Origin of the sequence: Mycobacterium asiaticum DSM 44297 (assembly GCF_000613245.1) — a bacterium.
Classification (GTDB): domain Bacteria; phylum Actinomycetota; class Actinomycetes; order Mycobacteriales; family Mycobacteriaceae; genus Mycobacterium; species Mycobacterium asiaticum.
In genome coordinates this window covers 716,965-923,681 of record NZ_HG964938.1, presented here as the reverse complement: position 1 = coordinate 923,681, position 206,717 = coordinate 716,965, and the positions used below count along the sequence as shown (strand labels likewise).

General features: G+C 66.4%; 214 protein-coding genes, 3 tRNA genes, 1 other RNA gene and 8 pseudogenes. 94 read left to right on the top strand and 132 right to left on the bottom strand.

Going from position 1 to position 206,717, the window contains the following annotated elements; genetic code table 11:
- Positions 1–38: 38 nt before the first annotated feature.
- Positions 39–242, bottom strand: coding sequence for a cold shock protein CspA (gene cspA / locus BN972_RS23270; RefSeq protein ID WP_036363014.1), 204 nt, complete (start codon positions 240–242; stop codon positions 39–41).
- 283 nt (positions 243–525) lie between these two features.
- On the opposite strand from cspA, the pseudogene BN972_RS23265 reads away from it, so the two are divergent.
- The 3 genes and pseudogenes from BN972_RS23265 (at position 526) to BN972_RS23255 (ending at position 5,584) form a co-directional block, all read left to right on the top strand.
- Positions 526–2,837: pseudogene (locus tag BN972_RS23265) on the top strand (DEAD/DEAH box helicase).
- A gap of 220 nt (positions 2,838–3,057) precedes the next feature.
- A complete protein-coding gene (locus BN972_RS23260; RefSeq protein WP_051545741.1) occupies positions 3,058–3,954 on the top strand; it encodes a PE family protein in 897 nt (298 codons plus the stop codon).
- 589 nt (positions 3,955–4,543) lie between these two features.
- Positions 4,544–5,584: a PAS domain-containing protein gene (locus tag BN972_RS23255; protein WP_036363842.1), complete on the top strand. Its 1,041-nt coding sequence runs from the start codon at positions 4,544–4,546 to the stop codon at positions 5,582–5,584.
- Between the two features lie 9 nt (positions 5,585–5,593).
- Here the strand turns inward: BN972_RS23255 and BN972_RS28495 are convergent, their stop codons facing one another.
- The 7 genes from BN972_RS28495 to ssd are packed head-to-tail and all read right to left on the bottom strand — an operon-like array spanning position 5,594 to position 10,084.
- Positions 5,594–5,950 (bottom strand): Rv3654c family TadE-like protein, encoded by a 357-nt coding sequence (locus tag BN972_RS28495; protein WP_235192554.1) that lies wholly within the window; start codon positions 5,948–5,950, stop codon positions 5,594–5,596.
- A complete protein-coding gene (locus BN972_RS30610) occupies positions 5,916–6,215 on the bottom strand; it encodes a TadE family type IV pilus minor pilin (protein ID WP_280514653.1) in 300 nt (99 codons plus the stop codon). The genes BN972_RS28495 and BN972_RS30610 overlap by 35 nt, the downstream gene beginning before the upstream one ends.
- A 23-nt stretch (positions 6,216–6,238) precedes the next feature.
- Positions 6,239–6,445, bottom strand: coding sequence for a DUF4244 domain-containing protein (locus BN972_RS23240; RefSeq protein ID WP_036363011.1), 207 nt, complete (start codon positions 6,443–6,445; stop codon positions 6,239–6,241).
- A 9-nt stretch (positions 6,446–6,454) separates the two neighbouring features.
- Complete coding sequence (locus tag BN972_RS23235; protein ID WP_099051179.1) at positions 6,455–7,030, bottom strand: type II secretion system F family protein; 576 nt, start codon at positions 7,028–7,030, stop codon at positions 6,455–6,457.
- A complete protein-coding gene (locus BN972_RS23230) occupies positions 7,027–7,824 on the bottom strand; it encodes a type II secretion system F family protein (protein ID WP_036363008.1) in 798 nt (265 codons plus the stop codon). The genes BN972_RS23235 and BN972_RS23230 overlap by 4 nt, the downstream gene beginning before the upstream one ends.
- On the bottom strand, positions 7,821–8,987 hold the full coding sequence (locus tag BN972_RS23225) for a TadA family conjugal transfer-associated ATPase (RefSeq protein ID WP_036363004.1): 1,167 nt from the start codon (positions 8,985–8,987) through the stop codon (positions 7,821–7,823). Before BN972_RS23225 ends, BN972_RS23230 begins: the two co-directional genes overlap by 4 nt.
- The gene (ssd, locus tag BN972_RS23220; RefSeq protein ID WP_036362996.1) at positions 8,984–10,084 is read right to left on the bottom strand and encodes a septum site-determining protein Ssd; all 1,101 of its coding nucleotides are present in this window, start codon (positions 10,082–10,084) and stop codon (positions 8,984–8,986) included. The genes BN972_RS23225 and ssd overlap by 4 nt, the downstream gene beginning before the upstream one ends.
- 444 nt (positions 10,085–10,528) lie before the next feature.
- On the opposite strand from ssd, the gene BN972_RS23215 reads away from it, so the two are divergent.
- Complete coding sequence (locus tag BN972_RS23215; protein WP_036362992.1) at positions 10,529–11,386, top strand: HAD-IB family hydrolase; 858 nt, start codon at positions 10,529–10,531, stop codon at positions 11,384–11,386.
- A 505-nt stretch (positions 11,387–11,891) separates the two neighbouring features.
- Here BN972_RS23215 and BN972_RS23210 read toward each other — a convergent pair.
- From BN972_RS23210 to BN972_RS23190, 5 genes are all read right to left on the bottom strand, one after another.
- Positions 11,892–12,623: a Fic family protein gene (locus BN972_RS23210; RefSeq protein ID WP_036363831.1), complete on the bottom strand. Its 732-nt coding sequence runs from the start codon at positions 12,621–12,623 to the stop codon at positions 11,892–11,894.
- A gap of 90 nt (positions 12,624–12,713) precedes the next feature.
- Entirely contained in the window at positions 12,714–14,357 is a 1,644-nt protein-coding gene (locus BN972_RS23205) for a dipeptide ABC transporter ATP-binding protein (protein ID WP_036363828.1), read from the bottom strand.
- Complete coding sequence (locus BN972_RS23200; protein WP_051545740.1) at positions 14,354–15,175, bottom strand: ABC transporter permease; 822 nt, start codon at positions 15,173–15,175, stop codon at positions 14,354–14,356. The genes BN972_RS23205 and BN972_RS23200 overlap by 4 nt, the downstream gene beginning before the upstream one ends.
- The gene (locus BN972_RS23195; protein ID WP_036362990.1) at positions 15,168–16,094 is read right to left on the bottom strand and encodes an ABC transporter permease; all 927 of its coding nucleotides are present in this window, start codon (positions 16,092–16,094) and stop codon (positions 15,168–15,170) included. Before BN972_RS23195 ends, BN972_RS23200 begins: the two co-directional genes overlap by 8 nt.
- Before the next feature lies 1 nt (position 16,095).
- The gene (locus BN972_RS23190; protein WP_036362987.1) at positions 16,096–17,721 is read right to left on the bottom strand and encodes a peptide ABC transporter substrate-binding protein; all 1,626 of its coding nucleotides are present in this window, start codon (positions 17,719–17,721) and stop codon (positions 16,096–16,098) included.
- 79 nt (positions 17,722–17,800) lie between these two features.
- Here BN972_RS23190 and acs point away from each other — a divergent pair, with 79 nt between their 5' ends.
- On the top strand, positions 17,801–19,753 hold the full coding sequence (gene acs, locus BN972_RS23185; RefSeq protein ID WP_036362984.1) for an acetate--CoA ligase: 1,953 nt from the start codon (positions 17,801–17,803) through the stop codon (positions 19,751–19,753).
- Between the two features lie 7 nt (positions 19,754–19,760).
- Here acs and BN972_RS23180 read toward each other — a convergent pair whose 3' ends face one another.
- Complete coding sequence (locus BN972_RS23180) at positions 19,761–20,420, bottom strand: S1 family peptidase (protein WP_036363823.1); 660 nt, start codon at positions 20,418–20,420, stop codon at positions 19,761–19,763.
- Between the two features lie 308 nt (positions 20,421–20,728).
- Here BN972_RS23180 and BN972_RS23175 point away from each other — a divergent pair, with 308 nt between their 5' ends.
- Both BN972_RS23175 and BN972_RS23170 read left to right on the top strand, forming a co-directional pair.
- Positions 20,729–21,244 (top strand): phage holin family protein, encoded by a 516-nt coding sequence (locus tag BN972_RS23175; protein ID WP_036362981.1) that lies wholly within the window; start codon positions 20,729–20,731, stop codon positions 21,242–21,244.
- Entirely contained in the window at positions 21,245–22,201 is a 957-nt protein-coding gene (locus BN972_RS23170) for an alpha/beta fold hydrolase (protein ID WP_036362978.1), read from the top strand.
- Here BN972_RS23170 and marP read toward each other — a convergent pair.
- The 4 genes from marP to nth are packed head-to-tail and all read right to left on the bottom strand — an operon-like array spanning position 22,194 to position 25,590.
- The gene (marP, locus tag BN972_RS23165) at positions 22,194–23,387 is read right to left on the bottom strand and encodes an acid resistance serine protease MarP (RefSeq protein ID WP_036363820.1); all 1,194 of its coding nucleotides are present in this window, start codon (positions 23,385–23,387) and stop codon (positions 22,194–22,196) included. The two genes, BN972_RS23170 and marP, sit on opposite strands and share 8 nt — an antisense overlap.
- Before the next feature lie 5 nt (positions 23,388–23,392).
- Positions 23,393–24,214, bottom strand: a complete 822-nt coding sequence (locus BN972_RS23160; protein ID WP_051545738.1) for an NUDIX hydrolase — start codon at positions 24,212–24,214, stop codon at positions 23,393–23,395.
- 24 nt (positions 24,215–24,238) lie between these two features.
- Positions 24,239–24,886, bottom strand: a complete 648-nt coding sequence (locus tag BN972_RS23155; RefSeq protein ID WP_036362973.1) for a TlpA family protein disulfide reductase — start codon at positions 24,884–24,886, stop codon at positions 24,239–24,241.
- An 11-nt stretch (positions 24,887–24,897) separates the two neighbouring features.
- Positions 24,898–25,590: an endonuclease III gene (gene nth / locus BN972_RS23150; RefSeq protein ID WP_099051211.1), complete on the bottom strand. Its 693-nt coding sequence runs from the start codon at positions 25,588–25,590 to the stop codon at positions 24,898–24,900.
- Positions 25,591–25,763: 173 nt separating this feature from the next.
- Between nth and BN972_RS23145 the strand changes: the two genes are divergently transcribed.
- The 4 genes from BN972_RS23145 (at position 25,764) to BN972_RS23130 (ending at position 29,058) form a co-directional block, all read left to right on the top strand.
- Entirely contained in the window at positions 25,764–26,159 is a 396-nt protein-coding gene (locus tag BN972_RS23145; RefSeq protein WP_036362966.1) for a hypothetical protein, read from the top strand.
- Positions 26,160–26,255: 96 nt separating this feature from the next.
- A complete protein-coding gene (crp, locus tag BN972_RS23140) occupies positions 26,256–26,930 on the top strand; it encodes a cAMP-activated global transcriptional regulator CRP (RefSeq protein ID WP_036362963.1) in 675 nt (224 codons plus the stop codon).
- A 259-nt stretch (positions 26,931–27,189) separates the two neighbouring features.
- A complete protein-coding gene (locus BN972_RS23135) occupies positions 27,190–28,413 on the top strand; it encodes a TerC family protein (RefSeq protein WP_036362960.1) in 1,224 nt (407 codons plus the stop codon).
- 18 nt (positions 28,414–28,431) lie between these two features.
- Positions 28,432–29,058 (top strand): DedA family protein, encoded by a 627-nt coding sequence (locus tag BN972_RS23130; protein WP_036362957.1) that lies wholly within the window; start codon positions 28,432–28,434, stop codon positions 29,056–29,058.
- A gap of 3 nt (positions 29,059–29,061) precedes the next feature.
- On the opposite strand, the gene BN972_RS23125 is transcribed toward BN972_RS23130, so the two are convergent.
- Genes BN972_RS23125 through mbhE form a run of 7 tightly spaced genes read right to left on the bottom strand, consistent with a single transcriptional unit; the run spans position 29,062 to position 34,743 of the window.
- The gene (locus BN972_RS23125; RefSeq protein ID WP_036362954.1) at positions 29,062–29,391 is read right to left on the bottom strand and encodes a cation:proton antiporter; all 330 of its coding nucleotides are present in this window, start codon (positions 29,389–29,391) and stop codon (positions 29,062–29,064) included.
- Positions 29,388–29,666 (bottom strand): monovalent cation/H+ antiporter complex subunit F, encoded by a 279-nt coding sequence (locus BN972_RS23120; protein WP_200869758.1) that lies wholly within the window; start codon positions 29,664–29,666, stop codon positions 29,388–29,390. Before BN972_RS23120 ends, BN972_RS23125 begins: the two co-directional genes overlap by 4 nt.
- Entirely contained in the window at positions 29,663–30,163 is a 501-nt protein-coding gene (locus BN972_RS23115; RefSeq protein WP_036362951.1) for a Na+/H+ antiporter subunit E, read from the bottom strand. The genes BN972_RS23120 and BN972_RS23115 overlap by 4 nt, the downstream gene beginning before the upstream one ends.
- Entirely contained in the window at positions 30,160–31,566 is a 1,407-nt protein-coding gene (locus tag BN972_RS23110) for a complex I subunit 5 family protein (RefSeq protein ID WP_036363814.1), read from the bottom strand. The genes BN972_RS23115 and BN972_RS23110 overlap by 4 nt, the downstream gene beginning before the upstream one ends.
- Positions 31,566–31,952, bottom strand: a complete 387-nt coding sequence (locus tag BN972_RS23105) for a sodium:proton antiporter (protein ID WP_036362948.1) — start codon at positions 31,950–31,952, stop codon at positions 31,566–31,568. Before BN972_RS23105 ends, BN972_RS23110 begins: the two co-directional genes overlap by 1 nt.
- Complete coding sequence (locus tag BN972_RS23100; RefSeq protein WP_099051210.1) at positions 31,949–32,443, bottom strand: MnhB domain-containing protein; 495 nt, start codon at positions 32,441–32,443, stop codon at positions 31,949–31,951. The genes BN972_RS23105 and BN972_RS23100 overlap by 4 nt, the downstream gene beginning before the upstream one ends.
- Complete coding sequence (gene mbhE, locus BN972_RS23095; protein WP_036362941.1) at positions 32,440–34,743, bottom strand: hydrogen gas-evolving membrane-bound hydrogenase subunit E; 2,304 nt, start codon at positions 34,741–34,743, stop codon at positions 32,440–32,442. The genes BN972_RS23100 and mbhE overlap by 4 nt, the downstream gene beginning before the upstream one ends.
- A gap of 305 nt (positions 34,744–35,048) precedes the next feature.
- Between mbhE and BN972_RS23090 the strand changes: the two genes are divergently transcribed.
- Positions 35,049–35,318 carry a GreA/GreB family elongation factor gene (locus BN972_RS23090; RefSeq protein ID WP_080697155.1) on the top strand — a complete coding sequence of 90 codons (270 nt, stop codon included), beginning with the start codon at positions 35,049–35,051 and terminating at the stop codon, positions 35,316–35,318.
- On the opposite strand, the gene BN972_RS23085 is transcribed toward BN972_RS23090, so the two are convergent.
- Genes BN972_RS23085 through BN972_RS28945 form a run of 3 tightly spaced genes read right to left on the bottom strand, consistent with a single transcriptional unit; the run spans position 35,315 to position 36,738 of the window.
- On the bottom strand, positions 35,315–36,106 hold the full coding sequence (locus BN972_RS23085; protein ID WP_036362938.1) for an MBL fold metallo-hydrolase: 792 nt from the start codon (positions 36,104–36,106) through the stop codon (positions 35,315–35,317). The genes BN972_RS23090 and BN972_RS23085 overlap by 4 nt on opposite strands.
- A 5-nt stretch (positions 36,107–36,111) precedes the next feature.
- Entirely contained in the window at positions 36,112–36,567 is a 456-nt protein-coding gene (locus BN972_RS23080) for a RidA family protein (protein ID WP_036362935.1), read from the bottom strand.
- Between the two features lie 9 nt (positions 36,568–36,576).
- Positions 36,577–36,738: a DUF4177 domain-containing protein gene (locus tag BN972_RS28945; RefSeq protein WP_099051178.1), complete on the bottom strand. Its 162-nt coding sequence runs from the start codon at positions 36,736–36,738 to the stop codon at positions 36,577–36,579.
- A 40-nt stretch (positions 36,739–36,778) separates the two neighbouring features.
- Here BN972_RS28945 and BN972_RS23075 point away from each other — a divergent pair, with 40 nt between their 5' ends.
- Together BN972_RS23075 and BN972_RS23070 are read left to right on the top strand one after the other, a co-directional pair.
- On the top strand, positions 36,779–37,801 hold the full coding sequence (locus BN972_RS23075; RefSeq protein WP_036362932.1) for an ArsA family ATPase: 1,023 nt from the start codon (positions 36,779–36,781) through the stop codon (positions 37,799–37,801).
- Positions 37,798–38,940, top strand: a complete 1,143-nt coding sequence (locus BN972_RS23070) for an ArsA family ATPase (RefSeq protein ID WP_036362929.1) — start codon at positions 37,798–37,800, stop codon at positions 38,938–38,940. Before BN972_RS23075 ends, BN972_RS23070 begins: the two co-directional genes overlap by 4 nt.
- Before the next feature lie 498 nt (positions 38,941–39,438).
- Here BN972_RS23070 and BN972_RS23065 read toward each other — a convergent pair whose 3' ends face one another.
- Positions 39,439–39,789, bottom strand: coding sequence for a WhiB family transcriptional regulator (locus tag BN972_RS23065; protein ID WP_036362926.1), 351 nt, complete (start codon positions 39,787–39,789; stop codon positions 39,439–39,441).
- A 359-nt stretch (positions 39,790–40,148) separates the two neighbouring features.
- Here BN972_RS23065 and ponA2 point away from each other — a divergent pair, with 359 nt between their 5' ends.
- The 5 genes from ponA2 to BN972_RS27855 all read left to right on the top strand — a co-directional run bounded on the left by ponA2 (position 40,149) and on the right by BN972_RS27855 (position 47,135).
- Positions 40,149–42,593 carry a transglycosylase/D,D-transpeptidase PonA2 gene (gene ponA2, locus BN972_RS23060; protein ID WP_036362923.1) on the top strand — a complete coding sequence of 815 codons (2,445 nt, stop codon included), beginning with the start codon at positions 40,149–40,151 and terminating at the stop codon, positions 42,591–42,593.
- Between the two features lie 57 nt (positions 42,594–42,650).
- The gene (locus BN972_RS23055; protein ID WP_036362919.1) at positions 42,651–43,610 is read left to right on the top strand and encodes a metallophosphoesterase; all 960 of its coding nucleotides are present in this window, start codon (positions 42,651–42,653) and stop codon (positions 43,608–43,610) included.
- On the top strand, positions 43,607–44,722 hold the full coding sequence (gene cds1 / locus BN972_RS23050; protein WP_036362916.1) for an L-cysteine desulfhydrase Cds1: 1,116 nt from the start codon (positions 43,607–43,609) through the stop codon (positions 44,720–44,722). Before BN972_RS23055 ends, cds1 begins: the two co-directional genes overlap by 4 nt.
- A gap of 61 nt (positions 44,723–44,783) precedes the next feature.
- Positions 44,784–44,857 (top strand) — tRNA-Pro (locus BN972_RS23045).
- Between the two features lie 283 nt (positions 44,858–45,140).
- On the top strand, positions 45,141–47,135 hold the full coding sequence (locus BN972_RS27855; RefSeq protein WP_051545736.1) for a PE domain-containing protein: 1,995 nt from the start codon (positions 45,141–45,143) through the stop codon (positions 47,133–47,135).
- A gap of 13 nt (positions 47,136–47,148) precedes the next feature.
- Here BN972_RS27855 and BN972_RS23030 read toward each other — a convergent pair whose 3' ends face one another.
- From BN972_RS23030 to BN972_RS27850, 7 genes are all read right to left on the bottom strand, one after another.
- Positions 47,149–48,156, bottom strand: a complete 1,008-nt coding sequence (locus tag BN972_RS23030; protein WP_036362913.1) for a hypothetical protein — start codon at positions 48,154–48,156, stop codon at positions 47,149–47,151.
- Positions 48,157–48,167: 11 nt separating this feature from the next.
- Entirely contained in the window at positions 48,168–49,490 is a 1,323-nt protein-coding gene (locus tag BN972_RS23025) for a Dyp-type peroxidase (protein WP_036362910.1), read from the bottom strand.
- Between the two features lie 19 nt (positions 49,491–49,509).
- Positions 49,510–50,064 carry a hypothetical protein gene (locus BN972_RS23020; RefSeq protein ID WP_036362907.1) on the bottom strand — a complete coding sequence of 185 codons (555 nt, stop codon included), beginning with the start codon at positions 50,062–50,064 and terminating at the stop codon, positions 49,510–49,512.
- A 141-nt stretch (positions 50,065–50,205) separates the two neighbouring features.
- Positions 50,206–50,361 (bottom strand): hypothetical protein, encoded by a 156-nt coding sequence (locus BN972_RS23015; protein ID WP_099051209.1) that lies wholly within the window; start codon positions 50,359–50,361, stop codon positions 50,206–50,208.
- A gap of 102 nt (positions 50,362–50,463) precedes the next feature.
- Complete coding sequence (locus BN972_RS23010) at positions 50,464–51,804, bottom strand: cytochrome P450 (RefSeq protein WP_099051177.1); 1,341 nt, start codon at positions 51,802–51,804, stop codon at positions 50,464–50,466.
- A 33-nt stretch (positions 51,805–51,837) separates the two neighbouring features.
- A complete protein-coding gene (locus tag BN972_RS23005) occupies positions 51,838–52,137 on the bottom strand; it encodes a DUF4193 domain-containing protein (protein WP_036362899.1) in 300 nt (99 codons plus the stop codon).
- Between the two features lie 116 nt (positions 52,138–52,253).
- Positions 52,254–52,565 carry a hypothetical protein gene (locus BN972_RS27850; protein ID WP_051545735.1) on the bottom strand — a complete coding sequence of 104 codons (312 nt, stop codon included), beginning with the start codon at positions 52,563–52,565 and terminating at the stop codon, positions 52,254–52,256.
- A gap of 128 nt (positions 52,566–52,693) precedes the next feature.
- Between BN972_RS27850 and BN972_RS22995 the strand changes: the two genes are divergently transcribed.
- Entirely contained in the window at positions 52,694–53,233 is a 540-nt protein-coding gene (locus tag BN972_RS22995) for a cysteine hydrolase family protein (protein ID WP_036362896.1), read from the top strand.
- Positions 53,234–53,272: 39 nt separating this feature from the next.
- Entirely contained in the window at positions 53,273–53,443 is a 171-nt protein-coding gene (locus BN972_RS29835; RefSeq protein ID WP_099051176.1) for a hypothetical protein, read from the top strand.
- A gap of 1 nt (position 53,444) precedes the next feature.
- Here the strand turns inward: BN972_RS29835 and BN972_RS22990 are convergent, their stop codons facing one another.
- Both BN972_RS22990 and BN972_RS22985 read right to left on the bottom strand, forming a co-directional pair.
- Positions 53,445–54,206 (bottom strand): endonuclease/exonuclease/phosphatase family protein, encoded by a 762-nt coding sequence (locus tag BN972_RS22990; RefSeq protein ID WP_036362893.1) that lies wholly within the window; start codon positions 54,204–54,206, stop codon positions 53,445–53,447.
- Entirely contained in the window at positions 54,203–55,150 is a 948-nt protein-coding gene (locus BN972_RS22985) for an acyl-CoA dehydrogenase family protein (protein WP_036362890.1), read from the bottom strand. Before BN972_RS22985 ends, BN972_RS22990 begins: the two co-directional genes overlap by 4 nt.
- A gap of 135 nt (positions 55,151–55,285) precedes the next feature.
- On the opposite strand from BN972_RS22985, the gene BN972_RS22980 reads away from it, so the two are divergent.
- Together BN972_RS22980 and BN972_RS29830 are read left to right on the top strand one after the other, a co-directional pair.
- Entirely contained in the window at positions 55,286–55,846 is a 561-nt protein-coding gene (locus BN972_RS22980; protein ID WP_036362886.1) for a nucleotidyltransferase, read from the top strand.
- A 31-nt stretch (positions 55,847–55,877) separates the two neighbouring features.
- Positions 55,878–56,042, top strand: a complete 165-nt coding sequence (locus BN972_RS29830; protein WP_167659595.1) for a hypothetical protein — start codon at positions 55,878–55,880, stop codon at positions 56,040–56,042.
- 7 nt (positions 56,043–56,049) lie between these two features.
- Here the strand turns inward: BN972_RS29830 and BN972_RS22975 are convergent, their stop codons facing one another.
- Positions 56,050–56,307, bottom strand: coding sequence for a DUF7218 family protein (locus BN972_RS22975; RefSeq protein WP_036363799.1), 258 nt, complete (start codon positions 56,305–56,307; stop codon positions 56,050–56,052).
- A gap of 82 nt (positions 56,308–56,389) precedes the next feature.
- Positions 56,390–57,127, bottom strand: coding sequence for an SDR family NAD(P)-dependent oxidoreductase (locus BN972_RS22970; RefSeq protein ID WP_080697102.1), 738 nt, complete (start codon positions 57,125–57,127; stop codon positions 56,390–56,392).
- A 213-nt stretch (positions 57,128–57,340) separates the two neighbouring features.
- Here BN972_RS22970 and mbp1 point away from each other — a divergent pair, with 213 nt between their 5' ends.
- Entirely contained in the window at positions 57,341–57,577 is a 237-nt protein-coding gene (mbp1, locus tag BN972_RS22965) for a microaggregate-binding protein 1 (protein WP_036363793.1), read from the top strand.
- Positions 57,578–57,630: 53 nt separating this feature from the next.
- Here the strand turns inward: mbp1 and BN972_RS22960 are convergent, their stop codons facing one another.
- The 9 genes and pseudogenes from BN972_RS22960 to BN972_RS22920 form a co-directional block, all read right to left on the bottom strand.
- Positions 57,631–58,935: a UDP-glucose dehydrogenase family protein gene (locus BN972_RS22960; protein WP_036362883.1), complete on the bottom strand. Its 1,305-nt coding sequence runs from the start codon at positions 58,933–58,935 to the stop codon at positions 57,631–57,633.
- Complete coding sequence (locus tag BN972_RS22955; RefSeq protein ID WP_036362880.1) at positions 58,932–59,873, bottom strand: glycosyltransferase family 9 protein; 942 nt, start codon at positions 59,871–59,873, stop codon at positions 58,932–58,934. Before BN972_RS22955 ends, BN972_RS22960 begins: the two co-directional genes overlap by 4 nt.
- Complete coding sequence (locus BN972_RS22950) at positions 59,864–60,571, bottom strand: SDR family oxidoreductase (RefSeq protein WP_036362877.1); 708 nt, start codon at positions 60,569–60,571, stop codon at positions 59,864–59,866. Before BN972_RS22950 ends, BN972_RS22955 begins: the two co-directional genes overlap by 10 nt.
- Before the next feature lie 4 nt (positions 60,572–60,575).
- Positions 60,576–61,985, bottom strand: a complete 1,410-nt coding sequence (locus BN972_RS29335) for a PfkB family carbohydrate kinase (RefSeq protein WP_036362874.1) — start codon at positions 61,983–61,985, stop codon at positions 60,576–60,578.
- Complete coding sequence (locus BN972_RS29330) at positions 61,982–62,551, bottom strand: D-sedoheptulose-7-phosphate isomerase (protein ID WP_036362870.1); 570 nt, start codon at positions 62,549–62,551, stop codon at positions 61,982–61,984. Before BN972_RS29330 ends, BN972_RS29335 begins: the two co-directional genes overlap by 4 nt.
- Entirely contained in the window at positions 62,548–63,567 is a 1,020-nt protein-coding gene (locus BN972_RS29325; protein ID WP_200869757.1) for a glycosyltransferase family 9 protein, read from the bottom strand. The genes BN972_RS29330 and BN972_RS29325 overlap by 4 nt, the downstream gene beginning before the upstream one ends.
- On the bottom strand, positions 63,564–65,051 hold the full coding sequence (locus tag BN972_RS22930) for an HAD-IIIA family hydrolase (RefSeq protein WP_036362867.1): 1,488 nt from the start codon (positions 65,049–65,051) through the stop codon (positions 63,564–63,566). Before BN972_RS22930 ends, BN972_RS29325 begins: the two co-directional genes overlap by 4 nt.
- A pseudogene (locus BN972_RS22925) lies at positions 65,048–66,687 on the bottom strand (carbamoyltransferase family protein). Before BN972_RS22925 ends, BN972_RS22930 begins: the two are co-directional and overlap by 4 nt.
- A gap of 8 nt (positions 66,688–66,695) precedes the next feature.
- Positions 66,696–67,685: an NAD-dependent epimerase/dehydratase family protein gene (locus BN972_RS22920; RefSeq protein WP_051545732.1), complete on the bottom strand. Its 990-nt coding sequence runs from the start codon at positions 67,683–67,685 to the stop codon at positions 66,696–66,698.
- Positions 67,686–67,770: 85 nt separating this feature from the next.
- Here BN972_RS22920 and BN972_RS22915 point away from each other — a divergent pair, with 85 nt between their 5' ends.
- The gene (locus BN972_RS22915) at positions 67,771–68,649 is read left to right on the top strand and encodes a glycosyltransferase family 2 protein (RefSeq protein WP_036362864.1); all 879 of its coding nucleotides are present in this window, start codon (positions 67,771–67,773) and stop codon (positions 68,647–68,649) included.
- 17 nt (positions 68,650–68,666) lie between these two features.
- On the opposite strand, the gene BN972_RS22910 is transcribed toward BN972_RS22915, so the two are convergent.
- Both BN972_RS22910 and BN972_RS22905 read right to left on the bottom strand, forming a co-directional pair.
- Complete coding sequence (locus BN972_RS22910) at positions 68,667–69,887, bottom strand: glycosyltransferase (protein ID WP_036362860.1); 1,221 nt, start codon at positions 69,885–69,887, stop codon at positions 68,667–68,669.
- Positions 69,888–69,901: 14 nt separating this feature from the next.
- Positions 69,902–70,876: a glycosyltransferase gene (locus BN972_RS22905; RefSeq protein WP_051545731.1), complete on the bottom strand. Its 975-nt coding sequence runs from the start codon at positions 70,874–70,876 to the stop codon at positions 69,902–69,904.
- A gap of 104 nt (positions 70,877–70,980) precedes the next feature.
- Between BN972_RS22905 and BN972_RS22900 the strand changes: the two genes are divergently transcribed.
- The 5 genes from BN972_RS22900 (at position 70,981) to BN972_RS22880 (ending at position 76,968) form a co-directional block, all read left to right on the top strand.
- Entirely contained in the window at positions 70,981–71,997 is a 1,017-nt protein-coding gene (locus BN972_RS22900; protein WP_036362857.1) for a chemotaxis protein CheB, read from the top strand.
- Complete coding sequence (locus BN972_RS22895; protein ID WP_036362854.1) at positions 71,990–72,748, top strand: STAS domain-containing protein; 759 nt, start codon at positions 71,990–71,992, stop codon at positions 72,746–72,748. The genes BN972_RS22900 and BN972_RS22895 overlap by 8 nt, the downstream gene beginning before the upstream one ends.
- Positions 72,749–72,799: 51 nt before the next feature.
- Positions 72,800–74,641 (top strand): CheR family methyltransferase, encoded by a 1,842-nt coding sequence (locus BN972_RS22890; protein ID WP_036362851.1) that lies wholly within the window; start codon positions 72,800–72,802, stop codon positions 74,639–74,641.
- A gap of 116 nt (positions 74,642–74,757) precedes the next feature.
- Positions 74,758–75,954, top strand: coding sequence for a glycosyltransferase (locus tag BN972_RS22885; protein WP_036362849.1), 1,197 nt, complete (start codon positions 74,758–74,760; stop codon positions 75,952–75,954).
- Between the two features lie 9 nt (positions 75,955–75,963).
- Positions 75,964–76,968, top strand: coding sequence for a helix-turn-helix transcriptional regulator (locus BN972_RS22880; protein WP_235192552.1), 1,005 nt, complete (start codon positions 75,964–75,966; stop codon positions 76,966–76,968).
- A gap of 12 nt (positions 76,969–76,980) precedes the next feature.
- On the opposite strand, the gene BN972_RS22875 is transcribed toward BN972_RS22880, so the two are convergent.
- The 5 genes from BN972_RS22875 to BN972_RS22855 form a co-directional block, all read right to left on the bottom strand.
- Entirely contained in the window at positions 76,981–77,562 is a 582-nt protein-coding gene (locus BN972_RS22875; protein WP_235192551.1) for a PAS and ANTAR domain-containing protein, read from the bottom strand.
- 78 nt (positions 77,563–77,640) lie between these two features.
- A complete protein-coding gene (locus BN972_RS22870) occupies positions 77,641–78,693 on the bottom strand; it encodes a DNA topoisomerase IB (protein ID WP_036362846.1) in 1,053 nt (350 codons plus the stop codon).
- 66 nt (positions 78,694–78,759) lie between these two features.
- A complete protein-coding gene (locus BN972_RS22865) occupies positions 78,760–79,260 on the bottom strand; it encodes a DUF6328 family protein (RefSeq protein WP_036362842.1) in 501 nt (166 codons plus the stop codon).
- Between the two features lie 72 nt (positions 79,261–79,332).
- Entirely contained in the window at positions 79,333–79,731 is a 399-nt protein-coding gene (locus BN972_RS22860) for a heme-binding protein (protein WP_036362839.1), read from the bottom strand.
- A gap of 336 nt (positions 79,732–80,067) precedes the next feature.
- Entirely contained in the window at positions 80,068–80,436 is a 369-nt protein-coding gene (locus tag BN972_RS22855) for an STAS domain-containing protein (RefSeq protein WP_036363775.1), read from the bottom strand.
- Between the two features lie 157 nt (positions 80,437–80,593).
- Here BN972_RS22855 and BN972_RS22850 point away from each other — a divergent pair, with 157 nt between their 5' ends.
- Genes BN972_RS22850 through BN972_RS22825 form a run of 6 tightly spaced genes read left to right on the top strand, consistent with a single transcriptional unit; the run spans position 80,594 to position 86,193 of the window.
- On the top strand, positions 80,594–81,472 hold the full coding sequence (locus BN972_RS22850) for an STAS domain-containing protein (RefSeq protein WP_036362836.1): 879 nt from the start codon (positions 80,594–80,596) through the stop codon (positions 81,470–81,472).
- An 11-nt stretch (positions 81,473–81,483) separates the two neighbouring features.
- Positions 81,484–81,873, top strand: coding sequence for an STAS domain-containing protein (locus BN972_RS22845; RefSeq protein WP_036362833.1), 390 nt, complete (start codon positions 81,484–81,486; stop codon positions 81,871–81,873).
- On the top strand, positions 81,863–82,273 hold the full coding sequence (locus BN972_RS22840) for an anti-sigma regulatory factor (RefSeq protein WP_036362830.1): 411 nt from the start codon (positions 81,863–81,865) through the stop codon (positions 82,271–82,273). Before BN972_RS22845 ends, BN972_RS22840 begins: the two co-directional genes overlap by 11 nt.
- A 31-nt stretch (positions 82,274–82,304) precedes the next feature.
- Complete coding sequence (locus BN972_RS22835) at positions 82,305–82,904, top strand: SpoIIE family protein phosphatase (protein ID WP_051545776.1); 600 nt, start codon at positions 82,305–82,307, stop codon at positions 82,902–82,904.
- Positions 82,901–85,132: a SpoIIE family protein phosphatase gene (locus tag BN972_RS22830; protein WP_036362825.1), complete on the top strand. Its 2,232-nt coding sequence runs from the start codon at positions 82,901–82,903 to the stop codon at positions 85,130–85,132. Before BN972_RS22835 ends, BN972_RS22830 begins: the two co-directional genes overlap by 4 nt.
- A gap of 23 nt (positions 85,133–85,155) precedes the next feature.
- The gene (locus tag BN972_RS22825) at positions 85,156–86,193 is read left to right on the top strand and encodes an iron-containing redox enzyme family protein (protein WP_390176230.1); all 1,038 of its coding nucleotides are present in this window, start codon (positions 85,156–85,158) and stop codon (positions 86,191–86,193) included.
- On the opposite strand, the gene BN972_RS22820 is transcribed toward BN972_RS22825, so the two are convergent.
- From BN972_RS22820 to BN972_RS22785, 8 genes are all read right to left on the bottom strand, one after another.
- Positions 86,186–86,392 carry a CDGSH iron-sulfur domain-containing protein gene (locus BN972_RS22820; protein ID WP_036362820.1) on the bottom strand — a complete coding sequence of 69 codons (207 nt, stop codon included), beginning with the start codon at positions 86,390–86,392 and terminating at the stop codon, positions 86,186–86,188. The genes BN972_RS22825 and BN972_RS22820 overlap by 8 nt on opposite strands.
- Positions 86,389–87,081 (bottom strand): HemK2/MTQ2 family protein methyltransferase, encoded by a 693-nt coding sequence (locus tag BN972_RS22815; protein ID WP_036362817.1) that lies wholly within the window; start codon positions 87,079–87,081, stop codon positions 86,389–86,391. Before BN972_RS22815 ends, BN972_RS22820 begins: the two co-directional genes overlap by 4 nt.
- 105 nt (positions 87,082–87,186) lie before the next feature.
- Positions 87,187–87,750, bottom strand: a complete 564-nt coding sequence (locus BN972_RS22810) for a type 1 glutamine amidotransferase domain-containing protein (protein ID WP_036362814.1) — start codon at positions 87,748–87,750, stop codon at positions 87,187–87,189.
- A gap of 13 nt (positions 87,751–87,763) precedes the next feature.
- The gene (locus BN972_RS22805) at positions 87,764–88,933 is read right to left on the bottom strand and encodes a zinc-dependent alcohol dehydrogenase (RefSeq protein WP_036362811.1); all 1,170 of its coding nucleotides are present in this window, start codon (positions 88,931–88,933) and stop codon (positions 87,764–87,766) included.
- Position 88,934: 1 nt separating this feature from the next.
- Positions 88,935–89,864: an SRPBCC family protein gene (locus BN972_RS22800; RefSeq protein ID WP_036362808.1), complete on the bottom strand. Its 930-nt coding sequence runs from the start codon at positions 89,862–89,864 to the stop codon at positions 88,935–88,937.
- 92 nt (positions 89,865–89,956) lie between these two features.
- The gene (locus BN972_RS22795) at positions 89,957–90,943 is read right to left on the bottom strand and encodes an LLM class F420-dependent oxidoreductase (RefSeq protein ID WP_036362806.1); all 987 of its coding nucleotides are present in this window, start codon (positions 90,941–90,943) and stop codon (positions 89,957–89,959) included.
- 54 nt (positions 90,944–90,997) lie between these two features.
- Positions 90,998–92,542, bottom strand: a complete 1,545-nt coding sequence (locus BN972_RS22790; protein ID WP_036362803.1) for an HNH endonuclease signature motif containing protein — start codon at positions 92,540–92,542, stop codon at positions 90,998–91,000.
- Between the two features lie 30 nt (positions 92,543–92,572).
- A complete protein-coding gene (locus BN972_RS22785) occupies positions 92,573–93,037 on the bottom strand; it encodes a GatB/YqeY domain-containing protein (protein ID WP_036362801.1) in 465 nt (154 codons plus the stop codon).
- 63 nt (positions 93,038–93,100) lie between these two features.
- Between BN972_RS22785 and BN972_RS22780 the strand changes: the two are divergent.
- From BN972_RS22780 to BN972_RS22760, 5 genes and pseudogenes are all read left to right on the top strand, one after another.
- Positions 93,101–94,509 (top strand): annotated as a pseudogene (locus BN972_RS22780) (hypothetical protein).
- 10 nt (positions 94,510–94,519) lie between these two features.
- Entirely contained in the window at positions 94,520–95,170 is a 651-nt protein-coding gene (locus BN972_RS22775; RefSeq protein WP_036362798.1) for a DUF4129 domain-containing protein, read from the top strand.
- Positions 95,152–96,303 (top strand): DUF4350 domain-containing protein, encoded by a 1,152-nt coding sequence (locus BN972_RS22770; RefSeq protein WP_051545729.1) that lies wholly within the window; start codon positions 95,152–95,154, stop codon positions 96,301–96,303. The genes BN972_RS22775 and BN972_RS22770 overlap by 19 nt, the downstream gene beginning before the upstream one ends.
- Positions 96,300–97,267, top strand: a pseudogene (locus BN972_RS22765) (AAA family ATPase). The gene BN972_RS22770 and the pseudogene BN972_RS22765 overlap by 4 nt, the downstream one beginning before the upstream one ends.
- Complete coding sequence (locus BN972_RS22760) at positions 97,267–98,589, top strand: DUF58 domain-containing protein (protein ID WP_036362792.1); 1,323 nt, start codon at positions 97,267–97,269, stop codon at positions 98,587–98,589. The pseudogene BN972_RS22765 and the gene BN972_RS22760 overlap by 1 nt, the downstream one beginning before the upstream one ends.
- Before the next feature lie 92 nt (positions 98,590–98,681).
- On the opposite strand, the gene BN972_RS22755 is transcribed toward BN972_RS22760, so the two are convergent.
- Positions 98,682–99,674, bottom strand: a complete 993-nt coding sequence (locus BN972_RS22755) for a stage II sporulation protein M (protein ID WP_036363772.1) — start codon at positions 99,672–99,674, stop codon at positions 98,682–98,684.
- 54 nt (positions 99,675–99,728) lie between these two features.
- Here BN972_RS22755 and BN972_RS22750 point away from each other — a divergent pair.
- Positions 99,729–100,624: pseudogene (locus BN972_RS22750) on the top strand (RDD family protein).
- On the opposite strand, the gene BN972_RS22745 reads toward BN972_RS22750, so the two are convergent.
- Positions 100,625–101,005 (bottom strand): hypothetical protein, encoded by a 381-nt coding sequence (locus tag BN972_RS22745; RefSeq protein ID WP_036362788.1) that lies wholly within the window; start codon positions 101,003–101,005, stop codon positions 100,625–100,627.
- Between the two features lie 125 nt (positions 101,006–101,130).
- Between BN972_RS22745 and BN972_RS22740 the strand changes: the two genes are divergently transcribed.
- The gene (locus BN972_RS22740) at positions 101,131–101,868 is read left to right on the top strand and encodes a PadR family transcriptional regulator (RefSeq protein WP_036362785.1); all 738 of its coding nucleotides are present in this window, start codon (positions 101,131–101,133) and stop codon (positions 101,866–101,868) included.
- Positions 101,869–101,961: 93 nt separating this feature from the next.
- Here BN972_RS22740 and glpK read toward each other — a convergent pair whose 3' ends face one another.
- Positions 101,962–103,524 (bottom strand): glycerol kinase GlpK, encoded by a 1,563-nt coding sequence (glpK, locus tag BN972_RS22735; protein ID WP_051545728.1) that lies wholly within the window; start codon positions 103,522–103,524, stop codon positions 101,962–101,964.
- Here glpK and BN972_RS22730 point away from each other — a divergent pair.
- Both BN972_RS22730 and BN972_RS22725 read left to right on the top strand, forming a co-directional pair.
- Complete coding sequence (locus tag BN972_RS22730; protein ID WP_036362783.1) at positions 103,523–104,302, top strand: class I SAM-dependent methyltransferase; 780 nt, start codon at positions 103,523–103,525, stop codon at positions 104,300–104,302. The two genes, glpK and BN972_RS22730, sit on opposite strands and share 2 nt — an antisense overlap.
- A gap of 18 nt (positions 104,303–104,320) precedes the next feature.
- Positions 104,321–105,793 carry a hypothetical protein gene (locus BN972_RS22725; protein ID WP_036362781.1) on the top strand — a complete coding sequence of 491 codons (1,473 nt, stop codon included), beginning with the start codon at positions 104,321–104,323 and terminating at the stop codon, positions 105,791–105,793.
- Here the strand turns inward: BN972_RS22725 and BN972_RS22720 are convergent.
- Both BN972_RS22720 and BN972_RS22715 read right to left on the bottom strand, forming a co-directional pair.
- Complete coding sequence (locus tag BN972_RS22720) at positions 105,790–106,209, bottom strand: VOC family protein (protein ID WP_036363765.1); 420 nt, start codon at positions 106,207–106,209, stop codon at positions 105,790–105,792. The genes BN972_RS22725 and BN972_RS22720 overlap by 4 nt on opposite strands.
- A 10-nt stretch (positions 106,210–106,219) precedes the next feature.
- Complete coding sequence (locus tag BN972_RS22715; RefSeq protein ID WP_036362778.1) at positions 106,220–106,672, bottom strand: helix-turn-helix transcriptional regulator; 453 nt, start codon at positions 106,670–106,672, stop codon at positions 106,220–106,222.
- 35 nt (positions 106,673–106,707) lie between these two features.
- On the opposite strand from BN972_RS22715, the gene BN972_RS22710 reads away from it, so the two are divergent.
- Entirely contained in the window at positions 106,708–107,397 is a 690-nt protein-coding gene (locus BN972_RS22710; protein ID WP_036362774.1) for a class I SAM-dependent methyltransferase, read from the top strand.
- Here BN972_RS22710 and BN972_RS22705 read toward each other — a convergent pair.
- The 13 genes and pseudogenes from BN972_RS22705 to BN972_RS22645 all read right to left on the bottom strand — a co-directional run bounded on the left by BN972_RS22705 (position 107,391) and on the right by BN972_RS22645 (position 123,194).
- Positions 107,391–110,645, bottom strand: a complete 3,255-nt coding sequence (locus tag BN972_RS22705; RefSeq protein WP_036362771.1) for a PPE family protein — start codon at positions 110,643–110,645, stop codon at positions 107,391–107,393. The two genes, BN972_RS22710 and BN972_RS22705, sit on opposite strands and share 7 nt — an antisense overlap.
- A 187-nt stretch (positions 110,646–110,832) precedes the next feature.
- Positions 110,833–111,942: an ergothioneine biosynthesis PLP-dependent enzyme EgtE gene (egtE, locus tag BN972_RS22700; protein WP_036363762.1), complete on the bottom strand. Its 1,110-nt coding sequence runs from the start codon at positions 111,940–111,942 to the stop codon at positions 110,833–110,835.
- Positions 111,943–111,944: 2 nt separating this feature from the next.
- Entirely contained in the window at positions 111,945–112,910 is a 966-nt protein-coding gene (egtD, locus tag BN972_RS22695; protein WP_036362768.1) for an L-histidine N(alpha)-methyltransferase, read from the bottom strand.
- A pseudogene (gene egtC, locus BN972_RS22690) lies at positions 112,907–113,619 on the bottom strand (ergothioneine biosynthesis protein EgtC). The gene egtD and the pseudogene egtC overlap by 4 nt, the downstream one beginning before the upstream one ends.
- Positions 113,619–114,905, bottom strand: coding sequence for an ergothioneine biosynthesis protein EgtB (gene egtB, locus BN972_RS22685; protein ID WP_036362766.1), 1,287 nt, complete (start codon positions 114,903–114,905; stop codon positions 113,619–113,621). Before egtB ends, egtC begins: the two are co-directional and overlap by 1 nt.
- Positions 114,902–116,200 (bottom strand): ergothioneine biosynthesis glutamate--cysteine ligase EgtA, encoded by a 1,299-nt coding sequence (gene egtA, locus BN972_RS22680; protein WP_099051207.1) that lies wholly within the window; start codon positions 116,198–116,200, stop codon positions 114,902–114,904. The genes egtB and egtA overlap by 4 nt, the downstream gene beginning before the upstream one ends.
- 50 nt (positions 116,201–116,250) lie before the next feature.
- Positions 116,251–116,679, bottom strand: coding sequence for an organic hydroperoxide resistance protein (locus tag BN972_RS22675; protein ID WP_172831115.1), 429 nt, complete (start codon positions 116,677–116,679; stop codon positions 116,251–116,253).
- Positions 116,680–116,706: 27 nt separating this feature from the next.
- Positions 116,707–118,155, bottom strand: coding sequence for a catalase (locus BN972_RS22670; protein ID WP_036362759.1), 1,449 nt, complete (start codon positions 118,153–118,155; stop codon positions 116,707–116,709).
- A gap of 44 nt (positions 118,156–118,199) precedes the next feature.
- The gene (locus BN972_RS22665) at positions 118,200–118,589 is read right to left on the bottom strand and encodes a hypothetical protein (protein ID WP_036362757.1); all 390 of its coding nucleotides are present in this window, start codon (positions 118,587–118,589) and stop codon (positions 118,200–118,202) included.
- A gap of 40 nt (positions 118,590–118,629) precedes the next feature.
- On the bottom strand, positions 118,630–119,058 hold the full coding sequence (locus tag BN972_RS29960; protein ID WP_235192550.1) for a hypothetical protein: 429 nt from the start codon (positions 119,056–119,058) through the stop codon (positions 118,630–118,632).
- An 84-nt stretch (positions 119,059–119,142) separates the two neighbouring features.
- Positions 119,143–120,747 carry a PPE domain-containing protein gene (locus tag BN972_RS22655; protein WP_455709865.1) on the bottom strand — a complete coding sequence of 535 codons (1,605 nt, stop codon included), beginning with the start codon at positions 120,745–120,747 and terminating at the stop codon, positions 119,143–119,145.
- A gap of 146 nt (positions 120,748–120,893) precedes the next feature.
- Positions 120,894–121,928, bottom strand: coding sequence for an aspartate-semialdehyde dehydrogenase (locus tag BN972_RS22650; RefSeq protein WP_036362752.1), 1,035 nt, complete (start codon positions 121,926–121,928; stop codon positions 120,894–120,896).
- Positions 121,929–123,194 (bottom strand): aspartate kinase, encoded by a 1,266-nt coding sequence (locus BN972_RS22645; RefSeq protein WP_036362750.1) that lies wholly within the window; start codon positions 123,192–123,194, stop codon positions 121,929–121,931.
- Positions 123,195–123,507: 313 nt separating this feature from the next.
- Between BN972_RS22645 and leuA the strand changes: the two genes are divergently transcribed.
- The gene (gene leuA / locus BN972_RS22640) at positions 123,508–125,310 is read left to right on the top strand and encodes a 2-isopropylmalate synthase (RefSeq protein ID WP_036362747.1); all 1,803 of its coding nucleotides are present in this window, start codon (positions 123,508–123,510) and stop codon (positions 125,308–125,310) included.
- Here the strand turns inward: leuA and BN972_RS22635 are convergent.
- The 3 genes from BN972_RS22635 to BN972_RS22625 all read right to left on the bottom strand — a co-directional run bounded on the left by BN972_RS22635 (position 125,307) and on the right by BN972_RS22625 (position 126,869).
- Positions 125,307–125,873 (bottom strand): TetR/AcrR family transcriptional regulator, encoded by a 567-nt coding sequence (locus BN972_RS22635; protein WP_036362744.1) that lies wholly within the window; start codon positions 125,871–125,873, stop codon positions 125,307–125,309. The genes leuA and BN972_RS22635 overlap by 4 nt on opposite strands.
- Before the next feature lie 10 nt (positions 125,874–125,883).
- The gene (locus BN972_RS22630) at positions 125,884–126,252 is read right to left on the bottom strand and encodes a hypothetical protein (protein WP_080697097.1); all 369 of its coding nucleotides are present in this window, start codon (positions 126,250–126,252) and stop codon (positions 125,884–125,886) included.
- 134 nt (positions 126,253–126,386) lie between these two features.
- Positions 126,387–126,869 (bottom strand): MarR family winged helix-turn-helix transcriptional regulator, encoded by a 483-nt coding sequence (locus BN972_RS22625; protein WP_036362738.1) that lies wholly within the window; start codon positions 126,867–126,869, stop codon positions 126,387–126,389.
- A 133-nt stretch (positions 126,870–127,002) separates the two neighbouring features.
- Here BN972_RS22625 and BN972_RS22620 point away from each other — a divergent pair, with 133 nt between their 5' ends.
- Positions 127,003–127,947, top strand: coding sequence for an NADP-dependent oxidoreductase (locus BN972_RS22620; protein ID WP_036363760.1), 945 nt, complete (start codon positions 127,003–127,005; stop codon positions 127,945–127,947).
- Between the two features lie 63 nt (positions 127,948–128,010).
- Here the strand turns inward: BN972_RS22620 and BN972_RS22615 are convergent, their stop codons facing one another.
- Complete coding sequence (locus BN972_RS22615; RefSeq protein WP_390176229.1) at positions 128,011–129,003, bottom strand: DEDDh family exonuclease; 993 nt, start codon at positions 129,001–129,003, stop codon at positions 128,011–128,013.
- 133 nt (positions 129,004–129,136) lie between these two features.
- Between BN972_RS22615 and BN972_RS22610 the strand changes: the two genes are divergently transcribed.
- From BN972_RS22610 to BN972_RS22600, 3 genes are read left to right on the top strand one after another with little or no spacing between them, the layout of a single operon-like run.
- The gene (locus BN972_RS22610; RefSeq protein WP_036362734.1) at positions 129,137–130,366 is read left to right on the top strand and encodes a Mur ligase family protein; all 1,230 of its coding nucleotides are present in this window, start codon (positions 129,137–129,139) and stop codon (positions 130,364–130,366) included.
- Positions 130,359–131,066 (top strand): type 1 glutamine amidotransferase, encoded by a 708-nt coding sequence (locus BN972_RS22605; protein WP_036362731.1) that lies wholly within the window; start codon positions 130,359–130,361, stop codon positions 131,064–131,066. The genes BN972_RS22610 and BN972_RS22605 overlap by 8 nt, the downstream gene beginning before the upstream one ends.
- 16 nt (positions 131,067–131,082) lie before the next feature.
- A complete protein-coding gene (locus BN972_RS22600) occupies positions 131,083–131,505 on the top strand; it encodes a hypothetical protein (RefSeq protein WP_036363755.1) in 423 nt (140 codons plus the stop codon).
- A gap of 6 nt (positions 131,506–131,511) precedes the next feature.
- Here BN972_RS22600 and recR read toward each other — a convergent pair whose 3' ends face one another.
- Both recR and BN972_RS22590 read right to left on the bottom strand, forming a co-directional pair.
- Positions 131,512–132,123, bottom strand: a complete 612-nt coding sequence (gene recR / locus BN972_RS22595; RefSeq protein ID WP_036362729.1) for a recombination mediator RecR — start codon at positions 132,121–132,123, stop codon at positions 131,512–131,514.
- Positions 132,124–132,133: 10 nt separating this feature from the next.
- A complete protein-coding gene (locus BN972_RS22590) occupies positions 132,134–132,487 on the bottom strand; it encodes a YbaB/EbfC family nucleoid-associated protein (protein ID WP_080697095.1) in 354 nt (117 codons plus the stop codon).
- Positions 132,488–132,585: 98 nt separating this feature from the next.
- Here BN972_RS22590 and BN972_RS22585 point away from each other — a divergent pair, with 98 nt between their 5' ends.
- Positions 132,586–133,356 carry an Rv3717 family N-acetylmuramoyl-L-alanine amidase gene (locus BN972_RS22585; protein ID WP_036362724.1) on the top strand — a complete coding sequence of 257 codons (771 nt, stop codon included), beginning with the start codon at positions 132,586–132,588 and terminating at the stop codon, positions 133,354–133,356.
- Here BN972_RS22585 and BN972_RS22580 read toward each other — a convergent pair.
- The 4 genes from BN972_RS22580 to ffs form a co-directional block, all read right to left on the bottom strand.
- The gene (locus tag BN972_RS22580; RefSeq protein ID WP_036362722.1) at positions 133,353–133,799 is read right to left on the bottom strand and encodes an SRPBCC family protein; all 447 of its coding nucleotides are present in this window, start codon (positions 133,797–133,799) and stop codon (positions 133,353–133,355) included. The genes BN972_RS22585 and BN972_RS22580 overlap by 4 nt on opposite strands.
- A gap of 78 nt (positions 133,800–133,877) precedes the next feature.
- On the bottom strand, positions 133,878–135,701 hold the full coding sequence (locus tag BN972_RS22575) for a DNA polymerase III subunits gamma/tau (RefSeq protein WP_036363752.1): 1,824 nt from the start codon (positions 135,699–135,701) through the stop codon (positions 133,878–133,880).
- A gap of 99 nt (positions 135,702–135,800) precedes the next feature.
- Complete coding sequence (locus BN972_RS22570; protein ID WP_036362719.1) at positions 135,801–137,072, bottom strand: aminotransferase class I/II-fold pyridoxal phosphate-dependent enzyme; 1,272 nt, start codon at positions 137,070–137,072, stop codon at positions 135,801–135,803.
- Positions 137,073–137,097: 25 nt separating this feature from the next.
- Positions 137,098–137,192, bottom strand: an RNA gene (gene ffs / locus BN972_RS28485) — signal recognition particle sRNA small type.
- Positions 137,193–137,282: 90 nt separating this feature from the next.
- Between ffs and BN972_RS22565 the strand changes: the two genes are divergently transcribed.
- Positions 137,283–137,368 (top strand) — tRNA-Ser (locus BN972_RS22565).
- 84 nt (positions 137,369–137,452) lie between these two features.
- Positions 137,453–138,340 (top strand): hypothetical protein, encoded by an 888-nt coding sequence (locus tag BN972_RS22560; protein ID WP_036362716.1) that lies wholly within the window; start codon positions 137,453–137,455, stop codon positions 138,338–138,340.
- 4 nt (positions 138,341–138,344) lie between these two features.
- Here BN972_RS22560 and BN972_RS22555 read toward each other — a convergent pair whose 3' ends face one another.
- On the bottom strand, positions 138,345–139,085 hold the full coding sequence (locus tag BN972_RS22555) for an enoyl-CoA hydratase/isomerase family protein (RefSeq protein ID WP_235192549.1): 741 nt from the start codon (positions 139,083–139,085) through the stop codon (positions 138,345–138,347).
- Positions 139,086–139,170: 85 nt separating this feature from the next.
- Between BN972_RS22555 and BN972_RS22550 the strand changes: the two genes are divergently transcribed.
- From BN972_RS22550 to BN972_RS22540, 3 genes are all read left to right on the top strand, one after another.
- Positions 139,171–139,674: a lipoprotein LpqH gene (locus BN972_RS22550; protein ID WP_172831116.1), complete on the top strand. Its 504-nt coding sequence runs from the start codon at positions 139,171–139,173 to the stop codon at positions 139,672–139,674.
- A 77-nt stretch (positions 139,675–139,751) separates the two neighbouring features.
- Positions 139,752–141,485 carry a tetratricopeptide repeat protein gene (locus BN972_RS22545; RefSeq protein WP_036362708.1) on the top strand — a complete coding sequence of 578 codons (1,734 nt, stop codon included), beginning with the start codon at positions 139,752–139,754 and terminating at the stop codon, positions 141,483–141,485.
- Entirely contained in the window at positions 141,482–142,849 is a 1,368-nt protein-coding gene (locus BN972_RS22540; protein WP_036362706.1) for a CHAT domain-containing protein, read from the top strand. The genes BN972_RS22545 and BN972_RS22540 overlap by 4 nt, the downstream gene beginning before the upstream one ends.
- A gap of 12 nt (positions 142,850–142,861) precedes the next feature.
- Here the strand turns inward: BN972_RS22540 and BN972_RS22535 are convergent, their stop codons facing one another.
- Positions 142,862–143,230, bottom strand: a complete 369-nt coding sequence (locus BN972_RS22535; protein ID WP_036362702.1) for a hypothetical protein — start codon at positions 143,228–143,230, stop codon at positions 142,862–142,864.
- 84 nt (positions 143,231–143,314) lie between these two features.
- On the opposite strand from BN972_RS22535, the gene BN972_RS22530 reads away from it, so the two are divergent.
- Genes BN972_RS22530 through BN972_RS22505 form a run of 6 tightly spaced genes read left to right on the top strand, consistent with a single transcriptional unit; the run spans position 143,315 to position 148,052 of the window.
- Positions 143,315–144,661: a hypothetical protein gene (locus BN972_RS22530; protein WP_036363749.1), complete on the top strand. Its 1,347-nt coding sequence runs from the start codon at positions 143,315–143,317 to the stop codon at positions 144,659–144,661.
- Positions 144,658–145,770 (top strand): hypothetical protein, encoded by a 1,113-nt coding sequence (locus BN972_RS22525; protein ID WP_036362700.1) that lies wholly within the window; start codon positions 144,658–144,660, stop codon positions 145,768–145,770. Before BN972_RS22530 ends, BN972_RS22525 begins: the two co-directional genes overlap by 4 nt.
- Positions 145,771–145,820: 50 nt before the next feature.
- On the top strand, positions 145,821–146,879 hold the full coding sequence (locus BN972_RS22520; protein WP_036362698.1) for an NAD(P)H-dependent amine dehydrogenase family protein: 1,059 nt from the start codon (positions 145,821–145,823) through the stop codon (positions 146,877–146,879).
- Positions 146,880–146,924: 45 nt separating this feature from the next.
- Positions 146,925–147,137, top strand: a complete 213-nt coding sequence (locus BN972_RS22515) for a CsbD family protein (protein ID WP_065140738.1) — start codon at positions 146,925–146,927, stop codon at positions 147,135–147,137.
- Positions 147,134–147,307, top strand: a complete 174-nt coding sequence (locus BN972_RS22510) for a CsbD family protein (protein ID WP_036362695.1) — start codon at positions 147,134–147,136, stop codon at positions 147,305–147,307. Before BN972_RS22515 ends, BN972_RS22510 begins: the two co-directional genes overlap by 4 nt.
- A 43-nt stretch (positions 147,308–147,350) precedes the next feature.
- Entirely contained in the window at positions 147,351–148,052 is a 702-nt protein-coding gene (locus BN972_RS22505) for a cutinase family protein (RefSeq protein WP_036362693.1), read from the top strand.
- Positions 148,053–148,060: 8 nt separating this feature from the next.
- Here the strand turns inward: BN972_RS22505 and BN972_RS29825 are convergent, their stop codons facing one another.
- Together BN972_RS29825 and BN972_RS22500 are read right to left on the bottom strand one after the other, a co-directional pair.
- Positions 148,061–148,201 carry a hypothetical protein gene (locus BN972_RS29825; RefSeq protein ID WP_167659589.1) on the bottom strand — a complete coding sequence of 47 codons (141 nt, stop codon included), beginning with the start codon at positions 148,199–148,201 and terminating at the stop codon, positions 148,061–148,063.
- A gap of 19 nt (positions 148,202–148,220) precedes the next feature.
- The gene (locus tag BN972_RS22500) at positions 148,221–148,607 is read right to left on the bottom strand and encodes a PPOX class F420-dependent oxidoreductase (RefSeq protein ID WP_036362691.1); all 387 of its coding nucleotides are present in this window, start codon (positions 148,605–148,607) and stop codon (positions 148,221–148,223) included.
- A 161-nt stretch (positions 148,608–148,768) separates the two neighbouring features.
- Here BN972_RS22500 and BN972_RS22495 point away from each other — a divergent pair, with 161 nt between their 5' ends.
- A complete protein-coding gene (locus tag BN972_RS22495) occupies positions 148,769–149,758 on the top strand; it encodes an SDR family NAD(P)-dependent oxidoreductase (RefSeq protein ID WP_036362688.1) in 990 nt (329 codons plus the stop codon).
- Here the strand turns inward: BN972_RS22495 and BN972_RS22490 are convergent.
- Positions 149,755–150,336, bottom strand: coding sequence for a TetR/AcrR family transcriptional regulator (locus BN972_RS22490; RefSeq protein WP_036362686.1), 582 nt, complete (start codon positions 150,334–150,336; stop codon positions 149,755–149,757). The genes BN972_RS22495 and BN972_RS22490 overlap by 4 nt on opposite strands.
- Before the next feature lie 90 nt (positions 150,337–150,426).
- Here BN972_RS22490 and BN972_RS22485 point away from each other — a divergent pair, with 90 nt between their 5' ends.
- Both BN972_RS22485 and BN972_RS22480 read left to right on the top strand, forming a co-directional pair.
- Entirely contained in the window at positions 150,427–151,362 is a 936-nt protein-coding gene (locus BN972_RS22485; protein WP_036362683.1) for an NmrA family NAD(P)-binding protein, read from the top strand.
- A gap of 17 nt (positions 151,363–151,379) precedes the next feature.
- A complete protein-coding gene (locus tag BN972_RS22480) occupies positions 151,380–152,129 on the top strand; it encodes an SDR family NAD(P)-dependent oxidoreductase (RefSeq protein ID WP_036362679.1) in 750 nt (249 codons plus the stop codon).
- Here BN972_RS22480 and BN972_RS28480 read toward each other — a convergent pair.
- Positions 152,119–152,910 carry an SMP-30/gluconolactonase/LRE family protein gene (locus tag BN972_RS28480; protein ID WP_080697092.1) on the bottom strand — a complete coding sequence of 264 codons (792 nt, stop codon included), beginning with the start codon at positions 152,908–152,910 and terminating at the stop codon, positions 152,119–152,121. The two genes, BN972_RS22480 and BN972_RS28480, sit on opposite strands and share 11 nt — an antisense overlap.
- Positions 152,911–153,236: 326 nt before the next feature.
- Here BN972_RS28480 and BN972_RS22470 point away from each other — a divergent pair, with 326 nt between their 5' ends.
- Positions 153,237–153,851 (top strand): isochorismatase family cysteine hydrolase, encoded by a 615-nt coding sequence (locus tag BN972_RS22470; protein WP_036362677.1) that lies wholly within the window; start codon positions 153,237–153,239, stop codon positions 153,849–153,851.
- A 4-nt stretch (positions 153,852–153,855) separates the two neighbouring features.
- On the opposite strand, the pseudogene BN972_RS22465 reads toward BN972_RS22470, so the two are convergent.
- A pseudogene (locus tag BN972_RS22465) lies at positions 153,856–154,892 on the bottom strand (DNA polymerase domain-containing protein).
- 37 nt (positions 154,893–154,929) lie between these two features.
- Between BN972_RS22465 and BN972_RS22460 the strand changes: the two are divergent.
- Genes BN972_RS22460 through BN972_RS22445 form a run of 4 tightly spaced genes read left to right on the top strand, consistent with a single transcriptional unit; the run spans position 154,930 to position 157,500 of the window.
- A complete protein-coding gene (locus BN972_RS22460) occupies positions 154,930–155,994 on the top strand; it encodes an ATP-dependent DNA ligase (protein ID WP_036362674.1) in 1,065 nt (354 codons plus the stop codon).
- A gap of 38 nt (positions 155,995–156,032) precedes the next feature.
- The gene (locus tag BN972_RS22455) at positions 156,033–156,596 is read left to right on the top strand and encodes a TetR-like C-terminal domain-containing protein (protein WP_051545727.1); all 564 of its coding nucleotides are present in this window, start codon (positions 156,033–156,035) and stop codon (positions 156,594–156,596) included.
- Between the two features lie 34 nt (positions 156,597–156,630).
- Positions 156,631–157,059 (top strand): hypothetical protein, encoded by a 429-nt coding sequence (locus tag BN972_RS22450; protein WP_235192547.1) that lies wholly within the window; start codon positions 156,631–156,633, stop codon positions 157,057–157,059.
- 18 nt (positions 157,060–157,077) lie between these two features.
- Positions 157,078–157,500 carry a hypothetical protein gene (locus tag BN972_RS22445; protein WP_065155030.1) on the top strand — a complete coding sequence of 141 codons (423 nt, stop codon included), beginning with the start codon at positions 157,078–157,080 and terminating at the stop codon, positions 157,498–157,500.
- Here BN972_RS22445 and BN972_RS22440 read toward each other — a convergent pair.
- Entirely contained in the window at positions 157,497–158,726 is a 1,230-nt protein-coding gene (locus BN972_RS22440; RefSeq protein WP_036363737.1) for a cytochrome P450, read from the bottom strand. The two genes, BN972_RS22445 and BN972_RS22440, sit on opposite strands and share 4 nt — an antisense overlap.
- Before the next feature lie 40 nt (positions 158,727–158,766).
- Between BN972_RS22440 and BN972_RS22435 the strand changes: the two genes are divergently transcribed.
- Positions 158,767–159,825, top strand: coding sequence for a DUF2330 domain-containing protein (locus BN972_RS22435; RefSeq protein WP_036363735.1), 1,059 nt, complete (start codon positions 158,767–158,769; stop codon positions 159,823–159,825).
- Here BN972_RS22435 and BN972_RS22430 read toward each other — a convergent pair.
- From BN972_RS22430 to BN972_RS22420, 3 genes are read right to left on the bottom strand one after another with little or no spacing between them, the layout of a single operon-like run.
- The gene (locus BN972_RS22430; protein WP_036362672.1) at positions 159,808–160,293 is read right to left on the bottom strand and encodes an NUDIX domain-containing protein; all 486 of its coding nucleotides are present in this window, start codon (positions 160,291–160,293) and stop codon (positions 159,808–159,810) included. The genes BN972_RS22435 and BN972_RS22430 overlap by 18 nt on opposite strands.
- A gap of 3 nt (positions 160,294–160,296) precedes the next feature.
- On the bottom strand, positions 160,297–161,661 hold the full coding sequence (locus BN972_RS22425; RefSeq protein WP_036362669.1) for a WS/DGAT/MGAT family O-acyltransferase: 1,365 nt from the start codon (positions 161,659–161,661) through the stop codon (positions 160,297–160,299).
- A gap of 52 nt (positions 161,662–161,713) precedes the next feature.
- Positions 161,714–162,136 (bottom strand): hypothetical protein, encoded by a 423-nt coding sequence (locus tag BN972_RS22420; protein ID WP_051545725.1) that lies wholly within the window; start codon positions 162,134–162,136, stop codon positions 161,714–161,716.
- 163 nt (positions 162,137–162,299) lie between these two features.
- On the opposite strand from BN972_RS22420, the gene BN972_RS22415 reads away from it, so the two are divergent.
- From BN972_RS22415 to BN972_RS22400, 4 genes are read left to right on the top strand one after another with little or no spacing between them, the layout of a single operon-like run.
- Entirely contained in the window at positions 162,300–163,358 is a 1,059-nt protein-coding gene (locus BN972_RS22415; protein WP_036363731.1) for an NAD(P)H-dependent amine dehydrogenase family protein, read from the top strand.
- Complete coding sequence (locus tag BN972_RS22410) at positions 163,355–163,852, top strand: VOC family protein (protein ID WP_036362667.1); 498 nt, start codon at positions 163,355–163,357, stop codon at positions 163,850–163,852. Before BN972_RS22415 ends, BN972_RS22410 begins: the two co-directional genes overlap by 4 nt.
- Entirely contained in the window at positions 163,849–164,622 is a 774-nt protein-coding gene (locus BN972_RS22405; RefSeq protein WP_036362664.1) for an SDR family NAD(P)-dependent oxidoreductase, read from the top strand. The genes BN972_RS22410 and BN972_RS22405 overlap by 4 nt, the downstream gene beginning before the upstream one ends.
- Positions 164,619–165,206: a TetR/AcrR family transcriptional regulator gene (locus BN972_RS22400; RefSeq protein WP_036362662.1), complete on the top strand. Its 588-nt coding sequence runs from the start codon at positions 164,619–164,621 to the stop codon at positions 165,204–165,206. Before BN972_RS22405 ends, BN972_RS22400 begins: the two co-directional genes overlap by 4 nt.
- Here the strand turns inward: BN972_RS22400 and BN972_RS22395 are convergent.
- The 5 genes from BN972_RS22395 to BN972_RS22375 are packed head-to-tail and all read right to left on the bottom strand — an operon-like array spanning position 165,203 to position 170,419.
- The gene (locus BN972_RS22395; protein ID WP_036362659.1) at positions 165,203–166,189 is read right to left on the bottom strand and encodes a D-2-hydroxyacid dehydrogenase family protein; all 987 of its coding nucleotides are present in this window, start codon (positions 166,187–166,189) and stop codon (positions 165,203–165,205) included. The genes BN972_RS22400 and BN972_RS22395 overlap by 4 nt on opposite strands.
- A 30-nt stretch (positions 166,190–166,219) precedes the next feature.
- Entirely contained in the window at positions 166,220–166,912 is a 693-nt protein-coding gene (locus BN972_RS22390; RefSeq protein ID WP_036362656.1) for a type 1 glutamine amidotransferase domain-containing protein, read from the bottom strand.
- 44 nt (positions 166,913–166,956) lie between these two features.
- On the bottom strand, positions 166,957–167,877 hold the full coding sequence (locus BN972_RS22385; RefSeq protein WP_036362654.1) for an HpcH/HpaI aldolase/citrate lyase family protein: 921 nt from the start codon (positions 167,875–167,877) through the stop codon (positions 166,957–166,959).
- Positions 167,878–167,892: 15 nt separating this feature from the next.
- Entirely contained in the window at positions 167,893–169,077 is a 1,185-nt protein-coding gene (locus tag BN972_RS22380; protein ID WP_036362651.1) for a CaiB/BaiF CoA transferase family protein, read from the bottom strand.
- On the bottom strand, positions 169,070–170,419 hold the full coding sequence (locus BN972_RS22375; protein ID WP_036362649.1) for an LLM class flavin-dependent oxidoreductase: 1,350 nt from the start codon (positions 170,417–170,419) through the stop codon (positions 169,070–169,072). Before BN972_RS22375 ends, BN972_RS22380 begins: the two co-directional genes overlap by 8 nt.
- A gap of 68 nt (positions 170,420–170,487) precedes the next feature.
- On the opposite strand from BN972_RS22375, the gene BN972_RS22370 reads away from it, so the two are divergent.
- From BN972_RS22370 to BN972_RS22360, 3 genes are read left to right on the top strand one after another with little or no spacing between them, the layout of a single operon-like run.
- Positions 170,488–171,144, top strand: a complete 657-nt coding sequence (locus tag BN972_RS22370) for a GntR family transcriptional regulator (protein WP_036362646.1) — start codon at positions 170,488–170,490, stop codon at positions 171,142–171,144.
- Positions 171,145–171,154: 10 nt separating this feature from the next.
- The gene (locus tag BN972_RS22365; RefSeq protein WP_200869756.1) at positions 171,155–175,066 is read left to right on the top strand and encodes a Pls/PosA family non-ribosomal peptide synthetase; all 3,912 of its coding nucleotides are present in this window, start codon (positions 171,155–171,157) and stop codon (positions 175,064–175,066) included.
- The gene (locus BN972_RS22360) at positions 175,063–176,385 is read left to right on the top strand and encodes a M1 family metallopeptidase (RefSeq protein WP_036362640.1); all 1,323 of its coding nucleotides are present in this window, start codon (positions 175,063–175,065) and stop codon (positions 176,383–176,385) included. Before BN972_RS22365 ends, BN972_RS22360 begins: the two co-directional genes overlap by 4 nt.
- Here BN972_RS22360 and BN972_RS22355 read toward each other — a convergent pair whose 3' ends face one another.
- Positions 176,386–176,772 carry a DUF2237 family protein gene (locus tag BN972_RS22355; RefSeq protein WP_036363729.1) on the bottom strand — a complete coding sequence of 129 codons (387 nt, stop codon included), beginning with the start codon at positions 176,770–176,772 and terminating at the stop codon, positions 176,386–176,388.
- A 143-nt stretch (positions 176,773–176,915) separates the two neighbouring features.
- Here BN972_RS22355 and BN972_RS22350 point away from each other — a divergent pair, with 143 nt between their 5' ends.
- Positions 176,916–177,308, top strand: a complete 393-nt coding sequence (locus BN972_RS22350; RefSeq protein WP_036362638.1) for a hypothetical protein — start codon at positions 176,916–176,918, stop codon at positions 177,306–177,308.
- On the opposite strand, the gene BN972_RS22345 is transcribed toward BN972_RS22350, so the two are convergent.
- From BN972_RS22345 to BN972_RS22330, 4 genes are read right to left on the bottom strand one after another with little or no spacing between them, the layout of a single operon-like run.
- Positions 177,305–178,270 (bottom strand): LLM class flavin-dependent oxidoreductase, encoded by a 966-nt coding sequence (locus BN972_RS22345; RefSeq protein ID WP_036362635.1) that lies wholly within the window; start codon positions 178,268–178,270, stop codon positions 177,305–177,307. The genes BN972_RS22350 and BN972_RS22345 overlap by 4 nt on opposite strands.
- 3 nt (positions 178,271–178,273) lie before the next feature.
- On the bottom strand, positions 178,274–178,771 hold the full coding sequence (locus BN972_RS22340) for a VOC family protein (protein WP_051545723.1): 498 nt from the start codon (positions 178,769–178,771) through the stop codon (positions 178,274–178,276).
- Positions 178,738–179,976, bottom strand: coding sequence for an MBL fold metallo-hydrolase (locus BN972_RS22335; RefSeq protein ID WP_036362630.1), 1,239 nt, complete (start codon positions 179,974–179,976; stop codon positions 178,738–178,740). Before BN972_RS22335 ends, BN972_RS22340 begins: the two co-directional genes overlap by 34 nt.
- 13 nt (positions 179,977–179,989) lie before the next feature.
- The gene (locus BN972_RS22330; RefSeq protein ID WP_036362629.1) at positions 179,990–181,258 is read right to left on the bottom strand and encodes a sulfotransferase family protein; all 1,269 of its coding nucleotides are present in this window, start codon (positions 181,256–181,258) and stop codon (positions 179,990–179,992) included.
- 165 nt (positions 181,259–181,423) lie between these two features.
- Here BN972_RS22330 and BN972_RS22325 point away from each other — a divergent pair, with 165 nt between their 5' ends.
- Positions 181,424–181,783 carry a hypothetical protein gene (locus tag BN972_RS22325; protein ID WP_036362627.1) on the top strand — a complete coding sequence of 120 codons (360 nt, stop codon included), beginning with the start codon at positions 181,424–181,426 and terminating at the stop codon, positions 181,781–181,783.
- Between the two features lie 90 nt (positions 181,784–181,873).
- Positions 181,874–183,010, top strand: coding sequence for a glycoside hydrolase 5 family protein (locus BN972_RS22320; RefSeq protein WP_036362626.1), 1,137 nt, complete (start codon positions 181,874–181,876; stop codon positions 183,008–183,010).
- Between the two features lie 126 nt (positions 183,011–183,136).
- Here BN972_RS22320 and BN972_RS22315 read toward each other — a convergent pair whose 3' ends face one another.
- Entirely contained in the window at positions 183,137–183,997 is an 861-nt protein-coding gene (locus BN972_RS22315; RefSeq protein WP_315968807.1) for a PE-PPE domain-containing protein, read from the bottom strand.
- 178 nt (positions 183,998–184,175) lie between these two features.
- Between BN972_RS22315 and BN972_RS22310 the strand changes: the two genes are divergently transcribed.
- The 3 genes from BN972_RS22310 (at position 184,176) to BN972_RS22300 (ending at position 186,104) form a co-directional block, all read left to right on the top strand.
- A complete protein-coding gene (locus tag BN972_RS22310) occupies positions 184,176–184,433 on the top strand; it encodes a hypothetical protein (protein WP_036362623.1) in 258 nt (85 codons plus the stop codon).
- Between the two features lie 76 nt (positions 184,434–184,509).
- Positions 184,510–184,833, top strand: coding sequence for a hypothetical protein (locus BN972_RS22305; protein ID WP_051545722.1), 324 nt, complete (start codon positions 184,510–184,512; stop codon positions 184,831–184,833).
- 200 nt (positions 184,834–185,033) lie between these two features.
- The gene (locus tag BN972_RS22300) at positions 185,034–186,104 is read left to right on the top strand and encodes a hypothetical protein (protein WP_142277039.1); all 1,071 of its coding nucleotides are present in this window, start codon (positions 185,034–185,036) and stop codon (positions 186,102–186,104) included.
- Positions 186,105–186,163: 59 nt separating this feature from the next.
- Here BN972_RS22300 and BN972_RS22295 read toward each other — a convergent pair.
- From BN972_RS22295 to BN972_RS22285, 3 genes are all read right to left on the bottom strand, one after another.
- A tRNA-Ser gene (locus tag BN972_RS22295) sits at positions 186,164–186,253 on the bottom strand.
- A gap of 29 nt (positions 186,254–186,282) precedes the next feature.
- The gene (locus BN972_RS22290; RefSeq protein ID WP_036362621.1) at positions 186,283–186,744 is read right to left on the bottom strand and encodes a nucleoside deaminase; all 462 of its coding nucleotides are present in this window, start codon (positions 186,742–186,744) and stop codon (positions 186,283–186,285) included.
- Complete coding sequence (locus BN972_RS22285) at positions 186,741–187,265, bottom strand: tRNA adenosine deaminase-associated protein (protein WP_036362620.1); 525 nt, start codon at positions 187,263–187,265, stop codon at positions 186,741–186,743. The genes BN972_RS22290 and BN972_RS22285 overlap by 4 nt, the downstream gene beginning before the upstream one ends.
- 108 nt (positions 187,266–187,373) lie before the next feature.
- Here BN972_RS22285 and BN972_RS22280 point away from each other — a divergent pair, with 108 nt between their 5' ends.
- Positions 187,374–188,330: a prephenate dehydrogenase gene (locus BN972_RS22280; protein ID WP_036362619.1), complete on the top strand. Its 957-nt coding sequence runs from the start codon at positions 187,374–187,376 to the stop codon at positions 188,328–188,330.
- On the opposite strand, the gene BN972_RS22275 is transcribed toward BN972_RS22280, so the two are convergent.
- The 5 genes from BN972_RS22275 to BN972_RS22255 are packed head-to-tail and all read right to left on the bottom strand — an operon-like array spanning position 188,293 to position 192,332.
- Positions 188,293–188,892, bottom strand: coding sequence for a putative glycolipid-binding domain-containing protein (locus BN972_RS22275; RefSeq protein ID WP_036362617.1), 600 nt, complete (start codon positions 188,890–188,892; stop codon positions 188,293–188,295). The two genes, BN972_RS22280 and BN972_RS22275, sit on opposite strands and share 38 nt — an antisense overlap.
- A 4-nt stretch (positions 188,893–188,896) precedes the next feature.
- Complete coding sequence (locus BN972_RS22270) at positions 188,897–189,643, bottom strand: ABC transporter permease (RefSeq protein WP_051545721.1); 747 nt, start codon at positions 189,641–189,643, stop codon at positions 188,897–188,899.
- On the bottom strand, positions 189,640–190,320 hold the full coding sequence (locus tag BN972_RS22265) for an ABC transporter permease (RefSeq protein WP_036362616.1): 681 nt from the start codon (positions 190,318–190,320) through the stop codon (positions 189,640–189,642). Before BN972_RS22265 ends, BN972_RS22270 begins: the two co-directional genes overlap by 4 nt.
- Positions 190,320–191,414 (bottom strand): ABC transporter ATP-binding protein, encoded by a 1,095-nt coding sequence (locus tag BN972_RS22260; protein ID WP_036362615.1) that lies wholly within the window; start codon positions 191,412–191,414, stop codon positions 190,320–190,322. Before BN972_RS22260 ends, BN972_RS22265 begins: the two co-directional genes overlap by 1 nt.
- 3 nt (positions 191,415–191,417) lie before the next feature.
- Complete coding sequence (locus BN972_RS22255) at positions 191,418–192,332, bottom strand: ABC transporter substrate-binding protein (RefSeq protein ID WP_036362614.1); 915 nt, start codon at positions 192,330–192,332, stop codon at positions 191,418–191,420.
- Positions 192,333–192,410: 78 nt separating this feature from the next.
- Here BN972_RS22255 and BN972_RS22250 point away from each other — a divergent pair, with 78 nt between their 5' ends.
- Complete coding sequence (locus BN972_RS22250) at positions 192,411–192,767, top strand: LapA family protein (RefSeq protein ID WP_036362611.1); 357 nt, start codon at positions 192,411–192,413, stop codon at positions 192,765–192,767.
- On the opposite strand, the gene BN972_RS22245 is transcribed toward BN972_RS22250, so the two are convergent.
- Both BN972_RS22245 and BN972_RS22240 read right to left on the bottom strand, forming a co-directional pair.
- Positions 192,764–193,813, bottom strand: coding sequence for a phosphotransferase family protein (locus BN972_RS22245; protein WP_036362610.1), 1,050 nt, complete (start codon positions 193,811–193,813; stop codon positions 192,764–192,766). The two genes, BN972_RS22250 and BN972_RS22245, sit on opposite strands and share 4 nt — an antisense overlap.
- 23 nt (positions 193,814–193,836) lie before the next feature.
- The gene (locus BN972_RS22240) at positions 193,837–194,445 is read right to left on the bottom strand and encodes a histidine phosphatase family protein (RefSeq protein ID WP_036362609.1); all 609 of its coding nucleotides are present in this window, start codon (positions 194,443–194,445) and stop codon (positions 193,837–193,839) included.
- Positions 194,446–194,528: 83 nt separating this feature from the next.
- On the opposite strand from BN972_RS22240, the gene BN972_RS22235 reads away from it, so the two are divergent.
- Genes BN972_RS22235 through BN972_RS22215 form a run of 5 tightly spaced genes read left to right on the top strand, consistent with a single transcriptional unit; the run spans position 194,529 to position 199,217 of the window.
- On the top strand, positions 194,529–195,554 hold the full coding sequence (locus BN972_RS22235) for a phosphotransferase family protein (protein WP_036363722.1): 1,026 nt from the start codon (positions 194,529–194,531) through the stop codon (positions 195,552–195,554).
- A 1-nt stretch (position 195,555) separates the two neighbouring features.
- Positions 195,556–196,320, top strand: a complete 765-nt coding sequence (locus BN972_RS22230) for an SDR family NAD(P)-dependent oxidoreductase (protein WP_036362607.1) — start codon at positions 195,556–195,558, stop codon at positions 196,318–196,320.
- Positions 196,321–196,342: 22 nt separating this feature from the next.
- Positions 196,343–197,650, top strand: coding sequence for an acyl-CoA dehydrogenase family protein (locus tag BN972_RS22225; protein ID WP_036362606.1), 1,308 nt, complete (start codon positions 196,343–196,345; stop codon positions 197,648–197,650).
- A complete protein-coding gene (locus tag BN972_RS22220) occupies positions 197,647–198,249 on the top strand; it encodes a TetR/AcrR family transcriptional regulator (RefSeq protein ID WP_036362604.1) in 603 nt (200 codons plus the stop codon). Before BN972_RS22225 ends, BN972_RS22220 begins: the two co-directional genes overlap by 4 nt.
- A complete protein-coding gene (locus tag BN972_RS22215; RefSeq protein WP_036362603.1) occupies positions 198,249–199,217 on the top strand; it encodes an NADPH:quinone oxidoreductase family protein in 969 nt (322 codons plus the stop codon). Before BN972_RS22220 ends, BN972_RS22215 begins: the two co-directional genes overlap by 1 nt.
- An 87-nt stretch (positions 199,218–199,304) precedes the next feature.
- On the opposite strand, the gene BN972_RS22210 is transcribed toward BN972_RS22215, so the two are convergent.
- Complete coding sequence (locus BN972_RS22210; RefSeq protein WP_080697085.1) at positions 199,305–201,185, bottom strand: alkyl/aryl-sulfatase; 1,881 nt, start codon at positions 201,183–201,185, stop codon at positions 199,305–199,307.
- 136 nt (positions 201,186–201,321) lie between these two features.
- Between BN972_RS22210 and BN972_RS22205 the strand changes: the two genes are divergently transcribed.
- Complete coding sequence (locus BN972_RS22205) at positions 201,322–201,792, top strand: lipoprotein LpqH (RefSeq protein WP_036362602.1); 471 nt, start codon at positions 201,322–201,324, stop codon at positions 201,790–201,792.
- A gap of 12 nt (positions 201,793–201,804) precedes the next feature.
- Here the strand turns inward: BN972_RS22205 and BN972_RS22200 are convergent, their stop codons facing one another.
- From BN972_RS22200 to BN972_RS22190, 5 genes are all read right to left on the bottom strand, one after another.
- Positions 201,805–203,310 (bottom strand): sensor histidine kinase, encoded by a 1,506-nt coding sequence (locus BN972_RS22200; RefSeq protein WP_036362600.1) that lies wholly within the window; start codon positions 203,308–203,310, stop codon positions 201,805–201,807.
- Positions 203,288–203,992: a two-component system response regulator TcrX gene (gene tcrX / locus BN972_RS22195; protein WP_036363717.1), complete on the bottom strand. Its 705-nt coding sequence runs from the start codon at positions 203,990–203,992 to the stop codon at positions 203,288–203,290. The genes BN972_RS22200 and tcrX overlap by 23 nt, the downstream gene beginning before the upstream one ends.
- Positions 203,993–204,147: 155 nt before the next feature.
- Positions 204,148–204,303, bottom strand: a complete 156-nt coding sequence (locus BN972_RS29815; protein WP_099051174.1) for a DUF6131 family protein — start codon at positions 204,301–204,303, stop codon at positions 204,148–204,150.
- A 12-nt stretch (positions 204,304–204,315) separates the two neighbouring features.
- Entirely contained in the window at positions 204,316–204,567 is a 252-nt protein-coding gene (locus tag BN972_RS28475; RefSeq protein WP_080697084.1) for a hypothetical protein, read from the bottom strand.
- Positions 204,568–204,672: 105 nt separating this feature from the next.
- Entirely contained in the window at positions 204,673–205,086 is a 414-nt protein-coding gene (locus tag BN972_RS22190) for an MmcQ/YjbR family DNA-binding protein (RefSeq protein WP_036363713.1), read from the bottom strand.
- Between the two features lie 87 nt (positions 205,087–205,173).
- On the opposite strand from BN972_RS22190, the gene BN972_RS22185 reads away from it, so the two are divergent.
- The gene (locus tag BN972_RS22185) at positions 205,174–206,004 is read left to right on the top strand and encodes a hypothetical protein (protein ID WP_036362599.1); all 831 of its coding nucleotides are present in this window, start codon (positions 205,174–205,176) and stop codon (positions 206,002–206,004) included.
- On the opposite strand, the gene BN972_RS31280 is transcribed toward BN972_RS22185, so the two are convergent.
- Both BN972_RS31280 and BN972_RS31405 read right to left on the bottom strand, forming a co-directional pair.
- Complete coding sequence (locus tag BN972_RS31280; RefSeq protein WP_158497700.1) at positions 206,001–206,336, bottom strand: hypothetical protein; 336 nt, start codon at positions 206,334–206,336, stop codon at positions 206,001–206,003. The two genes, BN972_RS22185 and BN972_RS31280, sit on opposite strands and share 4 nt — an antisense overlap.
- A 171-nt stretch (positions 206,337–206,507) precedes the next feature.
- A pseudogene (locus BN972_RS31405) lies at positions 206,508–206,717 on the bottom strand (hypothetical protein); the annotation flags it as partial.

Sequence of the window (206,717 nt, the reverse complement as noted above, 5' to 3'; positions counted from 1 at the left end):
GGGACTGCGCCGGGGGGCAGCGTCAGAATCTGCCCGGATTAAACCGAGCGAACTCCAGTGGCCTGGGGGCCCTTAGGGCTGTGGCCGATCTCGAACTCGACCTTCTGGTTCTCTTCGAGGGTGCGGAAGCCCGTCCCCTGGATCTCCGTGTAGTGGACAAAAACATCCGCGGAACCGTCCTCGGGGGCGATGAAACCGAACCCCTTCTCCGCGTTGAACCACTTCACAGTTCCCTGTGGCATCTCTCGATCTTTCCTTTTCTATCTGGGTGCGGGGCTCGCCTTTCGATGCCCCGGGCCAGCCGCGACCGCCATACCTTCGCGGAGTCGCCGGAACTTCACCCGACAGATAACCTCGCAGGAACCGCGACCGCAACGTCGATCCTGCGAAAGTTTTACACGAACACAGAAGCTGCGACCGCACTCAGTCAACCATGTTCGTGGCGTCGGCGACAGCCTGGAGCCGGAACGGCGGATCAATTTACGTCAGCGTCATCCCGCAGGTTAGGAGCGAGAGAGGAGTGTGATGCCGAGTTTCGGCAGCGAACTGCTTGCCGCGGCGCTGGCCGGTACCGCCACCGACGAGCATCCACTGCGGCATGTCACCGAGCTACCGCCCCGCACCGGGCGGCCGCACGGGTGGCCGCAGTGGGCCTCGCCGCAGGTAATCCGCGCGTTCAACGCCCGCGGCATCGGCACCCCCTGGTCGCATCAGTCCGAGGCCGCGGAGTTGGCCCACGCCGGGCGCCATGTCGTGATCAGCACTGGCACCGCGTCGGGCAAGTCACTGGCCTATCAGCTACCGGTGCTCAATGCGCTGGCGACCGATCCGCGGGCCCGCGTGTTGTATCTGTCGCCGACGAAGGCGTTGGGCCATGACCAGCTGCGTGCGGCGCACGGTCTGGTGACCGCGGTTCCGCTCGACGACGTGGCGCCGACAGCCTACGACGGGGACAGCCCCACCGAGGTGCGGCGCTTTGCCCGCGAGCGGTCCCGGTGGATCTTCTCCAACCCCGACATGATTCACCTGTCGATACTGCGCAATCACGCTCGGTGGGCGGTGCTGCTACGAGGGTTGCGGTTCGTCGTGGTCGACGAATGCCACTACTACCGTGGGGTGTTCGGTTCCAATGTCGCGATGGTGCTGCGCCGGCTGCTGCGGCTGTGCGCGCGGTACTCGTCGTATCCGACGGTGGTTTTCGCCAGCGCGACGACGGACTCGCCCGGCGCGACGGCCGCCGAGCTCATCGGGCAGCCGGTCGAGGAGGTCGTCGAGGACGGGTCCCCGCAGGCGCCCGCACGGTGGCGTTGTGGGAACCGGCGTTGCTGACCGAGCTGACCGGCGAGAACGGCGCACCGGTACGACGGTCGGCGGGGGCCGAGGCCGCCCGGGTGATGGCCGACCTGATCGTGGAGGGCGCGCAGACATTGACTTTCGTGCGGTCACGCCGCGCCGCCGAATTAACCGCACTGGGCGCCCAGGCCCGGCTGGCCGATACCGCACCGCACCTGACCGGCACGGTGGCGTCCTACCGCGCCGGGTATCTCGCGGAGGATCGCACCGCGCTGGAGAAAGCGCTGGCCGACGGCCGGCTACGCGGGCTGGCGACGACCAACGCCCTGGAACTGGGTGTCGATATCGCCGGACTGGACGCCGTGGTGCTGGCCGGTTTTCCCGGAACCGTCGCCTCGTTCTGGCAACAGGCCGGACGGTCCGGGCGGCGCGGCCAGGGCGCCCTGGTGGTGTTGATCGCCCGAGACGACCCGCTGGACACCTATCTGGTGCACCACCCCGCCGCGCTGCTGGGCAAGCCCGTCGAACGGGTGGTGATCGACCCCGGCAATCCCTACATCCTCGGACCGCAGCTGCTCTGCGCGGCAACCGAACTTCCGCTGGAAGATAGCGAGGTGCGGGCGCTGAACGCGGTCGACGTGGCCGAAGGATTGGTCGACGACGGGCTGCTGAAACGGAGGGGCGGCAGATACTTTCCGGCACCCGGCATGGAACCCCATGGCGCGGTGGACATTCGGGGATCCATCGGGGGCCAGATCATCATCGTCGAGGCCGACACCGGGCGACTGCTGGGCAGCACCGGGGTCGGACAGGCGCCGGCGTCGATCCACCCCGGGGCGGTCTATCTACACCAAGGCGAGAGCTACGTCGTCGACTCGCTGGATCTCGAGGAGGGTATCGCGTTCGTCCACGACGAGGACCCCGGCTATTCGACCTTCGCCCGCGAACTCACCGACATCTCGGTCACCGGCCAGGGTGAGCGGTCACTCTTCGGGCCGGTGACGCTGGGACTGGTACCGGTGACGGTGACCCATCAGGTGGTCGGGTACCTGCGCCGGCGAGCCAACGGCGAAGTGATCGACTTCATCGAACTGGACATGCCGCGGGCCACCTTGCCGACCTTTGCGGTCATGTACACGATCGAGCTAGAAGCATTAGAGCGCAACGACATAGCACCGTTGCGGGTGCCGGGTTCGTTGCACGCCGCCGAGCACGCGGCCATCGGGCTGCTGCCGTTGGTGGCCAGCTGCGACCGGGGCGACATCGGCGGCCTGTCGACCGCTATCGGCCCCGACGGGTTGCCGACCGTCTTCGTCTACGACGGCCATCCGGGCGGTGCCGGATTCGCCGAACGCGGGTTCCGCAAGGCAACCACCTGGCTGGGCGCTACTGCGGCGGCCATCGAGGCGTGTGAATGCCGCAGCGGGTGCCCATCGTGCGTGCAGTCGCCCAAGTGCGGCAATGCCAACGATCCGCTGGACAAGGCGGGTGCGGTCGCCGTGCTGCGACTGGTGCTTGCCGAATTGAGCGATCCCCGAAATTGAGCTGGGGGCTGACGGTTGACGCCTCGGGGTGGGCCGCGCCGGAGGTGCCCGAGCCAGTTCGCGATCTAAGTCTTCGCGCCGGAGTCCTGCGGGCGCTTGAGCAAACCGATGAAAAATTGTTATTCCATTCACCCACAAGCGGCGATACGGTGCACGTGTTGAATAGCTGCAACGTGATCAGACACTGGCCGAGTCTGGTGAAGACGCCGAAAGGTGTTTGATGTCGTTTTTCAATGCGGTGCCCGATGCGATGGGCGTGGCCGCGGTTGAGCTGGCGGGCATCAATTCTGTGATCCAGACCGCCAACGCGGCCGCTGCCCTCCCTACCACTGCGATTCCGGCCCCCGCGCAGGATCAGGTATCGGCGGCCGTCGCTGCGCTGTACTCGAAGTACGCCCGCGGTTACCAAGCGCTCGGCACCCAGGTAGCGGCCTTTCACGACCAGTTCGTCCGCGCGTTGAGCTCGAGCGCCGGCACGTATGCGTTGGGAGAGGCGGCCAATGCCGCGGCGATGCAGAGCCCATTGCCACACCTGATCCCGCCCGTCCAGGCGCCGGTCAAGCCGGCGGACGGGCCGCCAATCTTCGGCCCCGAGAGCGCGGCCGAAGGCGAGCACGGCGGGTGGGTCGCGCCGAGCGAGGTCGCCGGTGGGTCGGCTGCACCCGTGGATAGCGGCAACGTGGACGCCACCGCAATGTCCGCCGCTGGCGGCAACACCTCGGTAGGCGCTGCGGGATCCGGTGGGGTGAGCGCGGTGGGTGGCGTCGGAACCGGCTCCTTCTGGCGCGACGCGGGCCACCAGGGCGGTGGCCTGTTCGCTACCTGGGGGTCCGGCGGCTTACCTGCCGACGGCGAGGACCGACGCGGGGTCGAATCCGGCGGACTGCTGAGCCGCCTGATGCTGTCAGGCGATGGCCAGGACGCGCGTAGCGCGGCAGGCCAACCGAAGGATGGTCGGAATGCAGCGGCGGGGACGCGGTGCCCTTTCCGGATCACCAGGTCGTGGCCGGACCGCTGGCTTTCCAACGCATTGCGTCGCAACGGCACCGCTGGGGCGACACTGCGAGCGGCGCGACCGACAGCCCACCCCTCGGCGCACACGGCCAACCTGTCGTAACTTGTTGTAGCGCAGGGTAACTGACGAATGCGATGGCAAATGAGCTGCACACCAAGGGGTTTCGCTGACATGACAGATCCGGCCGAACGGGAACGCAACCAGATACGTTGAGGAATCCGATGGACGGCGACCGACCCCTCGACGGTCGACCTCCACGGACCTGCTTTTAGCGCCGGACAAAACGATCCAGCACTCCCTCAAAACGCGAGTGCAGCAGGAAATTTACCTGGGATCAAGTCTCGAATGCAACAACAACGTGGCCGACTTCACGGCGAGATTTGGGCTTATATCGGGCGCACAGTATGACAAACCCCTTGATGCAATACCGAGAAGTGTTGCGCTGTCGAGAAATCCCTACTGTCACGCTCGACTGGAGGTCACCGGCGGGCTTGCTGTGCGGCGGCAAAGTTTCGGACACAATGGATTTGACGCCACTGTCAACGCTGGGCAACATTCGACAAACGCTTGCCTTCCGCAATTGCGTCGGCGCCAGTGCGAGCGCCAATTCGACAGCCAATTCGACACTGCCGAGCCTGCAACGGCGAGTCCCCGGGCAATGTCCCGACGGGCGATCAGTAAGCTCCCCAGCATGGCCCACGACTGGTTGCTCGTGGAGACGCTGGGGGACGAACCCGCCGTCGTCGCGCAGGGGCGGCAACTGAAGAACCTCGTCCCGATCACTACCTTCCTGCGTCGCAGCCCGTACCTGGCTGCCGTCAAGACGGCGATCGCGGAGTCGGTGCAGACGGGACAGTCGTTGTCCAGCATCACCCCGAAGAGCGACCGTGTCATCCGCACCGAACCGGTGATGATGTCCGACGGGCGTATTCACGGGGTGCACGTGTGGACCGGCCCGATCGACGAGGAGCCGCCCGAGCGGCCCATCCCCGGTCCGTTGAAGTGGGATCTCACCTGCGGGGTGGCCACCGACACCCCCGAGTCGCTGGCCAACAGCGGCAAGAATCCCGAAGTCGAGGTCACCTTCGGCAGGGCCTTCGCCGAGGATCTGCCGTCGCGGGAGCTCAATCCGAACGAGACCAAGGTGCTGGCCATGGCGGTGCGGGCCGAACCCGGGCTGACCCTGTGCAGCACCTGGGACCTCACCGACTGGGAGGGAAACCCGGTCCGGATCGGATTCACCGCCCGCAGTGCACTAGAGCCGGGCCCCGACGGTCGCGACCATCTGATAGCGCGGGCCATGAATTGGCGCACCGAGCGCAAGGGTCCCGCGGTCGCGGCCGACGATCTGGCGCAACGCATCCTGCGGGGGCTTGCGCAAGCCGGCGTCCATCGAGCACTCGTCGACCTCAAAAACTGGACGCTGCTGAAATGGCTCGACGAGCCCTGCTCTTTCTACGACTGGCGCAGCAGCGAAGCCGACAAACCACGGGTCCATCCCGACGACGAGCAGGTCATGCTCTCGATGACCAAGGAATTCGCCAACGGTGCGACCAGCCGGGTGTTGCGGCTCCCCGGGCGAGACACCGACTGGGTGCCGGTGCACGTCACCGTCAACCGGGTGGAGCTCGAGCCGGAAACCTTCGCCGGCCTACTCTCGCTGCGGCTGCCCACCGACGAGGAGCTCGCCGCAGCCGATTTCTCCAACGCTTCTTCGGGAGAAGAGGGCTAAAACCCGGCGTCATCGCTTATCCGTGGGTCCCGCCCGCGCGGAAGCCCGGGCAACACCGGCGAGCGGGACCGGCACCTCCAACGCGACAACGACGTCGAGGCCATCGACCCGGCACTCGACACCACCAACCCGCTGTGCCGCTACCCTCGCGCGTGCACACGCCGACTCGGCACCCTGCGGCAGCTGCGCGGCCGCCGCCAAGGCGGCCAGATCGGCCGCCGACTGCGCGCGGTGGCGCGCCGCCACCACCGAACCCACCCAGCCGGTGGCCCCGGTGACAGCCAGGAGCACCGCGATGATCGCTGCAGCGAGCACCGTCGCCGAGCCGTCCTCATCCCGGCTCGGCCGCCGAGACCGCGCGGGCACCGATTCGCAGGGCTGGCAACAGTTTCGAGTGTGCGACCACGATCGCGACCAGGAAGTCGCCGTCTCGGTACACCTGCACCTGCGCGCCAGCAGGCGCGATGCGGCGTGCCACCTCGACTGCGTGCTGACCATCGCCGCGCGCCGAAAGCCGCGCCGCCTCCCGCGCCGCGTCCACGCAGCGCACCTGCATTGACACGGCGGTGATCCCGGCGAGGCACAGCACCAGCACCACCACGAGTGCGGCGATCGCCACTGCGGCCTCCACCGTGCTGGCGCCGGCACTGGAGCTCAGACCTTGGTGCTCAGGGCTCGACCGATGATGTGGTTCAGCGCCGAAACGACGGAGTCGCCGGTCACCACCGAGTAGAGAATCGCGCCGAAAGCCGCCGCGGCGATGGTCCCGATCGCGTACTCCACCGTACTCATGCCTGACTCGTCGCTCGCCAGCACCAGCAGGCGCGCCCTGAACCGGCGAAAGATGTTGTACCGCTTCATATTCCTCCCTCAAAATAGACCTGAGTCCAGAACGTCACCGGCCAACCCGGCGATCACTGGAACGATGCCCAGGCACACGAACGCCGGCAGAAAGCAGATCCCGAGCGGACCAGCGATCAGCACCCCGGCACGTTCGGCGGCAGCGGCGGCGGCCTGCGCGGCGTCGTGGCGCGACTGGGCCGCCAGCTCGGCCACACCCTCGGCAAGCGCGGTGCCCGACGAGGCCGATCGCCGGGCCAGCCGCAGCAGCCCCTCGGTCTGAGAGTCGATCCCGTCCGGTGGCGCTGACCACGCGACCGCCGGATCAGCACCCAACGCCAACAGGTCGGCGGCCCGACGCAACACTGACGCCAGCCGTGGCGGTGCGGCACGGGAGGCCGCGGCCGCGGCCGCCGAGACCGCCATGCCCGCCGCCAGGCACACAGCGAGCACGTCCAGCCCGGACGCCACCCCCAAGGGATCCGGCCCGGCTGCGCGCCGCGCCCCCCTGGGGATGCGGCGCGCCGCGCCGGCGCGGGCACGCACCATCGACGGGCCCGCCCCTATCAACAGCGCCGCCGCCAACAGCACCGCCGCGATACTCATGTCGACACCACGCGATCGGTGATGCGATCCGACCACAACACCCCGGCACACGCCAGCGCCAGACCGACCAGAAGAAACCAACCGCCGGTGCCGAGCAAGAAGCGCAGCGGCCGGGCACCGAGCAGCTCTCCGAGTAGGACGCCGAGCACCGGGAGTCCCGCCAGGATGGCCGCGGTGGCGCGGGCGCCCGCCAGGCTCGACGCCACCTTCGCCGAGAATTGCTGTCGCGCAGCAATGTCCCGTTGCGCGGCCCGCATCAGGGTCGCGATCGCCAGCCCGTGCTCACTCGCCAGTTGCCAGCAGACCGCCAGACGCTCCCAATGCCGGGGCAGCGCCGACGAACCCGCCGCGGTGCGCAGCCCGGCCGCCACATCGGCGCCCAGGCGCGCCCGCGCCGCGACGGTGCGCAGCGAGCCTGACACCGGTCCATCGGTCTCGTCGGCGGCAACATCGAAGGCGTGAACGGGATGGGCACCGACCCGCAGTTCACCGACCAGCACGTCCAAACCCGCTTGTAGCGCAAGCCCTTCCGTCGCCGCGCGCCGGTTGCGGCGCCGCCGCCACCGGCGCAGGCCAAGGGTCGCTGCACTCAACGCGACCGCCAAGACAGTGGTCAGCTGCCAGAGCCAGATCGCAACCACCAACCCAGACACGCCCGCCGCGGCGACAACCCACGGGCGGCCGAAGATTTTCCGGTGCGCTTGCGGGGTGGGCGCCAGTCGGCAACGTGGTGACGGTGGCATCGCCAACAACGCCAACGACAACAGCAGCGCGGCAAGTTGCAGCCCGGTCATGCCGCGACCCGGCTTTGCAGCAACGCGCGCAATTCGACGGCCTCGGCGGTCATCCCGCTGTCGGCATGCCATGCGGTGACCACGCGGACACGTCCACTGTCGCCCTGACATAACACGGCGATCTCCTGCAGCCGACGGCGGCCGGCCCGGTTGCGCGTGACGTGCAGCACCACCTGGACCGCCGCCGCCAGTTGACTGTGCAGCGCGGGGCGGTCCAGCCCGCCCAGCGCGCCCAGCGCTTCCAACCGCGCGGGCACTTCGCCCGGGCTGTTGGCGTGGACCGTGCCCGCTCCGCCCTCGTGCCCGGTGTTCAGGGCGGCGAGCAGATCCACCACTTCGGCACCCCTGACTTCGCCGACGACGATCCGGTCGGGCCGCATTCGTAACGCCTGCCGGACGAGTTGACGGACGGTCACCTCACCCACGCCTTCGACGTTCGGCCGCCGGGCAACCAGCTTCACCAGATGCGGGTGGCGCGGCGCCAACTCAGCGGCGTCCTCCACGCAGACGATCCGTTCGGCCGGTGAGACCGCCCCGAGCATCGCCGCCAGCAGGGTGGTCTTGCCGGCCCCCGTGCCACCACACACCAGGAAGGCCAGCCGAGCGTTGATGATGTCCGCGATCAGCCGACCCGCCTCTCCCGTGATGGCGCCCGCAGCAGCCAGGGCGGCCAAGTCCTGGGTGGCCGGCCGTAACACCCGTAGCGAGAGGCAGGTGCCGTTGGCTGCCACTGGCGGCAACACGGCGTGCAGCCGGACCGCGAACCCGCCGGCACCAATACCGGTCAGCAGCCCGTCCACCCACGGCTGCGCGTCGTCGAGGCGGCGCCCGGCGGTCAATGCCAGCCGTTGCGCCAGCCGCCGCACGGCGGCCTCATCGGTGAACCGAATGGAGCTGCGCTGCAGGCCGTTTCCGTCGTCGACCCAGACCGCGTCGGGCGCGGTCACCAAGACGTCGGTGGCGCCGTCTATGCACAACAGCGGTTCGAGGATGCCGGCGCCGGTCAGCTCGGTCTGCAGCAGCCGGAGATTGGCCAACACCTCGGTGTCACCGACGATCCCGCCCGACTCTGCCCGGATCGCGGCCGCCACTACATTCGGCCGCAACGGGCCAGGCTCGGCCGCCAATCGCTCACGCACCCGCTCAATCAACGACGCGCTCATGCGGCCCTGCCGTTCGGCGCTCTCCGGCCATTGGGAAGTACACCCAACACCGACCGCGCGGCCGTGGCTAGTGCGGATCGCCGCCCCAGTCGCAGCCCGCCGTGTTCGAGCCGCTCGGCCAACCGCGGCTCGGCGCGCAGCGCCGCCAGCAGCGGCAGCCCGGTGATGTCGGCGACCTCAGCCGCTCGCAGACCGCCCGGGGCCGGTCCCCGCACCACCAGCCCGAGATTCGGGTTGATCGACGCCAGTACCGGACCGAAGGTCGCGGCGGCCGCACACGCCCGCACATCGCATCGGCTGACCATCACCACCAGGTCTGCTCCGTCGAGCGCGACGTGCGTCGCCTCGGTCAGCCGCCTCGGCAGGTCGCACACGACGGTCACTCCCCCGCGTCGCCCGGCATCGACGATGGCGTCCACTGGGCCGGCCTCCGCCTCGTAGCCCCGCCGGGTGCCCGACAACACGCTGATTCCTCGGTGCCGTGGCAGCGCCTCGCGCATCGCCGGCCAGTTCAACCGTCCGCCTTGCAACGCCAGGTCAGGCCACCGCAAGCCGGGCGTGGTGTCGCTGCCCAGCAACAAATCGATGCCTCCGGCCCACGGATCGAGGTCCAGCAGGAGCGCCTTGGAAGCAACCAGCGCCAGGGCGACGGCGAACAACGATGCCCCGGCACCGCCACAGCTGCCGACGACGGCGACGGCTTCACCGAGCGCATTCTCGTCGCGCGCCGATTCGGCGGCGCGGGCCAGTTCGCCAACGAGTTCGTGTTCCTGCTGCGGCACCCTCAACACGCGCTCGGCACCGACGGCGACGGCCGCCGTCCAAGTGTCGACCCCGGCTTCGGCGCTGGTGAGGATGCTGACGTGGGCCCGCCGCGGCAGCGCTGTCTGGCCGTAATGGTCGGCCGCAGCTTGGTCGAGCACCACCGCCGCGGCCGCCGCCCACGTTTTCCTGCTCACCGGATTCGGCCCGTCGGCATGCACCACCCGCACGCCGACGGCGGCACCGATGCGGTCCAGCTCGTCGCGCAATTCAGGTTCGGCCAGTACCGCCAGCACGCCGCAACCGGCCGATTCCCGGCGCGAGGGATCCGTCATTCCTCCACCGTGCTCGCCCACCGATCTTGGACACCAGTGCCAAAGCCCGATCTGTGGATAAGAACGAGGCTGTGGACAAACGGTTCGCTGAGGACCCGCTCGGTCAGGGGTTGTCGGCTTCCCCGCAACGCATCGGACAACAAGTGTGTGCAGAATCCGGGCGAGAATTTTTGCCCCACAAAAGGGACGACCCCCGCCAGGGGGGGAGGAGGCGGAGGTCGTCGTGTATCAGCCCCGGGGGGTCGGGCTGATGCACCCTCGGCTCAGGGCCGAGTAATGCTTACTATACACATGCCAGCCGGGCTTCACGCAAGTACCGCGTTGAAAGAAAAGTACGGCTTGACCCGTGAAAACACCGCGGGCAGAACGACAAGATAGGGATTCAGCCGTCCGATTCGGGCTCAACCTCACGGCATCTCCGGATCGCGGACCTATGCTGGATTGGTGACCGCCCCCGACTCGGCCGCGACGCAGCAAACCTCGACGCAAACGCCGGTAGCCGCTGACCCGGGCCCCCGCACCGCTGCGTTCTTCGACTTGGACAAGACCATCATCGCCAAGTCCAGCACACTGGCCTTCAGCAAACCCTTCTTCGCGCAAGGCCTGCTTAACCGGCGGGCGGTGCTGAAGTCGAGCTATGCACAGTTCATCTTCCTGCTCTCCGGCGCCGATCATGACCAGATGGATCGGATGCGCACTCATCTGGCCAACATGTGCACCGGCTGGGACGTCGCGCAGGTGAAGTCGATCGTCAACGAGACGCTCCACGACATCGTGACGCCACTGGTGTTCGCCGAAGCTGCAGATCTCATCGCCGCCCACAAACTTTGTGGACGCGACGTCGTGGTGGTCTCGGCCTCGGGCGAGGAGATCGTGGCGCCGATCGCCAGGGCGCTGGGCGCCACCCACGCGATGGCAACCCGGATGGTCGTCGAAGACGGCAAATACACCGGCGAGGTCGCCTTCTACTGCTACGGCGAAGGCAAGGTGCAAGCGATCCGCGAGCTCGCCGCGCGCGAGGGCTATCCGCTGGAGCATTGCTACGCCTACTCCGACTCGATCACCGACCTGCCAATGCTTGAAGCTGTGGGCCACCCCTCGGTCGTGAACCCCGATCGCACCCTGCGCAAGGAAGCCGTCGAACGCGGTTGGCCGGTGTTGTCGTTCTCCCGGCCGGTGTCGTTGCGCGACCGGATTCCGGCGCCCTCGGGGGCTGCCGTCGCCACCACGGCCGCGGTCGGGATCAGCGCCCTGGCCGCCGGCGCGGTCACCTACGCGCTGTTGCGTCGCTTCGCCTTTTAGAAAGGCGCTTTCTGGTGGCGCCGGTTCTAGCACTGGCGTCCCACCTTTCTCAATCGCCCCGTAGCAAACACGTGAAGCGCGCAATACGAAGCTTTCCGCTATCCCGGCCCAACTTTGACGCTCCTAGGCCTTGCTGAGCCTGTGGTCTAGTAGTACAAAGGAGTCACGGCAGCCCGGTGAGGCCAAGGTCGATCCGGAAGAGAAGGATCGTTCTCCCGACCCGGGCACCCAGCACGGTTTCCGGCACCCACGCTGCGTCATAGCCGCGATAATGGCAGAAGTGTTGCGGGCCTGCGTAATTGCGAAATACGGATTGCCTCGACGGCCCTTTGGGTGGGGCTGCAGCAGGAAGTGTCGCAAACGCGCCGAGGCCACCCACGCAGCCCACAGGTGCACGCTTGGTAACCGGATGACCGTGCTGGCGGGCGGCGATCGAACCTCTTCGGTCGTCGCCCGCTTCGCATTTCGGACCAGGCCAGGCGACAGGTGTTCGGTGGTCTGCCGGCTAGCGTCCCGGCAAAGACTCCGCAATTGAGATGGCTTCCTGCGCACCGGACCTCAACGCGCGACAACACAGCACCAACCAGCTGGCCACTCCGTCGGGTGTGCCCGAGGCGAACTTGCTAGCGGCATCACGGTAGGCAGCGGGCTGGCGCATCCAATTCACTTCTGGCACACCGAGTCCGTGCGGGTCCAATCCCGTCGCGATCGTGATCAACCGGGACACCGCGCGCGCCACCACACCGTCGGCGCTGCCAAACGGTCTGAGCGTCAACAACTCTCCGTGCGCCACCGCAGCGACCACCGGTGCTGACGCCTGGGTGGGCCGGGTCGTCATTTCAGCCAGTAGCTCCAGCCGCGGCGCGATTTGCGGGTCGCTGCGCGGGCGGCCCAACCGCTCGTCGCCCACCTGGTCGGTCGCCGCCAGCACGTGTAACCGCGCCAGCGCCTGCAGCGGCGCCTTCTGCCAAACCGCGATCAACGGACCGCCGCCACCCTCGAGCGCCTGGGCCACCCGCAGCGCCCCACCGAAGACTGGGTCCTGGACGCCGGCGGCATCAGCAACATCGTCAAGTCGCACCGGACCGCCGTCGAGCACCGAGGAAGCCCGCGCCGCCCGCAACGACGCCTCGGCGGCGGTCACCGGCCAGCCACGCAGATTGGCGCGATGCCGGTGGGCACGGCCCAGCGCTTCGCGGGCCCGGTCGCTTGCTTCGGCCACACCGGGCAGGTCCATCAGCGGCGCCAACGGGTCAGTCACAGGTTGCCAACCTAGCGGCGACCGCCAGCGCGGCGAAGCCGGGTGCCGCGGGTCGCCGCCATCCAACTAGCCGGGTGCCGACGATGCCCCGGGAATGGCCTCCAACAGCTGCCGGGTGTACTCGTGGGCAGGTTGGGTGAACAGCGCTTCGGTGTCCGAGTGTTCGACCACACGCCCGGCGCGCATCACCAGCACCTCGTCGGAGATCTGCCGGACCACCGCCAGATCGTGGCTGATGAACACATACGTCAGGCCGAAGGTGGCCTGCAGTTCGCCGAGCAAATCAAGGATCTGGGCCTGGACGAGGACGTCGAGGGCGGAAACGGCCTCATCGCACACCAGCACGTCGGGACGTAGCGCCAACGCTCGAGCGATCGCCACCCGCTGCCGCTGGCCGCCCGAAAGCTCGCGCGGCAACCGATCCAGCACCGAGGACGGCAGCGCCACTTGGTCGATGAGGTCACGCACGGCCTGGTGACGCCGGCGCCGGTCACCGATCCGGTGGATCCGCAGCGGTTCTTCGACGGCGCGAAGAACCGAGTATCGGGGATCCAGACTGCTGTAGGGGTTTTGGAAGACGGGTTGGATTCGCCGGCGGAAGGCCAGGGTTTGGTGCGTCGCGGCGACGTCTTGCCCGTCGAAACCCACCGAGCCCGATGTCGGCGCGAGCAAGCCCAGCACCATCCGGGCCACCGTCGATTTGCCCGAACCCGACTCCCCCACGATCGCCAGTGTGCTGGCCCGCCGCACCCGGAACGACACCCCGTCGACCGCGCGAAACTCCGAGCGCCGCCATGGAGCGCCGCGGGACTCCCGGTAGGTCTTGGTGAGCTCCGACGCCACCAGGATGTCGTTCGACGCGGCGACATGTTCGGCCGCCTGAGCCGCCACGCGGGACCTGATCTGGGCCGAGCGCTTGTCCCGGGCCGCCAGCGACGGAGCCGCAGCGACCAGCCGCCGGGTGTACTCGTGCTGCGGTTCGCGCAGGATCGTCTGCGCCGCACCCGATTCCACCACCACGCCGCGATGAATGACGACCACGGCCGCGGCCCGTTCCGCTGCCAACGCCAGGTCATGGGTGATCAGCAGCAGCGCCGTCCCGGATTCGTCGGTGAGCCGTTGCAGATGATTGAGGACCTGACGTTGCACCGTGACGTCCAACGCCGAGGTGAGTTCGTCGGCGATCAACAACCGCGGCCGGCCCGCCAGACCGATCGCGATCAGCGCCCGCTGACACATGCCCCCGGAAAGCTGGTGCGGGTACCGGCCAACCTGTTCGGCCGGATCGGGCATGCCGACCTCGGCGAGCAGCTCGACGGCCCGTCGCCGCGCATCGCGCCCACTGGTGTTGACCCGCAACGCTTCCCGGATCTGAAAGCCGACCTTCCACACGGGATTGAGGTTGGTCATCGGGTCCTGCGGCACGTAGCCGATCTCGCGACCGCGAAGCATCCGCAGTGACCGTGCGTCCGCGTCGGCGATGTCACGGCCGTCGAACACGATACGGCCGCCGGTGATTCGACCGCCGGGCGACAGCAGCCCGAGAATCGCGGCCGCCGTGGTGGATTTCCCCGATCCGGATTCGCCGACGATAGCCACGGTCTGACCGGGCAGCACGGTGAGGTCCACCCCACGTACCGCGGGCTCGTCGTTGCCGAACCTGACTTCCAAACCCTCGACCGAAAGCAGCGGCGGACCCGGGGCGCTCATGCCCGCCACGCTCGCGATGCCGCATCCAGTCGGTCCCGCAGCGCGTCGCCCAGCATCATAAAGCCCAGCACCGTAATCGCCAGTGCGCCAGCGGGATAGAACAGGATCGGCGAGCCGGCCCGCAACCTCATCTGCGCGACGTTGATATCCCCGCCCCAGGACACCACCGACGTCGGAAGCCCCACCCCGAGGTAGGACAGCGTCGCCTCGGTGACGATGAAGACGCCCAGCGCGATGGTGGCCACCGCGATCACCGGACCGATGGCGTTGGGTAGCGCGTGGCGCACCAGGACCTGGAACGGACGCATCCCCAACGCTCGGGCCGCCAGCACATAGTCACTGCCCCGCACCTCGAGCACCGAGCTTCGGGCGATCCTGGCCAGCTGGGGCCAACCGAACAGCGCCAGGATTGCGATCACCGTCCACACCGTGCGGTGGCGCAGCACCTGCATCAGCACGATCGCCGCGAGCAGCAACGGCAGGCCGAAGAAGACATCGGTGACTCGGGATACCAGCGCGTCGATCCAGCCTCCGTAGAAGCCGGCCAAGGCGCCCAGCACGCCGCCCACCACGAAGACGATCAACGTCGCGCCGACGCCGACGACGACCGAGGCCCGCGCTCCGTAGACGGTCCGCGCATAGATGTCGTGGCCCTGCAGGTCGGTGCCGAACCAGTGCGCCGCCGACGGCGGCAGCAGGCTCTGCCCCGGGTCCGCATAGGTGGGGTCGATGCCGGTGAAGAGACCCGGGAAAGCCGCGACCAGCAAGATAAGGAGGATGAGGGCGCCGGACACCAGGAGTTTCGGATTTTTACGCATAACGGATCCGGGGGTCCAGCGCGGCGTAGAGCAGGTCGACCAGCAGGTTGGTCACCAGATAGATCAGTACGAGCACCGTCACGATCGACACCACCGTCGGTGCCTCCTGCCGGGTGACCGCTTGATACAGCACGCCGCCGACGCCGTGGATGTTGAAGATTCCTTCGGTCACGATCGCACCGCCCATCAGCGCCCCGAGATCGGCGCCGAGGAAGGTCACCACCGGTATCAGCGAGTTGCGCAGAATGTGCACCGTCACCACGCGCGGGCGCGACAACCCCTTCGCAGTCGCGGTGCGCACGTAGTCCGCGTGCGCGTTGGCGGCCACCGCGGACCGGGTCAACCGGACCACATAGGCAAATGACACCAGCCCCAACACGATCCCGGGCAGCAGCAGCCTCCCGAAGGTTGCCCGGCCGCCCACCGTGACCGGCGCCAGTCCCAACCGGACCCCGAACACAAACTGCGCCAGGAAGCCCAGCACGAAGATCGGGATGGCGATGATGACCAGCCCGGTGACCAGCACTGTCGTGTCGAAGATCCCGCCCTGGCGCAGCCCGGCGATCACACCGAACCCGATGCCCAGCACCGCTTCCACCACCAGCGCGATCAGAGCCAGCCGGATAGTCACCGGAAAGGCGTGGGCCAGAACGGCGCTGACCGGTAGACCGGAATATGCGCGTCCCAAATCCCCGTGCAACAGGCCGCCCAGATAGCGCAGATACTGCACCAGGAACGGGTCGTCGAGGTGGTACTGGGCTCGCAGTTGTGCGGTCACCGCCGGGCTCAGCGGCCGGTCGCCGGCGATCGCGGCAACAGGGTCCCCCGGGAGCAGGAACACCATGCCGTAGATCAGCAGCGTGGCACCCAGGAACACCGGCACCATCAGCGCGATCCGGCGCAGCACGTACCAGCCCATCTCAGACCTTCTCCCCCTTGACGAGGTTCTCGTAGTCAGGCAGTCCGTTCCAGGTGGGCTTGACGTTGCTGACCGAAGTCGACCATCCGATCACGCTGATGTAGTACCACAACGGCACGCTAGGCATGTCGCGCAACAGGATTCGCTGGGCGACGTTGACCAGCACATCGGCCTCGCGCAGATTGGGCGCCGCCTCGGCCGCCGCCAGGGCGGCGTCGAATTCCGGGCTGGAGTAACCCACATCGTTGGATCCGGCTCCCGTGACGTAGAGCGGAGCTAGAAACTCGATCATCGACGGATAGTCGCCGATCCACCCCGCGCGAAATGCGGTGTCGATGGTGCGATTGGTGATCTGGGTGCGGAAGCCGGCGAAGGTCGGATGTGGCGCGCCGACCGCATCGATGCCCAGCACGTTCTTGATGCTGTTGGCGACCGCGTCCACCCACTCCTGGTGGCCGCTGTCAGCGTTGTAAGCGATGGCGTATCGTCCGGTCCACGGCGAGATCGCGTTAGCCTGCGCCCAAAGCTGCTGCGCCCGAGCCGGATTGAAGTCCAGCGCAGCGCTGCCCGGGATGTTCGGGTCGAAACCGGGCAGGGAGCTGGCGGTGAAGTCGCGGGCGGGAGTGCGGGTCTTGTTGAAGATCTGCTGACAGATCTGCGGCCGGTTGATTGCGGCGGAGATGGCCAGCCGGCGCAGCCGTCCCTCCTCGCCACCGAAATGCGGCAGTCGCAGTGGCGTGTCGAGTGATTGGCTGACGGCCACCGGTGCGCTGAGGGCATTGTCACCGAGATCGCGTTTGTAGATGGTCAGCGCGCTCGACGGAATCGTGTCCAGCACATCGAGATTGCCGGACAGCAGGTCGGCGTAAGCCGTGTCGAGGTTGCCGTAGAACTCGAAGCGAAGCCCCTTGTTGCGCGGTTTGCGGTTGCCGCGGTAGTCGGGATTGGTGACCAGGTCGATCTTGACGTTGTGTTCCCACGCCGGGCCGTCCGGACCGTCGGACAGCCGGTAGGGGCCGTTACCGATCGGGTGTTGACCGAACGCCGCCATGTCGCGAAATGCCAAGGGCGGCAGCGGATAGAACGCGCTGTGCCCCAAACTCATCACGAAGTCGACGGTCGGCGCCTTGAGTCGGACGGTGAACTCGAGGTCGTTCACGACGTGCAGTCCGGACATGGTGGTCGGCCTGCCGTCGCCGGGCGGGCCGGCCACGTCGTCGAACCCGGCGATCGGGCTGAAGAAGTTCTGCTGCAGTTGGGCATTCGCGCTGTCCGCCCCGTAGTTCCAGGCGTCGACGAAGGAATGGGCGGTGACCGGGGAACCATCGGTGAATTTCCATCCCGGTTTGAGCACGATCCGGTAGTTGACGTTGTCGGTGGTTTCGATGGACTGAGCCACCTCCGGTGAGGGCTGGCCGGATGCGTCGTAGGACATCAGCCCCGCGAACACCCGGTCAAGGATGCGACCGCCGTTGCTGTCGTTGGTGCCGGTCGGGATCAACGGATTGGGCGGTTCGGCCGCGTTGACCACCACTACGTCCGGGGTGAGCATGCCGCCACCACAGCCGGCCACCGGCACGACGGCCAGCGAGGCGGCCAACAGCAGGGCGGCCCACATCCGACGCATGACAGCGACCTTAATGTCGGCGGACTGTCCGGTCGGCCTAACTCACATGGGCGGACGCCAACGCTTTAGTCTCGATAATGTGACTGACGCCACCGCCGAACAGCCGTCGTCCTACCCCCCGCCGGACCAGTTCGCCGAGCAGGCGAACGCCCGTCCCGAGTTGTATGAGCAGGCCGAGAAAGACCGGTTGGCGTTCTGGGCCGCGCAGGCTGAACTGCTGTCCTGGGAGACGCCGCATACCGAGGTGCTGGACTGGTCGGACGCGCCATTCGCCAAGTGGTTCATCGGCGGCAAACTGAACGTCGCCTACAACTGCGTGGATCGGCACGTCGAAGCCGGCCACGGCGACCGGGTGGCCATCCACTGGGAGGGCGAGCCCGAAGGGCACCGGCGCACCTTCACCTACGCCGACTTGCAGCAGGAGGTCAGCAAGGCCGCCAACGCGCTGACCGACTTGGGTTTGGTCGCCGGGGACCGAGTGGCCATCTACCTGCCGCTGATCCCCGAGGCGGTGATCTCGATGCTGGCGTGCGCGCGACTGGGCGTAATGCACAGCGTGGTGTTCGGCGGTTTCACCGCGCACGCCCTACAGGCCCGGATCGCCGATGCCCAGGCCAAACTGCTGATCACCGCCGACGGCCAGTTTCGGCGCGGCAAACCCGCCCCGCTGAAGGAGGCCGCCGACGAAGCGGTGTCGGTTCCGGACAGTCCGATCGAGCACGTGCTGGTGGTGCGGCGCACCGGTGCCGAGGTGTCGTGGGACGAAGACCGCGACCTGTGGTGGCACGAGGTGGTGGACGCGGCCTCGCCCGAGCACACCCCCGAGGCGTTCGACTCGGAGCACCCCCTGTTCTTGCTGTACACATCCGGCACCACCGGCAAGCCAAAAGGCATCGTGCACACCAGCGGCGGTTACCTGACGCAGTGCGTGTACACCATGCACGCGATCTTCGACGTCAAGCCCGACACCGACGTCTTCTGGTGCACCGCTGACATCGGCTGGGTCACGGGGCACACCTACGGCGTCTATGCCCCGCTGGCCAGCGGCGTCACCGAAGTGCTCTACGAAGGCACCCCCAATACCCCCAGCGAGCACCGGCATTTCGAGATCATCGAAAGATACGGCGTGACAATCTATTACACGGCGCCGACGATGATCCGCACGTTCATGAAGTGGGGCCGGGAGATCCCGGACGCCCATGATCTGTCCAGCTTGCGGCTGCTGGGTTCGGTCGGCGAGATCATCAATCCCGAGGCGTGGCGCTGGTACCGCGATGTCATCGGCGGCGGCAAGGTGCCGGTCGTCGACACCTGGTGGCAGACCGAGACCGGGGCGGCGATGATCTCGCCCCTTCCCGGCGTCAGCGCAGTCAAGCCCGGGTCGGCGATGGCGGCACTACCGGGCATCTCGGCCAAGATCGTCGACGACCACGGGGACCCGCTGCCGCCCGACGAAGAAGGCGAAACCCACGTCACCGGATACCTCGTACTGGACCAGCCGTGGCCGGCGATGCTGCGCGGAATCTGGGGTGACCCGGAGCGGTACCGCAAGACGTACTGGTCGAAGTACTCCGAGAAGGGCTACTACTTCGCCGGGGACGGCGCCCGCTTCGATCCCGACGGCGACATCTGGGTGTTGGGCCGCATCGACGACGTGATGAACGTGTCCGGGCACCGGATCTCCACCGCCGAGGTGGAGTCGGCGCTGGTCGGACACTCCGGGGTGGCCGAGGCCGCCGTGGTCGGCGTCACTGACGAAACCACCGGACAGGCCATCAGCGCGTTCGTCGTGCTGCGCAGCGATCACGACGCGACCGAAGGGACGGTCGACGAATTGCGCTCCCAGGTCGCCCGTGAGATCTCGCCCATCGCCAAGCCGCGGGAGATCCACATCGTGCCCGAATTGCCCAAGACCCGCAGCGGCAAGATCATGCGCCGGCTGCTGCGCGACGTCGCCGAGAATCGCGACTTGGGCGACACCTCGACGCTGCTGGATCCCAACGTCTTCGACGCGATCCGGGAGTCGAAGTAGCCGTCTACTAGATCGGGACGAACCCCGACCCGGGACGGTTCTTGCCGTTGATGTCGGCCAGGTCGGCGTTGATCGACATCACCACCGCCGGGGTGTGCAGCGGAATGTACTTGGTGATGCACGACGGCAGGTTGTCGCTGAAGGCTCCATGAATCATGCCCACCAGCAAGTTGTCGACGGTCACCGGCGCACCGGAGTCACCCGGGCCGCCGCAGACCTGCATCAGGATGCTGCCCGGGTCCTGGCCCGGCCCCCAGGTGACGCCGCACGAGTTGCCGGTGGTGCGGCCCTGCTTGCAGGCCACTTGCCCGAAGGCCGGTTCCGGCCCGATGCCGTTGATGGCGAAGTTGTTGAAGTTGGCCACCGGCGTCACCTTGGCCGGATCGAACTTGATGACGGCATAGTCCAGCCCGTCGTTACCCGCGACCATCGTGCCCACCGGACCCCGGTTCTCGGTGCCCTCGGCGGCGACGGGGGCACCCGGTCCCCCGCAGTGCGCGGAGGTGAAACCGATCAGGTCGCCGAACTTGTCATGCCCTATCGCGGTCAGCGTGCACAGAGTGCCGGTGTTGACGACGATCCCGGCGCCGCCACCGAGTGGGACCTTGTCATCGGCCGCGGCGGTGCTTGCGGGGAGAAACAGAAGACTTAGCAGTGCGGTGACGATGGCCGCACCTGTGCCGCGATTGAGGCAGCGAAACGCCTTCTGCAAAGTGGTACTCCCGTCAGATGGTCGAACCCCGAGCGGGGATCGAAAGGACGATGGGCCAGTCTAAAGGATCGCGGACTGACACCCGCTGCCCGTTTCAAATGGTTGCGCGCGTCAATTAACAGGTTGGTTCGGTGCCCGTCGGGCCGCGGTTCGGCTGGCCTCGTCCAGCGTCAGGTCACATGGCAACATGAACCGCGACGACGCGCACCAGTTGGGTTTGAAAGGGCGCTGAACGATGGCGCGAAACGAAAGAGGGACCGTCTGTGAGCAAACCTGATCGGAACAACGGTGTGCCGAGCACGCTGACTTCGATTCCGTTGGCCGACCCGCACGCCAGGACAGGCGACCCGTCGCTCGGCGAGCTGATCAAGGACGTGACGGCGCAGCTGTCGACGCTGGTGCGTGCCGAGGTCGAACTCGCCCGCGCCGAGATCACCCGCGACGTCAAAAAGGGACTCACCGGCAGCGTCTTCTTCATCTCCGCGCTGGTGGTGCTCTTCTACTCGACGTTCTTCCTCTTCTTCTTCCTCGCCGAACTGCTCGATAACTGGCTGTGGCGCTGGGCGGCCTTCCTGATCGTGTTCGGGATCATGGTGGTGGTGACCGCGCTATTGGCGCTGCTCGGCTTCCTCAAGGTGCGCCGGATCCGAGGCCCGCAAAAAACGATCGAGTCGGTCAAAGAGGCGCGCACGGCATTCACTCCAGGTCACGACAAGTCCAGCTCCCCCAAGGCGCTGCCCGCCGACACCAAGCCGGCCACCGACCCGTCGGGTTGGTAAATGCCGGCTCCAGATCCGTCGGTGGTCCGCATCGACGGGCCATGGCGCCATCTGGATGTGCACGCAAATGGCATTCGGTTCCATGTCGTCGAGGCCCTGGCGGACGATGCCGGACCGGGGACCGGCCGGCCACTGGTCATGCTGCTGCACGGGTTCGGTTCGTTCTGGTGGTCCTGGCGGCATCAACTGCGAGCCCTGACCGGGGCCAGGGTGGTCGCGGTCGACCTGCGCGGCTACGGCGGCACCGACAAACCGCCTCGCGGTTACGACGGTTGGACACTGGCCGGTGACACGGCGGGACTCATTCGCGCACTGGGACATTCGTCCGCGACGCTGATCGGACACGCGGACGGCGGGCTGGCCTGCTGGACCACCGCACTTCTGCACTCCCGACTCGTGCGCGCCATTGCCGTCATCAGCTCACCCCACCCCGCGGCGCTGCGACGATCCACCCTCAGCCGTCGGGACCAGAGTCGCGCACTCTTACCGACCCTGCTGCGCTATCAGGCGCCGCTGTGGCCCGAGCGGTTGCTGACCCGCAATGACGGCGCCGAAATCGAGCGTCTGGTCCGTGCCCGCAGCAGCACCGAATGGTGTACCACCGAAGACTTTTCGCAAACCGTCAGCCACCTGCGGCGGGCCATCCGGATCCCCGGGGCGGCGCATTGCGCACTCGAGTATCAGCGATGGGCGGTGCGCAGCCAACTGCGCTCCGAGGGGCACCGGTTCATCAAATCCACGACTCAGCAGCTCGGCGTGCCGTTGCTTCACATTCGTGGCGACATCGACCCGTACGTGCTGGCCGCACCGGTCGAACGCACGCAGCGCTACGCACCGCACGGTCGCTACATATCCGTTTCCGGCGCAGGACATTTCAGCCACGAAGAGGCGCCGCAAGAAATCAACCGGCACCTGACGCGGTTCCTCGAGAAGGTGCACAGACCCCGGATCAGCTGACGCAGGTCCCGGTGTTCACCTGTTGGGTGGCACCGATCCGGGAGAGCTGGCCGGCCACCTCCTCGGCGGTCAACACGAAGCCGGTGTCCGCGTCGTCGACGGCGGCGCCGAAGACCACCCCGAGCACGCGGCCGTCGAGGTCGATCAACGGTCCGCCCGAATCGCCTTGTTCCACATTGGCTCTGATGGTGTAGACGTCTCGGGTGACCGGCTGCGGGCTGCGGTAGATGTCGGGACCGCTGAGCTTGATGGCTTCGCGTATCCGGGCCGGGGTTGCCGTGAAGTTGCCCCCACCCGGATAGCCCAGCACCACCACGTCGGTACCGGTCTTTGCCGGGGTGTCGTCGAACACCAGCGGCGCTGAAGGCAACCCGGGCACCGCCAGGATCGCGATGTCCACCGCGGGGTCGTAGGACACCACGGTGGCGTCGAACTGCTTGCCGCTGGACTGAATTGACACGCTGCTGGAACCGGCGACCACGTGCGCATTGGTCATCACCCGCTCGGGCGAGATCACGAAGCCACTACCTTCCAGCACTTTCTGGCAGCTCGGCGCCAGGCTGCGGATTTTGACGACGCTCGGTGCAGCGGCCGCGACCACCGGGTTGTTGGCCAGGGCCGGGTCCGGCGAGGCGACCGGAATGACCGGCGTGCGGCTGAACGGCTCGAGCACCGCCGGCAATCCAGAGGTGTTCAGCAGCGCCGAGAGCCGCTTGGGTACCGACTTCAGCCAGGTGGGCGCCACCTCGTTGACCTCGGCCAGCACCCGCGAGCCGCGGACGGCGGCGGCCAGCTCGGGCTGATCCTTGGACTGGGTCAGCGGCGTGGCCAACAGCCAGGCGGCGGTCAACACCACCATCAGCTGTACGCCGACCCCGATGATCGAGTCGACCATGCGGATCGGGCGGTTACGGATCGCCCCCCGCACCGCCCGCCCCAGCACCACGCCGGCGACCTCGCCGACCACCACCAGCGCGAGGATCAGGAACAACGCCGCGAACAGCTTGGCCCGGGGCGCGGCGATCTGGCTGACGATGTGCGGGGCCAGCAACACCCCGGCAACCGCACCCAGCAGCACGCCGGCGAACGACAGCATCGAGCCCAGTGCGCCGGAACGCCAACCGGAGATCGCGGCGATGAAGGCAACCGCCAAAACGGCGATGTCCAGCCACTGCGACGGGGTCATCGAGTTCACAGTGGCCCGCCCCGCAATCCGTCAGCGCTGCCCACCAGCACCATCGCATCGTCCAGTTCACGAAGGTCGTCGGTGTCCCACGGCTGTGCCCAGCCGGCGACGTCGAGAACCGCGGAGATCACCTGCCCAGTGAAGCCCCACACCAGCATCTGGTTCAACAGAAACGCCGGTCCGGCCCATCGGCGTCCGAGGGCGCCGCGGTACACCATCAGCCGATTGGCCGGGTTGATGAACGCGCGAACCGGAACGCGCGCCACCAGCGCCGTTTCGGCGTCGTTTACGACATCGACCGGCCCCGGATCCGGCGAGTAGGCCAGTACCGGCACCACATGGAAGCGCGACGGCGCGATGAAGGTGCGCTCCATGGTCGCCAGCGGATGCAGCCTGGTCACATCGATGCCGGTTTCCTCGCGCGCCTCCCGCAGGGCGGTAGCGACGGGGCCGGCGTCGCCCGGATCGGAGGCGCCGCCGGGGAAGGCGGCCTGGCCGGCGTGGTGGCGCAGGGTGGACGCTCGCACCGTGAGCAGCAGGTCGGCGTCGTCGGGGACGCCCCCCGCGGCCGGCCCGGTTGGTGGACCCGAGAAGAGCACCAGCACCGCGGCCTCGCGGCCGCCCTTGCTCAGCGAGGACACCGATTTCGCGGCCGTCACCATCGCCAGCACATCCGCCGGCAGTCGGCGCCGGTACGCATCGGGAATCTGGTCGAGGTTGTCGACGAGCGGCCGCAACCAGGCCGGGCCGGCGTCAGGCGTCAGCGCGAACGTGTCCCGTTCGCGCGCGGTGCCCCCAGCACTCACCGGTACCTCACTTGCATGAATCGGCCCAATGACCGTCCCAATCGCTCACCCCGCCCCGTTTCCGACCGCCTCGGCGATCTCATCGGCGCTGCCGAACGCCCGCGGCAGGGTCTGCGCAACGCTACCGTCCGGCCGCAATACCACCGTCGCGGGCATCACGTTAACCACTCGCAGGGCGCCGGCCACTCGACGCCGGCCGTCTTGCAGGGTGGGCAGCCGGACGCCGAGGTCTGCCAACCGCAGTAACGCGGCCGTCTCGTTCTCGTCCTGATGCACCGTCACCACCGTCACGTCGGATCCCACCCGTCGTTGATACTCGGCCATCGCCGGCAGTTCGGCAGCGCAAGGCGCGCACCAATACGCCCAGAAGTTGAGCAGGACCCTGCGTCCGGCCAGTGCCTTGGCCACGTCGACTGGCGTGCCGTCCGCCGCGCACTCCACCACGACCCCCTGCAGGGCCGCCGCCCCGGGCAGCGCGCCCGTACCGGGGCAGGGCGGCAGATCGGCCCGCTGCCGTGGTCCGGCCAGCGCCTGGGGGGTATCGGCGTCGCGGTGCTCGCGCGGCAACGGCGACTGGTTCGTCGCCTGGGGTGCCGCGTCGTCACGAAGCTGTGCCACCAGCGCCATGATCAGCGCGACCACCACCGCCAGGACAGCAATGCTCCAGCGGGCCGTAGTGGAGAGCGCCTTCATTGCCGGCGCGGCTAGGCCTGCGGTTCGAGCCCGGCCAGCGCGAGCAGGTGATCGGTTTCGGGGCCCTGGACCAGGGCGGCGGCCAGCATCGGTTCGGTTGGACCCAGGCCGTAGGACGGGCAGTCCTTGGCGAGCACGCAGACCCCGCAGGCCGGCTTCCGGGCGTGGCAGACCCGTCGGCCGTGGAAGATCACCCGGTGGCTGAGCAGCGTCCACTCCTTGCGCTCGATAAGTTCGCCGACGGCGTGCTCGACCTTGACCGGGTCCTCCTCGGCCGTCCAGCGCCAGCGTCGGACCAGCCGCCCGAAATGGGTGTCGACGGTGATGCCGGGGATGTCGAAAGCGTTGCCCAGGATGACGTTGGCGGTCTTTCGGCCGACGCCGGGCAGCGTGACCAGTTCGTCCATGGTTTTCGGCACCTCGCCGTTGAACCGCTCGACGAGCGCCTGTCCGAGGCCGATCAGCGAGGACGCCTTGTTCCGGTAGAAGCCGGTCGGCCGGATCAGAGCTTCCAGCTCTTCACGATCGGCCTGCGCGTAATCCAGTGCCGTGCGGTATTTCACGAACAAGGCCGGTGTCGTCAGGTTCACCCGTTTGTCGGTGCTTTGTGCCGAAAGGATGGTGGCGACCGCGAGTTCGAGCGGCGTGGTGAAGTCCAATTCGCAGTAGACATGCGGAAAGGCTTGTGCCAGAAGGCGGTTCATTCTGCGCGCCCGGCGCACCAGACCGGTGCGGGTCTCGCCGGCGAAACGCTTGGCGACGGCACTCGCGACAGGGGTTTCAGCTGGTGCCGGCTTCGATTTCGCACGTCCGGACGACTTGGCCGCTGTCACCTACGACAGAGTACTGATTTCGTGATCTGGCTGAGACCTTGTCCATGTTTACTCTTTCTGTGTTGTGGTTGCTGGTGGCCTGCATTCCAGGGTTGCTGATGCTGGCGACGCTCGGGCTCGGGCGGCTGGAAACGGCGCTCGCCCACGACACGGTGACTGCCACCGACGTCGCGGAGTTTCTGGATCAGGCCGAGCCGGTCGACGTCCGCACGCTGGCGCGGGAGGGCATGCCCGAGGCGCTGGAATATCTGCACCGCCGCCAGGCCCAGGAGTTGGCGGCGGTCCCGCAGCCCAAGGAGCTGACCGGTCGGCATCACGCCGACACGGTCTTTGCCACCGATGTGGTCGGCCGGATGGAAAAAGGTTTGCCGACCCGCGTCCGAATGCGGGCCCGCACCAATACGCAATTTACGGTGACTCGACACGTCAATCGTGTGTAGCGTTGGCAGGTCGCACCGATTGGCCTACCTTTAGACTCGTGTCGGCCGTCACACCTGACTGCCGCTAATCCTTCGTTGGAAAGTTGAAGAGGCAACGTGGACGAGATCCTGGCAAGGGCAGGAATCTTCCAAGGGGTCGAGCCTAGTGCCGTCGCCGCGCTGACCAAGCAATTACAGCCCGTCGATTTTCCCCGCGGTCATACAGTTTTTGCCGAGGGTGAACCGGGTGACCGGCTTTACATCATCGTCGCCGGCAAGGTGAAGATCGGTCGCCGGTCCCCCGACGGCCGGGAGAACCTGCTGACCATCATGGGTCCGTCGGACATGTTCGGTGAGCTGTCGATCTTCGATCCTGGGCCGCGCACCTCCAGCGCGACCACGATCACCGAAGTCAGGGCGGTTTCGATGGACCGCGACGCGCTGCGTGCGTGGATCGCCGACCGTCCGGAGATCGCCGAGCAGTTGCTGCGCGTGCTCGCCCGACGACTGCGCCGCACCAACAACAACCTGGCCGACCTGATCTTTACCGATGTGCCCGGCCGGGTAGCCAAGCAACTGCTGCAGCTCGCCCAGCGGTTCGGCACCCAAGAGGGCGGGGCGATGCGGGTCACCCACGACCTGACCCAGGAGGAGATCGCCCAGCTGGTCGGCGCGTCCCGCGAGACGGTGAACAAGGCCCTGGCCGACTTCGCCCATCGCGGCTGGATCCGGCTCGAGGGCAAGAGTGTGCTGATCTCGGACTCCGAACGCCTGGCCCGCCGAGCGAGGTAAGCGCGCGCGGAGCGCGGGCGCAACCGAGCGAGAATCCGACCCCGAGCGAGGTAGTTCGGCCCTTCTCCGCGAACCGAACCTGGCTGCGGTTTTTGGCCCGTGATTTCGCGGGGTGGTTTGGTTCGCGAGATATGAGGGGCGCGCGCGCACCGCTTCGAAACATCTGAGTTCGCCGAACGCACGCCTACTGTGGCTGCGAAGCGGGTACCGACAGGTGAAGACCGCGAAGCAGCTGCACAGAAGGTGGCTTAGTTAGCGAATGAATGTCCCCACCTGGGTTTGGACCCTCACCATGCTCGCCATCGCGGGCCTGCTGGCATTCGACTTTTTCTTTCATGTGCGGAAGGCGCACGTACCGAAGCTGCGGGAAGCTGCAATCTGGTCGGCGCTGTACGTCGGCATCGCGGTGCTGTTCGGTGTCGGCGTGCTCATTTTCGCTGGTAGCGACCTCGGCTCGGAGTATTTCGCCGGATACGTGACCGAGAAGGCGCTCTCCGTCGACAACCTGTTCGTTTTCCTGGTGATCATCGCCAGTTTCCGGGTGCCGCGCGAGGACCAGCAGAAAGTGCTGCTGTTTGGTATCGCGTTCGCCCTGGTCGCCCGCACCGGCTTCATTTTCCTGGGCGCGGCGCTGATCAACGCGTTTGCGTGGATCTTCTACCTGTTCGGATTGATCCTGTTGCTTACCGCCGGGAGCATTCTCAAGAAGGACGACGACGACTCCCGCAAAGCCGACAACTTCGTGATCCGGGGGGCCAAAAAGGTCATCCGCACCACCGAGCACTACGACGGGGACAAGCTGTTCACCAAAGTCGACGGCAAGCGGGCGATGACGCCGATGCTGTTGGTCATGGTCGCCCTCGGCGGCACCGACATCTTGTTCGCGCTCGACTCGATACCCGCGATCTTCGGCCTGACCCAGCACGTCTACATCGTCTTCACGGCCACGGCGTTCTCGCTGCTGGGCCTGCGGCAGCTGTACTTCCTGATCGACGGTTTGCTAGACCGGCTCGTCTTCCTGTCCTACGGATTAGCAACCATCCTGGGCTTCATCGGTGTGAAGCTGATCCTGCACGCCCTGCACGAGAACAACGTTCCGTTCGTCAACGACGGCGAACCGGTGCGCGTGGCCGAGATCAGCACCACCCTCTCGCTGGTGGTGATCATCGGCGTGCTGCTGGTGACGGTCGTCGCGTCCCTGCTCAGTAAGCGAGGCAAGGCCGAGACGGCGATCGCCAACGCCCGCCGGCACGCGACCGCCTACCTGGACTCCGAGTACACCCACGACGCCGAGGAGCGCGAACGCATCTTCAAGAAGCTGCTGGCCGAACGCGACCAGATCATGGCGCTCGGCCCGAAATACCAGCAACAGGTCCGCGGCGAGCCGGCCCTGATCGAGTTGCTCGAACGCGCGGCCTCAAGCCACGACGAGGCCGTTGATCGCGGCGAAGCCGAGCAGTTCACCCGCAAGGGGCTGACCTAGTGAGCCCGGTGATGCGGCATGTTTGATTCTCTGCTCGACGCGCTCGGGCATTCCTGGTGGGCGTATCCGCTGATTTTCGGTTTCTGCACCCTCGACGCCATCCTGCCGATGTTGCCGAGCGAGACGGTGCTACTCACCGGCGGCATCCTGGCCGCCGACCACTCGATGATCCTGGCCGGGGTGATCGCGATGGGCGCGCTCGGCGCATTCGCCGGCGACAACATCGCCTACCGCATCGGCCACCGCGCCGAGGGCTGGGCGCGGCGCTGGATCACCCGGGGCGAACGAGGTCAGCGCGGCCTGGCGTGGGCGGAGCGACAGTTGGAGCGGCACGGCGGCCCCGTGGTGGTCGTGGCGAGATTCCTACCCGGCGGACGGACGGCGACCACCATCGCCTGCGGGGTGCTGCAGTTTCCGTATCGCCAATTCGTGATGTACGACGCGATCGGCGCCTTGCTGTGGGCGACGGTGAATGCGCTGATCGGCTTTGTCGGCGGGCACGCCTTCGAAGACCGACCGCTGTTGGCGTTCGCGGTCTCGTTCCTTGTGGCGCTGGCAATGGGCGGCGGCATCGAGCTGGTCCGCTGGCTGCGCAGACGGACAAAGGAGCGGCAACAACAGGCAGACGCTCCGGTCCGTACCTAGCATTTACCGCTCGGACTCTTCCGGCGAGTCGTCGGGTGGACGAACGTCCCCGCTTCGCCGCCGCACCGACTTGGCGATGGCGTGTCCCGACGACGGCGAGCTCAGCACCATGAAGACGATGCCCAACACAGCGAAGGTGATGATGGTCGCGCTCTCGGTGGCGATCGAGGAAGCGAGCACGGCGATCACTCCCGGACCGGTGGCCAACCCCTGCGCATGGAGCTGGCTGTTGGTGTCGGGCAGGCGCAGCACACCGTAAACGCTGATCGTGAACAGCACCAGTCCCGTGATCAGCAGAACGCCGCCCAGGACGTCAAGTACCACAGAAATCATTCGAACGGCCCTCCCGACCCCAGATAGCGGGCGGCGGCAACCGTGGCGACGAAGGACAGCAGCGCGAGCGCCACCGCCGCATCCAGGTAGTAGGGCTGGTGATGGTAATAGCTCAGCAACGCCAACAAGGACACCACCAGCGCGGCAAGCAGGTCCAGCGCGAGGACGCGCTGGACCACGTCGCGTGCACGCAGCAGCACCAATCCGCCGGCCACCAACAGCAGCGTGTTCCAGACCAGGGCGGCGATGATCAAGAGATTCATGACGCGGGTCACGGGAACACGCTCCGCTGTGCGCGCCGGTACGAGGCGGCTTGGGCGCGTCGGACGGCGTCCGGGTCGCGTGCGTCGAGAACATGCAGTAGCAGTTCACCCGTCTTGTCGTCGACGTCGACGACGACGCTGTCCGGCGCCAGCCCGACCCGGATCGCCCAGGCCGTGGCCGAGCTGGGAATGTTCGGCTCGATCGGAACCGTGACCAGGCCGGGCGACATCGGCCGCAGGCCGAGGCAGTATTGGGCCACGTGCCAACTCCCCCGGCACATGTCGACCGCGGTGAAGAAGATCAGGGCCGGCAGCCCGGCGAGCCGGCGCAGTGCGGAAGTTCCCGGCGGCCGGTCGGTACGCGCACCGTGGCTGCCGATGGCGCCGCCGAATCCGACGATCAGCGACGCCAGTACCACTCCGATGACAACATCGCCCGGCTTCAGGCTGGTCAGTGCCAGCAGGTAGACGGCGGTGAGGGTGCCCACGCGGGCCAGTGCGGCGGTCATCCCAACCTCCCGGTGAGCACATTGGCGGCGTCCTGGCTGAGCACCAACAACGGCTCGGCCCACACCCCGATCGACAAGACCAGCACCGCCAGCGCGCCGACGAACAGCCGCGGCGGCAGCGGACTGACTCCGGCAACGCCGTCGCCGTCGGCTCGGTCACCACTGGCCCGGACATCGGAGACCCAAAACTTGCGCTGATAGATCTGGAACATGTAGATCAGCGATAACACGCTGCCCACCACGAGCACCACCAGCAACGCGGGGTTGTGGACGGCGATGGCGGCGCGGAACAGCTCGAGCTTGGCGATGAAACCTGCGGCCGGCGGCACGCCCGCCACGCTGAACGCCCCGATCACGAAGGCCGCGGCCACCAGGGGTCCACGCAGCCCCGCGGCCAGGAACAGCAATCCTTTGTTCAGCGCATTGACCACGCTGTAAACCACTGCCGCGGACAGCCCGATCGGCCCGCCGACACTCAGCGCAACCAGCACATAGCCGACCTGTCCGATGGCCGAGTACGCCAGCGTCTCCGCGTCGTCACCGCGCGACACGGCGAGCACGCCGCCGTACAGGATCGATGCCACCCCCAGCAGCACTAAAGCGGTGGCGGCAAAACGCAATTCGTCGGAGAACAGGCCGGCGCCGAACCTCAGCAAGCCGTAACTGCCGATGTTGGCCACCGCCCCGCTGAGGATGGCGGCGACGGCGGGACGGGTTCCGGCGTAGACCGTGGGAAGCCAGAAGTGGAAGGGAAACAGGCCTAGTTTGACGCTGAAAGCGACAAAGAATCCGACCGCGACCAGCATCGCGGCGTTGGCGCCGACTGCGTTGATCCGCTCTGCGACATCGGCCATCGCAAGTGCGCCGGTGATGCGGTAGGTGCCCGCCACGGACAATAAGAAGACGAACGAGCCCAGCAGGTTGACCGAGGCGAAAATCAGCGCCGCCCGCAGCTGTCGGGGCCGTTGACCGTAGGTGGTCAGCGCATAGGAAGCCGTCATCGCAATCTCGAAGAAGACGTAGAAATTGAACACGTCACCGGTCAGGAACAGCCCGTTCAATCCCGCGGCGAGCAGCACCACCAGGCCGGGGAAGGTACGGGTGTGCGCGCCCCGCACGGCCTCGTTGGCCAGGGCCGCGATCAGCACCACCAGCGATACCAGCGCGAAAACGCCACCTAGGGCATCGGCGCGAAGCACGATGCCGATCCCGGCCGGCCAGCCACCGGTCACCACCTGCTGCGGGCCATGGCGCACCACCTGGAAGACGAGAGTCAGGACCACCGCCAGCGTTGCCGTCAACGCCGCCACGCCCAGCCACGCGACTCCTCGCCGCCGGCCGTCGAGGGCAATCAGCAGCGCGCCGGCAGCCCAGGGCACCAGCAGCGCCAGCGACAAGGCCATCACGTGATCTCGTTTCGGTCCAGCTGTTCGTCGTGTTCGAGGCTTTCCTCGTGCTGGGCCTCCTGCGCGGCCAACTCACTGCGTCGCACGGTGCCGAACACCACAACCACGCGATGCACCAGGGCAAGCAACAGCGCCAGCGTGGCCAGGCCGATGACCAGGGCGGTCAGGACCAGCGCCTGGGGCACCGGGTCGCTGACGGGACCGCCGGTTCCCGGACCGATCGGCGCTTTCCCCCGCGTCATGCTGGCCCCGATGAGGGCAACGACGGCGCACTGGGAGATCAGTGCGACACCGACCACGATGCGGATCAAATCGTGCTGCAACAGCAAATAGGCACCGGCGCCGAATAAAACGGCCGCAGTGACCGCGAAGGCGAGGTTCACCGCGCCTCCCCATTCTCGGTGCGGTCGACGTCCAGCTCCTCGATTTCTCGCTCGGGGTCGGGGTCCGGATCGGCGAGCTGATGCAGCAGCATGGTCAGCACACCGATGACCAGCAGAAAAATCCCGATGTCGAACAATAGCGGGGTGAACAGCTCCAGCGAGCCGAAGTGCGCGACCGGTTGGCCGGCCGCCGGGCGGTGGCTGAACAACGGCTCGTTCCACAGCAGTGGGAAGAACCCGACCACCAACGACAGCAGCAAGCCGCCGACCGCCAGCCACGGCGAATACCTCAGAATCGGCAGGGTCCGCTCAGCGGTCCGGGCCCCAAGGCCGATGTAGCGCAGCGCGATGGCCAGAGCAACGACCACGCCCGCCCCGAAGCCGTCCCCGGTGTCCCGGTAGCCCTTGACGATAAGCGCCGCCGCCACCATCAGGCTGGGGCCCAACAACACCTGGGAGACGACCCGCAACACCAGGTCGCGACGCGTCACCACAGCTTGCCCTTCCGTAGCAGTGCGGCCACGCCGACGACCGCGACCAGCAGCACAGTGATTTCGGCGAGGGTGTCCAGTCCGCGGAAGTCGGTGATGATCACCGTCACCGCATCTAGGCCGTGCGCGCTGGGCGTGCGGCGCAGGTATTCCTCGGACACGCTCGGCGCCGCGCTCGGGGCCGACAGGAACCCCCACACCGAGACGAACGCCGCCAGCCCCGCCAGGCCGCCGGCGGCCAGGTTGCGCTGATGGCGCCGCGGCGCACCCGGCTCGGGGCCGCCCGCGCGGACTTCGAGCTCTCCGGCCGCTCCGGGCCGGGGCAGCCGCGCCAGCGCGCCGATGAAGACCAAGGTGATCATCGTCTCGACCACCACGGCCACCAGCGCGATGTCCGGCGCGCCGAACAGGGCGTACACCGCGGCCAGACCGAAGCCGACCACCGACAGCGCCAGCACCATGCCCACCCGGGCCGAGGCCCGGGCGACGGCCAGCGTCGCGATGATCACCAGGCCCAGCAGCGGCAGGATCAGCCAATCCACGTCACCGATCGAGCCGATGGAATACGCCCCCCGGATCGGCGTGAGGACGAACACCACCCCGGTCAGCAGCCCGGCCGGGACCAGCACCGCGGCGACACTGCTACGCAGGTCACGCACCTCCCGGTCGTGGATCGCCGCCGACAGGCGGGACAGAGCCCGCAGACTTCTCGTATAGATCCGCAACGGCCCGAACCGGCCGCCCACCCGCGTCCATGCCCGGGACAGGCCGTCCCGCACCCGCGGCAGCGCCAGCAGCACCACCCCCAGCGTCCACGCGCACAACGCCATCAGGTTGCCGACGCGCGCGTCGAAGTGATAGCCGGGCGTCAGACTCACTCGCGAGGCGTTGGTGACGCTGCCCGCGTCGGCGGCGAGCCGGCTGAACAGTTGGGGCACCAGACCGCCTGCGACGCCGATCCCGGCCAGCACCATCACGGGCCAGGTCAAGACGCGGGGGATCCGATGCGGCTCGGTGCGCGTTGGCCCGAGGAACAGCAACACCCAGAAGCGTCCGATGTACGCCAGGGTCAGGGCGGCGGCCAGCACCGCACCTACGGTGAGCAGCCGCCCGGCACCGGCCGCCGCTTCGAAGTAGAGCTCGTCCTTGAAGAATCCGACCGTCAGCGGCAATCCGGCAAGGTTGGCCGCGGCAAGTGCGGCGGCCACCGCCAGCGCCGGTCGGCGCCGGCCCAGGCCACCGAGGCGGGATAGGCGGTCCTCACCGGTCGCCATGGTGGCCACACCCGCCGTCATGAACAGCGCGCTTTTTGCCACCCCGTGGGCCAGGACGTAAAACGCTGCGGCACCCGCCGCCAGGCGTCCACCGATGCCGTAAAGCATCACCACGTAGCCGTATTGGGAGATCGTGGAGTAGGCGAGCACCTGTTTCAGCACGTCCTGACCCAGCGCGCTGATGCCGCCGACAACGACCGAAGCCGCTCCGATGACCAGCACTGCGGTCAGGACGGGCCGACTGTGCATCAGCAGCGGATGTACCCGGCCGAGGACCAGCACGCCCGCGGCGACCATGGCCGCCGAGTGCAGGTAGGCCGAGACCGGGGTTGGCGCCGCCATCGCCTTCGGCAACCAGAAGTGCAACGGCACCTGCGCGCTCTTGGCCAGCGCTGCCACCGCGATCAATGCCGCCGCGGCCGTCGTCGTGGGGCCCGATTCGACCCGCTCGATCAGCACCGGCAGCGAGAACGTGTGGTAGCGCGCATACAGCAACAGGGCCCCGATCAGCAGCGCGACCGCGCTGGCCACCGTGATCAGCAACGCCATCAGCGCCGCCCGGCGCGCGGGCGCCTCGTCCTTGTCGAAGGCGATCAGGAAATACGAGCAAATTGCCGTGACGTCGAAAAAGACGAACAGCAGAACCAGGTCCTGCGCCGTCGCCAGCCCCACCATCGACACCGCGAACAGCACCATCCACGGCCAGAACCGCCACCGTTGCCGCGCCGGCCTGTGCTGATGCGCCAGGTGCAGTGATAGGTAACCGGTGCCGTACGCGAAGACCAGCGCGCCGATGCCACACGCCAGCATCGAGTACAGGGCGGCTAGCCCGTCGTAGGTGAAATGCAGGTGCATGTCCAGGCTCGGCACCCAGGGCAGGCTTGCGCTGCCGCCCCCGCTGCGCCAGCCCGCCCAACACACCCCGAAGCCGACCAGCGCAAACGCGGCCGACGACCAGCCCAGCCAGTCCGCGGGCAGCCGTCGGCTCGGCTCGCCGGGGGCGCCGGCGTCGGGGGATTTGGCCACGAAGACTCCTCGTTGGGGTGCGGTGTCCGCACGATCCAACGTATGCGGTGGTACCGCCGGGCGTTTAGCTGGTGGGGTGTTCGGCCGGGTCGGAGGCCGACCCGTCGCGATGGCCGGCAACCGATCCAGGTCGGCCGAATGCAGCTCCGCGGGTGGCCACGACGCTATCGGTGTTGCGGGAGTTGTCCAAGCACGACAATCGACCGTCGCCCCGTTGTCACGTCAGCGCAATCGCGCGCACTCCCGTTGGCGGACAATGAAATCAACGACCGAATTAGTCGTCAATACCGGGAGGTATCGTGGAAATGACTGCCGCACAACGTGTTCCAGCGCAGACCGAGGTCGCCGAACCGGGCACGGTGCTTACCGTTCGCTATGACCGCAGCGGACGCACCGAGACTTTCATGCTCGGCGGTTACGGCGCCTGCGACACCGACAGGAAGCTCTACCCGCTGCGTTCACCGATCGGGCGGGCCATCGTAGGGGCGCGTCCGGGAGACCAGCGCCAGGTGGTGCTTTCCGGCAGCGAGCCGATCCCGGTGACGCTCATCGATGTCGACGTGGGAGGCCGCTAGGCGCGCAGATAATCGAGTTGCACCTGCACCGACCACTCGGCTGCGTCCCAAAGTTTCTCGTCGACGTCGGTGTATACGTGCTCGACGATCTGCCGGGCACCGGCGTCCTCACCGAGTTCACGCAGCGCGGCGCGCACCTGCTCCAGCCGCTCCTGCCGGTGGACGAGGTATCCCTGCGCCACAGTTTCCAAATCGCCGAGGTCGGGACCGTGGCCGGGCAACACCGTCCTGCGGCCGAGCCCGCGGAGCCGCTGCAGTGACTCCATATAGTCGGTGAGTTTGCCGTCTTCCTTGTCCATGACGGTGGTGCCGCGCCCGAGCACCGTGTCGGCGGTCAGTACCGCGTCGTCGAGCACGAAGCTCAGCGAGTCGGCGGTGTGGCCGGGGGTGGCCATCACCTTGATCTTCAGGCCGGCGGCGTCGATGACCTCGCCGTCGATGAGATGGCCACCGAAGCCGCGCAGAAACCCGCTGCCGGCGGACCGGACGGTGGCCCCGGTCAGTTCGACCAGCTTGTCGATGCCATCGGTGTGATCCGGGTGCCGGTGACTGATCAACACCAAGGTGATGCGGCCCAGCGCCGCCACCCGTGCGATGTGCTCGTCGTCGTCCGGCCCGGGGTCCACGATCACCAGCTCGTCACTGCGCGGGCCGCGCAACACCCAGGTGTTGGTGCCTTCCAGCGTCATCAACCCGGGATTGTCGGCCAGTAGGACCGATGCCGTGTCGGTGACCGGCCGCAGCTGACCGTAGGCGGGATGCGTCAGGGTCTCGACTGCCTCGGCCACAGCCGCTAACCGACCTCGACGATCAGCTCGACCTCCACCGGCGCGTCCAGCGGGAGCTCGCCGACCCCGACGGCCGAGCGTGCGTGCGCGCCGCGCTCGCCGAACACCTCAGCGAGCAAGTTGGATGCACCGTTGACGACGCCCGGTTGCCCGTGGAAGCCGGGGGCCGAGGCGACGAACCCCACGACCTTCACCACTTGGGTCACCGAGTCGAGCCCCACCAGCGAATCCACCGCGGCCAACGCGTTGAGCGCGCAGATTCGCGCCAGCGCTTTGCCTTGTTCCGGGGTGACCTCACCGCCGACCTTTCCGGTGTGCGTCAGTTTGCCGGCCTCAAACGGCAGCTGCCCGGCGGTGTAGACGAGGTTGCCGGTGCGCACCGCCGGCACGTAGGCGGCCAGCGGCGCCGCCACCTCCGGCAGTGCGATGCCAAGCTGCTGCAGGCGAGCTTTCGCGCTCATCCCGCGGCCTTACTTGGGGCGTTTCAGGTACGCCACGTGCTGCTCACCGGTGGGCCCGGGCAACACCGAGACCAGCTCCCAGCCGTCGGCGCCCCATTGGTCGAGGATCTGCTTGGTGGCGTGGGTCAGCAGCGGAACCGTCGCGTACTCCCATGTGGTGGGTTGGGTCATGCCGCGAGCTTATCGGCCAAACCGCAACGGCTAGCATGCGATGGTGGCAAACACTTCTAGCGGCGGTAGTTCCGTCGGGTGGCCAACGCGCCTGTCCAAGGCCCGCCTGCACTTCGTCACCGGAAAAGGCGGTACCGGAAAGTCGACCATCGCCGCGGCCCTGGCGTTGACCCTGGCCGCCGGCGGACGAAAGGTCCTGCTGGTCGAAGTTGAAGGGCGGCAAGGGATTGCGCAGCTCTTCGATGTCCCGCCACTGCCCTACCAGGAAGTAAAGATCGCGACGGCCGAACGCGGCGGCCAGGTCAACGCCCTGGCGATCGACATCGAGGCCGCATTCCTGGAATACCTCGACATGTTCTACAACCTCGGCATCGCGGGCCGGGCAATGCGGCGCATCGGCGCGATCGAATTCGCCACCACGATCGCTCCCGGCCTACGCGACGTGCTGCTCACCGGCAAGATCAAAGAGACCGTGATCCGGGTTGACAAGAACCGGATACCGCTTTACGACGCAATCGTGGTCGACGCTCCCCCGACCGGCCGCATCGCCCGCTTCCTGGACGTCACCAAGGCGGTCTCGGATCTGGCCAAGGGCGGACCGGTCCACTCCCAGGCCGAGGGCGTGGTCAAGCTACTGCATTCCGATCAGACCGCCATCCACCTCGTCACGCTGCTGGAAGCGTTGCCGGTTCAGGAAACGATGGAAGCCATCGAGGAATTGGCCGAGATGGAACTGCCGATCGGCAGCGTGATCGTCAATCGCAATATCCCGGCGTACCTCGAGCCCGGTGATCTCACCAAGGCCGCGGAGGGTGTGGTCGATGCGGACTCGGTGCGCTCTGGTTTGGCGATGGCCGGGGTCGAACTGGACGAGGCGGATTTCGCCGGACTGCTCACCGAGACCATCCAGCACGCCACCCGGATCTCGGCCCGTTCGGAGACGGCTCAACAACTCGATGCACTGCAGGTTCCGCGGCTCGAGTTACCCACCATTTCCGACGGCGTCGACTTGGGAAGTCTGTACGAGCTCTCGGAAGTACTTGCACAGCAGGGGGTTCGATGACCACGCCGCCGCCACACAAGCCGACGCCACTGGACATGGCGGCCATCTTGGCCGACACCAGCAACCGCGTCGTGGTCTGCTGCGGCGCGGGCGGGGTCGGCAAAACCACGACCGCAGCGGCGATTGCGCTGCGCGCGGCCGAATATGGGCGCACCGTAGTGGTTTTGACCATCGACCCCGCCAAGCGACTCGCACAAGCGTTGGGCGTCAACGATCTTGGTAACACGCCACAGCGCGTACCGCTGGCGCCCGAGGTTCCCGGCGAGCTGCACGCGATGATGCTGGACATGCGGCGCACCTTCGACGAGATGGTGGTGCAGTACTCGGGATCGGCTCGCGCACAGTCGATTCTGGACAACCAGTTCTATCAGACCGTCGCCACGTCGCTGGCCGGCACGCAAGAGTACATGGCCATGGAGAAACTCGGGCAGCTCTTGGCGCAGGACCGTTGGGATCTGATCGTGGTCGACACCCCGCCGTCGCGCAACGCACTGGATTTCCTGGACGCGCCCACGCGGCTGGGCAGTTTTATGGACAGTCGCTTGTGGCGGTTGTTGTTGGCGCCCGGCCGGGGCATCGGCAGGCTGGTGACCGGAGCGATGGGTTTGGCCATGAAGGCGATGTCGACGATTCTCGGCTCCCAGATGCTGGGCGACGCCGCTGCGTTCGTGCAGTCACTGGACGCGACGTTCGGCGGCTTCCGGGAGAAGGCCGACCGCACCTATGCGTTACTGAAGCGGCGTGGCACCCAGTTCGTGGTCGTCTCGGCCGCCGAACCCGACGCGTTGCGGGAGGCATCGTTCTTCGTCGACCGGCTGTCCCAGGAGGGGATGCCGCTGGCGGGACTGGTGCTGAACCGCACCCACCCGACCTTGTGCTCGTTGCCCGTCGAGCGGGCCATCGACGCGGCCGAGAAGCTCGAGACCGAGGGAGCCGACTCCGAAGCAGCGGCCCTGGCGGCGGCGGTCCTGCACATTCATGCCGACCGCGCGCAGACCGCCAAGCGGGAGATCCGGTTGCTGTCCCGCTTCACCGGGGCCAACCCACACGTGCCGATAGTCGGAGTGCCGTCGCTGCCGTTCGACGTCTCAGACCTGGAAGCGCTGCGCGCCCTCGCTGACCAGATCACCTCTGCCTGAGGTCCTGAACTGCGGTAATGCCCCGGCACCCGGTGATATTCGACGTCGATTCAAGATCACATTGAGCGCTTAATTATCGAAATGCTGCCAAAAACGGCCTTGAGCTGGGCAAACACGCTCTAAAATTTACTATGCTCAGCTAAGTTGTAATAAAAAAGTAATGATATACCGTCCAGTGGCGGCGTGCCCGGTTGCCTCGTCCTACCGGCGAACCTCGCCTGAATCGCTTCATCGCCGACGCCACCGGCTTCGCCGCCGAGAATGCGCGACCGGTACGGCCGGTGTTCGGGCTTCCACCAGCGACGATGCCGTCAGCACGAGGCGTTATTCGACGCCGATCTAACGGCCACTCGATCCGGACAGCTGTCCGACGACCGGAAAAGCTGCCCTGAGCTGGGACAACGGCTTATCTCTGATGGTGCGACAAGCTAACTTGTAACACAGTCGCAATGACAAGCGACCGCCCCCGCCGACTCGGCAGGGGCGTCCTGAGAGGGTTCAGATGATGTTGCGGCGCTTGCGCTTGTCCAGGTAGTCCGACCAGGAAACCACCTCGGGGTGCTGCTTGAGCAGTGCACGACGCTGGCGCTCCGTCATGCCGCCCCACACGCCGAACTCCACCTTGTTGTCCAGGGCGTCCGCGGCACATTCCTGCATTACCGGGCAGTGACGGCAGATCACGGCGGCCTTGCGCTGGGCGGCGCCACGTACGAAGAGTTCGTCGGGATCGGTTGCCCGGCAGAGAGCCTGCGACACCCAGGTGATGCGCTCCTCAGCCTCGACGCTGCGGAGAAGGTTACCCGTGGACGTGAGGTTGGTCCTCCGTGCGCCCGGACGTGTTCCTGACACGAGCTGTTCCCTTCCTCCCGGCCGCTGTCGCGACCGCCAAACCCGGTTCCAGCCGATAAGCGATTTGGCCCACACTGCGCGCATCGGTGTTACCTGAATCTCACTGCAGATATAAGTTAGGTGGTCAGGTGGCAATTGCGCAACAGTCCGATAACGCTTTTTCTGGGACGATCGTCCCGTCTCGCACCGGGCGGCCGGGGAAAACAGACTCTGCCTGTCCCATTTTGGGGCTCTGACCAGTGACGTCGCCGTAAGTTTAGCCCCAAACAGGGGTAGCGGAATAGTACGACACCTGCTAAAGAATTTTTTCCCACCCGCGCGGCGCGGCACCGTCAGAAGGGGTCGCTACTGTAGTACGCATGTCCGAGCGTCCCCCGGTCGCAATCACGCTGTTGAAGTTGGCCGGCTTTTGCTTGCTGGCCAGCGTCGTGGCCACTGCGTTGATGTTCCCCTTCGCCGGCGGCATCGGACTCATGTCCAACCGCGCCTCGGAGGTTGTGGCCAACGGCTCGGCGCAGCTGCTGGAGGGCCAAGTCCCCGCGGTGTCGACGATGGTCGACGCGAAGGGCAATACCATCGCATGGCTTTATTCTCAGCGCCGCTTCGAGGTTCCCTCCGACAAGATCGCCAACACGATGAAGCTGGCGATCGTCTCCATCGAGGACAAGCGGTTCGCCGATCACAACGGCGTGGACTGGAAGGGCACATTGACCGGCTTGGCCGGTTACGCCTCGGGTGACGTCGACACCCGCGGCGGCTCGACCATCGAACAGCAGTATGTCAAGAACTACCAGCTGCTCGTCACCGCCCAGACCGACGCGGAGAAGCGCGCGGCTGTGGAAACCACTCCGGCACGCAAGCTGCGCGAGATCCGCATGGCCCTCACGTTGGACAAGACCTTCACCAAGCCAGAGATTCTGACCCGCTACCTGAACCTGGTGTCGTTCGGGAATAACTCATTCGGGGTGCAGGACGCAGCGCAAACCTATTTCGGCGTGAACGCGATCGACCTGAACTGGCAGCAGGCGGCGCTACTGGCCGGCATGGTGCAGTCGACCAGCGCACTGAACCCCTACACCAACCCCGAAGGTGCGCTGGCCCGGCGAAATCTGGTGCTGGACACCATGATCGAGAACATCCCGGCCGAGGCGGAAGCGCTGCGGGCGGCCAAGGCCCAGCCGCTCGGCATCCTGCCGCAGCCCAACGAGTTACCTCGCGGCTGCATCGCCGCCGGCGACCGGGCGTTCTTCTGTGACTACGTCCAGGAATACCTCTCGCGCGCCGGTATAAGTAAGGAACAGGTGGCCAGGGGTGGCTACTTGATCCGCACCACGCTGGACCCCGACGTGCAGATTCCGGTGAAGGCGGCCATCGACAAGTTCGCTCCCCCGACGCTGTCCGGCATCTCGAGCGTGATGAGCGTGATCCTGCCGGGTAAGACGTCTCACAAAGTGGTGGCGATGGCCAGCAACCGTAAATACGGGCTGGACACCGAGGCCGGCGAGACCATGCGTCCGCAACCGTTCTCCCTGGTCGGCGATGGCGCCGGGTCGATCTTCAAGCTCTTCACCACCGCCGCCGCCATGGACATGGGCATGGGGATCAACGCCAACCTGGACGTGCCGCCCCGCTTCCAGGCCAAGGGCCTCGGCAGTGGCGGGGCGAAAGGCTGCCCGAAGGACACCTGGTGCGTCGTCAACGCCGGGAACTATCGCGGGTCGATGAACGTGACCGACGCACTGGCCACCTCACCCAACACCGCATTCGCCAAGCTGATCTCGCAAATCGGCGTGTCCCGCGCGGTCGACATGGCCATCAAGCTCGGTCTGCGCTCCTACGCGAACCCTGGCACCGCCCGGGACTACAACCCGGACAGCAACGAGAGCCTGGCCGACTTCGTCAAGCGGCAGAACATCGGCTCGTTCACGCTGGGGCCGATCGAGGTCAACGCGCTGGAGCTGTCCAATGTGGCGGCCACGCTCGCCTCTGGCGGCATGTGGTGCCCGCCGAATCCGATCGACAAGCTCATCGACCGCAACGGCAACGAGGTCTCGGTCACCACCGAGACCTGCGAGCAGGTAGTACCCGAAGGGCTGGCCAACACCCTCGCCAACGCGATGAGCAAGGACGCCGTGGGCAGCGGCACGGCGGCGGGTTCGGCCGGGGCGGCAGGCTGGAACCTGCCGATGTCCGGCAAGACCGGTACCACCGAAGCGCACCGCTCCTCCGGTTTCGTGGGCTTCACCAACCGCTACGCCGCGGCCAACTACATCTACGACGACTCGCCGTCCCCGACCGACCTGTGTTCGGGTCCGCTTCGGCACTGCGGCAGCGGCGACCTCTACGGCGGTAACGAGCCCGCCCGCACCTGGTTCACCGCGCTACAGCCGATCGCGAACAATTTCGGCGAGGTGCACCTGCCGCCCACCGATCCACGCTACGTAGACGGCTCGCCCGCCGGGCGGGTGCCCAGTGTGGCCGGCCTCGACGTCGACCAAGCCCGACAGCGCCTGCGCGACGCCGGGTTCCAGGTCGCCGACCAGCCCAACTCGGTCAACAGCTCTGCCAAGTACGGCGAGGTGGTCGGAACTTCGCCCACCGGGCAGACGATCCCAGGGTCGATCGTGACCATCCAAATCAGTAATGGCATCCCGCCACCACCTCCGCCACCGCCGGACGGTGGGTTGCCGCCGGAGGTCGTCGGATCCCAGGTGGTCGAGATACCTGGGCTGCCGCCGATCACGATTCCGCTGCTGGCACCTCCACCTCCACCGCCACCGGGAGGGGCGCCGCCGCCGCCATAGGCGTGGTTCGCGCCAGACACGCGCGTCAAGCGACATACCGGCAGTAAACTTGCCGTCATGCCTGAAGTGTTGCCCGTGTTGCTACGAACCGGCGCCGCCGCCCTGGGCTCGGCGGTCGCGGGGGTGGGTTATGCCGCGCTAGTGGAGCGGAACGCGTTCGTGCTGCGCGAGGTGACGATTCCCGTCCTGAGTCCGGGTTCCACACCTCTGCGGGTGCTGCACATCAGTGACCTGCACATGACGCCCAACCAGCGGCGCAAGCAGGCCTGGTTGCGTGAGCTGGCCAGCTGGGACCCCGATCTCGTGGTCAACACCGGCGACAACCTGGCCCACCCCAAGGCTGTGCCGGCCGTGGTCCAGTCGCTGGGCGACCTGCTCTCCCGGCCCGGGGTTTTCGTCTTCGGCAGCAACGACTACTTCGGTCCTCGCCCCAAGAACCCGCTCAACTACTTGAGCAACCCGGGTCACCGGGTGCGCGGCGAACCGTTGCCCTGGCAGGACCTGCGTGCGGCCTTCACCGAACGTGGCTGGCTGGACATGACCCACACCCGCCGCGAATTCGAGGTTGCCGGTCTGCACATCGCCGCCGCGGGAGTCGATGATCCCCATATCGACCGGGACCGCTACGACACCATCGCCGGGCCGGCCAGTCCGGCGGCCAACCTGCGGCTGGGCCTGACGCACTCGCCCGAACCGCGGGTTCTGGACCGCTTCGCCGCCGACGGCTACCAACTGGTGATGGCCGGACACACTCACGGTGGCCAGCTGTGCCTGCCGTTCTATGGAGCCATCGTGACCAACTGCGGTCTGGACCGCTCCCGGGCCAAGGGAACGTCCCGGTGGGGCGCGAACACACTCCTGCACGTCTCGGCGGGCATCGGGACCTCGCCGTTCGCGCCGGTGCGGTTCTGCTGCCGGCCCGAAGCCACCCTGCTGACCCTGATCGCCACCCCGATGGGTGACCGGGACGCGACCAGCAACCTCGGTCGCTCGCAGCCAACCGTTTCGGTGCGTTGACAGAGCGGACCCGCATTGCGGTCCGCAGTCAGCCCCGTGCCTGGGCCGACAACGCCATCCGGCTGATCGAAGCCGATGCACGCCGCAGCGCCGACACTCATCTACTGCGCTATCCCCTGCCGTCGGCCTGGTCGGCTGAGGGCCCCGGCGCCCAGGTGGCGCTCTACCTCAAAGACGAGACGACGCACATCACCGGAAGCCTCAAGCACCGGCTGGCCCGGTCGCTGTTTCTGTACGCGCTGTGCAACGGATGGATCGATGAGGGAACCACCGTGGTCGAGGCCTCGTCGGGTTCCACGGCGGTGTCCGAAGCGTATTTCGCCGCATTGCTGGGGTTGCCGTTCGTTGCCGTGATGCCCGAAGCCACCAGCGCGGCCAAGATCGCGTTGATCGAATCACACGGCGGCCGTTGCCATTTCGTCGAGAAGTCCAGCGAGGTCTACGCCGAGGCGGCACGGGTTGCCGCCGAGACGGGCGGCCACTACCTGGATCAGTTCACCAACGCCGAGCGCGCCACGGATTGGCGAGGCAACAACAACATCGCGGAGTCCATCTATCAGCAGATGGCCGAGGAATCGCACCCGATACCCAGCTGGATCGTGGTGGGCGCCGGCACCGGGGGCACCAGCGCGACGATTGGCCGCTACATCCGGTACCGACGGCACGCTACCCGGTTGTGCGTCGTCGACCCGGAAAAGTCCGCATTCTTCCCCGCCTACGCCGACAGCCGGCCAGACGTCACGACGGGTGCGTCGTCGCGGATCGAGGGCATCGGCAGGCCGCGGGTAGAGCCGTCGTTTCTGCCCTCGGTGGTCGACCGGATGGTTTCGGTGCCCGACGCGGCGTCGATCGCGGCTTCGCGTCACGTGAGTGCCGTGTTAGGGCGCCGGGTGGGTCCCTCGACAGGCACCAACCTGTGGGGCGCCTTTGGACTGCTGGCCGAGATGGTCGCCGAAGGCCGCAATGGTTCGGTGGTCACCTTGCTGGCCGACAGCGGCGACCGCTATTCGGACACGTACTTCAACGACGAGTGGGTGGCCGCGCAGGGATTGGATCCGAGCGGGCCCGCCCAGGCCCTGGTCGAATTTGAGCGGAGCTGCCGGTGGAACTGAGGCACCGACCTGCCGTTTGGGAGGTCGCAGCCGCGGTGCGATAGGCTGTCGAGGCTTCATGCGGGGTGTGGCGCAGCTTGGTAGCGCGCTTCGTTCGGGACGAAGAGGCCGTGGGTTCGAATCCCGCCACCCCGACTCTGTGATGAGCGACATCGGAACAGTCCGGACCCTCGTTTAGGGTTCGGGCTTTTTCTTCTGCCGGCCAGTAGAAGACGTTGCGGGTTGGTGGTCCCGGCGCCGTCGCGGGTTAGCTGGCGTCGGCCCCGTCGATGATTCGGATGCCGCTGGGCTGGACGGGAGCAAACACTCCAAAATCATTCGTACTCATATTTTTTCTCGATCACAAGCGCCGGGAATCGTGCCATTATGGGCAACGTCACATCGTCCGTTGGCGAAGTTGCCAGGCAGGAGGACCACGATGCCGTACCTGATCGCTACCCCGGACGTGATGACAGCGGCAGCGACGCAGGCCGCAGGCATAGCCAACTGGACGAAAGCGGCGAACCTGGCGGCCTTGGCGCCGACGAGCACGCTGATGGCCGCCGCGAGTGACGAAGTGTCGACGGCGATCGCATCGCTGTTCTCCGGCTACGCGCAGGAATATCAGACGCTCAGCGCGCAGGTGGCCGGACTTCAGGAGCAATTCGCCCAGGCGCTCAGAGCCGCCAGTGGGGCGTACGCGGCCGCTGAAACGGCCAACCTCGGCGCGCTGCAGCCTGTCGCCGACCAAATTCTGGGTGCTATCAATGCCCCGACGAACCTGTTGTTGGGGCGTCCGCTGATCGGTGACGGCGCCAACGGCGTCGCGGGGACGGGTCAAGCCGGTGGGGACGGCGGCCTGTTGTGGGGCAATGGCGGCATGGGTGGTTCGGGCGCCGCGGGTCAGGCTGGCGGGCGCGGCGGCAATGCCGGTTTGATTGGCAACGGGGGCATCGGCGGCACCGGCGGTATCAACCGCGGAATCGGCGGCAACGGCGGCACCGGCGGGCTGCTGTGGGGCAACGGCGGAGCCGGCGGCACCGGCGGTGTCGGCACGATTACCTACGGATTCGGTGGGCTCGGCGGCCGCGCCCTGTCCCTGTTCAGCTCCCCGGGCGCCAACGGCGCCGGCGGCTTCGGCATGGGTAACACGCTGTTCGTGCCGTCCGACGCAAATGCCCTTGCGGCCCTCCTGGCAACTGCGCCGGACGAAAACTTCCTATTGATCGGCACGGACGGCACGAACCTGAGCAGAATCCTGGCGCTCGGCTCCGGCCCCGACGGCACCCCCAACTTCCACCAGTTCATGCTGCAGAGCACTACCGCCGCATCAACAATCGTCGGACACACGAGCGTCTCCAACCCCTCGTGGACGACCATTCAAACCGGCGTGTGGAGCGAGACGGCGGGTGTCACCAACAACGTCTTCACCCCGTGGACCTATGACAACTGGCCGACGGTGTACAACCACCTCGAGGGCACCTACGGCGACAACATCAATACCACGGTCATCGGTAATTGGCCGGTGATCACCGACATAGCCGGCGCCGGGGCGTTCCCTGCCGACACCGTCCACTTCGTCGGGCACTCCGCGGATGACCCGTACTGGTTTGCATCTCAAGCCCAGGTCACCCAGTTGACCCGCAACGCGATCATGGACTCGCCCGCCGACAAGGGCAATCTCATCTTCTCTTACTTCGTCGGTGTCGACGAAATGGGCCATGCATACGGCGGCGCCTCCCCCGAGTACACAGCGGCCCTACGAAATATGGATGCGCAGCTAGGTCAGCAAACCGTAGGCGGCTCAGGCGTTTTGGGAGCAGTCGCCGATTGGGAGCTTGCGCACGGCGAGGAGTGGACCACCCTCATCGTCACCGACCACGGCCACATCGACCCTAACCAGTTCGGCCGCGGTCACGGCTTCCAATCGCCTTTAGAGACAGCGACATTCCTCATGTGGGATCCGGCCGGCAACGACGCCTTCGACGGTTGGATCAACAATTCGTGGCAGATCGTCGATACGACGCCGACGATTCTGGATCAATTCGGCCTGCAGACGCCGGGCTACATGCAGGGTGCGCCCCTGACGGATGCCAGCTTCGCGGGCACCTACGTCAACCCTGCATTGCCGCCACCCGCCACCGGCACCAACTTGTTCAGCGTGCTGAGTGCCGACTTCGCCGCCCAGGGTTACCCCGACATTGCAACGAACTTGATCCTGGATTCGCGCACGGTCGCTGCGACGATTCCGTACCTGGTCTACTCCCCGATCCAAGGCATCGTCGACTCGGTGCCCAGCTTCCTGCAGCTACCCGTGTCGTGGCTCGGCGCCGGCGTCTACCAGGCCCTCAATATTCCCGCGCAGATCTTTGTCCGCTTCACCGGCGTGACCGGCAACCAGATCATCCCGCCGGTACTGAACCCGTTCATCTGACCCAAAAGACGCGCTACCGCATGGTGGCGAGATTTCGCCACAGGTTGCGCAGGCTTTCGGTGCCGCCGAACAGCGTGGTGAAGTGGGTCGAGTCGATCAGCACGATGTCGCCTGCCCGGGTGCCTTCGGGCGGGAGCCAGATCAGCGCGTTGAATTCGGTGTTGCCCGCGGCCGTGAAGGGGTGCGGCCGCACCGGGTCGATCTGCTGCCGGCCCAGGACCCGCAGCGAAGCGTCCTCCGGCCGAGTCAACTCGTAGTGCGGGAGGTGCTGATGAAAATTCAGCGTCGTCACCTCCCGCAGTAGACCGAGTTCGTCGAGATCTCGAAAGCCGTTCAGCGGCACAATGTCTCGCGTGGCGTCGATCAAGGCGGGCCGCAAGCCCCAAGTGTTGTGCACCGGCACGTTTAATGCCGCCATGAGCGATCGCGTGTACGCGGTGAATCGTTGTTGACGCGGCACCAGGCGGTCGCCGTGATGTTCGTATTCGACCTGTCGTTGGGCTAGATCGTCGGTGAAGCCGACGTCGTGATGGGGCGCCAGCACGAGGCAGGTGCCTTCGCGTTGCAGCCAGCGCTTGATGGCCTCGGCTTCAGCGGAGTCGGCGTTCTGAGCGGATGCCAGATGATCGAGCCCGAACACCATGAGTGTGTCGGTGTCGGCGAGTATTCGCTCGTCGATGGGTAGGTGGTACCCGGCTTGGTCGACGCGCTGAAAAATTGCAACGGGGTGCCCGGTGAGTTCGCCGACTAATTGCTGGAAGTCCAGCGTGGAGCGGTGGAACAGTTCGAGGGTGCCGGCGATCCCTTGCAAGAAATTCGCCGCGCCGTACTCCGGTGTTTCGTAGGCCGGCCACGCGACGGTCCGCACTTCGGTGATGGTGGAGAATCGGTTTTCCATTGCCGCCGGGTCCCGTTGGGCTTCCCACGGGTAGCTCCAGGTCCAATAGATACTGACGCGCCGACGTCGGTCGCGTGGCCGGGGCGTGTGGCTCTGGTTATAAGTGCGTGCGGGTCGGCCCATGCTACGCCCCTTTAGTTGGTGAGGCCGGCAATATAGCGCAGGGCATTGAGCCCCGGCAAGAAGACATAGGCCCCGCCGCGCAGAGTGGTGAATGCCGGTAGTCCTTTGTGCACCTTGCGAATTGGACGTTTGGGCACGGTGAAATCCAGGGTGCCGTCCTGTGTTCCACAGATCGGATCGTGTTCGTTGCCGAGCTCGTGGAAAGTCTTGTCGTTGATCCAGACGTTCTGCGCGAATTCGAACTGGCGCACCAGGTTTGCGCAGATGATGAAGGCCGCGATCCCCCGGTCGACTCCGTCGTCGGGCGCGCCGTCGGGGAGTGCTGGCCCGTAGGTGGCGCCGCGGCGAATCATCCGGCGACGGTTCATATTGTGCGCTGTGTCGCGGGGATTGAGTCGGCGAGCGTGCGCACCCAGCGGACAGGCGTAGCCGAATGGGTCCATCTGACCGTAGTCGAAGTCGTTGTTGCGCATCGGGTCGGCGCCGAGCGTGGGATCGTCGTGGGTCGGAGCGAGCACCAGTGGCGCACCGCTGCGCCACCGGCCCATGAACTTCGCCGCCAGGAGTTCCTGTTCCTCGGGTGTTGCGGCATTGGCACCGAGGTATTCCCGGAAAAGTCCGACATGTTCCTGCAATCTGCGGTAGGCCATGAAGCTGCCGTTGCGTGACAACACATGCGGCTCAGGAAGATTCGCGAGGCATACCCCCTCTTCGTCTGGATAGCCCAAGATGAACTCGCCGGGTTCCAGAGGGTCGCCCGATCCGGGAGTCGGCTCCTCACCTGAGCCCTTGATCACCGGCTGGGAAAGCCGGTCGCGGAAGCCGAAGTGGTCATGAGCGTAGTCGAACGGCGGCGTGGCGTTGAGTTCGAGATGGGACAGCGAACGCACCCCAGGACACCGGGCAAGCAGGGCGTCGTGTTCGTCGATGCAGCGTCGCGACTCGGTGTCGTCACGGGCGAACAGGATGGCGATGGCGTGCAGATCCGCACTGGCCAATCCGCCGAGCCAGTGGCGCGGATGGTTGGCGCCGGTGTCGCCAAGAATGTCGGCTCGCGCTGCCATGCCCTCGCGGAACGCATCAGGGAAGGTGTCGAGTGCGTCGTGCGCAATCCCAAGCGCCCGCAACCCGGTCCAGGTGAACGCCAGGGTCACCCATCGGCGCGAGTTGTCTACCGTGGCTCGGACATCAGCCGCTGATTGAACGACGTCGAGCAGTTCGGTCAGCCACGCCCGTCCGGCGCGAGGGTCGTCGAAAGTGAGGAACTCGTAACGCCCGGTGAGCGCCGGCGTGCGTGTCAGCAGTATGTGCTGAATGTCGTCCAGTTCCAACATGTCCGCTTATCCGGCGACCTCACTGCATCTGATCGAGCATTGTCGAGAATGCGTCCTTGAGACGTAGCGCCTTCTTGATCTCGTCGGCGGTGACGTACGGATACTCGCCGTACTCCAAGAAGCTGGGAAAGTGGTGCTCCCGCACGAATTTCACGAACGATTCCGGATTTTCCTTCCAGTCCTCCGGAAATCCCTCGAGGTTAGTGAAGACGGTGTTGATTCCCGACTTGCCAAAAAGCATGACGGCGTCTTCGGTGTATTTGTCGAAATCGGTGTCGAAGATTCCTTGGTACTGGAAATGCAAACCACCGCCGACATCGAAAAGCAGCCACCGCAGGTAGTGGAGTCGCAACGGCGCGAGGAATTCGGGGTCGGCGGTGATGGCTTCTTCGATGGTCTTGCCGTGCTCCCGGATGACGTCCTCACGGCCTTCCTTCACCTTCGCGATGATGGAGAACCCGTAGCACGCGGGCGTCCGGGGAAACGCCGGCCCATACCGGCCCCGCTCGGCAACAAAATAGCCACCCTTCGGGATGGCGAGTGCGGCAGGTTGGTCCCAACGGGCATTCGCCATGTCGGCCTCTTCCGTAGTACCGATACGCGCCAAAATAACACGGGGACTGCGCATTACCTAGCGATTAACCAACATGCCAGTATCCAGTTGCCGCATCGACCCCGTTGTCACGGCAACTGGATACTGGACGCCTAAAAGCAGCTAGAACCAGACCCTTCGGCCACCCACCGGGCGCCCGACGGCCCCCAGGATCCACAACACGACGCCGACGAGCACGAGAATGCCGCCAATCGTGTAAAGGATGCTAATGCCGGTGAAATACCCGACCAACAATAGGATGATCCCCAGAATAATCATGTCGCGCCCCTTCTGTTGAACGCTGTGCAATAGCCGACCCACCTGCGGATTACCCAGCTGTGCGCGGGTCCAATCGCAATACATGACAACAGTTCTGTAAACCTAGCGGGGGCTATACCGCACCCTGGTGCCGTGCCGCGGCGCGAGCATGATGGATCGTCGCACGATCGTCTCGGGCACGGCGTCGGCGGCGGTGAACTCTCCTTCGCGCAGCAGCACGTGCAGCACGGTGATCAATTCGCGCATCGAAAACGCCGCGCCCAGACACCGTTTGACGCCGCCTCCGAACGGGACCCACGCGTACGTCTGGGGACGAACACCCAAAAACCTCTCCGGGCGGAACTGGTTCGGATGGTCGTAGACGGCGGGATTGCGGTTGATGGCGATGATATGGACAACGATCCGGGTTCCGGCGTCGACCAGATAACCTCCGATGGGGAACGGCTGCGCGGCGACTCTCGCCGTAAACGGGGCCGGCGGCCGGACCCGCAGCGTCTCGTCGATCACCGCCGTTGTGAACGCCTCCCCGCCCTCGCGGGCTTCTTCCTGCACCCTTCGCATCGCGTCGGGATGGTGCAGCAACAGGTCGAACACCCATGCCAGCGTGGTCGCGGTGGTTTCATGTCCGGCCAGCATCAAGGTGATCAGGTCGTCACGAATCTCGCTGTCGGACAGCAACTCTGCGTCCTCACCCCGCGCGCAGATGAGCAGCGCCAGGATGTCGCGCTGCTCGGCCAGCAGCGGATCGCTGCGGCGCGCAGCGATCAACGGCATGACGACGTCGTCGATCTCGCGGTTAGCCCGGGCCCGGCCGGGCCAGACCCGCAGGGTGCCCAACCGACGTAAGGCGTAGCGGACGGTCAATTGTTCGGAGACACCGAGGTTCAGCAACCGCTCGAACGGTTGCCCCAGCCGGCGCACTTCGTCGGGATCGGCGACGCCGAAGATCACCTTGACGATCACGTCGAGCATCAGGGCGCGCGCCGCGTGCAGCATCTCGAAGGGCCGGTCCACCGGCCAGTTGCGCATCGCCGCTCGGGTGGATGCCTCGATGATCGGCACGTAGCTGCTGAGCGCCGCACCGTGCAAAGGCGGGGCCAGCAGCCGGCGGCGGCGTTGATGTTCCGGCTCCTCTTGCACGAACATCGATCCGGCACCGTAGATGGCCGCGGCGGGACCGACTCCTTCGCCTCCCAGCAACACGTCGGCCGGCGCCGTGAAGACTTCCTTGGCGAGCGCTGGATCGGACACGATCGCGACGTCGCCCAGGCTGAGAATGGGCATCGTCATGATGGGCCCGTATCGGCGGATCAACCGCAGCATCCGACGCTCGCCGCCGGCGAGATATGCCACTGCGTACGCCGCCGCTGCGGCGCTTCGGAACCCGCGTGGGGCGGGTAGGCCCGGCGGTGGGCTCAGGGGCGCTGCCACGATTGTCGACACAACACGGCGCCAGCGCCTGGGTCAATGACGACCTCAGATGCAATCGGCGCAGATCTGCCGCCCGCCGCTGGACATCCGCAGCCTGTTGCGGTGCTGAACCAGGAAACAGCTCGAGCAAGTGAACTCGTCGGAGCGCTGCGGGATGACCACCACCGACAGTTCTTCACCCGACAGGTCCGCACCCGGAAGTTCAAAGAAGGGAGCGTCATTGAGGTCATCGTCGACGACGGCAGTGGCGAGCTTCGGCATCGGGCCCAGCTCGCTCAACGGGGATCCGTCGGCTGCGTCAGCCTCGGTCACTCGGCGTGCGTCGTAATCGCTGATGGTAGGCATGGCATTCCCTCCTGCTGTGACCGGGCTTCGCGACCCCTTGGCGGTCGCCCGTTGGCACAGGCAGTACCCCGTTCGAAACCAGCTCACACCCGCGCGCGGGAAAATCTACGCATCTGCTAATAGCGGCCCGGCCAGCCGCCGGCGTAGGGGGCTACCGGCGTGGTCCGCGCGGCACTGCGTTGCCGGCGAAAGGCGTTCCGCTGATTGTGCGAAACCCAGGCCAAGCCGAACCAGGGCGACGCGATGGCAAGCACCAGAGCTACTCCGGCCAACAGGTCGTGCCCGGTGGCCATCGCCATCAGCCCGATGGCCAATCCAACCGTCCAGACGCCGGCGGACAGCACGCCGGGAATGCTGACCGTCCGCTCGTCCTGCTCGCCTGCCACCGCGCGGCCAGCAGCCACGGTGTCCGTTCCGATGTAAACCATGCCCGCTCCTGGTGATCGCGATAACAAATTATGGTTACTATATCCTATAGATATAGTTGCTGCGGCATCACTTTTGGCCGGTTTGACCGATGCCTATTGAGTTGCCGCAGAGCGGGTACTAGTCGTCTGTGAGTAAAACGGCCGTCCTTGTCATCGACATGTTCAACGACTACGACCATCCCGACGCAGAACCGTTGGCAGACAACGTCGCAGATATCATCGACCCCCTGGTCGGGCTGATCGACAAGGCGAAGTCCCACGACGGTGTCGATCTCATCTATGTCAACGACAACCACGGTGACTTCACCGCCGACCACCGCGCGATCATCAACAGCGCGCTGGAGGGCAAGCGGCCCGAGTTGGTCAAACCGTTGATTCCTGAACCCGGCGCCAGGATCGTCACCAAGGTGCGTCATAGCGTGTTCTATTCGACCGCTTTGGACTATCTGCTGCATCGGCTCGAGACCGAGCGGATCGTGCTGGCCGGGCAGGTCACCGAGCAGTGCATCCTCTACAGCGCCCTCGACGGTTACCTCCGCCACTACGACGTCGTGGTTCCACGCGATGCGGTCGCCCATATCGACAGCGAGTTGGGTGCTGCGGCGCTGAAGATGATGGAAAGCAACATGAGCGCCGAATTACTGCCCGCCGACCGCTGCCTGCCATAACCCACGCAGCACAACGACCTGATCCAGGAAAGGTATCCAATGTTTGGCCCTGATGCCGAAAAGGCCGAGTCCGACGTCGAATCCGAGGACCACGAGTCCAAATCACGCGCCGGTCGCGAGTCTGACGGCAACTACGTGGGGCGCACCGCCTCAGATGACGACTTCGATGCCGGGGAGACCGGCGCGGAAGCCCGCAGCCAGGACGGCTGAGTCACCGGTGTAGATCGACCACGAGCGGTCGGTGGTCGGAAATGGGCATTAACTCCGCCGTCGCGGCACCCGAGCGGAGTTCGCGGTCGTCGGTGAGAATGTGGTCGAGTTGACGATCGGGTGCGGGCGCGGGAAACGTTGTCGCCGACGCCAGTGGTCGCATGCCCGACCAACGGTGCACGACTGACGGCGGGAGGTTGAGATCTCCCATCAACAGCCGCGGGCCGGGGAGGCCGCGCAGGTCTCGGACGAGCCGCCGCAGTTGTCGACGGTTCCACCCCGGCACGAATGACAGGTGGGTGTTGGCCACGGTCATTACCCCCAGCGGGGTCTGCAACCGAGCTATGACCGCCGCGCGCGGTTCCTCGTTGACCATCATCACTTTGTTGGGTCCCGGCAGGTACATCGGGAAGCGGATTGGAATGCGCGGGAACCGTACTACCTGCCAGCTGGTTGCCGGATACCGCGACAGCAGCGCGATTCCGTACGCGGCGGTGCCGGGTTGTTCGCGGCCGGTGGCGGCCATCCACGTCGCGCCGGGGGTGCCGGCGATGGCCGCCACGAAGCGGTGCTCAACGGCGTTCATCGCCTCGGCGGCCGCGGCGGTCAGATCCGCCCTTCCGGATCGGGGCTGGTCGAAGTCCACCTCTTGGAGGGCGAGCACGTCGGGGTCGAGGCGATGCACGCACTCCCGCAGGAGCTCCAGGTCCACCCCGTCGCCGACCGTGCGGCCGTGCAGGATGTTGAAGGTAGCGACCCTCAACTGCTGCGCCGCCCGGCCAGCCGTCCGAGTTCGGCCAGGTCACGCTCGGCGTGACTTTGGCGTATGTAGATGGTCAGATCGGCGACCCGCTGGGCGTGCCGCCCGTCCTCACAAAGGGGTCCCGGTCCCAGCGCGCGGCCGGTGCGAGTGATCGCCTCGTCGACGGCGTGTTCCACCACCGCTCGCACCCGCCGGGCCAACAGTTGGGCGCTACCCGCCCGGTCGAACGGGTCCGCGTCGACTTGTGCCGCCGCTACGGCCAGCATCGCCTCGCCCGCGGCCAGCGCGGCATCCACCGCACCCAGGTGCGCCAGCGCGTACGCGTCGGCCGATTCGCTACTCGCGCAGCGATACAGCGGGTCGGCGACCCTGCGGGCGCCGCCCAACCAACAGGCGGCCACGCCGATCGCACCGTGCCAGAAACCGGCGCGGGTCAGGTAGTCGCCCGGCTCGCCGACCAGGATGGCGTGCACATTGTTGAACTGCACCGAGCGGGTGTCACTGCCGGCCATGCCGGGGTTCCACCAGGTGCTGGGCAGCGGTTTGACGCCGGGATCGGTCAGGGTGACCGCGAACAGTCCGAGTTCGCCGTCTTCGATGACGGCTGTCACCAGGGCGTTCGAGCAGAACCCGGCCCCCGAGCACCACACCTTGACGCCGTTGAGAACGAATTCGTCGCCTGCGATGTTCACTGCATTAAGCACCGCGTCCGGAGCCTCGGCCGCCCAGACACTCCACAACTGATTGGCTTCCGGTGGCTTGCCACCCAGCTCGTGCAGGATCGCGACCGCATCGACGTGGGCTTCGGCGATACGAGCGGCCGCGATGTCGTCCTCGGCCAGGCGCGCGAGGCGTTGCCACCGTTCGGCGGTGTAGCCGGACGCTGGCAACGGCAACTCCAGCCGCCCAGACTCCAGCCAGTGCTGCACCAGTCCAGCAGTCATCGCGGCCTCGCCTCACGCGACGTTGCGGTTGACATATAAGAAAACTTTCCCGTTCAACCTCCGATTAAACGGTTGTGGAGGACACAGCGGCCGACAGGTTGCACCCAGGATCAGCGGGGGTATGCCCTAGCAACGATGGCCTCAACGACGGATCCGCACTGCACCGAGCTGCGCGAGGCGCTGCGCTCGGCGGCGTCGGCCCTCAAGGAGCACGGGCCGCCGTTCGCTCTTGCCGGCAGCTACGCCCTGTGGGCCTATGGCGCGCCGGAGCCCACCCACGACGTCGACTTCGTTGTCGCCGAGTCCGATGTATCGGCCGCCGCCACCGTGCTGGGTAAGGCCGGTTTCACCATTGAGCGGCCTCCCGAAGACTGGCTGTTCAAGGCCCACCTCGGTGAAGTCGTGGTTGACGTGTTGCATCGGGTCAATGGTCAAGTCGTCGAGCCGGCGGTGTTGGACGTCGCCGAAGAACGCGTGGTGCTTGCCGTGCCGATGCCGGTGCTGCCCCCCACGACGGTGTTCATCCAGAAGCTGCGTGCCCTAACCGAGCATTACTGCGACTTCACCAAGCTGATTCCGGCCGCACGGGCGATCCGGGAGCAGCTGGACTGGGATCAGATCGAGGAAGACACCGCGGACAACGACTTCGCTGCGGCGTTTCTGGTGCTGGCGAGTCGCTTGGGTCTGCGCGAGTAAAACCGGCCGACCCCGGGTACCTCAGACAACCATGGATTCACTGCCAAGCCGCGACGACGACCTCGAGGAGGTCGTCGACCAGATGCAGAAAAACGTCACCGACGAGCGCCGGGAGGAGAATGTACCCGGCAACGCCACCGAGCGTGAGCAGGCTCCGGTCCGGGACCCCGAACCGGAGCAGGAGCCGCCGGACTGACGGAGGCCTAGTGGTTGCGCAGCTTGGCGACCAGCTTGTCCTTGGTCAGGCTTGAATAACCGGACATGCCAAGCTCTTTGGCGCGCTTTTTCAGATCTGTGACCGTCCAGTCCTCGTAGGAACCGGACTTGCCGCCCTTGCGGCTGACCTTTGATTTCCCCTGCCCGGCGGCCGCGTTCGAGATGCGCGCGGCTTTCTCCTTGGAGTCACCCTTTTTCCGCAGGTCTTTGTAGAGCTTTTCGTTCTTGATCGACGAATTCGGCACGACGGCCACCTCCTATGCCTGATGCAACGCCGTAATTTGAGTGCCCCGATCGACGCACATCAAACGCGCGAGCAGACGCAATCTAAACGGCCTCGCCAGTCGGTGAAAGGACCTGCCAGACAGGCCCTTTGATCCGATCCGCGATGAAGCGTCCGGCCAGGGTGGTCACCGCATCGGTCGCCCGGGCCGCGAAGCCGGGCCTGCCGTCGCAATTCAGTGCGTCGAGCGCCTGCCGCGCGAGCTCGGACGGAAGGTGGCACCGGCTTCCGCCCGAGGGCCGTGGCAACGACGTGATGACCTTGACCCCGGCATCGCGTACCTCTTGCTGCAGGATCTCGCCAAACGCCTCCAAGAACGCCGAACTCGCCGCGTAGACCGCGGCCCCGAGCCCGGGGCCACTGTCCTCTGGCGACGCGGTCAGCAGTACGCCGCCACGGCCATACGTTGCCATGCGCTCCGCCTGCAATCGAGCCAGCGACATCGTGCCGCGGACACTGCTATCCACCAGATCCAACGCGCCATCCAGGCTGCCGTCCAGGCACATGGCGTCGTTCACCGAGGCGGCCAGCGCCGCCACCGTCACCGGGCGGCCATCCGACACCACCCGGCGATGCAGCAACTGCGCGTTGTCCGCGCAACACAACGAGACCTGCTCGGCCTGCACGTCGGTGCCGAATACCGTGAGTGCGGCTGCGGCAGTGTGGATTTCGTCATAGCCGTCGGCAATGATCAGGTCGTAGCCCCGCCTGGCGAACTGTTTCGCCAGTGCAAATCCCACCCCGCAACTGGCACCGGTGATCAAAGCCAACTCTGTTGTCATGTTAATGGTCCTTTTCCCTTTGCCCGCAGACGCGTGCTACCCGAGGTCCCCCGAGCCAAACAATCTCTTCGCTCAACGGCTATTGCGAGCAGCGGCTGCAGATCGAGCCGACGGGCCGTTTTATCCCCCATCAACCGGGAACCCCTGCAACGCGATGCGCCGCGGCCGGCTCGGCCGCAGCGTGGAAGTAGAGAAGAACGGATGGGAAAAGCGATGAGCGACAGCAACAGTGGACCCGAATCAGGTGTGAAGGGCGTCGCCGAGGGTGTGAAGGGCAAGGCCAAGGAGGCTTTTGGCACCGTCACCGGCAGCGACGACATGAAGAACGAGGGCCGGGCGCAACAGGACAAGGCGGACGCCCAGCGTGATGTCGCCAAGAAGGAGGCGGAAGCCGAATCCGCTCGCGGCGGCGCCGAAGCGGCCGAAGAACGGCAAAAAGAGAACCAGTAGTTCAATCCTCCTGTGCTGCGGTCCCCGTCATCAGGCGGGGACCGCAGTTCTGTTCAGAAGCCCGACGGCACGCCGTTACCCAGGTAGCAGAGGCCCACCGAGCGCACAGCCGCGGGGTCCAACACGTTTCGGGTGTCCAGCACCAAGGCCGAGGGCGCCTCGCGTGCGATTGCCTCCCAATCCAGATCGCGAAATTGGGACCATTCGGTCAACAGCAGGATCGCCTCGGCCGCCTTTGCGGCACGGTACGGCTCGTCGACGGCCGTCACCCGGGCCCACTGCAGAATCGCCGGATCGATGTTGCACAACTGGGGGTCGTAACCCAGCACAAGCGCGCCGGCCCCGGCGAGTTCCCGGCACGCAGCCAAGGCCGGTGAATCCCTGGTGTCGCTGGTGTGGGCTTTGAAGGTCAGACCCAGCGCCGTGATGCGGCAACCGGTGAGCGGGCGACGCAACTGCCGACGCAGGGTTGCGGCGATGCGGGCGGCCTGGGCGGCATTGGTCGAGCGTGCGGCCTCGATTTCGGCGAGCCGCAAATCGTGCTGCCGTGCGGTATGAACCAACGCCGCGGTGTCTTTTGGCAGGCAGGATCCACCCCATCCCGGCCCAGGTGACAGAAACTCCGATCCGATCCGGCGGTCGGCGCCCATGCAGCGGGTGACGTCGTTGATATCGGCGCCGACCTGCGCACACAGCGCGGCCAGCGAGTTGGTGTAGGAGAGCTTGACCGCCAGGAAGGCATTGCTGGCATACTTCGCCAGCTCGGCGCTCTCCGGCGACATCCGCAGCACCGGCTGGGCGGTAATGCCGTAGGCGTGCCGTACCAGTTGCGCGGCGGCATCGTCGTGGGTGCCAATCACCAGGCGATCCGGGTGGTGAAAATCGTGGATGGCCCTGCCTTCGCGCAGGAATTCCGGGGTGGATACGACGCGGATTGCTTTGGCAAGCAAACGCTCTGCCACGTCGGATGTGGTGCCTACCGGCACCGTGGACTTCATTGCCAGCACCGCACCCGGACTCAGAACTTCGCCGAGGCGGTCCACCACCGAGCGCACCGCACCGACGTCGGCCTGCCCGTCCGCGCCGGTGGGCGTGGGCACGCAGACGAAGACGACCTCACGGTCGGCAAGGTCGGCGACATCGACACTGAACTTCAGCAGCCCGCCGGCGAGGCCGTCGCGCAACAGCTTTGGCAGCTCCGGTTCGTCGATCACCGGCGTTCCGGCCCTCAACTTCCGAACCCGCTCCGGGTCGATATCCACGGCGACCGTGCTCAATCCACGCGCCGCCATGCAGACGGCGGTGGTAAGTCCGACGTAGCCGACCCCGACCACTCCGATGCGGGGTGTGCTGGTCATGCGGCCTCGCTCAGGAGTTCGCGGCTGGCCGATAGCACCAGCGGCACCGTGATCAGCAGCAGGTTCTGCGCCGGCGTTTCGGCGTGCGGATCTCCCACTCCCCCCGCCCACAGCGCGACGTGGGGCGCCGGGCCGCGCGGACCCCAGGCACCGGGGGCGGTGGGACCGAACAGCACCACCGACGCGGTGCCGGTAGCGGCGGCCAGATGGCCGACGCCGGTGTCACCGCAGATCACCAACCGACTGTCATGGACGAGCGCGGTCAGGGCGGGCAGATCCAGCCCGCCTGCCAGCACCGCGGTGCGGGGCAAACCGGCGGCACGCGCAACCCGCCCGGCGAGGTCGGACTCACCCGCCGAACCGGTGACCACCACGTCGTGACCGTCGCGGCTCAGCGCCGCTGCGACGGCGGCGAACCGCTCTACCGGCCATTGCCGCGCCGCGGCCGATGCCCCGGGATGGATCACCACCGCCCCGCTACGGCCCGACTCGACCCGCGGGCGCGGCAGCAGCACATCGGTCGGATCGCAGGAGATGTTGGCCCAGCCCAGCAATGCGCACCAGCGGTCGACCTCGTGCAGGTCGGCACGCCACGGCGGGCCCGGCAAGTCGGGGTGGTGCGGGTGGGCATGCGTGATCACCTCGCTGGGCCGCCATGCCAGCACGTGGTCGATGCTCTGCGGTCCGCAGCCGTGCAGATTCACTGCGAGCGACGGGGGCGCCGTCCGGATGCGCCGGTCACCGAGGCAGGCGGTGGGCAGCAGGTCGTCGACCGCCCCGGTGAGCAGCGCCAGCTCGCGGTATTGGGCGGGCGCGGCGAGGACGATCCGGGCGGCGGGGTAGTGACGTCGCAGCCCCCGCAGCGCGGGTACCGCCGTCACCAAATCGCCCAGGCCGAGTGCTCGCAGCACCAGCAGGGTGTCCTGCGTTACGGCCACGAAGCCTCCGTGGAGGCGCAAACCACCATCTCGCGAACCTCGCATCCGACCGGCTGGGACAACGCGAACACCACCGTCTGGGCTACGTCCTCGGGGCGGTTGAGCTTGGCATCGGCCGGCGGCTTGTACTGGTCGCTGCGTCCATCGAAGAACGGGGTGTGCATTCCCCCCGGGATGAGCAGGGTGACGCCGACTTGTCCGGCAAGTTCGGCGGCCAGCGCGCGGGTGAAGCCGACGACGCCGAATTTCGACGCGCAGTAGGCGGTGGCGTCGCTGACCGCTTTGATGCCCAGGGTGGAGGCGCACGTGACGATCCGTCCTTGAGTGGCTTTGACATACGGCAGGGCGGCACGAATGACGGCGGCGGTACCGACCAGGTTCACGGCGACGACCTGCTCCCACTCCTTGGCCGGCACCTGCTCGAGGGTGCCGCAGGAGTCGATGCCGGCCGCGGTGAAAACGCCGGTGATACGCCCGTCTACGGTGGCGGCCAGCGAGTGCACCGCCTCCTCGACCGCCGCGGTATCGGCCAGATCGCAAGCCGCATAAGGGAACTCACCGGCCGGGGGTTGCTTATCGAGGATCAACGGCAGCCCCCCGCGCTGCGCCACGGCGGCCACGGTGCTGGCGCCGAGGCCAGAGGAGCCGCCGGTGATCAGGACACCGCCGAGCGCTGGCGATTGTGAATCGGTTTGCATATGTTCACCTTTCGGTTTGTGGTCGGCCAGAGACGGCCGCCGCGATCAAGCGTGACGACGAATAACCCGCGACCGTCGGCAGAATGACGACCTCGCCGCCGTGCTGCCGCACGATTCCGGCCTCCGGCAGCTCATCGGCGGCATAGTCGCCGCCCTTGACCCAGATATCGGGACACAGTGTCTCCAGCGAGCGCTCCGGCGTCGGCCCGTCGAAGATCGCCACCGCATCCACGCACGCGAGGGCCCCCAATATCCGGGCACGGTCGACATCACGCATCACCGGCCGCCCCGCACCCTTCAATGCGCGCACTGAATCGTCGGAATTGACCAGAACGATCAATGCGTCACCGAGATCGCGGGCCTGTCGGAGCAGCCGGACATGGCCGGTGTGCAACAAGTCAAAGCAGCCGCCGGTGGCGACCACGGTCCGGCCATCGCGCCGCAGTCGCGCGGCCAGCGCGTCGACGTCGACATCAACCGGGTCGTGGCCATGGACCCGCACCGACAACGCGCCGGTGGCCAGGACGGGAGTCGAGACCGCGGCGGCGCCTCCGGCGGTCACGAAGCGAGCCGCATCGGCGACGGCGGCCACCACCGCCGCCGCCGGATCGGCGCCGGCACCCAGTGCCGTGGCGGCGGCGACGGCGAATCGGTCCCCGGCGCCACAGACATCAGCCGGAGCCCCACCCGCGGCCACGGACGACGGCACGGCGACATGGCGAACGCCCTCATAGAGCCCATACACCTGGGCCCCGCGTGCTCCCCGGGTGATACATACGGCCGCGGCGTCCCATCTCCGGCGCAGTGTCTCGCCTACGTCACCATGCTTGCGGTCCGGGCAGAAGTGCCGAGCTTCTTGCTGATTCGGCGTCACCAGTGCGCATCCGGGTACCGGAGGCGCGCCACGCGGGTGCGGATCCCACACAATCGGGATGCGGGATGCCATCCGTGTCAGCGCTTTTCGGATCTCGGGCAGCGAGGTTATGCCCCCGCCGTAGTCGGCAACGCATATCGCGCGTGCTTCGGCCAGCGCATTCAACACCTGACCCGGCAGTGGCGCGCTGACCGGGGCCGCATCGCCCCGGTCCAGCCGGCATATCGATTGACCGTGTGCTCGAATCCTGGTCTTGGTCACGGTAGTTCCGGTCGTCGGCAACTCGAGCACGCGTACGCCCGCGGCGACCAACAGGCTGCGCAGCTGGTCGCCGGCGTCATCCTCGGCAACGCCGGTGACCAGCACGACGCCGGTCTCGGTGCGGGCCGCGAGCAGCGCCGCCAGCCCCGCACCTCCCGGCCGCTGGACGAGGCGTTCGGCATCCACCACAGGCACCGGCGCCTCTGGGCTGAGCCGAGTCGCCGAACCCTCGACGTCCACGTCCAGCAATGAATCACCTACGATCACAAGCGGTTTCACAGTGCACTCGTTCCCAGCAATACGTCGTCGACCGCCATGCACAGGCCGTGCACCAGCATCAGGTGAATTTCCTGCACCGTCGAGGTGGCCGACGCGTCCACGCTGATCGCTTCATCGCACATCGCCGCCAGCTCGTTGGGGCCCCGACCGGTCAGGGCCCACGTCACCATGCCGACTTCGTGGGCGGCCTTCACCGCTGCCAGCACATTGCTGCTGGTGCCGCTGGTGGACAGGGCCACCAGCACGTCGCCGCTGCGACCGTGCGCCCGCACTCCCCGGGCGAACATTTCCTCGACACCGTAGTCGTTGGCTATCGCGGTCAGTGCTGAAGTATCGGCATGTAAGGCAATGGCGGACAGTGGTTTTCGCTCACCTTGGAAGCGGCCGACGAGTTCGGCGGTGAGGTGCTGGGCCTCGGCGGCGCTGCCCCCGTTGCCACAGGCCAGCAACCGGCCCCCGTCGGACAGCACCGCCGCCAGCTGACGGCCCCAACCGCGTAGGCGGGTCGCTTCGACGCTGGTCCGATCCACCGCCTCTCGCAGGGCATCGAAATGCAGTTCGATCATGGCTGTCCTCCTCTCGACCCAACCGCGGCAAGCAGTTCGGTGTCGGTGATTCCGTCCAGGCAGGGATGGCCCGGCACCGGACACACCCGGGCACGACTGTCTCGGCATGGCGCCGACTGGTCGCCCAGGACGGTGACCTGGCGCCCGTACGGACGCCACTGTTCGGCCGGCACCACCGGTGCAAACAGGGAGACGACGGGAGCTCCGACCGCCGCCGCCAGGTGCGCCGGTCCCGTATTGGGTACGACGACGACGCGCGCCGCGGCGAACACGGTCGCCAGCTCGGCCAGGTTGGTCCGGCCTCCGAGATCTGTGGCCACATCGGTTGCGACCGCCGCGGTGAGGTCGGCCTCGTCGGGGCCGCCGGTGACCAGCACCCGATATCCGGCCCGAACCAGCGCGGCCACCATCTGCGCGCTGCGGGCCGGGTTGGGCCGCCTGGCCGCCACCGCGGCACCCGGGTGGAAGACGACGTGCGGATCGGTGCCGATCGCATCCGCCAACGCGGGAGGCAGCGATGCCACCGCGCGGATGCGTAGGGTCCCGTCGTCCCCGGCGGGCAACCGACAACCCGCGGCCTCGGCCAGTGAAAGCGCTCGTTCCGGCTCGGGGATGCCGTCGGGCACCTGATGCCGCAGGTCCAGCAGCGTGCCGGGATAGTCGACGCAGATCGCACCCACCCAGGGCACCGATGCCATCCTGGCCAGCAACGCCAACGGCAACGGTGACTGATGGAACGAGGTGAAGATGTACATCCGGGCGGGCGCGATGTCACGCAGTTGCTTGATCAGCGCTTCGGCGTGGGAGGCGGTCAGTTCCGGCGAGTCGAAATCCACCCACGGCGCCTGCCATTCCACGATCTCGTCGACGGCTGGCAACAGTTCGGCAGCGTCCCGGCCGCGCGGTCCCACCAGCATTACGACCCGGTCGTGGCAGGCCCCGACGGCGCGCACCGCCGGGCCGACGATCAGCACGTCACCGGCACTGTCCAGGCGTGCGACCACCGCGGTACTCACCGGCACTCCCGCAGCACCACGGCGACCGCATCTTCCAGGGTGGGGGCTACCCGGGCGAAGACGTGCGCGTGCGCTACCTCGTCGGGAAGGGTACGGGCGGTCGGCACCAGGACCGCCTGCGCTTGCGCGGCCAAGGCGGCCTGCACGTCCCCTCCGGTGTCGCCGATCAGCACGCATCGCGACGCCGGTACCGCCAGCTCCGCGGCGGCGGCCAGCACCATGCCGGGTTGTGGCTTACGACAGCCGCAGCCGTCGGTCTCGCCGTGCACGCACACCTGCCAGCAGTCGAACGGGCCCAGCACCTCGTCGACCCGCGCGTTGACCTTGCCGAGTTGCTCCGGGGTGATCAGACCCCGGGCCACGCCGGACTGGTTGGTGACGACGGCGAGTAGCAAGCCACGCCGGCGCAGCCGGGCCAGCGCCCGCCGGGCCCCGCGGGTGGGCAGGACACCGTCGGGGTCGTTCAGATAGTGCCGGTCCACGATGAGGGTGTCGTCGCGGTCGAGCAATACGGCCAGCGGCGGGTCGCGCCGGGCGCCTCGGAACTCCCATTCGCCGGCCAGTCGGTGCCACACCGCGACCGGAGGTATCAGGATGCTGCTGACGGCCAGCCGCGCCGCCTGCCCCACTCGCGCCGGACCGCTGCGCCAGCGCTTGATCGCGAACTCCGCGGTCATCAGCAGCCACATCGCGGCCGCGACCCGCGCCTTCCGGCGCAGCAGTAGGCCCAACAGTGCCGCGCCCCCGGCGATCGTGGTCGCCACATGCGCGGGCATCCGGCCGGGTCCCTCGCCGATCATTGTCCGCCAGCCGCGCCCGTGCTTGCGGCGCATCAACGCGTTGTCGCGGTTACCGATCTGGGCGCGCACACTTGACCACCAGGTGGCCGGCGCGACGGGATGGGTACAACGCCGATCACCACGCAGGATCGCACCGCCGGCCGCCACCATTCGCACCGCCAGATCGGAGTCCTCGCGGTATGCGCGCGGGAAGCGCCCGTCGAAGCCGCCGACGGCAATCAGCGCATCCCGGCGGTAGGCCATGTCGGCGGTGATCCAGCGCGCCTCGGCCAGGCGGAGCGTGCGCCGTTCGTCGTCGGTGGGACGCCGGGACCCTGCCGTCGGCACCTCGAGGACCGCCTGTGAACCCACCGCACCGGCCGCCTCCGCCGCGTCGAGGTCGGCGATCACGACCGCTCGCCACTGGGGATGTGGCACCACATCGTCGTCCAGAAAACAGACCCAGCGCGAGTCGGCGGCACGCCACCCCACGTTGCGCGCCGCGGCCGGTCCGCGTCCGCCGCTGGTGACGACGCGCACCGGGAGCGCCACATCCACCCTCAGCCCGTCGGCGCCTCGCGGTCGATCGTCGACCACGATTATCTGCCGCGGCGCCGGCCCATGGCCCTGCTGCAGGGCGATCAGCAAGCGGTGCAACGATTCTCGCCCGATGGTGGGCACCACGACGGTGTAGTCCACGCTCATGGCTGCCGCCGCACCAGGTAAGAGCCGATGGCCAGCACGTCGATCGGCGATGACCCGAATACCTCAAGCGCATCCCGCGGGGTGTCCACCATCGGCCGCCCGGCGGTGTTAAAGCTGGTGTTGACCACCACCGGCACCCCGGTCCGCTCAGCGAACCTGCTGATGGCCGCATGCAGACGTGGGTCAGCGCTTTGGTCGACGGTCTGGATTCGCGCCGTGCCGTCGACGTGGGTAACAGCGGGGATCCGCTCTCGCCATGCCGGTGCGACGTCATGCACGAAAAGCATGTAGGGACTCGGCAGCGGTCCCCGGGAGAAGATCTCAGCGGCACGCTCGGCCAGCACCATCGGTGCTACCGGCCGAAATTGTTCGCGACCCTTGACCGCATTCAACCGTTCCAGGTTCGCGGCCTGCCGGGGATCGGCCAGCAACGAGCGGCCGCCTAGGGCGCGCGGACCGAATTCGGCGCGGCCCTGAAACCACCCGATCAGCTTGTTGTCGGCCAGCGCGTCACCGACGGCGGAGGCGAAGTCCGCCGGTTGTTCGTAGCGCACGGCCGCTTCGTCAAGGACAGCCTTGATCTGCCGATCCGTCCAACCCCGGCCCAGGTGCGCGGTCGGCATCGGTTCGATGGGCTCGTCAAAGGACGCGGCCAGACTCAGCGCGGCCCCCAGCGCGGTGCCGGAGTCCCCGGCGGCCGGTTGTACCCACACTCGATCGAAGCCCGACTCGGCGTAGATACGGCTGTTCGCAACGCAATTCAGCGCTACCCCACCGGCCAGACACAGCGCTGTCTCATCGCTGTGGTCACGCAGCCAGCCGACTAGGTCCAGCAGCACGTCCTCGACGACGAGCTGCACACTGCACGCAAGGTCGGCGTGCACCGGATCGAGGTCGTCGGCGCCCGGTCTCCGGCGTGGTGCCAGCTCGTCCCAGTCGATCGGCTCGGTGCGAAACCCGCCGTCGCTGCAGGCGTACACCCGTTGCCGCAGCTGGTCGGCGAACCGCGCCCGGCCGTATGAGGCCATCGCCATGACCTTGTACTCGTCACTGGATCGGGCGAAACCCAAGTGCTCGGTGAGGCTTTCATAGAGCAAGCCCAGGGAGTGCGGTAACTCCTGGACGGCGAGCACGTCGAGTTTGCGATCGCGGTAGACCCCCGCCAGCATCGACGCGCGTTCGCCGCGACCGTCGACCACCAGCACCGCGGTGTCGGGATGCGGCGATGCCAGCGCGGTCGACGCGGCGTGTGCGACGTGATGACGGACATGCCGTACCGATGCCGGGTTGAGCCCGGGCACGGCAGTGGCCAGAAACCGCGGCGCCCGTTGCGCATACATCGTGCGCAGGAATTCCCAGTCCCGGTCCAGCCCGGCCGGATCCAGCGGCTCCTCGTACATCAGCGTCGGGTCGTACGAGTAACCGATGGCGTCGATGTCAGTCGGCTGCAGCTGGGCCTCGGCCAGACACCACTTGATGGCGGCCACCGGCAGTTCCCATGTCGAGAACGGAACCGCCTGTTTGCCGTGCTTGCGTCGGGAGAACCGCTCTTCTTCAGCGGCAGCGACCACGCGCCCGTGACGACGACTGCTGCAGCAGAGTCGTGAAAAACCGCGTTGACGCCAAGGATCCGCACGCCGCCTCCTACCGGGCCACCGGCGCACTGAGCGAGGCGGCATCGGCATCGGTGGCCAGCCGGAACCACTCCAGCGTCGTCTTCAATCCGTCACGATGCTCGACCTTCGGTTCCCAACCCAGCCGCTCGCGCGCCAAGCTGATATCCGGGCAACGGCGCTGCGGGTCATCCACCACCGGGTCGGTGAACTCAATCGGCGAGTCGCTGTCGGCCAGCTCACGGATCAGCTTTGCCACCGCCAGTACCGAGACTTCGTCAGGATTACCGATATTGACCGGGCCATCGAAGTCACTGCCTGCCAACGCGATCAGACCGGCCACGGTGTCGTCCACATAGCACAGTGACCGGGTCTGCCGGCCGGTGCCGGACACCGTCAACGGTTCCCCACGCAACGCCTGCCGACAGAACGTCGGCACCATTCTGCCGTCATCGTCGCGCATACCGGGACCGTAGGTGTTGAAGATGCGTGCAACTCCGATATCGGCCAAGTCTTGGCGCTTGTAGGCGAAAGCCAACGCCTCCGCATACCGCTTGGCCTCGTCGTAAACACTGCGCGGGCCGATCGGATTGACGTTTCCCCAATACCTTTCGGTTTGCGGATGCTGTTCGGGGTCGCCGTAGACCTCGCTGGTCGATGCCAGTACCAGCCGGCCGCCACCACGGTGGGCTATCTCCAGCGCGGTGCCGGTGCCGGCGGACCCGGCACGAAGCGTCGCGATCGGTAGCCTGTCGTAGTCGACCGGAGAAGCCGGCGACGCGAGATGGAACACTGTGTCGAACCCGGTACCGATGTCATTGATGACTGCGGGGTCACAGATGTCGTGCTGCACGAAGCGGTAACCGGGCCGCCAGTTCAGCTTTGTCACCGCGTCGATTGCACTGGTGGACAAGTTGTCTACGCTGACCACCTCGACATCGGCCCCGAGCAGCTGACGGCACAGGTGCAGACCGAGGAAACCGGCGCCGCCGGTGACCAGGACACGCGATAGGGAACGCATCGGCCTGTGGTACCCGGCGACTGCGCGCTGAAACGCGCTGCGGCAGAGAGTTTCAGCGGCAGATCAACGGGTAGCCGCAGCGGGCATGACACACCTACCGCGCACCTCGTTCGTCATCGCGACACGTGACCGTTCCGAGGAGTTGTGCGCGGTGGTAGAACGCTTGCTGCGTACGACAGCATGTCCGATAGTGGTGGTTGACAACGACTCTGGCGACGATTCGGTAGCCGCCGCCCGCCGGCTCTCGGCGCGGTTCGGCGACCGGGTGCAAGTAGTTGCGCTCGACCGCAACCAGGGCGCGGTGGCGCGCAATATTGGTGTAGCGCAATGCGATACGCCGTACATTGCGTTTTGCGACGATGACTCGTGGTGGGAACCGACTGCCACTCAACTTGCCGAGTCGCTCTTTGATGCCCACCCTACCGTCGCGCTGCTGGCGGCGCGCACGGTGTTGTGGCCGACAATGAACGACGATCCGCTCGTCGCCCAACTGGCCGACAGTCCGCTTGGTCACGACCCCAAGCTGCCCGGCCCGTCAATCCTGGGATTCCAGGCCTGTTCGGCCCTGGTCCGCAAGAGTGCCTTCGAGTCGGCCGGCGGATTCAATCCGATTCTGCACTTCCGTGGCGAAGAGGATTTGCTTGCTTGGGATCTCGCGGCCGGCGGCTGGAATCTGTGTTTCTGCAATGCTTTAGTGGCCTACCACCAACCTTCCCTGCTGCGGAATTCAAGACCGGCCCAGCAAGCCCGCGTGCTGCGCAATACCATGCTGGCCGCGTGGCTGCGCCGGCCGGCGTCCCGATGCATCAAGACCAGCGCCGTGCTGGCCTGGGCGGCCACCCGCGACCGGTCGTCCCGAACGGCACTGCGTGAGGCGGTAGCCGCGCTGCCGGCGGTACTGCACGAGCGGCGCCGCCTGCCGGAGACTGTCGAACTCGCGGTTCGGATGCTGGAAACCTCCTGACCCGGAACATCTGCCGATCACCCGGACCGTTTGTTGGCCGACGCGACCTCGCGACGCACCGGCACCAGCTTCTCGTAGACGCGTTCAGTGTCGGCGGCCACCCGATCCCAGGTATACCGCGCCCGCGCACGTTCGCGACCCGCCGTACCCAGGCTTTGCCGGCGCACCCGATCCTCGAACAGCGCATTGATCGCTTCGGCTAACGCGCCCGGGTCTCTTGGTGGCACCAGACGACCTGTTACATCATCGACAACGGTGTCGCGGATTCCGCCCACTGCCGTCGCCACCACCGGCGCTCCGCAGGCCATTGCCTCCAGCGGCACGATGCCGAACGGCTCATACCAAGGGGTGCAGGCCACCACGTCCGCCGATCGCAGCAGGATAGGCATCTCCTTCCGGCTGACACCACCGAGCAACCGCACCCGGTGAGCAACACCAACTTCAGCGGCGAGTCGGGACAATCTTTGCGCTTCAGCATCATTAGCCAGGTCTGCCGCCGCCGGCCCTCCGACGATGGTCAGTTCCGCATCCGGGATGTGCGCGAGCGCACGAATGAGGGTTTCAAAGCCCTTCCGGGGCACCAACCTTCCGACCGAGACGATGCGCTTCACGTCGCTACGAGAAGCGACCGCGCCCTCCGGGGTAAACGCATCGATGTCCACACCGCATGGGACTACGGAGGTCCGGGATCTGGCACGGCCCATCCGGACCAGTTCGAAGACCTCATCCGTGCTGGTCGCCGCTACCCAGTCGGCGTTACGGGCCACCGCCGCCTCTATGTTGATTCGGCAGTCCGGACTGGTGTCATTCCCGCCCTGGTGCATCCGTTTGACCGACCCCAGTGCGTGAAAGGTCTGTACCGTCGGGACTCGATGTGGCGCCGCGGCCCGTTGGGTGGCCAGGCCGGACATCCAGAAATGGGCGTGTGCCACATCCGGCGGGTCAGCCAACCAGCAATCGCCCAAAAAGTGAGCGAAGGCGTACATATATTGCAGCAGTTCGTCTTTCGGCAACTTCGTGGCGGGACCGGCGGGCACGTGCACCACCGAATAGCCATGCCGGGTTTCCATGCAATCGGGCAGTGCCGGGTCTTCCCGGCGGGTGTACACCACCACGTCGTGGCCACGCCTGGCCAACGCCGCCGACAACTCGGCCACATGGACATTCTGTCCGCCCGCATCCACTCCCCCCAGATGCGCCAAAGGGCTTGCGTGTTCGGAGATCATGGCGATCCTCATGCGGGCTCCTTTCGTCAACGGCACTGCTCCTCGATAACGTCATCCCATTCGGCCAGGAAGCGCTCGCGACCGAATCGGGCGACGGCGAAATCCCGCGCGGCCTTGCCCGCAGCCCGCGCCATCGCGCAGTCGTTCATGAAGTCACGCAGCCCGCGCCCGAGTGTGGCAACGTCCGCGCTCACCACACCGGCTTCCGGCGGAACGGCAAAAGGAGCCATGGTGGTGCCGACGGCCACCACCGGCATGCCCAGCATCATCGCCTCTATCAGCGACAATCCGAGCGAGGTCCACCGAGCCGTGTGCAGGTAAACCCGCCGGCGCGCGACCTGGTCCCACAACTCCGGCGCGGCAACGTCACCGCGACCGGTCACACCGCCGCGGTTGGCGCGTAATACCTCGCTGCCAATGCCCCACACATCGATCGCACCGTACGCCGACAACGGCTCCAGCAGGTCGGCGCCGACGATGCGACCCCGACGCAGCGGCTCGTTGATCATCGTTGCAGCGCGCAGAATTTCGCCGCTGTACAAGGGGCCGGGGTCGGCGACGCCATGGTCGATCACTCGAGTGGGCGCCTTCCCGTTGTCCCACATCAACCGATTGAAGTCGGTGACATGGACCAGGAGGATGTCGGCCCGATCCGCCAGCGGGTGCCGGCTGCGCGCAGGGTGCGGTCGCGGTGCGTTGTGCTCGACGTACACCGCCGGGATATCGATCCCGGCGCGCAGACCGGTCCATCGAGTCAAGAGCGTCGACTCTTGGGGGTTTTGCAGCACGACGAGATCGATGTGCTCGTATCCCAAGCTCTCGACCGGGATTTCCCGCGCAGCGGGCCAGTCGCGTCCGGCCAGCCCAAGGGCGTCTCCATCGGGCGACACCGGTATCAGGTAGTGGTGCCGCCCCGCGACAAACGCCTGCGTCCAGGACCCATGTACGTGCCACAACAGCACGTTCCTGACCACAGGCCCGGCGACGCCGGGGTCCAACATGGCGAGCCAAATACCCTATAGGTCATTCGTTAAACGGTTCTTCAACCCTGATTTTCTTGGCATTTTGGGGAAGCGGTTGCCTACGCTCAAAGCGGGTATTGAAAATGGTGATGCAGGCGGCGAACGGGCAGGGTGACCTCGGCGGTGTAGTGGCGATTGGCGCTTCCGCAGGGGGAGTCGAGGCGCTGTCGAGCCTGGTTCCGGGCCTTTCCGCGGACTCGCCGTACGCCTACCTGGTGGCGTTGCACATCCCTCCCAGCGCTCCCAGCGTGCTGGCACGCATCATCGATCGCAAGGGTGCGTTACCGGCCAGGACCGCCGAGCACGGGATGAGGCTAGAACCCGGACACATCTACGTGGCCCGACCAGACCACCACCTGTTGGTTGCCGACCACCGGGTGGTGCTCTCCCAAGGCCCCACCGAGAACGGCCACCGTCCGGCGATCAACGCGTTATTCCGTTCAGTCGCAATCGCTTTCGGCCCACGCGCAATCGGGGTGCTGTTATCTGGCGTGCTGGACGACGGGGTATTGGGGCTGGAAGCGATCCGCTCCCGTGGCGGCATCACCATCGGCCAGACGCCCGACGACGCGCTGTTCTCCGCAATGCCGGCCAGCGCGGAAGCCGCTGGAGTACTGGATCGACAGGTCCGGGCCGCAGACATTGGTGCCGTGCTCAAGGAGCTGGCACAACGTAATATCGAGGAACCGCAAATGGAACCGGACGACTCCCTGGAACTACAGAACCGCATCGCCATGACGGCGCGTTTCAACACCGTCGACAGCCAGGACTTGGGTCCCGCATCCGGATACACCTGCCCAGACTGCAACGGCTCGCTGGCTAAAGTCGGCGAGGACAACTACCGGTGCCGGGTCGGGCACGCCTGGTCGCCGGATTCGCTACTCGCCGCGCGCGACGACGAAATCGAGAACGCCCTCTGGATCGCCCTGCGCAGCCTGCAGGAGAAAGCGAAACTCGCCAGGCAACTGGCGGATAAGGCCGGTAGAGGTCCGTTGTTCCAGCGCTACAACGCGTCGGCCGAGGAGACCGAACGGGCGTTGGCGGTGCTCAGCGAGCGGCTTTCGGCCGCCGGTCCGCGTCCCGGAGACGTCGATGAGTGAACCGCGCGCAGCCATTCTGATCGACGTCGAGGAACGCAGTGGCGTCTCCATCGTCGTCACCGACGGGGTGCTGGACTATGCCACGTATCGGGGTCTGCGGGACACGGTCATCAAGGCCGCCTTAGACGAACCCCGCGCGGTGATCGTCGATGTCAACCGGTTGTCGGTTCCGTCTCCGTCGGCCTGGTCGGTGTTCACCAGCGCGCGCTGGCACGTCAGCACCTGGCCGAATGTGCCGATTCTCCTGGCGTGCAGCGATATTGAGCGTCAGCGTGCGATCACGACGAGCGCGGTGACGAGGTATGTACCAGTGCACACGTCTTTGGAAGCCGCGCTCGATGCCGTCGACGATCTGGCCCTGCATGGGCGCCGCCGAGCACGTGCCGCACTCCCGCGCTCGCGCGCCAGCATCCGTCTCGCCCGCGGCATGATCCACGAATGGCTCACCACCTGGTCGGTAAATCAGTTGATTCCGGTCGCCGGGACGGTGGCCACCGTGTTCATCGAGAACGTCCTCGAACACACCGAAAGTGAGCCGGTGCTGGTCGTGGAGAATTTCAACGACACCCTCACCGTTGCCGTGGAGGATCGCAGCCATCAACCCGTGAACCGCCGTGAAGATGCCGCCGGCGGCATAGACGCCGTCTCGGGTCTGGCCATCGTCGGTGCCCTGTGCCGAGCCTGGGGCAGCACGCCGACATCCTCCGGAAAAACCGTGTGGGCGGTGATCGGCTCCGAGAATGAACTCTGACCTCCGCGAGTAATGTCAGGTGCTACCACGGCGTTAGGCGGACGGCACCCAATGAGCGGCACCCCGGACGAGTCCTTCGAGGCTCTGTTGCGGTACCTGCGGGATTCCCGCGGTTTCGACTTCACCGGTTACAAGCGAACGTCGTTGATGCGCCGCGTTCGCCATCGGATGGATCAGGCCGGGCATTCCAGTTTCGAGGAGTACCTGGATGTTCTGCAGGCCAGCTCCGACGAGTTCGCGGCGTTGTTCAACACCATCTTGATCAACGTCACCGCTTTCTTCCGCGACCCCGAGGCGTGGGGTTTTCTCAGCGAAGATGTCATCCCGCGGATGCTGGCCGAGCGTGGGCCCAACGATCCGATCCGGGTGTGGAGCGCCGGGTGCGCCTCCGGACAGGAGGCCTATACCTTGGCCGTCCTGTTGACCGAGGCGATGGGCATCGACTCGTTCCGCCAGCGCGTGAAGATCTACGCCACCGATATCGACGAGGAGGCGCTGGCCGAGGGCCGCGCCGCTTCGTTCGACGCCCGGGCCGTCGAGTCAGTACCGCAGGAGCTGCTCGGTCGTTATTTCGAGCAGGTCAACGGGCGCTACCTGTTCCACAAGGACCTGCGCCGGGCGGTCATCTTCGGCCGCAACGACCTGGTCAAGGACGCTCCGATCTCCCGCGTCGACCTGCTGGTCTGCCGTAACACCCTGATGTACCTGAATGCCGAGACGCAGCGAAACGTATTAGCCCGGCTGCATTTCGCGCTCGCGCCGCAAGGAACATTGTTCCTCGGCCACGCCGAGATGCTGCTGAGCTACAGCGACCGGTTCACTCCGCTGAGCCTGCCGAACCGTATTTTCCGAAAGGCCGCCGGTTCGCACCTGGGGGTCGACCGCTACGACCCGGGGACATCGTTCTACGAGCGGCAGGGTGAGCTGGCCGGCCTGACTACGGTGCGCGACCTCGCATTTCGCGCCAGCCCGGTGGCGCAGATCGTGGTGACCGGGGACGACACCGTCGCGATGATCAATCAGCAGGCCGAGAACATCTTCGGGCTCTCGGCCCGCGACATCGGCCGGCTGCTGCGCGACCTGGAGGTGTCCTACCGTCCCGTCGAGCTGCGGGCCTACCTGGAACAGGCGAAGGTGGAGCGGCGCTCGGCCCGCATTCAGGACGTGCGGTGGCAGCGTCCCGGCGTCGACACGGTGTGGTTCGAGATCCACGTCAATCCCTTGGTCGATGCGGAGAACGGGCTGCTCGGCGTGTCGATCGTCTTCTTCGACGTCAGCGCGACGCGCGCGCTGCTCGACAAGGTCGTGCAGACCAATCGGCAGCTCGAAACCGCTTATGAGGAATTGCAATCCACCAACGAAGAACTCGAGACCACCAACGAGGAACTGCAATCCACGGTGGAGGAGCTAGAGACCACCAACGAGGAACTGCAGTCCACCAACGAAGAGCTCGAGACCATGAACGAGGAGCTGCAGTCCACCAATGAAGAGCTCCACACGATCAACCAGACGCTGCGCGAACGCAGCCTCGAGCTCGACAACGCCAAGGATTTCCTGAACTCGCTGACCAATTCGGTGCAGCTGGGCTTGGTCGTGGTCGACCGGGAGATGCGGGTAGTGGTGTGGAACCGCGCCTGTGAACAGTTGTGGGGTCTGCGGACCGACGAGACGATCGGCGCGTCGTTGACCTCGCTGGACATCGGCCTACCGATGGACGGCGTGCGGCCCCTGATCGGACACGCCTTCGTCGACACCGATGGCGCCGGCGAGGCCGTCGTTGACGCGATCAACCGCCGCGGACGCCCGGCCCGGGTGCGCGTCACCTGTGCTTCACTCCGCACCACGACGGGCAGCATCGGCGGTGCGCTGCTGCTCATGGAGGTAGTCGGTTAGCACTGCACAGGTGCCGACTATCCGATAAGCGAACCTCTCGGCCGGTTCAGTTTCCCCCCTAGTGGCCCGGGTAACCCCTGCTTGTACACCGAGCGGGTGAAGGAGGAACCGCGGGAGTGAAGATCGCAATTGTTTGCGGAGACGACGTGTTTGCCGAGTATGACGAGCTTGCGGGGGATCACGTCGGGGAATGGCATTTACAGTTCTGCGCTGCTCTCGCGGAGCACGGACATGCAGTCACCGCCTATCCGCGGCAACGGATTGAGAACCCGGTTGACATCACTGATCGCGCCTTCCGGACCGTGCCCGTAAGCGTCGGACCGACGGCGACGCTCCGCCCGCGGGACGTACTGCCGTTCGTCGGTGAGTGGGCGGGTGAGCTGCACCAACTCTGGGCAGCCGATCCGCCGGACGTCGTGCATGCCTTCGGCTGGATCGGTGGACTGGCGGCACAACTGGCCGCGCGGCGGCTCTCGCTACCCACCGTGCAGAGTTGCCACGGACTGGACTCGGCGGGCTCGGCCGACGACGCGGAACGTAGCCGCGTCGAGCCGCTGTTGATCCGCAGCGCCACCTGGATGACCGGTGGCAGCAGCGAAGAACTCGACGCGCTCACCCGGCTACGGCGCCACCGATCCCGGCTGTCGGTCCTGTCGGCCGGAGTCGATGTAAAGCGCTTTGCCTCCACCGGACCTAAGCCAGCCGCGAACGGCATGCACCGCATCCTGCAGGTTGAGCCGAAGTCATTGCCACGCAACGGTTTCGACAAAACAATTGCGCTTCTCCCGAAAATTCCCGGCGCGGAGCTGATACTCGTGCAGACCGGCGCTGCTTCGGGGGACCGCCTCGAAGTAGAGCGGCTGGCCGCGCGGCTGGGTGTGAGCGACCGAGTTCACTTCCAGGACAACGTGATTGCAGGGGAACTCCCCTCGTTGATGCGGTCCGCCGATGTAGTGGCCTGCACCGCCCGCGAGGTGCCGCAGGCGACCACCGCGCTGCAAGCCATGGCCAGCGGAGTGGTCGTCGTCGGGGTGGCGGTAGGAGCGCTGGTCGACACCGTGATCAATGGCGTAACCGGGCTGCTGGTCTCGCCGACCAAACCATACGAGTTGCTGTCCGCGCTGAAAAACATGCAGGCAGAACAGTTCACACGGCAGAGCATGGGTTCGGCCGGGCGGTCCCGCGCATTGTCGCGATTCGCCTGGGACCGAATTGCCCTGGACGCACTCAACATTTACCAGCAGGCCAGTTCGCCGCCGGTGCCGCACCGACGGCGTGCCGCAGGCTACCCGCAGGGTCACATCAAGGTTTAAGGCGGACCTGTGTCTACATTGATCAGCGAAAACGGCCACCGCGTCAACGATCGTCCGGCGGAGACGCGCCCCGCCGGCGCGCTGCAGCACGAACACTTCGACACGACGGACGCCGAGGGCGTGAAGCGCTTCTTCGAGCGCGCATACAAGCCGGGGTGGCGGATCAGCGGTCTCCCGGCGGGATCGGCCTTTTCTCATCGGCGCTTCCAGGCGGAGTCCATTACCCTCGACGAGCTGGACCTCAAGGGCCGGGCCGGCTACGAGATCCGCAGCGACGAATCGCTGCTGGTGATCCAGCCGCGATCGGGCAAGCTGACCATTGCCGGCGAACAGGCCACCAGTGTGAGCACCGCGATCGTTGCCGCGGCGGGAATGCCCTGCGTGCTCTGGGCCGACAACGCGCGCTTCCACGTGGCGAGTCTGGACGTGCGACTGCTGAGCAAGGTCGCCGCCGACCGAAACGGTCCGCTGCCCCAACAGGTGCAGTTCATGGACTGGCGGCCGCGGTCCGATCAGGCCGCGCACAGCTGGCTGCGGGCCTTGGACTACGTGGTCACCACCTTCGAATGCGCCGACACCGCCCAACGGCCACTGATCGTTTCCGCGGCGGGCCACTTGCTGGCGGCCGCGACGCTGGAATGCTTCCCGTCCAACGTCAACGCCGAACAGGCGCTGCTGAGCAGCTCGGCGGTCCCACCGGTGCTCAAGAGCGCGGTGTCGTTCATTCATCGCCATGCCGGACATGGCATCGGAATCAACGACGTTGCGACCGCGGTACGTCTGACGCCCCGGGCGGTGCAGTACCTGTTCCGGCAGCACCTGGACACCACACCGACCGAGTTCCTCCGTCGAGTGCGGTTACACCACGCGCACCAGGACCTGATCTCCAGTGACCGGTCCACCAACACGGTCAGTGAGGTCGCCCAACGCTGGGGCTTCGCGCATACCGGCCGTTTCGCGGCGCTGTACCGCCGCACCTACGGCCAGAGCCCGCACACTACGCTCCAGCAGTGAGTTCGGCGCTGGTCATTCGCCCCGGGCGCCGATGTCGGCGACGAGGCTTTCGGCGATGTCCCGCAGCTTGATGTTGGACTCTTGGGATTGCTTCACCAGCAGGTCGAATGCCGAGTCGGCGTCGACTCCATATCGGAGCATCAGCACGCCCATGGCTTGATTGATCACCGCGCGGCGCGAATCGACAGAGAGCAGCGCGTCGCTGAGGTGCCGTTGCAGGTCGGCGTCGAATTGATCGGTGATGTCGACGTAGAACCCGCCGATGCCCAGCAGCCTGCCGTCAGGCCCGGTGATACGGTCTCCCACCACGACGACGACGTGCACGTTTCCGTTGGTATCTACGATTCGGTGCCGGCTGCTGAATGGGGCGCTGTGCCGGCGCACCTGGTCGATCAGCTCGGCAACGGTCGGCTTGTCGTCTGGATGCTTGTGCTCAAGCAGCAGTTGGGTGGTCGGTTTGACGGTGCCCGGTTCGTAGCCGTGCATTCGGGCGACCTCGTCCGACCATTCCCAGCGGTCCTCCCGGGCCAGGTAACGGAATTTTCCCACCAGCGGCCAGCGACGGACCTTCTTCCGCCGAGAATCTGCACACACCCGCCCCATGGTATGCCGATCTGCCCGGTCGCCCGGCGGTTTGGCACATGCCTGGTTCGCTTCGCGCGACATCCGGTCTTACGCTGTCTTGGCAAGCTCCGCCGACCCCGATCGGCCGTCACTTCTGGCGACTCGACGGATGAGCGTGCGGGTCGCCTTTTCCAGTATCAGCTGTGCTTGCGGCCGCGGGCTGCGTTCGGCCCGCCGCGTCGCCGACGCGATTGTCAGGCCCTGGCGATAACCGGTGACCACCCGCGGATCCACGTAGGAACCGCGCGCCACCGCGGGGGTATTGCCCAGTTCTTCGGCGACTTCGCGCATCACCGCCGCCTCCACACGCTTGGCGACGCGCTGCGACACCGCCGGGTCGGCGTCGGCAAACGCCACCGCGGCCAACACGGTGCCATGCCAGGTCCGCAGGTCTTTGAGACTGTACTCGTCGCCGACCAGTTCCTTGAACCGTGCCCGAAGGTCGTCCGCATGCACCTCCGTCCAGCCGGATGTGTTGCGGCACACCAATAATCGCTCGATCGGCTCGGTTCTGCGCAGCAACGCACGCACCGCGCGGACCACTTCGGGATCCTCGACCTCATAGGTGCGCCGCACCCCGCTTTTGGCCGGGTAGTCGAACGCCACGGCATCGCGGCGCACGGTCACGTGCTCGCACAGCAGGGTGGCCAAGCCGTAGGATTCGTTTTCTTCGGCGTACTGCTCGCCGCCGGCGCGAAAGTAGCCGAGGTCGACGAGATGCAGGCCCAGTGCCAGCACTCGATCGCGCCTCAGTCCTCGTCCAGCCAGGTCGCGTGCGATCCGTTCGCGATACGACGGCAACTGTTTGGACAGCTCCAGCACCCGATCGAACTTCTCTTCGGCGCGTTCTTGTTGCCAATTCACGTGGTAGAGGTACTGTCGGCGCCCCGCGGCGTCGGTGCCCACCGCCTGAATGTGGCCGTTGGGATACGGCGAGATCCAGACCTTCTTCCACGCCGGTGGTATCACCAGGTCCTTAATCCGCTGCAACGTCGCCGCATCGGTCACGAGTTCGCCGTCGGGACCGTAGTACGCAAACCCTTTACCTCGGCGCTTGCGGGTGAGTCCCGGCTTGTCCAGTACGCTGCGCCGCAGCCGCATCTCACTCCTAGATGTCTCCCCCGACTCGAGTTCGGCTGGAAGCTGAATTACCCGTGCCGCCAGCCGCTACACCTGCCGGGTTCGAAGCAGCAACGGCACCAACAGCCAAGAGACAGCGAACAGCGCGAGCGCACACGCACCCGCGATGACACCTGCGGCAACGCCGGCCACCGCGTCAAAAATGATCACCGTCACCCCGGTCAACGCCAGCCCTAATAGCAGCAGGCCTCCATATGCGCACCGGTGCGCTGCGGCGACCAACACAGAAAGCCGATGCCGCCGGAACAGCAACCGGTGCATGCCCACCGGAGCAATGAGGAACACGGTGGCTGCCACGGAGCAACCCACGGTCACCAGATAGACCATCCGGATCGGCTGGCTCATGACGTCGAAACGGGTTTGAAAGGGCAGCGTCAGCAGAAAGCCCGTCAGCAGCTGCACACCGGTTTGCACCACCCGCAGTTCCTGCAGCAGGCTAGCCCAGTTTCGGTCCAGCCGTTCTAGCTCAGTCTCGCCGCGCTCGCGGCGATTCCACTGCTGATCCCGTTCGGGATGGTCGACATCCACGACGTGATCATCCCCCTAACGCCAAACGACCCGCCACCTCGATGTGACGGGTCGTTTGCGGATCGTGCAGGGTCAGCCAGCCATGAACTCGTGGTAGGCCGATGCCAGGTTCGGCGGCAGCACCGAGACGTTGCACTGCCGCTCGGTGTCGCCGATCGGCGCCAGGATCCCGCGCAGCTCGTAGTACTCGTTGGGATGCGCGGTGAAGTAGCTGCGGATGTTGGCGGCGGCCTCTCCGCGGGGCTGCCCGTAAGCTGCCGAGACGACCTGATTGGCGCCCGGGTGCCCGGACAGGTACTGCTGTGCGTCGCCGGTCACCGAGGAAACGGTGGCCCGGACGCCTTCCGGACTGCAGTCGGGCGCGGCCGCGGCCGACGGCGCACCGGCAATACCCAGAGCGATTCCCCCGAGCAGACAACCGGCGCTGACGCCGGCAACTCGCCGACGCGCGACGTTACTGCTGAATTTCATAATGAATGTTCCTCCGAATGAGTGAACCGATCGTTGAGGTCCCGAAACCTCGAATTCCAAAGTAGCCGAAGTAAAAAGGTGCGTTGATTGCCGTTCGCGCACGACGAACATGCGCGTACGGCGCACACTGATAAATGTGTGACGCGAGCAACTCCCGTTGCGTATTTAGCTAAGCAAATGACCAAGCGGGTCAACGATTGATGAGATTTCTCAGAGAACGGCGCAGGTTCTTAAACAATCGTGATCTTGATTCGTGATGCAACCGTTATCTCAGGTCAAGCCAGCTCGGCAGGCCACTTCGTTTATTGGATACCATTGCGCCGCAACGGATCCGGCCTAACGGTTGAGCTTGCCGTCCCGCACACCGGTCAGTGCGTCGTCCAGCGTCGGGTAAAGCGGGAACGTCTTGTCCAAACCTGTCAGGTGAATGGGCCGCCGGGTGGCCGGTCCGCGAGCCACCACACCGAACTCCGCGGAATCGCCTAACTTCTCGTACGTCGCCGCCAGAATTTTGAGGCCCACCGAGCCCAGAAACTCGACCCCGGACAGATCAATAATCACTGCCTGCGGATTGTCCGAAATGACACCACCAATGGCTTCTTCGAGGGCCGGCGCCGTGACCAAGTCGATTTCGCCGCCGATGCTGAGCACAACGACGCCGTCGTGGTCGGAGACCGTGGCGGTGATCGAATCAGGAGCTGACAACGGCGATCCTTTGTCCGGGCCTTCGGTGTGCTGCAAGCCTAACCCGCCGTGCAGACCGCGAGAAGAAGAAGACCTCAACACGCCCGACGGCACCGCCCAAGCTACTCTCCCCATAGCACCTGCGCCTGCGGATGCGCGAGTCGGTGGGAGGGCATATATGTCTGATTCGGCGGCAGATTCCAGCGGCACCGGCACCGGCGTCTCCAGTGAAGGTTTGTTGCCGCAGCTGGTTCAGCACCTGCGGCGAAACAGAACCGCGCTGCGCGAAGAGTGGGCCCGCCGGATCACCGAAGCGGAGTTGCTTACCGCGATGACGCCCGAGGAGATTTTCTCCGAAGCGACAGCCGTCTACGACAACTATGTCGAGGTGCTCGAGACCGGTAGCGTCGAGGCCCTGCAGGACTACGCGCGGGACCTCTCCGAGCGCATCATCCCCCGTGGGGTGGAAACCGACGAGGTGCTCGGCATCGTGCTGCTGCTGCGTGACGTGCTGGCGCGCTCGCTGTTCGAGAAGTACCAAGCCGAGTTCGACATGCTCAACCGGGTGCTGGATGCCTACGAGCCGGCGGCCAACCGCATTGCCAACACCGTGGGCGTCAGCTTCGTGCAGGAACGCGAACGCATCATCCGTCAGCAGCAGGAAGCGATCCGCGAGCTGTCGACGCCGGTGCTGCAGGTGCGCGAGCAACTCCTGATTCTGCCGATCATCGGCGTGCTGGACAGCCAGCGGGCCAGGCAGGTTACCGAGCAACTGCTGCGGGCTATCCGGGCCAATCGCGCCAAGGTGGTCGTCATCGACATCACCGGTGTGCCGACCATCGACTCCACGGTGGCCAACCACCTGGTGCAGACCGTCGACGCGTCGGGACTGATGGGCGCAAGCGTGATCATCACCGGCCTGTCCTCCGAGATCGCGCTCACTCTGGTCACCATCGGGCTGGACCTGTCGAAGATGAATGCCGTCGGCGACCTGCAGGGCGGTATTGAAGAAGCCGAACGTCTGCTGGGTTACGAAGTCACCCGCACCGGCGAGTAAACCGGCTCCGCATGCCAGTACCGATCTTGAAGCAGGGCGCGATCCTGATCGCGACCGTGCAGGCCGCTTTGACCGACTCAGACACCGAGCGGCTGCGCGAAGACCTGATGGAGCGGGTCAGCCGGTTCCGCGCGCAGGGCATAGTCGTCGATGTCACCGCTATCGATGTCATGGATTCCTTCGCTGCTCGGTCCCTGCGGACGATCGCGCACATGACTCGGCTGCGGGGGGCCACCACGGTGATCGTGGGCCTGCAGCCCGAAGTGGCGTTCGCAATGGTGCAACTGGGGCTGGCATTCGACGACATGAGCACCGCGCTGGACCTGGAAGAGGGCATTGCACTGCTCAACAAGCAGCTTGGACTGGCCAAATGGACGATCGGGCGCGACGGTGGCGGGTGAGACGGTGGTCGCCATCAACACCTCCGACGACATCGTCGCCGCCCGTAAGGCCGGCCACCAGCTCGCCCTGGATCTCGGGTTCTCACTGACCGACGTGACGATGATCGCGACCGCGATCTCCGAGATCGCCCGCAACATCACCAGCTATGCCGGCCGAGGCGAGGTCCGGGTCGGCGTCGCCGACCGCGAGGGCCGGACGGCGCTGGTGGTCCGCGCCGAGGACGACGGCCCCGGCATCGCCGATATCGACCGCGCGATGGAAGACGGTTACACCACCGGACGCGGCCTGGGGATGGGGTTACCCGGGGCCCGCCGGCTGATGGACCGACTGATCGTGGAGTCGGCGCTCGGTCGCGGCACGGTCGTCGAGATGTGGAAATGGGTTCCGGCCCGTGCCTGACCGTTGGCGATCGGGGGGGCGGTTCGGGCCGATCGAATGGGCGACGGCGAGCCGGTCACGCCCCGGCGAGTTGGCGTGCGGCGACCAGACGGTGGCGATTGACGTCGACGGGGACATCGCACTGTTCGGCGTGCTGGACGGTCTGGGCCATGGTCCGGCCGCCGCCAGCGCGGCGCTCGCGGCTGTCGAAGCGTTGACAGCAGCGCGGACCGAGCGTCTCGAGGTGCTCATCGCGCTCTGCCACCGCGTGCTGGCCGGCAGCAGGGGCGCGGCGATGACCCTGGCGCAGATCGATACGAAAACACACAAGTTGAGCTGGACCGGGATCGGCAATGTCACCGCCCATCTGGTCGCCAAGACCATAAGCGGTGTGCAGGTCCGATCCAGTGCCCGGCTGGTCGGCGGGATCGTCGGTTTCCGTATTCCGGAAACCCGTCCGGCGCAAGTGGTTCCGATTCGTACCGGGGATCTGCTGGTAATGGTCAGTGATGGCATAGACCCGGATTACTTGGACAACATCGATTTCGCGGCCTCCGCCGCCGACATCGCCGAGCAGATCCTGACCAAGCATGCCAAGGAAACCGACGACGCCACGGTACTCGCGGCACGTCACCGGGGTATCTCGTCATGACCTACACCGCCGACTTCCACCACCAGTACGTCACCGCGCTGCACAGCTACGTGCAGAATCGCGACGAGGACAGCCTGGCCGCCGGATATGACCTCGGCCGACGCGCCCTGCAGGAGCAGGTCAGCATGCTCGACATCATCGAGAACCATTTCCGCCAGGTCGACGAGCTGTCCAAGAAATCGAGCGTCGACGCCGCGACCGCGCTGGAGTTCCTGCTGCAGACGCTGGCCGCGCTTGACGTCGCGACCCGCGGATTCCTCGACGGCACAAGGCGATACGCGGAGCAACGGGCCCGCGCCGAGGACCTGGCCGACCGGGAGGAGTTCCGGACCGCGTTGGTGAATTCCCTGCAGGAGGGCTTCTTCGTCGCCGACAAAGACGGCGCGATAGTGGAGATGAACAACGCGTTCGCCGAGATCCTCGGCTACCCGCCCGAAGGCATGCCCTATCGGTGGCCGCAGCCATGGTTGATCGACAAGCGGATCGCGGCCGAGCACCAGGCGCGGGTCCGTACGGAAGGCAGTGCCCAGTACGAGATTCCAGTCCGGCACCAGGACGGTCACCTGGCTTGGGCAGCGGTCAGCATCAACGCGGTCCGACGGGGCGGGGGCGAACTCGACGTCTACGTAGGAACCGTTCGCGACGTCACCGCCGAACGCGCCTTCGCCGCGCGGGAAAGCGCCGTAATGCGGTTGGCCACCTCAGTCAGTGTGGCCAAGAGCGTGGCCGAGGTGCTGGCGATCACCCTCGAGGAATGCCGGACAGCCTTGGACGTGAGCCGTGTCGTCGCGGTGATGTGGCCGCCCGGCGACGGGGAACCGGCGGTCGTGGTGGCCGGTGATCCGCCCGAAACAGGCTGGCGCACAATGGATCCCCAGCTACGTCAGACATTTCAGGATGCCCGTCACCAGTTGCCGTTGACCGCTAAGACGGTCACCAGCTCAGAAGCGGACGGGAAGACGCACGGGTTGGTTGTTATGCTCTCCGGCGCCGCGGACGTGGCGTTGTGGCTGGAACTACGGGTCCCACGGTGGGTTTCGGCCGAAGACCGGTTGCTGATCACCGTGCTCATCGGTCACCTCAGCCTGGCTATTCAGCATGTCCGCCAATTCGAGAGTGCCCGCGTCACCTCGCTGACACTGCAGCGCGCGATGTTGCCGCCGCTGAAGCCACCGCCGGGCTTCGCCGTTCGCTACGAACCGGCGGTGCCACCACTGGAAATCGGCGGGGACTGGTATGACGTCCTCCCGATTGATGACAACCGCATCGGGATCGTCGTAGGCGACTGCGTCGGGCGCGGGCTGCCCGCCGCGGCGATCATGGGGCAGCTGCGCAGTTCAGCCCGAGCGTTGTTGCTCACCGGGGCCAAGCCGGCGGTACTGCTCGAACAACTCGACGCGGCCGCATCGCTCATCCCCGATGCCTACTGCACCACAGTGTTTTTGGCGATTCTGGACACGGCCACCAGCGTGCTGGAGTACAGCAACGCTGGGCACATGCCGGCCGTGCTCGCCCAACCCGGGTCGGGCGAAGCGAAAATGCTCACTGATGCGAGTTCTGTGCCGCTGGCCGTGCGGCGCAACGAGACTCGTCCGCAGGCTGCCAAGGTGCTGCTCCCAGGAGCCACATTGATGCTGTTCACCGACGGTCTGGTCGAGCGCAAGCACGAGTCGATCGACGAGGGACTTGCGCGGGTCGCCGCGGTGCTGGCCGGCTCCGCTGAGTTGCCGGTCGACGCTGTTGCCGACACGGTGCTAGAGCAACTGGCTCCGGCCACGGGGTATGACGATGACGTCGCGATGGTGGTGTACCGCCACGAGCTGGCGCCGCTGCGCATCCAGACCCATGCCGTTCCAGAAGAATTGGCCCCCATCCGCCGGCGCCTGACGTCGTGGCTTCGAGCTGCCGGCGTCTCGGACGAGCAGGCCGGTGACATCGTGCTGGTGCTCAGCGAAGCCTGTACCAACTGCGTCGAACACGCCTATGCGGGCCGGAATGCCGCAGACATGTCGCTCGAGGCAGCGCTCGTGGACAACGAAATACACGCCCGGATAGCCGATTCCGGCCGCTGGCAGCCGCCGGCGGAGAATCCGGGCAACAGCGGCCGGGGATTGCTGCTGATGCGGGCGATGAGCGCCTCGATGCAGGTCAACGAGGGCGCCGACGGAACAGTCATCGACATGGTCTTTCGGGTCGGCCGGCCGAGTCCGGATGAGCAGGGTCACTGAAGGGCGCCGTTTGTATGTGTGCCATGAGGGTAAACAATTGCGTGACCTACGCGTCGATCATTGCTGAACCGGCCCTGCCTGCGGCCCACGGTCCGTTGTCGACCGCGGTGCGCCGCACCCTGAGCGCGCCCGCTTCCCGTGAGTTGTCTGGGCGCCTCAGCGCCTCGGTCCGTGACGCGGATCCTTACGGCCTGGACCTGCAGCTGGCCCTGTACATGTGTTACGAGCTGCACTACCGGGGCTTCGCCTCCGTAGACCCCGGATGGGAATGGAATCCCTCGTTGCTGGCCCTGCGGTCGGAACTCGAGCGGGCTTTTCTGGCTGGGGTGCACCGCGATGTCGGGCCGATCGATGCCGACCATACCGCCGCAGCCGAAATGGACGCCATCACAGTCGAACCGGCCGATGGGACGGGGCCGTCGTACTATCTGCGGGACAACGGGACATGGGAGCAGATGCGCGAGTACTTCGTGCATCGGTCGCTCTATCACCTCAAGGAGGCGGACCCGCACGCGTTCGCTATTCCCCGGCTGAGCGGCACCGCCAAGGCGGCGTTCGTCGCGGTGGAGTTCGACGAATACGGCGCAGGCAGCGGCATACGTATGCATCAGCAACTCTTCGCTGACCTGCTCGAAGCGGCCGACCTCGACTCGACTTACCTGGCCTACCTGGACGCGGTGCCCGCCGAATCGCTGGCGGTGGTGAACCTCATGTCGCTGTTCGGGTTGCACCGGCGCTGGCGCGGCGCGGCCGTCGGGCACTTCGCGTCGACGGAGATCACCTCACCGCCCGGCTCACGCCGCATGGTTCAGGCGCTGCAACGCCTGCAGGCGCCCCCGGCCTGCGTCGAGTTCTACCGCGAGCACGTCGAGGCTGACGCGGTCCACGAACACGTGGTGCGGCAGTCCGTGGTCGGCGATCTGGTGGCGCGAGAACCGCACCTCGACTCCGACGTGGTGTTCGGGATCAGGGCGCACGCCGCCGTGGAGAATCGTCTGGCGGATGCGGTGATGGCCGCGTGGCAGCGGGGTGAGTCCTCGCTGCGGCGCCCGCTCAGCTGAGTTTGGCTTTTACTTTGGTGCTCCGGCATCGCCGGTGGCTGGTGTCGCACAGCGGATAGTCCTGGCTGCGCCGGCACGTGCAAATGGCAACCATGAACCGGTCGGATTCCACCACGGCGCCGTCGGGCATCTCAATCGATACCGGGCCAGACACCAACACCGGCCCGTTCGGCACCACCTGAACGCGAGTCGTGCTCACGGCTTGTCTGCCCGGATCACCACAAGTTCCTCTTCCCGGCAACCTGGCGCGATTTGGCCGGTCTCCTCCAGCCATTCGGCCCGGGCCGTCAACACCGGTCCGAACGGAATGAACTTTCTGGCAACAACATACGCAGCCAGCCCCGTCGCGCGCAATGCGTCCAGCGTCTGCCGGGTGCCGGCGAGACCCGAGTGCACCAGTAGCAACGAACCGCGATCCGACAGCAGCTTTGACGCCGACGCGCACAGCGGATCCAGCACCAGGCGTCCATCGAGACCGGCGTTCCACGCCCACGACGGACCCGCGGTCGACGGAATCACGTCCGTGTCGTCGACGGCGGGGGTGGGAACGTATGGCGGGTTGGATACCACCACATCGAACGGGCCGTAATCCAATGCGTTGGCCCAAGAGCCTTGCCGCACATCGACTTCGACCCCGGCATTGGCGGCGTTGCCGCGAGTGTACCGAACGGCATGCGGACAGATGTCGAAGGCAGTCACACTGGCGCAACCCATTTCAGCGGCATTGATGGCGATGAACCCGGTGCCAGTACATAGGTCGAGAACTCGGCGCCCCGGAATCAAACCCGTCCGCCGCATGGTGTCGACAAGCAGGAAAGAATCGGATTGCGGCTGGTACACCCTTTCGGCGACCAGAGAATCACCCGGTGCTGGGTATGTGGTCGTCACGGCAAGCCTTTCTCGACCTCTGGAGCTCGGCCGTGACGGTCACGGCTCGGCGTGTTAATGCCCGCAAACAACTGGATTAAAACCGCATTGCCCGGCATGTTCGGGCTATTGGGCCGAACCGGCCGGCGTCTGAGCCAATTGCTTGAGGAGCGCCGAGCAGAACGCGGAAAGGTCTTTGGGTGAGCGGCTGGTGATTATGTTGCCATCGACGACGACCTCTTCGTCGACCACACGAGCGCCCGCATTGCGCAGGTCGGTACGGATACTCGGGTAGGAGGTCATCTTTCGCCCCGCCACCACGCCGGCCTCCACTAATGTCCACGGGCCGTGACAGATTGCGGCGACCGGCTTTCCGGAATCGACGAAATCACGCACGAACGAAACGGCGGTGTCGTCCAGGCGTAGTTTGTCCGGATTAACCGTGCCACCGGGCAATACCAGTCCGTCGTAGTCGGCAACCGACGCTTCCGAGACCGGCCGGTCGACCGTGAACTGTCCGGCGGGCTCCAGATCGTGGTTTCGTGCCTCTATTTCCCCGGCTTTCAGTGACAGCAGCTCGACTCGCGCACCGGCGTCCTGCAGCGCGTCACGTGGCTGCTCGAGTTCTACTTTCTCAACGCCGTCGGCAGCCAAGATCGCAATATTCTTGCCGTCCAATTTGTTTGACATCCGTCCAGCTCCTTTACGGGTTGAGGACAACCTTGGTGCAGCTGTCCTGCTTGTGCTTGAAGATCTCGTAGCCGCGGGGCGCCTGATCGAGATTCAGGTGGTGGCTGATGATCATGGTCGGGTCGATCTCACCGTTGCGGATCCGCTCGAGCAGTGGGCGCATGTAACGCTGCACATGGCACTGGCCGGTCTTGATGGTCAGCGATCGGTTCATCACCGCACCGATCGGAAACTTGTCCATCATGCCGCCGTAGACGCCGACGATCGAGATGGTGCCACCATTGCGGCAACTCATTGCAGCTTCCCGAAGTGCATGCGGGCGTTCGGTTTCCAGACGCATCGCCTGTTTGACCCGGTCGTAGGCGTCCACCACGGTGGTGCTGTTGCGAGCCTCCATGCCGACCGCGTCTATGCAGTGGTCCGGACCGCGCCCGGCAGTCATATCCTGTAGCTCGCCCAACACCGACGTTTCCTCGAAGTTCAGCGGCGTGGCGCCCAGTCGTTGAGCCAACTCAAGGCGATACGGCACGCGGTCGATGGCGATGACTTGGGAAGCACCCAGCAAAAGGGCACTGATCATGGCGAATAGGCCTACCGGCCCGGCACCCCACACCGCGACCACATCACCATGTTTGATGTCGCACATCTCGGCACCCATATAGCCGGTCGGCAGGATGTCGGATAGGAACAGCACCTGGTCGTCGGTGAGATCGTCGGTGACCTTGAGCGGCCCGATGTCGGCGAATGGCACTCGAGCGTATTCGGCTTGACCGCCGGCGAATCCGCCTAGCATGTGCGAGTAGCCGAATAGACCTGCCGGTGAATGGCCCATCAGTTTTTCCGCGATTCCGGCGTTGGGGTTGGAGTTCTCGCACAGCGAATAGAGGTCGCGGTCGCACGCCGAGCACGCCCCACAGGCGATCGGAAACGGGACCACGACACGATCGCCGACGGCAAGGTTGTCTACGCCCTTGCCGACTTCCACCACCTCACCCATGAATTCGTGCCCCAGCACGTCACCGTGCTTGACGGTGGGAATGTAGCCGTCGTAGAGGTGCAGATCGGATCCGCAGATTGCGGTCGAGGTGACCCGCACGATCGCGTCACGGTCGTTCAGGATCTTTGGATCCGGAACCGTTTGCACCTCAACGCTATTGCGCCCTGCCCAGACTGTGGCCTTCATGCTATGCCCCCTTGCTAACCGGCTGGGCGGTCTGCTGATGCATCTGGCGGAAGGAGACCGGTCCTTCCGGTGATCCGTCCGAGCGCAGTACCTGCCCTGTCTCCAAGATTTGCTTGAACCGCCGGAGGTCGTCGTTGACTTGCTGATCGGGCGATTCGCCGAACAGGGTCGCGACCGCCTTTCCGATGGCACCGCCGGGCATTTCATAGGCGATGGTGACCCGAACTTCGGTACCCTTGCCGGAGTTGTCAGGAGTGAATTCCACGCTGCCACTGTTCGAGATTCCGGAGCCCGGAACCGATTGCCAGGCGATGCGTTTGCCCGGCTGGTCTTCGACGATCTCGGCGTCCCACTGCACGGGCTGTCCAATTGGGGCGTTGGCGATCCAGTGGGACCGACCGGTTTCGTCGGTGGTGACCGCTTTGAGGTGGTACATGAATTCCGGCAGGTTTTCCAAATTGCGCCAGAAGCCGTAAACGTATTCCGGCGAACGCTGTACGGTTACCGCCGCGCGAACGGTTCGATGTTTGTGCTCTCCGCTGTGACGTGCGTGTTCGGTGCGGGTGGTGCGCAGAGCGGCATACAGATCGGCTGCACCGATCACCGAGAGTGCCGCGGCGGATGCGATGCCGCGCCGTCGCCGGCCCGGGCCCCGGCGCGCCACGCCTGCGGCCAGGACCGCGATATCCAGCACATCACCGGCCACCCGGGTCCACACCAGCTTCTCCGATCCGAGCAAAAGTGCTGCGGCGTGGCCGCATTCGCGCAATCCCAGGGCTCGGATGACGGTCCGTGACCGCTGCGTCTCGTCCACCCCGGCGAGTGCTGCCACTTTCCCGGGCGCCAGCACTTCGGACAGGCCGAGGCCCAAACTGGCCGCCCCGAGTCCCTTGACCAAGGACGCGGTTGTAGTTGCTGCAGAATCATTCATCGCCAAACTCCTCGCACTGCCAGACGGCAGATTCCTGCGGTCGATGCTTACCGACCCATACCCGCGCGACAGTCACCCAAACTCGTTGGCGATCAATTAGCTGCGGCGCGCAACGCCTCCAGCAAGGGTTCTGCGGCTTCCTTCAAGAACCGTTCCTGGGACTGGCCACCAATCTGAATCAGCGCGATATCGGTGAACCCTCCCTCCCAGAACGGCCGTACCGCCTCCACGATCGCGTCCAGGTCCGGCCCGCACGGGATGCTGTCCGCCACATCTTCGGGCCGCACGAATTGGGTGGCGCCCGCGAATCCGGCTGGGGTGGGAAGGTCGGCATTGACCGTCCAGCCGCCGGCGAACCAGCGGAACTGGTCGTGCGCACGCGCAATCGCGGCGTCCCGATCGGGGTCCCAGCACACCGGAATCTGTCCGATCACCCGACCGGCGCCCGGCCAGCCGCCCACTTGGCGAGCGGCGTGCCATGCGTCGACCAACCCCTTGTCGGGTTCGACGGCGACGAGATGATCCGCGAGTTTGCCGAGCTTTTCGACTCCCTTGTCGCCTGACATGGCCACCGCGATGCCAGGGGGTACCTCTGGCGCGTCCCAGAGGCGCGCGGAGTCCACCTGAAAGTATTCACCGCTCCAGTTCACCAGTTCGCCGCCGAACAGGTCGCGGATGATTTTGATGGCCTCGCGCAGCATGTCCTGGCGGCGCTCGATGGTGGGCCAGCCTTTGCCGACGACATGTTCGTTGAGATTTTCGCCGCTGCCCACTCCGAGGGTGAACCGGCCGTCGGAGAGGATCTGCACGGTGGCGGCCTGCTGCGCCACGATCGCGGGGTGATAGCGCATCGTGGGACAGGTGACGTAGGAGTAGAGGTCGACCCGTTCGGTGGCGTGCGCGACCGCGCCCAACACCGCCCAAGCATTGGGGGCGTGTCCTTGCGACGCCAGCCACGGTGAAAAGTGGTCGCTACAGACCTCGAAATCGAATCCCCGCTGCTCGGCCGAAACGGCATCGCGCACAAGCTCTTTGGGGCCGGTCTGTTCAGTCATCAGGGTATAGCCAAACCTCGCCATACCGGACGGGTACCCGGACACTGGAAGCGCAAACGGTACTCGGTAGCACCGCCACTAGAACGGTGGTGGGTCGTCGTCTGGGTGGGGTGGGGTTTTGCCGTTGTGGTGGTCGTAGGTGGTTCGGCGGGCTTGGCGGGTGTGGTGGTTGTGTCGGCGTTCGGTGTTGATGCGGTGGGCGCGGTCTTGGGCGCGGGTGCGGTGGCGTTTGGGCATCATCGCGGTGCGCTGGTCGCAATACTCTTGCCGCGTCCGGGTTTGCGGGGTGGGCATGCCGAGGGTGGGCCGGCACAGGCTGGGGAACAGCAGCGCGCTGGCGGGGGTGGTGATGTAGGTGTGTCCGTCGGGGTGGGTCCAGATCACGGTGCCGTCGGCGAGTTGGCGATCGGTCCAGCCCCAGAACGTTTTGATCAGGTGATGCCAGCGGCATAGGCATTTCAGGTTCGCGGCGTGGGTGGGCCCGCCGTCGGCGTAGGGGATGGTGTGGTCGACGTCGCAGTGGGTGGCGGGGGCATCACAGCCGGGGAAGCGGCAGGTCAGATCGCGGCATTTGACGAACTCGCTCAACGCTGCCGAGGGCCGATAGCGCGGTTCGGGCGCAGCATTGCCGGGGTGGGTCAGCGGGACGAGTTTGGCGGTCAACGCCAGCTCGGTGAGCAGTTCGGAGGTGATCACCCCATCGGCGCACCACCGGCTGGCGGGGGCGTCGCTGGTGCCATCGAGGGTGGCCTGCTCGGCGATGACGTGGATGGTGACCGCGGTGGCGTCCGGGCGGGCACCGGTCGCACAGTCCGGGCGTCCGCAGCGACACCCCAGCCTCTTGGCGCCGGCGGCCAGAGCGCCAGCGGCATCGGCGCGGCGCTGGGCCGGGGTGCGGGGGTCATGACGGCACACGGTGGCCGCCAAGGCATTGAGGCGTTGATCCAGGGCGCGGGCGTCCACTGGGTTCAGGGTGCCCTCGATGTAGGACACCCCGCCATCAGGGTGGTCCCAGATACTGATTTCGCGATCGGTGTGGCGTTGGCGTCGTTGCCGGACCGCATCGGCGTCGATGCGGGCCACGACCGCATCGACCTTGCCCGCCAGCCGGCTCTTGGTCAGCGAGGGCCAACGCCCCACATTATCGGCGATCCGCCCATCCACGGTCGCCAAGACCTTCGGGTCAGTGATCAGCATGGTGCGTGCGGCGATGATTCGAAACGACCCGTAATCCATTTCACCGGCGATGAACACCTGCGCGGTCAGCGGCAACCGTTCGCGCATCACCCGGGCATCCTCGATCCGGTACAACCCCGCCCGCTGACTGATCCGCAACGCCGCCGCGACCTCGGCGGCCACGGCCTCCATGGTGTCCACACACCAGCCCTCGGTATCCGAACACCGCGACAACCGGTAAGCGAACAACTGCCCGATCGCCACCAACTGCGCCGCCGCCGCTCGATTCTCCACCCGCCACGACCCGGTCACCTGCTCAAGCAAGCCCAGGGACTCAGGGGTCGTCGAGGGATAGCGGCGCTCCCAATACTCCTCCTCAACCGCCAACGCCGCCGCCGAGGGCAGCCGACCCGTCGGCCGATCCCCAGACCCTTCACCCTCGAACATGCGTTCGATTATGCCAGCGGGGTCTGACAATCAGAGTCGGTCTTTGACCGCCGCGGAAAGTCGGGACCCGTCGGCCTTGCCTTCGGCGATACCCGTCGCCACCTTCATGACCTGGCCCATCTGTTTCATGGTTGGTCGGTGCCCGAGCGATTCGGCGACCTGGGCAATCGCGGTTTCGACGACGTCGACCACCTCCGCGTCGGTCAGCGGGGTGGGCAGGTAGTCATCGATGATTCGCGCTTCTGCATGCTCGTTGGCGGCAAGTTCGCCGCGGCCGTTCTGTGTGTAGATCTCTGCCGCTTCGCCCCGTTTGCGTGACTCCCTGGCCAGTACCTTGAGTACCTCGTCGTCGGAAAGCTCTCTGGCCTCCTTGCCCGAGACCTCTTCGGTCTGAATCGCGGCCAGCAGCATGCGCAGTGTTGCCGTCCGCAGCTTGTCTTGTGCCTTCATCGCCTCGGTCAGATCTGCCCGGAGCCGGGATTTGAGTTCCGCCATTCCAGAGACGCTACGCGCCGCTACCCTCGGCGAATGCACGCCTGAGGCGCCAGCGGAACTTAGATTGAGAATTGCATCGACCGCCGACAGGATGGACCCCATGACATACGACGACAGCGGCTACCTCAGGTGAGCACGCTGCCGCCTTATTCGGGCGACCCGGCGCCTGGCACGGAGGCAACCGAGCCACCTCCGGCATACAGCCCGCCCCCCGCATACGGTCCACCGCCGGCGTACGCTCCGCCTCCCACATACAGCGCCCCTCCCGGCTACGCTCCACCGCCGGGCTACGGCCCACCGCCGGGATACGGCCCACCGCCGGGCTACGGCCCCCCGCCGAGCTACGGCCCACCGCCGGGCTACGGCCCCCGCCGAGCTACGGTCCACCGCCGAGCTACGGTCCACCGCCGGGCTACGGTCCCCCGCCGAGCTACGGCCCCCAGCCGGGTCCCGGTTACGGAGCCGCGCCGTTCGGTCCGCCCCTCATTCCGGGCGCGGTCAAGCCCGGCATCATCCCCCTGCGACCGCTGACCCTCAGCGACATCTTCAACGGTGCCGTCGGCTACATCCGCGCCAACCCGAAGCCGACGTTGGGTCTGACCACCATGGTTGTGGTCGTCATGCAAGTCATCTCGTTGCTCGCGACGATCGGACCACTGACCGCCATCGGCCGGCTGAACTCTGGCGACTCTCCGGCCGATACAGAGGCCAGCCTCGGCGCTTTGGGCGCCTGGACCGCGTCGCTGGCCGGCAGCGCGTTGGTGGGTTGGCTGGGCGGCATGCTACTCAGCGGAATGCTCACCGTCGTGGTCGGACGCGCGGTGTTCGGATCGCCGATCACCATCAGAGAAGCATGGGCGAAGGTTCGCGGCCGGTTGCTCGCGCTGTTCGGCCTGGCACTGCTGGAAGCGGTCGGGATCGCGGTGGTTGTCGGGTTGGTCGTGGTGATCCTGGTCGGTGTCGCGGCTGCCGCCAATGCGGCCGCCGCGGTCCTGCTTGGCCTGCCGCTACTGCTCCTGGTGCTGCTCTTGCTGGCCTATGCCTACACCGTGCTGTTGTTTGCACCGGTGCTGATCGTGCTGGAGAGATTACCGGTTTTCGATGCGATCACCCGTTCTTTCGCTTTGGTACGCAACGGCTTTTGGCGGGTGCTGGGCATCCGGTTACTGGCGGCGCTGGTGGTCGGGATCGTCGGCGGCGCGATTTCGGCTCCCTTCAGTGTGGTCGGCGAGATTCTGTTGATGGGCTCCTCGAGCACCACGACACTGCTCGTCGGTACCACGCTGTCGTCCATCGGCGGTGCCGTCAGCCAGATCGTCACCGCGCCTTTCGTCGCCGGTGTGGTGGTGCTGCTGTACACCGACCGCAGAATCCGGGCCGAGGCGTTCGATCTGGTGTTGCAGACCGGCGCGCAGGGCGGACCCGCCGCGGTCGAATCCACCGACAACCTATGGCTCACCAGGCCCTTCTGAAGAGCTGACCGTGCCCTCCATCGACATCGACCGTGACGCCGCGCATGAGGCGGCCCAGCGCGAACTGAACAAACCGATCTATCCCAAACCATCGGTGACCGACGCGATCTTGGACAAGATCAACGAGTTCCTGATGCGGCTGTTGGGCAAGACCTCTCACATACACGGCGGCTGGTTCACCGTCACTGTAATGCTGATCCTGGTGGTGATTGCCGTCATCGTCGCGGTCCATGTCGCCCGCCGTACCATGCGCACCAACCGCGGCGGTGATTACGAACTGTTCGACGTCGGCCAGCTCACCGCGGCCCAACACCGGGCCACGGCGGAAAGCTTTGCCGCCGAAGGTAACTGGTCGGCAGCGATCCGGCACCGGCTCCGCGCGGTGGCGCGGGAACTCGAAGAGACCGGCGTGCTCGCACCCGTGCCGGGCCGAACCGCAAACGAGTTGGCCAACGACGCGGGACAGGCGCTTCCGCATTTGGCCGGTGAGTTGGCGCAGGCGGCAACAGCTTTCAACGACGTCACCTATGGGGAGCGGCCCGGCACCCAAGCCGCGTACCAGATGATCGCCGACCTCGATGACCACCTGCGCTCACGCGCCACCGGTACCGCGCCGGTGGGACATGCCGTGGTGCCGAACTCCTGGGCGCAGGTTCGGTGACGACCACCCGTCCGGCCACCGAACAGTTGCGGCAGCGACGCCCCTGGCGTGGGGTGCTGCTCGCGCTGGCCGCCCTCGCCGTCGTCGCCTCCATCACCACATATCTGACCGCGCCACGACCCGGCGGCACGATGGATCCCGAAGCCACCAGCCCATCCGGGGCCCACGCGCTGGTGACGCTGCTCCGCGAGGGCGGCGTCGAGGTGGTGGTGGCCAACAACGTCGCCGACGTCGAGAGCGCCGCGCGTCCGGACACCCTGTTGCTGATGGCGCAAACCCAATACCTCACCGACAACATGCTGTTGGGGCGACTGGCCGACGTCCCCGGTGACCTGTTGCTGGTGGATCCCACCACCCGCGCCCGCACGGCGCTGACGCCGAAGCTACGGGTCGGCGCTGCTGACGAGTTCAGCAACGAGCCGAATTGCCCACTGCCGCAGGCCAACCGGGCTGGGTCGGTGAATTTCGGACCGACGGACGCCTACCGGGCCAAGCGAGATCTGGACCTGGTCAGTTGTTACGGCGGCGCCCTGGTCAGCTACCGCGATCAGGGGCGTACCGTCACCGTGATCGGCAGCAGCCACTTCATGACCAACGACGGGCTCCTGGAAGAAGGCAATGCCGCGCTCGCGATGAACCTCGCGGGTGCCCGGCCCCGGGTCATCTGGTACGCACCGCAGCGGGTCGAGGGGCACAGCACCCCGCACGGGTCCATCTTCGACTTGATCCCGGAGAACGTGACGTGGATCGTCTGGCAGCTCTGGCTGGTGGTGGTCCTGGTGGCGCTGTGGAAGGGCCGGCGCCTCGGCCCGCTGGTGGCCGAAGAACTACCGGTCGTGGTTCGTGCCTCGGAGACGGTAGAAGGCCGCGGCCGCCTCTACCGGTCTCGCCGGGCCCGCGATCGTGCCGCGGAGGCATTGCGGACGGCGACGCTGCAACGGCTGCTACCCCGGCTCGGCCTCGGCCCAAGTGCCGCACCACCGGCAGTGGTGTTGACGGTCGCCGAGCGCTGCGGGGCCAACCCGGACCTCGTTCAATACCACTTGTTCGGTCCACCGCCGGCGAATGACGGCGACCTACTGCAGCTAGCCCGTGCGCTCGACGACATTGAAAGGCAGGTCACCCACTCGTGACACAGTCCACCGCCCCGACCGCTGACACCGCTCGTGCGGCATTGTTGGAGCTGCGCACCGAGATCGCCAAAGCCGTTGTCGGACAGGAGGGAGTGATCAGCGGTCTGGTGATCGCGCTGCTGTGCCGTGGCCATGTGCTGCTGGAAGGTGTTCCCGGCGTTGCGAAGACACTGATGGTGCGCGCCTTGGCCGCCGCCTTGCAACTCGAGTTCAAGCGCGTGCAGTTCACCCCGGACCTGATGCCCGGCGATGTCACCGGATCGCTGGTCTATGACACCCACACCGCTGAGTTCGCTTTCCGGCCCGGCCCGGTGTTCACCAACTTGCTGTTGGCCGATGAGATCAACCGGACGCCACCGAAGACGCAAGCCGCATTGCTCGAGGCGATGGAGGAGCGCCAGGTCAGCGTAGACGGAGAACCGAAACTTTTGCCGGACCCGTTCATCGTCGCCGCGACGCAGAACCCCATCGAGTACGAAGGCACCTACCAGCTGCCCGAAGCCAACTCGACCGCTTTCTGCTCAAGCTGAATGTGACGCTGCCCCCGCGCGACGCCGAGATCGCGATCCTCGGACGGCACGCTCACGGTTTCGATCCGCGGGACCTCTCCGCGATCAAGCCGATTGCCGGACCGGCAGAGCTGGGGGCCGGACGGGAGGCGGTGCGTCAGGTCCTGATCGGCGACGAAGTGCTGGGCTACATCGTCGACATCGTCGGCGCCACGCGTTCCTCTCCCGCTCTGCAGCTTGGTGTTTCGCCACGCGGCGCGACCGCGCTGCTGGGCACCGCCCGGTCCTGGGCCTGGCTGTCCGGACGCAACTACGTCACCCCGGACGACGTCAAGGCGATGGCCCGTCCGACCCTGCGGCACCGCATCATGCTGCGCCCGGAGGCGGAGCTCGAGGGTGCCACACCCGACGGCGTCCTGGACGGAATCCTGGCTTCGGTCCCGGTGCCCCGCTAGTGATCCTCACTGGACGCACGGGGCTGCTGGCGCTGATCTGCGTCCTGCCGATCGCGGTATCACCCTGGCCTGCACGGGCTTTCGGGATCCTGCTAATGGTGCTGGCCACCTTGGTGGTCGTCGACGTGATGCTGGCCGCCAGCCCCCGCCGCCTTCGCTTCACCCGTTCGCCGGACACGTCGGCCCGGCTGGGCCAGCCGGTGACGGCAGGCCTGTTCATCCAGAATGACGGACGGCGCCGGTTCCGGGGCCGGCTTCGCGACGCCTGGCCGCCCAGCGCGCGCGCCGAACCACGCACCCAGCCACTGTCTTTGGCCGCCGGTCAGCGCCAGCAGCTCGAGACCCGGCTGCGACCGGTGCGACGGGGCGACCAGTGCGCTGCCGCGGTCACGGCTCGCTCAATCGGCCCGATGGGCTTGGCGGGACGGCAGAGTTCACGGACGGTGCCTGGGCAGGTGCGGGTCTTGCCACCGTTCTTGTCGCGCAAGCACCTGCCGTCTCGGTTGGCCAAGTTGCGGGAGATCGACGGGCTGCTGCCGACGCTGATCCGGGGACAGGGAACCGAATTCGACTCGCTGCGTGAGTATGTCGTGGGCGACGACGTCCGGTCGATCGATTGGCGGGCGAGCGCACGACGCACCGACGTCATGGTTCGCACCTGGCGGCCCGAACGTGACCGGCGCGTCGTCATCGTGCTGGACACCGGACGCATGGCAGCCGGACGAGTCGGCGTCGATCCCACGGCGGCCGATCCCGCCGGCTGGCCCCGGCTGGACTGGGCGATGGACGCGGCACTGTTGTTAGCGGCGTTGGCCTCACGCGCCGGTGACCATGTCGACTTCCTGGCCCACGATCGCGTGAGCCGGGCCGCGGTGTTCGGTGCGTCGCGCACCGAGCTGCTCGCGCAACTGGTCGATGCGATGGCTCCGCTGCAACCAGCACTCGTCGAATCCGATTGGCGCGCAATGGTTGCGGCCATTCTGCGGCGCACCCGCCGACGGTCGCTGGTGGTGTTGCTGACGGATCTGAACGCCACCGCGCTGGATGAGGGATTGCTACCGATGCTGCCTCAGCTGTCCGCCAAGCACCATGTACTGGTCGCCGCGGTGGCCGACCCGCGGGTGGATCAACTGGCGGCCGGCCGGTCGGACGCCGCCGCCGTGTATGACGCGGCGGCGGCCGAACGCGCGCGCAACGAGCGGCGGGCTATCGCCTCCCGGCTACGGCGCAGCGGGGTGGAAGTCGTCGACGCTCCCCCCACCGAAATCGCGCCCGGCCTCGCCGACCGCTACCTGGCGATGAAGGCCACCGGTCAGCTCTAGCGCGCTCTCTTGGGTCGCCGCATTGCTCGACGAGCGTGAATCCTACGACGTTCACGCGGCGTGTCGCGTCGTGAGATTCACGCTCGTCGGGGTTAGCCGGTCGGCACGACGTCGGGCGCGTCCTCGATGTCCCCGGTCTCGCCGGCGGCGACAGCCTTGCGACCGAAGTACACGACGTAGCTCAGGAACGCCGCCTCGGCCAGGACACCGATACCGATACGGGCAAACGTCGGCAGCGGCGAGGGCGTCACCATGGCTTCGATCAGGCCCGCCACGAGCAGCACGCCCACCAGTCCCACGGCGACCGACACCACCCCGCGGCCCTGTTCGGCCAGCACCTGCCCCCGTGGCCGGTCACCCGGCGAGATCACCGACCAGCCCAGCCGCATCCCGGTTGCAGCGGCGAGGAACACCGCCGTCAGCTCCAGCAGGCCATGCGGTAGCAGCAGACCCAGCAGCAGGCCTCCCTTGCCCGCCTGGAACATCAGGCCCGCGATCACCCCTACGTTGGCGGCGTTCTGGAAGAGCACGAAGGGAATCGGCAGCCCCAGTAGGACGGACATCGCGATGCACTTGGCCGCCACCCATGAGTTGTTCACCCACACCTGCAACGCGAACGCCGCCGCAGGGTGCTCGCTGTAGTAGGACTCGACGTCATGGTTCACCAGTTCGTCGATGTCCGCCGGTGTGCCGATGACCGACTGCACCTCGGGGCTGCCGGCAACCCAGAACGCCATGACCACCACGACGGCAAGAAACGCCAGCGCCGTGGCCAGCCACCAACGCCAGGTGCGGTAAGCGACGACCGGGAACGACACCGTCCAGAACCGCACGAACGTACTGGTGAGCGGGGCATGCGCGCCGGTCACCGCGGAGCGCGCGCGGGCGACCAGGCTCGACAGCCGACCGGTCACCTGCGAGTCGGACGACACCGACCGCAACATAGACAGGTGGGTGGACACGCGCTGGTAAAGCTCGACGAGTTCATCGATTTCGGCACCCGTGAGCGAACGGCGCCTCTTGATCAACTGGTCGAGCCGGTCCCAAGTGCTGCGGTGGGTCAGCAGGAACGCGTCGACGTCCACCATCGCAGCCTACCCAGCGGCAACCCGGCGGCAGTGGCTGTACCGTTCGGGAGTATGTCCGAGGTGGTAACCGGGGACGCCGTCGTGCTCGACGTCCAGATCGCCCAGCTGCCGGTGCGTGCGCTGAGCGCGATCATCGACCTCGCCGTCATTTTCATCGGCTACTTCCTCGGACTGATGCTGGGGGCGGCCACACTGTCTCAGTTCGACGAGGCCTTGACGGTCGCGTTCGTGATCATCTTCACGGTGCTGGCCATAGTCGGCTATCCGATCGCCATCGAGACCGCGACCCGAGGCCGTTCGCTGGGCAAGATGGTGATGGGGCTGCGGGTGGTGAGCGACGACGGTGGCCCAGAACGCTTCCGCCAGGCGGTATTTCGCGCGCTCGCCTCGGTGGTGGAGATCTGGATGCTGCTCGGCAGCCCGGCCGTGATCTGTAGTGTGCTGTCGCCGAAGGCAAAGCGGGTGGGTGACATTTTCGCCGGCACGGTCGTGGTCAGCGAGCGCGGACCCCGATTGACGCCGCCGCCGATGATGCCGCCGCCATTGGCGGGGTGGGCGTCGTCGCTGCAACTATCCGGGCTTTCCGCCGGGCAGGCCGAGGTTGCCCGCCAATTCCTCTCTCGGGCAATGCAACTCGATCCCGCGCTGCGAGACCAGATGGCTTACCGCATCGCCAATGATGTGGTGTCCCGCATCGCGCCCCCACCGCCGCCCGGGGTGCCGCCCCAGCTGGTTCTGGCCGCGGTGCTGGCTGAACGACACCGCCGCGAACTCGCCCGGCTCCACGCCAGCATTCCCCCGCAGCCCGGACCGCCGGCCCCGAGTTGGCCACCGGGCCCCCACCGGGGCCCCGCTCGGCGGGGCCGCCGCCGTCGTCGCCGGCTCACGCAGCGGAACCGGAGCCGAACCGGCCCCCAGACCCCGGCGGATTCGCACCGCCGAGTTGATCACTGCGCGACGCTTGCCGCCAGAATCGCGACGTCGCCGATCAGCAGGGCCAATCCGGCCAGCGGCACCAGGAAGCCGGTGCGCCGCTTTGCGGTGAAGACCGAGGTGACGATCACCAGCAGCGCGACTAACGGCGGGCCGTAGAACAAGACGTCGAAATTGATCCCGCCACCGAGCTTGGGGCACCGCTGTTGCGTACATGAATCGGTGCTCATCACAGCTCCGAGCGCGAACAACATCACGATGGCGGCCCCCGGAACGGTCAGCAGTGCCAGCACCCAATTGACCCGGGCCCGCGCCTTCGCACCGTCGTCGCCGCTCGAGTCTGGGCCGCTACCAGGACCGGAGGCCATGGTCAGGTCGCGGTTGTTGCCGTTCATGCGTCAGGTGCTACCCGGCGCCAGGGGGTTGCAAACGAATAGACGCACGCCATATCGTTGCATCACGTTCGTTCGCGATATATCGTGATATGTAGCGATACACCAACAAGCTAAAGGAAACAGACATGAACACCCCTTTCGGTCCTTTTAGTCCCCTTGACGGACCATCGATCCCACGACCCGGATTCGGTTTCGGCCCTCCCGGCTTCGGCGGCGGAGTCCGGCCCGGACCGGCTCAGCGCCGCGCGCTGCATGGCGCCCGGCGTGCGGCCCGGCGCGAATTCTTCGAACAGCTCCGCGACCACGCCAACGACCATGACGGACCCCTGGGCTTCGGCCCCGGTTTCGGACCGGGCTTCGGGCCGGGGTTCGGCCCCGGCTTCGGCTTCGGTCCGGGCGGCCGGCGCGGCGGACGCCGAGGCGGCCGCGGTCGGCGCGGCGACGTCCGAGCGGCCATCCTGACGCTGCTCAACGAGCGGCCCATGCATGGTTACGAGATGATCCAGGAAATCGCCGAGCGCAGCAACGGCCTATGGAAGCCGAGCCCCGGGTCGGTCTATCCGACGCTGCAACTACTCGCCGACGAGGGCCTGATCACGGCCAACGACAGCGACGGCAGCAAGAAGCTGTTCGAGCTGACCGACGATGGACGTGCCGCCGCCGAACAGCTGTCCACCCCACCCTGGGAGGAGATCGCCGAGGGAGTGGACCCAGGCCACATCAGCCTGCGGACAGCCGCCCGCCAACTGTTCGGGGCGGTCGCGCAGTCCGCGCACGCCGCCAGTTCCGAGCAACAGCAGCGCATCACCGACGTGCTCAACAACGCGCGCCGCGAGATCTACGGGATCCTCGGCGAGGACTGAGCACCCGCTACCGGAACTCCCCGCGAGCGTGCACAGATGTCCCGCGACACGCCGTCGCACCCGACATTCTGTGCACGCTCGGGGCCCGGAAGCCTAGGACACGTCGACCCAGTCCAGGGTCCGCTGCACCGCCTTGCGCCAACCCGCGTACCCCTCCGCACGTTGGTCGTCGTCCCAGTCCGGCGTCCAACGCTTGTCTTCGTGCCAGTTCTCGCGCAGGTCGTCTGGGCCACCCCAGAACCCAACAGCCAAACCGGCCGCGTAGGCAGCCCCCAGCGCGGTCGTCTCGGCCACCACCGGCCGCACCACGTCGACGCCCAGCACATCGGCCTGAATCTGCATGCACAGGTCATTGCCGGTGATGCCGCCGTCGACCTTCAGCACTTCCAGGCGCACACCGGAATCGGCTTCCATGGCATCGACCACGTCGCGACTCTGGTAGCAGATCGCCTCGAGCGTGGCGCGGGCCAAATGGGCATTGGTGTTGAACCGCGACAGACCGACGATCGCTCCTCGAGCGTCCGAGCGCCAGTACGGCGCGAAGAGCCCGGAGAATGCCGGCACGAAATACACGCCGCCGTTGTCGGCTACCTGTCTGGCCAACGACTCGCTTTGCGCGGCGCCGCTGATGATGCCCAGTTGATCGCGGAGCCACTGCACGGCCGAGCCGGTCACCGCGATCGAGCCCTCCAGGGCGTAGACGGGTTTGGCATCGCCGAACTGGTAGCAGACGGTGGTCAGGAGACCGTTGTCGGACCGCACGATCGTCTCGCCGGTATTCAGCAACAGGAAGTTGCCGGTGCCGTAGGTGTTCTTCGCCTCGCCCGCGTCCAGACAGACCTGTCCCACCATCGCTGCGTGCTGGTCCCCGAGCACCCCGGTGATCGGGATCTCGCCGCCGACGGGACCGGCGTCCGACGTGACGCCATAGGGCTGCACCGGCGAGGACGGCTCAATAGTGGGCAGCATTGCCCGCGGAATGGAGAACAACGACAGCAGTTCGTCGTCCCAGTCCAGCGTCTCCAGGTTCATCAGCATCGTGCGGCTGGCGTTGGTCACGTCGGTGACGTGCACGCCGCCGCGCGCGCCGCCAGTGAGATTCCACAGCACCCAACTGTCCGCGGTGCCGAACAGGGCGTCACCGCGCTCAGCGTCGGCGCGCACCCCGTCGACGTTGTCCAGGATCCACTGCAACTTGCCACCGGAGAAGTAGGTGGCCGGCGGTAGGCCCGCCTTGCGGCGGATGATGTCGCCGCGACCGTCCCGGTCCAGCGCTGACGCGATGCGGTCGGTGCGGGTGTCCTGCCAGACGATCGCGTTGTAGTAGGGCCGCCCGGTGTGTTTGTTCCACACCAGCGTCGTCTCGCGCTGGTTGGTGATGCCCAGGGCGGCAATGTCTTTCGCGGAGATGTTGCTGGCGTTCAGCACCGACATGAGCACCGAGACCGTGCGCTCCCAGATTTCCACCGGATTGTGTTCGACCCAGCCGGCGCGAGGCAGGATCTGGTCGTGCTCGAGTTGATGACGAGCCACCTCGGCGCCGTCATGATCGAAGATCATGCAGCGGGTGCTGGTGGTGCCCTGGTCGATAGCGGCAACGAATTCAGCCAACTGGTCTCCTAGGGGCGACGACGGACACTGCTTGTAATCGTCCATGATTGCCTACGTGAGCGTTGACATCGAGAGCATGCCGCGTGGCGGTCCGCACGCGTCGTGGCTGGACCGCCGGCTGGAGACCGACCGTCCGGAATACATCGACCGTGACGACGTGGATTCCAAAAAGCGCGCCGCGATCCGCTCCCTGGACCGGGTGGGCAGGGTGTTCGGCCTGCACAAGACGATCGCCCGCATCGTGCTCGACGAGGTGGCCGACGTGCCCGAGCCCAGGATCCTGGAACTCGGATCCGGGCACGGCGGGCTGGCGCGAGCATTGCTCGAAATGCATCACAGCGCGCACGTGACGGTCTCCGACGTGGACGCCGCACTGATCGCCGCGATCGGCAACGGCGACCTGGGTTCGCATCCCCGCGCGCTGATCCGTCAACTCGATGCCACTGCCATCGACTGCCCCGACGGTAGTTACGATCTCGCGGTTTTCGCGCTGTCCTTCCACCATCTGCCACCCGCATTGGCGTCGAGGGTGTTCAGCGAAGGCACCCGGGTGGCGGACAAGCTGGTGATCATCGATCTGCCGCGGCCCCCGTCGATGTTGCATCTGCTGCGGCTGGCTCACATGCTGCCGCTGGCGATGTTCCCTATGCCCCATGACGGGATCATCAGCTCGCTGCGGGCCTACAGTCGCTCGGCGTTGCTGGCGCTGGCCGAGCATGCCGACCCGAGGATCAGCGTCGAGCTGCGCGGCGGCACGGTGTTCAACAGGTCGCTGCGGCCGTTGCCCCAGATCGTGGTGGCAAGCTTGCGCGGCGCGCGGTAAACCTGTTGCATCGGTGCTGTGGGCGAAGAAGTCAAGCGCACCACGTATAACCGCACACACCGGCGGGAGTACCGGCGCAAAGTGCAGTTGTGCTTGGACGTCTTCGAGACGATGCTGACCCAAACCCGCTTCGACTCCGAGCGGCCGCTCACCGGCATGGAGATCGAGTGCAACCTGGTCGACGCCGATTACCAGCCCGCGATGTCCAACCGGTTTGTGCTCGATGCCATCGGCGACCCGGCCTACCAAACCGAATTGGGCGCCTACAACATCGAATTCAATGTCCCGCCGCGCCCGCTGCCCGGCCACACCGGCCTGGACCTGGAAAAGGACGTGCGGGCCAGTCTGAACGACGCGGAACTCAAGGCGAATTCCAGCGGCTCACACATAGTGATGATCGGCATTCTGCCCACGCTGATGCCCGAGCACCTCACCGAGGGCTGGATGAGCGAATCCACCCGGTACACCGCCTTGAACGACTCGATTTTCAACGCCCGTGGTGAGGACATCTCGATCAACATCTCCGGTCCGGAACCGCTGAGCTGGCAGGCCCCTTCGATCGCACCCGAATCCGCTTGCACCAGCATGCAATTGCATCTCCAGTTGGCGCCGGACGACTTCGCCGCCAACTGGAACGCCGCCCAGGCACTCGCTGGACCGCAGCTGGCGCTGGCCGCGAATTCGCCCTATTTCTTCGGCCACCAGCTGTGGTCGGAGACCCGTATCGAGTTGTTCGCGCAATCTACCGACACCCGGCCCGAGGAGCTGAAGACACAGGGGGTACGACCCCGAGTTTGGTTCGGCGAGCGCTGGATCACCTCGGTGGTCGATCTGTTCAAGGAGAACGTCCGCTACTTCCCGTCTCTACTGCCCGAGCTTTCCGACGAGGATCCCGCAGCCGAATTGGCCGCCGGTCGCGCCCCTGCGCTAGCCGAGCTGCGCCTACACAACGGCACGGTGTACCGCTGGAACCGGCCGGTCTATGACGTCGTTGACGGGCGCCCGCACCTGCGTCTGGAGAACCGGGTATTGCCGGCCGGGCCGAGTGTCATTGACATGCTGGCAAATTCGGCGTTCTACTACGGCATGCTGCGGACCCTGTCCGAAGCCGAGCATCCGGTGTGGTCGCAGATGAGTTTCCCGGTGGCACAACGTAATTTCCTCGAAGCGGCGCAGCACGGTATCGATGCGCGATTGCACTGGCCGGGCGTCGGCGAGATCAGCACGCAGCGACTGGTTTTGGAAACATTGCTGCCGATGGCTTACGAGGGACTACAGCGATGGGGTGTCGCCGGTGAAGTGCGCGACCGCTTCCTGGGCGTGATCGAAGGTCGGGCCAAGGCGGGTCGCAACGGTGCAACCTGGCAGGTGGCCACCGTTGCGGCGCTCGAGAAGGCCGGCCTGTCCCGGCCGCGTGCGCTGGCCGAAATGCTGCGCCGGTACTGCGGGCACATGCACGCCAACGAGCCGGTGCACACCTGGGAGGTCTAGAAGTTATCCGCGAGCTGGGTCAACCGGACACTGTTGCCGGACGGGTCGCGGAATCCGCAGTCGATGCCGTAGGGCATCTCGTGCGGTTCTTCGGTGAACTCCACGCCGCGGGACTTCATCGCCGCATAGGTTGCGTGGCAGTCCTGGGTGGTCAGGAACACCGTGCCGGCGAAACCTTTCGCCATCAGTTCGGCAACCTGCTTGCGGGTCACCTCGTCCATGACTGGCTGACCCGGGATCGCCATCAGCACGATGGACACATCGTCTTGGCCGGGAGGCCCGACGGTGAGCCACCGGAAGTCCGACTCCGGCAGCGAAACATCCTGCCGCACTTCCATACCCACCTGATCGGTCCAGAACTTCAACGCGACTTCCTGGTCGTGCACCCACAGATGTGCACTCGCGATTCTCATCATGGGCATCACGCTACGGTCCGGCGTGTCCGTCCGTCTTCTCCCCGTGTGCTGTCTTGGTGCGGCTGTCGGCCGGCGGGCGAGTGTCCCGGGCCAGGATGCAGCTTGGCACTCGGGCGTGCACCGACGCCGGCGGGATACTGGCCCGGTAGGCCGCGGGCGGTAAGCCGTACACCCGCGCGAAACTGGTGGTGAATGAGCCGACGCTGCGCAGACCAACCATGACGGCGATGTCGGCGACCGATCGGTCGGTGTAGCGCAGTAGTGCGGCGGCGCGTTCGAGTCGACGCGTCTGAAGGTAGGAGCGAGGCGATTCCCCGAATGTGCGGGTGAACATCCGGCTGAAGTGCGCCCGTGACAGACCCGCGGCCGCGGCCAGGTCGTCTACCGTGATCGGATCGGCGTAGCGGGAGTCGACGAAGTCCTTTGCCCGGAGCAGGTAGCGGGCCGGCGGAAGCTGCGCCATGGGTTCCAGTATGCGGCGCGCGTACCTTGGGTCGCATGGCTTCTGAGGTGATGGATTGGGACGACGCGTATCGACAGAACGTCTTCCAAGGGCCGCCGCCGTGGAACATCGGTGAACCGCAGCCTGAGCTGGCCGCCTTGATCGCTGCCGGCAAGGTCCGCAGCGACGTGTTGGACGCCGGGTGCGGTTACGCCGAGCTGTCGCTAACGCTGGCGGCACAGGGCTACACGGTCCTTGGCGTCGACATCACACCGACGGCGGTCGCGGCGGCCACCGAGGCCGCCCGGCAGCGGGGCTTGTCGACCGCGAGCTTTCAACAGGCCGACATCACCGCGTTCAGCGGCCACGATGGTCGCTTCTCGACCGTGATCGACAGCACGCTGTTTCATTCGCTGCCGATCGAGGGCCGCGACGGCTACCTGCGCTCGGTGTTCGACGCGGCTGCCCCGGGTGCCAACTACTTCGTATTGGTTTTCGCCAAAGGCGCTTTCCCAGCCGAGCTGGAACCCAAGCCCAACGAAGTCGACGAGGACGAGTTGAGGGACGCGGTCAGCAAGTACTGGGTGGTCGACGAGATCCGGCCGGCCTTCATCCACGCCAACGCACCCGCGACGCCGCCGCCGATGCCCGGTCCGCCGATCGAGTTTCCCGAGCATGACCGCGATGAGAAAGGCCGGGTCAAGATGCCCGCCTATCTGCTCACGGCGCACAAAGCGGATCAGTAGTTCTGCACGAAGATGCCGGCCAGGTTTGAACCGATGTTCTGCAGGCCCGACAAGAAGCTGCTGACACTAGGCGGCAGCGACCCGATGTTGAACAAGCCCGATACGGCGCCGCCCAGGCTCGACAGCCCGGACGAGCCTTCGCCGAAGACGTTGTAGCCCGAAACGCCGGTGACCCCCAGCGGATTACCGGTGAAGAAGCCCGACACATTCGACCCGTTGTTGAAGAAGCCCGACGCGTTGGTGCCGCCGGTGTTGAAGAAGCCCGATGAGGTGAACAGGTCATCGACCGTGTTTCCGAAGCCGGGTGCGGGCGGAATCTGCAACTCGAAGAGCTTCTGGGCGGACAGGACGATCGGCGGAATGTGAAGTGCCGGCAGGTCGAAGGCGCCGACATTGATGGGCGGAATGCCGATCGTGGGCAGCTGGAACGCCTCGGAGAAGAGCTGGGGGAGGTTGAACTCGCCGACCGCGATATTCGGGATTCCGATTGTAGGCAGATCGAAGGCCGACGAAATGACCTGCGGCAGGTCGAACGCACCGACCGAAATCTGCGGAATGCCCAACTCCGGCAGGAAGAACGGCGACGAGGTGAGTTGCGGCAGGAGGAACTCTCCGATTCCGATGGGCGGGATCGTGATCGCCGGCGTGGTGAACTCGGGCCAACTGATCTGCGGCAGGTCGAACTCGGCCACCGTGATCGGCGGAATGGTCAACGCCGGTGTCTCGAACTCGGGCCAGCCGACCACCGGCAGGTCGAAGGAGCCCAGGTCGATCGGCGGGATGGTCAACGCCGGTGTCTCGAACTCGGGCCAACCAATCTGCGGCAGGTTGAAGGAGCCGATGCCCACGGACGGGATTGACACCGCCGGGGTGCTGAACTGTTGCCAGCCGATCGGGGGCAGGGTGAAGGAGTTGATACCAATCGGCGGCACCGTTATCGACGGGATGTTGAAGCCCGACAACGTCACTGACGGGAACACGTAGGGGCCGCCATTGTTGCTGATGGTGAGCGTCGGCAGCGTCATCGCACCGATCTGGATGCTGGGGAAGTTGAACTGTTCGATGTAACCCTGGGTGGTGAAGCCGAGCGAAATCGCATTGATGTTGAACGAACCCAGTTGTATCCGGTAGGTCGGTGCAACGATATTGCTGGTGTCCAGCGTGATCAGCGTCTGGTCGCCGCCCGGCACAGAGATATTCGGGAACTGTATCCGCGGAATATTGATTTGCGGAACGGTGACGGAAGGCAAGGACCACCCGGTGATTTCGACCAATGGCGTCTGGAACTTGGGAATGGTGATTGTGGGGGTGTTTATCGACGGTACGGCTATGGTTGGTGTCTGCAATTGCGGCGTGTTGAACCCGCCGACAGTTATGGGCGGAGTCTGGTACGTAGGCACTGTAATGGCCGGGATGCTGATATTGGGCAAACCGAAGGCGCCGATATTGATATTCGCCGGTGTGGTGTACGCCGGAATGGTGATCGCCGGGATGCCGATCGACGGCAGGCTGAAGCTACCGATATTGACGTTCGCCGGCGTCTGATACGCCGGAATTGTGATGGCCGGGATACCGATCTGCGGCAGATCGAAGCCACCGATCGTCAGGGGCGGCGTCGTGTAGGCCGGAATGGTGATGCCCGGGATGCTGATCTCGGGCAGGTTGAACGGGCTCAGCCGGGCGAAGTCCGGCGACGTGAATTCACCGATCGAGATCGGCGGTATGCCGAGGGCTGGCAGCAGGAAGTCGGAGATCGATACCGACTCCGGGGATGTGAATGGTCCGATGTTGATCGGCGGGATGCTGATCGTGGGAAGCAGGAATGCCGTCAGCCGGGCAATTGGTGATTCGAAGGGTCCGATGTCGATCGGCGGGACGAAGATCTGCGGCAGGTCGAATGCTGCCACGTTAATCGGGGGTATGTCGACCGCGGGAAGGGTGATGTCAGGGGTGGTGAACGCGATGTAGATGCCACCCTGTCGCTCCCCGGTCCAACCGAAGCCGTTGTTCAGGTTGCCCGAATTCCAGGATCCGGTGTTGTAGTCGCCCCAGTTGGCAAAGCCGGTATTGGTGTTGCCGATATTAAAGCTGCCGGTGTTGTACGAACCAGGGTTTATGTCACCAGTGTTGTAGTCGCCGGCATTAAGCGAGCCGGTGTTGCCAACGCCGGCGTTGAGGTTTCCCGTATTAAAGGAGCCCGGGTTGAAGAACCCGGTGTTCGCGATGCCCGAGTTGCCGATGCCGGTATTAAAGCTACCGGAGTTGAACAGCCCGAAGTTTCCGTTACCCGAGTTGAAGAACCCGACATTCCCGTTTCCGGAGTTGAACAACCCGATATTGCCACTGCCGGAATTCAATACGATGCCGATTTGGTTGTTTCCGGTCAGACCGATACCGATGTTGTTGTTGCCAGTGTTACCGAAGCCGATGTTGAAACTGCCGGTGTTAGCGAAGCCCTGGTTGCCTGAGCCGAAGTTGCCAAGACCGAGGTTGGCGTTGCCCAGGTTGGAAAAGCCGATGTTCCAACTACCCAGGTTGCCCGACCCGATGTTGGAGTTGCCCAGATTCCCATCGCCTCTGTTGCCGTAACCGAAGTTGCCGAAGCCGAAGTTGCCGCCACCGTTGTTCGCGAAACCGAGCGACGTTTGCAGGGTCTCCGCGGCGGCCGGTGCGGCGGCGGCGGCCGCAGCCGACCCGGCTGACAGCTGGCCCGGCAGACCGGCCAAAGCTTTCAGCGGTTGCGTGAATGGTGCGAGGGCGGCAGCGATGGTTGACGCGCTCGTGTAGTACTCGAACATGGCGGCCACGTCCCGCGCCCACATCAGCTCATAGTCGGCCTCGACGGCGAAAATCGCCGGAGCGTTGAATCCGAAAAGGTTGGACCGGACAAGCGACAGCAGCACATTACGATTGGCCGCGACCTCACCGGGATGGACGATCGCAGCCCGTACTGCGTCGAACGTGCTCGCCATGTTTCGCGCCTGCGAAGCCGCCTGCTCTGCTTGGGCGGTGACCGCGCGGAGCCAACCGGCGTACGGGGCGGCGACGGCCGCCATCGCCTGGGATGCGGCGCCTTGCCAAGATGCGGTCGCAAGGCCGGAGGTTATCGACCCGAATGAGTTGGCTGCCACGGACAGTTCACTGGCTAGTCCGTCCCAGGCCGCGGCGGCGCCCAACATCGGCGCAGAGCCCGCTCCAGCGAAGATCCGAAGCGAGTTGATCTCCGGCGGCAACACTGAGAAATTCATCTTTGCGACCCTTCCGACAGCTCATCTTCGAGCAGTTCGCAGCGGGAGTGCCTAGGTGCGTGCCCCCGCCACTTCATACGCGTACCGAGCGAAGTTACTCCACACGCGCGCAATATGCACTACTGCTTGGGAGGCGAGTTTTAAGACTTTCCGCATGGAGTGCACGCTCCGGCTGGAGCGACCAGTTTTACCCACCAGAAGTGGCTGCAGTGGCCGAAATTAGCGCTTCGGCAAAGACTTCCAACTCCTCGACCGTCGTGTCGACATGCGGTGAGATGCGGAGCACCGGTTCCGTGAGCTCCATCGGCGCCCGCGCGATTCCGGCAAACGTGGTCAGTATCCGGCGCTCGGTGAGCAACCAGTCCCGCACCCTTTCTGGGTCGGCTCCGTCGACCGGCGCCAACGTGGTGATCGCGCTGGGTTCGTCGACCTCTTCGACGACCACCCATCCGTCGATGTCCGTCAGTAGCGAGCGGGCGATGCCGCCCACCTCGGCCAATCGCGCGCGCACATTCTCGGGCCCATAGGCCAGGTGTTCGCCCAGTGCTACCGAGAATCCCACCCTGGCAGCCACATTGGCCTCGCCGAAGCCGAGTTGCTCAACCCCTCGCGTCAGCCGCGCCGTCAGCTCGGGTCGCATCGCCAGGATCCCCACGCCGCGCGGCCCGGCGAGCCATTTTCGTGACGACGAATACGTGGCGTCAGCGCCCACCGCGCAGTCGATCTGGCCGAGGGCCTGCGCTGCGTCCACCACCAACGGCACGCCGAGTTCACGGCAGAGTTGGGCCACCATCGCCAGCGGTTGGACGGTGCCCCGATGGCTGGCCACCGGCGTCACGTGCACCAGGTCCGGTGGGTTCTCCTGAAGTGCGAAGGCCGCGTCGTCGATCGCCAGCCGACCGTCCTCGAGAACCGGCAGCGGTCGCACCTGGAATCCGTGGGCCGCCATGACAGCCAGGTTCGGTCCGTACTCTCCGGGCAGGCAGGCCAGGGTGCGGGAGTCCGGCGGCCAACTGCGCAGCAGTAGATCCAGCGCATTCAACGAACCGGTCGTGAATACGATGTCAGCCGCGTCGGGAAGGCCGCACAGTTTGGCCACGGCGGCGCGGCCGGCATCCAAAACCGGTGCGGCGGCATCGGCCGCCACGTAGCCGCCGACCTCGGACTCGTGCAACGCGTGCCGCGCCGCGGCGTCAAGAGCCGCCAAGCTCTGCCGCGAACATGCCGCGTTGTCCAGGTGCAGCACCGCCGCCGGCGGTCTGGCCGCGCGCCAACGCTCGGCCAGCGAGTCAGGCACCGTCACTTGGCGGCCAGCGACAGACCGAAATCACCCACGTCGTCGGTCCACCACCGGACCCGGTCCAGACCCGCGTCGGCGAGTTCGACAGCAACCGCGTCCGGACGAAACTTGCAGGACACCTCCGTGAGCATTTCCTCGCCCGAATCGAAGTCGACGGTCAAGTCAAGGGCGCCCACCCGCACCCGCTGGCTACGAGTTGACCGCAGCCACATCTCGATCCGCTCCTCTTCGGCGTTCCAGCGGGCAACGTGCTGGAAGGCATCGACGACGAAATCCGCGCCGAGCTGGCGGTTAATCACCGAAAGCACATTGAGATTGAACCGGGCCGTCACCCCGGCCGCGTCGTCGTAGGCCCGCACCAGCCGCTCGGTGTCCTTGACCAGGTCGGTACCCAACAGCAGGCTGTCCCCCGGCCGCATCACTCCGGACAACGCCGCCAGAAACTCGGCACGGGGACCGGGTGTGAGGTTGCCGATGGTCGAACCCAAGAAGACGAACAGGCGACGCCCCCCACCGGGGATCTCGGCCAGATGTTCCTCGAAATCCCCGCAGACGGCGTTGATTTCCACACCGGGGTACTCGCGCTGGATCGCCCCGGCCGCCGCCGAGAGCACGTTGGCGTCCACGTCAAACGGCACGAAACGGCGCAGCGTGCCGCGGTCTCGCAACGCATTGAGCAACAGCCGCGTCTTCTCCGAAGTCCCGCTGCCCAGCTCCACGAGGGTGTCGGCCTCACTTGCCGCCGCCACTTCGCCGGATCGGGCCCGCAGGATGGCCGCTTCGGCACGGGTCGGGTAATACTCCGGCAACCGGGTGATCTGGTCGAACAGGTCGCTGCCCACCGAATCGTAAAACCACTTGGGCGGCAACGACTTCGGAGTCTGCTGCAGGCCGGTGTACACGTCGCGACGCAATGCCTGCAACGCCGAATCTTCGGCGAGGTGATTGGACAGCGACAGTGTCATCGGGTTCCTTTCACGCGGTTTAACGGCGTCGACTGGACGCCGTCGGCACCCACCTCCACCAGGTGCCGGTCCGGCACTTCTTCCCAGTCCGGGTCGTCGTCGTAGGGCTCGCTGGCCAGCACCACACCGTCGGTGCGCTGCAGCAGGAACAGCGTGTCACCCCAGGCCGTGGCGAGCAGCCGGGCACCGTTGGCCGCCAGTATGTTCAGCCGGGCCTGCGGGTCGGCGTTGCCGATCTCGATGATGGTGTCGCCCAACGCATCCAATCCGCGTGCGAAGATGGCCGCGGCGAGCAACGCACTGTCGCATACGGATTCGGCCAGCCGGCTCGGTGGCAACACCGCGCGGTCGACCACACCGTTGTGCGACAGCATCCATTGGCCATCGGTGAATGGTGCGGTGGCGCTGATCTCGATCGGCATGCCGACGGTCGCCGAGCGCACCGCGGCCACCACGCAATGGCTGCGTAACGCCGGGGCTACCGATGCGAATGAGGTATCCCCCACAGTGGCGCCGGACTACGCCAGCGCCGCGGTACGGCACCATCAGCGGAGCCGTCGAAAAAGCCGACGCCCCAACCGTCTGCGTTCATCAGCCCGTGCTTCTGGCGACGCGGCGCGTACGACTGCAGCAGCAGACCTTGTGGCGGCTCGAGCACCAGGCTGGAAATGCTGACCGGCGATCCGAGCCAGCCCAGATGACGACACATCAGACGTCCCACGCCAATCGGAGCCCAGAAAAGATCTGGCGACGGTAGGGGTGATCCCAGTTGCGGAAGCTGGGACGCAGGATCGACGACTCGACTGCCCAGGAACCACCGCGCAGCACCCGGTAATCGCCGTCGAAGAAGGGCTGCGAATAGCGCTCGTAGATCATCGGCACGAAGCCCGGCCACGGCCGCAGCGGAGAGCTGGTCCATTCCCAGACGTCGCCCAGCATCTGCTCGGCGCCGTAGGCCGACGCTCCGGCCGGGTAGGCCCCCACCGGCGCGGGGCGCAGGGTGTTGCCGTCGAGGTTGGCGCGTTCGGCCGATGGCTGCTGGTCGCCCCATGGATAGCGGCGGCGGGTGTTGCCGGCCGGATCCCAGGCGCAGGCCTTTTCCCACTCGATCTCGGTGGGCAGCCGGGCACCGGCCCACGCCGCGTACGCCTCGGCCTCGAAGTAGGAGATGTGCTGCACCGGCTCGTCGGCAGGAAGGTCCTCGGTGTACCCGAACCGAGTGCGGGTGCGCCCATCGGCGCCCCAGAATTGCGGCGCCGTGAGACCTGCCTGCTGGCGGTGCTGCCAGCCACGCTCCGACCACCATCCAGGTTCGGCGTAACCGCCGTCGGAGATGAAGTGCTGCCATTCGCCGTTGGTGACCGGAACCCGGCCGATCCGAAAGCTCGGTACCTCGACCACGTGTGCCGGGCGTTCGTTGTCCAGCGAGTACGGTTCGGTCGCGGCGTCCACGCCCAGCACGAAAGGGCCGCCGGACACCAGGACCGACGTCCCGGCCAGTTCGGGGCGACCGGCGGGAACGGGTTGGGTGGCCTGCAACAGCGGCGCCCCGGAGCGCAGATTGAGCGCCTGCAGCATGGTTTCGCCGTGCTGATTCTCGTGGCTGATGACCAACCCGAACCTGAACAGAGCCGGGTCGTCGGGTTGGGTGTCCGCAAGCGCATCAAGCTCGTCCAGCGCAGCGTTGCGGACCGTACTGCACAACGACCGCGCCTTGGCTGGGGATAGTAACGGCAGGTCCACCCGGCTGGCGCGAGAGTGCACGAAGGCGTCGTAGAGCCCTTCCACCTCCGGTGGCAACAATCCCGGCCGTTCCAGGTTGCCGCCCCGCAGGACCCACAGCTCTTCCTGCTGGCCGATGTGCGCCAGGTCCCATACCAGCGGACTCATCAGCGGGTCGTACTGCCGATGCAATTCGGCATCGTCGAAATCGACGAGCCGAAGCGTGCGGGTTCGCGCGCGCTCCAGACCTTCCGCAAGCCGTTCTTTCGTCACATCCCCCCTCGGGCCATCCGCGCTACCGTCGCCGCGATGCCGTTGTCGATGACCCGGTCGGCGAAATCGTCGGCCGGACATCGTCCCGTCTCCACATTGAGCGTGAGCTGCTCCATCGCCGCGGCGAGCTCGGCAGGTGCCCGCTCCGTGGCGATGGCCAGACACCGGTTTGCCGCCGCGTAGAGCCGTCGGTCGCCCAACCCGAGCCGGGCCGCGGTGTCCCATGCCGTGGCCACCGGTTCGACCGCTTCGGCGGCCAGGTCGGCTGCGACCGGGTCGTCCAGCAAGGTGGTCAACGTGAAGGCCAGGGCCGGCCACACCGCCTCCGGCACGGAATCCAGGTAGCGGATCTCCAGCCACTGCCGCGGCCGCACCGGCGGGAACAGAGTGGTCAGGTGGTATTCAAGGTCGGCGTGGGTGGGATGGCGCCCGGCGAGCAGGACGCGACCGTCCACCCAGTCGGTGAACGGCACATAGTCGATGACCGGCAGGATCTCGTCACCGTCCGAACTGCGCACCATCATCACCGGCGCTTTGAGCGCGTACAGCGCCCAGTCGGTGCCGGGGTCCACACCGCTGGCGCCCAGAATCGGCCCGCACCGTGCCGAGTCCATCTGGCCCCACACCCACTGGCGGGTGGATTGCCAACCGGTGAACTGCCCACCCAACATCGGAGAGTTGCCCGCGATCGCAATCATCGTCGGCCCCAACGCGTGCGCCAGGCGCACCCGCGCCACCCAGCCGGTGCGTGGTCCGGCGTCCAGATTGACCTGGATCGAGGCCGTCGAGGTCATCATCGCCGCGCCGGCCGCCCGACTGTCAGTCGCGACAAAGAACTGCTCCATTGCGCGGTAGCGCGCGCCGGGATTGACCCGCGCCGGCGACCGCAGCGGATCTGCACCCAGGAACACCAGGCCCAGCCCGGACTCGGCCAGTGCGGCGCGCAGCGCCGCCTGGTCCCGGCTCATCGCGTCGATCGCGGCGAGCACACCGTCGGCCGGGGGACCCGAAAGTTCAACGGCGCCACCGGGTTCCATGGTGATTGCGCTTCCGCCCGGAAGAGGGTCGACCCATTTGAGAACGCCGTTGAGCTCATCCCAGCCGGGACGGCGCAGTGGATCGGCGGGGTCGAAGCAGTGCGCCTCGAGTTCCAGGCCGACGCGCCCCACTGGGCCGTCGGCGAGGCAACCCTCGGCGATGTGCTGCGCGACGGCCGCCGAGCCGGCCAGCGCGGTGTCCGGCGCGCCGATACCGTCCAGCGGCGGGGACGTGGCGGTCGCGGCGATGCGTGTCACCATCACTTCATCTTCCAGACGGGTCCGACATATTCCCGGACCCGCCCTCGCTACACCTTGGCCGAGACTTCGACGTCGATGTTGCCCCGGGTGGCCTTCGAATACGGGCACACCTGGTGAGCTTGATGGACCAGGTCCTCGGCCGCGCTCTGGTCCAGGCCGGGAAGGTACCCAACGATCTTGCCGGTGAGGCCGAACCCGCCATCGGAGTCCTTGCCGAATCCGATTTCGACGGTGACGTCGGTTGCGTCGTCGAGCTTGACCTTGGCCTTGCCGGCAACCAGCCGCAGCGCGCCCAGGAAGCACGCCGCGTAACCGGCTGAAAACAACTGCTCAGGGTTGGTGCCTTCACCGTTGCCGCCCATCGCCTTCGGCGGGCGGGTTTCCAGATCTATGCGGCCGTCGTCGGACTTGACGTGCCCGTCGCGGCCCCCGCCCGTCGCCGTTGATGTGGTGGTGTAAACGACTTCGATGCTCATGGCCTCGATCATGCCAGCCGCGGATGGTCAGCCGAGGTTCGCCCGGACTCCCTCCTCCACCTTCTTGCCGAGGTCGGCGTCGACGTTGCGCCAGTACTCGAACACCCGGGACAGCACCGGCTCCTGCACACCCTTGGAGACGTGTCCGATGATGTTGTGGGCCAACCGTTCCCGTTCGTCGTCGTTGAGCACATCGCGGACCAGGGTGCCGGCCTGACCCCAGTCGTCGTCCTCGGCGCGCAACGTGTAGGCCGATCGCACCATCTCCCCGTCGGCGAACCAGCGCACCTCGGCGGCGCGCTGCGGGTCGGCATGCGGGCCACCGAAGGAGTTGGGCGCGTAAACCGGATCCGATGCGTTCTTGATCCGCATGGCGCCGTCCTTGGAGTAGCTGTTGACCTCGACCTTGGGCGAATTCACCGGGATGTGCTTGTAGTTGGTGCCCAACCGGGCCCGGTGGGCGTCGGCGTAGGAGAAGCCGCGACCGAGCAGCATCTTGTCGGGGCTCAGCCCGGTGCCCGGCACGATGTTGTTGGGCTCGAAGGCGGCCTGCTCGATTTCGGCGTGATAGTCGGTGACGTTGCGGTTCAGCGTCAGCTTGCCGACGTCGATGAGCGGGTAGTCGCCGTGCGGCCACACCTTGGTGAGGTCGAATGGGTTGAACCGGTAGGTCTTGGCCTCCTCGAACGGCATGATCTGCATCCTCAGAGTCCAACTCGGGAAGTCGCCGCGCTCGATGGACTCATAAAGATCACGCTGGTGATAATCGCCGTCCTCACCGGCCAGTCGGTCGGCGTCCTCCTGGGTGAGGAAGTCGATGCCCTGGTCACTGATGAAGTGGTACTTCACCCAGAAGATCTCGTCGGCGGCGTTGATCCAGCTGTAGGTGTGGCTGCTGTAGCCGTTCATGTGCCGCCAGGTCTTGGGGATACCACGGTCGCCCATCAGCCAGGTGACCTGGTGCGCCGACTCCGGTGTGAGGGTCCAGAAGTCCCACTGCATGTTGTGGTTGCGCAAATTTGTTGCCTGCATTCGCTTTTGCGAGCGAATGAAGTGCTGGAACTTCAGCGGGTCGCGGATGAAGAAGACCGGCGTGTTGTTGCCGACCATGTCGAAGTTGCCTTCGCTGGTATAGAACTTCAATGCGAAGCCGCGCGGGTCACGCCAGGTGTCCGGGCTGCCGCGTTCGCCGGCCACGGTGGAGAACCTGATCAGCGTGTCGGTCTTGGTGCCCGGCTGGAATACCGCCGCACGGGTGTATCGACTCACGTCGTTGGTGACCTCGAAGAAGCCAAATGCGCCGCCGCCCTTGGCATGTGGCTGACGTTCCGGGATCCGTTCCCGATTGAACTGCGCCATCTGCTCGATCAGGTAGTGATCGTGCAGCAGGATCGGGCCGTCGGGACCAACGGTCAGCGACTCCTTGTCGCTGGGCGCCGGGCTACCGCCGTCAGTGGTGGTGAAACGCTCCGTCATTGACGATCTCCTTTTGCTGGGCTGGTTCGGTGCGGAACTGGTGGCTAGCGACCGGGCGGGCTGGACGGCGCGCTGGGACCTGACGTGGTCGGTTGCTGTGCCGGCGGAGGGGGTCCGGGCGGGAAGCCGGGGCCCATGCCGGGAGGCGGCGGCCCGCCGGGATACCGGAACTGCCATCCCGCTCCGGGGCCGCCGGGACCGCCCGGGCCACCCGGCTGGAACTGGCCGTGGTGGTGACGGTGGTGGTGATGGCACCTGCCGCCGCCGAATGCCATGGCGGCGGCAAAGAAGATGGTCGATGCGATGAAGACGATGCCCGCGACGATCACCACCCACGCTGCGACGCGGTAGAGCCGTGGCGGTTTCTCCACGTAGGCGGGCGGCGCGGTGGCAACCGGAGTCGCCGGGACGGATGGCTCGGGAGTTTCACTCATGCCTTCGAATATTGCCTAGGCGTACGACACCGTAAAGCCCTCAGGCAACAAAGATGCCGTGAATTGATGTAGCCCGGTGCTCGACGAGCACCGGGCTACTGGTTGAAGGTGTCAGCGACCGGGGGTCGGGGCCGGGGTTGTGGAGGGCGTCACCGACGAGGGCACCTGGCCGGGTCCGCCCGGTGCCGTGCCGGGGCCCACCTGCTGCTGGCCGCCGCCGCCGTTTGGGGAAGCCCGAGCGGTGGAACATCGCCGGATGGTGCTTGTGGTGATGGCCGTGGTGGCCACCGTGACCGGCGGCCAGCCCCAGCCGGAAACCGGTGAAGAAGATGACCGAGACGATGAATACGATCCCCGCGACGATGGCGACCCAGGCCGCCGCCCTGAAGACCTTGGGTGTGGTGTGGACGGGTTGCGGTGCCACGGCGGTCGAGGTGCGCGTGGTGGGAGTGTCAGAAATTTCGCTCATGACACGCATGATGCACGGGTAAACAGAAGTGGCCGCTATGCGCTACTTATGTAGCAGCTGTGAGCGATCGGCCGAAGGCCACGATCAGGGCAGGCGCCCGACGTTGATGGTGAAGAAACCGGCCACCCCAGTGCCGCTGTTGAAGAACCCGGAGTTGTATCCGCTGATTTGCCCGATCGGGGCGCCCAGGAAGAGCTCGGTGATGCCCTGGTTAAAAAGACCGGAAATGTTGCCGTTCATTGCCGAACCGCCCGCAGCCGAGTTGCCGAAGCCAGAGACAGCGCCCGTGCCCGCGCTTGTGGCGACCGAATTGCCAAAGCCTGAAACCAGGAGCCCGGTATTGCCGAAGCCGGACGTCAGGGCGCCGGAATCGGTGGTGGTGCCCAGCCCGGTGTTGACGTCACCCGAATTCCACAAGCCGGTGTTGATATCACCCGAATTGCCACTACCGGTGTTGGCCGCGCCTCCATTGAAGAAACCGGTGTTGGTGCTGCCGCCGTTGCCGAAACCGGTATTGATCCCGCCTCCGTTACCAATGCCGGTGTTCAAGCTGCCGCCGTTGCCGATCCCGAAGCTTCCCGCGCCGGAGTTTCCGAAGCCGATGTTGGCGGTTCCTGAGTTGCCAATACCCACCGTATGGACGTTGTACTGGCCAGACGTGTCGATGCCGGAGTTGAAGAAGCCGATGTTATTGGAGCCCGAGTTGAAGAACCCGATGTTGTTGGAGCCGGAGTTACCGAATCCGATATTGCCACTGCCAGAATTCAGACCGTTGAACACGAACTGGCCCGTCGTTGTGTCGTAATAGGCATTGCCGAGACCGATCAGGTTGTTCCCGGTCAGCCCCAGGCCGATGTTGTTGTTGCCGTGGTTGCCGGCGCCTTGGTTCCCATTACCGGTATTGGCGAGGCCGATGTTGTTGTTGCCTGAATTGCCGAACCCGACATTATGATTCCCCGGCCCGCGCACAATGCCCGCCAACGTGCCGCCGTTTCCCATCCCGATGTTTCCGACACCGACGTTGCCGCTGCCGAAATTCCCGTCACCGAAATTGCCGTTGCCGACGTTGGCATTACCCAAGTTGCCGCCGCCAATATTGCCGCTGCCGAAATTCCCGCTGCCCACATTGGCACTGCCGTTGTTGCCGTTGCCGACGTTGCCGGTGCCGCCTTTGTTCCCGATGCCGAGATTCGGCAAGTTGCTCAACAAATTCTGCAGCAAGCTCTGAGCCGGACCGAGCTGGCCGGCCGCCGCCGATGCTCCTGCGTGATAGCCGAACATCGCGGCGACGTCCTGGGCCCACATGCTCTCGTAGAAGCCCTCGACGGCTGCGATCGCCGGAGCGTTCAGCCCTAGGAAGTTTGTCCGGACCAACTGCACCAACGCGTTCCGGTTTGCGGCCACTTCGAGCGGATGAACGATCGCCGCTCGTGCCGCCTCGAATGCGCTGACGACCGCGTTGGCCTGACCAGCCACGCCGGCAGCCTGGGCCGACGCGGCACTCAGCAACCCCGCATAGGGAGCTGCCGCACCGGCCATCGCCGCCGCTGCCGCGCCCTGCCAAGACTGGCCAGTCAGCCCCGTCGTCACCGCCGAAAACGCCCCGGCCGCCGACGCCAACTCATCGGCCAGGCCCTCCCAGGCCGCCGCCGCCTGCAGCATCGGCGCCGAGCCGGCGCCGAGGAACATGCGCAACGAATTGATCTCCGGCGGCAATACCGAGAAATTCTGCACTACCCCAACCCCCTAAGCGTGTCGTGACGCGACCGTCAACAACTGTATGACAGGGATAGGCGGCAGATTTGCTTTTTGCTGGGACAGCGCGTGAACGTTTGTTACGCCTGCGCGGCGAGCAATTCGGCGATCTGAATGGTGTTCAGCGCAGCGCCCTTGCGCAGGTTGTCGCCCGAGACGAACAACGCCAGGCCCCGGCCATCGGGCACGCCCGGGTCCTGCCGGATGCGTCCGACCAGGGATTCGTCCACCCCGGCGGCGGCCAGCGGGGTGGGTACGTCGACCAGCTTCACGCCCGGTGCACCGTCGAGCAGCTCCCGGGCCCGCTCCGGCGAGATCGGCCGGGCGAACTCGGCGTTGATCGACAGGGAGTGCCCGGTGAACACCGGAACCCGCACACATGTGCCGCTGACGAGCAGATCGGGGATGCCCAGGATCTTGCGGCTCTCCGAACGCAGCTTCTGGTCCTCGTCGGTCTCGCCCGAGCCGTCGTCGACCAGCGAACCGGCCAGCGCGACCACGTTGAAAGCGATCGGCGCGACGTACTTGCGCGGCGCCGGGAACTCGACCGCGCGCCCGTCGTGCACCAGCCCCTCGGCGCCGTCCAGGACCGCGCGGGCCTGGGTCACCAGTTCCTCGACCCCGGCCAATCCGCTGCCGGACACCGCCTGATACGTCGACGCGACCAGCCGCACCAGTTGCGCTTCGTCGTGCAGCACCTTGAGCACCGGCATCGCGGCCATCGTGGTGCAGTTCGGGTTGGCGATGATGCCTTTGGGGCGATTGTGTGCGTCCCGCTCAAAGTTGACCTCGGACACCACCAGCGGCACGTCGGGGTCCTTACGCCAGGCCGACGAGTTGTCGATCACCGTGGCCCCGGCCGCGGCGAACCTTGGCGCCTGCACCCGGGACATGGTGGCACCGGCGGAGAACAGCGCAATGTCCAGCCCGGTCGGGTCGGCCGTCTCGGCGTCCTCGACCTCGATCTCCTGGCCACGGAAGGCCAGCTTGCGGCCTTGCGACCGGGCCGAGGCGAAGAACCGTACCGAGTCGGCTGGGAAGTCGCGCTCGTCGAGCAGGGTCCGCATCACCTGGCCCACCTGGCCGGTAGCCCCGACCACCCCTATGGCAACCATCTACCGGCCCGTCCCTGCATACACCGTTGCCTCCTCGTCGCCGCCAAGACCGAACGCCTCATGCAACGCAACAACGGCCTTATCTAGTTCGGTGTCCCGGCAGAGCACGGAAATGCGGATTTCCGAGGTCGAGATCAGCTCGATGTTGACGCCGACCGCCGCCAGCGCCTCGCAGAACGTTGCCGTGACGCCGGGGTGGCTGCGCATGCCGGCCCCGATCAGCGAAACCTTGCCGATGTGGTCGTCGTAGAGCAGCTGGGTGAAGCCGATCTCGTCCTTGAGCGAGTCCAGCTTCGCCACCGCGGTGGGCCCGCTGTCGCGCGAGCAGGTGAAGGTGATGTCGGTCTTGCCGTCCTCGACCTTGGAGACGTTCTGCAGCACCATGTCGATGTTCACGTCGGCCTCTGCGACGGCCCGGAACACCCGTGCGGCGTACCCCGGAATGTCGGGGATGCCGACGATGGTCACCTTGGCCTCGCTGCGGTCGTGTGCGACGCCGGTCAGAAGGGGGCTTTCCATGGGTATGTCCTTGATCGATCCGACAACGACGGTGCCCGGACGGTCCGAGTACGACGACCGGACGTGCACCGGAAGGTCGTAGCGCCGGGCATATTCGACACAGCGCAGCATCAGCACCTTGGCGCCGCAGGCCGCCAACTCCAGCATCTCTTCGAAGGTGACCGTCTCCAGCTTGCGGGCGTTGCGCACGATCCTCGGGTCGGCGCTGAAGATGCCGTCCACGTCGGTGTAGATCTCGCACACATCGGCGTTGAGCGCCGCGGCCAGCGCGACCGCCGTCGTGTCCGAGCCACCGCGGCCCAGCGTGGTGACGTCGCGGGTGTCCTGGCTGACGCCCTGGAAGCCGGCGACCAGCACGATCCGCCCCTCGTCGAGCGCGGCCTGCACGCGGCTCGGGGTGACGTCGATGATCTTCGCGTTGCCGTGGGTGCCGGTGGTGATGACGCCCGCCTGCGAACCGGTGAACGACCGGGCGTGCGCGCCCAGCGACTCGATCGCCATCGCGACCAGCGCGTTGGAGATCCGCTCACCGGCGGTGAGCAGCATGTCCAGTTCCCGCGGCGGCGGGACGGGGCAGACCTGTTGAGCCAGATCCAGCAGGTCATCGGTGGTGTCGCCCATCGCGGAAACCACAACGACGACGTCGTTCCCCTGCTTCTTGGTCTCGACGATCCGCTCGGCCACACGGCGAATCCGGTCGGCGTCGGACACCGAGGATCCGCCGTATTTCTGCACGACGAGCGCCACTGATTTCCCTGTTCTTTACGAGGGCTACTGGGTTTAAGTCCACAACAGGATACGTGTCGCCGCATCCCCATTTATCCGACGCCGATCAGGTAGTGGCGCCGAACGTGGGCTTCCGGTAGGCGAATGTGACCGAATCCATCGGTAGGCCAGACGTGCGGCGGCGAGAGGTGGCGTTTTGGTAGAGTGCACAACGTGCAGCGGGTGCTCCTCCTCGGACGCCGCGACGGGGTCTGATCCAGACCGGCTTCCCGTCGCGGGAGTTCGCGATGCGCCGGTCTCTAGGTTCCTCACTCAAATCCCTGGAGCACAAACCGTGACTAATTCCGATTCACCCGACGTCTACGTCTCGACGCGCACCATCAGCACACCCGCCGGCGCCCCGCGGCCCGGCCAGCCGGTGTGGAATCCACAACGCGGCTCGTCCATGCCGGTCAATCGCTACCGTCCGTTCGCCGAAGAAGTCGAGCCCATCCGGGTTGCCGACCGTACCTGGCCCGATCGAGTCATCGAGCACGCACCGCTGTGGTGCGCGGTGGACCTGCGCGACGGCAACCAGGCGCTGATCGACCCGATGAGCCCGGCTCGCAAGCGGCGTATGTTCGATCTGCTGGTCCGGATGGGCTACAAGGAGATCGAGGTCGGATTCCCCTCGGCCAGCCAGACCGACTTCGACTTCGTCCGCGACATCATCACCGACGGCGCCATCCCCGACGACGTCACCATCCAGGTACTCACCCAGTGCCGCCCCGAGCTGATCGAGCGCACCTTTGAGGCGTGCGAGGGCGCCGCGAACGTGATCGTGCACTTCTACAACTCGACCTCGATCCTGCAGCGCCGCGTGGTGTTCCGCGCCGATCGGGACGCGGTGCAGGCCATCGCGACCGACGGTGCGCGTAAGTGCGTCGAGGAGGCGGCGAAATACCCGGGCACCCGGTGGCGGTTCGAGTACTCACCGGAGTCCTACACCGGGACCGAACTGGCGTACGCCAAGCAGGTCTGCGACGCCGTCGGCGAGATCATTCAGCCGACGCCGGACAACCCGATCATCTTCAACCTGCCCGCCACCGTGGAGATGGCCACACCCAACGTCTACGCCGACTCGATCGAGTGGATGAGTCGCAATCTGGCCAACCGGGAGTCGGTCATCCTGAGCCTGCACCCGCACAACGACCGCGGAACTGCCGTTGCCGCAGCCGAATTGGGCTATCAGGCCGGGGCCGACCGGATCGAGGGTTGCCTGTTCGGCAACGGCGAGCGCACCGGCAACGTCTGCCTGGTCACGCTGGGGCTCAACCTGTTCTCTCGCGGCGTCGACCCGCAGATCGACTTCTCCAACATCGACGAGATCCGGCGCACGGTGGAGTACTGCAACCAGCTGCCGGTCCACGAACGCCACCCCTACGGCGGCGACCTGGTGTACACCGCGTTCTCCGGTAGCCATCAAGACGCCATCAACAAGGGCCTGGACGCGATGAAGTTCGACGCCGACGCCGCCGACACCGACGTCGACGACATGCTCTGGCAGGTGCCGTACCTGCCGATCGATCCCAAGGACGTCGGCCGCACCTACGAAGCGGTGATCCGGGTCAACTCGCAGTCCGGCAAGGGCGGGGTGGCCTACATCATGAAGGCCGACCACGGCCTGGCCCTCCCGCGCCGGCTGCAGATCGAGTTCTCGCAGGTCATTCAAAAGATGGCCGACGGTGAGGGCGGCGAGGTGTCGCCGAAGGAAATGTGGGAGGCGTTCTCCGAGGAGTACCTGGCCCCGGTGCGGCCCCTGGAACGGATCAAGCAGCGGGTGGACGCGTCCGAAGAGGACTCCGGAACCACCACCATCTCAGCCACCGTCAAGATCGACGGCGTGGACACCGAGATCAGCGGTGCCGGCAACGGCCCGCTCGCCGCTTTCGTCCACGCGCTGGGCACCGTCGGGTTCGACGTGGCCGTGCTCGATTACTCCGAGCACGCGATGAGCGCCGGTGACGATGCGCAGGCCGCTGCGTATGTAGAGGCCTCGGTATCCGGAAGGACCGTGTGGGGCGTCGGCATCGCGCCGTCGATCACCACTGCGTCGTTGCGGGCCGTGGTGTCGGCGGTCAATCGGGCGTCCCGCTAATTGTCGAAGTAGGTGCGCAACAGCCGGTCGACGAGCCCGGCCGGGTCCTCGTCCGGGTTCGGGATGGTCAGCTTGCTGAACATATAGCCGTTGAGCAGCCGGCTCAGCTCCTCCATCTGCTCGGTGGTCGGCTCGAACCCCGCCGCCTGGAAGATCAGCGTGGCGGACTTGACGGCGGCGGCCTGCAATTGCGCCAGATACGGCTGCAATTCGGGCCGCCGCGTGCCCTCCATGAACAGCTCAAAGCGAGCCAGAGTGTAGCGCCGCATCTGCTCGTCGGGCTCGGCCAGCATGCGTGTCATCAGCGCCTTGACGCCGTCGCGGGCGAGTGAACCGACCGCGGCTCGCACGAATTCGACTCGCTGCCAATGCAATTCGACGGTGCGCGCAGCGGTAGCCTCCAGGAGGGCCTGGCGGGTGCGGAAGTAGTTTGACGTGGTGCCGGCGGGCAGGCGCGCCAGATCGTCGACATGGCGATGCGTCAGACCCCCGACCCCTTCGTCGGCGAGGATGCCGATTGCGGTGTCGAGGATCTGAACGCGGCGTTCGGGATTCGGGGGCACGTGTTTCTTTCTAGGAGTCTTTGTAGCGCAGCCGCCAGAACATCGTCAGGAACACCGGGTAGACCGCGATCAGCAGCAAGTAGCTGAACCACATCGGGAACCAGGTGACGATCGTCGTGTCCATGACGATGTAGGAACAGTAAACGTGTAGCGGCACACTGCCCGCGATGTAGACCACGGATCCGGTGAACAGCGCCCGGTGCCGCTTGTTGGCGAACTGGACGCGCCGCCACACCAGGATTCCCGTGATGCCCGCGTAGGTCATCGGGACCAGCAGGATCCGGTCGTTGGTCACGTTCATCACGTGCTGCAGCGTGAGGGCGTCACCGAAGATCACCCGGTAGACGTGCATGGCGACGCCCAGCGAGATGGTCAGCATCGCAACTTCTCGGAAGAAATAGCCATGCCGACGGTACGAGCTCCATAGGGAGCGGTTCTTTGGTTGGTGTACTACACCAGTAGTGGTTGTCATGGCGCTGACGGTACCACTACGGCCGTAGTGGACGCAAGGGTTTAACCGCGTCGCCGGCTGACGGCCGAGCGGGGCGGCCCGGCCCGCATGTGATTGCGGACGCGACTCATGGTTTCTCCGAGGAGTCGTACGTCCTGGTCGGAGAGCGAATCGAAGAGCAGCTCGCGGACGACCTCGATGTGCCCGGGCATAACCTTGCCCAGTCGGACTCGGCCCGCCTCGGTGATGTCAACTGTGGTGGCCCGCCGGTCGTGGGGGCTGGCATTGCGGGTGATCAGTCCCGCCTTCTCCAACAGTCCGGCCTGATGAGTCAGGCCACTGCGGCTGTAGACGACCTTGTCGGCAAGGTCGGTCATGGTGAGCTGCCCGTCGGCGTCGTCGAGCTGCGCCAGGATCTCGAACTGCACGTAGCTGAGGCCGCCGTCGGCTTGTAGCTGCTGGTTCACCGCGTACTGCAGCAGGCTGACCGCTTCGGTCAGGGCGAAGTACGTATGCATCTGAGCTGGTGTGAGGGCGTCGCCCATCCCGTCATCGTAATGCTTCGATTTCGAAGCAAAGTGATCAGCCTCACACCTTCCAGGAGGAATTGCTTCGATGTCGAAGCAAGTTACACCTGGCGTAACTGCTTCGAATTCGAAGCATCAGATGGGAGGAATGATGAAGGCAGTGCTGTACCACCGTTACGGCAGTAGTGAGGTGCTCGAGTACACCGAGATCCAGCGACCGACGCCATCCGCTGGGCAGGTACTGGTCAAGGTGGCCGGAACATCGTTCAACCCGGTCGATGCGGGCATCCGCGGGGGCTATTTGTCCGAGGTGTACACGATCAGCTTTCCGCACATCCCCGGTATCGACTTCGCGGGCACCATCGCTGAACTCGGTGACGGCGTGACGGGCTGGAGCGTCGGCGACGCGGTCGTGGCGTTGCTCCCACTGGATGCTGACGGCGCAGCCGCTGAGTACGTGCTGGCACCGGCGGAGGCATTGGCGGCCGCGCCGCGGTCGGTGTCGCTGGCCGATTCCGCGGCACTGCCGACGGTAGGGCTGACGGCGTGGCAGGCGTTGTTCGAGCTGGCCGAATTGAAGGTAGGACAACAGATCCTGATCAACGGTGCCGGCGGAGCCGTCGGCGGTTATGCGGTCCAACTCGCCAAGCAAGCCGGTGCGGTCGTCACCGCAACGGCATCTGCCCGCAGCGCCGACCGGCTACGCGACTACGGCGCTGATCGGGTCATCGAGCACATCGACTACTCGCGAACACCGATTGCCGTCGCCGGCCAGCCGTTTGATGTGGTGCTCAACCTGGTGAGCACCAGCGCGGAGGAAACCGCCGCCTTGGTCGGCGTCGTCGCCGATGGCGGCATCCACGTCGGCACCATGGCGTCCGGCACGGAGGATCCCGTGCGGGCGGTGCGAGCGCAACGCGTCTTCGTCCGCAGCGACGCCGGGCAGCTGGCCGAACTGGTGCGCCGCGTCGACGCCGGGGAGCTGCACATCGACGTTGCCGACCATCGGCCACTGGCGCAGACCGCTGCCGTGCACGATGCGTCCGACGCCGGTCGCCTACCCGGCAAGACGATTCTGTTGCCTGCCGATCGATGACCCGCTCGGAAACTGCATCGCGCCTTCCCGTCGACTTGGTTCGGCGGGAAGGCCGCGTTTTGCCTAAAACAGGGCGAGCTGGTCGTCGGCCCGAGATGCGTCGACGAATTCCTCCATGCTGGTGCCGCCCACCACGGATCCGACGTTGTCCATGAACTGCGCGTCGGAAACGACTGGAACACCGAGCTGCAGGGCGTGATAGCCCTTGCCCTGCTCGGGGGTCGTGTCGTTGCACACCACCAGAGAGGTCTCGCGATCGACGTCGTCGCTGTAGGCCAGCCCAGCGTGCAGGATCCGTTCGACGAGTTCCTCGTGGGTGCGCCCCACCTCGGCGGCCAGCGCGACGCGCATGCCCTGGACCAGTGGTCTGTCACGGACGTAGCGGCCCGGGTTCAGATAGGGACAGGGCATCCGGGCCGCCAACGTCTTCAGCGGCCGCAGCTCGTCATGGGTGACGCGGCCGTTGGGCCAACGGCTCCGGGTCACCGGATGCACCGGCAACCAGATGTCCCGGTCGCGCGCCCTTCCTAAGGCCGCGGCCAGGACCCCGGTCAGCACCATGGCGTCGTCGAACGCGTCGTGTGGCCGTTCCTGTGTAACACCCCAGTGCGCCGCAAGCGTCTCTAGCCGCAGGTTCTCCAGGCCCAGCTCGAGGCGGCGGGCGAGCTCGACCGTGCACATGACGGTGTCGACGGGCAGCTCGGCGTCCACCATCTCCGCTTCGGCCGCCAGGAACGAGTAGTCGAACGCGACGTTGTGCGCCACCAGGGTGCGGCCGGCCAGCACCTCGATCACGTCTGCCGCAATGTCGGCGAACTGCGGCTGATCTTCGAGCATCGCGGCCGTCAACCCGTGTACGTGCGTAGGCCCGGGATCGACCCCTGGGTTGAGCAAGCTGACCACCGACTGTTCGACCCGGCCACGGGAATCGAGCCCCAGCACGGCGATGCTGATGATCCGGGCCTGACCCGGGCGGAAGCCCGAGGTCTCGACGTCGATGACGGCCCATCCCCCGTCCGGCTCTCGTGCAGGCCGGCCCCAGGACATCCGGTTCATGGCTTGAGGATGGCACGGCGAACCGACATCTCTGGTTCGCTGACGCGTCGTGTCGGCGTCCAAAGGGCTCTGAGGGCGACCCGCTGCACCCGGCGCAGAGCGCCGCGTTTGCGATCGCCCTTAAACTGCCCGGGTGATCACCGCTCGCGCTCGTCTGGCTCTCGCCGCTGGGGCAAGCGCGCGCTGGGCATCGCGAGTCACCGGGCGTGGTGCGGGCGCGATGATCGGCGGTCTGGTCGCGCTGACGCTGGACCGCTCGGTGTTGCGCCAGCTCGGGGCGGGCCGGCGGACGGTCATCGTCACCGGGACCAACGGCAAGTCGACGACGACCCGGATGACCGCAGCCGCGCTAGGCACCATCGGCCCCGTGGCCACCAACGCCGAGGGCGCCAACATGGACGCCGGGCTGGTGGCCGCGTTGGCCGCCGACCGGCGGGCGGAGCTGGCTGCCCTCGAGGTCGACGAGATGCACGTGCCGCATGTGTCCGACGCCGTGGAACCGGCCGCGATCGTGTTGCTCAACCTGTCACGCGACCAGCTGGACCGCGTCGGAGAGATCAACGTCATCGAACGAACCCTGCGGGGCGGTCTTCAGCGGCACCCCAACGCGGTGATCGTCGCCAACTGTGACGACGTGCTGATGACCTCCGCCGCCTACGACAGCGCGAATGTGGTCTGGGTGGCCGCTGGTGGATCCTGGGCGAACGACTCGGTCAGCTGTCCACGCAGCGGTGAGGTGATTGTCCGTGAGCAGCAGCATTGGTACTCCACCGGTGCGGACTTCAAGCGGCCCAGCCCGCAGTGGTGGTTCGACGACACCACCCTGTACGGCCCGGACGGCCTGGCACTAGCGATGCGCTTGGCCCTGCCCGGGACGGTGAACCGTGGCAATGCCGCTCAGGCGGTGGCCGCCGCCGTCGCCCTAGGCGCCGACCCGGCCAAGGCCGTCGCGGCGGTATCGGCGGTCGACGAGGTCGCCGGCCGGTACCGGACCGTCCGACTAGGCGACCACGAGGTGCGGATTCTGCTGGCCAAGAACCCGGCCGGCTGGCAGGAGGCGTTATCGATGGTCGACAAGCACGCCGACGGCGTGGTGATCGCGGTCAACGGGCAGATCCCCGACGGCGAGGACCTGTCCTGGCTGTGGGATGTGCGCTTCGAACACTTCGAAGAAACCGCTGTTGTCGCGGCCGGCGAACGCGGCACCGACCTGGCGGTGCGGCTGGGCTACGCCGGGGTCGAGCACACGCTGGTGCACGACACCGTTGCGGCCATCGCGTCGTGCCCCCCGGGACGGGTGGAGGTCGTCGCCAACTACACCGCCTTCCTGCAGCTGAACCGAAGGCTGGCGCGCAATGGCTGACTCGAAAGTGCGGATCGGGCTGGTGCTGCCCGATGTGATGGGCACCTACGGCGACGGCGGCAACGCGGTGGTGTTGCGCCAACGCCTCTTGCTGCGCGATATCCCCGCCGAGATCGTAGAGATCACGCTGGCCGATCCGGTGCCGGACTCGCTGGACCTGTACACGCTCGGCGGCGCGGAGGACTATGCCCAGCGGTTGGCCACCCGGCACCTGATTCGGTACCCGGGCCTGCAGCGCGCGGCCGAACGCGGCGCGCCGGTGCTGGCGATCTGCGCGGCGGTGCAGGTGCTCGGGCACTGGTACGAGACGTCGTCGGGAGAACGGGTCGACGGGGTGGGGATGCTCGATGCCACTACCTCGCCCCAGGAGACGAGGACCATCGGCGAGCTGGTGTCCAAGCCGCTGCTGGAAGGGCTCACACAGCGGTTGACCGGGTTCGAGAACCACCGCGGCGGCACCGTGCTGGGCCCGGCCGCTTCGCCGCTGGCCGCCGTCACCAAGGGCGCCGGGAACCGGGCCGGCGACGGCTTCGACGGCGTCGCGCAGGGCAACGTGCTGGCGACCTACATGCACGGCCCCTGTTTGGCGCGCAACCCGGAGCTGGCCGACCTGCTGCTCGGCAAGGTGGTCGGCGAACTGGCGCCGCTAGAGATGCCCGAGGTGGACCTGTTGCGCCGCGAACGACTAGCGGCGCGCTGAGGTGCGGGCCCAAACGGTGACGTTCAGCGCGCGACTCGCGGCGGGTGCCGCGGTGCTCGGCACGGCGGCGGTCATCGCGTCGCCGACGCCGGCGCATGCCGAGCCGGAAGTGTTGATCGGCCGGTACAGCGTGCAGTACGCGGGCAGCGACAAACCGACCGCCTGGCTCTTCGTTCCCTGCGGGTCGGACTGCACGCGGGCGACCTCACAAGACGGCGGGACGTTCGTCATCAGCTGGGAATTTCAGCTCGCCAACGGACGATGGACCCACAACGGCACGACCCAGGTGCCATGCCCTAACGGCGCAACGACCCCGGCAACCGTGCATTACAGCTTCGACGCGGTGACGCTGGCCGGCGAAGGCGAAACGGCGACCTCGGGGTGTGGTGGCGAGCCGGGCGACAGCTACACGCGGCGGTTCCAGCTCAGTAAGGCCTGAGGTTCGTCACACCATCGCGCGGCGGCCGGTGAGCGCGCGACCCAGGGTCAGCTCGTCGGCGAACTCCAAGTCACCGCCCATCGGCAGCCCCGAGGCGATCCGCGTCACCGTGAGGCCGGGGATATCGCGCAGCATCCGCACCAGATAGGTGGCCGTAGCCTCGCCCTCGGTGTTGGGGTCGGTGGCGATGATCACCTCGGTGATGTCGACGTCGTCGACCCGCTGACCGATCCGGGTCAACAGCTCCCGGATCCGCAATTGTTCGGGACCGATGCCGGACAGCGGGTCCAGCGCCCCGCCCAGCACGTGATAGCGGCCCCGAAATTCGCGGGTGCGCTCCACCGCCTGGATGTCCTTCGGTTCCTCGACGACGCACACCTGCGAACCGTCCCGGCGCGGGTCGGCGCAGATCCGGCAGCGTTCCTCGTCGGAGACGTTGCCGCAGACGGCACAGAAGCGCACGCCGTCGCGGACTTTGCCCAACACGGCCGTCAACCGGTCGATCTCCGGCGGCTCGACGGATAACAAGTGGAAGGCGATGCGCTGGGCGCTCTTGGGTCCGATGCCTGGCAGCTTGCCGAGCTCGTCGATCAGGTCCTGAACCGGTCCTTCGAACATGCTGGTGGGATCAGACCCCCGGCACGCCGGGTGCAGGCGGCGCGGCCGGCGGGGCCGGCGGACGCAGGCCACCGGCCAGCGCACCCAGCCGCTCCTGCGCCATCTTGGTGACTTGCTGGGACGCATCGCGCATGGCGCCGACGATCAGGTCCTGCAAGGTGTCGATGTCGCTGGGGTCAACGACCTTGGGGTCGATCGTCACTCCCACCACCTCACCGCTGCCTTTGACGGTGACCTTGACCAGTCCCCCACCCGCTTCACCATGCACCTCGGAGTTCGCCAGCTGCTGCTGGGCCTCGAGTAGTTTCTGCTGCATCTGCTGCGCCTGAGCCAGCAGCTGCGACATATCGCCTCCGGGTTGCATGACAGTCCCCTCGCATCTTGGTCTCGAGTTGGTTTCGCCTGCGCTTGTCGGGCGATTTGAAACATTCAGCGTAGTCCGCGCGGCGATACCTTGGCGCAGTGGACGTACGAGTCAGCCTGCGTGTCGGCATCGCCATGATCATCGGCGCACTTGCAGCCGCCGCAGTCCCCGTCGGGCCGCTGATGCCCGCCGCAACCGCGGCGCCCGGCAGTCTGGCCGGCATGATTGTGTTCATCGATCCCGGCCACAACGGCGCAAACGACGCTTCCATCGGGCGCCAGGTCCCCACCGGACGAGGCGGCACCAAGGACTGTCAGGCCAGCGGCACGTCGACCAACAGCGGATACTCCGAGCACACCTTCACCTGGGACACCGCGCTGCGACTGCGGGCCGCCCTCAATGCCCTTGGAGTCCGGACCGCGATGTCGCGCGGCAACGACAACGCGCTCGGTCCCTGCGTCGACGAACGCGCGAACATGGCAAATGCGCTGCACCCGAACGCGATCGTCAGCCTGCACGGTGACGGCGGCCCGGCATCCGGGCGGGGATTCCATGTCAACTACTCCTCGCCTCCGCTCAACGCGGCCCAGGCCGGACCGTCGGTGCAGTTCGCCCGCGTCATGCGCGACCAGTTGCAGGCGTCCGGCATCCCGCCGGCGAACTACATCGGACAGGGCGGCCTCTACGGACGCTCGGACCTGGCTGGCTTGAACCTCGCCCAGTACCCGTCCGTGCTGGTCGAACTGGGAAACATGAAGAATCCCGCGGATTCGGCGTTGATGGAGTCCGCCGAGGGTCGGCAGAAGTACGCCGACGCGTTGGTCCGCGGCGTCGCCGGGTTCCTGGCCACCCAGGGCCAGGCGCGCTAGGCGGACTGGCCTTCCAGCTCGTTCTTCAGGTTGGTCAGCACCTCGTTCTGAATCCTCTTCAGACCCAGCGGCGCGAACGTCTTCTCGAAGAAGCCCTTCACGCCGCCGGCACCGGTCCAGGTCGTCGTCATCGTGACGCTGGATCCGGGGCCCGCCGGAGCCACCGTCCAGTTGATGACCATCGACGAGTTCGCGTCCTTCTCGATGACCGTGTGCCCGGCAACGTCCACGTTGACCTGCACGTTGCGCACCCGCGACTCCGTCGCCTGCAGCCGCCACTTGGCCACCGTGCCCTGACCCTGACCGCCTTCGAGCACTTCGTACTCGCTGTACTGCGGGGAAAGGATCTTCGGACGGACGTTGCGGTAGTCGGCCACCGCATCGAGCGCTGCCTTCGGCTCAGCGTTGATCCAGACGGTGCTCGCCGCCTTCACCTGTCCCATCAGGTGTAACTCCTCTGCTCATGACCGTGCCACGGCACGGTCGGCTGTCGGGGACCACGATATAGGGGCGCTGCGCGGCTACCCGTCGATGCGGCGGGCACCCAGTTCGTTCTGCAGCAGCTCGAGAGCGACCTCCTCCGGGTCGCGCCGGGGCTCCGACGGATCGGTGCGCCCGGCTTCGGCGAGCATGCTCTCCTCTTCGTCACGCTGCACGGAATTCTGTTGCACCGCAGGCTCTTCCACCTGTGGAGGCGGGGCGGTGAGATCTGCGGCCGCCGGCGGGCCGGTCTCACAACGCACCCGCCAGTTCACCCCGAGGGCGTCCTTGAGCGCTTCGACGATGACGTCGGCGTTGCGCTGCTCGGACAGCCGCTTGGCCAGCGGCGCCGCTTCATGGGTCAACACCAGCGTGTTGTCCTCGACGGCAAGGACCGTGGCACCGGACAACATGACGGCGGTGGTGCGGCTGCGCTCGCGGACCTTGTCGCGCACCGTCGGCCACATGCTGCGCACCGCGGCGGCGTTGAGTTCGCCCGGCGCGGCGGGAGCCGGCGGAGCAGCCGCGGGCGGCGATGGCGGCGATGGCGGCAAGGACGGCGCTTGCGGCGCCGGTTGCGGTGCGGGCGCCGGGGACTTCGGCGGCGCCGCCGAGGCCGGCTCGGCCTTGGGCTCCGGCCGCGGCGCGGGCCGGGTGATCGGCGGACGAGCCGGCGCGCTGGGCGGGGGTGCGTCCGCGGCCGGTATCGAGATGGCCAGCCGGGTCTCGATGCGCTCGACGCGTTGCAGCAACGCCGATTCGGCGTCGCTGGCCGAAGGCAGTAGCAGCCGGGCGCACACCACTTCGAGCAGCAGCCGCGGCGCCGTGGCGCCACGCATCTCCCCGAGACCGGCTTGGACGACTTCGGCATATCGGGTCAGGGTCGCCGAACCGATCCGGGCCGCTTGATCCCGCATGCGGTCCAGGATGTCCTCCGGGGCGTCCACTACGCCGCGGGACACCGCGTCCGGTACCGCTTGCATGAGGATGAGGTCGCGGAACCGTTCCAGCAGATCGGTGGCGAAGCGCCGCGGATCGTGCCCGGCGTCGATCACCGATTCGACGGCGCCGAACAACGCCGCCGCATCCCCGGCGGCCAATGCGTCGACGGCGTCGTCGATGAGCGCGACGTCGGTGGCGCCCAGCAGCCCCAGCGCACGCTGGTAGCCCACCCGGCCGTCGTCCGATCCGGCCACCAGCTGGTCCAACACCGACAGCGTGTCGCGAGGCGAACCTCCGCCGGCCCGGATGACCAGCGGATACACCGCCTCGTCGACGACGACGCCCTCCTGCTCACAGATCCGGGAGATCAGCGCCCGCATCGTGCGGGGCGGCAGCAGCCGGAACGGATAGTGATGGGTGCGTGACCGGATGGTGGGCAGGACCTTCTCCGGCTCGGTGGTCGCGAAGATGAAGATGAGGTGTTCGGGTGGTTCCTCGACGATCTTGAGCAGCGCATTGAACCCGGCCGTGGTCACCATGTGCGCTTCGTCGACGATGAACACCCGGTAGCGCGACTGCGCCGGCGCGTAGAAGGCGCGGTCGCGCAGTTCGCGAGTGTCGTCGACGCCGCCGTGGCTGGCCGCGTCGAGTTCGACCACATCGATGCTGCCCGGCGCATTGGGGGCCAACGCCTGGCAGGAATCGCAGACCCCGCACGGGGTGGCGGTGGGCCCCTCAGCGCAGTTCAGCGAGCGCGCGAGAATGCGTGCGGACGAGGTCTTTCCGCACCCGCGCGGGCCGGAAAACAGGTAAGCGTGGTTGATCCGGCCCGCTTGCAGGGCGATGGAGAGTGGCTCGGTGACGTGCTCCTGCCCCACCACTTCGGCGAAGGTTGCCGGTCGGTACTTGCGGTAGAGGGCCACGGTGAGCAGGCTACCGACGCGGGCCGACGCCTCGCTCGTCGGCGTTGATTCTGCGTCCAGGGCACGGGGCACCTGAACTTTCCCGCCGTCAGCGCAGAATCAAGTGAGAGATTCGGTCGCTGCCAGCAGTGCGCACGTGGCCAGCCCGTCAACCGCGTCACGTAGGTCCGACAACGACGGGAAAGACGGCGCGATGCGAATGTTCTTGTCGTCCGGGTCTTTGCGATACGGGAAGGACGCACCGGCCTCGGTCACGGCGATCCCGGCATCCTTGGCGAGCGCGACGGTCCGGCGTGCGGTCCCGGGCAACACGTCGAGGCTGATGAAATAGCCGCCCTTTGGCTCGGTCCACGAGGCGATCTTGGCGTCGCCCAGCCGTTGCTCCAGGATCTCGGCGGCCAGCGCGAACTTCGGCGCCAGGATTTGCTGGTGTCGAAGCATGTGCAGCCGCACCCCGTCGGCGTCGCCGAAGAAGCGCAGGTGGCGTAGCTGGTTCACCTTGTCCGGCCCGATCGACTTCTTCCCGGCGTACTGCAGGTACCAGGCGATGTTGCCGAGCGAGCCGCCGAAGAAGCTGACCCCGGCACCGGCGAAGGTGATCTTGGACGTGGACGCGAAGATGTAGGGCCGGTTGGGGTTGCCCGCCTTGGTGGCCAGGCCGAGCACGTCGACCTGACGGATGAAGTCGTGGGTCAGGGTGTGCACCGCATAGGCGTTGTCCCAGAACAGGCGGAAGTCGCTGGCCGCGGTCTGCATCTGGACCAGACGTCGGACGTTCTCCCAGGAGTAAGTGATCCCGGTCGGATTGCCGAAGACCGGGACCGTCCACATGCCCTTGATTGCTGGGTCGGCCGCGACCAGTTCTTCGATCAGGTCGACGTCCGGGCCGTCCTCGAGCATGGGAACCGGGATCATCTCGATGCCCATCGTCTCGGTGATGGCAAAGTGCCGGTCATAGCCGGGCACCGGGCACAGGAACTTGACGGCCGGCTCCTTGCTCCACGGCCGCGGCGAATCCACGCCGCCATGCAGCATCGAGAAGACGACGACGTCGTGCATGAACTCCAGGCTGGCGTTGTTGCCCGCAATCAGGTTCTGCACCGGAAGGCCGAGCAACTCGGCGAAGATCGCCCGCAACCCCGGCAGGCCGTGCAGTCCGCCATAGTTGCGGGTGTCGGTCCCCTCCGGGTCACGGAAGTCGGCGCCGGGCTGCGACAGCAGCTGGTTGGACAGATCGAGCTGTTCGGGCGACGGCTTGCCGCGGGTCAGATCCAGCGAGAGATTCTTAGCCTGCAGCGCCGCATACTCCTGCTGGTGGCGCGCGTGCAGCGCGGACAACTCTTCAGGGCTGAGGGAATCGAACGACGCCATGCGGCCCTTTCGTATGTACCGGGAAATGAGGGGACCCCGCGCACCCGACAGAGCCCATTGACCCTTGCTGCCTTCCGGCCCTGGGGGAGTTCACAGGATAGACGCCGCGCGGGGTCCACCGGCGAGTGTAGTACCAGGCCGCGACGACTCGACGGCGGTGGTGGCAGGTACCCGGGACACCCGGCACCGTTCAGCAGCTACCATGACCACGGAGGATTCGCCTAGTGGCCTATGGCGCTCGCCTGGAACGCGGGTTGGGTTAATAGCCCTCGCGGGTTCAAATCCCGCATCCTCCGCTGTACGGTCCGCCGTGTGACCAGGAACGACATTCGGCCTGGTCACCTTTCGGTGGCGTGAGTTCAAGCTGTATGAGGAGGGGTATGGGGCGCAAAGTCGCCATGCTTTGGCACGCGTCGTTTTCGATCGGCGCGGGCGTCCTCTTCTTCTATTTCGTATTGCCGCGCTGGCCCGAGTTGGTGGGCGACACGCCAGAAATGCTCGGGCGGGTGCTGCGGATCGTCACCGGCGCGCTGATCGGACTGGCCGCCCTGCCGGTGGTCTTCACTCAGCGGCGCACGGGCAAACCCGAGCTGGGCACCCCGCAAATGGCGCTGACGATCAGGACCTGTTCCATCGTGGCGCATGTGCTCGCCGGTGTGTTGATCGTGGGCACGGCGATCGGCGAGTTCTGGTTGAAGCTGGACACCGTGGGCCAATGGTTGTTCGCGATCTACGGGGCGGCCGCGGCCATTGCGGTGCTCGGGTTCTTCGCTTTCTACCTGTCGTTCGTGGCCGAGTTGCCGCCACCGCCGCCCAAACCGATCAAGCCGAAGAAGGTCAAGAAGGTCCGGGGCCGCGGAAAGAAGGGCGGCAAGGCCGACGAGGTCGATGCGGCCGACGAGGCTGACGAAGACGAAGCGACCGACGAAGCGGAAGCGACCGACGAAGCGGAAGCGGCCGACGAAGCAGAAGAATCTGAAACCTCCGAAGACACCGACGAGGCCGAAGACGAGGAATCGACGCAGGCCGAGACCGTCCAGGCACAGGTGCCCGAACCGGTAACTCAAGCGCCGGAAACCGACGAGACGCCCGCCGAGGCGACGGAGGAAACCTCCGAGACCTCCGAAGCTGAGAAATCCGAAGGCGAGACCGCCGACGCCGAAACCGTCGAAGCGCCCGTCCAACAGCGACTCCGCAACCGGCGGCCCACCGGCAAGACATCGCACCGCCGCCGGCGCACCCGCGGCGGGGTCGCGGTCGAGGAATAGGTCCTCAGCGGCGCCGCAGCCGCTCGACGTAGTCAGCGATGCCCTGCAGCGTCTGGTCAGCACCCCAGATCCGGCGTACTTCATCATCGATCTGCGCGCCATCGAGGATGCGCTGCAGCGCCGGACCCCGCAATTGGGCCTTGGTGTGGCTGTACGCCTGCGCCGGGATGCCGCTGAGGTCGGTCGCTTCGGTCACGGCCGCGTCCAATAGGTCCCCAGACACGATGCGATGGGCCAATCCCCTGGCGACGGCTTCGTCGCCGCGGTAGCTACGTCCGCCGAGCAGGACCTCTTCGGCGTGGTCACCGCAGGCGTAGCGCAACACCTCGAGTGCGGCGACCGGAAACGCGACACCAACCCGGACCTCGGCGGCGCCGATCTGCGCCTCCGGGCTGGCCAGGCGCCAATCGCATGCCCCGGCCAACACGCACCCGCCGGCTATCGCCGCGCCGTTGATCGCCGCCACGGTCGGTCCCGGGTAGCTGAACACCGCCTTGAACGCATCGGACAGCGCGGGAACCAGCTGATCGGTGTAGCCCGCTCCGCCCTCGATCACGCGATTGAGGTCCACCCCGGCCGAAAACACCCGCCCAGCGCCGGTGATCACCAGCGCACCGCCGCCCGAGCGGGCGAGCTCCTGGATGGTTTGCGTCAGCTCACCGAGGCTCTCGACGTCAAGCGCATTCACCCGTCCCCAGGAAAGCGTCAGCACCTGCACCGATCCCGCTGCTTGGATCTCGATCACAGGGATACTTCACCACAATTTTTGGGATCGGTAGCAACGCCCACCGCCTGTACTTGCTCCCATGACGACGCCATCAGGGCGGCGCATGACGGAAGGAAGTCCAGTGAAACGTGCTATCGCGGTTGCGATCGGAACCCTAGGCTGCGCGTCCGCGCTGGTGGGCTGCTCGAGCGGCGGCCACACCGCCAGCCCGGCTTCGAATGCGCCGGCCAGTGTCGCCACGGGTGGCGGCGCCGGAACCGAGGTCAAGGTGGGCGGCTCGGACTTGGCGGGTCTGAACCCGTCCTCGGTCACCTGCGTCCGGCAGGGCGGCAAGATCAACATCGGTAGTGGTTCGACCGGCGGCCAGCAGGCGCTGGCGGTGGTCATGACCGAAGGCAACCCGCCGACGGTCGACTCGCTGGCCATGGTCGTCGACGGCAACGCCCTGTCGGTCTCCGACAACATGGGCGCCAAGGTCGGTGAGGCCAAGGTTGCGGTGGACGGCAAGACCTACACCATCACCGGGCAGGCGCAGGGCGCCGACCTGAAGAACCCGATGGCCGGAATGATCACCAAGGACTTCAGCATCAAGGTGTCGTGCGGCTGATGAGGGGTAGTTCGGGGCGGCGGGCATGCAGTGCATGTCCGCCGTTCCGGATTGGCGTCCGGATTTATGATGCAGCCGTGTCGATCACCGGCGACCTCAATCGGGCGCGTCAGCTGACGTTCGCCGCCGACGAGGGCGCGGCCCGGGATCTGCTGCTGACGCTGCCGCCGCAGATCGAACAGGCTGACCGCGACGACCTGTTGCTGGAAGTCTTCGCACAGCTCGGCGAGATCTATCTGGTCCGGGGCGCGAATGACGGAGTGCGCGAATGCATCCGGCGAATGCGCGAACCGCTGGCGATCTACCGGGGCATCCTGGATGGCACCCGGCCCGAGGCCGCCGCCCAGGTGAACATGTCAGATGCCGAGATCGCCCACATGGTCCTGCGCTACTCGCGGCGGGCACAGTTCCTCGACATCGGATTGGCCGCGGCACAGGGCGACCACGAGCAAGCGGCGGACGCGCTGCGCGTACTGGCTGAATACGAGTGCTTCGACGAAGATCTCGCGGATGAGCAGCAACGGCTACTCACCCACGCCCGGCTGCTATGTGCGACCGCCCTGTGTGACGACGATCTGCATGTGCGCTCGCTGCCGTTATGGGCCGAGGTGCTCGACGCCCTCAACCGCTCCGCAGGGAAAACTGAAGCCGACGACTACGTCTGGGTTTCGGCGGCGACCGGCTACGGCAGATTCTGCATCGAGACCGGGCGACTGGCCGAGGCTGAGCCCTGGCTGCGCCGCGCCGGCGCGCGCGCCGAAGCCCACGGTTGGGAATTGGCAAGCGCGCGAACACAACTGGAGCGTGCCGCAGCCTGCTGGACCGCCGGTGACCACGAGACCACCGAGCAGCTGGTGTCCGACGCCTACCCGGTGATCGCCCGCCACGCGCGCGCCCACGACGTGTCTCGCTGCTGGCTGTACATGGGGCTGACCCGGCTCGCCAGCGGTGCGCTGGAAGCTGCCGACCAGTGCTGGGAGCACGCCGAGCGGCACTGGCGCGACCTGGGCAAACCGCTGCATCTTCACCGTATTCTGTTGCAGCGCAGTTGGATCGCAATATTCTGGGGTCGCTTTCCCCAAGCTGTCGAGCTGATCGCGCAGGCCCGGGAGTTGCTCGACTCGTCGCCGCGCAGCAGCTGGCTGCAGTACGCGATGCTGGACAACCACCTGGGAACCGTTTGGCGGGCGGACGCGCTGGCGGATCTGGGTTTCGACGGCTCCGGTGACCCCGACGAGTCGTTGCAGGAAACCGAGGCCCGGCAGGCCGAGTCACTCGGAATTCTGCGCGGCGAGGCCGGGACCCCGGAGTACTGGCGCGCGATGGGCAAGCTGGAACAAGCGGCCGAACTCAAGGTGCCCGCCGCCCTGGCCGTGGACTCCGTACGTTACTCGATCGCCGACGCCGATGCCCGATCACGTTGGGCCGCACAGGTCTCGGCGCCCATCCTGGCCAGCGCATTTGCGGTTGCGTGGGAATGGGAGAACACCGAGCTGATCAGCGAGCTGGTCGAATACCACAGTGCCCGGGGCACATTCAACACCGAACAACGGCAACGTCAGGTCGGTGAATGGGAGTCCACCGGTACCGGCCCGGTGCTCGTCGAGAGCGACGACGACCTGCGCCTTCCGACGGCGGCAGCCGGACCTGCCGCCTCGCAAACCAATTCACTGACCCGGCTCGGACCGCTGCCGCCATTGCAGATGCAACCGGGTGCGCCGCCGATCATGAGCCACTATCGCGCGCTGGCGTTTGCGCGGTACGGCCGCGAGGTGACCGCCGCCGAGCCGGCTTGGTCGACCTGGCCATGACCGGCGCGACCCTGGTCCTGCGTTACGCTGACGTCGGGATCGCCACATATGCCAGCCTGCGCTTGATCGACCAGTCCGGAATGACGCAACAGACCGTCAACTGGGTGGTGGAGGAGCCAATTCTGTTGGCTGCCTTACAGGAATTGCGCGATGCCCTGCCCGAGCCATATGGCTCAGAGAGCAGGCGGGACGCCATCGAGCGGGCTCTGACCCGCGGCCCATTCGCGACACCGGACACCGAGCTGACGGTGGCCTACATCCTCGGTGTTCTGCTCATCGGCACCGCGGGATGGCAATTGCTGGCGGATTGCGCCGCAACTCCGCGGCCGACACTGTTCATCTCGCCCAGCGCCCGGTTGGCCAGGGTGCCCTGGGGATTGCTCGCGGTGCCGAAATCCGGGCCCAGCAAAGAAGAATTGGTGCGGGCCCGGCAGGACGCGATCACTTCCAGCGGGCGGGTGGCCGCTCAAATCCCCTGGCAACTCGCCGATGTCAAAGAGCACACCGACGGCTATCGCCTGATGGAGTTGGTCGATGTGCTGATGGCGGTGCCACAGAACATCGTGCACGCGCCGCGCGCCCACACCGATTGGAGTGCCCGGCATGAAGGCCCCGCGCTACTGATCCTGGATCCGCGGGTACCGGGACAACGGCCGGACTCCGCGCTGGGATCAGTACTTGGGCGACCATCGGAACAGACCCCGCTAGCAAGGCATTTCGCCGAATCGCTACGGCGCCGGCGGGTCCTGCCGGACGTCGGCAGCGCCGTGGAGCTATTTCGCCGCCAGGACGCCGACCGCGGCTGGTTGGCTGAGTTGCTGACCCGACAGCCGAGCCGGCTGGTGTACGTCGGACACGCCAGCTCCGCCGACGACGACGTGGGCCATGCCGATCGGGCCGCACTGCACCTCGCGTGTACCGCAGCTGCGCCCGGAGACGCCGCGCCGATCGGCAATCATCGCCCCTTGACCGCCTCGGATTTGATGTCGCTACGGTTGCCGATCCCGCCGCGGGTGGCGCTGCTGGCCTGCGCTTCGGGCGGGGACTACCAGTTCGACGAGGCGACCGGTCTGGTGGCGGCGATGATCCTGGGCGGGGCGCAGCTGGTGACCGCTACGCTCTGGTCGCTGCCCACTACGGCCGCCTATCGGCAGTTCGGACCGGCCGGCGACGGCGCGAACCCGCCCGATCCTATGGCCGAAGTCGTTGTCGGCGTGGACAGTGCGCACGAGGAGGCCGCCGCCGGATGCGCGGTCAATCGCTGGCAGCGGGCGCAGATGCGGCGCTGGCGGGATGGCGCCGTCGCCGCCAGTCCGCTGTTCTGGGGTGCGCTGGTCACGTTCGCCGTAGACGGTGCGCGTTGAACGGCGCGTCGGTTACACCAGGGCGAGACCCTGAGCCCGCACCGCCAACACGTCGTCGGGTAGCGAAAGCTCTTCCCGCGCAGCGGGATCGAACGCGACCAACATGACGAGGCCGGGACGCAATGTGGACAGGTCCGCGTCGGGGTCGTCATGCACCAAGCGGCCGACGAAGGTGTCACCGTGCACGCTGGACACCTCGATCCAGATCTGGCGTTCGCCGGCGTGCGCGTGTGCCTGCTCATTCACGACGGTTCGCACCGTGCCGACCCCGACCGCGAGGCTGTCGTCAGTGCGCTTGCGCGCGTTGCGGGTGGCCCGGCGGGTCAATGTCGCCAGCAACGCGATCTGGGCTCCGATTGCCATGAGCTTGGACTTGTTCATGGGACTAGCTTCGGGACATCGATCGGCTACCGAACCCAACTTTTCGAGTACCAGGATTTTCCCGGCTGCCCCTATCCTGTGGTCATGAGCGCCGATCCGCAGGTGGAGCCTGCCCTGAACGGACGCGACGGACGCGACGACCGCGCACCGGGACAGCCCCGGCGGGCGGTTATCGACGCTGCGTGGCGGGCCGTCGGTCCCGGCGTAGAAGTATTGAGCAGCGACGACGGCGGCCCGTTGAGCCGGACCGTGAAACGCATCATCGACCCGTTGGTGCTGCGGTTGCGCGCCAACCCGCAGTATTCGGCGCCCGTTGTCACCGATGCTGTCGCCGCGACAATTCACAGCTTGATCGTCGGTAAGGCAGCCGAATTACGTTGGGCAGCAGCTTGGTTCGAAGTGCTGAAGCTGCAGCGCAGACGGCTACGGATTCGCAGCGGCAACGCACAGGAGCTGTACTTCCCGGTGTGTTTCGAGCTTGCCGTCACCAAAGGCGCACCGACGACCGAAGATTCGGCTACCGCGGCCCAGGTGCTGCAGGAGGTACATCAAGGCAGGGATCGCACCGCGGTCGAGGTGCTCAACGATTACGTGGCCAGCGCACAGGTGGTTTCGACGCTGGCGGCCCAGCTGGTCGCGAGCTGGCGCGACGTGCGGGCCGACGATGCCCCGCGCGAACCGTTCATGGCAGAGCTGACCACCGTGCTCGGCACGGTCAAGAGTCACACCGCCGCGGCGGCGCGACAGCGGGTCTGGACTGCAATGATCGCCGACACCACGCCCTACAACCTGGGCGCTCTGATCCGCCTCGAATCCGCCGAACTGCCATGGTCGATCGTTGAGCTGGGCTTGAGCGCCTCTGCCCCACAACGTCCCCCGGAAGTGGCCGGCGGCTCCGAAAGTGACCGCCCGCTGGATCGCACGGTGGTGGACCGGGTCCGGTCCACGTTGCGGCGCGCCCTGGATAGGGATGCACTGCCGGATGTCCCGCTGTTATGCGCGGAGGAGGTGGACCGGGCGTGCGCGCCGTGGGGCTTGCTGGCCGAGGACAAGCAGGCCACTTTGGTGGCGGGAATCGAGGTGGCCGTCGACCTGGCACCGCTGGACCGCTCGGTCACCAGCCGTTATGGGCTGGCCGCGCAGATTCAGGCGCGGCTGCGTAAGGAGGCCTATGTACTGCATGCGCGGCGTTATCTGGCCGAGGGCGGGCCGATTCATCCGCGCCAGCAACAGGTCGTCGACGATCTCGCGTCGTACGCGCAGCCATACCTGAGCCGGCTGTGGGCGCGACTGCACGGGCGCGACGTATGGCAGGAGCCTTGTGAGGACATCGACGATGTGCGGTCGCTGCTGGAAGGTGTCGCCAGGTCGGTCAGCCTCGACCACCGCCAGCGCATCAAGTCGATGCTGGAACTGCAGGTGGCGGGATGAGACTGATCAGCGAGCCCGGACTTTGGGCACAGACCTCACCGCTGGTCGCGGTACTGGAGGTCAGCGGCGCGGTGCTGTCGTGGATCGTGGACGACCCGGCCGGTGCGGCCGCGGGCCAGATCACCTTCACCGACCCGGACCGGGCCGATTGGCTGTGGCGGGTGGTCGGTCAGGCCGGTCACCTCGCGGTGGTGTCGGCCGCGGCGGCGACCGACGAACCCCGCGATCTCGCCGGCATTGACATCACGCCGGGATCGCTGGACCCGCTGCACCGGTTGGCAATCGGTCAGTGGCTGCGGCGCTGGTGGCCCGCCAGCCAGCGCGACGGCATCATCGCGCTCGATCATGCCCTGCTCGATGCCGAAATCGCGTTGCTGACCGCCGGCGCGGACGGCTTCTTCACCGACGACACCCTGGATTCGGATGTGACGGAACTGCTGGCTCCACACGTCGCGGCTCTGATGGCACACGTACGAAGCAACGATCCCCGCATCCGCGACCTGGTTCGGGCCGCCGCCGAACTCGCCGACGAGGTCGGTGTCGACGGCACTGGCTGGGCGGAATTGTCCGCGGCAGTACAGGATTCGGGGCTGAGCCTGGCCGAGCCGACCGGCTACCGCGATGACTACGCGCTGGCCGCCGGCGCCGATCCCGGCCCAGCCGCCGTGGCGTCGATCGGCCGGGGTGTCGCGTCGATCAACTGGGCAGCGGTGCCGCCAGGCGTTTTCGATGCGGCCGAGGACACCGTCGACTGGCGCGTCGAGGCGGCCGGTCCATCGGTCGTCGCCGTCGTACGTGCGGCGGTCATCGGACCCGATCCGGCCACCGACATACCGGTTCGCGTTCAGTCTGGAGACGTCAGCGGCGCCGCCGCTCTGGACGCCGGCGGCCGGGCCACCGTGCCGCTCGTCGACGGCGAACGGCGACGGCTGACGGAATCGGTTGCCTGGAACCATGATTGGCCGGCCACCTCGGTCATCGTCGGCGCCGATGTGACGGAACCCAGAGCGGCCCGGGAACGGATCCGCGATTGGGTGCGGTCCCGGTTGGACGAACCGCCGCCGGACGCCTTCCTGGCCGAGATCCTGGCAGCCGAATCGTCCTACTAGCACTGGGCCTAGTACTAGTAGAAGCCTCCCCCCTTGCCTATGCTGAGCGAGTGCCCAACACATATCGGGTCGTGCAGTGGACGACCGGAAACGTCGGTAAGAGCTCACTACAGTCGATCGTCGCCAACCCGCAGTACGAACTGGTTGGGTGCTACGCGTGGTCGCCGGACAAGGCCGGCCAGGACGCCGGGGAGCTGGTCGGCATCGAACCGCTCGGGGTCGCCGCGACCAATGACGTCGAGGAACTGCTCGCGCTGAAGCCGGACTGCGTGGTCTACAACCCGATGTGGATCGACGTCGACGAGTTGGTCCGGATCCTGTCCGCGGGCGTGAACGTGGTGACGACGGCGTCCTTCATCACCGGCCACAACCTGGGCGACGGCCGCGACCGGATCGTGGAGGCGTGCCAGCAGGGCGGCTCGACGATCTTCGGCTCCGGCGTCAGCCCCGGCTTCGCAGAGTTGCTGGCGATCGTGTCCGCGATGGTGTGCAACCGCGTCGACAAGGTCACCGTCAACGAGGCGGCGGACACCACGTTCTACGACTCCCCGGACACCGAACGGCCGGTCGGGTTCGGACAGCCCATCGACAATCCCGAGCTGCCTGCGATGGCGGAAAAGGGGACCGCGGTGTTTGCCGAGGCCGTCCGACTGGTCGCCGACGCGTTGGGCGTCGACCTTGACGAGGTCCGGTGCGTGGCCGAATTCGCGCAAACCACAGCTGATCTCGAGATGGCGTCCTGGACGATTCCGGCAGGGTGTGTCGCGGGTGTCTACATCAGCTGGCGAGGCATTGTCGGCGGAAATACCGTCATCGACCTCAACGTGCGGTGGAAGAAGGGCCAGAGCCTCGAACCCGACTGGCAGATCGACCAGGACGGGTGGGTGATCCAGATCGACGGTCAACCGACGGTGACGACCAGGGTCGGCTTCTTGCCGCCGCCGTACTTCCAGGCGACGACGCTGGCCGAGTTCATGGCGCTCGGACACATCATGACGGCGATGCCGGCGATCAACGCGATCCCCGGGGTGGTGGCCGCCGCACCCGGCATCGCCACCTATGCCGACCTTCCGTTGACCCTGCCGCGGGGGACAGTGCCCTCGTCATGAGGCAGTGCACGCATGAAGCCGGCGGTCAGCGGGTATCCGAGCCGCATGGCTACCAACAACCGATTGAGCAACTCAGCAAAATTTTGGGGCGGGCGGGCCAAAGAAACGGTCGGCCGGCTGACCGGTGACCGGCGCACCCAGTATGAGGGCGTGCTGGACCAGGCGAAGGCGAATCTCAAAGACACCGGGCTGCGTCTCCGAGACGCCGTGCGCGGCGGGCGTCGGCCGGTGCGGCGGCAACCACGGCGGCAACCATGAGCGCCGAAGACAAGGTGAAGAACAAGATCGAGGACCTTGGCGGCCGGGCGAAGGAGGCGGTGGGCCGGGCGACCGGCGATCGCGACACCGAGGCCGAGGGACGCGCCGATCAGGCCAAGTCGAGCCTCAAGGATGCCGGCGAGAAGGTGAAGGACGCCTTCAAGAAGTAGCCCTCGGCGGTTGAACAGCGAATTTCTGGCTACTCATACCGGCATGCGATCCAAATCAAGGGTTCGCCGACTCACGGCGGGCGCCGCGGTGGCGCTGGGGTGCATCGCGTTGCTGAACGCACCGGCGCCGGATGCGTCGGCGGCACCATGTCCCGACGTCGAGGTGGTATTCGCGCGTGGCAGCGGCGAACCGCCGGGTGTCGGCGGCATCGGCGGGGCATTCGTCGAAGCGTTGCGTTCGGACATCGGCGCACGGTCGCTAGGCGTATATGCGGTCAACTATCCGGCTAGCACCGACTTCGGCAGCAGCGATTTCCCCCTGACCGTCATCGACGGGATCCGGGACGCGGGCGCCCACATCCAATCCATGGCCACCACCTGCCCGAACACCAGAGAGGTGCTGGGCGGGTACTCGCAAGGGGCGGCCGTCGCCGGTTATGTCACCTCGGCGACCATCCCGCCGGGCGTGCCGGCTGCGGCGGTGCCGCAACCGCTGGCTCCCGAGATCGCCAATCACGTCGCGGCGGTCACGCTGTTCGGCACACCCTCACCGGAATTCCTGAGTCAGTACGGCGCGCCGCAGATTGCGATCGGACCGCTGTATCAGCCCAAGACCATTCAGCTGTGCGCCGATGGTGACAACATCTGCGCCGGCGGCGGCACCACCCCCACCTTCGCGCACACGTTGTACGCGACCAACGGAATGACCGGTCAGGCAGCGGATTTCGCGGCCGGCCGCTTGTAGGTCGAGCTTTAGTCGGTATCTTCCGGCGGCAAGTCCGGATTCGGGATGCTGGGCGAGTTCTTCAACCATTCCCGCAACCGGAGCAACCCGTTGATCACGATGCCGAGCCCGAGCAGAACCAGCACCGCGACGATGATTGCGGTAGTCACCATTCCATGGTGACAGGTTCTAAGCGGGCTTGATCTCCAGTCCGACGTGCACCTTGTCGATGCCGCCGCGGACGATCGAATGCGCATAGAACCACCAGGCGTGGTACCAGTACCGCTTGAGCACCGCGTTGTAGACCCGCCGGGTCTCGGACTTCGGTAGGACGCGGGCAACCGCTTCCACCTCGTCACTCTTGGGCTTGCCCAACGAACCACTCTTGGCGATCGTCACCCGCGGCGTGTTGCGAATGCGCTTGACCTTCCAGGAGTCGTCATCGGTGATAACGAGCAGGCGGTCGTCGCCGTCGGGCACTCCCCAAATCGCGGTCGGCTTGGGACGGCCGTCCTTGGTGAACGTCGTCAGCAGCAGATACTTCGATTTGATGACGTCTTTGAACCCGATAGCCACGCTGTGTTTCCTCCTGGTAGGTTTGCCGATCCCGAAATCGGCGATAGCGCACCGCGATCTATTACCCGCGTTGTGAGTTGCGGAAACCGCTTGATCGCTTGCTGAGCGGGACAGCCACCCCACCGCATTCCACCGATTGCGACGGTTGCAACAATGCGAAGATGCGTGTTCTGGTCACCGGAGGTACGGGGTTCGTCGGCGGGTGGACCGCCAAAGCCATCGCCGATGCCGGGCACTCCGTCCGGTTCCTGGTGCGAAAGCCGGAACGCCTGAAGACATCGGTGGCCGCGCTTGGGGTCGACATATCCGATTACGCCGTCGGTGACATTAAGGACCGCGAGTCGGTCCGGCAGGCGCTGGAAGGCTGCGACGCCGTCATACACAGCGCCGCCCTGGTGGCGACCGATCCGCGGCAGACGGCGCAGATGCTGGCCACGAATATGGAAGGCGCAGGCAACGTTCTGGGGCAGGCGGTCCAACTCGGCCTGGACCCGATCGTGCATGTCTCGAGCTTCACCGCCCTGTTCCACCCGAACGTGGCGACCCTGAGCGCCGACCTGCCCGTGGTCGGTGGGACCGACGGATACGGAACCTCCAAGGCGCAGGTGGAGATCTATGCCCGCGGCCTGCAGGACGCCGGCACACCGGTCAACATCACGTATCCCGGAATGGTTCTCGGCCCGCCGGTGGGTGATCAGTACGGGGAAGCCGGCGAGGGTGTGCGGGCGGCGTTGCAGATGCACGGGATCCCCGGACGCAGCGCGGCCTGGATGATCGTCGACGTCCGCGACGTCGCCGCCGTGCACGCGGCGCTACTCGAGCCGGGGCGCGGTCCGCGACGGTACATGGTGGGCGGGCATCGAGTCCCCGTCGGCGAACTGGCGAAGCTACTGGGCGAGGTGTCGGGCACCACGATGTTCCCGGTTCCCGTCCCGGACAGCGCATTGCGCGCCGCCGGAACACTTTTGGACTTCGTGGGACCCTATCTGCCCTTCGAGAACCCGGTGACCGCGGCCGGAATGCAGTACTACACCCAGATGCCCGAATCCGATGACACGCCGGCCGAGCGGGAACTCGGCATCCAATTCCACGATGCCCGTACCACGCTGGCCGACACGGTTGCGGCACTGCGGGAGGCGCGGCGCGACTAGTCCGGTACCACCGCGGCGTCGATCAACGCGGCGGCGGCCGCCCGGGCGTGTACGACCGGTGACGCATCGTTCAGCGAGGTTGCCATCGCCGTTGCCCCTTCGAACAACACGGCGAGCTGCTGACCCAACAGGTGCGGGTCGGCGGCGCCCAGTTCCTGCGCAACGGCGGCAAGCCGGCGGGTGAACCGCAACTTGTGACTCCGCACGATCTTGTCCGCGCTCGTCATCGCGCCAGCGGATTCCACCGCCGCGTTGTGAAAAGGACACCCGCGCACCACTTCTGCGCGCGGCGCCTCGAAGATGGCCAATAACCGCTCGCGAGGAGAGAGAGCGGTGTCCGCGAGACGCTGTTCAAGCGGCGTGCCGCCGCGACCGTCAATAGCGGTCAGGTAGTTCTCGACCAATTCGCCCTTACTCGAAAAGTGTTGATAAAGCGTGCGTTTGGAAACGCTGGCGTGCCGGGCGATGAGATCGACACCGGTGGCATGGATCCCGTTGCGGTAGAAGAGCTCGGCGGCCGCACGCTCGATGCGCGCACGGGCCCCGCGTCCGCTTACCCGTTGCTCCATGACCGTCATATTACACCGATCGGTTTACATTATGCGAGATCGCTGATATCGTCGACCGGTCATATACACCGATCGGTTTACTTAGTCGGAAGGACGCCCATGCAGCACACCGCGGAATCGCCCATCCTGGTAATCGGTGCGACCGGACGGCACGGCGGAACCGGGGCTACCGTGGTGGACTGCCTGCTGCGACGTGGTCATTCGGTGCGGGCGCTGATCCGCACCGACGACGAGCGCGCCGGTGAATTGCGTCGCCGAGGCGCCGAGACCGTCGTCGGCGACTTACATGATCGCGGCTCGCTGGTACCCGCATTCGACCGCGTCCGCGCCGTGTATTTCACCTACCCCGTCGCGCCTGGCATCATCCCAGCCGCGGCCAACGTCGCCTCGGTGCTTTCTAAGCACGCGTCCGCTGCACACATCGTGGTGATGTCCATGGCGGTGTCAGCCCTCGACAGCCCGAGCAAACTTGGCCAGGCTCAAGCGGTTGCCGAGGACATCTTCATCTGGGCAGGCTTAAATCCGACGGTGCTGCGGTTCGCCGGACTGTTCCACGAGAACATCGCTGTCCTGCACCAGCGAACCATCCAGCGTGATGCCGTGATCGCCAACAGCTTTGGCGGCTGTGAGGCGCCATGGATCAGCGGGGATGACGCGGCCGAGATCGCCGCCGCCCACCTGTTGACGCCTCGTCCCGATTCACCACGGATCAGCTATCCACCGCCGGCGGAAGCGATCAGCCACACCGAACTTGCCCGCATCATCTCCGCGGCGGCGGGCCGGCCGGTGCGCTATGAACACATCTCCGCCGCCGCGTGGCAGCGGCAGCTGGAATTGGCCGCCGAATCCGAGCACCCGGTCAATGTGGGCATGGCGCAACACATCGCGACCGTCGGCGCGGCCCTGTCGCGGCGGAGCAAGCCACTGGTGGCACCGGACCCGTCCGCGCTGGCGGTGATGCTCGACCGGCCGCCCGCGTCGGTCGCCGACTTCATTCGGCGCAACCATTCCCACTTCGCCACCGATCGGCCATAAGCCAAGGAGAAACGATCATGTCGTCCGTGCTGATCACCGGAGCCAACCGCGGCATCGGCCGCGCCATCGCCACCGAGTTCACCCACCGCGGTCACCGCGTCATTGCCACCGCACGCGATCCGCGCACGCTGGCCGACCTCGACGTCAGCGGGCGGCTGGCACTCGACGTCACCGACGACTCGAGTGTCACTGCCGCGGTGGCGGCGGCCGGCGAAATCGACATCCTGATCTCCAACGCCGGGGCGATCTTCTACGCCGCGGTGGAAGCCATTCCGCTGCCGGAACTGGGGCGGGTGTTCGACCTCAACACCGTCGGCGCCGTCCGGGTGGCGCAAGCCGTACTCCCGCAGATGCGAGCCCGCGGTGACGGCAAGCTGATGTTCATGTCCAGCGTGCTCGGACGAATCGTGTTGCCGCCCGCCGCCGCCTACGCCGCGACGAAGTGGGCGCTGGAAGGGTTGGTCGAAGCCCTGGCCATCGAAGTTGCGCCATTCGGCGTTCAGGCGGCGCTCCTGGAACCGTCCGCCGTGAGCTCCGGCGCACTCGACGACGTCGCCACCTACACGCTGCCCGACGATCCCTACGCCGCCGTGTTGAACGGCGGCGGACCGCGCGCCGGGATGATCACCCCCGAACAGGTTGCCGCAGAGGTCGTCGACGCCGCCGAGAAGCCGCAACTCCCGCTGCGCATCCCGATCGGGGACGCCGCCCGCGCGTTGCTGGCCGCCCGTCATGTTGCCCCCGAGGACGCCCCCTTCACCCTTTGACCGGGATCGCGGCCGCGGGCACCGCCACGCCCGGCACACCCACATCGATCCGCAGCAGCGCCCCGGCGGTGGTGACATAGATTGCCGTTCCGGCAAAGGCCAGCGACGACACGAATCGTCCCGGAAGTTCGACCACTTCATGCAGAGCGCCCCCGGCATCGAATCTTGCAATGCCGCCGCCACTTCCGAGCGCAACCCATACGCCACCGTCCGCATCGACCGCCAGGCCGTCACATTCACCGCGGGGCGCGTCGGCGAATACGGACGACCCGTGCGGTCCGTATGCGCGCACCCGCGCCGCCGCGTACTCGGCGACATACAGCGTCTCGCCACCCGGCGCGAACCCAACACCGTTCGGCCAGAGCAGATCATCCAGCAAAATCTGCGTCGCGCCGTCGGGCGCGATACGAATCAATTCGGTGGGTCCGGCGGTCTGACCCGCCTGCGGCTGATGACGCAGAACTCCGACGATTACCGAACCATCCGACCCCACGGTCAGATCGTTGATGCCGGTGGCGCCCACGGGAGCCAGCACGGTCCGCAGACCCGACGGGTGCACATACGCCAGATCGCGCCCGCTGACCAGAATTCCGCCGTCGGCATGCAACGCGATACCGCCGATCCCGCGCCGCCGGTCAACCACGGTCGATATTGCGTCGCCGGACCAGCGGTAAACGCCGCCGGCCGTGGTGTTTGCCACCAGCACCGATCCGTCCGGCAGCGGCCGAGGCGCTTCGAGCAAACCGTCGGCCTCCCACAGGGTCTGCACTCGGTGAGTCATGGCATCACCTCGGCCCGACCGATGTCCGCCCCGAAACCCAGCGCGGCCGGCAGCTGCGGGCAGCGCTGCGCAAACGGCGCGGGTTTGCGGGTATCACCTCGCGCTCGGACCTTTAACTCCCCGCAGCCGTCACCGAAGCGCGCACTCTGTAGCGGTTCGACGCCGCATGAGCGGCAACCCGTTACGGTCGTCATTCAACCCCTCTGTGTCGAGCCCACGACGGCCCCCGGGGTATCGGGCCCACACAGATTATGCGCAGTTGCCGCGCGCCGTCACTGCCGTCATGCTGAACGGCGCGTGCCGCATCGACGGATGGGACCTCAGCCGTGACCTACCCCGAAAACACCACTGGCCTGTTGGTCATCGATCCCTACAACGACTTCATCTCGCCCGGCGGGAAAGTCTGGGAACGGCTGCAAGGGGTGTTGGAAGCCAACGACTGTGTCGCCCACATGAAACAGGTGCTCGACGCCGCGCGCGCGGCGCGGGTGCGGGTGTTCTATGCGTTGCATCGCCGGTACCGCCCCGGCGATTACGAGTCATGGCAGTACGTTGCGCCCGTTCAGCGAGCCGCGTGGTCGCGCCGCACGTTCGAATACGGCACCTGGGGCGGCGAATTGCACCCCGGCTTCGAACCCCAACCCGGCGACATCGTCGCCGACGAACACTGGTGTTCCAGCGGTTTCGCGAACACAGATCTCGACCTGCAACTGAAGAGGCACGGCATCCACCGGCTCATCGCCATCGGGCTCATCGCCCATACCTGTGTGGAGGCAACCGTCCGCTTCGCCGCGGAGCTTGGCTACGACGTCACAGTGGTCAAGGACGCAACCGCGGACTACTCAGACGTGGAGATGCATGCCGCGCTAGAGGTGAACCTGCCGAACTATGCCAGCGCGATCCTGACCGCCGCCGAGGTGACCGCGGCGTTGAAGGCGTGATGCGTCACTTCTTCCGGTCCGTATCCCGGCTCGGCTGAACCCTTTTCGGCTCCCCGGCATTTTGGGATAGTTCGGCGGATACGGCATGTCGCCGAGGCCGCGCTGCTCGTCAGCCTCGACCAACTCGAGCAGCGGAGCGATCGACTGGGCGAGTGAGTCCATGCCGGCCCATGGGTCATCACGGCCCGCAACCAGGTCGGGCACCGTGGCCATGGTGTAGTCGTCGGGATCGGCATGCGCCAACTCGTCCCAACTCAGCGGGGTGGAGACGGTCGCAATCGGGGTGCGGCGCACCGAGTACGGCGACGCCATGGTGCGGTCCCGTGCGTTCTGGTTGAAGTCGATGAAGATGCGCTTGCCGCGTTCTTCCTTCCACCAGGACGTGGTCACCGCATCCGGTCCCCGCCGCTCGATCTCGCGCGCCAGTGCGATGCCGGCCCGGCGCACCTGCACGAAATCCCAGTCGGTGGCGATCCGCAGGAAAACGTGAATGCCACGACCCCCGGATGTTTTGGCATAGCCCACCAAACCGAGCTCGGCGAGCAGCGGCCGCAGCACGTCGACCGCGACCGCTCGGGCTTCGGCGAAGCCGGTGCCGGGTTGCGGATCCAAGTCGATGCGCAACTCGTCGGGGTGGTCGGTGTCGGGGCAGCGCACCTGCCATGGGTGCAGTGTGACGGTGCCCATTTGGGCCGCCCACACCACGGCCGCCGGATGGGTCACCTTCAGCGCATCGGCGGTACGTCCGGACGGGAAGGTGATTCGGCAGGTCTCCAGGTAGTCGGGATGGTGCTGCGGAATCCGCTTCTGATAGATCTCCTCGCCGTCGATGCCGTCGGGGAAGCGCTGTAGATGCGTCGGCCGATCACGCAACGCGGTGAGCATCGGACCGCTCGCTGGTCCTGTTGTTAGAGCCCGGTAGTAGTCGACCAGCCGGCCCTTGGTGCCTTGCTTCCCCAGCTTGGGGAAGTACACCTTGTCCCGGTTGGTCAGCCGGACGGCGACCCCGTCGACGTCGAGTTCTTCTGCTGCGGCAGCCATAGCTGGACTCCAGCATGCCGCACGCAACAATGAACCAATGGACTTACCCGTCATGCCGCCCGTGTCGCCGATGCTGGCCAAATCGGTCAAGACGATTCCGGCGGACGCGTCATACGAGCCCAAGTGGGACGGCTTTCGCTCCATCTGCTTCCGCGACGGCGACGAAGTCGAATTGGGCAGTCGCAACGAGCGGCCCATGACGCGCTATTTCCCCGAGTTGATCGAAGCCGTCAAGAACGAATTACCGCCACGCTGTGTCATTGATGGCGAGATCGTTATCGCCACCGATCACGGGCTGGATTTCGAGGCGCTGCAGCAGCGCATCCATCCGGCGGACTCCCGAGTGCGGATGCTCGCCAAGGCGACGCCCGCGTCGTTTATCGCGTTCGACCTGTTGGCCCTCGGCGAGGATGACTACACCCGGCGTCCTTTCAGCGAGCGCCGCGCCGCACTCGTGGACGCGCTGGCCGATTCAGGGCCGTCCGTTCACGTCACCCCAGCCACCACCGACCGGAGCGTCGCCGAGCAGTGGTTCAGCGACTTCGAGGGCGCCGGCCTCGACGGCGTCGTGGCCAAACCGCTGACCGTCACCTACCAGCCGGACAAGCGCGTCATGTACAAGATCAAGCACGAGCGGACCGCGGACTGCGTGGTCGCCGGATACCGGGTGCACAAGTCGGGCGGTGACACGATCGGTTCCCTGTTGCTCGGCCTCTACCAAGACGACGGCCAGCTGGCGTCGGTCGGCGTGATCGGTGCCTTCCCGATGGCCGAGCGCCGGCGGCTGTTCGCCGAGCTGCAACCGCTGGTCACCAGCTTCGACGACCATCCGTGGAACTGGGCCGCCCACGAGGCAGGCGAACGCACCCCGCGCAAGAACGAATTCTCCCGCTGGAATGCCGGCAAGGATCTGTCATTCGTGCCGCTGCGGCCCGAGCGGGTGGTCGAGGTGCGCTACGACCACATGGAAGGCGCGCGTTTCCGGCACACGGCCCAATTCAACCGTTGGCGACCGGACCGCGATCCGCGCTCGTGTACCTACGAGCAACTGGAACAGCCGGTCACCTTCAAGCTGGGCGACATCGTGCCGGGGCTCGGGTAGACGATTCGTCCTGGCTGGGGCGGGGTAATGATGAAGTCATGGGGCCCATCCCGGCGGAGCTCGAATCTCGGGTGACGACGGCTGTGCTCGACGAGTTGGCCCGGTGGGGTGTCGAGCGGTTCAGCGTGGAGGCGCTTGCGGAACGCCACGGCTTGGACGTCGCGACGATCTATGACCATTGGGGTGATCGGCAGCGACTCATCGTGGACATCGCGCTCAGGGACCTCGAGAACCTTGGTGCGTTGGCCGACACCGGAACCCTGCGCTCAGATCTGCTGGCGTTGGCGCGCGGCGTCGCCGCCGTCATCAACACCGAGGTGGGCCGCACCTTTTTGCGGGCGCTGGTGATGGACGCTCGTGGTCATCACGACAATGACACGCGAATGATGTACTGGCAGAACCGGTTCGCGATCGTGCGTTCGGTCTTCGATCGCGCGCGGGAGCGCGGTGAATTGCGCGACAATGTCAGTACCTTGGCCGCTGTACAGATCCTGCTGGCACCGTTGAACATTCGCGGCCTGTACTCGGACGGCCGGATCGACGACCGATACTGTGTCGACGTCGCCGATCTGACCTGGCATGCCGTCGCCCGCCGGCCATGACCGCCGCCCTCGTTTGCTCCCCTAGGATGTCGGGATGCTGAACGTGTCCGCTCTGTTCGTCGCGCGTAGCGCCACGTTCGACGAACAGGGCGCCATCAACGCTTCGTGCATACCCATGGCGTGGTTCGAAGTCGACCAAATGCCTTTGTGGGCAGAGCTTCCGGTTGTTCTGGTGGTGCATGCGCCGGCCGGTGGAGATTATGACCCGGAGTTGCACGTGGTGTGCAAGGACCCCACCGGGTCGCCGCGTGGATCACTGCGGGCAGCCTGGCATTGGCCGGATGAAGAGAACCGTGCTTCGAAGTTCCGGTGCTTCACCCAAGAACTCTCGTTCCAGGTAGCGTCCCCCGGTGAGTACACGATCGGGGCGTATTACGACGCCGACGGCAAAATAGAGCTGGCCGCGCCGGTTCCAATTTCGATCTTGTTGTCGCAACAGAGTTCGGCCGAAACCGCCGATTGAAACCATTAGGCTGTGGCGATGCACTTAGCCGCATTGCTCGTCGCGGGAGCCGCCAAGATCGACGACTCCGCAATCGACGCCAGCCGCCTTCCCATCACCAGCTATGAGGTCAACCAAACCCCGGCCTGGATGACAATTCCCCTGGTCCTGGTGGTACACGCACCGGCGGGTGGGGAATATGACGCCGAGCTTTTCGTCGTCTGCAAGGATCCTGGCGGCACCATTCGCGGCACGGTCCGCTCCGCCTGGCAATGGCCCGACGAGGAAAGTAAGCCATCCAAATACCGCTGTTTCACTCCGCAACTTTCGTTCGCAGTCGAGACCACCGGTGAATACACGGTCGGGGTTTACCGTGACGCGGAAGCCATCAAGTCGGTGGGCACCCCGATACCCCTTTTCGTCGGCCTGGCCGGCGGGCGTGGGCGACGCGGCAACAATTAGACGGCGACCGTCAGCGCCGAGAGACCCCGCAGGGTGACATTCGCCTTGTACCGGGGATCGCCGGCCAGCCGCGCGTCCGGGAAACGCGCCGTCACCGCCGACAAGGCCACACTGGCCTCCAGGCGCGCCAGCGGTGCACCCAGGCAGTAGTGCGCACCGCGGCCGAAGCCCAAGTGCCGCAACGTCGGTCGGTCCGGGTCGAAAACGTCGGGCCGGTCGAACTCGGCGGGGTCCCGGTGTGCGGCCGCCAGCAGCAGCATCAGCACCTCGCCCCTGGCCACGTCGATGCCGCCAATCGTCATGGGATCGAGGGCAATCCGGCTGAGCTGTTGCACCGGGGGGTCATAGCGCAGCGTCTCCTCGACGACCGCTGCCGCGCGGGTGGGGTCCGCGGCCAGCGCCGTCCACTGCCGGGGTTCTCGCAGCATTGCGAGGATGGCGTTGCCGATCAGGTTCACCGTGGTCTCGTGGCCGGCCACCAGCAGCAGCACACACGTCGAGACGATTTCCTCCTCAGTCAACTGATCACCCGACTCGTTGACCGCGACCAGCGCCGACAGCAGATCATCCCCGGGGCGCGACCGGCGCTGCGCGATCAACCCGTGCAGGTAGTCACGCAGGCCGGCGCCGGCGCCCAACGACTCGTTGAGCTCGTCGGACTGCTCGTCGGTGAAGAACGGGTCCAGTGACTTGGCCAGCACCGCCGAAGCGTGACTGAACTGCGGCTCGTCCTCGATCGGCACGCCGAGTAACCGGCAGATGACCGCGACCGGAAGCGGATACGCAAAGTCGGCGACCACGTCGAAGCTGCCCTGCTCGGCGATGCGGTCGAGCAATCCGTGGACCAACGCGCTGATTTCGGGCTGCAGCGCATTGACCACCTTGGGGGCGAACGCCTTGCTGACCAGCTTGCGCAGCCTGGTGTGATCCGGCGGGTCGAGAAACAGGAAACTCGGCGGCGTCCCCTTCCGGAGCGACGGATCGGCCGCAAGCATCTGCTGTGCCGCCGTCGACTTGAGGTGGTCGCTGCTCGATGACGGATGGCGCAGCACCTCGTCGCAGTCCCGGTACGACGAGAAGAGCACGAAATCACTGCCCGGCAGCACCAGCGGGCCGTTGCCGCGCAACTCGGCACACACCGGGTACGGGTCTGCCCGGTTCACCGGGTCCAGCAGTTGCAGCAGCAACGTCTGCGGATCAGCTCGCTCGGTGGGCGCCGTGGTCATGGTGCCCATTGTGCCTGCGCTCGCGCGTAGCATCTTCGGGATGGCGCTGGGTCGGGTGTGCCGATTGGCCATCGTCGTGGTCGTGCTGGTCGCCGGCCTGACATTGGCCGTCCCTGCCCGCGCATGCGCCTGTGGCGCCGCAGTCGCTCCAGCCGGTACCGAGGCGTCCATGAACCGTGAAGTCGCTCTTGTCCACTCGGATGGAGTCACCGAAACGATGCTGCTGCGGCTGGCACTGAGTGCCGGCACGGACAATGTGGCGCTGGTGGTGCCCACGCCCGCACCGGCTACCGTCGCAACCGCCGATGCGGCGACGTTCACCGAGCTGGACCGGCTGACCGCGCCACAGATCCGTCATCAGCGGCACTGGACATTGGCGGTCGTGCCAGGCAAGGGACGCGAGGGTGCGGCAACCGGTGCCAGGGCCCCCGAGGTGGTCAGTCAGGTGCGGCTGGGGCCGCTGGAGGCCACCACCCTGGCCGGTGGTGATCTGCCAGGCCTGCAGAAGTGGTTGGCGGACAACGGGTATGCGCTCAAGCCGACGGTGCTGCAGGCACTGGACCCCTATGTGCGTGACGGCTGGGCCTTCGTGGCCATCCGACTGACCAGCAGTAAGCCGATCGTGGGTGGTCTCGATCCGGTCCGGCTGACCTTCGCGTCGTCACGGTTGGTGTATCCGATGCGGTTGTCGGTCGCCGCGCCGTCCGCGCAGCATGTCACCGTGTTCACCCTGGCCGGTCACCGACAGCAGCGCATCGATTCCGACCGGGGCTCCCAGGTCACCGAAATTCAGTTCGCCGGCAACATCGCGGGCGGCGTACACGACGCGTTGCTGCGCGAGCTGACCGCCAATCACGGCGCGTACCTGACCAAGTTCCGCGTGGATATCTCTCGAACATCAACTATCACTTCGGATTTCACGTTCGGCGACGCGCCGACCGACGACCCCTATCAGCAAGTTGTGGTGATCAACGACGATGTCGCGATTCCCCTGGCAGCCATCTGGCTGGCCGGGTTCCTGGTGACACTGGTGGTGGCCGGCCTGGTACTTGCGGTGTTGCGCCGCCGGAATCGGAGGCGGTCACGGGCCTTCGGTTAGCCCGGCCAGGTCCGGGTGCGCCATCAGCCGGTCCAGAAACACCCGCTGCCCTTTGAGGAGTTTCGTGCGCGCACCCGCCACCGGAAACCAGTCAACGCGGTCGATTTCGGGAAACTCCCGAAGCTTGCCCGAACCGCGCGGCCATTCCATCTCGAAGGTGTTGCTGTGCGCGTCGGCGATGTTGAGATCGCCGTGAACCGCGAAGGCGGTCACCACCTTGCCACTGGGTTGTCGCACCGCTCCCAGGTCGATCCGCCGGCCCGCCGGAACCGCGAGTCCCAGCTCTTCGACGAACTCGCGCTGCGCGGTTGCCCACGGGTCGTCCCCCTCGGAGTACTCACCTTTGGGGATCGACCAGGCGCCGTCGTCCTTGCGGGCCCAGAACGGTCCGCCCGGGTGCGCTATCAGAACGTCGACAATGTCGGCGCGTGTCCGATACAGCAACAAACCCGCGCTGAGCTTGGGCACGGTTCAGACCCCGACGGCCTGCTCCAGGTCCTTGAGCGAGGACTCCAGGTGCGCGAGCAATCGCTGCAGATGCGGCACACTGCGACGGCATCCGACCAGACCGAAATCGAGGTTGCCGGCGTTGTTGACCAGCGTGATGTTCAGCGCCTGGCCGTCCGGGATGTTCGACAGGGGGTAACTGCCATCGAGGCGGGCACCGCCGTAGTACAGCGGGTCCGAAACGCCGGGCACATTCGAGATGACGATGTTGAATGGCGGCGGCACCGCGGACAGAAAGCCCGGGACACCGGCCAGCGTCAGCGGCGCCATGTTCAGCGCCGACAACGCCAGCACTTGGTACGACGGCAGCTCCGCCAGCACCTTCTTGTTTCTGCGCATGGACTCGCCGATGATCTCAATCCGCTTCGCGGGGTCCTCGACATTGGTGGCCAGGTTGCACAGAATGCTGCCCACCTTGTTGCCGCCGCTGTCGGCGTCGGCCTCCGAGCGCAAGCTCACCGGGACCATCGCGACCAGCGGGATGTCCGGTAGCGCGTCCTGCTCGAGCAGGTAGTACCGCAGCGCACCGGAGCACATCGCCAGCACGGCGTCGTTGACGGTTACCCCGGCGGCCTGCTTGACATTTTTGACCCGATCCAGCGACCAGGACTGGGCGGCGCACCGGCGAGCACCCCCAACCTTCACATTCAGCATGGTGTGCGGCGCGGCGAAGGGCAGCGTCAACTGCTGCTCCAGCAGCGCGGCGCGGGCGAGCTTCAAGGTTGACGGCGCCACCCCAGCCACGGATCCGGCCACCGCGAGCAACGAGTTCAGTGGGTTGCGGGCGGGTTTGGCGGCAGGCGGCCGCGCCGGCTTTGGCAGGTTCCACATCGCCTTGACGTGGGTGTCGTCCGGGTCGGTGGACATGGTGCGCTGCATCAGCTTCACGGCCGAAACACCATCGATCAGGGCATGGTGCATCTTGGTGTACATCGCAAAGCGGCCGTCTTTGAGTCCCTCGACCACGTGCAATTCCCACAACGGGCGGTGGCGGTCGAGCAGGCTGGTGTGTAGCCGAGAGGTGAGTTCCAGGAGGTCGCGCACGCGGCCCGGCGAAGGCAATGCCGAACGCCGGACGTGGTAGTCCATGTCGACTTCGTCGTCGTAAGCCCATGCCAGCTGCGAAATTCCGCCACCGATTGTCGCGGGGTGTTTGCGGAAGGTCGGCTGAAACTCGTCGTTGGCGATCAAAGCGTCGTGGAATTCCCGGACGAATTCGGGGCCGGCACCATCCGGGGGCGCAAACAACGACAGGCCCCCGACGTGCAGGGGATGCTCACGCGATTCGGTGAACAGAAACATCGAGTCGGTGGGCATCATCAATTCCATGCACACATTAAAGCGTGTCAAACAACGCTGGTGAATGGTCTGCGATGAGTGATTAGCCGACGGCGGCGACGCCAGAGCTGGAAATGGTGAAGCCCCGCCCGTTTGTCACCGTGCAGGTGACCCCATCGGTTTCCGACCGGCAACTGAAGGGCCCCACACCGGCGCTCTGACCGTAGGGCAGTGTCGGGGTTCCCTGGCCAGCGTTGCCGAGACAGGACTCACCCGTGCAGGTCTTGAAGGACCCATTAGTCGACATGCGTACCGACTGCGGCGGTGAGTCGGTCTGGCAATAGGTTTCGTCGGCTATGCCGCTGCCGCGTTGATAGCTGATCTCGCAGCCGAGATTGTGCGACGGGGCATAGAAGGAACACGTTGTCGAGCTGCACACCGGGTTATCGGCCCCCGCCACCGGCACACCGATCCCGGCGGCGCACCCGACCAAGCCCAACACCGCGGCAACCGACCGCAACTTCATTCTCGGAACGTATCAGAGATCCTCGCGCGGTAGCCGGTGTTGACCAAACTTGTTGTCGCGCTGGCTATTTTGGCATCGGTGCGGCATGCGCGATAGCTACTGTTGACAGTGACTGCCAATGCGGCATAACGTGCCGCTGGTCACCGTCCACCGGGAGGTCGCCGTGCAGAGCCAGTCCAAGTTCCGTGTTATCCAATGGGCGACCGGAGGCGTCGGTAAGGCCGCCATCGAGTGCGTGCGCAACCACCCAGAACTGGACTTGGTCGGGTGCTGGGTGCACAGCGCCGACAAGGATGGCATCGACGTGGGACACATCGTCGGCACCGCCGAGTTGGGCGTCACCGCCACCACCAGCATCGACGACATCCTGGCCATCGATGCCGACTGCGTGATGTACAGCCCGCTCATTCCCAATGACGACGAGGTCATCGCGATTCTGCGTTCGGGCAAGAACGTGGTCACTCCGGTCGGCTGGGTGTATCCAGACCTGAGCAATCCTCGCGTGCAGGCGATCGCGGACGCTGCCGTAGCCGGGGGCGTGACGTTGCACGGGTCGGGCATCCACCCGGGTGGCATCACCGAGCGATTCCCGCTGATGTTGTCGTCGCTGTCCTCTGCGGTCACCCACGTCCGCGCCGAGGAGTTCTCCGATATCCGCACCTACAACGCCCCCGACGTGGTGCGCCACATCATGGGCTTCGGTGGCACTCCTGAGGAAGCGACGCAGGGGCCGATGGCCAGCCTGCTCGAGGCCGGTTTCAAGCAGTCGGTGCGAATGATCGCCGATACCATGGGTTTCCGCATCGATCCCAACATCAGGACAATTCAGGACATCGCCGTGGCGACCGGTGACATCGACTACGAGGCCGTTCCGATCACCAAGGGAACGGTGGCCGCCCGCCGGTTCCGGTGGCAGGCGATATCCGACGGCAAGCCGGTCATCACCGCCGCGGTGAATTGGCTGATGGGCGAGGAGAATCTGGAGCCGGCGTGGAACTTCGGCGAACAAGGCGAGCGGTTCGAAGTCGAGATCACCGGTGATCCGGATGTGAGCATCACCTTCAAGGGACTGCAGCCACAAACGATCGCCGAAGGGCTGCAACGCAACCCGGGTGTCGTGGCCACCGCGAACCACTGTGTGAACGCCATCCCCTATGTCTGCCCCGCTGAGCCGGGAATCAAGACCTACCTCGACCTTCCTCTGATCGCCGGCCGCGCATGAACGGTGTCTTGGACGATGTTTCGTTCTGCCACCTCGTCGTCGGAGTCACCGATATGGACCGGGCGCTGGAGTTCTACCGCGATCTGCTGGGCATGGAAGTTGTCTTTGACAATTTGATCTCCGGCGAGTCTTTCGACGCCGTCCTGCATGCGAAACGCAAGCAGGAAGGGCGGGTCGTAGGCGGGCTGCTCGGCGGGTTGATGCTCGAATTGCTTTCCCTGGGCGCCGCGGTGCCGTCCGGCCGCCCCGGCCGTGGTATCACCGGGATCCATAATTTCTCGCTGTCCGTCCCCGACCTTGCCGACGCGCACCGACGTATCAGCGCGGCCGGTTACCAGACCGACCAGGAGCCGTTCGAAATCGGCGGGGTACGAATGTTTTTCGTCAAGGACCCGGACGGCACCGCGGTGGAGTTCATCGAGCTGCCCGGCGGTGCCCGCAGCACATATGAAATGCATCGGGGGGTACCGCTGCAACTGGGGCCGGCCCGATGAGCTACTCCCACGCCCGGTCGTTGGACGGGCATGTCGTGATCGTCACCGGCGCGGCCCAGGGCGTCGGCAAGGGAGTGGCGGGTGCACTCCTGGAGCGGGGCGCAGCCGTGCTCCTGGTTGACATCCAGGGTGAAAAGCTTGCGGCCACCGCGACCGAACTCGGTGCGGCCGGTCGGGTAGAGCAGATCGAGGCGGACCTGCGCGACCCGGACAGCGCTCCTCGCATCGTGGCGCGCGCGGTCGAGGCGTTCGGCACGGTGCACGGCCTGGTCAACAACGCCATCGCCACCAATGAGCCCAAGGCCTTCGTCGACATCACCACGGACGACCTGGCGCTGGGTTACGAGGTCGGACCGCGCGCCACCTTCCTGCTGATGCAGGCCGTGTTCCCGCTGATGGTCGGAGCGGGCGGCGGTTCGATCGTGAACCTGGGCTCGGGCACCGGTACCGGCGGCGAACCGAAGTGGGGCGGTTACGCCGCTGCCAAAGAAGGCATCCGCGGCCTGTCGAAGGTGGCCGCCCTGGAATGGGGCCGCCACAACATCCGGGTCAACGTCATCTGCCCGTTCGCCGAATCCGATGGCGTCAAGTTCTGGAAAGAGTTCGCCCCCAACGACTACGCGAAGGCCCTTGGCCGCGTCCCAATGAAGCGGATTGGGGACGTCCGCACCGATGTCGGCGCGCTGGTGGCGTTCCTGCTCGGCAGCGACGCGACGTTCATCACCGGCCAGACCATTCACGTCGACGGCGGCATCGGCAGCTTCCGGTGAGCGAGTCGTTACGCGATCGCCAGCGCGCACAGATTCGCGCCGATATCAGGCGCGCGGCGTTCCGGCTGTTCATTCAGCGCGGCTACGACGCCGTGACCACCGAGGAAATCGCCGCCGCCGCAGGGGTTTCCCCGCGCACGTTCTTCCGGCACGTGCCGGCGAAGGAGGACTTGCTGCTGAGTCCGGTGCGCCATGGCGGTGCCGCCATCGTCAGCATGCTCGAACAGCGGCCGGCCACCGAGACCGCCGATGTCGCGTTGGCCAACGCCATCATCGGCCGGACCCGGTCGTTTGACCAGGCCGACTGCGAAAAGTGGCGGGAGGCGCTGCTGGTGGCGCCCGAACTGCTGGCCAAGGTCACCATGTACACCCACGCCGACAGGGAGCGTGCGACGAAGCTGATCGCGGACCGGATGGGCGTCGATTCCCAGGTGGATATCCGCCCCGCGCTGTTGGTCCAACTCGGTTTCGCGGCAGGCGATTTCGCATTTCAGCAATGGGTGCGGGGAACCGGCAACCACCACTCACTGGACCACTACGTCACCACGGCCATGCAGGCGGTGCGCAGCGACCACTGGCACTAGTCGCGCAGCGCCTCTGGATTGGCGATCCGTACCGGGGTTCCCTCCAGCCACGCTACGACGGCCTCAACAGTGTCCGCGTAGAAGGCGCTCAGCATCTCGCGGGTGACATAGCCGAGATGCGGCGACAGCGTCACGTTCGGCAGCTCCCGGAGCGGATGGGCGACCGGAAGTGGTTCGGTATCAAACACATCCAGTCCGGCTCCGGCAATCCGCCCGGTGCGCAGTGCACCGATCAGGGCGGCTTCGTCGACGATCGGTCCCCGCGACGTGTTGATCAAGTACGCGGTCGGCTTCATCGCGGCCAGCTCGGGTTGTCCGATCAGCCCGCGGGTGCGCTCGGACAGCACCACATGAACGGACACCACGTCGGATTCCGCAAACAGCGCCGCCTTGTCCACACGTCGCGCGCCAACCTCCCGCGCCACCTCGTCGGTGAGATGTTGGCTCCAGGCGATGACGTCCATTCCGAACACCGCTGCATACTGCGCCATCCGTTTGCCGACTCGGCCCAGACCGAGGAGTCCGAGCGTCTTTCCCGCCAGCGTCGTTCCGGTGGTGGTCTGCCACTGGCCGTTCCGCATGCGCAGGTGCTCCTCGGCGAGATTGCGCACGGTCGCGATCAGCAGTCCCCAGGCCAGTTCCGGTGTCGCGTCCCGTGCGGAGCGGAAGCGCGGATGGGCGAAGTCCGAGTGGGCGACCAGGATTCCGCACTCCGTCGCGGCGGCCAGGTCCAGGTTGGGCAGGTTCCGGCCGACAATGGTGATCAGCTTGAGGTTGGGCAGCCCCTCGATCAGCGTGCGCGGGAAAGCCATCCGCTCGCGCAGGGTACAGACGACGTCGAACGGCCGCAGCGCTTCCAATGCCTCGGCCTCGGACAGGTGCCGGTCGAAAACGGTTAATTCAGAACGGTTGTGCACGGGCGACCAGTCGGCGAGCTGCAACGCCACACCGGCATAGTCGTCGAGGATCGCGACCCGGGCCATGCGATCAACCTACCCGGGTCCAGATCGCGCTCAGCCCAGAACTTTGAGCAGTTCCTGTGCCAGCGGGCCGGCGGAGGCGGGATTCTGCCCGGTGTAGAGGTTGCGGTCGACAGTCGTGAAGGGCTTCCACACTTCGCCGCGGACGAAGTCGATGCCCGCTTTGACCAACTCGTCTTCCACCGTCCAACGGGCCTTCTCGCGCAGGCCCACGCCGTCCTCTTCGTCATTGGTGAAGGCGGTCACCCGGTAGCCGGCGAACGGTGTCTCACCGTTGCGGCGGGTGGCCAGGATCGCGGCGGGCGCATGGCAGACGATTGCCAGCGGCTTGCCCGACGCGAGCGCCGCGACGAGCAGCCGCCCGGAGTCGGCGTCCTGCCACAGGTCTTCCATCGGGCCGTGGCCGCCCGGGTAGTAGACGGCGTCATAGTCGTCCAGTCGGGCATTCGCCAAAACGATTGGCCTGCGTAGCTCTTCGGCTGACCGGAGCACTTCTTCCTGCTCTTGAGCAGTTTGCTCACCGCCGGCCATGGCAGGGCGCAGGCTCATGGGGTCAACGTATGGCACCACGCCGCCGGGGGTCGCCACCACAATCTCGTGCCCGGCTGCGCTGAGCGCACTGTAGGGAGCGGTGAACTCTTCGGCCCAATAGCCGGTCGGGTGGCGGGTACCGTCTTTGAGGGTCCAATAGCTGGTACCCGAGACGACGAAAAGAATTTTGGCCATAACCAAACGTACGGCCCCCAGCACGCCGTCGCCAACGCGTCGCGTCAACCCACCCCGTTGACCGCCTGGAGCAACGCCGCACGGGCAAGCGTCTCTTGTGCCATCTTCACGTGCGCGGCATCGACCAACACGCCGTCGACTCCGACGGCCCCGCTGCCGTTCGCTTCGGCCTCCCGGTAGGCTGCAACGTTTCGCTGCGCCAGGGAAATCTCGTCGGCGGTCGGTGCGTAGACCTCATTTGCCACCGGAACCTGGCTGGGGTGGATCGCCCACTTGCCGGTGTAGCCGAGCAGCGACGCGCGCCGGGCGTCGCGTTCATAACCCGCCAGATCCCGGTAGTCAGGGTAGGGCGCATCGATCGCATCGATACCTGCGATGCGTGCTGCCACGATGACCTTGTTGCGCGCGTAATGCCAGAAATCACCGGGATATTCGCCGAGAGGGGCAAAGTTGGTGTCCACGCGGGCACCCTGGGACAGCGAGAAGTCGCCGACCCCGAAAATCAACGCATCCAGGCGCGGGCTGGCCGACGCGATCGCCTCGGCGTTAGCCAGGCCTTCCACCTCCTCGATCAGCACCTCGAGACGAATCCGCTTGTCCAGTCCCAGTTTGGTTTCGAGCTGGTTGAGCAGCACGTCCACCCACCACACGTCGCGTGCGGTCCGGGCCTTCGGGATGATGACCGTGTCGAGATTGCCTCCCGCCTGCGTCACGACGTCGATGAGATCGTCGTGACACCACGGCGTGTCCAAGCCGTTGATCCTGATGGCGCGCATCGTGCGGCCCCAGTCGACGTCGTTGAGTGCGGAGATCGCTTTAGTGCGTGCGGACTCCTTGACCGCAGCAGGAACCGCGTCCTCGAGGTCCAGGAAGACCAGATCCGCCCCGCACCCGGCCGCCTTGTCGAACATGTTGTCGTTGCACGCGGGTACGGCCAGTTCGGAGCGACGCAGTAGCAACGTCATCGTTGTCCCTTCGGTTCAGACCACGCCACGGGCATGGAGATCGTCAATATCGTTGACACTCAGTCCGAGTAGCTCGCCGTACACCTCGGCGTTGTGTTGCCCCAGCTTCGGCCCCAGGTGGTCGATCGTTGCTTCGGCTGCTGAGAACCGCGGCACCGGGGCCTGCACCGTCATCGGTCCGAGTTCGTCGTCGGCCACGGTGACGAACACGCCTCGATGGGCGAGTTGAGCGTCTCGGACCAGATCGGTGATGTCGTAGACGGGTGCCGCGGCGACATCATGTGCCTCAAGGATCGTCATTGCGTCTGAAAGACTGCGCGCCGCAACCCAATCCGCAACCACAGCATCAACCTCGCCGGCCCGGGCGAGCCGCCGCTGCGGATCGGAGAAGTCCGCATGGTTTGCCAGGTCGTCTCGGCCGATGGCCCGAAACACTCTGAGCGCCAGCGCGGGCGAGCTTCCCGACATCGCGAGCCACCGCCCGTCTGCGGTGCGGTAGGTGTTGCGCGGAGCCGAGATATCCCAGCGGTTACCGGATCGCGTCGGCACCAGACCCAACTGGTCGTAGCCCAGCAGCGCCTGTTCCAACAGGCGCGCCAGTGGATCGATGAGATTGACATCGATCAGTTGGCCGGATGCGGCATGCACGTCGCGACGGTAGAGCGCCATCAGCACCGCATACGCGGCGTTCAGCGAGGCGACGCCGTCGGCCAGCATGAACGGTGGCAGTGTCGGTGGTCCCCCTGCTGGGCCGGTGAGGTGGGCGAATCCGCTCATCGCCTCCCCGAGCGTGCCGAAGCCGGGCCGTTCGCTCTTGGGTCCGGTCAGACCGTATCCGGTGATGTGCAGCACTATGATTCGCTCGTTGACCGCGCGCAGACTCTCGTAGTCCAGGCCCCACTTGCGTAGGGTCTGCGGTCTGGTGTTGAAGATGGCGACGTCGGCGTGCCGAACCAGTCGTCGCACCAGTTCCTGGCCTTCGGCGCAGCGCATGTCCAGAGTGATCGAACGCTTGTTGCGGGATATGGACTTCCACATCAGGCCCACGCCGTCGCGCTGATTCCCCCAGGACCGGATTGGGTCGCCGTGGCGCGGCTGCTCGACCTTGATCACGTCGGCACCGAACTCCCCCAGATAGGTCGCCACCAGCGGCGCGGCGGCCAGCGTGGCCAGGTCGAGTACCCGCAGGCCGTCAAGCATCGACGCGGACCCGGGCGGGCCGTTGCAGGCCGAGATGGCCCCGCAGGGTGGACGACTCGTAGGCGGTGCGGAACAGCCCCCGACGCTGCAACTGCGGAACCACCATCCGCACCACGTCCTCGAAGGCACCTGGCAGATGCGTTGCGGCCAAGACGAATCCGTCGCACGCTCCGCTTTGGAACCAGTCGGCCATCTGCTCGGCGACCTGTTCACCGGTGCCGACGAACCTCGGACCCTGCAACAGCGTCGCCCGATGACCGGCCAGGTCACGAACGGTCACCGGGCCGCCAATGTGGGCGCGCAGGCTCTGTACCAGCCCGCGGATTCCGGACACCGACGCGATCAGCTCGTCGGTGACCGGATCGTCCAGATCATGTTGTGCGAAGTCGTAATTCATCAGTTCCGAGAGCAACGTCAGCGAGGCCATCGGATGGACCAGGTCGTTGAGGAACAGCGCTTCACGATCCTTGGCGTGCGCCTCCGACTCCCCCACCACCGCGTAGGCCATCGGGCAGATACGCACCGCACCGGGATCCCGCCCGGCCTCGGCAATACGTCGCTTCTGGTCGGCGTAGTGATTACGCGCTACCTCGATGCCGGGATCCCCGGTAAAGATCAGTTCCGCCCAGCGCGAAGCAAATTCGCGGCCCCGGCCCGAGGATCCAGCCTGAATGATGACCGGTCGGCCCTGCGGGGAGCGGGGCACCGTCAGCGGCCCGCGGCTGGCAAAGTAACGGCCCACGTGCCCGAGTTCATGGACCATGTCGGGATCCGCAAACCGACCGGACGCGCGGTCGTGCAGTATCGCGCCGTCCTCCCAGGTGTCCCACAGGCCGGTGACGACGTCGAGGAACTCATCGGCCCGGTTGTAGCGTTCGTCGTGGCCGAGGTGGGCGTCGACACCAAAATTCTGCGCCTCGGTGTCGTTGACCGAGGTGACGACGTTCCAGGCGGCGCGACCACCCGACAGGTGGTCCAGCGAGGCGAAGGTGCGCGCCACATGGAACGGCGCGTAGTACGTGGTGGAGTAGGTGGCGCCCAATCCGATGTGTGACGTGGCCTGAGTCAGCACCCCGAGCACGACACCGAGGTCCAGCTTGACCGGGCGGGCGCCGAACAACACCGCCTCGGCCACGGACCCTCCGTAGACACCCGGCATCGCCAACCGGTCGTCGAAGAACATCAAGTCGAAACAGCCCTCTTCCAGCTGGCGCCCGATCTTGGCGTAGTAGGACGCGTCGAGGTAGCGGTGCTCGGTCGCGGGGTGCCGCCACGACCCCGCATACACCGAGGCATTACCGGCTTGCATGAAGGCCACCAGAGTCATCTTGTCGCTGCGCACGAACGAGAATCTAACATCTGATATTTCAGATATCAAATGTTAGATGCTGAATCTGTTATGCTGCCGCTGTGGCCTCCGTCTCGGGAATCGACATCTCGGGCACCGTGCGCGAACGGGCCGCCCGTGAACTACGGGACCGCATCTTGACCGGCGCCCTGCCGGCGGGCTCACGCCTAGACCTGGACGCAATCACCGAAGAGTTCGCCACCAGCCGGACCCCGGTACGCGAAGCACTGCTGGAACTGTCTTTCGAAGGTCTGGTGCGGGTCGCTCCGCGCAGCGGCGTCACGGTGATCGGCATCAGTCCAGATGACGTGCTGGACAGCTTCACCATCCTTGGTGTGCTGACCGGCCAGGCAGCGGCCTGGGCCGCCGAGCGGGTCGAACCGGACGAACTGTCGGCGCTGCGCGAACTCGCAACCGACGTCGCGGCCCGATCCGGCGACGACAGCATCGGCGAGGCCAACTGGCATTTCCACCAGAAGATCCACCGGGCGGCCCACTCTCCGCGACTCATGACGCAAATCAAGCAAGCGGCGCGGGTGGTGCCCACCAACTTCCTCACCCTGTTCCCCGAGCACGAGAAGCATTCGCTGGACGAGCACCAGGAGTTGCTGGACGCGTTCGCCGACAAGGACGCCGATCGGGCCCGCGTCATCGCCGAACGCCACGTTCTCGACGCCGGACGTTCGTTGGTCGACTGGCTGAACGGGCGTGGCCACTAGGGTTCCTAAGGTGCCCGCGATCCCCGCGCAGTATCTGCTGTCCGCTGACGCACCGAGTCCGCGCACGCTGATCGACATCATCAAGGACACGGCCGCGCGGTACCCCGATGCCGCCGCGATCGACGACGGTGAGGTGCAGCTGACCTACAGCGAACTCGTCGAGGACATGAACGACAGCGTCGCTTGGCTGGCAGCCCGGGGTATCGGCCGCGGCGACCGGATCGGCATCCGGATGCCCTCGGGCAGCTACTCGCTGTACGTGGCGATCCTGGCGGTCCTCGCCGCCGGCGCGGCCTATGTGCCCGTCGACGCCGACGACCCGGACGAGCGCGCGGAGTTGGTGTTCGGCGAGGCCAACGTTGTCGCGGTGATCAGCGCCGACGGCATCCAGCGCACCCAGGGTGCGTCACGCGGTTGGCGGGCAGGGGCGCCGCTGGCCCGCGACGACGCGTGGATCATCTTCACCTCGGGATCCACCGGCACGCCGAAAGGCGTTGCGGTCACGCACCGCAGCGCCGCGGCGTTCGTCGACGCGGAAGCGCGAATTTTTCTGCAGGACAACCCCATTGGCCCCGGCGACCGGGTGCTGGCCGGGTTGTCCGTGGCGTTCGACGCGTCCTGCGAGGAGATGTGGCTGGCCTGGCGGCACGGCGCCTGCCTGGTGCCCGCGCCGCGATCGCTGGTGCGCAGCGGAATGGATCTGGGACCGTGGCTGGTCACCCGCGACGTCACCGTGGTCTCGACCGTGCCGTCGCTGGCGGCGTTGTGGCCCGCCGAGGCGCTGGAAGCGGTGCGGCTGTTGATCTTCGGCGGAGAGGCGTGCCCGCCCGAGCTCGCCGAACGGCTCACCCTGGGCGTGGAAGGCGGCCGCGAAGTATGGAACACCTACGGCCCCACCGAGGCCACCGTGGTGTCCTGCGCCGCCCGGCTGGACGGCACGGGACCGGTCAGCATCGGCCTGCCACTGGCGGGGTGGGACCTGGCTGTGGTCGACGGCGGTGGTGCGCCGGTGAGTTACGGCGAAACCGGCGAACTGGTGATCGGCGGTGTTGGATTGGCCCGCTACCTGGACGAGGACAAGGACGCCGAGAAGTACGGTCCGATGCCGGCGCTCGGCTGGAAACGGGCTTATCGCAGCGGTGATCTGGTCCGGCTGGAACGTGACGGGCTCTACTTCTGCGGTCGCGCGGACGACCAGGTCAAGGTCGGCGGTCGTCGCATCGAGCTCGGCGAGGTGGACTCCGCGCTGGTCAATCTGAACGGCGTGAGTGGCGGTGCGGCCGCGGTCCGGCGCACCAGCACCGGAGCGCCGGTACTGGTCGGATATGTGGTCAGCGCGGATCCGTCTTTCGACATCACCAAGGCGCGCGACGAACTGGCCGAGCGGCTGCCGGCCGCGCTGGTACCCCGGCTGGTGCGTATCGAGCAGCTGCCCACCCGCACGTCGGGCAAGGTCGATCGGGACGCGCTGCCCTGGCCGCCGCCCGGCAGTACCGCCGACGAAGAGACACCGGAGCTGGCCGGCACTGCGGGCCGGTTGGCCGGCTTGTGGCGAGATCTGTTGGGCGGCACGGTGACCGGCCAGGAAGCCGATTTCTTCGCCCTGGGCGGTGGCTCACTGGCGGCGGCGCAACTTGTCGCGACCCTGCGCCAGCACTACCCGCAGCTCACCGTCGCCGACCTGTACGACCACCCGCGACTGGGCTCGCTCGCCGGGTTCCTCGACGAACTGGAGCCGCCGCCGCAGGTGCCCGAGCGTGTGGTGCGGCCGACGCCGCTGCGCACGCAGTTGGTCCAAGTCCTGCTGTCCTTGCCGCTGGCCACCTTGTCGGCGCTGCAGTGGGTTACCTGGCTGGCTTTGGGGAACAACGTTGGCCGTGCTGTGCATGCGGTGCCGTGGACGGTCGCGGTGAACTGGTGGCTCGTAGCGGCGGCGTTCGTCATGTTCGTCACGCCGGTGGGCCGGATGGGGATTGCGGTGCTCGGCGCGCGGATCCTGCTGTGGAACGTCCGGCCGGGCAGTTACCCGCGCGGCGGGTTCGTGCATCTGCGCGTCTGGTTCGCCGAGCGGCTGGCAGCGGCGAGCGGTGCCGAAAACCTCGCCGGTGCACCGTGGCTCGTCTATTACGCACGCGCCCTGGGCGCGGACATCGGTAAGGGCGTCGACCTGCATTCAGTGCCGCCGGTGACCGGGTTGTTGACCGTCGGGCACCGCAGTGCGATCGAACCCGAAGTCGACCTGTGTGGGCATTGGATCGACGGCGACCTGTTTCACCTGGGCAAGATCACCATCGGCAACGACGCGACCATCGGAGCCCGCACCACGCTGCTGCCCGGCGCGGTGGTCGGCAAGAACGCCGACGTGGCGCCCGGCTCTGGCGTCGTCGACAAGATCAAAAACGGTCAGTACTGGAAGGGCTCCCCGGCGGCCAAATCCGGGCGGGTCAAACACCCGTGGCCCGACGAGCGACCGGCACCGAGATCGCAGTGGGTAGGGATCTACGGGTTGACGTCACTGTGTCTGGCCGCCCTGCCGCTGCTGGCGGTGGCGACCGGATTGATCGTCATCGGCTTAGCGGTGCGCCACACCCGCAACCTGGCACAGGCGGTGCTACCGGCGTTGCTCTGGACACCCGCCGCGGCGGTGACCGCTCTGGCCACGTATGCGGTGCTGACGGTGGTCGCGGTGCGCGCCTTGTCCTTCGGGTTGCGCGAGGGATACCACCCGGTGCGCAGCCGGACCGGGTGGCAGCTGTGGACCACCGAGCGGCTGATGGACGCCGCCCGCAACTACCTGTTTCCCTTGTACGCCAGCCTTTTCACACCCGTCTGGCTGCGCATGCTCGGCGCCCGAGTGGGCCGCGACACCGAGATTTCGACGGTGCTGCTGACCCCCAAGTTCGCGGTGATCGAGGATGGCGCATTCCTGGCCGACGACACCATGGTCGCCTCCTATGAACTCGGCGGCGGCTGGATCTACGCTGCCGAGACCACGGTGGGGCGCCGCGCGTTCCTCGGCAACTCAGGTATCACCCAACCGGGTCGCCGCGTGCCCGACGATGGCCTGGTTGCCGTGCTGTCGGCGACCCCGCCCAAGGCCAAACGCGGTTCGTCGTGGCTGGGCAGCCCGCCGATGCGGTTGCGCCGGCGCCCGGCCAAGGCCGACGAAGAGACCACCTACCATCCGCCGACCCGGTTGAAGGTGATGCGGGCCGCGGTGGAGATCTGTCGGGTGTTGCCAGTGCTGGTGACCGCCGTGATCGGGGTGGCGGTGCTGGGGGTATTGCAGGCGCTGACAACGCGATTCGGGATTTGGTGGGCGGCGCTGGGCGGCGGGCTGGTGCTGCTGGCGGCCGGCGTGGCCGCCGGCGTGGTGACCGTGGTGGCCAAGTGGCTGTTGGTCGGGCGGATCAAGGCCGGCGAGCACCCATTGTGGTCGTCGTTCGTCTGGCGTAACGAACTGGCCGACACCTTCATCGAAACCGTTGCCGCGCCATGGTTTGCGCGGGCGGCCAGCGGCACACCGGTGCTGAACCTGTGGCTGCGCGGGCTCGGCGCGGCGATCGGTCGGGGCTCCTGGTGTGAAACCTATTGGCTGCCGGAGGCCGATCTGGTCACCCTCGGCGCCGGCAGCACCGTCAACCGCGGCTGTGTGGTGCAGACGCATCTGTTCCATGATCGGATCATGCGGCTGGACAGCGTTGTGTTGGAGCCCGGCGCCACCCTCGGCCCGCACTGCGTCGCGCTGCCGGCAGCCAGGCTGGGAGCCGGGGCGTCCGTCGGACCCGCATCGCTTGTCGTCCGTGGCGACGAGGTACCCGGATCGACGCGCTGGCAAGGTAATCCGGTGCGGCCCTGGCAGCAGGTCCGCAAGAAGTCCGGCCGCAAGCGAGTGTCCAGTGCCGAGGAAACTGCCGCGTGAAATCTTCCAACGGCAAAGCCACTTCGAATGAGGTGGTCGACCCTTACCTCCCGCAGAACGGTAACTTCGGTTACACGGTGTCGCGTTATGAGCTGGACCTGGAATACCGGGTGGCGAGCAACCGGCTGTCGGGAACGGCGACCATCACCGCGGTCACTGTGACCGAGCTGACGGACTTCACCCTCGATCTGTCCAGCGCTTTGTCGGTGTCGAAGGTTTCGGTGAACGGCAAACGCGCTTCCCGCTTCAGTTGCCGCGCCGGCAAACTGCGCATCACACTGCCGGTCAAATTGGCTACCGGCGCCGCGATGTCGATCGTGGTGCGCTACGGCGGTACCCCCAAACCTCTCCGGACCCTCTGGGGCGATGTGGGTTTCGAGGAACTCTCGGACGGCGCCCTGGTCGCCGGCCAACCCAACGGAGCGGCATCCTGGTTTCCCTGCGACGACCATCCCAGCGCCAAGGCCGCTTTCCGGATCCGGATCAGCACCGAGAGTGCGTACCGGGTCGTCGCGAACGGCAAACTGATGTCGCGTCGAGCCCGGGCTTCGCAGACCGTCTGGATCTACGAGCAGCCCGAGCCCACGTCCACCTACCTCATTACCCTGCAGATCGGCGTCTACGAGACCGCCCGGTTGTCCCGGACACCGATCACGATGCGGGCCGCGCTGCCGGAACGTCTCAGAGCCGAATTCGACCACGACTTCGCCCGGCAACCCGATATGGTGAAACTGTTCATCGACCTGTTCGGACCGTATCCCCTCGCGGACGGATACACCGTCGTGGTCACCGATGACGAGTTGGATATTCCCCTTGAAGCACAGGGCATCTCGATATTCGGCGCCAACCATTGCGACGGCACCCGGGATAGCGAACGGCTCATCGCCCACGAATTGGCGCATCAGTGGTTCGGCAACTCGGTGACGGCACGCCGCTGGCGCGACATCTGGTTGCACGAGGGCTTCGCTTGCTACGCGGAGTGGCTCTGGTCGGAGCACAGCGGCGGTCCGGACGCCGACGAGCTGGCGCACCGGTACCACCACGAGCTCGCACAGCAACCGCAGGATCTGCTGCTGACCGATCCGGGACCGCGCCACATGTTCGACGACCGGGTGTACAAACGGGGCGCGCTGACCCTGCATGCCCTGCGCCGCCGGGTTGGTGATGAGAAATTTTTTGCGCTGCTGCGGGATTGGACCGCCCGGTACCGGCACGGGACCGCCGTCACCGACGACTTCACCGGTCTGGCGGCCAACTACGCCGACGACTCGCTGCGACCGTTGTGGGAAGCCTGGCTGTACTCGACGGACGTTCCCTGATTACAGATTGGCGAGGTCGTCGGGCACGTCCACGGCGTACTGTTGCAGGACCTCGAGCGGTACCACCTCGAGGGTGCGCTCATGGGTGGACGCCAGGACCACCGGTGCCGCGCACCCGTCATGGTGGGCACGCAACCAGTTCACCGCGGTGACACACCAGCGGTCGCCCGGCAGCAAGCCGGGAAACCGGTACTCGGGCACCGGCGTGGACAGGTCGTTGCCGATAGAACGCTGGTGCTCGAGGAACTCGGCGGTGACGACCGCGCAGATGGTGTGCAGGCCGCGGTCCTGGTCGCCGGTGGAACAGCAGCCATCCCGGTAAAAGCCGGTAACCGGCTCATTCCCGCACGGTTCCAACGAACCACCGAGCACGTTGCGATCAGGCAGGCGATCGGACATGCGCTTAGTATCGCGCTTTCCAGCGAATTGTCGCCCCTTAAACGGCGGCCATCCTCCAACCCCACTCCAGGCCGGCGGCGAGCACGCTTTGGGCAGCGGCGGGTTTGCTGCTCGATGGTAGGTTCAGCGGCGTGATACTCACCGGAGCTTTCCTGGCCGACGCGGCCGCCGTCGTCGACAACAAACTCAATGTGTCCGGCGGGGTGCTGTCCCGGTTCGCGCTCGGGCCCGAGCGGTCGGCCCGCTTCGTCCTGGTCGTGCTGACTCAGGCCGAGCCCGGCAGTACCGATCGGCTGCTCAAAATCGAGATGCGGCCGCCGACCGACGAGGATCCGATCCGGCTGGAGTTCGAGGTGCCGGAAGCCTCCGTGGCGGAGTTCCCGGGCTTCGCCTTCTTCGAGTTGCAGCTTCGGTTGCCATCGAACGGCCGCTGGGTCCTGGTGGTCAGCGGTGGCACCGGCGCGATTTCGCTGCCGGTGCTGGTGACCGACTTCGTGCCCCCGGAATCGTCACTCGGCCTTTAGGCCAGCGCCGGCAACACGGAATCGGTGAGCAAATGCACCGACTTCCATGCTTCGTCCACGGGCATGCCACCGACCAGCGGGTGCATTACGAGCGGTCCGAAATTCTCCGCGTCCCGCACCTCGGCGATGAGCTCGTCGGGTGTCAGGAACCGGTACCTGCCCGAGGCCCTGACCTCATCGAGCGTCTGCACGCCGGGCAGGTGCATCAGGGACCGCTCGTCGGCCGACCATCCGCCGTAAGTGACCGCCTCCCAGAGGATGTACTCGCCGAGCTCGACCCACGCCCGGTCCGGGTCCTCGTGCAGGAAGATCATCCCGCGGTTGACCGGTCCCGGCATGATCACGAACGGTGTCGCCCCGCCCTCGGCGCACAGCTGCCGGTAGTGCTCCGCGACGTCGGGCAGGTGGTCGGCCAGGCTGAGCGGCAAGCGGAACCGTGCCGCGCGCCGGGCGGTGGCACGTGAGCCGCCTCCGACATACAGCGGCGGATGCGGCTTGGTCCATGTCCCGGTGCAGACACCCGCGTCCGCCCCTGACCAGACCGACAGCATCCGCTCGATCACGTTGTCCATCAGCTTGCCGCGCCGGCTGAACTCGACTCCCAGGCAATCGAACTCGACGGTCCGATAGCCCAGTCCCACCGTGGTGTGCAACCTGCCCCGGCTCATGTTGTCGACGAGCGCGATGTCCTCGGCCAGCCGAACCGGATTCCACATCGGGCCGAGCGCGCAATCCACGCTGGCGATCAGCCGTGACGTTCGGGCCAGGAACATCGACGCGGCCATGATCGGGTTGCAGCTCCAGCCGTGCCCGGTGACATGGTGTTCGTCGACGCTGATCGTGGTGATACCGCGCGACTCACCCCACTGCGCAAGTTCCAGTGCGGCACGGATCAACTCGCCCTGCTTGCGTGGATCGCCTTGAGGTGATGCGAAGTTGAAGCGAAGTACGGTCAACAGCATCGGCTACCGAGCCTGCGAACGCACGAAGGCGGGGAAGTCTGGAAATAGGGCGCGATCCACGATTTCGATGCGGGTGCCGACCGCGTCGACGTAGTAGGCGAACAGCCCGAGCTCCGTACCGGGCACGTCGGCGGTCATCTCGAACACGAAGCCGTGGTCCTGCAACGATTGAGCCGTCTGGGCGAGGTTGTCGGTGAAATAGCCGACGTGGTGCACGGCATTGCCGGGAGCCGCCGTCCAGGGAGTGCCCGGAACCTCCTGCAGGAGTTCGAGATAAGGCGCTTGCACGGAGTACACGATCGTCGAGGTCAACTCGCGGGTGCCGGCGGTCGTGCGGAACGGCAGTGTGTAGCTCATCGGGCTGATCCACTGGTAGCCGGCCAGGGCGGTGAGCCGGGCCATCGCGGCTTCGAGGTCGGGCACCACCAAACCGGTGTGATAAAGGTCTTCGGGTTTTAGCGCCGCGGTCACGAGTTCCTCGCAATCTGTTGCTTGAGCCATGCGGTCTCCCAGAAGTTATTGGCGTCCGCGAGCAGTTGCTGGTGGGCGTCTCGGAGTACTTCGCGGGCCGCGGGGGTGCCTTCGGGCAGCAGCTCGGCCAGGTGGATCGCGTGCACCGGCCGACCCGCGCTCAGATGTTCCCGCGCGCGCTTTACCAGGGCGTCGGCACCGGCGAGTTCGACCAGATCGGCGGCGACGGCGTCGGGACCGACTGGATAGAGTTCGGTGGTCGAACGGTGGTGGAACCAGCCGGAGTAGTTCTCCCAGATGGCCCGCACATCCCACGCGACCTTTCCATAGCCTTCTCCCACTTCGTATTCCGTGGGCAGCGTGATCTCGCGCATCAACGTTCGGACGTCCTTGCCGGCGTTCATGCCGGCGACCGTCTCGTCATGGATGTACTGGATGGCGTCGCGCAGTCGGGTCAGCTCGCTGTCGATGCGATCGGCGCCGGCGATAGGATCGAAGTGGCCCGTGACCAACAACTCCGGTCGCAGCTGCCGCACTCGTTCGACCGACTCGACGGCGGTCAGCGCGTCGCGGTACCGGTCGCCGCGCATGGTGACCAGGTTGGGGATGTGTCCGAAGACAGGTCCGAAGGTGTTCCCACACAGGCAGATTCGCTCTTTGGGTAACCACACCACCAGTGAATCGCTGGTTTCCCCACCCGGCACCGCGATCAGTTCCAGCCGTCGTCCACCGACCTGCAGGGTGAGTGTGTCCTCGAAGTCCAGGTCGACGATCGGGACGCTCTGGTGCGCCAATTTTCTGGTGCCGAGACGGCGCTGGATCGCCTTGATGCCGTCGGCGAGGGTGTCCTGAAACGCGAACGCACTGCGGTGGGCGCGATACGGGATGAGCCGTTCGTTGTCGTCGCGCCAACGTGTCCAATTCGCCTGTGCGACAACGGTCGTGTCGGGGTCACGGACGCTGTCCAAGCCGCCGACATGATCGACGTGGCCCTGGGTGAAAATGACGTAGCGCACCGGCGCGGAGTCGACCGCGTCGAAGTTGGCCCGGTGCACCGGTCCCTCGAATCCCATGCCGGTGTTGACGATCACCCTTCCGTCTGCGGTGGTGAGCAGGTAGGAGTTCGACAGGCCTGGCGAGCACCATATTCCGGGCGCAATCTGCTCGGCACACTCGGCGGAGGCGGCCCGCATGGCATCGGCGCCGGGGCGGCGTCGATAGATCGGTTCGAACATCACTGCCTTTCCTTCATTCGGCGCGGACGTCGAACGCGTCGAAGTAGAAGCCGAACCGTGCCCGCAGTTCGTCGGGCGATATCCCGAAGTGGCGGCGCAGGTCATAACGAATCCTGCCGTGCTTGCCGCGGGGATTGCCGTCGAGATAACGCTTGAACCGTTCCCGCACCGCCGCCGTCAGTTCCACGTCACCGCGCCGGTAAAGCTCTTCGAGCAGCCGCATTTCGTTGCCGTTGAGCTGGTGGAAGCCGATGTCGATACGGCGTTCGGCCGGCACCAGGCCACGGTCGCGCACGCACGCGCTCAGCAGTCGATGCACGCGGTCGCTCCAGTAATCCAGCAGCCAGTCCGGCTCGATGGATGTGCGGCGCAGCCGGTCGGAGTAGGCCATCATGGTGATCGCGGACTGGATCACCGCGACTGGATCGCGGTGGGTGAAAGCCACCGTCGCATCGGGAAACGTCGCCATCAGCGGCCCGAGTTGCTCGCAGTGCTGCGGGCTCTTCAGGATCCATGTCCGCGGACCCCGCAGGAACGTCAGCGCTTGCAGCACCTTCTTCAGATACGCGTAATGCCGGTGCTGATCCAGGCCCAGGTAGTAATCGCGCCAATCCGGCACGCGCGCATGCCATTCCAGCACATAGGAGGCCAGATCCAGGTCGAGGATCTCGACCTCCTCCTCGATGGCCTCCGGGAAGCGGTCGTGCATGGCGGCCACGATCGGTGCGCTGACCATCAGCGCGTCGTGTTCCTGCTTGACCCGTGTGTAACGCGGATCCACGCCGTGGGCGTCCGGCCCCCGGCCGCGAGCCGGTATCGGATCCTGGCTCTCCCAATACGGCAGGGCTCGCCGGCGAGGGTCGGCCGCGATGAGGTTCACCAGGTGCGTGGTGCCCGATCGTGGCATCCCGACCACGATGATCGGCTTCTCGATCGGGATCGACTCGATCTCGGGAAAGCGTTTGATCAGTTCGGTCAGCGACAACCGGTTGCGCAGCAGTCGTACCACCCGTTGCCGCAGGGTTGACCGGCTGAGCTGGCGTAGGCCGGTGTCGTTTTCGATCGCCGCCACGTGGGCGCTGAGCCGGTCGGTGAATCCGTCGGTGTCGTCGAGATCGGTGACGCCCGCCTGCTCGCGGGCCTCGCTGAGCATCTTGTCGATACCGAACTCAACGTGCCTGGCTTCAGTGAAGTCAAGGATCTGACGCTGAACATCCGTAAGCCGGGGCGATGCCAGATCATCGAAGTCGATGTCCTCGGCGGCAGGGCCCGCAGAATTCACCTGTGACCTCCCCAGGGCGCCGTTGCCGTGACTTGTCGAACGATAGCGCAGCGGTAGCCCGCAGCGGGGACCAGCCATTTCGAGGTCGGCAGAACGGCCGGCGTACACGCCGGCTTCGTGATCTGCGCCCTAGCCGGGCGCCGGACGTAGCGGTAGGTTCAGCCGGTGATAGTCGGGGCGTTCCTTGCCGAAGCTGCGGCTGCAGTGGACAACAAGCTGAACGTCTCGGGCGGGGTGCTACTCCGATTCGCTGTCGAGGCGGATCGGCTGGCGCAGTTTCTGCTTGTGGTGTTGACGCAATCGGAGACCGGCAGCCCAGACCGCCGCATCGAAGTCGAGATCCGGCCGCCGACCGACGACGACCCGCTGACCATCGAATTCGAATTACCGGAAGCCGCCATCACCGCCGAGCTGGGGTTTGCGATCTTTCCTATCGAGGTGACCCTGCCGGTCGACGGCCGCTGGGTTCTGATGGTTACTGGTGGGGCGGGCATGATCTCGCTTCCGCTGCTGGTGCGTGGTTAGGTGACGGCGGGATAACAATTCCCAAACTCAACGGGTCGCCGAACGGTACGCCGCCCGGGGTAGGCGGGCCAAGAAATCTACCGTCACGTCGTGCACCGTCGAACCGCCCTGAAGCTGCCCTTGGCGTTGGCTGCCGGCACGGCTTTGACCAGGACGCCGCGCGCCTTTGCGGAGGCAGGACGCTGGCCGGCCGAGCGCGCGCACAACTGGTATCAGGCCCAAGGTTGGCTGGTCGGCGTCAACTACGTCACGTCGACCGCGATCAACCAGCTCGAGATGTTTCAAGCGGGTACCTACGATGCGCGGCGCATCGACAACGAGTTGGCGGTGGCGCGTTTCCATGGCTTCAACACCGTGCGCGTCTTCCTGCACGACCAGCTGTGGGCGCAGGACCGGGCCGGCTTCCAGTCCCGGCTGGCGCAATTCGTCGGGATCGCAGCCCGGCACGGCATCAAGCCGCTGTTCGTGTTATTCGATTCCTGCTGGGATCCGTTTCCGCGGCTGGGCCGTCAGCGCGCACCGCGACCGGGAGTGCACAACTCGGGTTGGGTACAGAGCCCGGGGGCCGAGCATCTCGACGACCGCCGCTACGCCCCCATCCTGGCCGACTACGTCACCGGAGTGTTGACCCAATTCCGCAGTGATGACCGGGTTTTGGGGTGGGACCTGTGGAACGAACCCGACAACCCGGCCCGGGAGTACCGCAAAGTGGAGCGGAAGGACAAACTGGACCGGGTCGCCGGGCTGCTCCCCCAAGTCTTTCGCTGGGCCCGCGCCGTTGATCCCGTCCAACCGTTGACCAGCGGTGTGTGGCAAGGGAATTGGGGAGATCCCGGGAGCCGCAGCGCGATCGCCGGCTTCCAGCTGGACAACTCTGACGTGATCACCTTCCACAGCTATGCCCCGCCCGGCGAATTCGAGAGCCGAATCGGCGAGCTCGCGCCGTTGGGTCGGCCGATCATCTGCACCGAATACCTGGCCCGGTCCCTGGGCAGCACCGTTGAGGGAATCCTGCCGATTGCGCGGCGGCACAACGTCGGTGCCCTCAACTGGGGGCTCGTGGCCGGCAAAACTCAGACGTACTTCCCGTGGACTTCGTGGGACCGCCCCGCCACGGCGCCACCAAAAGTGTGGTTCGCTGACCTGCTGCAACCTGACGGCCGGCCCTACCACGACAGCGAAGTCCAATTGATCCGCAAGCTCGCCAGCGGAGGGGACCGGGACTAGGACGGTAACCGCCACCCGACGGGTCGACGCCAGGCGCAGCGCACGCCGAGCTGCTGGTGCCCAAAGGCGCGCGCGTCGTCATCGACGGCGGCCTCACCTGCGGGGGTCCCGACCCCGATTTAGGGGTCAGGTCGGCGGCGGCAGCGCTCCCATCGGCCGGTAGTAGGCGGCCTCGACGGCGGGGCGCCACCCCATGTCCGCATTACGCTTGTGCTCCTCTGGCGACAGTATTTTCAGCAGCGTGACCATCGGCAGGTAATAGGTGGCCGGCGCCCCGAGGATGTACGTCGCATTTCCCTCCACGTACGTCTTGTTTCCCGGATCGTTGAGGCCGATGTTGCTGTAGTCGCCGTGGACTTGCCGGTATTGGCCCGCGCCACCGACGAACATCGCGGCGAATCTGTTCATCACGGCGGTAGCGTTAGCCAGGTTTGCCGGGCAATCGGCCCAGAAATCGTATTGCCGGATCACCACTTTGACGGTGTAGCGCGTATCGATGGGGAAGCCGTTTCCGCCATAAGCGGCCGTGCATCCGCTGTATCGGACGTGCATGCAACCCCCGTATTTCCCCTCCGGGTCACCGGTGAGAATGAACGTCACGGACGCCGGATCGATGTCGCTCGTCGGGCCGTAGGTGCGTAGCCAGTCGTCTTCCACCTGGGCGCCCTCGCTGTGGCCAACGACGACTTTCGGACCCGGGATAGCGTGCAGCATGTTGTTGAGGTTGAGCGAGCCCTGATGGACATTGCCGGCGCTGGGGAAATTGTTGTACGGGACTTTCGCCACTACATTCGGAGCTGCGAATAGTTCGCCACGCAACCAGTTCCCGGGTAGCGAGCGAAACGCCGGGTCGAGCGTCAAGACCGTCGCGCCGGTCGTCGCGACGACTTCCGCACCGGCATTGACCGCTGTCAGCGCAGTAATGTTTGCCACGGTGGCCAGGAGCGTCAGCGCCAGCGTTGCTGTTGCTCTTCTCACTGACGTCACCAGGCAAACCTCAAGAGATCGCAGCCGAATTTGCTGCTCATATATATCACCGGCGACGTTTCGACCCGCCGCAACGTTGGCGAATCGAAACCGGAATGAGGCTTCCTATTTATAGACGCGGGTCAGCCGTCTTCGAATTCGGGCGCTGCTCCATTGACCACGGCGGTAAATTGTGCTCATGAAAAAATTCACGCCCGCTTTGCTGGCCGCAGTCGCCGTGGCGGCATTCCAGATTTCCGTCGCACCCGCGGCGTCCGCGAATACCTGTCCCGCCGCTGGGGAAGGTTCGTACCCGAACCGGATTGATTGTCCGCTGGGCAGCATCGCTGCGGCGGACGCGATCGACGAGGCTCGGCAGCGCGCCGAGGGGCGCCCGCCGTGCTACACCCGCGAGGGCGTGCCCTACTACACCCCCGGTGACGCGCCCTGCGGCTGAGCCATTCCGACGGCGGATTTTTCGCTGCCTCGCCGGTGACCACCATTTGAGTGGGTATACGGCGCAGGGAGGCACGATGAATCAGCCCGAGTTACCACCAGTTGGCCGCTACACCGAGGCGGAGCTCAAGGACGCCGAGAGCCGAGTCGCACATGCTCGGGAAGCGGCGGGCCGCTCGGCACTGTCGGCGGCGAAGAGCTTCGAAGAATCCGCACGCGCGCACGACGAGGTCGCTAGCATTGAAGAGGCAGCAGTCGACCAGGACAGGCGCCCGATGGACAGGTTGCAGCGATCGGCTAAGCAACATCACCAGTTCGCCGCCGAAGACCGCGACATCGCAGAGAAGAAGCGCAGGGAAGCGGGCAGGATCTTCGGCGCTGAGGGGACCCAGTGGGACTGAGCCTGAAAATTGCTCCCGGAGTACGAATCCGGGCGTCAGGATCAGGGATCAGGACCAGTGTGGGCCCGCGCGTCGCACGCGTTCACGCTGGAGCCGGCAGGACCGCCGTCAGCTCGGGATTCGGACCCTTCACCGCGTCGTCGACGGCCAAGAGTCTGCGACCCGCACGGAAGACGCCCTTGCCCCGCTCGAGCAAGCCGGTGTCACCCAGCAAGCTCGATACGTTCGTCGCCGGAGTGGAACTCGCGTCCGGGGTGGCGGAGATGATCGGCTATGCCTTCGATCGTCGGCAAGCCAAACAGCTCGCCGCCGATAGCGCCAGAGCCGCGGAACTCCTCACCTCACTTCACCTGGAGGATTTTCCTGCGCCAGCACAGCCGACGCCCCCCGAAGCACCGGGGCTGTCACGAAGCTGGCAACGGCTGCGGCAAGTAGCCAACGCAGATCGCCGCGCGGCGGCCGAAGCCGCCCACGCCGAGGCGCAAGCAATCTACGCCGAAGAGCTGCGCAGGTGGAATCTGCTGCACGCACACGACCCGTACGAGGTCATCGCCGCAGTCGACGATGCGCTGGCGGACAACGCATCTCAGTCCGCGTGCATCGACGCCGGTTCGGGCCCACTCGGGAATTACGTCACCGTGGTCGTGCACTACCCCGGCCCCGAGATCACCGACGGCCTCGTGCAGGCCGGTGCAGGGACCCGGCCGCGCACCGACAAGGAGAGAGTCGATCTCTATCGTCGCGCGCTTGCCTCGACCGTGATCGCCAGCGCGAAAGAGGCGTTGGTCTGCGCTCCCGCAGCCACGGAGGCATACGTCGTCGTCTTGCGCTACGACTTGCAAGGACGCCGAAAGAAGACGTCGCAACTCGACGCAATCTACGCCGGGGCCCTCAGCCGGCGAGTGCTACTGGTGGACTGGACGGCCAACACCCCGCAGGATTGGATGCTCAGCGCTCGGGAAGCACGCTTCAACCTGGACCGGAAGGGCAGGTTTCTACCGCTCGGTGACACCGCGGGCGACGACCTGCGTCGCCTTGTAGACGCGGTCGCCGCGACGCACGCGGACGCCCGACGACGCCGCTACTCGCGGGAAGAGTCACAACGGTTAATGGGCACTCAAGCGCCCGAACCGTTCGAGTCGACGTGCGCCTGCCCGGGTTGCGGCGCGATGGAGGCGCACAGCTTGCGATTGCCGCGGACTGGCGAACCGAAGTGGGCCAGCACAATTCGGACTTGCGCCAGCTGCGGGCGCGAATGGGCGCAGGCCTAGTGCGAGAAAAGCCCGAACCCTAAAGGAGGGTTCGGGCTATTGCGATGTCCTGAGACATTTGGCGGTGGCGGAGGGATTTGAACCCTCGGACGGTTTTAGCCGTCACACGCTTTCGAGGCGTGCTCCTTAGGCCGCTCGGACACGCCACCGCCAGGCAGCTTACCGAATCCAACGCCGCTCACCCCAATCGCTGGCGGGCGAAGAACTTCTCGAGCGGTGCGGCGCACTCGTCGGCGAGCACTCCGCCCCGCACCTCGGGGCGATGATTCAGCCGGCGATCGCGCACCACGTCCCACAGCGACCCGACCGCTCCGGTCTTGGGTTCCCAGGCCCCGAACACCACGCGGGCGACCCGCGCCAGCACCAGCGCGCCGGCGCACATGGTGCACGGTTCGACGGTGACCGCCAGCGTCGCGCCTTCCAGCCGCCACCCATCCCCCAGGACACCGGCCGCCGCCCGCAGCGCCAGGATCTCGGCATGCGCGGTGGGATCGCCGAGCGCTTCGCGAGCATTCACCGCCCGGGCCAGCTCGGTGCCGTCGGCGCCTACGACCACCGCACCGATGGGCACGTCACGGGGCCCGGCGGTCCCGGCGACCGCCAGCGCAGCACGGATCAGCTCCTCGTCAGAAACCCTCACCTACCGAGACGGTCGATCACGGCCGACAACTGTTCGGCGAAACCCATCTCGCGCGCGATCCGGCCGAGCTGCTCATCGGCGTACAGGTCCGTCTCGTCCAGAATCACGCCCAGCACCGCCTCGGGCAGCCCAATGTCGGAGAGCAAGCCCAGGTCACCCTCCTCGAACGGCTCGGCGTCCTCGAGGTCCTCCGGGTCGATGTCGGCGTCCAGGCTGTCCAGCACCTCGGCGGCGATGTCGTAATCCAGTGCGGCGGTGGCATCCGACAACAGCAACCGGGTCCCAGACGGCGCTGGGCGCACGATGACGAAAAACTCGTCGTCGATATCCAGCAGCCCAAAGACTGCCCCGGCGCTGCGCAGCTCCCGCAGCTCGGTCTCCGCGGCCGACAAACTGGTAAGAGCCTTGGGACCCAGCGGCGCGCAGCGCCAGCGGCCCTCTTCACGCACGACGGCGACGCCGAAGCCGTCCGGGGTGTCCGCGGACGGGCCCTGCGTTGCCGAGGCCCGTTGTACTCCCATGGCCGCATACGCTAGTCCCTGACCTGGCCGCTGGCCAGATGAAGCCGGGACGCGCAGCCTGCGCCCGGCTGAGCTGTGCCAACCTTTGAACAAGTGGTGAGGACTGAGGTGAAGACACCCGTATGTGTGCTCGGACTGGGCTTGATCGGTGGATCGATCATGCGGGCCGCTTCGGCATCCGGCCGTGAGGTATTCGGCTATAACCGCTCGGTGGAGGGTGCCCAGGGTGCGCGTTCGGACGGGTTCGACGCCACCACGGACCTCAACGCGACGCTGACCCGAGCCGCCGAAACCGACGCGCTGATTGTGCTGGCCGTGCCGATGCCGGCCCTGCCGAACATGCTGGCCCACATCGGCGAGTCCGCGCCGCATTGTCCTCTGACCGACGTGACCAGCGTCAAGACCGCGGTGCTCGACGAGGTCGCCGCCGCGGGACTGCTAGAGCGCTTCGTCGGCGGCCACCCGATGACCGGCACCGCGCACTCGGGTTGGCGAGCCGGCCACGGCGGCCTGTTCAACCGGGCGCCCTGGGTGGTCAGCGTCGACGACCATGTCGACCCCGAGGTCTGGTCGATGGTGATGACGTTGGCGCTGGACTGCGGGGCGGTGGTGGTGCCGGCCAGATCCGACGAACACGACGCGGCCGCCGCCGCAATCTCGCACCTGCCGCACCTGCTCGCCGAGGCGCTGGCCGTCACCGCGGCCGAGGTCCCGCTGGCGTTTGCGCTGGCCGCGGGCTCGTTCCGGGACGCCACCAGGGTCGCGGGGACGGCACCGGAGCTGGTGCGCGCGATGTGCGAGGCCAACACCGGCCAGTTGGTGCCGGCCACCAGCCGCATCATCGAGCTGCTCAGCCGCGCGCGCGATTCACTGGCCAGCAACTGTTCGGTGGCCGACCTGGTCGACGAGGGCCACGCGGCCCGCACTCGCTACGAGAGTTTTCCGCGCTCGGACATCGTCACCGTCGCCATCGGCGCGGACAACTGGCGCCAGCAGTTGGCCGCCGCGGGCCGGGCTGGTGGAGTAATCAGATCCGCTCTGCCAACCCTGGATACTCAACAATGAACCCGTCCCGGTCGACGGTCACGGTGGTGTCGGCCACCGGCGAACGCAGCTTGATCCCATCCAAGCGGCCTTCGCTGGCGTAACTCACCGTCTCCGCCTCGACGGACATTGAGGGCACGTTCACATAGACCATCGGCAACGCGAGCGTCTCCGCCCGCTCATGGATGCCCAGCCGCCGGATCGGCAGCGCATTGAAGAACGGGCTGAACACCAGGTCGACGTCGAGGGCACCGTTATAACCCGAGCGTCTCTCGCCCTGGTGGTCGGTGATCAGCCACATGTTCTCTTCGTCGCGGGCGATGGCGAGCTGGCGCTCGCGCTCGGCCAGCGTGACGGTCAGCCCGAACCGCTTGGTCGCACCGGACTCGTCGGTCTGCAGTTCGTAGAAGGCACCGAAGGCGGGGCTGGTCGGGGTGGCCGCGGCTACGATGCGCCCGTTGGCCTTGATTCGCTTGCCGGACAACTGAACTCGCACTGATTCCATGCGCGAGCAATCCTGGGCGCGCCAGGTGAACATCGCGGGCTGGGCACGCTGTGTTGGGTCAGAAGGGGCTGCGTTCACACTCCTACCGTAGGACGTGTGCGTCGGCCGTGGTGACTTTGTCAATAACTGTGATCTTGGGTACGCGATCGCGGGGCCGGACCACCCGGCTCAAGCGACCGGTACCGGGCACCGAAGCCCACACCGCCAACGCCAGCAAGCCGTCCAGAATCAGGGCCAGCGCGGCCACCAGCACCGCACCGACCAGGGCTACGGCGAACTGGCGTTCCTTGATTCCGTCGATCAGATAACGGCCCAGTCCCCCGAGGCTGGCGTACGCGGCCACCGTCGCGGTGGCGACGACCTGCAGCGTCGCGTTGCGCAGGCCACTCAGGATCAGCGGCAGCGCGTTGGGCGCCTCGACCCGCAGCAACACCTGGGCCTCGGTCATGCCCATCGCCCGCGCGGCGTCGACCACGAGGCGGTCCACGCTGGCGATGCCCGCATACGTGCCCGCCAACAACGACGGAATGCCGAGCAGCATCAGCGCCACGATCGGCGGGCCCAGCCCCAGCCCGTACAGCAGCACACCCAGCAGCAGCACACCCAGTGTCGGCAGCGCACGCAACCCGTTCACCGCACCGACCACCACCAGCTGACCGCGACCGGTATGGCCGATGATGAGCCCGATCGGTACGGCGATGACGGCCGAGGCCGCCACCGCCAACGCGGTGTACTCCAAGTGCTCACAGATGCGGGCCGCCAAGCCGGCGGGCCCCGCCCAGTTGTCGGCGGTCGTCAAGAACGACAACGCCTGCGCGACGAAGTTCATCGGGCGCCGCCTACGAGCGGGGACCGCAATCGGCCACGGTCCCTTGACGCGCGCTCCCACGGCGTGGCCAATCGGCCGAGCAGGCTGAGCACGGTGTCGATGACGACCGCCAGGGCGAACATGGCAATGATGCCGGCCAGGATCTGATCGCTCTTGTTCGTTTGAAATCCCGCGGTGAACCAGGTGCCCAGCCCCCCGATGCCGATCACCGATCCCACCGAGACCATCGCGATGTTGGTCACCACCACCACCCGCAATCCGGCCACCAGCACCGGAATCGACAGCGGCAGTTCAACTTTCAGCATACGGGCGACGGGCGCATAGCCGATCGCGATGGCCGCCTCGCGGACGTGCGCCGGAACCGCGTCCAGCGCCTCAAGCACCGCGCGCACCATCAGCGCGGCGGTGTAGGCCGTCAGCGCCACCATGACGTTGGCCTCGTCGAGAATCCTGGTGCCCAAGATCAGCGGCAGTACCACGAACAACGCCAGCGACGGGATGGTGAAGACCACGCTGGCGGTAGCCGTGGTCAACCGCCGCAACATCGGGGCGTGCTGCACCGCAAGTCCGAGGGGCACCGCGATCGCCATTCCGACGACAACCGGCACCAGCGACAGCCGCAGGTGGACGACGGTCAGCGCCCACGCGGTGCTCAGGTGGTTCAGCAGGTAGTGCATCAGGTCCGCCGCCGGGCTTCTGCGGCGGCCAGCACGTCGCCGGCCAGGATGCCACCGACGACCTTGTGCCCACGATCCACGGCCACGCCCATCGATGACGGGGACGCCAACGCCGCATCCAGCGCCTGACTGAGATTGCCGTCGACGTGGAACACCGAACCGACGGGCGTGAGAATCGCTGTGAGCGGCTCACCGCCTCGGTACCGCCGCAGCCCGTCGGCGTCGATCCATCCCACCGACTCACCCCCGGCGTCGACCACCAATATCCAGCCGTCTGAAAGTTCAGCGCCGGCAAGGTCATTGGTGGACACCCGGTCGATGTCGTGCAGGGGCAGCCCGGCCGCATCGAGCAGCTGCAGCCACCGGTAGCCGCGGCCGAGCCCGATAAACCTGGCCACAAAGTCGTTCGCGGGGCGCGCGAGCAAGCGCGCAGGTTCGTCGTACTGCTGCAACACACCGCCGGTGCCGAACACCGCAACCCGGTCGGCGAGCCGCAGCGCCTCGTCGATGTCATGGGTCACGAACACCACCGTCTTGTGCAATTCGCTTTGCAGACGAAGGATTTCATTCTGCAGGGTGTGCCGGACAACGGGGTCGACGGCAGAGAACGGCTCGTCCATAAGCAGGATCGGTGGGTCCGCGGCCAACGCCCGCGCCACACCGACACGCTGCTGTTCGCCGCCGGACAGTTGCGCCGGATAGCGAGACGCCACTTGAGGATTCAGGCCGACCCGCTCCAGTACTTCGTAGGCGGCCGCACGCGCCGCGCGCCGGGACTCCCCCCGGAGCACTGGCACCGCCGCGACGTTGTCGATCACCCGTTGATGCGGCATCAACCCGGCGTTCTGGATGACATAGCCGATTCCGCGCCGCAACCGCACCGGGTTGACGGTCGAAACGTCCGCGCCGTCGACGGTCACGGAGCCCGACGTCGGGTCGACCATCCGGTTGATCATTCGCAGCGCGGTGGTTTTGCCGCAGCCGGAGGAACCGACGAAGACGGTCAGTTCACCGGCGGGGACGTGCAAGCTCAACCGGTCCACGGCCGTCGCGCCGTTGCCGAAGACCTTGCTGACGTTGTCGAAGGTGATCAACTACTACCCGATCGCGTGATCGAAGCCGTTGTCATGCACCCATTTGCGGGCAGCCTGGTCAGGATCTGCTCCTCCGTTACCCGATACCGCCACATTCAGTTCGGCAATGCCCTCGGTGGTCAGCTTCGCCGACACCGCATCCAGCACATCCTTGAGCCGGTCCGACTTCTTCTGCGAGTTCACCAGGGGCACGATGTTGCCGGCTAGAAAGTTGTGTTCAGGGTCCGCCAGTACCACCAGGTGCTCCTGCACCACCGCCGGTGAAGTGCTGAAGATGTTGGCCGCAGTAGCCGTTCCCTCGACGAGCGCACGCACCGTCACCGCGCCGCCGCCGTCGTTGATGGTGACGAAATTGCCCTGCGCGATGTTCAGCCCGTACTTCTGGCGTAACCCTGGTAACCCGGAGGGCCGGGTGGCGAACGCCGACGGGGCGGCGAAGCGTACTTCGGCGGAGTGGGCCGCCAGGTCGGCGATCGTCTTGAGGTTCCACCGGTTAGCCGTCGCGCCGGTGACTGTGACCGTGTCGGTGTCCGACGCCGGCGAGGGGGTGAGGATGGACAGATCGCCGGGCAACTGCCGGTAGAGCTCCAATTCGACCGCGTCCAGGACGGTCACTTTGGACTTCGGCTCGAAGTAGAGCAGCAGGTTGCCGATGTATTCGGGCACCAGGTCGATGGAATGGTCCTTCAGCGCCGGGATGTAGGTCTCGCGGCTACCGATACCCATTCGGCGACCGACGTCGAATCCGTTGGCCTGCAAGGCTTGTGCATAGATCTCCGCGACGATCTCGGATTCGGGGAAGTCGCCGGATCCGACGACGATGGATTTCGGGCCGCCCATGCCCGACCCGAACGGATCGGGACTGCCGCACGCCGCAACCAGGCACGCCACCGCGGCGAGCGCCGCGCGCCGCAGCATCCTCACGTTGCAGACACTATCCCGACCAAGATGCAAATGTTGGTTTCAATCCGGGCGGCACGGGACAAAGATGGAGACATGAGCACTCCCTCTGGCTCGCCCCCGGCGGATCAGCCACCGCCGCCGCCTCGCCGTCCCGGGCCCCCATCCCGTACGACGACGAAAGACCCGGCGTCCAAGTTCACCCGTGCGGGCGCCTTGTGGTCGGCGCTGATCGCGGGATTCCTGATTCTGATCCTGCTGTTGATCTTCATCGCTCAGAACACGGCATCGACGGCGTTCACGTTCCTGGGCTGGCACTGGACGCTGCCGCTCGGCGTGGCGATCCTGTTAGGGGCGGTCATCGGCGGCCTGATCACCGTCGCCGCCGGCACCGTCCGGATTGTTCAGTTGCGCCGGGCGGCCAAGAAGAATTTGTCCGCCGTTCCCCGTTAGGTCAGCCGGGCGATCTCGGCCAGTCCGCGGGAGATCAACGGCGCCACCACCTCGGGCGCGTCGTCCGTCGAATCCGCCTTGCCGTCGGCCTGCTCGGCCATCCGACGACGGAAATCGATCCCGGCCGCGATGATGGCGAGCTTGAAGTACGCCAGCGCCATGTAGAACTCCCACTGCCCGAGCGGTTGCCCGGACACCAGCGAGTACCGGTCGGCCAATTCGTCGGCGGTGGGAAGCAGCGGGGAGGTCCACGCCGCCTGGGTGTCGATGATCAGGTCCAGCGCCGGATCGCGGTAGACGCACATCAGGGCCGCGTCGCTGATCGGGTCGCCCAAAGTGGACAGCTCCCAGTCCACCACCGCCCGCACCTGCGTCGGGTCCTGCGAGTCCAGGATGGTGTTGTCGATCCGATAGTCGCCGTGGACGATCGACACACGGCTCTGCTGGGGAATGCTTCGTTGCAGCGCGGCATGCAGGCGCTCGACGTCGTCGTCGCGGCGGTCGTCGGGCAGCCGCACCAGCTGCCATTGCGATCCCCACCGCCGCACCTGACGTTCCAGATATCCGCTGGGTTTGCCGAAGTCGCTCAGCCCGACGGAGTCGGGGTCGACATTGTGCAGGTCCACCAGGACGCGGATCAGCGCATCGACGCAACCGTCGATGGCCCGGCGGCCCAGCGACTCCAGCTGAGCACGACGGCGCACCACCTGCCCGTCAACGAATTCGACGATCTGGAACGGCGCGCCCAACACCGACTCGTCGTCGCACAGGGCAACCGTGCGCGCCACCGGAACCGGGGTGTCCTGCAGTGCGGCAACAACCTTGTACTCGCGGCTCATGTCGTGCGCCGAGGGCGTCAGCCCGTGCAACGGCGGTCGCCGGACCAGCCAGCTCGTGGCGTCGTCGTACACGCGGAAGGTCAGATTGGAGCGGCCGCCGGAAATGAATTCGCCGCGCAGCTCCCCGTCGCGTGCAATGTCGAGTGAACGCAGGTACCGGTCCAACGCGGGCAGGTCGAGCCCGTTGAGTCGGTCAGTCGAGGTCACCGAACTTGTTTACCACCGACCAACTAGGACCGTTGATTCCGGGGCAACAGGTCCCAGACGTGTTCGGTGCCGTTGACCGACGCCACCGTCGCCTGACCGGACCGGGAGAACAGCAACCGGGTCACCGAGGCGTAGTCGATGGGGAAGGACAACAGCCGGGCGGTGCCCAGGATGTCGTGCAGCACGACGTTGATCACGCCGCCGTGGCTGAACGCCGCGATCGTCTCATCCGGGTCGGCGGCGGCGACCAGGTCGTCGATTGCCGCGCGGACCCGGGCGCGAAACGCGTCCTCGTCCACGGTGCTGGGCAGGTGCCCTTGCGACATGCGGGCCCATTCCTGCGGGAACTCGGTGCGGATCTGCTCGATCGGGATGTAATGCGGCTGGTCGCGGTCGTATTCGGCCAGACGATCGTCGATTTCGATGGATAACCCCCGAGCCGCCGCGACCGGCTCCGCGGTCTGGATGGCGCGCCGCTGGGGGCTGCTGACCAGACGCGTGACCGGGAACCGGTCCAGCGCCTCAGGCAGGCGCGCGACCTGCTCAAAGCCGGTGTCGGACAATTCCGGATCGGAACCCTCGCCGTGATCGCTGCGCAGCGGCAAGGCATGCCGGATCAGGAGCAGTTGCATCCGGCAAGCCTCGCATGCGCGGATCCGCCGGTCGCTCATGCGGCGGAGAATGCTATTCTCCCAGCGGAGATTGGGGCGTGCGGATGATGGCGATTGCCGGTGACGTGTTGGGGCGCTGGCTGGACGCCAACGGCGCCCCGGGCCAGGGCGAGGAACCGGTACTGGATCAGCTCAGCGGTGGCTCGCAGAACACTTTGTACCTTGTGCATCGCGGTCCCGAGCGGATGGTGCTGCGGATGCCGGGCCCGCGCGCCGATGCGGCCCGGATCGACGGGTTGTTGCGCGAGATCCGGCTGGTGCGGGCGCTGCGCGGGACGGACGTGCCGCATGCGGAGCTGATCGCCGCCGACGAAACCGGCTCGGTGCTGGGCCTGCCGTTCTACGTCATGCGCGCGATCGACGGCTGGAGCCCGATGGACGGCGGCTGGCGAGCGCCGTTCGACACCGACCTGCAGGCCCGGCGCGGACTGGCGTTCCAGCTTGTCGAGGGTGCCGCGAAACTCGGCCGGGTGGACTGGCGCGCGCAGGGCCTCGACGGCTTCGGGCGTCCCGAGGGCTTCCATGACCGGCAGGTGGACCGCTGGCTGAAGTTCCTCTCGGCCTACCAGGTGCGCGAGCTACCCGGGCTGGACACCGCGTCGGACTGGCTGCGCCGCAACCGTCCTGCGCACTACACGCCCGGCATCATGCACGGCGACTACCAGTTCGCCAATGTGATGTTCGAGCATGGGGGGTTGGCGCGACTTGCCGCGATCGTGGACTGGGAGATGACCACGGTCGGTGATCCGTTGCTGGACCTCGCCTGGGCGCTGCTGGGTTACGACGGTGAGGAACCTCGCGCCGATGGCTTTTACCTCGATATGGCCGGGATGCCCAAACGCGGTGAATTGTTGGAGCACTACGAGTCGATCAGCGGATTGTCCACCGAGAACATCGATTACTACCTGGTGTTGGCGAATTGGAAGCTGGGCATCGTGTTGGAGAAGACGTACGCGGCAGGGGTGCGGACGGGGCGGGTCGATCCGAAGATCACCGACGCGTTCGGACCGATGATCTTGCAGCTGATTGCGACGGCGGCCGAACTATCCCGGACCGCTAAGGTGCACTGACATGGGTTATGCCGACCAGCTTTTCGACTTGACCGATCAGGTGGTGCTGATCACCGGCGGCAGCCGCGGGTTGGGCCGGGAGATGGCGTTCGGCGTGGCGCGCTGCGGGGCCGACGTGGTGATCGCCAGCCGCAACATGGACAACTGCGTGGCGGTCGCAACGGAGATCGAGACCGAAACCGGGCGCGCCGCAATGCCTTACCAGGTGCATGTGGGACGCTGGGACCAGCTCGACGGTTTGGTCGAGGCGACGTACGACCGGTTCGGCAAGGTCGACACCCTGATCAACAATGCCGGCATGTCCCCGCTCTACGGCAAACTGTCCGACGTCACCGAGAAGCTCTACGACTCGGTGTTCAACCTGAATCTCAAAGGCCCGTTCCGCCTTTCGGCGCTAGTAGGTGAGCGGATGGTGGCGGCCGGCCGCGGCTCGATCATCAACGTGAGTTCGGCGGGGTCGTTGCGCCCGAGTCCGGACATCGTGCCCTATGCGGCGGCCAAGGCCGGGCTCAACGCGATGACCGAGGGTTTCGCGCGTGCCTTCGGTCCGGCGGTGCGGGTCAACACGCTGATGGCCGGACCGTTCCTGACCGATGTGAGCAAAGCGTGGAATCTCGATGAGCGGGGCGCGGAGATGTTCGGCCACCTGTCGTTGAAGCGCGCGGGCAGCCCACCCGAAATCGTGGGCGCTGCGCTGTTTTTGGCGTCTGAAGCTTCCAGTTTCACCACCGGTTCGATCGTGCGGGCCGATGGCGGCATTCCCTGATAGGGGCAGATAGGAGCATCCGATGGCATGGGACTTTTCCACCGAGCCCGAGTTCGAGAAGAAACTGCAGTGGGTCCGCGAATTCGTCCGCGAAGAGGTCGAGCCGCTTGAGGTGCTGTTCCCGGGCTGCGAGTTCCTGCCCCTGAACGAGGAACGGCGAAGAATCGTCGACCCCCTCAAGCAGCAGGTGCGCGATCAGGGCCTGTGGGCGCCGCATCTGGGCCCCGAACTCGGCGGGCAGGGCTTTGGCGCGGTGAAGTTGACCCTGATCAACGAGATCTTGGGCCGCAGCCCATGGGCGCCAATCATATTCGGAACCCAGGCGCCCGACACTGGCAACGCGGAGATCCTAGCCCGCTTCGGCACCCAGGAGCAGAAGGACCGCTACCTGGCCGGCCTGCTGTCCGGCGAGATCTTTTCCTGTTTCTCGATGACCGAACCGCAGGGCGGCGCCGATCCGCGCGTCTTCAACACCCGCGCAGTACAAGACGGGGACGAGTGGGTGATCACCGGCCGTAAATTCTTCTCCTCCAACGCATCCGTCGCCTCGTTCTTCATCGTCGTCGCGATCACCGATCCCGACGTACCGGTCCACTACGGCGCCTCCACATTCCTGATTCCGGCAGGAACACCGGGTCTGACCATCGAGGCCAACCACCACCTGGTGGGATCGGATCCCCATGAACCGGGACACGCCCTGGTCCGCTACGACGACGTGCGGGTGGGCGCGGACGCGCTGCTGGGTAAGCCCGGCCAAGGCTTCCTGATCCTGCAGACACGGCTGGCGGGCGGCCGGCTGCATCATGCGATGCGCTCGATCGGGTTGGCCCAGCGGGCCGTCGAGATGATGGCTCGGCGCGCGAAAAGCCGTTACACCCAGGGCAGTTCGCTGGCCGACAAGCAGCTTGTGCAGGAATTCATCGCCGACTCCTACACCGAACTGACACCTTTCCGGCTTACCGTCCTGCACGCCGCTTGGCTGATCGACAACGGTGACGAACGCGCGGCCCGCGCCGAGATCGGCGTCTGTAAGATCCTGGCCTCGCAAGTGCTCAAATCCATTGCGATGCGGGCGATCCAGGTGCATGGTGCGCTCGGGCTCAGTGACCAGCTGCCGTTGGTGAACATGCTGCTCGGCGGCATTGCGCTCGGACTGGCCGACGGGCCGACCGAGGCACACAAGGTCAACCTGGCCCGCATGCTGCTCAAGGGCTACGAGCCCGAGCAGGGCGAATGGCCCAGGGAGATGCGCGACATCCGCCGCGACGCCGCCCGGGCCAAGTACGGCGACCTGATCGATCGCATTCCGGCACTGCCGGGTTCACCGTGAGCGATCGGGTCACCGCGGCCGTCGAGCGCGCCCTCGACGATCGGCAACGCGAGGCCACCGAGGAGGTGGAACGCATCCTGGCCGCGGCGGTTCGCGTGATGGAGCGGGTGGCGCCCGAGCCGCCCCGGGTTAGCGACATCGTCGCCGAGGCCGGGTCATCGAACAAGGCGTTCTACCGATATTTCGCCGGGAAGGACGATCTCATCCTGGCGGTGATGGAACGCGGCGTCGGGATCGTGGTGTCCTACCTGCAGCATCAAATGGCCAAGCAATCCCGTCCCTCAGACAAGGTTGCGTGCTGGATCGAGGGCACCGTGGCCCAGGTCGCCGACCCGCAACTGAGCAGCATGAGCAGTGCCGCCGCGAGGCAGCTGTCGAATGGTCTTGTCGCTGACCAACAGATGCTGCGGCCGCTGCGTGAACTGCTGGTCGAGCCGGTCACCGCCATGGGCAGCTCGGACGTAGACCGCGATGTCGACGCGGTCTACGGCTGCACGATTGCCATGATGCGACGGTATCTGGGCTCGGCTGACCGGCCGGGCGCACCGGACGTCGAACATTTAGCGCGGTTCTGTCTGCGCGGACTGGGAGTTGATTGATGCGCGCGATCGTGTGCAATGCCTACGGCCCACCGGAGGACCTGGTACTGACCGAGGTCGCGGATCCGGTACCGGCGCCGGGCCAGGCGTTGGTGCGGGTACACGCCGCGGCGGTCAACTTCCCCGATGTCCTGTTCGTTGCGGGCAAGTACCAAGTGCGGATTCCGCCGCCGTTCACACCGGGCAACGAGATCGCCGGCGAGGTGGTGGCGGTCGGCGAGGGGGCACCGTTGCAGCCGGGCCAGCGGGTCTTCGGTACCACGTTCGGGGCCTTCGCCGAACTGGCACTGCTTGATGCAACCATCGCGCAGAGAGTGCCCGACGGCGTCGACTTCGCTTCGGCGGCGGCCTTCGGGGTGACCTACCGCACCGCATACCACGCGCTGCGGTCGGTAGCCCAAGTGACAGAGGGTGATTGGGTGGTGGTCCTGGGCGCCGCCGGCGGTGTCGGCCTGGCCGCCGTCGATCTGGCAGTGGTCATGGGGGCACGGGTGCTGGCCGCCGCGTCCAGCCCGGAGAAGTTGCAGTTGTGCCGCGAGCGCGGGGCGCAGGCCACCGTCGACTATGACAACGAGGACTTGAAGCTACGCATCCGCGAACTCACCGGGGACGCCGCGCGCGTCGTGCTTGACCCGGTCGGCGGGCCCTACGCGGAGCCGGCGTTGCGAGGCCTGGCGCGCGGGGGCATATTCGTCACCCTGGGCTATGCGGCGGGTGCTATTCCGGCGATCCCGCTCAACCTGGTGATGCTCAAGGACGTCACCATCCGGGGCATGGAGATCCGCACCTTCCTGGACGACTATCCGCAGGAGTGCACCCGCGATATCACCGAGCTGTCGCAGCTATTCGCCGACGGCAAGATCCGCCCCTACATTGGTGCCCGCTTCCCGCTGGCCGAGACCGCCGCAGCCCTACGGTATGTCGCCGACCGCAAAGTGCTGGGCAAGGTGATCATCGACGTCACCTGATGTGTGCCGAGCAGACGCGAAAAGTACCCTTGCGGGGGCCGATTTGGGGGCTTTGGCGTCGTCGCGAGTGGGGGTGGCGCGCCGCAGTCAGGGGGTGACGATGTTGAACTTCGCGTCCGGTTGTTCGAGCACCGCCAACAGCGATTGCAGGGCCGCCTGGTCACCGGAGAGCTCGAGCCCAGGCGAAGCGAAGTCACCGATCGCGACGAGCAATAACCGAATCTTGTTCGCCAGCTTGACCGTAACGGTCGCGGTGGCGGGGTCCGCGGCCGTCTTGCGGTGTACCAACACACCGTTGCGCAGGGTCAGCCGGTAGTTCGTGGCGACGTCGTCGAACGTCACGTCGATGGCGATGTCCAGGTCCCAGCTGCCCGGCCCGTTCACCCTGATGGCCAACCCGTCGAAGACCTGTTCGGGTGTCAACTGCGCCAGCAGCGTCGGCGAACTGACCTGAGCCGCGGTGCCGAAGTTGCCTATCCGCAGCTCAGTCGCACCGCTCATGAAAAAGTTGCGCCAGGTGGCATTCTCCGCACCGTAGCCCAGCTGCTCCAAGGTGTCCGCGTACAACTCGCGCGCCGCGTCGTGATGCTGGTCGGTGAACATCGCATGGTCGAGCAACGTTGCCGCCCAACGGAAGTCACCCGAATCGAAGGCGGTACGGGCCAGCTCGACCACCCGGTCCAGACCGCCGAGCGCATCGACATAGCGGGGCCCCGATGCCTCGGGCGGATGCGGCCACAACCGGCCAGGATTGCCGTCGAACCAGCCCATGTAACGCTGGTACACGGCCTTGACATTGTGGCTGACCGATCCGTAATACCCTCGGGCATGCCAAGCCTGGTCCAGTGCCGGTGGCAGCTGGAACATTTCGGCGATCTCCACGCCGGTGTGGCCCTGGTTCAACAGCCGCAACGTCTGATCGTGCAGGTAGGCGTACAGGTCCCGCTGCAGCGACAGGAATTCGACGATGCGCTCGTGGCCCCAGGTCGGCCAGTGATGGGAGGCGAACACCACGTCGGTGCGCTCGGCGAATGCGTCGATGGCTTCGGTCAGGTAACCCGCCCAGGCATGAGGGTCACGGACCAGCGCACCGCGCAGCGTCAGCAGATTATGCAGATTGTGGGTGGCGTTCTCGGCCATGCACAGCGCGCGAAATTGCGGGAAGTAAAAGTGCATTTCGGCCGGCGCCTCGGTGCCGGGCGCCATCTGGAATTCGATCTCGACACCGTCGATAGTGTGTGTCTCCCCCGTGGTCCGGATGTCCACCGTCGGGACGATCAGCCCCACCTCGCCGATGGACGGCGTCTGGCCCAACCCGCATCCCACTTGTTCCTGCGGGCCGCGCGCCAGTTGTGAGCCATACATATAGGTCGCGCGGCGCAACATTGCCGGGCCCGCATACACGTTCTCCTGCACGGCATGTGCGGTGAAGCCCTCGGGTGCCAAGATCGCAACCTTGCCCGCGTCGACATCGGCCTGCGACGTCACGCCCAGCACGCCCCCGAAATGGTCCACATGGCTGTGGGTGTAGATCACGGCGACGACGGGCCGGTCGCCGCCACGGTGCGTGCGATACAGCTCCAGCGCCGCGCGGGCCACCTCGGTGGACACCAGGGGATCAATGACAATGACCCCGGTGTCGCCCTCGATGAAGCTGATGTTGGAGATGTCGAAGCCTCGGACCTGATAAATGCCCGGCACCACTTCATACAGACCCTGCTTGGCGGCCAGCGTCGACTGCCGCCACAGGCTGGGGTGCACCGAGGTGGGCGCGGGGCCGGTGAGGAAGGAGTACACGTCGTTGTCCCACACCACCCGGCCGTCGGCGGCCTTGATGACGCATGGCGACAGGGCGGCGATGAAGCCGCGGTCGGCATCCTCGAAATCCCTTGTGTCGTCCAGAGGTAGCGTGTGCGCGCGGTGTGCCGATTCGATGACCGCGGTGGGCGGCTTGTGCTCCATCGCCATAACCTTGCCAAAAGCGACCAGCCTCGAATAGGCAGAACGAATTTTTCGTCGTACCTAGAATTTCGTCCACTTACCGCGCATACTGCCGGGGCGGTCCTCAAAGACGATGGGCCGGTTTACGGGCAAAGGAGCACGAGTGAAGCGTGGACTGACGGTCGCGGTAGCCGGAGCGGCCATTGTGGTTGCGGGTCTTTCCGGATGTTCGAGTGACAAGCCGAAATCGGGTGGCGGGTCATCAAGCGCGGCAAGTAGCGGAGGCGGCAGCGCCTCTGGCACAAAGGTCCTCATCGACGGGCAGGACCAGCACGTCACCGGGTCGGTCGTGTGCACGACGGCGGCCGGGAATGTCAACATCGCGATCGGCGGGCAGGCGGCCGGCATTGCCGCGGTGCTCAGCGACGCCAATCCCCCGGAGGTCAGGTCCGTGGGACTGGGCAGCGTCAACGGTGTCGTGCTGGGTTACACCGCCGGAACCGGCCAGGGCAAAGCCGAAGCCACCAAGAACGGCAACGCCTACAAGATCACCGGAACGGCAACCGGTATCGACGCGGCCAATCCGATGTCACCGGTCAACAAGCCGTTCGAAATCGACGTCACCTGCTCCTGACAAGCTGACGTCCTAGCCTGACGACGACGCGGACGGCTGCCGTCCATTGCTCGGCAGCCGTACCGCGAATTCGGTGTGTCCGGGCGCGCTGTTGACGGTGATCGTTCCATTGTGAGCCTTGACGACGGCCGACACGATCGCCAGACCCAGTCCGGTGCTGCCACCCTTTCGGGACCGCGAGGTGTCGCCGCGAGCGAACCGTTCGAACACCTCCGACTGCTGGTCCTTCGGAATTCCGGGGCCGTTGTCGATCACCTGCAATAGCGTGTGCGTCGGTTCGGCGCTGAGGCGGGTGGTGACGACGGTGCCCGGACCGGTGTGGATGCGGGCGTTGGCGAGCAGGTTGGCCACCACCTGATGCAGCCGGGCCTCGTCGCCGGTGACCATCACCGGTTCCGGCGGCAGGTCGAGTTCCCACTGGTGATCGGGCCCGGCGATGTGTGCGTCGCTGACGGCGTCGACCGCCAACCGGGACAGATCCACCGGTTCGCGTTCCAGGGGTCGCCCGGAGTCCAGCCGGGCCAGCAGCAGCAGGTCCTCGACCAGGCGCGTGATCCGTTCGGTCTCCGACGCCACCCGGCTCATCGCGTGCGCCACCGCTTCCCGATCATCACCCATGCGCTGCGCCAACTCGGTGTAGCCGCGGATCGCGGCCAGCGGCGTACGCAGTTCATGGCTGGCGTCGGCGACGAATTGGCGAACCCGGGTCTCACTGGCCTGCCTCGTCGAAAGCGCCGCCGCGATGTGGTCCAGCATCCGGTTGAGCGCCGAACCGAGTTGGCCTACCTCGGTGGCGGGGTTGGCATCGGGCTCGGGTACCCGGACGGGCAGCTCGACCTCACCGCGGTCCAGCGGCAGGTCCACCACCTTCGTCGCGGTCTGGGCGACCCGCTGCAGCGGCGCCAGCGCCCGCCGGATGATCGCCGCGCCCGCACTGGTCGCCGCGATCAGCGCGACCAGCGTCACGATGCCGAAGATGATGAGCATCCGAAATTCGGTGGCGTCGATGTTGGACATGGACAGACCGGTGACGATGACGTCGGTCCGGTTGCGGCTGGGGGCGGCGACGACGCGGTAGCGCCCGAGGCCGTCAAGGTCCAGGGTGACCGGTGTGCGACTGCCGGCGATCTGCTCGAGCTGATGCTGGGCGGTCGGTGTCAATGCGTCCCGGGCCCCACTGCCGGTCAGATATCCGGCATCGACGGTCCTGCCGTTGCTGACCACCGCTGCGACCATGCCGGCCGGCTGACCCGGCGCGTCGAGAAACCTTGGGCCCGGGCCGGTCTTGACGTAGCGCGGTTCGTGACGACGTGGCGGCTCGGGATACAGCAGCGACGAACGGTAGGAGGTGCCGCTGAGTTGACTGTCGAGTTGAGCCACCAAATGGTGACGGAGCGCCAGTTCGGTGGCCGCGGTGATGCCGACGCAGACGATGGCCAGCACAGCAACCTGGCCGACCAGCAGCCGCAGTCGCAGCGACCAGACCCGCGGCCTGCTAGCGCGCCGGCTTGAGGACATAGCCTGCGCCGCGCAGCGTGTGGATCATCGGTTCGCGTCCGCTGTCGATCTTCTTGCGCAGGTAAGAGATATAGAGCTCGACGATGTTGGAGCGCCCGCCGAAGTCATAGCTCCACACGCGGTCCAGGATCTGCGCCTTGCTCAGCACCCGCTTGGCGTTCCGCATCATGAACCGCAGCAGCTCGAACTCGGTGGTAGTCAACGAGATCGGTTCGCCGGCGCGGGTCACCTCGTGGCTGTCTTCGTCGAGGACCAGATCGCCGACCACCAGCTGGGCGCCGCTGTCGACCGTGGTCACTCCGGTGCGGCGCAGCAGCGCGCGCAGCCGCAGCACGACCTCCTCGATGCTGAACGGCTTGGTGACGTAATCGTCTCCGCCAGCAGTTAATCCGGCGATTCGGTCTTCCACCGCGTCCTTGGCAGTGAGCAACAGGACCGGCAATCGGGGATTCTCCCGGCGCAGTTTCTGCAAAACTTCCAGGCCGCTCATGTCGGGCAGCATCACGTCCAGGACCACCACATCGGGGCGCTCGGCGCGGGCGGCAGCGATGGCCGAGGATCCGTCACCGGCCGTCGCGATGTTCCAACCCTCATAGCGCAACGCCATCGACACCATTTCGGCGAGAACGGGTTCGTCGTCCACCACCAGAACGGTGACCGGTTGGCCGTCGGCGCGGCACATCACCACGCGTTCAACGGAACTTCTGGGAGCCGCCACGGGTTCCAGTATCCGTACCCGGATAGGGCAACGCTATGGCATCCCTGTGCTTGAGCTGTGAAACACAAACGGCCGCGTGACCGCCAGTGCGGTCACGCGGCCGTTTCCCCGATGCTGTGTTAGTACCAGTAGCGCCTGCCGGCCACCGGGCGGCCGACCGAACCCATGGCCCACATCACCGCGCCAACAATGAGCAGAATCACCCCGAGCACGGTCAACAAATGCACGCCAAACACAAATCCAAGGATGAGCAGGATGGCACCGACGACAATCATGGCGATTTCCTTTTAACTAGCAGGGATGTGATCAATTGATTGCAGGGCGCTCGGCTGCGGTAACTGCGGCGCGTGGCAATCCTTTACTTTTGGATTTACGCCCATGTAATTCAAAGGTCCGGCAATCACCGTGACCGCAACGGTTCCCGCTGAGGCACAACTGGTTTCCTGACCTTTGAAGTAGCCGCGCTGCCAGGCTGCGAGGATCCCTATGAGCAGCCAGATCAACACAATCGCGCCTAGAATTCCGCGACCTCGCACCATAGCGGCCTCCGTTGTTCCCGAAACAATTCCCGTGCAGCACAGCGTTGCCCGTTGTACGCGTGCCTAAACATGAAAAGGGGCGTAATCTCGGCCCCCCAACTCGTTCTAAGCGGGGTGATCGGCGAGCCACATTGCGGCCCGCCTTTTGGAGGCACGGGACAACCACGCGTCCTGAATCAGCTCCGCCAACTCGGTGACGCTGATTTCGCCCAACCGGGCGGCACGCACCAGCACCGAGGGGTGCCCGTCGAAATGGCTGGTGCTGAAAAATGGCGAGTCGGGGTCCTGGATCAGCGCCAGCTTGTCGCTCTCGGACTCCACCCACAACATGATCACGTCGGGGTAGCGTTCCCCGGTGGTCGGATCGACCGCGTCCGGTTGCGGAGTTCGGAAGAACACGAACGACTTTCCGCCCACCTGATAAATCGAGTTACCCTTTGGGCCCGCCAGCTTCTTGACGTGCGGCATCGCGGCGGCGAGCCGGTGCACATCGCTGACTTTCGCGGGCCGATCAGCCATGCCCGCGACGATACCGGCGGACATGGCTGTCCCCGCTGTAGCATGGGCGATCGGTAAGGGGTTGCAGTAGAGGGGGATTGCGCCGCGGTGGCTGACACGTTGTTCGCCGATGTCTCGGAATATCAAGTGCCAGTTGATGATTCATACCCCTACCGGGTCTTGTCGATCCGGGTCAGTGACGGCACCTACCGGGACCACAATTTCGCACGCAATTACGCCTGGATGCGGGATGCCCTGGACAGTGGGCGACTGACGTTCGGGATCGTGTACACCTACGTCCGCCCGAACTGGCTGGCCAATGCCAATACGGTGCGCTCGATGATCGACGCCGAAGGCGGCCTGCACCCACGGGTGGCGCTGATGCTCGACGTCGAGTCCGGGGGCAATCCGCCGGGCGACGGGTCGAGTTGGATCAACCAGCTGTACTGGAACCTCGCCGACTATGCGGGATCGCCGGCCCGAATCATCGGTTACGCCAACGCCTATGACTTCTTCAACATGTGGCGCGTGCGCCCACCCGGGCTTCGCGTCATCGCCGCGGGCTACGGATCCAACCCGAATCTGCCCGGGCAGGTGGCCCACCAGTACACCGACGGCAACGGCTACAGCCCGAACTTGCCGCAGGGCGCGCCGCCGTTCGGGCGGTGCGACATGAATTCCGCCGACGGGCTGACACCGCAACAATTCGCCGCCGCGTGCGGCATCGGGACGAACGGAGGACCGCTGATGGCACTCACCGACGATGAACAAGCCGAACTGCTGACCAAGGTGCGGCAGATTTGGGATCAGCTGCTCGGCCCGGACGGTACCGGCTGGCCACAGTTGGGGCGCAACAGCCAAGGCCAGAATCTGACGCCGGTCGATGCGATCGCCGCCATCAAGAAGGATGTGGAGGGAAGTTCGGGAGCGGAGGCTTAAGCGCCGGGCTCGCCGAACACCACACCGCCGGCGCCGCCGGTTCCGTCGGAGCCGTCAATCCCGTCAACGCCTCCGGCTGGCCCGCCTTCGCCACCGGCTCCGCCCTGACCTCCGCCCCCGCCGTTGCCGATCAGCCGGGAGGCGCCGCCGTTACCGCCATCGCCGCCGTTGCCACCGGGCTGCCCGTTAAGGCCGACGCCGTTGATACCGGTCGCGCCCCCGCCACCGCCGGCCCCACCCGCGCCACCGTTGCCATAGAACCAGCCACTGCTTCCACCGGCCCCGCCGTTGCCGCCGGCCCCGCCGGCACCCGGTACAGCGAGGTCGGTCACGACCGCACTCGCACCGGCCCCGCCGTTCCCGCCGGCCCCACCGTCGCCGATCAGCAACCCGCCAGCGCCACCGGCACCGCCGACACCGCCGGCACCTCCCAGGACACCGCCGGCGATTCCACCGTCACCACCCGCACCGCCGGCAGCACCAGCGCCGAACAGCCCAGCCCCGCCACCGGCGCCGCCCGCACCCCCGGTTCCCCGACCAACGCGAAGAAGGTAGTGCCGTCGGATCTAAGGCCGCGACCCGCGCCGCCGGTGCCGCCCTGCCCACCGACTCCCGCGTTGCCGGCCAACCATCCGCCCCTGCCGCCGCCGCCCCCGTCTCCGCCGTCTCCGGCAACGCCGGGCTGAAATGCGCCGGCGCCGGTCTGACCGCCC

Coding starts and splice junctions, on each gene's coding strand:
- cspA (WP_036363014.1), bottom strand. CDS start 242: ATGCCACAGGGAACTGTGAAGTGGTTCAACGCGGAGAAGGGGTTCGGT.
- BN972_RS23260 (WP_051545741.1), top strand. CDS start 3,058: ATGTCGTTTTTCAATGCGGTGCCCGATGCGATGGGCGTGGCCGCGGTT.
- BN972_RS23255 (WP_036363842.1), top strand. CDS start 4,544: ATGGCCCACGACTGGTTGCTCGTGGAGACGCTGGGGGACGAACCCGCC.
- BN972_RS23240 (WP_036363011.1), bottom strand. CDS start 6,445: ATGAAGCGGTACAACATCTTTCGCCGGTTCAGGGCGCGCCTGCTGGTG.
- BN972_RS23235 (WP_099051179.1), bottom strand. CDS start 7,030: ATGAGTATCGCGGCGGTGCTGTTGGCGGCGGCGCTGTTGATAGGGGCG.
- BN972_RS23230 (WP_036363008.1), bottom strand. CDS start 7,824: ATGACCGGGCTGCAACTTGCCGCGCTGCTGTTGTCGTTGGCGTTGTTG.
- BN972_RS23225 (WP_036363004.1), bottom strand. CDS start 8,987: ATGAGCGCGTCGTTGATTGAGCGGGTGCGTGAGCGATTGGCGGCCGAG.
- ssd (WP_036362996.1), bottom strand. CDS start 10,084: ATGACGGATCCCTCGCGCCGGGAATCGGCCGGTTGCGGCGTGCTGGCG.
- BN972_RS23210 (WP_036363831.1), bottom strand. CDS start 12,623: ATGGACCTGCCCGGTGTGGCCGAAGCAAGCGACCGGGCCCGCGAAGCG.
- BN972_RS23205 (WP_036363828.1), bottom strand. CDS start 14,357: ATGAGCGCCCCGGGTCCGCCGCTGCTTTCGGTCGAGGGTTTGGAAGTC.
- BN972_RS23200 (WP_051545740.1), bottom strand. CDS start 15,175: ATGCGTAAAAATCCGAAACTCCTGGTGTCCGGCGCCCTCATCCTCCTT.
- BN972_RS23195 (WP_036362990.1), bottom strand. CDS start 16,094: ATGGGCTGGTACGTGCTGCGCCGGATCGCGCTGATGGTGCCGGTGTTC.
- BN972_RS23190 (WP_036362987.1), bottom strand. CDS start 17,721: ATGCGTCGGATGTGGGCCGCCCTGCTGTTGGCCGCCTCGCTGGCCGTC.
- BN972_RS23170 (WP_036362978.1), top strand. CDS start 21,245: ATGCCGGCTCCAGATCCGTCGGTGGTCCGCATCGACGGGCCATGGCGC.
- marP (WP_036363820.1), bottom strand. CDS start 23,387: ATGACCCCGTCGCAGTGGCTGGACATCGCCGTTTTGGCGGTTGCCTTC.
- BN972_RS23155 (WP_036362973.1), bottom strand. CDS start 24,886: ATGAAGGCGCTCTCCACTACGGCCCGCTGGAGCATTGCTGTCCTGGCG.
- nth (WP_099051211.1), bottom strand. CDS start 25,590: ATGAACCGCCTTCTGGCACAAGCCTTTCCGCATGTCTACTGCGAATTG.
- BN972_RS23145 (WP_036362966.1), top strand. CDS start 25,764: ATGTTTACTCTTTCTGTGTTGTGGTTGCTGGTGGCCTGCATTCCAGGG.
- BN972_RS23135 (WP_036362960.1), top strand. CDS start 27,190: ATGAATGTCCCCACCTGGGTTTGGACCCTCACCATGCTCGCCATCGCG.
- BN972_RS23130 (WP_036362957.1), top strand. CDS start 28,432: ATGTTTGATTCTCTGCTCGACGCGCTCGGGCATTCCTGGTGGGCGTAT.
- BN972_RS23125 (WP_036362954.1), bottom strand. CDS start 29,391: ATGATTTCTGTGGTACTTGACGTCCTGGGCGGCGTTCTGCTGATCACG.
- BN972_RS23115 (WP_036362951.1), bottom strand. CDS start 30,163: ATGACCGCCGCACTGGCCCGCGTGGGCACCCTCACCGCCGTCTACCTG.
- BN972_RS23110 (WP_036363814.1), bottom strand. CDS start 31,566: ATGGCCTTGTCGCTGGCGCTGCTGGTGCCCTGGGCTGCCGGCGCGCTG.
- BN972_RS23090 (WP_080697155.1), top strand. CDS start 35,049: ATGACTGCCGCACAACGTGTTCCAGCGCAGACCGAGGTCGCCGAACCG.
- BN972_RS23080 (WP_036362935.1), bottom strand. CDS start 36,567: ATGAGCGCGAAAGCTCGCCTGCAGCAGCTTGGCATCGCACTGCCGGAG.
- BN972_RS28945 (WP_099051178.1), bottom strand. CDS start 36,738: ATGACCCAACCCACCACATGGGAGTACGCGACGGTTCCGCTGCTGACC.
- BN972_RS23075 (WP_036362932.1), top strand. CDS start 36,779: ATGGTGGCAAACACTTCTAGCGGCGGTAGTTCCGTCGGGTGGCCAACG.
- BN972_RS23070 (WP_036362929.1), top strand. CDS start 37,798: ATGACCACGCCGCCGCCACACAAGCCGACGCCACTGGACATGGCGGCC.
- ponA2 (WP_036362923.1), top strand. CDS start 40,149: ATGTCCGAGCGTCCCCCGGTCGCAATCACGCTGTTGAAGTTGGCCGGC.
- BN972_RS23055 (WP_036362919.1), top strand. CDS start 42,651: ATGCCTGAAGTGTTGCCCGTGTTGCTACGAACCGGCGCCGCCGCCCTG.
- BN972_RS27855 (WP_051545736.1), top strand. CDS start 45,141: ATGCCGTACCTGATCGCTACCCCGGACGTGATGACAGCGGCAGCGACG.
- BN972_RS23030 (WP_036362913.1), bottom strand. CDS start 48,156: ATGGGCCGACCCGCACGCACTTATAACCAGAGCCACACGCCCCGGCCA.
- BN972_RS23025 (WP_036362910.1), bottom strand. CDS start 49,490: ATGTTGGAACTGGACGACATTCAGCACATACTGCTGACACGCACGCCG.
- BN972_RS23020 (WP_036362907.1), bottom strand. CDS start 50,064: ATGGCGAATGCCCGTTGGGACCAACCTGCCGCACTCGCCATCCCGAAG.
- BN972_RS23015 (WP_099051209.1), bottom strand. CDS start 50,361: ATGATTATTCTGGGGATCATCCTATTGTTGGTCGGGTATTTCACCGGC.
- BN972_RS23005 (WP_036362899.1), bottom strand. CDS start 52,137: ATGCCTACCATCAGCGATTACGACGCACGCCGAGTGACCGAGGCTGAC.
- BN972_RS27850 (WP_051545735.1), bottom strand. CDS start 52,565: ATGGTTTACATCGGAACGGACACCGTGGCTGCTGGCCGCGCGGTGGCA.
- BN972_RS29835 (WP_099051176.1), top strand. CDS start 53,273: ATGTTTGGCCCTGATGCCGAAAAGGCCGAGTCCGACGTCGAATCCGAG.
- BN972_RS22985 (WP_036362890.1), bottom strand. CDS start 55,150: ATGACTGCTGGACTGGTGCAGCACTGGCTGGAGTCTGGGCGGCTGGAG.
- BN972_RS22980 (WP_036362886.1), top strand. CDS start 55,286: ATGGCCTCAACGACGGATCCGCACTGCACCGAGCTGCGCGAGGCGCTG.
- BN972_RS29830 (WP_167659595.1), top strand. CDS start 55,878: ATGGATTCACTGCCAAGCCGCGACGACGACCTCGAGGAGGTCGTCGAC.
- BN972_RS22970 (WP_080697102.1), bottom strand. CDS start 57,127: ATGACAACAGAGTTGGCTTTGATCACCGGTGCCAGTTGCGGGGTGGGA.
- mbp1 (WP_036363793.1), top strand. CDS start 57,341: ATGAGCGACAGCAACAGTGGACCCGAATCAGGTGTGAAGGGCGTCGCC.
- BN972_RS22960 (WP_036362883.1), bottom strand. CDS start 58,935: ATGACCAGCACACCCCGCATCGGAGTGGTCGGGGTCGGCTACGTCGGA.
- BN972_RS22950 (WP_036362877.1), bottom strand. CDS start 60,571: ATGCAAACCGATTCACAATCGCCAGCGCTCGGCGGTGTCCTGATCACC.
- BN972_RS29330 (WP_036362870.1), bottom strand. CDS start 62,551: ATGATCGAACTGCATTTCGATGCCCTGCGAGAGGCGGTGGATCGGACC.
- BN972_RS22930 (WP_036362867.1), bottom strand. CDS start 65,051: ATGAGCGTGGACTACACCGTCGTGGTGCCCACCATCGGGCGAGAATCG.
- BN972_RS22920 (WP_051545732.1), bottom strand. CDS start 67,685: ATGCGTTCCCTATCGCGTGTCCTGGTCACCGGCGGCGCCGGTTTCCTC.
- BN972_RS22915 (WP_036362864.1), top strand. CDS start 67,771: ATGACACACCTACCGCGCACCTCGTTCGTCATCGCGACACGTGACCGT.
- BN972_RS22910 (WP_036362860.1), bottom strand. CDS start 69,887: ATGAGGATCGCCATGATCTCCGAACACGCAAGCCCTTTGGCGCATCTG.
- BN972_RS22905 (WP_051545731.1), bottom strand. CDS start 70,876: ATGTTGGACCCCGGCGTCGCCGGGCCTGTGGTCAGGAACGTGCTGTTG.
- BN972_RS22900 (WP_036362857.1), top strand. CDS start 70,981: ATGGTGATGCAGGCGGCGAACGGGCAGGGTGACCTCGGCGGTGTAGTG.
- BN972_RS22895 (WP_036362854.1), top strand. CDS start 71,990: ATGAGTGAACCGCGCGCAGCCATTCTGATCGACGTCGAGGAACGCAGT.
- BN972_RS22890 (WP_036362851.1), top strand. CDS start 72,800: ATGAGCGGCACCCCGGACGAGTCCTTCGAGGCTCTGTTGCGGTACCTG.
- BN972_RS22870 (WP_036362846.1), bottom strand. CDS start 78,693: ATGCGGCTGCGGCGCAGCGTACTGGACAAGCCGGGACTCACCCGCAAG.
- BN972_RS22860 (WP_036362839.1), bottom strand. CDS start 79,731: ATGAAATTCAGCAGTAACGTCGCGCGTCGGCGAGTTGCCGGCGTCAGC.
- BN972_RS22850 (WP_036362836.1), top strand. CDS start 80,594: ATGTCTGATTCGGCGGCAGATTCCAGCGGCACCGGCACCGGCGTCTCC.
- BN972_RS22845 (WP_036362833.1), top strand. CDS start 81,484: ATGCCAGTACCGATCTTGAAGCAGGGCGCGATCCTGATCGCGACCGTG.
- BN972_RS22830 (WP_036362825.1), top strand. CDS start 82,901: ATGACCTACACCGCCGACTTCCACCACCAGTACGTCACCGCGCTGCAC.
- BN972_RS22825 (WP_390176230.1), top strand. CDS start 85,156: ATGAGGGTAAACAATTGCGTGACCTACGCGTCGATCATTGCTGAACCG.
- BN972_RS22810 (WP_036362814.1), bottom strand. CDS start 87,750: ATGTCAAACAAATTGGACGGCAAGAATATTGCGATCTTGGCTGCCGAC.
- BN972_RS22805 (WP_036362811.1), bottom strand. CDS start 88,933: ATGAAGGCCACAGTCTGGGCAGGGCGCAATAGCGTTGAGGTGCAAACG.
- BN972_RS22800 (WP_036362808.1), bottom strand. CDS start 89,864: ATGAATGATTCTGCAGCAACTACAACCGCGTCCTTGGTCAAGGGACTC.
- BN972_RS22795 (WP_036362806.1), bottom strand. CDS start 90,943: ATGGCGAGGTTTGGCTATACCCTGATGACTGAACAGACCGGCCCCAAA.
- BN972_RS22790 (WP_036362803.1), bottom strand. CDS start 92,542: ATGTTCGAGGGTGAAGGGTCTGGGGATCGGCCGACGGGTCGGCTGCCC.
- BN972_RS22785 (WP_036362801.1), bottom strand. CDS start 93,037: ATGGCGGAACTCAAATCCCGGCTCCGGGCAGATCTGACCGAGGCGATG.
- BN972_RS22745 (WP_036362788.1), bottom strand. CDS start 101,005: ATGAACGGCAACAACCGCGACCTGACCATGGCCTCCGGTCCTGGTAGC.
- BN972_RS22740 (WP_036362785.1), top strand. CDS start 101,131: ATGAACACCCCTTTCGGTCCTTTTAGTCCCCTTGACGGACCATCGATC.
- BN972_RS22730 (WP_036362783.1), top strand. CDS start 103,523: ATGATTGCCTACGTGAGCGTTGACATCGAGAGCATGCCGCGTGGCGGT.
- glpK (WP_051545728.1), bottom strand. CDS start 103,524: ATGGACGATTACAAGCAGTGTCCGTCGTCGCCCCTAGGAGACCAGTTG.
- BN972_RS22720 (WP_036363765.1), bottom strand. CDS start 106,209: ATGATGAGAATCGCGAGTGCACATCTGTGGGTGCACGACCAGGAAGTC.
- BN972_RS22715 (WP_036362778.1), bottom strand. CDS start 106,672: ATGGCGCAGCTTCCGCCGGCCCGCTACCTGCTCCGGGCAAAGGACTTC.
- BN972_RS22710 (WP_036362774.1), top strand. CDS start 106,708: ATGGCTTCTGAGGTGATGGATTGGGACGACGCGTATCGACAGAACGTC.
- BN972_RS22705 (WP_036362771.1), bottom strand. CDS start 110,645: ATGAATTTCTCAGTGTTGCCGCCGGAGATCAACTCGCTTCGGATCTTC.
- egtD (WP_036362768.1), bottom strand. CDS start 112,910: ATGACACTGTCGCTGTCCAATCACCTCGCCGAAGATTCGGCGTTGCAG.
- BN972_RS22675 (WP_172831115.1), bottom strand. CDS start 116,679: ATGAGCATCGAAGTCGTTTACACCACCACATCAACGGCGACGGGCGGG.
- BN972_RS22670 (WP_036362759.1), bottom strand. CDS start 118,155: ATGACGGAGCGTTTCACCACCACTGACGGCGGTAGCCCGGCGCCCAGC.
- BN972_RS22665 (WP_036362757.1), bottom strand. CDS start 118,589: ATGAGTGAAACTCCCGAGCCATCCGTCCCGGCGACTCCGGTTGCCACC.
- BN972_RS29960 (WP_235192550.1), bottom strand. CDS start 119,058: ATGAGCGAAATTTCTGACACTCCCACCACGCGCACCTCGACCGCCGTG.
- BN972_RS22655 (WP_455709865.1), bottom strand. CDS start 120,747: ATGTTCCTCGGCGCCGGCTCGGCGCCGATGCTGCAGGCGGCGGCGGCC.
- BN972_RS22650 (WP_036362752.1), bottom strand. CDS start 121,928: ATGGTTGCCATAGGGGTGGTCGGGGCTACCGGCCAGGTGGGCCAGGTG.
- BN972_RS22630 (WP_080697097.1), bottom strand. CDS start 126,252: ATGCTGACCATCTCGCTGGGCGTCGCCATGCACGTCTACCGGGTGATC.
- BN972_RS22625 (WP_036362738.1), bottom strand. CDS start 126,869: ATGGGCGACGCCCTCACACCAGCTCAGATGCATACGTACTTCGCCCTG.
- BN972_RS22620 (WP_036363760.1), top strand. CDS start 127,003: ATGAAGGCAGTGCTGTACCACCGTTACGGCAGTAGTGAGGTGCTCGAG.
- BN972_RS22615 (WP_390176229.1), bottom strand. CDS start 129,003: ATGAACCGGATGTCCTGGGGCCGGCCTGCACGAGAGCCGGACGGGGGA.
- BN972_RS22605 (WP_036362731.1), top strand. CDS start 130,359: ATGGCTGACTCGAAAGTGCGGATCGGGCTGGTGCTGCCCGATGTGATG.
- recR (WP_036362729.1), bottom strand. CDS start 132,123: ATGTTCGAAGGACCGGTTCAGGACCTGATCGACGAGCTCGGCAAGCTG.
- BN972_RS22590 (WP_080697095.1), bottom strand. CDS start 132,487: ATGCAACCCGGAGGCGATATGTCGCAGCTGCTGGCTCAGGCGCAGCAG.
- BN972_RS22580 (WP_036362722.1), bottom strand. CDS start 133,799: ATGGGACAGGTGAAGGCGGCGAGCACCGTCTGGATCAACGCTGAGCCG.
- BN972_RS22570 (WP_036362719.1), bottom strand. CDS start 137,072: ATGGCGTCGTTCGATTCCCTCAGCCCTGAAGAGTTGTCCGCGCTGCAC.
- BN972_RS22560 (WP_036362716.1), top strand. CDS start 137,453: ATGGGGCGCAAAGTCGCCATGCTTTGGCACGCGTCGTTTTCGATCGGC.
- BN972_RS22550 (WP_172831116.1), top strand. CDS start 139,171: ATGACGGAAGGAAGTCCAGTGAAACGTGCTATCGCGGTTGCGATCGGA.
- BN972_RS22540 (WP_036362706.1), top strand. CDS start 141,482: ATGACCGGCGCGACCCTGGTCCTGCGTTACGCTGACGTCGGGATCGCC.
- BN972_RS22535 (WP_036362702.1), bottom strand. CDS start 143,230: ATGAACAAGTCCAAGCTCATGGCAATCGGAGCCCAGATCGCGTTGCTG.
- BN972_RS22530 (WP_036363749.1), top strand. CDS start 143,315: ATGAGCGCCGATCCGCAGGTGGAGCCTGCCCTGAACGGACGCGACGGA.
- BN972_RS22525 (WP_036362700.1), top strand. CDS start 144,658: ATGAGACTGATCAGCGAGCCCGGACTTTGGGCACAGACCTCACCGCTG.
- BN972_RS22515 (WP_065140738.1), top strand. CDS start 146,925: ATGGCTACCAACAACCGATTGAGCAACTCAGCAAAATTTTGGGGCGGG.
- BN972_RS22510 (WP_036362695.1), top strand. CDS start 147,134: ATGAGCGCCGAAGACAAGGTGAAGAACAAGATCGAGGACCTTGGCGGC.
- BN972_RS22505 (WP_036362693.1), top strand. CDS start 147,351: ATGCGATCCAAATCAAGGGTTCGCCGACTCACGGCGGGCGCCGCGGTG.
- BN972_RS22495 (WP_036362688.1), top strand. CDS start 148,769: ATGCGTGTTCTGGTCACCGGAGGTACGGGGTTCGTCGGCGGGTGGACC.
- BN972_RS22490 (WP_036362686.1), bottom strand. CDS start 150,336: ATGACGGTCATGGAGCAACGGGTAAGCGGACGCGGGGCCCGTGCGCGC.
- BN972_RS22485 (WP_036362683.1), top strand. CDS start 150,427: ATGCAGCACACCGCGGAATCGCCCATCCTGGTAATCGGTGCGACCGGA.
- BN972_RS22480 (WP_036362679.1), top strand. CDS start 151,380: ATGTCGTCCGTGCTGATCACCGGAGCCAACCGCGGCATCGGCCGCGCC.
- BN972_RS28480 (WP_080697092.1), bottom strand. CDS start 152,910: ATGACTCACCGAGTGCAGACCCTGTGGGAGGCCGACGGTTTGCTCGAA.
- BN972_RS22460 (WP_036362674.1), top strand. CDS start 154,930: ATGGACTTACCCGTCATGCCGCCCGTGTCGCCGATGCTGGCCAAATCG.
- BN972_RS22455 (WP_051545727.1), top strand. CDS start 156,033: ATGGGGCCCATCCCGGCGGAGCTCGAATCTCGGGTGACGACGGCTGTG.
- BN972_RS22450 (WP_235192547.1), top strand. CDS start 156,631: ATGCTGAACGTGTCCGCTCTGTTCGTCGCGCGTAGCGCCACGTTCGAC.
- BN972_RS22445 (WP_065155030.1), top strand. CDS start 157,078: ATGCACTTAGCCGCATTGCTCGTCGCGGGAGCCGCCAAGATCGACGAC.
- BN972_RS22440 (WP_036363737.1), bottom strand. CDS start 158,726: ATGACCACGGCGCCCACCGAGCGAGCTGATCCGCAGACGTTGCTGCTG.
- BN972_RS22435 (WP_036363735.1), top strand. CDS start 158,767: ATGGCGCTGGGTCGGGTGTGCCGATTGGCCATCGTCGTGGTCGTGCTG.
- BN972_RS22425 (WP_036362669.1), bottom strand. CDS start 161,661: ATGGAATTGATGATGCCCACCGACTCGATGTTTCTGTTCACCGAATCG.
- BN972_RS22420 (WP_051545725.1), bottom strand. CDS start 162,136: ATGAAGTTGCGGTCGGTTGCCGCGGTGTTGGGCTTGGTCGGGTGCGCC.
- BN972_RS22410 (WP_036362667.1), top strand. CDS start 163,355: ATGAACGGTGTCTTGGACGATGTTTCGTTCTGCCACCTCGTCGTCGGA.
- BN972_RS22405 (WP_036362664.1), top strand. CDS start 163,849: ATGAGCTACTCCCACGCCCGGTCGTTGGACGGGCATGTCGTGATCGTC.
- BN972_RS22395 (WP_036362659.1), bottom strand. CDS start 166,189: ATGGCCCGGGTCGCGATCCTCGACGACTATGCCGGTGTGGCGTTGCAG.
- BN972_RS22390 (WP_036362656.1), bottom strand. CDS start 166,912: ATGGCCAAAATTCTTTTCGTCGTCTCGGGTACCAGCTATTGGACCCTC.
- BN972_RS22385 (WP_036362654.1), bottom strand. CDS start 167,877: ATGACGTTGCTACTGCGTCGCTCCGAACTGGCCGTACCCGCGTGCAAC.
- BN972_RS22380 (WP_036362651.1), bottom strand. CDS start 169,077: ATGCTTGACGGCCTGCGGGTACTCGACCTGGCCACGCTGGCCGCCGCG.
- BN972_RS22345 (WP_036362635.1), bottom strand. CDS start 178,270: ATGCTGTTGACCGTACTTCGCTTCAACTTCGCATCACCTCAAGGCGAT.
- BN972_RS22340 (WP_051545723.1), bottom strand. CDS start 178,771: ATGGCTCAAGCAACAGATTGCGAGGAACTCGTGACCGCGGCGCTAAAA.
- BN972_RS22335 (WP_036362630.1), bottom strand. CDS start 179,976: ATGTTCGAACCGATCTATCGACGCCGCCCCGGCGCCGATGCCATGCGG.
- BN972_RS22310 (WP_036362623.1), top strand. CDS start 184,176: ATGAAAAAATTCACGCCCGCTTTGCTGGCCGCAGTCGCCGTGGCGGCA.
- BN972_RS22305 (WP_051545722.1), top strand. CDS start 184,510: ATGAATCAGCCCGAGTTACCACCAGTTGGCCGCTACACCGAGGCGGAG.
- BN972_RS22285 (WP_036362620.1), bottom strand. CDS start 187,265: ATGGGAGTACAACGGGCCTCGGCAACGCAGGGCCCGTCCGCGGACACC.
- BN972_RS22270 (WP_051545721.1), bottom strand. CDS start 189,643: ATGAACTTCGTCGCGCAGGCGTTGTCGTTCTTGACGACCGCCGACAAC.
- BN972_RS22265 (WP_036362616.1), bottom strand. CDS start 190,320: ATGCACTACCTGCTGAACCACCTGAGCACCGCGTGGGCGCTGACCGTC.
- BN972_RS22255 (WP_036362614.1), bottom strand. CDS start 192,332: ATGCTGCGGCGCGCGGCGCTCGCCGCGGTGGCGTGCCTGGTTGCGGCG.
- BN972_RS22250 (WP_036362611.1), top strand. CDS start 192,411: ATGAGCACTCCCTCTGGCTCGCCCCCGGCGGATCAGCCACCGCCGCCG.
- BN972_RS22240 (WP_036362609.1), bottom strand. CDS start 194,445: ATGCAACTGCTCCTGATCCGGCATGCCTTGCCGCTGCGCAGCGATCAC.
- BN972_RS22235 (WP_036363722.1), top strand. CDS start 194,529: ATGATGGCGATTGCCGGTGACGTGTTGGGGCGCTGGCTGGACGCCAAC.
- BN972_RS22230 (WP_036362607.1), top strand. CDS start 195,556: ATGGGTTATGCCGACCAGCTTTTCGACTTGACCGATCAGGTGGTGCTG.
- BN972_RS22225 (WP_036362606.1), top strand. CDS start 196,343: ATGGCATGGGACTTTTCCACCGAGCCCGAGTTCGAGAAGAAACTGCAG.
- BN972_RS22215 (WP_036362603.1), top strand. CDS start 198,249: ATGCGCGCGATCGTGTGCAATGCCTACGGCCCACCGGAGGACCTGGTA.
- BN972_RS22210 (WP_080697085.1), bottom strand. CDS start 201,185: ATGGCGATGGAGCACAAGCCGCCCACCGCGGTCATCGAATCGGCACAC.
- BN972_RS22200 (WP_036362600.1), bottom strand. CDS start 203,310: ATGTCCTCAAGCCGGCGCGCTAGCAGGCCGCGGGTCTGGTCGCTGCGA.
- tcrX (WP_036363717.1), bottom strand. CDS start 203,992: ATGTGCCGCGCCGACGGCCAACCGGTCACCGTTCTGGTGGTGGACGAC.
- BN972_RS29815 (WP_099051174.1), bottom strand. CDS start 204,303: ATGATTGTCGTCGGTGCCATCCTGCTCATCCTTGGATTTGTGTTTGGC.
- BN972_RS28475 (WP_080697084.1), bottom strand. CDS start 204,567: ATGGTGCGAGGTCGCGGAATTCTAGGCGCGATTGTGTTGATCTGGCTG.
- BN972_RS22190 (WP_036363713.1), bottom strand. CDS start 205,086: ATGGCTGATCGGCCCGCGAAAGTCAGCGATGTGCACCGGCTCGCCGCC.